The 230,686-nt window shown below is 29.5% G+C and carries 207 protein-coding genes, 2 tRNA genes, 1 rRNA gene, 1 pseudogene and 2 riboswitches (2 of these 213 only partly in view); of the genes and pseudogenes, 83 read left to right on the top strand and 128 right to left on the bottom strand.

Features of this window, described 5'->3' with window-relative positions; translation table 11 throughout:
- From truA to PHEL85_RS08250, 3 genes are all read left to right on the top strand, one after another.
- A protein-coding gene (truA, locus tag PHEL85_RS08260; protein WP_036823798.1) for a tRNA pseudouridine(38-40) synthase TruA crosses the window boundary here: on the top strand, positions 1 to 465 show its 3' portion. Its footprint begins 261 nt before the window's first position; only the last 465 of its 726 coding nucleotides appear in the window; its start codon lies off the left edge, out of view; the stop codon is at positions 463 to 465.
- A 3-nt stretch (positions 466 to 468) separates the two neighbouring features.
- The gene (locus tag PHEL85_RS08255) at positions 469 to 2,235 is read left to right on the top strand and encodes an ABC transporter ATP-binding protein (RefSeq protein ID WP_036823797.1); all 1,767 of its coding nucleotides are present in this window, start codon (positions 469 to 471) and stop codon (positions 2,233 to 2,235) included.
- A gap of 117 nt (positions 2,236 to 2,352) precedes the next feature.
- Positions 2,353 to 2,820: a hypothetical protein gene (locus PHEL85_RS08250; protein ID WP_036823796.1), complete on the top strand. Its 468-nt coding sequence runs from the start codon at positions 2,353 to 2,355 to the stop codon at positions 2,818 to 2,820.
- Positions 2,821 to 2,898: 78 nt separating this feature from the next.
- Here PHEL85_RS08250 and cdaA read toward each other — a convergent pair whose 3' ends face one another.
- The 4 genes from cdaA to PHEL85_RS08230 all read right to left on the bottom strand — a co-directional run bounded on the left by cdaA (position 2,899) and on the right by PHEL85_RS08230 (position 6,009).
- Entirely contained in the window at positions 2,899 to 3,675 is a 777-nt protein-coding gene (cdaA, locus tag PHEL85_RS08245) for a diadenylate cyclase CdaA (RefSeq protein ID WP_036823795.1), read from the bottom strand.
- Between the two features lie 52 nt (positions 3,676 to 3,727).
- Complete coding sequence (locus PHEL85_RS08240; RefSeq protein WP_036823792.1) at positions 3,728 to 4,333, bottom strand: biopolymer transporter ExbD; 606 nt, start codon at positions 4,331 to 4,333, stop codon at positions 3,728 to 3,730.
- Positions 4,334 to 4,602: 269 nt separating this feature from the next.
- Complete coding sequence (folP, locus tag PHEL85_RS08235) at positions 4,603 to 5,427, bottom strand: dihydropteroate synthase (RefSeq protein WP_036823789.1); 825 nt, start codon at positions 5,425 to 5,427, stop codon at positions 4,603 to 4,605.
- Entirely contained in the window at positions 5,428 to 6,009 is a 582-nt protein-coding gene (locus tag PHEL85_RS08230) for a TIGR00730 family Rossman fold protein (RefSeq protein ID WP_036823787.1), read from the bottom strand.
- A gap of 83 nt (positions 6,010 to 6,092) precedes the next feature.
- On the opposite strand from PHEL85_RS08230, the gene PHEL85_RS08225 reads away from it, so the two are divergent.
- The 9 genes from PHEL85_RS08225 to PHEL85_RS08185 all read left to right on the top strand — a co-directional run bounded on the left by PHEL85_RS08225 (position 6,093) and on the right by PHEL85_RS08185 (position 14,340).
- Entirely contained in the window at positions 6,093 to 6,626 is a 534-nt protein-coding gene (locus tag PHEL85_RS08225) for a DUF1599 domain-containing protein (protein WP_036823783.1), read from the top strand.
- A gap of 130 nt (positions 6,627 to 6,756) precedes the next feature.
- Positions 6,757 to 7,398, top strand: coding sequence for a hypothetical protein (locus PHEL85_RS08220; RefSeq protein WP_036823781.1), 642 nt, complete (start codon positions 6,757 to 6,759; stop codon positions 7,396 to 7,398).
- Complete coding sequence (locus PHEL85_RS08215) at positions 7,395 to 8,357, top strand: MauE/DoxX family redox-associated membrane protein (protein ID WP_036823780.1); 963 nt, start codon at positions 7,395 to 7,397, stop codon at positions 8,355 to 8,357. The genes PHEL85_RS08220 and PHEL85_RS08215 overlap by 4 nt, the downstream gene beginning before the upstream one ends.
- Complete coding sequence (gene crcB, locus PHEL85_RS08210; protein ID WP_036823777.1) at positions 8,357 to 8,728, top strand: fluoride efflux transporter CrcB; 372 nt, start codon at positions 8,357 to 8,359, stop codon at positions 8,726 to 8,728. Before PHEL85_RS08215 ends, crcB begins: the two co-directional genes overlap by 1 nt.
- Positions 8,729 to 8,737: 9 nt before the next feature.
- Positions 8,738 to 9,439, top strand: a complete 702-nt coding sequence (locus tag PHEL85_RS08205; protein ID WP_036823773.1) for a crotonase/enoyl-CoA hydratase family protein — start codon at positions 8,738 to 8,740, stop codon at positions 9,437 to 9,439.
- A gap of 110 nt (positions 9,440 to 9,549) precedes the next feature.
- On the top strand, positions 9,550 to 10,779 hold the full coding sequence (locus PHEL85_RS08200; protein WP_036823768.1) for a 3-phosphoshikimate 1-carboxyvinyltransferase: 1,230 nt from the start codon (positions 9,550 to 9,552) through the stop codon (positions 10,777 to 10,779).
- 73 nt (positions 10,780 to 10,852) lie between these two features.
- On the top strand, positions 10,853 to 11,902 hold the full coding sequence (gene queA, locus PHEL85_RS08195) for a tRNA preQ1(34) S-adenosylmethionine ribosyltransferase-isomerase QueA (RefSeq protein ID WP_036823766.1): 1,050 nt from the start codon (positions 10,853 to 10,855) through the stop codon (positions 11,900 to 11,902).
- A gap of 378 nt (positions 11,903 to 12,280) precedes the next feature.
- The gene (gene rlmN, locus PHEL85_RS08190) at positions 12,281 to 13,318 is read left to right on the top strand and encodes a 23S rRNA (adenine(2503)-C(2))-methyltransferase RlmN (RefSeq protein WP_036823765.1); all 1,038 of its coding nucleotides are present in this window, start codon (positions 12,281 to 12,283) and stop codon (positions 13,316 to 13,318) included.
- A gap of 44 nt (positions 13,319 to 13,362) precedes the next feature.
- On the top strand, positions 13,363 to 14,340 hold the full coding sequence (locus PHEL85_RS08185) for a polyprenyl synthetase family protein (RefSeq protein WP_036823763.1): 978 nt from the start codon (positions 13,363 to 13,365) through the stop codon (positions 14,338 to 14,340).
- Here PHEL85_RS08185 and PHEL85_RS08180 read toward each other — a convergent pair.
- Complete coding sequence (locus PHEL85_RS08180) at positions 14,337 to 16,178, bottom strand: DUF4139 domain-containing protein (protein ID WP_036823760.1); 1,842 nt, start codon at positions 16,176 to 16,178, stop codon at positions 14,337 to 14,339. The genes PHEL85_RS08185 and PHEL85_RS08180 overlap by 4 nt on opposite strands.
- Positions 16,179 to 16,334: 156 nt before the next feature.
- Complete coding sequence (locus PHEL85_RS08175) at positions 16,335 to 17,843, bottom strand: GH3 auxin-responsive promoter family protein (protein WP_036823757.1); 1,509 nt, start codon at positions 17,841 to 17,843, stop codon at positions 16,335 to 16,337.
- An 82-nt stretch (positions 17,844 to 17,925) separates the two neighbouring features.
- Here PHEL85_RS08175 and PHEL85_RS08170 point away from each other — a divergent pair, with 82 nt between their 5' ends.
- The 4 genes from PHEL85_RS08170 (at position 17,926) to PHEL85_RS08155 (ending at position 20,624) form a co-directional block, all read left to right on the top strand.
- Entirely contained in the window at positions 17,926 to 18,717 is a 792-nt protein-coding gene (locus PHEL85_RS08170) for a DUF2797 domain-containing protein (RefSeq protein WP_036826051.1), read from the top strand.
- A 3-nt stretch (positions 18,718 to 18,720) separates the two neighbouring features.
- Positions 18,721 to 19,002 (top strand): hypothetical protein, encoded by a 282-nt coding sequence (locus PHEL85_RS08165; RefSeq protein WP_036823756.1) that lies wholly within the window; start codon positions 18,721 to 18,723, stop codon positions 19,000 to 19,002.
- 9 nt (positions 19,003 to 19,011) lie between these two features.
- Entirely contained in the window at positions 19,012 to 19,965 is a 954-nt protein-coding gene (locus tag PHEL85_RS08160) for a carbon-nitrogen hydrolase family protein (RefSeq protein ID WP_036823755.1), read from the top strand.
- 143 nt (positions 19,966 to 20,108) lie between these two features.
- On the top strand, positions 20,109 to 20,624 hold the full coding sequence (locus PHEL85_RS08155) for a gamma carbonic anhydrase family protein (protein ID WP_036823753.1): 516 nt from the start codon (positions 20,109 to 20,111) through the stop codon (positions 20,622 to 20,624).
- A gap of 158 nt (positions 20,625 to 20,782) precedes the next feature.
- Here the strand turns inward: PHEL85_RS08155 and PHEL85_RS08150 are convergent, their stop codons facing one another.
- Positions 20,783 to 21,259 carry a hypothetical protein gene (locus PHEL85_RS08150; protein ID WP_036823751.1) on the bottom strand — a complete coding sequence of 159 codons (477 nt, stop codon included), beginning with the start codon at positions 21,257 to 21,259 and terminating at the stop codon, positions 20,783 to 20,785.
- A gap of 188 nt (positions 21,260 to 21,447) precedes the next feature.
- On the bottom strand, positions 21,448 to 21,849 hold the full coding sequence (locus tag PHEL85_RS08145; protein ID WP_036823743.1) for a Spy/CpxP family protein refolding chaperone: 402 nt from the start codon (positions 21,847 to 21,849) through the stop codon (positions 21,448 to 21,450).
- A 100-nt stretch (positions 21,850 to 21,949) separates the two neighbouring features.
- Between PHEL85_RS08145 and PHEL85_RS08140 the strand changes: the two genes are divergently transcribed.
- A complete protein-coding gene (locus PHEL85_RS08140; RefSeq protein WP_081965101.1) occupies positions 21,950 to 23,578 on the top strand; it encodes a mechanosensitive ion channel family protein in 1,629 nt (542 codons plus the stop codon).
- Complete coding sequence (locus PHEL85_RS08135) at positions 23,575 to 24,552, top strand: endonuclease/exonuclease/phosphatase family protein (RefSeq protein WP_036823737.1); 978 nt, start codon at positions 23,575 to 23,577, stop codon at positions 24,550 to 24,552. The genes PHEL85_RS08140 and PHEL85_RS08135 overlap by 4 nt, the downstream gene beginning before the upstream one ends.
- A gap of 1 nt (position 24,553) precedes the next feature.
- On the opposite strand, the gene PHEL85_RS08130 is transcribed toward PHEL85_RS08135, so the two are convergent.
- From PHEL85_RS08130 to PHEL85_RS08090, 9 genes are all read right to left on the bottom strand, one after another.
- The gene (locus PHEL85_RS08130; RefSeq protein ID WP_036823735.1) at positions 24,554 to 25,507 is read right to left on the bottom strand and encodes a tRNA dihydrouridine synthase; all 954 of its coding nucleotides are present in this window, start codon (positions 25,505 to 25,507) and stop codon (positions 24,554 to 24,556) included.
- A 64-nt stretch (positions 25,508 to 25,571) separates the two neighbouring features.
- Positions 25,572 to 27,155: a carboxypeptidase-like regulatory domain-containing protein gene (locus tag PHEL85_RS08125; protein WP_036823733.1), complete on the bottom strand. Its 1,584-nt coding sequence runs from the start codon at positions 27,153 to 27,155 to the stop codon at positions 25,572 to 25,574.
- Positions 27,156 to 27,237: 82 nt separating this feature from the next.
- On the bottom strand, positions 27,238 to 29,724 hold the full coding sequence (locus PHEL85_RS08120; protein ID WP_036823731.1) for a zinc-dependent metalloprotease: 2,487 nt from the start codon (positions 29,722 to 29,724) through the stop codon (positions 27,238 to 27,240).
- Between the two features lie 143 nt (positions 29,725 to 29,867).
- A complete protein-coding gene (locus PHEL85_RS17335) occupies positions 29,868 to 32,684 on the bottom strand; it encodes an ELWxxDGT repeat protein (RefSeq protein ID WP_052108506.1) in 2,817 nt (938 codons plus the stop codon).
- Positions 32,685 to 32,759: 75 nt separating this feature from the next.
- Positions 32,760 to 33,305 (bottom strand): hypothetical protein, encoded by a 546-nt coding sequence (locus PHEL85_RS08110; protein WP_036823729.1) that lies wholly within the window; start codon positions 33,303 to 33,305, stop codon positions 32,760 to 32,762.
- Positions 33,306 to 33,509: 204 nt separating this feature from the next.
- On the bottom strand, positions 33,510 to 34,160 hold the full coding sequence (locus PHEL85_RS08105; RefSeq protein WP_036823727.1) for a response regulator: 651 nt from the start codon (positions 34,158 to 34,160) through the stop codon (positions 33,510 to 33,512).
- Complete coding sequence (locus PHEL85_RS08100; protein ID WP_081965099.1) at positions 34,160 to 36,025, bottom strand: 7TM diverse intracellular signaling domain-containing protein; 1,866 nt, start codon at positions 36,023 to 36,025, stop codon at positions 34,160 to 34,162. The genes PHEL85_RS08105 and PHEL85_RS08100 overlap by 1 nt, the downstream gene beginning before the upstream one ends.
- Positions 36,026 to 36,170: 145 nt before the next feature.
- Positions 36,171 to 38,069, bottom strand: a complete 1,899-nt coding sequence (locus PHEL85_RS08095) for an amidophosphoribosyltransferase (RefSeq protein ID WP_036823721.1) — start codon at positions 38,067 to 38,069, stop codon at positions 36,171 to 36,173.
- A 74-nt stretch (positions 38,070 to 38,143) separates the two neighbouring features.
- A complete protein-coding gene (locus PHEL85_RS08090; RefSeq protein WP_036823718.1) occupies positions 38,144 to 39,070 on the bottom strand; it encodes a PfkB family carbohydrate kinase in 927 nt (308 codons plus the stop codon).
- Positions 39,071 to 39,148: 78 nt separating this feature from the next.
- Between PHEL85_RS08090 and PHEL85_RS08085 the strand changes: the two genes are divergently transcribed.
- The 7 genes from PHEL85_RS08085 to PHEL85_RS08055 all read left to right on the top strand — a co-directional run bounded on the left by PHEL85_RS08085 (position 39,149) and on the right by PHEL85_RS08055 (position 44,352).
- Positions 39,149 to 39,571: a SufE family protein gene (locus PHEL85_RS08085; RefSeq protein ID WP_036823715.1), complete on the top strand. Its 423-nt coding sequence runs from the start codon at positions 39,149 to 39,151 to the stop codon at positions 39,569 to 39,571.
- Positions 39,572 to 39,585: 14 nt separating this feature from the next.
- Positions 39,586 to 40,338: a hypothetical protein gene (locus PHEL85_RS08080; protein WP_036823712.1), complete on the top strand. Its 753-nt coding sequence runs from the start codon at positions 39,586 to 39,588 to the stop codon at positions 40,336 to 40,338.
- 5 nt (positions 40,339 to 40,343) lie between these two features.
- Positions 40,344 to 40,664 (top strand): iron-sulfur cluster assembly protein, encoded by a 321-nt coding sequence (locus tag PHEL85_RS08075; protein ID WP_036823703.1) that lies wholly within the window; start codon positions 40,344 to 40,346, stop codon positions 40,662 to 40,664.
- An 89-nt stretch (positions 40,665 to 40,753) separates the two neighbouring features.
- Complete coding sequence (locus PHEL85_RS08070) at positions 40,754 to 41,263, top strand: DUF2480 family protein (RefSeq protein WP_036823696.1); 510 nt, start codon at positions 40,754 to 40,756, stop codon at positions 41,261 to 41,263.
- Positions 41,264 to 41,272: 9 nt separating this feature from the next.
- The gene (locus PHEL85_RS08065) at positions 41,273 to 42,139 is read left to right on the top strand and encodes a DUF3078 domain-containing protein (protein WP_036823694.1); all 867 of its coding nucleotides are present in this window, start codon (positions 41,273 to 41,275) and stop codon (positions 42,137 to 42,139) included.
- A 61-nt stretch (positions 42,140 to 42,200) separates the two neighbouring features.
- Entirely contained in the window at positions 42,201 to 43,148 is a 948-nt protein-coding gene (locus tag PHEL85_RS08060) for a DUF3078 domain-containing protein (protein ID WP_036823691.1), read from the top strand.
- Between the two features lie 88 nt (positions 43,149 to 43,236).
- A complete protein-coding gene (locus PHEL85_RS08055; RefSeq protein WP_036823689.1) occupies positions 43,237 to 44,352 on the top strand; it encodes a CNNM domain-containing protein in 1,116 nt (371 codons plus the stop codon).
- Between the two features lie 128 nt (positions 44,353 to 44,480).
- Here the strand turns inward: PHEL85_RS08055 and hflX are convergent, their stop codons facing one another.
- Positions 44,481 to 45,692 (bottom strand): GTPase HflX, encoded by a 1,212-nt coding sequence (hflX, locus tag PHEL85_RS08045; RefSeq protein WP_036823679.1) that lies wholly within the window; start codon positions 45,690 to 45,692, stop codon positions 44,481 to 44,483.
- 252 nt (positions 45,693 to 45,944) lie between these two features.
- On the opposite strand from hflX, the gene PHEL85_RS08040 reads away from it, so the two are divergent.
- A complete protein-coding gene (locus PHEL85_RS08040; RefSeq protein WP_036823678.1) occupies positions 45,945 to 46,922 on the top strand; it encodes an endonuclease/exonuclease/phosphatase family protein in 978 nt (325 codons plus the stop codon).
- On the opposite strand, the gene PHEL85_RS08035 is transcribed toward PHEL85_RS08040, so the two are convergent.
- Entirely contained in the window at positions 46,923 to 47,165 is a 243-nt protein-coding gene (locus PHEL85_RS08035; RefSeq protein WP_036823675.1) for a hypothetical protein, read from the bottom strand.
- A 48-nt stretch (positions 47,166 to 47,213) separates the two neighbouring features.
- On the opposite strand from PHEL85_RS08035, the gene glpQ reads away from it, so the two are divergent.
- Complete coding sequence (gene glpQ / locus PHEL85_RS08030) at positions 47,214 to 48,188, top strand: glycerophosphodiester phosphodiesterase (RefSeq protein ID WP_036823673.1); 975 nt, start codon at positions 47,214 to 47,216, stop codon at positions 48,186 to 48,188.
- Between the two features lie 96 nt (positions 48,189 to 48,284).
- A complete protein-coding gene (locus PHEL85_RS08025) occupies positions 48,285 to 48,866 on the top strand; it encodes a hypothetical protein (RefSeq protein ID WP_052108505.1) in 582 nt (193 codons plus the stop codon).
- Between the two features lie 9 nt (positions 48,867 to 48,875).
- Here PHEL85_RS08025 and PHEL85_RS08020 read toward each other — a convergent pair whose 3' ends face one another.
- The 5 genes from PHEL85_RS08020 to aspS all read right to left on the bottom strand — a co-directional run bounded on the left by PHEL85_RS08020 (position 48,876) and on the right by aspS (position 55,314).
- Positions 48,876 to 49,505, bottom strand: a complete 630-nt coding sequence (locus PHEL85_RS08020) for a hypothetical protein (RefSeq protein ID WP_156109148.1) — start codon at positions 49,503 to 49,505, stop codon at positions 48,876 to 48,878.
- Between the two features lie 7 nt (positions 49,506 to 49,512).
- Entirely contained in the window at positions 49,513 to 51,294 is a 1,782-nt protein-coding gene (locus tag PHEL85_RS08015; protein ID WP_036823669.1) for a chloride channel protein, read from the bottom strand.
- Positions 51,294 to 52,001, bottom strand: a complete 708-nt coding sequence (locus tag PHEL85_RS08010) for a DUF6503 family protein (protein WP_036823667.1) — start codon at positions 51,999 to 52,001, stop codon at positions 51,294 to 51,296. The genes PHEL85_RS08015 and PHEL85_RS08010 overlap by 1 nt, the downstream gene beginning before the upstream one ends.
- A 9-nt stretch (positions 52,002 to 52,010) precedes the next feature.
- Positions 52,011 to 53,471: a hypothetical protein gene (locus PHEL85_RS17330; RefSeq protein ID WP_052108503.1), complete on the bottom strand. Its 1,461-nt coding sequence runs from the start codon at positions 53,469 to 53,471 to the stop codon at positions 52,011 to 52,013.
- 88 nt (positions 53,472 to 53,559) lie between these two features.
- Positions 53,560 to 55,314: an aspartate--tRNA ligase gene (aspS, locus tag PHEL85_RS08000; RefSeq protein WP_036823665.1), complete on the bottom strand. Its 1,755-nt coding sequence runs from the start codon at positions 55,312 to 55,314 to the stop codon at positions 53,560 to 53,562.
- Between the two features lie 182 nt (positions 55,315 to 55,496).
- On the opposite strand from aspS, the gene PHEL85_RS07995 reads away from it, so the two are divergent.
- The 3 genes from PHEL85_RS07995 to PHEL85_RS07985 are packed head-to-tail and all read left to right on the top strand — an operon-like array spanning position 55,497 to position 58,425.
- A complete protein-coding gene (locus PHEL85_RS07995) occupies positions 55,497 to 55,856 on the top strand; it encodes a cupin domain-containing protein (protein ID WP_036823663.1) in 360 nt (119 codons plus the stop codon).
- A 4-nt stretch (positions 55,857 to 55,860) separates the two neighbouring features.
- Positions 55,861 to 56,532 carry a 16S rRNA (cytidine(1402)-2'-O)-methyltransferase gene (gene rsmI / locus PHEL85_RS07990; protein ID WP_036823660.1) on the top strand — a complete coding sequence of 224 codons (672 nt, stop codon included), beginning with the start codon at positions 55,861 to 55,863 and terminating at the stop codon, positions 56,530 to 56,532.
- A gap of 18 nt (positions 56,533 to 56,550) precedes the next feature.
- Positions 56,551 to 58,425 (top strand): AAA family ATPase, encoded by a 1,875-nt coding sequence (locus tag PHEL85_RS07985; protein WP_036823657.1) that lies wholly within the window; start codon positions 56,551 to 56,553, stop codon positions 58,423 to 58,425.
- Positions 58,426 to 58,540: 115 nt separating this feature from the next.
- Here the strand turns inward: PHEL85_RS07985 and PHEL85_RS07980 are convergent, their stop codons facing one another.
- From PHEL85_RS07980 to PHEL85_RS07970, 3 genes are read right to left on the bottom strand one after another with little or no spacing between them, the layout of a single operon-like run.
- Positions 58,541 to 59,038: a hypothetical protein gene (locus PHEL85_RS07980; protein WP_156109146.1), complete on the bottom strand. Its 498-nt coding sequence runs from the start codon at positions 59,036 to 59,038 to the stop codon at positions 58,541 to 58,543.
- A 34-nt stretch (positions 59,039 to 59,072) separates the two neighbouring features.
- The gene (locus PHEL85_RS07975) at positions 59,073 to 59,501 is read right to left on the bottom strand and encodes a hypothetical protein (protein WP_036823651.1); all 429 of its coding nucleotides are present in this window, start codon (positions 59,499 to 59,501) and stop codon (positions 59,073 to 59,075) included.
- The gene (locus PHEL85_RS07970) at positions 59,482 to 59,997 is read right to left on the bottom strand and encodes an RNA polymerase sigma factor (RefSeq protein WP_036823649.1); all 516 of its coding nucleotides are present in this window, start codon (positions 59,995 to 59,997) and stop codon (positions 59,482 to 59,484) included. The genes PHEL85_RS07975 and PHEL85_RS07970 overlap by 20 nt, the downstream gene beginning before the upstream one ends.
- Before the next feature lie 116 nt (positions 59,998 to 60,113).
- Here PHEL85_RS07970 and PHEL85_RS07965 point away from each other — a divergent pair, with 116 nt between their 5' ends.
- Entirely contained in the window at positions 60,114 to 60,458 is a 345-nt protein-coding gene (locus PHEL85_RS07965) for a HopJ type III effector protein (RefSeq protein WP_036823648.1), read from the top strand.
- Between the two features lie 69 nt (positions 60,459 to 60,527).
- Here the strand turns inward: PHEL85_RS07965 and PHEL85_RS07960 are convergent, their stop codons facing one another.
- Positions 60,528 to 61,130, bottom strand: coding sequence for a carboxymuconolactone decarboxylase family protein (locus PHEL85_RS07960; RefSeq protein WP_036823647.1), 603 nt, complete (start codon positions 61,128 to 61,130; stop codon positions 60,528 to 60,530).
- A 68-nt stretch (positions 61,131 to 61,198) separates the two neighbouring features.
- Between PHEL85_RS07960 and PHEL85_RS07955 the strand changes: the two genes are divergently transcribed.
- The gene (locus tag PHEL85_RS07955) at positions 61,199 to 62,209 is read left to right on the top strand and encodes a dipeptide epimerase (protein WP_036823645.1); all 1,011 of its coding nucleotides are present in this window, start codon (positions 61,199 to 61,201) and stop codon (positions 62,207 to 62,209) included.
- Positions 62,210 to 62,212: 3 nt separating this feature from the next.
- On the top strand, positions 62,213 to 63,238 hold the full coding sequence (locus PHEL85_RS07950; RefSeq protein WP_036823643.1) for an aminotransferase class I/II-fold pyridoxal phosphate-dependent enzyme: 1,026 nt from the start codon (positions 62,213 to 62,215) through the stop codon (positions 63,236 to 63,238).
- Between the two features lie 51 nt (positions 63,239 to 63,289).
- Here the strand turns inward: PHEL85_RS07950 and PHEL85_RS07945 are convergent, their stop codons facing one another.
- The 5 genes from PHEL85_RS07945 to PHEL85_RS07935 all read right to left on the bottom strand — a co-directional run bounded on the left by PHEL85_RS07945 (position 63,290) and on the right by PHEL85_RS07935 (position 68,418).
- On the bottom strand, positions 63,290 to 64,768 hold the full coding sequence (locus tag PHEL85_RS07945) for a SusD/RagB family nutrient-binding outer membrane lipoprotein (protein ID WP_036823640.1): 1,479 nt from the start codon (positions 64,766 to 64,768) through the stop codon (positions 63,290 to 63,292).
- A 12-nt stretch (positions 64,769 to 64,780) separates the two neighbouring features.
- Positions 64,781 to 66,373: a TonB-dependent receptor domain-containing protein gene (locus PHEL85_RS18115; protein WP_235318250.1), complete on the bottom strand. Its 1,593-nt coding sequence runs from the start codon at positions 66,371 to 66,373 to the stop codon at positions 64,781 to 64,783.
- Positions 66,327 to 67,046, bottom strand: coding sequence for a hypothetical protein (locus PHEL85_RS18110; RefSeq protein WP_235318249.1), 720 nt, complete (start codon positions 67,044 to 67,046; stop codon positions 66,327 to 66,329). The genes PHEL85_RS18115 and PHEL85_RS18110 overlap by 47 nt, the downstream gene beginning before the upstream one ends.
- Positions 66,994 to 67,911: a TonB-dependent receptor plug domain-containing protein gene (locus tag PHEL85_RS18105; RefSeq protein WP_235318248.1), complete on the bottom strand. Its 918-nt coding sequence runs from the start codon at positions 67,909 to 67,911 to the stop codon at positions 66,994 to 66,996. The genes PHEL85_RS18110 and PHEL85_RS18105 overlap by 53 nt, the downstream gene beginning before the upstream one ends.
- A 129-nt stretch (positions 67,912 to 68,040) precedes the next feature.
- Complete coding sequence (locus PHEL85_RS07935; RefSeq protein WP_036823637.1) at positions 68,041 to 68,418, bottom strand: T9SS type B sorting domain-containing protein; 378 nt, start codon at positions 68,416 to 68,418, stop codon at positions 68,041 to 68,043.
- A 304-nt stretch (positions 68,419 to 68,722) separates the two neighbouring features.
- Between PHEL85_RS07935 and PHEL85_RS07930 the strand changes: the two genes are divergently transcribed.
- Positions 68,723 to 69,148: an OsmC family protein gene (locus PHEL85_RS07930; protein WP_036823634.1), complete on the top strand. Its 426-nt coding sequence runs from the start codon at positions 68,723 to 68,725 to the stop codon at positions 69,146 to 69,148.
- Between the two features lie 54 nt (positions 69,149 to 69,202).
- Complete coding sequence (gene recJ / locus PHEL85_RS07925) at positions 69,203 to 70,888, top strand: single-stranded-DNA-specific exonuclease RecJ (RefSeq protein WP_036823631.1); 1,686 nt, start codon at positions 69,203 to 69,205, stop codon at positions 70,886 to 70,888.
- Between the two features lie 104 nt (positions 70,889 to 70,992).
- Here the strand turns inward: recJ and PHEL85_RS07920 are convergent, their stop codons facing one another.
- From PHEL85_RS07920 to PHEL85_RS07885, 8 genes are all read right to left on the bottom strand, one after another.
- Positions 70,993 to 71,364, bottom strand: a complete 372-nt coding sequence (locus PHEL85_RS07920; protein ID WP_036826039.1) for a VOC family protein — start codon at positions 71,362 to 71,364, stop codon at positions 70,993 to 70,995.
- A 305-nt stretch (positions 71,365 to 71,669) separates the two neighbouring features.
- On the bottom strand, positions 71,670 to 72,428 hold the full coding sequence (locus tag PHEL85_RS07915; RefSeq protein ID WP_036823629.1) for a polysaccharide lyase family 7 protein: 759 nt from the start codon (positions 72,426 to 72,428) through the stop codon (positions 71,670 to 71,672).
- 91 nt (positions 72,429 to 72,519) lie between these two features.
- Entirely contained in the window at positions 72,520 to 74,925 is a 2,406-nt protein-coding gene (locus PHEL85_RS07910) for a helix-turn-helix domain-containing protein (protein WP_036826036.1), read from the bottom strand.
- Positions 74,926 to 75,025: 100 nt separating this feature from the next.
- A complete protein-coding gene (locus PHEL85_RS07905) occupies positions 75,026 to 75,448 on the bottom strand; it encodes a hypothetical protein (RefSeq protein ID WP_036823626.1) in 423 nt (140 codons plus the stop codon).
- A gap of 6 nt (positions 75,449 to 75,454) precedes the next feature.
- A complete protein-coding gene (locus PHEL85_RS17325) occupies positions 75,455 to 75,928 on the bottom strand; it encodes a helix-turn-helix domain-containing protein (RefSeq protein WP_052108501.1) in 474 nt (157 codons plus the stop codon).
- Positions 75,929 to 75,940: 12 nt separating this feature from the next.
- The gene (locus tag PHEL85_RS07895; RefSeq protein WP_036823623.1) at positions 75,941 to 76,489 is read right to left on the bottom strand and encodes a hypothetical protein; all 549 of its coding nucleotides are present in this window, start codon (positions 76,487 to 76,489) and stop codon (positions 75,941 to 75,943) included.
- A gap of 394 nt (positions 76,490 to 76,883) precedes the next feature.
- Entirely contained in the window at positions 76,884 to 78,092 is a 1,209-nt protein-coding gene (gene odhB, locus PHEL85_RS07890; protein WP_200882337.1) for a 2-oxoglutarate dehydrogenase complex dihydrolipoyllysine-residue succinyltransferase, read from the bottom strand.
- 210 nt (positions 78,093 to 78,302) lie between these two features.
- On the bottom strand, positions 78,303 to 81,035 hold the full coding sequence (locus tag PHEL85_RS07885) for a 2-oxoglutarate dehydrogenase E1 component (protein WP_036823617.1): 2,733 nt from the start codon (positions 81,033 to 81,035) through the stop codon (positions 78,303 to 78,305).
- A gap of 195 nt (positions 81,036 to 81,230) precedes the next feature.
- Here PHEL85_RS07885 and PHEL85_RS07880 point away from each other — a divergent pair.
- Positions 81,231 to 81,304, top strand: a tRNA-Asn gene (locus tag PHEL85_RS07880).
- Positions 81,305 to 81,522: 218 nt separating this feature from the next.
- Here PHEL85_RS07880 and PHEL85_RS07875 read toward each other — a convergent pair.
- The 12 genes from PHEL85_RS07875 to PHEL85_RS07820 all read right to left on the bottom strand — a co-directional run bounded on the left by PHEL85_RS07875 (position 81,523) and on the right by PHEL85_RS07820 (position 99,904).
- Positions 81,523 to 82,278, bottom strand: a complete 756-nt coding sequence (locus tag PHEL85_RS07875; protein ID WP_036823614.1) for an SDR family NAD(P)-dependent oxidoreductase — start codon at positions 82,276 to 82,278, stop codon at positions 81,523 to 81,525.
- A gap of 38 nt (positions 82,279 to 82,316) precedes the next feature.
- Positions 82,317 to 83,618, bottom strand: coding sequence for an MFS transporter (locus PHEL85_RS07870; RefSeq protein ID WP_036823609.1), 1,302 nt, complete (start codon positions 83,616 to 83,618; stop codon positions 82,317 to 82,319).
- Positions 83,619 to 84,139: 521 nt separating this feature from the next.
- Positions 84,140 to 84,844, bottom strand: coding sequence for a FadR/GntR family transcriptional regulator (locus tag PHEL85_RS07865; protein WP_036823604.1), 705 nt, complete (start codon positions 84,842 to 84,844; stop codon positions 84,140 to 84,142).
- Between the two features lie 217 nt (positions 84,845 to 85,061).
- Positions 85,062 to 85,943 (bottom strand): NAD(P)-dependent oxidoreductase, encoded by an 882-nt coding sequence (locus PHEL85_RS07860; protein ID WP_036823601.1) that lies wholly within the window; start codon positions 85,941 to 85,943, stop codon positions 85,062 to 85,064.
- Between the two features lie 288 nt (positions 85,944 to 86,231).
- The gene (locus PHEL85_RS07855) at positions 86,232 to 87,446 is read right to left on the bottom strand and encodes a PKD domain-containing protein (protein ID WP_036823599.1); all 1,215 of its coding nucleotides are present in this window, start codon (positions 87,444 to 87,446) and stop codon (positions 86,232 to 86,234) included.
- Between the two features lie 22 nt (positions 87,447 to 87,468).
- A complete protein-coding gene (locus PHEL85_RS07850) occupies positions 87,469 to 88,392 on the bottom strand; it encodes a hypothetical protein (RefSeq protein ID WP_156109144.1) in 924 nt (307 codons plus the stop codon).
- Positions 88,393 to 88,402: 10 nt separating this feature from the next.
- The gene (locus PHEL85_RS07845) at positions 88,403 to 89,830 is read right to left on the bottom strand and encodes a RagB/SusD family nutrient uptake outer membrane protein (protein ID WP_036826030.1); all 1,428 of its coding nucleotides are present in this window, start codon (positions 89,828 to 89,830) and stop codon (positions 88,403 to 88,405) included.
- Between the two features lie 13 nt (positions 89,831 to 89,843).
- Positions 89,844 to 93,116, bottom strand: coding sequence for a SusC/RagA family TonB-linked outer membrane protein (locus tag PHEL85_RS07840; RefSeq protein ID WP_036823592.1), 3,273 nt, complete (start codon positions 93,114 to 93,116; stop codon positions 89,844 to 89,846).
- 301 nt (positions 93,117 to 93,417) lie between these two features.
- Complete coding sequence (locus tag PHEL85_RS07835; protein ID WP_036823589.1) at positions 93,418 to 93,792, bottom strand: cupin domain-containing protein; 375 nt, start codon at positions 93,790 to 93,792, stop codon at positions 93,418 to 93,420.
- Between the two features lie 24 nt (positions 93,793 to 93,816).
- On the bottom strand, positions 93,817 to 96,087 hold the full coding sequence (locus PHEL85_RS07830) for an alginate lyase family protein (protein ID WP_052108499.1): 2,271 nt from the start codon (positions 96,085 to 96,087) through the stop codon (positions 93,817 to 93,819).
- A 237-nt stretch (positions 96,088 to 96,324) separates the two neighbouring features.
- The gene (locus tag PHEL85_RS07825; protein WP_052108498.1) at positions 96,325 to 97,254 is read right to left on the bottom strand and encodes a T9SS type A sorting domain-containing protein; all 930 of its coding nucleotides are present in this window, start codon (positions 97,252 to 97,254) and stop codon (positions 96,325 to 96,327) included.
- Positions 97,255 to 97,600: 346 nt separating this feature from the next.
- Positions 97,601 to 99,904, bottom strand: coding sequence for a chondroitinase-B domain-containing protein (locus tag PHEL85_RS07820; protein WP_036823587.1), 2,304 nt, complete (start codon positions 99,902 to 99,904; stop codon positions 97,601 to 97,603).
- Positions 99,905 to 100,189: 285 nt separating this feature from the next.
- On the opposite strand from PHEL85_RS07820, the gene PHEL85_RS07815 reads away from it, so the two are divergent.
- Positions 100,190 to 101,155 (top strand): Gfo/Idh/MocA family protein, encoded by a 966-nt coding sequence (locus PHEL85_RS07815; RefSeq protein ID WP_036823583.1) that lies wholly within the window; start codon positions 100,190 to 100,192, stop codon positions 101,153 to 101,155.
- 6 nt (positions 101,156 to 101,161) lie between these two features.
- Here the strand turns inward: PHEL85_RS07815 and PHEL85_RS07810 are convergent, their stop codons facing one another.
- A complete protein-coding gene (locus PHEL85_RS07810) occupies positions 101,162 to 102,235 on the bottom strand; it encodes a T9SS type A sorting domain-containing protein (protein WP_052108575.1) in 1,074 nt (357 codons plus the stop codon).
- 316 nt (positions 102,236 to 102,551) lie between these two features.
- Between PHEL85_RS07810 and PHEL85_RS07805 the strand changes: the two genes are divergently transcribed.
- Together PHEL85_RS07805 and PHEL85_RS07800 are read left to right on the top strand one after the other, a co-directional pair.
- Complete coding sequence (locus PHEL85_RS07805) at positions 102,552 to 105,749, top strand: SusC/RagA family TonB-linked outer membrane protein (protein ID WP_036823581.1); 3,198 nt, start codon at positions 102,552 to 102,554, stop codon at positions 105,747 to 105,749.
- A gap of 11 nt (positions 105,750 to 105,760) precedes the next feature.
- On the top strand, positions 105,761 to 107,083 hold the full coding sequence (locus tag PHEL85_RS07800) for a RagB/SusD family nutrient uptake outer membrane protein (RefSeq protein ID WP_036823578.1): 1,323 nt from the start codon (positions 105,761 to 105,763) through the stop codon (positions 107,081 to 107,083).
- Between the two features lie 510 nt (positions 107,084 to 107,593).
- Here PHEL85_RS07800 and PHEL85_RS07795 read toward each other — a convergent pair.
- The 9 genes from PHEL85_RS07795 to metK all read right to left on the bottom strand — a co-directional run bounded on the left by PHEL85_RS07795 (position 107,594) and on the right by metK (position 119,136).
- The gene (locus tag PHEL85_RS07795; protein ID WP_036823575.1) at positions 107,594 to 108,652 is read right to left on the bottom strand and encodes a polysaccharide lyase family 7 protein; all 1,059 of its coding nucleotides are present in this window, start codon (positions 108,650 to 108,652) and stop codon (positions 107,594 to 107,596) included.
- A 44-nt stretch (positions 108,653 to 108,696) separates the two neighbouring features.
- Positions 108,697 to 109,131: an RbsD/FucU domain-containing protein gene (locus PHEL85_RS07790; protein ID WP_036823572.1), complete on the bottom strand. Its 435-nt coding sequence runs from the start codon at positions 109,129 to 109,131 to the stop codon at positions 108,697 to 108,699.
- Positions 109,132 to 109,184: 53 nt separating this feature from the next.
- The gene (locus PHEL85_RS07785; RefSeq protein ID WP_036823570.1) at positions 109,185 to 109,955 is read right to left on the bottom strand and encodes an SDR family NAD(P)-dependent oxidoreductase; all 771 of its coding nucleotides are present in this window, start codon (positions 109,953 to 109,955) and stop codon (positions 109,185 to 109,187) included.
- Between the two features lies 1 nt (position 109,956).
- Positions 109,957 to 111,057, bottom strand: coding sequence for a polysaccharide lyase family 7 protein (locus PHEL85_RS07780; protein ID WP_036823567.1), 1,101 nt, complete (start codon positions 111,055 to 111,057; stop codon positions 109,957 to 109,959).
- A gap of 27 nt (positions 111,058 to 111,084) precedes the next feature.
- Entirely contained in the window at positions 111,085 to 111,780 is a 696-nt protein-coding gene (locus PHEL85_RS07775; protein ID WP_036823564.1) for a FadR/GntR family transcriptional regulator, read from the bottom strand.
- A 56-nt stretch (positions 111,781 to 111,836) separates the two neighbouring features.
- Positions 111,837 to 113,111 (bottom strand): Nramp family divalent metal transporter, encoded by a 1,275-nt coding sequence (locus tag PHEL85_RS07770; RefSeq protein WP_052108497.1) that lies wholly within the window; start codon positions 113,109 to 113,111, stop codon positions 111,837 to 111,839.
- A 31-nt stretch (positions 113,112 to 113,142) separates the two neighbouring features.
- A complete protein-coding gene (gene gndA, locus PHEL85_RS07765; RefSeq protein ID WP_036823561.1) occupies positions 113,143 to 115,005 on the bottom strand; it encodes an NADP-dependent phosphogluconate dehydrogenase in 1,863 nt (620 codons plus the stop codon).
- A gap of 262 nt (positions 115,006 to 115,267) precedes the next feature.
- Positions 115,268 to 117,649, bottom strand: coding sequence for a polysaccharide lyase 6 family protein (locus tag PHEL85_RS07760; RefSeq protein WP_156109142.1), 2,382 nt, complete (start codon positions 117,647 to 117,649; stop codon positions 115,268 to 115,270).
- Positions 117,650 to 117,879: 230 nt separating this feature from the next.
- A complete protein-coding gene (metK, locus tag PHEL85_RS07755) occupies positions 117,880 to 119,136 on the bottom strand; it encodes a methionine adenosyltransferase (protein ID WP_036823558.1) in 1,257 nt (418 codons plus the stop codon).
- A gap of 447 nt (positions 119,137 to 119,583) precedes the next feature.
- Positions 119,584 to 119,708, top strand: a riboswitch (SAM riboswitch).
- A gap of 191 nt (positions 119,709 to 119,899) precedes the next feature.
- On the opposite strand from metK, the gene PHEL85_RS07750 reads away from it, so the two are divergent.
- The 24 genes from PHEL85_RS07750 (at position 119,900) to PHEL85_RS07635 (ending at position 145,675) form a co-directional block, all read left to right on the top strand.
- Positions 119,900 to 121,174, top strand: coding sequence for an O-acetylhomoserine aminocarboxypropyltransferase/cysteine synthase family protein (locus PHEL85_RS07750; protein WP_036823556.1), 1,275 nt, complete (start codon positions 119,900 to 119,902; stop codon positions 121,172 to 121,174).
- Positions 121,175 to 121,378: 204 nt separating this feature from the next.
- Entirely contained in the window at positions 121,379 to 124,777 is a 3,399-nt protein-coding gene (thrA, locus tag PHEL85_RS07745; protein WP_036823554.1) for a bifunctional aspartate kinase/homoserine dehydrogenase I, read from the top strand.
- Between the two features lie 81 nt (positions 124,778 to 124,858).
- Positions 124,859 to 126,025, top strand: a complete 1,167-nt coding sequence (locus PHEL85_RS07740) for a trans-sulfuration enzyme family protein (RefSeq protein WP_036823551.1) — start codon at positions 124,859 to 124,861, stop codon at positions 126,023 to 126,025.
- 112 nt (positions 126,026 to 126,137) lie between these two features.
- A complete protein-coding gene (locus PHEL85_RS07735) occupies positions 126,138 to 127,349 on the top strand; it encodes a polysaccharide lyase family 7 protein (RefSeq protein WP_052108496.1) in 1,212 nt (403 codons plus the stop codon).
- Positions 127,350 to 127,444: 95 nt separating this feature from the next.
- Entirely contained in the window at positions 127,445 to 127,858 is a 414-nt protein-coding gene (locus PHEL85_RS07730) for an RrF2 family transcriptional regulator (RefSeq protein ID WP_036823549.1), read from the top strand.
- Between the two features lie 217 nt (positions 127,859 to 128,075).
- Positions 128,076 to 128,339 (top strand): DUF2061 domain-containing protein, encoded by a 264-nt coding sequence (locus PHEL85_RS07725; RefSeq protein ID WP_036823536.1) that lies wholly within the window; start codon positions 128,076 to 128,078, stop codon positions 128,337 to 128,339.
- Complete coding sequence (locus PHEL85_RS07720) at positions 128,339 to 128,953, top strand: phosphoadenosine phosphosulfate reductase family protein (protein WP_036826019.1); 615 nt, start codon at positions 128,339 to 128,341, stop codon at positions 128,951 to 128,953. Before PHEL85_RS07725 ends, PHEL85_RS07720 begins: the two co-directional genes overlap by 1 nt.
- Positions 128,954 to 128,962: 9 nt before the next feature.
- The gene (gene cysD / locus PHEL85_RS07715; RefSeq protein WP_036823533.1) at positions 128,963 to 129,868 is read left to right on the top strand and encodes a sulfate adenylyltransferase subunit CysD; all 906 of its coding nucleotides are present in this window, start codon (positions 128,963 to 128,965) and stop codon (positions 129,866 to 129,868) included.
- Between the two features lie 26 nt (positions 129,869 to 129,894).
- The gene (locus PHEL85_RS07710) at positions 129,895 to 131,142 is read left to right on the top strand and encodes a sulfate adenylyltransferase subunit 1 (RefSeq protein WP_036823531.1); all 1,248 of its coding nucleotides are present in this window, start codon (positions 129,895 to 129,897) and stop codon (positions 131,140 to 131,142) included.
- A 45-nt stretch (positions 131,143 to 131,187) separates the two neighbouring features.
- A complete protein-coding gene (locus PHEL85_RS07705) occupies positions 131,188 to 133,281 on the top strand; it encodes a HEPN domain-containing protein (protein ID WP_036823529.1) in 2,094 nt (697 codons plus the stop codon).
- A gap of 17 nt (positions 133,282 to 133,298) precedes the next feature.
- Positions 133,299 to 134,069 carry a uroporphyrinogen-III C-methyltransferase gene (gene cobA / locus PHEL85_RS07700; RefSeq protein WP_036823527.1) on the top strand — a complete coding sequence of 257 codons (771 nt, stop codon included), beginning with the start codon at positions 133,299 to 133,301 and terminating at the stop codon, positions 134,067 to 134,069.
- A gap of 4 nt (positions 134,070 to 134,073) precedes the next feature.
- The gene (locus PHEL85_RS07695) at positions 134,074 to 134,652 is read left to right on the top strand and encodes a bifunctional precorrin-2 dehydrogenase/sirohydrochlorin ferrochelatase (RefSeq protein ID WP_036823525.1); all 579 of its coding nucleotides are present in this window, start codon (positions 134,074 to 134,076) and stop codon (positions 134,650 to 134,652) included.
- Between the two features lie 160 nt (positions 134,653 to 134,812).
- A complete protein-coding gene (locus PHEL85_RS07690; protein WP_036823523.1) occupies positions 134,813 to 135,868 on the top strand; it encodes an NAD(P)/FAD-dependent oxidoreductase in 1,056 nt (351 codons plus the stop codon).
- A gap of 307 nt (positions 135,869 to 136,175) precedes the next feature.
- Entirely contained in the window at positions 136,176 to 136,508 is a 333-nt protein-coding gene (locus PHEL85_RS07685) for a 2Fe-2S iron-sulfur cluster-binding protein (RefSeq protein WP_036823522.1), read from the top strand.
- 11 nt (positions 136,509 to 136,519) lie between these two features.
- Positions 136,520 to 137,278, top strand: a complete 759-nt coding sequence (gene epsC / locus PHEL85_RS07680) for a serine O-acetyltransferase EpsC (RefSeq protein ID WP_036823519.1) — start codon at positions 136,520 to 136,522, stop codon at positions 137,276 to 137,278.
- A 1-nt stretch (position 137,279) separates the two neighbouring features.
- The gene (gene cysM / locus PHEL85_RS07675; RefSeq protein ID WP_036823516.1) at positions 137,280 to 138,167 is read left to right on the top strand and encodes a cysteine synthase CysM; all 888 of its coding nucleotides are present in this window, start codon (positions 137,280 to 137,282) and stop codon (positions 138,165 to 138,167) included.
- Positions 138,168 to 138,225: 58 nt separating this feature from the next.
- Positions 138,226 to 138,347: riboswitch (SAM riboswitch) on the top strand.
- A gap of 51 nt (positions 138,348 to 138,398) precedes the next feature.
- Positions 138,399 to 139,412: a homocysteine S-methyltransferase family protein gene (locus PHEL85_RS07670; RefSeq protein WP_036823513.1), complete on the top strand. Its 1,014-nt coding sequence runs from the start codon at positions 138,399 to 138,401 to the stop codon at positions 139,410 to 139,412.
- A gap of 8 nt (positions 139,413 to 139,420) precedes the next feature.
- Entirely contained in the window at positions 139,421 to 139,702 is a 282-nt protein-coding gene (locus tag PHEL85_RS07665) for an antibiotic biosynthesis monooxygenase family protein (protein WP_036823510.1), read from the top strand.
- A complete protein-coding gene (gene metH / locus PHEL85_RS07660; protein WP_052108495.1) occupies positions 139,702 to 142,377 on the top strand; it encodes a methionine synthase in 2,676 nt (891 codons plus the stop codon). The genes PHEL85_RS07665 and metH overlap by 1 nt, the downstream gene beginning before the upstream one ends.
- Positions 142,378 to 142,380: 3 nt before the next feature.
- Entirely contained in the window at positions 142,381 to 142,623 is a 243-nt protein-coding gene (locus PHEL85_RS07655) for a hypothetical protein (RefSeq protein ID WP_036823505.1), read from the top strand.
- A 230-nt stretch (positions 142,624 to 142,853) separates the two neighbouring features.
- Positions 142,854 to 143,810: a methylenetetrahydrofolate reductase [NAD(P)H] gene (metF, locus tag PHEL85_RS07650; protein WP_036823502.1), complete on the top strand. Its 957-nt coding sequence runs from the start codon at positions 142,854 to 142,856 to the stop codon at positions 143,808 to 143,810.
- A 229-nt stretch (positions 143,811 to 144,039) separates the two neighbouring features.
- Positions 144,040 to 144,357 (top strand): thioredoxin, encoded by a 318-nt coding sequence (trxA, locus tag PHEL85_RS07645; RefSeq protein WP_036823499.1) that lies wholly within the window; start codon positions 144,040 to 144,042, stop codon positions 144,355 to 144,357.
- Positions 144,358 to 144,617: 260 nt separating this feature from the next.
- Positions 144,618 to 145,538, top strand: a complete 921-nt coding sequence (locus PHEL85_RS07640; protein WP_036823496.1) for a DUF58 domain-containing protein — start codon at positions 144,618 to 144,620, stop codon at positions 145,536 to 145,538.
- Between the two features lie 63 nt (positions 145,539 to 145,601).
- A tRNA-Asp gene (locus PHEL85_RS07635) sits at positions 145,602 to 145,675 on the top strand.
- 182 nt (positions 145,676 to 145,857) lie between these two features.
- Here the strand turns inward: PHEL85_RS07635 and PHEL85_RS07630 are convergent.
- The 38 genes from PHEL85_RS07630 to PHEL85_RS07435 all read right to left on the bottom strand — a co-directional run bounded on the left by PHEL85_RS07630 (position 145,858) and on the right by PHEL85_RS07435 (position 180,152).
- Entirely contained in the window at positions 145,858 to 146,277 is a 420-nt protein-coding gene (locus tag PHEL85_RS07630) for a DUF3995 domain-containing protein (protein ID WP_036823493.1), read from the bottom strand.
- A 223-nt stretch (positions 146,278 to 146,500) separates the two neighbouring features.
- Positions 146,501 to 147,700, bottom strand: a complete 1,200-nt coding sequence (locus PHEL85_RS07625; RefSeq protein WP_036823491.1) for a serine hydrolase domain-containing protein — start codon at positions 147,698 to 147,700, stop codon at positions 146,501 to 146,503.
- Between the two features lie 77 nt (positions 147,701 to 147,777).
- Positions 147,778 to 148,383 (bottom strand): hypothetical protein, encoded by a 606-nt coding sequence (locus PHEL85_RS07620; protein WP_156109141.1) that lies wholly within the window; start codon positions 148,381 to 148,383, stop codon positions 147,778 to 147,780.
- Positions 148,384 to 148,583: 200 nt separating this feature from the next.
- Positions 148,584 to 149,141, bottom strand: coding sequence for a porin family protein (locus PHEL85_RS07615; RefSeq protein WP_036823486.1), 558 nt, complete (start codon positions 149,139 to 149,141; stop codon positions 148,584 to 148,586).
- A gap of 306 nt (positions 149,142 to 149,447) precedes the next feature.
- Positions 149,448 to 149,798, bottom strand: coding sequence for a nuclear transport factor 2 family protein (locus PHEL85_RS17630; RefSeq protein WP_262501560.1), 351 nt, complete (start codon positions 149,796 to 149,798; stop codon positions 149,448 to 149,450).
- A gap of 142 nt (positions 149,799 to 149,940) precedes the next feature.
- A complete protein-coding gene (locus PHEL85_RS17945) occupies positions 149,941 to 150,405 on the bottom strand; it encodes a GyrI-like domain-containing protein (protein WP_200882335.1) in 465 nt (154 codons plus the stop codon).
- Positions 150,402 to 150,674 (bottom strand): helix-turn-helix domain-containing protein, encoded by a 273-nt coding sequence (locus PHEL85_RS17940; RefSeq protein ID WP_200882334.1) that lies wholly within the window; start codon positions 150,672 to 150,674, stop codon positions 150,402 to 150,404. The genes PHEL85_RS17945 and PHEL85_RS17940 overlap by 4 nt, the downstream gene beginning before the upstream one ends.
- A 228-nt stretch (positions 150,675 to 150,902) precedes the next feature.
- On the bottom strand, positions 150,903 to 151,322 hold the full coding sequence (locus PHEL85_RS18330) for an LIC_13387 family protein (protein ID WP_036823480.1): 420 nt from the start codon (positions 151,320 to 151,322) through the stop codon (positions 150,903 to 150,905).
- Positions 151,323 to 151,327: 5 nt separating this feature from the next.
- On the bottom strand, positions 151,328 to 152,140 hold the full coding sequence (locus tag PHEL85_RS07590; RefSeq protein WP_036823477.1) for an alpha/beta fold hydrolase: 813 nt from the start codon (positions 152,138 to 152,140) through the stop codon (positions 151,328 to 151,330).
- Between the two features lie 2 nt (positions 152,141 to 152,142).
- Complete coding sequence (locus PHEL85_RS07585; RefSeq protein ID WP_036823474.1) at positions 152,143 to 152,694, bottom strand: TetR/AcrR family transcriptional regulator; 552 nt, start codon at positions 152,692 to 152,694, stop codon at positions 152,143 to 152,145.
- Positions 152,695 to 152,881: 187 nt separating this feature from the next.
- Entirely contained in the window at positions 152,882 to 153,469 is a 588-nt protein-coding gene (locus PHEL85_RS07580) for a hypothetical protein (protein ID WP_036823472.1), read from the bottom strand.
- A gap of 109 nt (positions 153,470 to 153,578) precedes the next feature.
- Positions 153,579 to 154,709, bottom strand: coding sequence for a helix-turn-helix domain-containing protein (locus tag PHEL85_RS07575; protein WP_036823470.1), 1,131 nt, complete (start codon positions 154,707 to 154,709; stop codon positions 153,579 to 153,581).
- 219 nt (positions 154,710 to 154,928) lie between these two features.
- Complete coding sequence (locus tag PHEL85_RS07570) at positions 154,929 to 155,288, bottom strand: YciI family protein (RefSeq protein ID WP_036823468.1); 360 nt, start codon at positions 155,286 to 155,288, stop codon at positions 154,929 to 154,931.
- Between the two features lie 19 nt (positions 155,289 to 155,307).
- Complete coding sequence (locus PHEL85_RS07565; protein WP_081965097.1) at positions 155,308 to 155,751, bottom strand: YciI family protein; 444 nt, start codon at positions 155,749 to 155,751, stop codon at positions 155,308 to 155,310.
- 44 nt (positions 155,752 to 155,795) lie between these two features.
- Complete coding sequence (locus tag PHEL85_RS07560) at positions 155,796 to 157,058, bottom strand: RNA polymerase sigma factor (protein ID WP_036823462.1); 1,263 nt, start codon at positions 157,056 to 157,058, stop codon at positions 155,796 to 155,798.
- A gap of 205 nt (positions 157,059 to 157,263) precedes the next feature.
- Complete coding sequence (locus PHEL85_RS07555) at positions 157,264 to 157,899, bottom strand: class I SAM-dependent methyltransferase (RefSeq protein ID WP_036826016.1); 636 nt, start codon at positions 157,897 to 157,899, stop codon at positions 157,264 to 157,266.
- A gap of 382 nt (positions 157,900 to 158,281) precedes the next feature.
- Positions 158,282 to 159,730, bottom strand: coding sequence for a hypothetical protein (locus PHEL85_RS07545; protein WP_036823457.1), 1,449 nt, complete (start codon positions 159,728 to 159,730; stop codon positions 158,282 to 158,284).
- A 986-nt stretch (positions 159,731 to 160,716) separates the two neighbouring features.
- Positions 160,717 to 161,517, bottom strand: coding sequence for a PD40 domain-containing protein (locus tag PHEL85_RS07540; protein ID WP_052108491.1), 801 nt, complete (start codon positions 161,515 to 161,517; stop codon positions 160,717 to 160,719).
- 168 nt (positions 161,518 to 161,685) lie between these two features.
- Positions 161,686 to 162,387, bottom strand: a complete 702-nt coding sequence (locus PHEL85_RS17315; protein ID WP_156109139.1) for a hypothetical protein — start codon at positions 162,385 to 162,387, stop codon at positions 161,686 to 161,688.
- Positions 162,388 to 162,538: 151 nt separating this feature from the next.
- Positions 162,539 to 163,435, bottom strand: coding sequence for a PD40 domain-containing protein (locus PHEL85_RS07530; protein WP_036823451.1), 897 nt, complete (start codon positions 163,433 to 163,435; stop codon positions 162,539 to 162,541).
- A gap of 95 nt (positions 163,436 to 163,530) precedes the next feature.
- Positions 163,531 to 164,349, bottom strand: a complete 819-nt coding sequence (locus PHEL85_RS07525; RefSeq protein ID WP_036823449.1) for a PD40 domain-containing protein — start codon at positions 164,347 to 164,349, stop codon at positions 163,531 to 163,533.
- Between the two features lie 531 nt (positions 164,350 to 164,880).
- A complete protein-coding gene (locus PHEL85_RS07515; RefSeq protein WP_036823445.1) occupies positions 164,881 to 165,762 on the bottom strand; it encodes an alpha/beta hydrolase in 882 nt (293 codons plus the stop codon).
- A gap of 250 nt (positions 165,763 to 166,012) precedes the next feature.
- Complete coding sequence (locus PHEL85_RS07510; RefSeq protein WP_036823442.1) at positions 166,013 to 166,468, bottom strand: nuclear transport factor 2 family protein; 456 nt, start codon at positions 166,466 to 166,468, stop codon at positions 166,013 to 166,015.
- Positions 166,469 to 166,541: 73 nt separating this feature from the next.
- Positions 166,542 to 167,102: a Crp/Fnr family transcriptional regulator gene (locus PHEL85_RS07505; protein ID WP_036826008.1), complete on the bottom strand. Its 561-nt coding sequence runs from the start codon at positions 167,100 to 167,102 to the stop codon at positions 166,542 to 166,544.
- A gap of 122 nt (positions 167,103 to 167,224) precedes the next feature.
- Positions 167,225 to 168,742 (bottom strand): glycosyltransferase family 39 protein, encoded by a 1,518-nt coding sequence (locus PHEL85_RS07500; RefSeq protein ID WP_036823439.1) that lies wholly within the window; start codon positions 168,740 to 168,742, stop codon positions 167,225 to 167,227.
- Positions 168,735 to 169,754 carry a peptidyl-alpha-hydroxyglycine alpha-amidating lyase family protein gene (locus PHEL85_RS17310; protein WP_052108489.1) on the bottom strand — a complete coding sequence of 340 codons (1,020 nt, stop codon included), beginning with the start codon at positions 169,752 to 169,754 and terminating at the stop codon, positions 168,735 to 168,737. The genes PHEL85_RS07500 and PHEL85_RS17310 overlap by 8 nt, the downstream gene beginning before the upstream one ends.
- Positions 169,755 to 169,902: 148 nt before the next feature.
- Entirely contained in the window at positions 169,903 to 170,319 is a 417-nt protein-coding gene (locus PHEL85_RS07490) for a hypothetical protein (protein ID WP_036823437.1), read from the bottom strand.
- A 55-nt stretch (positions 170,320 to 170,374) separates the two neighbouring features.
- Complete coding sequence (locus PHEL85_RS07485) at positions 170,375 to 170,938, bottom strand: hypothetical protein (RefSeq protein ID WP_036823434.1); 564 nt, start codon at positions 170,936 to 170,938, stop codon at positions 170,375 to 170,377.
- Positions 170,939 to 171,068: 130 nt separating this feature from the next.
- The gene (locus PHEL85_RS07480) at positions 171,069 to 171,977 is read right to left on the bottom strand and encodes an alpha/beta fold hydrolase (protein ID WP_036823431.1); all 909 of its coding nucleotides are present in this window, start codon (positions 171,975 to 171,977) and stop codon (positions 171,069 to 171,071) included.
- A 32-nt stretch (positions 171,978 to 172,009) separates the two neighbouring features.
- Entirely contained in the window at positions 172,010 to 172,759 is a 750-nt protein-coding gene (locus PHEL85_RS07475) for a helix-turn-helix domain-containing protein (protein ID WP_036823429.1), read from the bottom strand.
- A 58-nt stretch (positions 172,760 to 172,817) separates the two neighbouring features.
- Positions 172,818 to 173,156 (bottom strand): hypothetical protein, encoded by a 339-nt coding sequence (locus tag PHEL85_RS07470; protein WP_235318247.1) that lies wholly within the window; start codon positions 173,154 to 173,156, stop codon positions 172,818 to 172,820.
- Positions 173,157 to 173,454: 298 nt separating this feature from the next.
- A complete protein-coding gene (locus PHEL85_RS17305) occupies positions 173,455 to 173,709 on the bottom strand; it encodes a hypothetical protein (RefSeq protein ID WP_235318246.1) in 255 nt (84 codons plus the stop codon).
- A 370-nt stretch (positions 173,710 to 174,079) separates the two neighbouring features.
- Positions 174,080 to 174,823, bottom strand: a complete 744-nt coding sequence (locus PHEL85_RS07460; RefSeq protein WP_081965095.1) for a head GIN domain-containing protein — start codon at positions 174,821 to 174,823, stop codon at positions 174,080 to 174,082.
- A gap of 150 nt (positions 174,824 to 174,973) precedes the next feature.
- Positions 174,974 to 176,008 carry a S41 family peptidase gene (locus PHEL85_RS07455; protein WP_036825996.1) on the bottom strand — a complete coding sequence of 345 codons (1,035 nt, stop codon included), beginning with the start codon at positions 176,006 to 176,008 and terminating at the stop codon, positions 174,974 to 174,976.
- 1 nt (position 176,009) lies between these two features.
- A complete protein-coding gene (locus PHEL85_RS07450) occupies positions 176,010 to 176,786 on the bottom strand; it encodes a hypothetical protein (RefSeq protein WP_036823424.1) in 777 nt (258 codons plus the stop codon).
- Positions 176,787 to 176,798: 12 nt separating this feature from the next.
- Positions 176,799 to 178,322, bottom strand: a complete 1,524-nt coding sequence (locus PHEL85_RS07445; protein WP_036823421.1) for a nuclear transport factor 2 family protein — start codon at positions 178,320 to 178,322, stop codon at positions 176,799 to 176,801.
- 179 nt (positions 178,323 to 178,501) lie between these two features.
- A complete protein-coding gene (locus tag PHEL85_RS07440; protein ID WP_036823419.1) occupies positions 178,502 to 179,242 on the bottom strand; it encodes a hypothetical protein in 741 nt (246 codons plus the stop codon).
- Positions 179,243 to 179,552: 310 nt separating this feature from the next.
- Positions 179,553 to 180,152 carry a Crp/Fnr family transcriptional regulator gene (locus PHEL85_RS07435; RefSeq protein WP_036823416.1) on the bottom strand — a complete coding sequence of 200 codons (600 nt, stop codon included), beginning with the start codon at positions 180,150 to 180,152 and terminating at the stop codon, positions 179,553 to 179,555.
- A gap of 726 nt (positions 180,153 to 180,878) precedes the next feature.
- Here PHEL85_RS07435 and PHEL85_RS07430 point away from each other — a divergent pair.
- From PHEL85_RS07430 to PHEL85_RS07420, 3 genes are read left to right on the top strand one after another with little or no spacing between them, the layout of a single operon-like run.
- Positions 180,879 to 181,538 carry a hypothetical protein gene (locus PHEL85_RS07430; protein WP_036823413.1) on the top strand — a complete coding sequence of 220 codons (660 nt, stop codon included), beginning with the start codon at positions 180,879 to 180,881 and terminating at the stop codon, positions 181,536 to 181,538.
- 5 nt (positions 181,539 to 181,543) lie between these two features.
- Positions 181,544 to 181,966: a DUF6326 family protein gene (locus tag PHEL85_RS07425; protein ID WP_036823409.1), complete on the top strand. Its 423-nt coding sequence runs from the start codon at positions 181,544 to 181,546 to the stop codon at positions 181,964 to 181,966.
- Between the two features lie 11 nt (positions 181,967 to 181,977).
- A complete protein-coding gene (locus PHEL85_RS07420) occupies positions 181,978 to 182,964 on the top strand; it encodes an NAD(P)-dependent alcohol dehydrogenase (RefSeq protein WP_036823407.1) in 987 nt (328 codons plus the stop codon).
- A 342-nt stretch (positions 182,965 to 183,306) separates the two neighbouring features.
- Here the strand turns inward: PHEL85_RS07420 and PHEL85_RS07410 are convergent, their stop codons facing one another.
- From PHEL85_RS07410 to PHEL85_RS18100, 5 genes are all read right to left on the bottom strand, one after another.
- Positions 183,307 to 183,609: a VOC family protein gene (locus PHEL85_RS07410; protein WP_316931340.1), complete on the bottom strand. Its 303-nt coding sequence runs from the start codon at positions 183,607 to 183,609 to the stop codon at positions 183,307 to 183,309.
- Between the two features lie 291 nt (positions 183,610 to 183,900).
- A complete protein-coding gene (locus PHEL85_RS07405) occupies positions 183,901 to 184,347 on the bottom strand; it encodes a DUF1572 family protein (RefSeq protein ID WP_036823402.1) in 447 nt (148 codons plus the stop codon).
- Between the two features lie 3 nt (positions 184,348 to 184,350).
- A complete protein-coding gene (locus PHEL85_RS07400; RefSeq protein WP_036823399.1) occupies positions 184,351 to 185,160 on the bottom strand; it encodes a PhzF family phenazine biosynthesis protein in 810 nt (269 codons plus the stop codon).
- 100 nt (positions 185,161 to 185,260) lie between these two features.
- Positions 185,261 to 185,701 carry an integrase core domain-containing protein gene (locus PHEL85_RS17615; RefSeq protein WP_081965094.1) on the bottom strand — a complete coding sequence of 147 codons (441 nt, stop codon included), beginning with the start codon at positions 185,699 to 185,701 and terminating at the stop codon, positions 185,261 to 185,263.
- A gap of 353 nt (positions 185,702 to 186,054) precedes the next feature.
- The gene (locus PHEL85_RS18100; protein WP_235318245.1) at positions 186,055 to 186,318 is read right to left on the bottom strand and encodes a hypothetical protein; all 264 of its coding nucleotides are present in this window, start codon (positions 186,316 to 186,318) and stop codon (positions 186,055 to 186,057) included.
- Between the two features lie 1,867 nt (positions 186,319 to 188,185).
- Between PHEL85_RS18100 and PHEL85_RS18325 the strand changes: the two are divergent.
- Positions 188,186 to 188,602, top strand: a pseudogene (locus tag PHEL85_RS18325) (DUF6943 family protein).
- Between the two features lie 133 nt (positions 188,603 to 188,735).
- On the opposite strand, the gene PHEL85_RS07385 reads toward PHEL85_RS18325, so the two are convergent.
- Complete coding sequence (locus PHEL85_RS07385) at positions 188,736 to 189,422, bottom strand: Crp/Fnr family transcriptional regulator (RefSeq protein ID WP_036823396.1); 687 nt, start codon at positions 189,420 to 189,422, stop codon at positions 188,736 to 188,738.
- Between the two features lie 102 nt (positions 189,423 to 189,524).
- Here PHEL85_RS07385 and PHEL85_RS07380 point away from each other — a divergent pair, with 102 nt between their 5' ends.
- The 11 genes from PHEL85_RS07380 (at position 189,525) to PHEL85_RS07335 (ending at position 201,232) form a co-directional block, all read left to right on the top strand.
- On the top strand, positions 189,525 to 191,900 hold the full coding sequence (locus PHEL85_RS07380) for a heavy metal translocating P-type ATPase (RefSeq protein WP_036823393.1): 2,376 nt from the start codon (positions 189,525 to 189,527) through the stop codon (positions 191,898 to 191,900).
- 2 nt (positions 191,901 to 191,902) lie between these two features.
- Positions 191,903 to 192,601 carry a purine-nucleoside phosphorylase gene (gene deoD, locus PHEL85_RS07375; protein WP_036823390.1) on the top strand — a complete coding sequence of 233 codons (699 nt, stop codon included), beginning with the start codon at positions 191,903 to 191,905 and terminating at the stop codon, positions 192,599 to 192,601.
- A gap of 10 nt (positions 192,602 to 192,611) precedes the next feature.
- Positions 192,612 to 193,982, top strand: a complete 1,371-nt coding sequence (hemN, locus tag PHEL85_RS07370; RefSeq protein WP_036823387.1) for an oxygen-independent coproporphyrinogen III oxidase — start codon at positions 192,612 to 192,614, stop codon at positions 193,980 to 193,982.
- A 92-nt stretch (positions 193,983 to 194,074) separates the two neighbouring features.
- Positions 194,075 to 194,251 (top strand): cbb3-type cytochrome oxidase assembly protein CcoS, encoded by a 177-nt coding sequence (ccoS, locus tag PHEL85_RS17610; RefSeq protein ID WP_081965093.1) that lies wholly within the window; start codon positions 194,075 to 194,077, stop codon positions 194,249 to 194,251.
- A 10-nt stretch (positions 194,252 to 194,261) separates the two neighbouring features.
- Positions 194,262 to 196,457: a cytochrome-c oxidase, cbb3-type subunit I gene (ccoN, locus tag PHEL85_RS07365; protein ID WP_036823383.1), complete on the top strand. Its 2,196-nt coding sequence runs from the start codon at positions 194,262 to 194,264 to the stop codon at positions 196,455 to 196,457.
- 5 nt (positions 196,458 to 196,462) lie between these two features.
- Positions 196,463 to 196,630 (top strand): cytochrome c oxidase subunit IV, encoded by a 168-nt coding sequence (locus PHEL85_RS07360; RefSeq protein ID WP_036823380.1) that lies wholly within the window; start codon positions 196,463 to 196,465, stop codon positions 196,628 to 196,630.
- 12 nt (positions 196,631 to 196,642) lie between these two features.
- A complete protein-coding gene (locus tag PHEL85_RS07355; RefSeq protein WP_036823378.1) occupies positions 196,643 to 197,524 on the top strand; it encodes a cbb3-type cytochrome c oxidase N-terminal domain-containing protein in 882 nt (293 codons plus the stop codon).
- 14 nt (positions 197,525 to 197,538) lie between these two features.
- Positions 197,539 to 198,960, top strand: coding sequence for a cytochrome c oxidase accessory protein CcoG (gene ccoG, locus PHEL85_RS07350; protein ID WP_036823377.1), 1,422 nt, complete (start codon positions 197,539 to 197,541; stop codon positions 198,958 to 198,960).
- An 8-nt stretch (positions 198,961 to 198,968) separates the two neighbouring features.
- On the top strand, positions 198,969 to 199,415 hold the full coding sequence (locus PHEL85_RS07345) for a FixH family protein (protein WP_036823375.1): 447 nt from the start codon (positions 198,969 to 198,971) through the stop codon (positions 199,413 to 199,415).
- A complete protein-coding gene (locus PHEL85_RS07340) occupies positions 199,415 to 200,113 on the top strand; it encodes a sulfite exporter TauE/SafE family protein (RefSeq protein ID WP_036823373.1) in 699 nt (232 codons plus the stop codon). Before PHEL85_RS07345 ends, PHEL85_RS07340 begins: the two co-directional genes overlap by 1 nt.
- A 138-nt stretch (positions 200,114 to 200,251) precedes the next feature.
- Positions 200,252 to 201,232, top strand: a complete 981-nt coding sequence (locus PHEL85_RS07335) for a type IX secretion system membrane protein PorP/SprF (RefSeq protein ID WP_036823371.1) — start codon at positions 200,252 to 200,254, stop codon at positions 201,230 to 201,232.
- On the opposite strand, the gene murI is transcribed toward PHEL85_RS07335, so the two are convergent.
- From murI to PHEL85_RS07295, 8 genes are all read right to left on the bottom strand, one after another.
- Positions 201,229 to 202,026, bottom strand: coding sequence for a glutamate racemase (gene murI / locus PHEL85_RS07330; RefSeq protein ID WP_036823368.1), 798 nt, complete (start codon positions 202,024 to 202,026; stop codon positions 201,229 to 201,231). The two genes, PHEL85_RS07335 and murI, sit on opposite strands and share 4 nt — an antisense overlap.
- 68 nt (positions 202,027 to 202,094) lie before the next feature.
- On the bottom strand, positions 202,095 to 202,601 hold the full coding sequence (locus PHEL85_RS07325; RefSeq protein WP_036823365.1) for an OmpH family outer membrane protein: 507 nt from the start codon (positions 202,599 to 202,601) through the stop codon (positions 202,095 to 202,097).
- Between the two features lie 12 nt (positions 202,602 to 202,613).
- On the bottom strand, positions 202,614 to 203,420 hold the full coding sequence (locus tag PHEL85_RS07320) for an OmpH family outer membrane protein (protein ID WP_036823363.1): 807 nt from the start codon (positions 203,418 to 203,420) through the stop codon (positions 202,614 to 202,616).
- 64 nt (positions 203,421 to 203,484) lie between these two features.
- On the bottom strand, positions 203,485 to 206,040 hold the full coding sequence (bamA, locus tag PHEL85_RS07315) for an outer membrane protein assembly factor BamA (protein ID WP_036823360.1): 2,556 nt from the start codon (positions 206,038 to 206,040) through the stop codon (positions 203,485 to 203,487).
- A gap of 7 nt (positions 206,041 to 206,047) precedes the next feature.
- Positions 206,048 to 206,791: an isoprenyl transferase gene (locus PHEL85_RS07310; RefSeq protein ID WP_036823358.1), complete on the bottom strand. Its 744-nt coding sequence runs from the start codon at positions 206,789 to 206,791 to the stop codon at positions 206,048 to 206,050.
- Positions 206,792 to 206,796: 5 nt separating this feature from the next.
- Positions 206,797 to 207,474, bottom strand: coding sequence for a DUF6089 family protein (locus PHEL85_RS07305; RefSeq protein WP_200882333.1), 678 nt, complete (start codon positions 207,472 to 207,474; stop codon positions 206,797 to 206,799).
- 105 nt (positions 207,475 to 207,579) lie between these two features.
- Positions 207,580 to 208,506, bottom strand: coding sequence for an NAD kinase (locus tag PHEL85_RS07300; RefSeq protein ID WP_036823356.1), 927 nt, complete (start codon positions 208,504 to 208,506; stop codon positions 207,580 to 207,582).
- An 8-nt stretch (positions 208,507 to 208,514) separates the two neighbouring features.
- Entirely contained in the window at positions 208,515 to 209,168 is a 654-nt protein-coding gene (locus PHEL85_RS07295; protein ID WP_235318244.1) for a CBS domain-containing protein, read from the bottom strand.
- A 65-nt stretch (positions 209,169 to 209,233) separates the two neighbouring features.
- Between PHEL85_RS07295 and PHEL85_RS07290 the strand changes: the two genes are divergently transcribed.
- A complete protein-coding gene (locus PHEL85_RS07290) occupies positions 209,234 to 209,947 on the top strand; it encodes a pyridoxine 5'-phosphate synthase (RefSeq protein WP_036823349.1) in 714 nt (237 codons plus the stop codon).
- Positions 209,948 to 210,038: 91 nt separating this feature from the next.
- Positions 210,039 to 210,833, top strand: coding sequence for an alpha/beta fold hydrolase (locus PHEL85_RS07285; RefSeq protein ID WP_235318243.1), 795 nt, complete (start codon positions 210,039 to 210,041; stop codon positions 210,831 to 210,833).
- A 133-nt stretch (positions 210,834 to 210,966) separates the two neighbouring features.
- On the opposite strand, the gene PHEL85_RS07280 is transcribed toward PHEL85_RS07285, so the two are convergent.
- Both PHEL85_RS07280 and PHEL85_RS07275 read right to left on the bottom strand, forming a co-directional pair.
- Complete coding sequence (locus PHEL85_RS07280) at positions 210,967 to 211,617, bottom strand: hypothetical protein (RefSeq protein WP_036823347.1); 651 nt, start codon at positions 211,615 to 211,617, stop codon at positions 210,967 to 210,969.
- Positions 211,618 to 211,764: 147 nt separating this feature from the next.
- Positions 211,765 to 212,196, bottom strand: a complete 432-nt coding sequence (locus tag PHEL85_RS07275) for a hypothetical protein (RefSeq protein ID WP_156109137.1) — start codon at positions 212,194 to 212,196, stop codon at positions 211,765 to 211,767.
- A gap of 69 nt (positions 212,197 to 212,265) precedes the next feature.
- Between PHEL85_RS07275 and prfA the strand changes: the two genes are divergently transcribed.
- A complete protein-coding gene (prfA, locus tag PHEL85_RS07270; RefSeq protein ID WP_036823342.1) occupies positions 212,266 to 213,342 on the top strand; it encodes a peptide chain release factor 1 in 1,077 nt (358 codons plus the stop codon).
- A gap of 1,191 nt (positions 213,343 to 214,533) precedes the next feature.
- Here the strand turns inward: prfA and PHEL85_RS07265 are convergent.
- The 11 genes from PHEL85_RS07265 to thrS form a co-directional block, all read right to left on the bottom strand.
- Positions 214,534 to 216,942 carry a glycoside hydrolase family 31 protein gene (locus PHEL85_RS07265; protein ID WP_036823339.1) on the bottom strand — a complete coding sequence of 803 codons (2,409 nt, stop codon included), beginning with the start codon at positions 216,940 to 216,942 and terminating at the stop codon, positions 214,534 to 214,536.
- A 275-nt stretch (positions 216,943 to 217,217) separates the two neighbouring features.
- Positions 217,218 to 219,125 (bottom strand): 1,4-alpha-glucan branching protein GlgB, encoded by a 1,908-nt coding sequence (gene glgB / locus PHEL85_RS07260; RefSeq protein WP_036823336.1) that lies wholly within the window; start codon positions 219,123 to 219,125, stop codon positions 217,218 to 217,220.
- 4 nt (positions 219,126 to 219,129) lie between these two features.
- Positions 219,130 to 220,758 (bottom strand): trehalose synthase, encoded by a 1,629-nt coding sequence (locus tag PHEL85_RS07255; protein ID WP_036823333.1) that lies wholly within the window; start codon positions 220,756 to 220,758, stop codon positions 219,130 to 219,132.
- A gap of 2 nt (positions 220,759 to 220,760) precedes the next feature.
- A complete protein-coding gene (locus tag PHEL85_RS07250) occupies positions 220,761 to 222,698 on the bottom strand; it encodes an alpha-1,4-glucan--maltose-1-phosphate maltosyltransferase (RefSeq protein ID WP_036823332.1) in 1,938 nt (645 codons plus the stop codon).
- Between the two features lie 43 nt (positions 222,699 to 222,741).
- Positions 222,742 to 224,007, bottom strand: a complete 1,266-nt coding sequence (locus tag PHEL85_RS07245) for a glucose-1-phosphate adenylyltransferase (protein ID WP_036823331.1) — start codon at positions 224,005 to 224,007, stop codon at positions 222,742 to 222,744.
- Between the two features lie 4 nt (positions 224,008 to 224,011).
- On the bottom strand, positions 224,012 to 225,217 hold the full coding sequence (gene glgA, locus PHEL85_RS07240; RefSeq protein WP_036823328.1) for a glycogen synthase: 1,206 nt from the start codon (positions 225,215 to 225,217) through the stop codon (positions 224,012 to 224,014).
- Positions 225,218 to 225,426: 209 nt separating this feature from the next.
- Positions 225,427 to 226,008 carry a hypothetical protein gene (locus tag PHEL85_RS07235; protein WP_036823325.1) on the bottom strand — a complete coding sequence of 194 codons (582 nt, stop codon included), beginning with the start codon at positions 226,006 to 226,008 and terminating at the stop codon, positions 225,427 to 225,429.
- Between the two features lie 85 nt (positions 226,009 to 226,093).
- Positions 226,094 to 226,438, bottom strand: coding sequence for a 50S ribosomal protein L20 (rplT, locus tag PHEL85_RS07230; RefSeq protein WP_036823323.1), 345 nt, complete (start codon positions 226,436 to 226,438; stop codon positions 226,094 to 226,096).
- Between the two features lie 93 nt (positions 226,439 to 226,531).
- A complete protein-coding gene (gene rpmI, locus PHEL85_RS07225) occupies positions 226,532 to 226,729 on the bottom strand; it encodes a 50S ribosomal protein L35 (protein WP_036825989.1) in 198 nt (65 codons plus the stop codon).
- Between the two features lie 124 nt (positions 226,730 to 226,853).
- Positions 226,854 to 227,372: a translation initiation factor IF-3 gene (infC, locus tag PHEL85_RS07220; protein WP_081965092.1), complete on the bottom strand. Its 519-nt coding sequence runs from the start codon at positions 227,370 to 227,372 to the stop codon at positions 226,854 to 226,856.
- A 114-nt stretch (positions 227,373 to 227,486) separates the two neighbouring features.
- Positions 227,487 to 229,427, bottom strand: a complete 1,941-nt coding sequence (gene thrS / locus PHEL85_RS07215) for a threonine--tRNA ligase (protein ID WP_036823317.1) — start codon at positions 229,425 to 229,427, stop codon at positions 227,487 to 227,489.
- 1,109 nt (positions 229,428 to 230,536) lie between these two features.
- Between thrS and PHEL85_RS07210 the strand changes: the two genes are divergently transcribed.
- Positions 230,537 to 230,686 (top strand): 16S ribosomal RNA (locus tag PHEL85_RS07210) (it continues 1,370 nt past the right edge of the window).

Below are 230,686 nucleotides of genomic sequence, written 5' to 3'. Positions count from 1 at the left end.
TACAATGTTTTTGCTGTTAATGATGAAAAACACGCGCGATTTAATGCAGTTAGTAGAAGTTACGAATATAAAATTTGGTTGGGTAGAAATCCTTTTTTATTAGATTTTTCTTGGCAAATTCATTCACAGAATTTAAATATTGATTTAATGAATGACGCAGCAAAATTATTATTAGAATATACAGATTTTCAAACTTTTTCTAAAGTAAAAACAGATGTGTATACTTATAATTGTGATGTTTCTGAAGCAGTTTGGAAACATGAAGGAGATGAACTCATTTTTTACATTTCAGCAAATCGTTTTTTAAGAAATATGGTGAGAGCCATAGTTGGCACTTTGGTTGATGTTGGATTAGGGAAAATTACCAAAGACGAGTTTAGAAAAATTATTGAAAGTAAAAGTAGAAGTAATGCAGGATTGTCGGTTCCAGCAAAAGGATTATTTTTAACAAAGATAAAATATTAGGTTTTGGCAGATAAAACAGGAAAAGCTTTTGATTTACAGATTTTTATTAGACTTATGTCTTTTGCAAAACGCTATAAGCTAAACTTTTTTATAGCTACTGCATCCACTATTTTATTGGCTTTAGTGTCATTATTAAATCCTTATTTAATTAAAGAAACTGTAGATAAATATATTACAGATAAAGATTCTCAAGGTCTTATAAATAACGTTGTTTTAATGTTTGGAGTAGTGCTTTTAGAAGTATTGCTTCGTTTTTTATTTATTTATTACGCAAACTGGGTTGGGCAACATATTATTAGAGATATTAGAGCAAAAATATTTAGACATATTTTACAGTTTAAAATGTCTTATTTTGATAAAAACTCTGTTGGTAAATTAGTTACAAGAGTTGTTTCTGATATAGAAACTATTGCTGCTTTTTTTAGCACAGGTGTTTTTACAATTGTAAGTGATATTCTACAAATGTTCGCTATTGCAGCTTTAATGTTTTATATGAAGTGGAAATTAGCCTTAATAGCATTGGCTGTATTACCAATTTTAATTTACGCTACAAGGGTTTTTCAACAAGCGATAAAAGCTACTTTTCAAGAAGTAAGAAATCAAGTAGCAAATTTAAATGGTTTTGTACAAGAAAGAGTTACAGGAATGAAAATAGTGCAACTCTTTAACAGAGAAAAAATAGAGTATAAGAATTTTAAGGATATCAATAACAAACACAAACAAGCATATATAAAAACGATTTGGTACTTCTCCATTTTCTTTCCTATTGCAGAAATATTATCATCAATTGGTATTGGTTTAATTGTTTGGTTTGGTAGTAAACAAATTATTGGAGGAGAAGTTGCTGGTCCAGGAACAGTAATGGCATTTGTACAAATGGCACAAATGTTATTTAGACCTTTACGTCAGATTGCAGATAAATTTAACCAATTACAAATGGGGATTGTATCTGGAGAAAGAGTTTTTAAGATAATTGATACAGAAAGTAGCATTGTTAAAAACGGAACGTTAAAAGCTGAAAAGTTAAAAGGAGATATCAATTTTAAAGATGTAAGATTCAGTTATATAAAAGATGAAGAAGTTTTAAAAGGGATTTCTTTAGATGTAAAAAGTGGACAAACAGTTGCAATTGTTGGAGCAACAGGTGCTGGTAAATCTACAATCATCAATTTAATAAACCGTTTTTATGAAATTGATAGTGGAACCATTTGTGTTGATGATGTTTCTATTGATAAGTACGATTTAGAAAGTTTACGAAACCAAGTTGCTGTTGTTTTACAAGATGTTTTTTTGTTTTCGGATTCAATTTTAAATAACATCACTTTAAAAGATGAAAATATCACTTTAGCAGAAGTTAAAAAAGCTGCAAAACAAATTGGTATTCATGATTTTATAATGACACTACCTGGAGATTATCAATATAATGTAAAAGAACGTGGAGCAATGTTATCTTCAGGTCAAAGACAGTTAATTGCTTTTTTAAGAGCTTATGTTAGTAAACCAAGTATTTTAATTTTAGATGAAGCTACTTCTTCTGTAGATTCACATGCAGAACAAATGATACAATATGCTACAGAAACAATTACAAAAGGAAGAACTTCAATAGTAATTGCACATCGATTAGCAACTATTAAACAAGCAGATAAAATTATTGTGATGGATAAAGGTCTTATTGTTGAAGAAGGGACTCATATTGAATTGTTAGAAAAAGAAGAGGGTTATTACAAAAATTTATACGACAAACAATTTAGTTTAGATGTTGCTTCTTAGCTTGTCTATTATTTTTGTTAGTCTACCTGTTTTATATGTTATTTCGTCTATTATTTATAGTTGTTATAGTATTAATTTTGGTAAATTTACAGCTCAATCTAAAAACAAATCAATAAAATGAAAAAAATCGTATTATCTGTATTAATTGCAGGTTCTTTATTAGCAACGTCTTGTAAAGAAGTAAAAAAAGGAGCTACTGATTTAAAAGATGCAACAGTAGAAACAGCTGGTAAAGCTGCTGATGCAACAACTGATGCTGCAGGAGCAGTTGCAGATGGAGCAAAAGATGCAGCAGGTGCAGTAGTGGATAAAGCTTCTGAAATGGTAAGTTCTGCATTAGAAGGAGTTTCTATTCCTGCTTTCGCAAACGAAGCTGTAACAAAAAACTTAACGGATTATGCTGCTTATGCAAAAGACTATATTGCTGCAAATGGTAATTTAGGTAAGATTTCTGCATTGGCACCTAAAGGAGCTGCTTTATTAGCAAAAGGAAAAGAATTAGCTTCTAAATTAGATGCTAAAGATTTAGCAAAATACAAAAGTGTATTATCTGCTATTCAAGCTAAAATGGCTCCTTCTAAATAAGGAAACTATTTGATATAAATAAAAAAGGTTCTCAATTTTGAGAACCTTTTTTTATGTCAATTTTTAATAGAATTAATATTAAATTAAGTCTTTTTTAAGTTTTTCATTGAGTTCATTATAATCTGAGTAGAGTTCAAAGCTTCCGTCTTTTATATAGGAAATTTCCCCTGTTTCTTCTGAAACTAACAAGCATACTGCGTCTGTTTTTTCAGAAACTCCAATTGCAGCCCTGTGTCTTAAGCCAAATCTAGCAGGAATTTTAGTGCTATCAGAAATTGGTAAAACAACTCTAGTCGCTACAATATAATTATCTCTAATAATTAATGCTCCATCATGTAAGGGGCTATTTTTATAAAAAATACTTTCTAAAATAGCTTCATTAACCAAAGCATTCATACTATCGCCAGTATTTATTAAAAAGTCTAAAGCATTTGTACGCTCTATAACAATTAATGCACCTGTTTTTGTTTTTGATAATTTTTTACAAGCGTCTAATATTACTTCAGAATCTATTTCTGAACTTATTTCTGTTTGTAAAAATTTTAATTGCTTTAAAAAGCTACGCTTATTGGTAAAGTTAGTAGTTCCAATCATTAACAAGAACTTTCTTATTTCTTGCTGAAAAACAATGATTAAAGCAACAACTCCACCACCTAAAAGTGTCCCTAAAATTCCACTTAGCATTTCCATTTTTAACGCTTCTGTTATTTTCCAAATAACAAAAACCATGGCAATACCAATTACAATATTTATAGCAACAGTACCTTTTAATAGTTTGTAAATGTAATAGAGTAGTGTTGCCACTAATAAAATGTCTAAAACATCTAACAAAGAAAACTCAATAAAATCGAACATGAAAATTGACTGATTTTAGGCTAAAGTACTAATAAATTTGCTCATTACAATATCAGTTATTAATTTCTGCATCAGATATTAAAAGTGGATATTTTTCTCTAATCAGTTTTATTTTTTCTTGTAGTTTTTGATCGCTTTTATTAGATTTTTTATATTCTTCTAATAAACTCTCATAATTTTTATTGAATAATTTTACCGATAACTTATTTCTTAAATGAGTGTAAGAAGAATTTAGAATATCTAAAGTTGATAGATAGGTTTCGTAATTTGTTAATCTATCTGTTTTAATTGATATAATTGCTTTTGTTGGATGATCTGAAGATGTTTTTAATTGCAAACCAGTGCACCAATTACAAGGAGTTCTGTTGATATCTAAACCACCACCATTATCTATAAAATTAATGGCAATTTGTTTTAATTCTTTAAGTTGAATTGTTTTTCCGTCTACAAAAAGTGCATTGTTTTTATTGATATTAACTTCTAGAATATTTCTTTCATTAATATCTATTTCTGGAGGATTTTCTTGTTTCTGCGGAATTTTACTTGCAATTCCTGAGTCTACACTCATAGTTGTGGTAACTAAGAAAAAGATTAATAATAAAAATGCGATGTCTGCCATTGATCCAGCATTAATTTCTGGTGATTCTTTTCTACTCATAATTTCTAGTTTTTAAAAGTTAATAAATTGAGTTTTCTTTCGAAAAATGTTTCGAAAGTTTATTAAAGTTTGACTAGATGAGTTTTTGACGTTAACATAATTTTAACAAACAACGTGCCAAGTTTCTGTTCAATAAAGTTTGCCAACAAGTTTAGCCCTGATTGAAACGGCATCCTTTTTTCTGTCAGTTCGAGTGAATTTGAGAAGAATGAACAAATTTGTATCGAGAATAGCAGAAAAAAGATATAGTGGAAAGCAGGAAATAGCTTCTAAAAAGAAATTTGATTTACAATTTTTACAGTCTCAACAGCTTCTTTTACATCATGAACACGTAATATATTTGCACCGTTTAAAAGTGCAATAGTGTTTGCAGAAGTGGTTGCATTTAAAGCTTCTTGGGCAGAAATATCTAGCGTTTTATACAACATAGATTTACGCGAAATTCCTGCTAAAATAGGTGAGTCTAAATTTTTGAAAAGCGATAAATTCTTTAGAATTTCGAAATTATGATCGATGGTTTTTCCAAAACCGAAACCAACATCAATAACAATATCATTGAGTTTTAGTTGGTGTAATTTATGAATCTGTGCTGCGAAAAAAGAAATTATTTCTTTACAAACATCATTGTAAATAGGTTTTTTTTGCATGTTTTGAGGCGTACCCAACATGTGCATTAAAATATAAGGAACTTGCAAATTAGCAACAGTCTCAAACATATTGTCATCCATTTTTCCGCCAGAAATATCATTTACAATTGCTGCGCCAGCGTTTATAGTTTCTTGGGCAACTTTACTTCTAAAAGTATCTACGGAAATAATGATTTCTGGAAAATTGTCGACTAATAAATTAATTACAGGTACAATTCTGTTGAGTTCTTCTTCTTCAGAAATGTGTTTTGCACCAGGTCTAGAAGAATAGGCGCCAACATCTATAAAAGTTGCGCCATTAAGAAGCATTTTTTCAACTTGAGAAAGAATGTCTGCTTCGTTTTTATATTTTCCACCATCAAAAAAAGAATCTGGCGTAATATTTAAAATTCCCATCACTTTTGGTGATGTTAAATCGACTAAAGTACCTTTGCAATTTATTGTCATTTAACTTACTACTTTATTAATTACATGATCTATTTTTGGTGCTTTGTAATTGTTCATTTTTTCCATTAAATCGTTTACAGAAGTACCAACAATAAGCATTTTTCTATTGGTTGGTTTTAAATATCCTTCTTCAACCATTTTGTCTAATTGTAATAAAACGGCATCAAAAAATCCATTTACATTTAACAGTCCAACTGGTTTTTGTTCTATATGTAATTGGTTTAAAGTTAATGCTTCAAAAAGTTCATCTAAGGTTCCAAAACCTCCAGGAAGTGTAATATAGCCATTAATTAATTTGCTCATGATTACTTTACGTTCGCTCATTTTTTTGCAAACAATCATTTCTTCAACTCTAGAATGAACAACTTCTTCCTTTTCTAACAATTTAGGAATGACACCAATAACTTCACCATTATGTTCTAGAATTGTATCTGCAAGAATACCCATCATTCCAATTTTTCCACCTCCATAAACTAAACCGATTTTGTGATTCGCAAAATAATTTCCTAGTTCTGTAGCAGCTTCTTTGTAGATAGAATTAAAGCCAAGGCTTGAACCACAAAAAACAACAATTCTTTTCATATTTATAGTTGATAAATTCATGGTAAAAATAAATGAAATGCTTTGAAGATTTACTACATTTGAAGAAATACTTTTTTATACAAATGCAAGATACCTCAAAACAATACGATGCAGTTATAGATGAATGTAGAAGTTTATTTATTAAAAAAATGTCTGATTACGGTTCTGCGTGGAGAATTCTACGCTTGCCATCGTTAACAGATCAGATTTTTATTAAGGCCACAAGAATTCGTCAATTACAAGAAAATGAGGTAAGAAAAGTAGATGAAGGAGAAAAATCTGAGTTTATAGGAATCATTAATTATTCTATTATGGCGTTAATTCAGTTAGAAAATGGTGTTGTAGAAAATCCAGATTTAAATACAGAAGAAGCAACTGTTTTATATGATAAACACATCAAGATTACAAAAGAATTAATGATGAATAAAAATCACGATTATGGTGAAGCATGGAGAGATATGCGTGTTTCTAGTTTAACAGATTTAATTTTACAGAAGTTATTACGTGTAAAACAGATTGAAGATAATAAAGGAAAAACAATTGTTTCTGAAGGAATTGATGCAAATTACCAAGACATGATTAATTATGCTGTTTTTGCGATGATTCATTTGGGATAAAAAGAGTTTTAAATTTACAGCGTCGCAAAGTTTCAAAGTAGCATTTAAAAAAGTAAAAAATACTGTCACTTCGAGTGAATTTATGAGAAACGAATAAATTTGTATCGAGAAGCTTTTAAAATATAAATTTATGAAAAAGTTAATTTCCTTAATATTAATTCTACTTTTAATTGGTTGTTCTAAACAAGAATCAGCAACTTATAAAGAAATGAAAGCAGACGAATTAATGTCTGATTATTTTTCAGATAATGAATTAAAAGATTTAGCTAAAATTGTCGATTTTTTTGATAGTGAAATTCGTTTAGATAAAAGTAAGCCTAAAGACGAGGCTTATTTTGAATTCAATAAAAATATCATTGAAGAATGCATTAATGAAATAAAAGGGTTTAAAATTCCTTTAAATTACAAACTTCAAGAGGAAGTGTATTCGAAAATTGACACTGCTTTTTTTAAAGAAATTTGGGTGCATAGAAATTTTTATAAGGGATTAGGTATGGAAAAATCAATTCTTGAAAAAGCTTATGATTTAAATTTATTTGGAAAATATATGTTATTTCTAAAGAGTTTAAAAAATCAAGATGTTTTATTTAGAGACTTTTATAAAATGTTTAGTCTGTCTAATGAGATTTCTTTTGGAGTTCAATCAGCAGCATTTTATCAATTTGAAATGAAAGAATTTAAAGGAATAAAAAGAAGATTATTTTTTGCAATTTATTACTTAACTATAAATGATAAAATGCACAATTATAATAGTAGAAAAAAACAATTATGAAAATACTAGTCCACATTTCAAGAATTATAGTAGGAGCCTTATTTATTTTTTCAGGCTTTGTAAAATTGGTAGATCCAATAGGTTCTCAATATAAATTTGAAGAATACTTTGCAGAAGGTGTTTTAAATATGGAGTTTTTAATTCCTTATGCTTTAATATTTTCAATTATTTTAATAGTAGCAGAAATCTTGTTAGGTGTTATGATTTTAATCGGTTACAAACCTAAAACAACAGTTTGGAGTTTGTTTTTATTAACGCTTGTATTCTTGTTTTTAACTTGGTATTCTGCTTATTATAATAAAGTTACAGATTGTGGTTGTTTTGGCGATGCCGTAAAATTATCTACTTGGGGTACTTTTTATAAGAACATCTATTTAATTGCATTTATTATCATTTTAGTTATAGGTGTAAAACATATTAAACCTCTTTTTGGAGGCAAAATTCCGAAGTTAATTACATTTCTCTCTTTAGGGATTTTTATGTTTATTGTGCAACATGTATTAACTCATTTGCCAATTATCGATTTTAGAGCTTATGCAATTGGTAAGAATTTAGAAAAAGGAATGGAGTTTCCAGAAGATGGAAGTATTCCTCCAGTTCACGATTTTATGTTAGAAGATGCGCAATCAGATTTAGCTCCAATACTTTTAAAGAAAGAAAAAGTAATGCTAGTTATCATCTATAATTTGGAAAAAGTTGATAAAAACGGATTTCCAGCAATTAAAAATATAACTACAAAAGCGAAAGAAAAAGGATATACTGTTTATGGAGTTTCTGCTTCTTTTACAGATGATTTAATTTTAGCCAAAGAAAAACACAATTTACCTTTCGATTTTTTATTCTGTGATGAAACTACTTTGAAAACAGTCATTAGAGCAAATCCTGGAGTTATCATTCTTGATAAAGGAACAGTTACACAAAAGAAAAACTGGATTGATGTTGATGAAATAATATTATAATGAAGCAATTAGTATTTGTTTTTATTGGCGGAGGTTTTGGTAGTATTTTACGTTACATAGTTGGAAAATGGTTAAATAATACCGAAAACGGAATTCCTTATGGAACTTTTGCTGCCAATATTTTAGGAAGTCTTCTAATAGGAGTTATTTTAGGTTATGCAGCCAAAAATGAAGCAATTTCACAGAATCATACATTACTTTTAGCAACAGGTTTTTGTGGCGGTTTTACTACTTTTTCAACCTTTGCATATGAAAATCATGTATTTTTAAAATCTGGAGACTTTACCACTTTTGCATTTTATACAATTGCTAGTTTTGTAGTTGGGTTTTTAGCCGTTTTTGCAGGAATGTATTTAGTAAAATTTATTTAATATTATATTATGAACGAATTTGTTACTTATCAATCAGAAGAAAATTATGCAATTATTACAATTAACAACGGAAAAGCAAACGCTATTTCTCATGAAGTAATTGATGGGTTAAACATAAGTTTAGGTAAAGCTGAAAAAGAAAATAAAGTTGTAATTCTTACAGGACAAACTGGAATTTTTTCTGCAGGTTTCGATTTAAAAGTGATGACAGAATCACCTGAATCTGCTAAAGAATTAGTGATAAAAGGTTCTCAAATATCACACAGAATGTTGTCTCTTTCGCAACCAATTATTGTAGCTTGTTCTGGTCATGCCATTGCAAAAGGCGCTTTTTTATTATTGTCTTCTGATTATAGAATTGGCGTAGAAGGAGATTTTAAAATTGGTTTAAATGAAGTAATGATTGGTATGACAATGCACCATGCAGGAATTACCATTGCTAAAGCACGTTTGTCTGAAGTGTATTTAAATAGAAGTGTAAATAACGCAGAAATCTATAACCCAAAAGATGCGGTAAAAGCTGGTTTTTTAGACTTAGTTGTTCCAGAAAATCATTTGTTGCCAACAGCAATTAAAGTAGCCGGTATGTTTTCTAAACTCAATAAAAAAGCACATGCTACAACCAAACTAAAAGTTCGAAAACAGCATCTGCTAGATTTAGAAAAGGCAATTGAATTAGATTTACTGAGCGATATTTCTATTAATTCTTAAAAAAAGCATCAAATTTTTACACTTAATTCTTGCTCAGAAACTTTGTTTGCGTTTTTTTGAGCATTAACTTTGGCACTTTGTAAAAAAAACCAATTTATAGATTTTAGGAAATGGATATATTGTTAAATGTTGTTGAGAATAAAAAGATAAAAGAGAAAATTACAATCTCAGGTTCTAAAAGTGAATCGAATAGATTGTTGATTCTTCAAAACTTATTTCCAGAGCTTTCTATAGAAAATTTATCAGATTCAGACGATTCTGTACACATGCAACATGCACTTTCTACTGATAAAGAAACGGTAGATATTGGTCATGCAGGTACAGCAATGCGATTTTTAACTTCCTATTTTGCTGTAAAAGAAGGTAGAGAAGTTGTTTTAACAGGATCTGACAGAATGCAAAATAGACCTATAGAAATCTTAGTAAATGCTTTAGAAGATTTAGGAGCCAATATTTCTTATGAAGATAAAGTTGGGTATCCTCCAATTAGAATTAAAGGAACAAATATTACTACAGATAAAGTACAAATTAATGGAAATGTTAGTAGTCAGTATATTTCTTCATTATTATTAATAGCTTCAAAATTAGAAAACGGTTTAGAAATAGAATTGATTGGTAAAATTACTTCTGTTCCTTATATAAACATGACTTTAAGTTTGTTGAATCAATTAGGAATTGAAACTAGTTTTGAAGAAAATATTATAAAAGTTCTTCCAAAAAAATCAATAGAAAATCAAATTGTGGTTGTAGAGTCAGATTGGTCTTCTGCAAGTTATTTTTATTCAATTGCTGCTTTGGCAGAAATAGGTTCAGAAATTACTTTATCTGCATATAAAGAAGAAAGTTTACAAGGAGATTCTTGTTTAGCAGAAATTTACCAACATTTTGGAGTAGAAACTACTTTTGGTAAAAATAGTATCACCTTAAAAAAAGTTAGTGAAACTAAAAAAGAAACATTAGAAATCGACTTAAAAAATGCGCCAGATATTGCACAAACAATTGCTGTAACATGTTTTGCAGAAAGAGTAGCTTGTAACTTAACAGGTTTACATACTTTAAAAATTAAAGAAACAGATAGATTGGTTGCTTTACATGATGAATTATCTAACTTAGGAGCAAATATTGCAGTAACAGAAAAGAGTTTACACTTAGAAGTTTCATCAAAAATAAACTCAAATATTTCTATAAAAACCTATAATGATCATAGAATGGCAATGGCTTTTGCACCTTTGGCTTTTAAGGTTCCTATCAATATTTTAAATGCAGAAGTAGTTACAAAATCTTTCCAAAAATTTTGGGAAGACATGCAACAAATTGGTATTAAAATAGATAAACTGTAAATTAAACCGCCAAACACTTGACAACGCCTATTCCGATATCGTATCTTTGCGCTCTTTATAAGCAAATATACATATGAAATTATCGCACTTTGAATTTGAATTACCAGAAGAATTGTTAGCAACTTATCCTGCTGAACATAGAGATGAATCTCGTTTAATGGTATTGAACAGAAAAGAACAAACAATAGAACATAAGTTATTTAAAGACGTTATAAACTACTTCGATGAAGGTGATGTTATGATGTTGAATAATACCAAAGTTTTTCCTGCAAGAATGTTTGGTAACAAAGAAAAAACAGGAGCTAGAATAGAAGTTTTCTTGTTAAGAGAATTAAATGCAGAAAATAGATTGTGGGATGTTTTAGTAGATCCAGCAAGAAAAATAAGAATCGGTAATAAATTATTTTTTGGTGAAGACGATAGTTTAGTAGCAGAGGTTATAGACAATACAACATCTAGAGGAAGAACTTTACGTTTCTTATTTGATGGACCTTATGATGAGTTTAGAGCAAAATTATTAGAGCTTGGTCAAACTCCATTACCAAAATCAATAGGTAGAGACGTAGAAGAAATAGATGATGAACGTTACCAAACTATTTATGCAAAGCATGAAGGAGCTGTTGCAGCACCAACTGCTGGTTTACATTTTTCTAAACACCTAATTAAGCGTTTAGAAATTAAAGGAGTTGAGTTTGCAGAAACTACATTACATGTTGGTTTAGGTACATTTAGTCCTGTAGAAGTAGAAGATTTATCTAAGCATAAAATGGATTCTGAGCAAATTATTATTTCAGATGCAACTGCAGCTAAAATTAATAAAGCGAAAAAAGAAAAAAGAAAAGTGTGTGCTGTTGGTACAACAGTAATGAGAACTATAGAATCTTCAGTTTCATCTAAAGGTGAATTAAACGGATTTACAGGTTGGACAAATAAATTTATTTTTCCACCTCACGATTTTAACATCGCAACAGCAATGATAACAAATTTTCATACGCCAAAATCTACATTATTAATGCAAGCAGCCGCTTTTGGAGGTTACGATTTTGTAATGGAAGCATATCAAGTAGCAATTAAAGAAGGATATAGATTCTCTACTTATGGAGATGCTATGTTAATTATATAATATATATCAAGAATATAAAATTAGAAACTGGCAATTTATAATTGTCAGTTTTTTTGTTTTTTGGCGTTCCTTTATCCTGAAGGCATTCAGGACCAAGGTCTCGGCTTTCCGTTATATCTTTTTAAATTTATCATTGTGAATAAAGCTTTTTCTGCTTTATATGGCAATCTCTTTTAGATAAACAGATTACTTCATTCCTCGCAATGACACATTTCTAAAAACCATTTAAAAAGGATGCCACTTCAAATGCGAAGCATTCACGATTTCAATAAAAATATTAAAGTATGAGTAATCGCTAACGCAGCCAATTTGCAAACAATAGCAATAAGCTAAAATTATATACGTATTTTTGCAATTCCATTTATAAAACTAGAAAACTTGATTAAAAAGAAAGACATTAGAGCCTTAACTAAAGAACAATTACGCGATTTTTTTGTAGAAAATGGCGATAAAGCTTTTAGAGGAAATCAGGTTTATGAATGGCTTTGGAGCAAGTCTTTACATACTTTCGAAGACATGACAAACATTTCTAAACAAACAAGAGAAATGTTAGAAGCAAACTTTGTTATCAACCATATCAAAGTAGATTCTATGCAAAAAAGTAAAGATGGGACTATTAAAAACGGAATTAAATTACATGATGGATTAATTGTAGAATCTGTTTTAATTCCTACAGAAAAAAGAACAACAGCCTGTGTTTCTAGTCAAGTGGGTTGTAGTTTAGATTGTAAGTTCTGTGCAACTGCACGTTTAAAGAGAATGCGTAATTTAAATCCAGATGAAATTTACGATCAAGTAGTTGTTATAGATAAACAAAGTAGATTATATCATAACCGTAAATTAACAAATATTGTTTTTATGGGAATGGGAGAACCTTTGATGAATTACAAAAACGTAATGAAATCTATAGAAAAAATTACATCTCCAGAAGGTTTAGGCATGTCATCAAAAAGAATAACAGTTTCTACTTCTGGTGTGCCAAAAATGATAAAAATGATGGCAGATGAAGATGCTAAATTTAATTTAGCAGTTTCATTACACTCTGCAATCGATGAGGTTAGAACCTCAATTATGCCATTTAACACCACTTTTCCGTTACAAGATTTAAAAGAATCTTTAGAATATTGGTACGAAAAAACACAGCGTGCAATTACGTATGAATATATTGTTTGGAATGGAATTAATGATAAAAAGGAAGATATAAAAGCCTTAGTAGATTTTTGTAAAGCTGTGCCTTGTAAAGTTAATTTAATAGAATACAACCCTATTGATGATGGTGAGTTTCAACAAGCAAGTTCATCTGCAATAAATAATTATATTTCTAATTTAGAAATGCACGATATCACTATAAATGTAAGAAGAAGTAGAGGTAAAGATATTGATGCAGCTTGTGGGCAATTAGCTAATAAATCTTAAGGAATTATTTATTACTTTTGATATCCAAAATTAGTTCAACATAAATGAAGCCAGTAGAACTTATAAAACTTCCCATAAGTAATGAGATGGAGCTCTTTGAGAAGAAATTCAAAGATTCTATGTTGTCTAAAGTTCCGCTTTTAAACAGAATAACCTATTACATTGTTCGTAGAAAAGGAAAACAAATGCGACCAATGTTTGTTTTTTTGGTTGCAAAAATGGTTTCTGATGGTGGTTTTGATGAAAGAACTTATAGAGGAGCTTCTGTTGTAGAATTAATTCATACCGCAACTTTAGTACATGATGATGTTGTAGATGAAAGCAACAGACGTAGAGGTTTTTTCTCTGTAAATGCACTCTGGAAAAATAAAATTGCAGTTTTAGTGGGCGATTTTTTATTGTCTAAAGGGTTATTATTATCCATAGATAATGAAGATTTTGATTTGCTAAAATTGATTTCTATTGCTGTTCGTGAAATGAGTGAAGGCGAATTATTACAGATAGAAAAAGCTAGAAAATTAGACATTACAGAAGCAATATATTTTGATATTATTCGTAAAAAAACAGCCACTTTAATTGCTGCATGTTGTGGTATTGGAGCAGCTTCTGTTGGTGCAAATAATGATACAGTTCAGCAAATGCGAAAATTTGGAGAATACATTGGTATTGCTTTTCAAATTAAAGATGATTTGTTTGATTACTCTGATGAAAAAATTGGAAAACCTACAGGAATTGATATCAAAGAACAAAAAATGACGTTGCCTTTAATTTATACTCTAAACAATTGTTCTAAAAAAGAAAAATCTTGGTTGATTAATTCTATCAAAAAGCATAATAAAGATAAAAAAAGAGTAAAAGAAGTGATTGCTTTTGTAAAAGAAAATGGAGGATTAGAATACACAATTATCCAAATGAATGATTACAAAAATAAAGCAATAGCAATCTTAGAAAATTACCCAGAATCTAAATACAAAAGTTCTCTATTAACCATGATAGATTATGTTGTAGAACGCAAAATTTAGTCAATAATCAAATTTCTATTTTTAGGATACTTAACAGTATATTTCAATTTAATATTTTTAACAGCTTTTGATGGTAAAATAAACTCCCATTTAACTTCACCATTATTTTTATTTAATTTACCATTAAATAATTCTCCCAAAGTAACCTTTATTTCTTCATTTGATGAAATAGGTATTTGGTCTAAAACAATTATTTTTATATTTTGAGTTTTATTATTTTTAATAATAATGTCCCAAGCTCTTGTTTCTTCTTTTTTGGTACTTATAAATTGTTTTGTGGTAAATTTTTTCGATTTAATTCTTTTCACAGAAACATTTTTGTCCATTCCTAAAGAAATAGGTAAAGAATTTTTAATTGTTCTTGGGTCAATCAGTGAACTCCCAATAAAAGTGTTTTCAAAATAAATATTTGCTTCACCTTCTAGTAAATTAAATTGCTCCCAATTACTTATGGAAGCTAATAAAAAAGCATTCTCCTCTATTTTAGGAACTGAGTAATAAGTGTAGTTTGCATTAGAGTTAAATACTTTCATAGTAACAACAAAATCCTTGTTACTCGATTTTACAGTATATGGTTCTATAATTTCAAAACTAAAAGAAGTTTGATCTATAATTTCTTGAGTTGGTACTGCTGAAACTTTAGAAACAGCCATTCTGTATTCTTTTGCTTTTGCTGATTTTATAGTCTTCTTTTTTGTTCTACCATAGCCAACAACTACAATTTCATCTAAACTAGTATTATCCTCTTGCATAATAGCGTTTATTGTGTTGGTAGTAATTCTTTTAATCATTGGTTTGTAACCTAAATAAGAAAATTCTAATTGCTTACTATTTTCTGGAATTTTAATAGAATATTTTCCTTCAAAATCTGTCGAGGTTCCAATTGTAGTTCCTTTTACAATTACATTCGCTCCAGGTAAGGGTTCGTTGCCATCTGTAACATAACCAGTTACTTCATCTATAGTTCCTCCATAATAGGGTGGTCTTGAACCATAATTTAAAAAATAAGGAATTATTTTTCCTGCTTTTGTTGAGTTACTTGGGTTTGCAGAAGAAAAGCGAAGTTTTACATTTTTCCAATCTACTTTTGAATTTTGTTTTAAATTAGCTTTATATACTAATGTTAAAGGAGAATTAATATCAGAAACCCTAACGTCATATGAAGGGAACCAACTAACATTAGATATGTTGTAAGTAAGCTTTAAGTTAACTTTCTTGATTGTATTTGATTTTACTTTTATTGAAATTTCACCAGAAGCATACCTTTTTTTACCTGTTAGATCATTTAATTGTTTTGTTACTGTAGTTTTTTCGTTTAGAAGCTTTTGACGTTTGTTTTTAATCTTTAATTCTTTAGTTTTAGAAGCTTTTATTTGGCTACTATAAAACTTAGATGTTTCTCTTAAAGCAGCAACAGTTATAGTTTGATTGCCTTTAATACTTCTATTACTCTTTAAGAATTCTATCTCTTCTTGTGCGGTTTCTAAGCTTATATTTTCTAAGTTAATAGAATTATTAATTACTTCAAGTTTATTTTCTAATAACAGTTGTTCACTGCTTTTTTTGCTCTCTTTAATATAGTTTTTTTGAAAACTTACAGCTTGAATTTCAAGGTCTTTAGCTTGAATTTGAATACTTTTTTTATCGATAAAAGGAGATAAATCTACAAATTTTAAAACTTGAGTACCTTTTTCTAATTGCACATTTTTATTTCGGGTTACTTGAGCACTATTTAAAAATACTGTAGCAGAATTTACTATAGATTTTAACTCTTTTTCTTGAGATTGTATAGTAAATGTTAGTAGAATTACAAAGATTATAAATGCTATTTTTTTCATAGAAAATGTTTTCTTTCAAATATAAGTATTTCAATTCAGCAAAAATATCAACAAAACCAAAAAAAAGAAATATAATTAATTTGTTTTTATTGAACTTGAATATAAAAAATCATTGCTTAAAATTATTGATTACGTTGTAGAACGCAAGATTTAGTGTTACAATTCTAGTAATTCCTCAACAAACTCTCTTTTATTAGATAATCTTGGTATTTTATGTTGCCCACCAAGTTTCCCTTTTTTCTTTAGCCAGCTATAAAATAAACCATCTTTGGCTACATGTATTTTTGGCATTGCTAAAGTTAAAGAATTGTAACGTTTTGCTTCATAATCAGAGTTGATAGACTTTAAAGCATTGTCTAGAATTTCTGTAAAATAGTCCATGTTATCGGGTTTTTTACTAAATTCTATAATCCATTCATGTCCACCACTTTTTTTATCCTTCATAAAAATAGGTCCCACAGTATAATCCATTATAGCAGCATTTGTCTTTTCAGAAGATAATTTTAAAGCATCTTCAACATTCTCAATATTTAATTCTTCTCCAAATACATTTATATAATGTTTGGTTCTTCCGGTAATTTTAATTCTATAAGGCTCTAAAGATGTAAATCGAATAGTATCACCAATTAAATAACGCCACAAACCTCCATTTGTGGTAGTTATTAATGCATAATCAATTCCTTTTTTAACATCAGATAAAGTAATTGTTTTAGAACTTTCTCCTTTATAATCTGACATCGGAATAAACTCATAGAAAATTCCGTAATCTAACATTAATAATAATTCTTTAGAATCATTTCTATCTTGAATAGCAAAAAATCCTTCTGAAGCATTATAAGTTTCATAATATTTAAAACCTTTTTTCGGAATCAATTTTTTGTACTGTTCTCTATATGGATTAAAGTTTACACCTCCATGAAAGTAGACTTCTAAATTTGGCCAAACTTCTAAAATATTATCTTTTCCTGTTCTTTCTAAAACACGGTTTAATAAAACCAACATCCAACTTGGTACACCAACTAAACTAGTAATATCTTCATCAATAGTTTCATCAATAATTGCTTCCATTTTAGTTTCCCATTCAGCCAATAATGCCGTTTCTTGACTCGGAGCAGAACTAAAATCTGCCCAAAAAGGCAAATTTTCTGTAATAATTGCAGATAAATCTCCGAAGTAAGAATTGTTGTCTTTGTAAATTTCTGAACTACCACCTAACTTTAAACCTTTCCCTGTAAACAGCTGAGTTTCTTCATTATTATTTATGTATAAACACAGCATATCTTTACCGGCTTTCATGTGGCAATATTCTAAAGATTCATCAGAAACAGGTATAAACTTACTTTTTGCATTGGTGGTTCCGCTACTTTTTGCAAACCATTTTATATCTGTTGGCCAGAACAAATTTTGCTCACCTTTTCTACAACGTTCTATTAAAGGTTCGAAAGTTTCGTATTTCTGAATAGGAACATTATTTGTAAAATCTTCATATTTTTTTATGGATGAAAACCCATTTTTTAAACCAAATTCAGTGTTTTTAGCAGTGTTTAGTAATTTTAAAAGCAATTCATTTTGTACATCAATTGGGTATTTTAAAAACAATTCTATTTGATGTTTTCGTTTCTTTAAAAACCAAGAAATTATAGAATTGATAATTTGAAACGCCATAGAAATTCGTAAGTTTGTTTAGTTCGATTCTAAAATGAAGATACCTTTAGAATGGAATATTAAAAGTAGTAAAATATTTTATATGAAGTACCAAGGAGTTTTAAAAAAAATGCTGACAGAAAATGCTGATGAAATTCAGTATTATTTAGATATGAAAACCGATTTCATAAACATGAATCAGTTGATAAACAAAGAAATATCTATATCTTTTGTTACTTACGAGTGTTTAAATTGTCATTTAGAAAAGAAAATTTACAGAATGGGTTTTTGTAAATCTTGTTTTTTTGATACTCCAAATGCTGGTGATTGGATTATGAGACCAGAGTTAAGTAAAGCACATTTAGGGATTGAAGATAGAGATTTAGCCTATGAAAAATCGGTACAATTAAAACCACATATTGTGTATTTGGCAAATTCAAGCAATGTAAAAGTTGGAGTTACTAGAAAACAGCAGGTGCCAACTCGTTGGATAGATCAAGGAGCACATGAAGCAATTGAAATTGTTGAGGTTCCTAACCGTTATTTAGCAGGAATTACAGAAGTTGCATTAAAAAGTTATGTTGCAGATAAAACCAATTGGCGAAAAATGCTAAAGAATGATATTGAAGATGAAAATTTGGTGGAATGGAGAGATAAATTAAAAGAGTTTATACCAGAAGAAGCTAAGGAATATTATATCGAAAATAACGGAGAAACACATTTGAATTTTCCTGTTCTAAAATACCCAAAGAAACCAAAAAGTTTAAATTTGATTAAAACGCCAAATTATACAGGTAAATTAGTCGGAATAAAAGGTCAATATTTAATTTTTGAAGACGAAACTGTTTTTAATGTAAGAGCCAATGAAGGTTTGGTGGTTTCTATTGAGGTTTAAAAGATGGAAATTAAACATAATATTGACTCTGAATTATTTTCTGTTTTTCAGGAAATTAAATCTTTAAATCTTGATTTAGAAAATTGGAGTTTAATTGAAATTAGTGACCAATTTCAAACTTCAAATTATTGTGGTGGATTTGACGCAACAGAAAACGAATTTACTTTTAGCTATTTTGATGAAAATAAAAAAGAATATTGGTTTCAATTGCCTATAATAGATATTGAAAAAATTGTTGAAGGAATAAATATTGAAGTTTATATGAGAAAAGCTGAAGATTATTAAAAAGACAATATGAAAAACAACATTCTAAAAGTAGCATTAGCACAAATTTCTCCAGTTTGGTTAAACAAAGAAAAAACACTCAAAAAAATTGAGAAATCAATTGTAGATGCTGCAAAAGAAAATTGCGAACTCATTGTTTTTGGTGAAGCATTATTACCAGGTTATCCATTCTGGATTGCTTTAACAAATGGAGCAGAGTGGGATTCTAAAATTCAGAAAGAACTTCATGCACATTATGTTCGTAATTCGATTACAATAGAAAAAGGCGAATTAGATTCCGTTTGTAAATTAGCAAAAGAACACAATATTGCTATTTATTTAGGAATTATGGAACGTGCACAAAATAGAGGAGGACATAGTATTTATGCATCTTTAGTGTATATAAATCAAGTTGGAGAAATAAAATCAGTTCACAGAAAATTACAACCAACGTATGATGAACGTTTAACTTGGGCTCCTGGAGATGGAAATGGTTTGCAAGTACATCCATTAAAAGAATTTACTGTTGGTGGCTTAAATTGTTGGGAAAATTGGATGCCTTTACCAAGAACAGCTTTATATGGTTTAGGAGAAAATTTACACATTGCAGTTTGGCCTGGGAGCGATCATAACACAAAAGATATTACACGATTTATTGCAAGAGAATCTCGTTCTTATGTAATTTCAGTTTCTAGTTTAATGGCAAAGTCAGATTTTAATGATGATGTTCCTCATGTAGATAAAATAGTAGCAAACGCTCCTGATGTTTTAGCAAATGGAGGTTCTTGTATTGCTTCTCCAAATGGAGAATGGCTTGTTGAACCTGTTTTGCATAAAGAAGGATTAATTATAGAAACCTTAGACTTTAATAGGGTTTTAGAAGAACGACAAAATTTTGATGTTGTAGGTCATTATTCTAGACCAGATGTAACCAAATTACATGTAAATAGAGAAAGACAAAGCACTGTTTCTTACGATGAATAATAGCTTCAAAAGTATATTTTTTCATTTAGAATACATTTTTTTTAAGAAATTAAACAAAAAATAAATTTTAGTTTCCGCTTCTAAAAAAGGAAATTTATTGTCATATTTTAAGTAAATTTATGCTTCAATTTAGAACTTAAAAAATGGCAGTAATAAAACCCGTTCAAGGAAAACACCCACAAATACCAGAAGATTGTTATGTAGCAGAAAATGCCACTATTGTTGGCGAAGTTTCACTTGGTAAAGAATGCAGCATTTGGTTTAATGCAGTACTTAGAGGAGATGTACATTTCATAAAAATTGGTAATAAAGTCAACATTCAAGATGGCGCAGTTATACATGCAACCTATCAAAAATCGCCTACAACAATAGGTAATAACGTTTCAATTGGGCACAATGCAATTGTACATGGTTGTACAATTCACGATAATGTTTTGGTTGGTATGGGAGCAATTATTATGGATGATTGTGTGGTAGAATCTAATTCAATTATTGCAGCAGGAGCAGTAGTTACCAAGAATACAAGAGTAGAAAGTGGCAGTATTTATGCAGGAGTTCCTGCTAAAAAAGTGAAAGATATTTCTCAGGAATTAATTTCTGGAGAAATAGATAGAATTGCCAACAATTATTTAAAATATTCAAGTTGGTTTAAAGAGTAATGTTAGGGCGTTTTTACGGGCTTTTCACTATATCTTTTTTTCGTTTCTCAAAAAAGGATGCCGTTTCAATCCCTAACGCAAAATTCTAACTAAAAAACAAAAACCCGATTTCAATTAAGAAATCGGGTTTTTTAACTAACTAATCAACCAAAACTAGTTTACTTTCCTTGTTGAGAATTATTACCTCTTTTTTTTCCTTTATTATTTTTTGCTCCTTTTTTCCCTTTCATTTTTTTCATAGCCATTCTCTTTTTACCTTTTTGCATTTTTTCAAACTTCGCAAATTGCTCTTTGTTTAAAATATCTTTCATTCTCTTTTTCATCAAAATCTGACTGTCTAAACGTTTCGTTTGCATTGCATACATTTCATCTGCAGTAGGTCTTTTTTTGTCTGCTCTGGCAGCTTTTCTTTTTTCCATAGAAGCTTTCCTTTCTGCCATTTTTGCCATTATTAGGGGCTTAATTTGTTTCTGTTGTTTATCAGATAAATCTAAAGCCAACGTCATTTTTTTAACGACCAAAGTGGTGTGTTGTTCTGCAGTTAATTTAGAATCTCTTTCTCCTCTTTTCTTTTGTGCTTGTGTAGTAAATGTCACAGCAAATACTAATACTAAAATGCTTACTAATTTTTTCATATCTATATGTTTTTTATGTTATTGTTTATACTTCTTTGACTTGTAAAAACTAAAAAGGTTTAATTTAATAATTTGTTTAACAAGTATTTAACAAATTATAAATGAAGCAAAAAACAAAAACTCGGTTTCAATAAAGAAACCGAGTTTTCTGATAAACTAATCAACCCAAAACTAGTTATTACAATATTTTATTGTTTTTTCTTTTTAATTCGATTTTTAGCTTTTTCTTTTCTTTCTTTAGCCATGGTTTCAAATTTTACCAATTGATCTGCATCTAAAATAGCTGCCATTTTTGTATTCATATCAGTCTCTTTAGCCAATCTATCTTTTCTCAATTGCTTGCGCTCTTCTTTAGAAGGTTTTTGCCCAGATTCTTTGGCGGCTTTTCTTTTCTCACCCATTGCCTTTCTATCTGCAAATTGTTCTGCCAATAAAGGTTTAATTTTACTTTGCTGAGTTTCAGTTAAATTTAAGTCTTTAGTCATTTTTTTAAGGATCTTTTCAACAGAAGGTTTTCCTTTCTTTTTTTGAGCTTGTGCAGTGAATGTAAAAGTGAACACTAAAACTAATATTGTTAATATATTCTTCATTATTTTTTTTGTTTATTATTTTAATTACACTTCTTTGACACTGAAAAAATGAAAAGGTTTAAATTTGTTTTTTGTTTAACATGATTTTAACAAAGTAAAGATGAAAAGATTTTTGTGGTTAGTGCTATTGTTACCAATGTTTACTATTGCTCAAGATAGTATTCGTGTAGACATGAGTAATCCTCATGCTGCAGTGTATACACATTTATATTTCTTGCAATCAGAATCTTATGAGCCAAAAAAAGCCGCAAAAACTATTTTAGGTCTTTCTGAAGAAAAAGCGATTAAAAAAGCGATTAAAATAAAACAAGTTTTAGACGGTAAAGGTTTGTATGTAGATATGAATAAAATTCCTACAAACCCTAATTTTAAAGATACAGTTGGCTATTCTTCATATTTTAAATATGTGTTGTTTCCTCAAAGAATGCCTGAGATTTATGTAGAAAAAGTTGGAGATAAATGGTATTATTCAACCGAAACTGTTACTAAAATTGATAGTTTATATAAAGAGGTTTTTCCTTGGTACATTCAAAAATTACAAGATTTAATTCCTGCTTCTGGACGAAAAAAAGTATTTGGTTTAGAATTGTGGCAATTTGTAGGATTGTTATTATTGGTTGTTTTTGGGTATCTTATTTTTTTAATTGTAAAAAGAATAGCCTTTTTTATTTTAAGAAGAATTCAACATCAAATTACAAAAAACACCAACTTAGAAGTAAATAAAGTACTAAAAAAATTAGCACATCCAATAAGCTTATTAGTGAGTGTTGCTTTTGCAGATAAAATATTTCCATCATTGCAATTTGGTATAAATGTAAATACTTGGGTGTTTTTAATATTAAATATAGCAGAAACAGTTTTTTGGATTTATGTTTTCTTAAAGTTGGTGCAAGTTGTAATGCGAATTTATGCAGAGTTTACAGAAAGAACTCACGGTAGATTAGATGATCAATTAGTACCAATTTTACACAGTTTTTTTACAGGTTTAGTTATTGTTATAGGTCTTTTTAAATTGCTAACTCTTTTTGGTGTTAATACAACAACATTATTGGCAGGAGCAACAATTGGAGGTTTGGCATTTGCTTTAGCTTCTCAAGATACTGTGAAAAACTTGATAGGAACCATCATGATTTTTCTAGATAAACCATTTCATATAGAAGATTGGATAGAAGCAGGAGAAGTTGTTGGTACAGTAGAAAAAGTAGGTTTTAGGTCAACGCAAGTAAGAGCTGCTGATACATCAGTATATCAAATACCAAATAGTAAACTATCAGAATTGGTTATTAATAACAAGGGTTTACGTTTGTTTAGAAGATATAATACAAACTTAGGTTTACGTTATGACACACCTCCAGAATTGATTGAAGCTTTTGTAAAAGGATTAAGAGAGATTATTATTGCACATCCAGAAACACGTTCTGATTCATATAATGTGGAGTTTACAGGTTTTGGAGATTCTGCTTTATTAATTATGGTAAATGTATATTTTAAAAGTTTAGCTTGGGGCATTGAGCAATCTTCTAAACATAGATTACACATGGCTATTGTAAAACTAGCGAAAGAATTAGGTGTAGATTTTGCTTTTCCATCAACAACAGTTACTATTGAGCAGTTCCCAGAAAAGAAAGGCTTAGATTTAAAATATGACATTAGTAAAGAAAGAACTGATGCTGTTATAACAAAGATTTTAAATGATTTTAATAATGAAAATCTAAAAGACAAAGAATGAAAAGAATCTTAAAAGGTGTTTTTAATTTTTTCATATTGTTGATAATTGCAGCAGTAATTTTCTTTTTTTGGGCTTCTTCTTCAACTTTAGAAGATAATGAATATTCAAAATTGATTACTAATAATTATAAAAATACAATTGATAATGATTCAATTTTTAGTATTGTAACCTATAATATTGGTTATTTAAGTGGGATGACAAATAATCTTCCAATAGCAAAGCCAAAAGAACTATTTGATACCAATTTACAGAAAGTTTTAGCAGAAACAAAAACTGTAAACCCAGATATTATTGCATTTCAAGAAATAGATTATAAGGCTTCTCGTTCTTTTAATGTGAATCAGCAAAATGAAATAGCAAAATTGGGTTTTAATTATGTAGCAAAAGCTGTAAACTGGGATGAAACTTATGTCCCTTTTCCTTATTGGCCACCAACAATGCATTTTGGAAAAGTTGTTTCAGGACAATCAATAATTAGTAAATACCCTTTAAAAAATCATGAAAGAATAGTTTTAGAAAGAGTGCCAGATGCTCCTTTTTATAGAGACGCATTATATATAGAACGATTAGCGCAAATTGTAAAAGTAGTTTTAAATGAACGAGAAGTTGTGTTGATAAATGTACATTTAGAAGCTTTTGATAAGCCAACAAGAGTAAATCAATTTAAAGAAGTTGTAGCTATTTTTAATAAATACAAAGATATGTATCCTACAATTTTATTGGGCGATTTTAATTCAAAGGCAAGGGACAAAGATGCAATTATTCAAAAAATGTTTTTAATGGAAAATGTTGGTAATGCAGCTTTTAAAGAAGAAAATATTGCAAATACATTTGATTCTAAAAATCCGTATAAACGAATAGATTACATTTTTTACACCAGTAATTCTATAGAATATATTTCAGGAAAAGTATTGACAAAGTTTGGTGAAGCTTCAGATCATCTACCAGTAGAAATGAGGTTTAAGCTAAAGTAAACTAACCATTTTTTGCTTCTTTAATAATTTCTCTAACTGCAATGGCATAATTTTTAGCATTACTTGCTTTTTTAATCTTTTTGTAAGTTTTCTGTGGATTTGCAAAGCTTTGAGCAAAGTATTCCCAAAAACCAAGCATTTTCATTTTAATAGGAGTTGGCCCAGAAAGAGCAGCGTCATATTCTTCGAAGATTCGATCGTGGAACTCACTAAAAATATCAAATCTATTTTTTGGATATTCAGTTGTTTCATTCTTAATCATACTTGGAAAAAAAGGATCTGCAATTAAGCCTCTACCAATCATCCAATGATCTATGGTTGTAAAACGTTCTTGTAACTTCTTAAATGTTGCTACAGAAGTAATATCGCCATTGTAATACATTTTATGTTTGCTGTTATCTAAACATTTTTGAAATGCATCTAAATTGGTTCCTCCTTTATATAATTGTTTTCCAATTCTTGCATGAATTGCAATATTTTTAAGAGGGTATTTATCTAGAATAGGTAAAGTGTCCAAGATTTCTTCAGGATTTTCATACCCCATTCTCATTTTCATAGAAACTAAAATATCAGATTCATTATGAACTTTATGAAGAATATTATCAATTTTTTGAGCATCACTAATTAATCCAGAACCCATTCCTCTTTTTGTAACCATAGGATAAGGGCAACCTAAATTCCAATTCAGTTCTTTATAACCTAATTCTTTTACGTATTTAGAAACGAATAAAAATTCATCAACATCATTCGTAATAATTTGAGGAATTACTTCTAATTCAGTATTATTTTCTATTAAAAGATCTCTTTGATAAGAATTTTTAATCACCATTTTACCATTTAAACGAATATATGGAGCATAAAAAGTATCGATTCCACCAAAAAAATGATTGAATGCATTTCTGAATTTATAATCTGTAAATCCTTGTAAAGGTGATGATAAAAGAGTGTGACTCATAAATAGTATTGAGCTGCAAATATAGAATTCATTTTAACTCATTTATTAGAAAAAACAGATTTAATTAATTTTTAGAAGATTTTAAAGGAGTGTTTAACCAATAATCATGTTCTAATTGTAAAGTAGTTATTTTAGCTTTAGATAATGGAGCATTTTTATCTATAAATTTATTTTGATTAGGCAATATTTTATTTTCAAAGGTTTCCTGAACAAAAAATTCTCTGTATTGGTTTATTTTTATACTCGCTCTTTTATCAATTTCATGACCATCTAAATCTTTAACTTTGGTGATTTCGAATGTGAAATAAGAACTGTAATTTGGATTGTTTTTTTCTTTCTCAAATTCTATTTTGTTAATTGATTTTTTATCAATAAAAACATTAAAAATGCGATAGCTTCCTTCAAAAGAGCTAACGTCTGTAACCTTTAATCGTTCATTTTTATAATAGATTTTAAAATTTCTTTTATCGATACTTTCAAGTGCCGCTTGCCTGCTAAAATAGACTTTAAAAATCTTATATTTGGAATTAAAGTAAGTTTTATCAATTTTAAAGTAATATCCATTACTAGCTTCAAAGAAATTATTAAAAGTGATATAATTTAAATACATTTTATCTTTTTTTGGTGTGTATTCTACAGTAACAGAGTATTGATGGTTTTTCTTGTTTCTATAAAATAGATTGTAGTTAATTTTGTGAATAGCAAAATCTTGTTTAGAAATGTAAATGCTACCAAACGCATTATATTCGTAACTTGTTTTATCTTGAATAGAAGAAAAAGTTATTTCATATAACGGTGTAGCATCTAAAAAAATAACTCGTTTTACTTTAAATTTATGATTGCTAGCAAAATCTTTATTAAAAATATTACTGAATGAAAAAGACATTTTATTGTAATTTCTAATAGTATTTGTGAGGTTTAAAATATTTAATTCGTTTCCTCCTAAGGGTGTAATATAAACGCTTTCAGAATATTTTTTACTTTTATTATCATAAGGGATTGTAAGTGTGGAATCTTGAATAAATTTAGTATTGGTTTTGTAATTATATAAAAGGGATTGATTTTTTTTATCTTTAAGTTTGTCGCTATCAAAGCCATTATCAAAAGACTCTATAATTGCTTCATGTACATTTAAGTATTTAATTTCTTCTTTAGATTTTCTGTTTTTTTGATAAGAATCTCCAACAGGTTGCTGGTAATCTCTATAATAACCAATATAGGAATGTGGTTCTGTTGGATAATTATCCATTATGTTTTTAATTGCTCTTTTAACAATTTGTATGCCTAGTAATTTCCTTTTTTTCTTTCTTGATGTTTTAACAATCACTTCATCTAACTTGTTGTTTGCAGTTGATAAATTAATAATGTTTACACCGTTGTTTTTTAGTTGAGATAGTTTTACTTCTTTGGTTATATAACCAATAGAAGATATTCTAATTGTACCTGTATTTTTATATTTTATTGGGATTTCAAATTTTCCATTAAGGTCTGCATGCGTGCCTCTGTTTATTTTTTTAAGCATAACAGTAGCATATGTAACAGGTTTTTTGGTAGAAGCATTGAGTACTTTACAAGAAATTTTTTTTTGAGAAAAAGCAGTGATGCTTATAAGATTAATAAAAAATAAAATGTAGAATGTTTTTTTCAAGATAGTAGGTTAATAGATTTTTAATAGCAAAAACCACGCCAATTATAGACGTGGTTTTTAAAATATAAATTATAAAAAATAATTATTTAGGATCTAAAATTGTATCAATTCTATCTACAACATCTTGTAAATGATATCTTGTTAATGTGTTCCCCCTATTAGACGCAGCTTTTGCATCACGTTGTAAACGTTTTAATTCGCCTCTTGCAACAGATTTTACATCAGATTGATTTACTGTAATTCCACTTTGTTTAAAGTATCCTCTATTTGCACCTCTTTGATCTTTGGCTTTATTTAATAAATAATCCAATCTATCTAAATAAACTCTTTGTAAGTTTCTTCGATACGTATCAATAGATTTTCCTGAGTAAATTTCACTCCAAACACCTTTTCTTAGATCACTCATCATACTAACTAGAGAGTAAGCATCAGATCCGTTAGTAGTTTCGTTTTCAATCATACGAGCCATTCTACCTGGATCTAACATATTATTTAGGGTTCTTGCTTGTAAGCCACGAACTCTTTCTAGAGAACCAGAAAACTCTGTTTTACTAAAGATGTTTTTGTCTAACATCCAAGTTGGAGTTTTAAATAATTCATCAACCACAAATTTTAAGGCTTCTTTTTGAGTTGCTTTATCAACATGTGTATAAACTGCACCTTCTTGGTCTGTAGTTTTAAAGTTTTCATAAACACCACCAACATTAGAAGTTACATGGCCCATATATCTATTAAATTGACTTAAAACTTGTCCATACATAGTAGATAAGTTCTCATAATTTTCACCTTTTTCATATGTCCATTCTTCTAAGCGAGGTAAAATTCTTTGTAAGTTTTTAATTCCGTAAGTAGAAGCTTTCATTGCATTATCACCTAAATCTTCTGTTTGAGAACTTGGGTCTACAACGCCACCTGCTTGTTGATGTCCAAATCGATACATTGGGTCACCTGCATGTTTTAAAATCCAAGAATCTAAAATTGGTTTTTCTTCTTTTGCAGTTTTGTCTAAAATTGGTCTATAACCCCAAGCAATTGCATATTTATCATACACACCAATATTTGGCATTAATGCAACCCCTTTATCTTCTGGTTGCGCAACATAGTTAAAACGTGCATAATCCATAATTGATGGAGCTGTTCCATATTTTTTTGTAAAAGATGCAGAACGTAAAGAATCAACAGGATACGCAGTAGAACTTCCCATATTATGAGGTAATCCTAAAGTATGTCCTAATTCATGAGAAGAAACAAATTTGATTAATTCTCCCATTGTTTCTGTCTTAAAATTATTTCCTCTTGCATCAGGATTTATTGCTGCAGTTTGAATAAAGAACCAATTATGTAACAAAGACATTACATTGTGATACCAGTTAATATCAGACTCTAAAATTTCTCCAGAACGTGGATCACTAACATGAGGTCCATTTGCATTTGGAATTGGAGACGCTAAATAACGAATTACAGAATAACGAATGTCTTCTGGACTATAATCTGGATCTTCTTCTTTAGTTGGAGCCCTTTTAGCAATAATTGCATTTTTAAAACCAGCAGCTTCAAAAGCAACTTGCCAATCATTAACTCCTTGTATAATGTAAGGAACCCACTCTTCTGGAGTAGCTCTATCTACATAATAAACAATTTGTTTTTTAGGCTCTACTAATTCTCCTCTTTTAAATTTTTCGACGTCTTCATCTTTAACTTCTAAACGATATCTATCTAAATAAGTAACAGTTTTACTTTTTTGATCTTCTAAACCATAATCTGTTTGACCTCTTGCAAACCAACCAATACGTTCATCAAAATAACGTCGTTTCATTGGCACTTTAGGTAGTAAAACCATAGAATTACTCATCTCTAAAGTAATAGAACCTAAAGCTTTATTTGAAGGAGCTTTATTTGCAGCATAAGTTTTTACGTGTCTAATTTCTATATTTTGTGGGTAACTGCTAATTCTGTCTATATAAGAACGTGTTTTATCCATTCTTGTTACAGCATATCTTTTTCTATAAAAACTAGGAAAACCTAAAGGTTTTACATCTGTAGAAAATAATGAAGTAGCATCAATTACAGTTGCCGTAGAATCTTTACTGATTGCTTTTATAGGAAAAGAGAATAAAATTGGCTCTAAATTAGAATTTACAACAGCTTCATGCACAGGTAAAATTGTATCAGCAACAACATCATAAGAAACTATTCTTAAAAGAATTTGCTTATTCTTTCTTTCCCAACGTAATACTTGTGTATTGGTTTTTCCACCACCAAAACCAATTCCATTTGCAGTTTTAGCAATTCTTGTAACCATTAGCATTTCTCTTTTTAAAAGAGAATCTGGAATTTCAAAAAGATATGTATCATCTTTTGTATGAACTTTAAATAAACCTTCGTCTGTTTTATGATCTTTTGTTACCACTTTACCATAAGGCTGAATATCACCTTTTTTAGGTTTAGGTTTTTTTGTTGTTTTAGGAGCTTCTTTTTGCTTTTTTTTCCAAAATTGAGCGTCAATTTCAGTAGAAAAACCAAAAACAAAAGCTACTAAAAGTAGTCTAGTCAGTATTTTTTTTGTCATCATAAATGTTTGATTTGAATTATATTCGAAATTAAGGAAAGCAAACATGTTGATTTCTTAAAGAAACGTTAAAGAGAAATATGAGTTTTAACAAAAAAAGCATCCTAAATTTAGGATGCTTTTGTTTAAAAATACTTTTTCTTCTACTGTTTTATAATTTTCTTAATAAAAGTATTTTTAGCTGTTTTTAATTGAAGCATATACAAACCTTTTGGTAGTTGAGAAATGTTAATGCTTTCTAATGTTTTATTTTTCTTAGAAAAACTCATTACTTCTTTACCAATTAATGAAAATAGTTTTATTGATTCGATTTGTTTGTTTTCTATTTTAAAGTTTAGAATGTCTGAAGTTGGATTTGGGTAAATAAAAACTTTGGATAGTTCATCTATTTTTTCTTTTTCTACTGACAAAGCACTTTGTTCTAGTTTCCATAATTCATAACCAGTTGTTCCATCATATGCTGAAAAAAACATTTTATTATTAGCTATAAAAAAGTCTTTAGGATAACTCCCTTTACTACCATTGTTATCTGTTGTTGGGTTGATATCTTGTAATAAAACAGTACCAGCTTCTGTACCATCTGATTTCCATAATTCTACATTACTGCCAACTACATCTCTAGCTCCAAACAAAATGTGGTTACCAAAGCTTTCTAATCCCGAAATGTTACTACTACTTACTCCATTATAAATATCTTTTACCATTACTGTACCAGCTTCTGTACCATCTGATTTCCAAAGTTCTCCACCAGTACTTCCGCCATTTGCGTAAAAATATAACATTCCATTATGATTTGTTAATAAACTAGGAAAACTACCATTAGAACCTCCACTTCCTGGGTTAATATCTTTTACTTGTACCGTAGATGTACCATCTGTTCTCCATAACTCTCCACCATTAGAATAAGTTGAAATAAAGAATAAATTAGATCCAGAAACTGTAGCATTACTATATCCTTTATCTGTTACTAAATTAGTATTTGTACCATCTGTTCTATATAAACCACTACCAGAAGTACCATTTGCTTTAAAATACATTTCGCTATTAAACAGTATAAATTTGTCTGGACTAGAACTCGAACTAGAATTAATATTATTAAATAATGATGTTCCAGATTCTGTACCGTCTGAACTCCACAATTCAAAGTCATTAGAACCATCATTTGCATTAAAAAATAGTTTATTATTATATACCATTATTTCTCCACTTCTATAACTATTTCCAGTTCCTGGATTAATATCTTTTATATTAACAGTACCTGTTTCTGTGCCATCACTTTCCCATAATTCAAAACCATTTGTACCATCATTTGCAAAAAAATATAACTTGCTATTTAAAACAACAATATTCCCAAGATTAAGTCCATTATCTGTATTTGGGTTTATATCTTTTACTAAAACCGTTCCTGTTGCTGTTCCATCTGTTTTCCAAAGCTCTGTTCCTTTTTCTTTTGAAGTTGCTTTAAAATAAATAATTCCATTTAACTCTATAAAATTTGATGGATTACTATGGTTATTACCAGCATTAATATCTTTTAGCATATATGTTGTGCTTCCAGTTGTAACCCACAATTCTTTTCCATTTTCTCCATTGTCTGCAGAAAAATATACATGATCATTATATAAAAATAAATTACTTGGTGATGATGAATTATTTTCTTCTTTATTAATATCCTTTAACAGAGTGGTACCAGCTTCTGTTCCGTCTGAAATATAGATTTCTTTACCTAGCCAATTTCCATTTGAAGCCGAAAAAATTGCTTTTCCGTTTAATTCTACAATATCTCCAATATTATTATCATCAAAAGATGGGTGTATATCTTTTACCAATTGAGTTCCGTTTGCTGTGCCATCAGAAACCCATAATTCATATCCAAAGTCATCAGAAGCTTGAAAATATAACTTATTACCAACAACCTTTACCGCTCCATCAACCCAATAAAACTGACTTACTGGTACTTCAATTTTTATGGTTCCTGCCTCTGTACCATCTGTTTCCCAAAAACTTTTACTACCATTAAATACAAATAGTTTATTATTAAATGCGACAATACCTGTTATATAGGTTTCTAAATCTTTAATTAAAACGGTACCTGTATCTGTACCATCAGATTTCCATAAAACATTTGCAATGGTAAAAAAAAGCTCATTATTATATGCAGTTAGGTGTGTAGGATTAGAACTACTAGAACCTGTTGTAATGTCTTTAACCATTTCAGTTCCAGCTTCTGTACCATCTGTTTTCCATAATTCGTAGCCAGAAGTTCCATTACTTGCAGAGAAAAAAACGATTCCATTTAAAGCAGCAAAATTATTAGGATAAGAGTTTTTATTTGAACCCGTATAAATATCTTTAACCATTACAGTTCCTGCTACGGTTCCGTCTGTTTTCCATAGTTCATTTCCAAAAGTGTTACTTTCTTTAGCAGAAAAGAAAATTTCATTTCCAGATTTTACAAATCTTGTACCTCCAAAAATTGAAAAATCTTTCAACTTTATTGTACCTCCATCAGTTCCATCAGTTTTCCAAAGTTGATTTTCAGCTGTAAAAATTAACTCGTTATTTATAGTTTCATGAAATGCTTGGATTGATGCAAACTGTTTTATCTTTTCTGTTCCTGTAATTGTACCATCAGTTTTCCAAAGAAAATAATTTGTACCATCAGCAGCAAAAAAATACATATTGTTGTTAGAAACATGTGGGGTTAAAGCTATCATTCCACTTTCTGAACCTGAAATAAATTCCTTAAATATTATAGTTCCTGATTCTGTACCATCAGTTCTCCATAATTCATTTCCATTTATTCCATCATTTGCAACAAAATATACAAACCCATTAAATTCAATTTTGTTAGAAGGGTTACTAGATGAGTTTCCTAGATTAATGTCTTTTACTAAAGTTGCTTGTGTAAAAGCGCTAAGAGTTGTAATCGTAAAAAATAAAAGTAATAGTTTTTTCATGATGATTTGGTTTTAGGTTTTAAAAAAAAGATTTGATTCTGAAGTTTTTAAACTCCAAAACCAAATCAAGAGATTTTATTTAGCAATTTCTCCCGCTTTTTCTGCAAATTCTAATAAAATAGCTACTGTTTTTCCATTACCTTTTGCTATTGCATGTACAATAGATTCTCCAGAACCTTTATCTGTAAAAACTTTAAAACTTTTTATTTTATATTTTTTTCCACTAACAGATGTGTCTAATGCATTTTCAGACACATAACTTTCACTTACAGCTTGTCCCATAAGTTGTGCCATTGCTCCTGAAACTAATTCGCTACTTGCTAAATTATTTACTTGATCTAAGGTGTTCGAAATGTTTTGAACACTAGATACATTCATGTTTTTGACATCTCTAACAGATTTTACAGCTTTTGTGATGTTTTTTATTGATAACATAGATTTACTTACATAGGCATAAGCAAACTTATTTCCATTACTTGCTTTTTCTAATTTTACAATATCACCAACATTAAATTCTGTACCGTTAGATGTTGTAAATGATTTTTTAGATTTCTTTCCTTTTACTTGCGCTAATAGTAGCATTGGTGCTAATAATAACATTACTAAGATTCTTTTTTTCATGATTTGTGGTTTTTAATTAAGTATAAAAACAGCATCCATTTCTCTATTGTTAATTCATCCTAAAAGGAATGTGAGATGGATACTGTTCCGTTAAATGTTTTTAAATATTTAGGATGCAATGAATTAACACTTCAAAAGTAAAATGAAGTGTTGTGTTGTAAAATAGAGTGATGTACGTAAAAGACTAAGGTGTTTACCGTAGTTTTAGGATGTAAGTCCGTTTTGGAAGGCAAATCGGATTAAAGATGCCACATTATGAACATCTAGTTTACGCATAATATTTGTTCTATGAGTATCTACAGTTCTTGGGCTGATAAATAATTTTTCACCAATTTGAGTATTGGTGTTTCCTTGAGAAATAGATTTAATAATTTCTTTTTCTCTAGATGTTAGTTCCTCTAAAAGGGGTGATTTTTTTTGGTATTGATGAAATGATGCAGAATCACCTGAAAGTAGTGCTTTAGTTACATCTGCATTAAAATATTCTTTACCATTGTAAATATTTTTAATAGCCAATAAAAGTTCATCACTTGGTATTGTTTTTAACATATATCCTTTTACACCAATATCAATTAAACTTTTAATAATTGAAGATTCTTGAAACATAGATAACATAGCAACCTTTACATCTTTAAATTCTGATGTTATTTTTTTAGCACATTCTATACCATCTATTATAGGCATATTAATATCTAACAGTGCTATGTCTACTATATGTTGCTCAATAAATTCTAAGGCTTCTTTACCATTATTTACAACAGCTACCACTTGATAATCTGTTTGATTGTCAAAGGTATTTTTAATTCCTTCTGCAATTAAAGGATGATCATCTGCTATTAAAATTTTTATAGGCATTATTGTAATGGAATTTTTATAGTGACTAAAGTACCACTTTTAGGGCTTGGTTCAAAATTTACATTTCCATTAACCATATCTAGTCTACTTGTAATGTTTAATAATCCAATTCCTTTTTTATTATTTTCTGATGTAAAACCAATACCATTATCTTCTACAATTAATATAATAACATTGTTAGCATTATATAATTGCAAACTCACTTCCGTTGCTTTACTATGTTTTATAATATTATTAAGTAGTTCTTGAACAATTCTATAAATAGTGATTTCAATTTTTTTAGGTAATCTTTCTTTAATATTAAAATGCTCAAAAGTAAATGTGATATTTTTGTAGGATAAACTGTTTTCTAATAAATCATTTAATGCTGATGTAATTCCTAATTCTTTTAATGCTCTTGGCATCATTTGATGAGATATAGTTCTTAAATCTTTATTAGAATTTTCTAAACTGTCTAAGAGTTCTTGAGAATCTTTAGTATGTAGAAGATTCATTTTAGAAAGTATATTTCTCGATTTTAAAATAACACTACCAATTTGTTGTACAACACCATCGTGTAATTCTCTTGCTATTCTACCTCTTTCATTTTCTTGGGCTTCAATCATTGCTTGTAAACCTCTTTCTTGTTCTTTTATAATGGCTTTTTGATAATCAATATTTTGTTTCATCATTAAATAGTATCGATGTGCCATGGCTATTGTTAAAACAAGAATTTCTATAAAAATTACAAACTCCCATTCTAAAGGATTATAAGAATTTGTGAGTTTCATTGCTGTGAGTATAAAATGCCCCATAAATATCATTAGAGGCCCGTATGCAATTAAAAAATAATAACCCATCAAGTTTTTTTTAAGAGCTAATTTAAAAGCAAAAACATAAAGAGTTACACTTATTATTAATAGAAACACTTTAGAAAAAATATAAGAAAACCCGAAAAACCATTCATATTGTCTTAAAAATAATGCTGCAATAAATAATGCTCCTGCAAAATTTGCAGCATATTTTGTTATCTTAGAAACTTTTGGGTAATAGTCTTTTAAAGATAAAAAACTATCGGTGTAATGCATCACAAAAAAGATAACTAAAAGCCCTAACATTTCTTCAAAATTATTACCAAAGAATAAGTATTTTTCAATAATTAAGGGTGAAATAAAATAACGAACTCCTAAAATCTGAAGGAAAACTACAGTTAAAAAACCAATATAATACACGTACAAGTTTTGTTTTGTAAAAAAATACATAGCTAAAGAAAGCAGTATAATTAAGAAAACAAAACCTAAAAAAACAATTAAATAAGTAGATCTTATTTTAATGTCTTTTTCTCTTTCCGTGTATTTTTCTTTACTCCATAGAACATTTACAACTTTAAAAGAATCATCATTAACATTGGCTTTTACATATAAAAAAAGAGAATCTTTTTTAGCAATATTTAAATCATATACATAAGCATATCTATTTTGTAAAAAAGAAGATTTGTTATTTTGAGAGAAGTGCAATCCTTTTGGCTTAAAAGCCTTTGTAACAATATTATTTTTAACTAAATAAAGAGTAAGAGAATCGATGTTTGTTTGATTGAACTCATAGACAAATTCTGTATTATTCGAATTGTTAAAAAGCGGTATTTTAATCCAATGACGTTTATTATAAATACCTTGATTTACAAATGCTTTATTAAGATATGTAAAAATAGCATCATTTTTTAAAACAAAATTAATATCAGATTTAAATTCTTTTTCACTAAAAACGTATTGCTTCTCTATTTTTAGTTTTTCTGAATCTATCTCATTATAATAAATCTCATTTTGTTGACTATAAGAAACACTTACAAAAAGGAGCAAAAAGAATAACTGCAAGCAAAATTTCATTTGCTAAAGTTAAAAAAAGATTTTTTGTTATTTATTGAATAAATACTTTTTTGGTGATAATTCCTTGTTCTGTTGTAATTTTAACTACATAAACTGACGTTAAAACTCTCTTTATTTTTAAGGATGTAAGGCAATAAGCTAAAATTTAATAAGCTCTTTTACTATTTCCTTCAAAAAAGTTAATAAAAGCTTGGTTTACAACTCTATTACCTCCAGGAGTAGGGTAGTTACCTGTAAAATACCAATCTCCAAGATTATCTGGACACGCTTTGTGTAAGCCTTCTATAGATTGATAAATAACTTCTACTTCTGCCTTAATATCATCTGTTTTTAACATTTCTGCTATTTTTGTAGAAATCTCTTCAGCTTTAAAAGGATTATAAATTTCTTTTACATGGTTTACAATTTCGATATCGTTTTTAGATTGTTGCTTTTTACATTTATTGTAAACGTCTTCAACAATATGATATTGATTGGTGTCTTTTAGCAATTCTAATGCTGCTTTAAAAGCAATAAAAGCATCAATTTTTGCCATGTCAATTCCATAACAATCTGGGTAACGAATTTGTGGCGCAGAAGAAACTACTACTATTTTTTTAGGACTTAGTCTATCTAAAATTCTGATAATACTTTTCTTTAAAGTTGTTCCTCTTACAATACTATCATCAATAATAACAAGGTTATCTGTTGGTTTTACAACTCCATAAGTAATGTCATAAACATGTTCTACCAAGTCATCTCTACTGCTATCATCAGCAATAAAAGTTCTTAATTTAGCATCTTTAATGGCAATTTTTTCAAAACGAGGTCTTTCAGATAAAATTTCAGTAACCTTTTCGGCAGATAATTTACCTACACCTGCTAATATTTTTGCTGTTTTTTGTTGATTTAGTAAATCTTCAGCTGCTTCTGTCATTCCATAAAAAGACGTTTCTGCTGTATTTGGAATAAAAGAAAATACCGTGTTTGAAATATCACTATTTATCGATTTTAAAATTTTAGGAAATACAAATTTCCCTAAATTTTTACGCTCTTCATAAATAGAAGCATCACTACCTCTAGAAAAATAAATACGTTCAAAAGAACAAGCTTTATTTTCTCTTGGCTCTAAAATTTTTTTAATTGAAGTTACTCCGCTTTTTTTAATAATTAAAGCATGACCTCTTTTTAATTCTTGAACTTCATCAATTTTTACATTAAAAACAGTTTGTATAACTGGTCTTTCTGAAGCTACAACAACAACTTCATCATCTTCATAAAAATAGGTTGGTCTAATTCCATTAGGGTCTCTTAAAACAAAAGCATCTCCATGACCAACTAAACCAGCCATTGCATAACCTCCGTCCCAGTTTTTAGAAGATCTTTTTAAGACTTTTTTTAAGCTTAAATTTTCTTCTATAAAAGGAGAAGCATCTTTTTTATTAAATCCTTCTTTTTTAGCTTCTTGGTATAGTTTACCAACTTCATCTTCTAAAAAATGACCAATTTTTTCCATTACAGTTACCGTATCTGTAAATTCTTTTGGATGCTGACCTAACTCAACCAATTCTTCTAACATTTGTTTAGAATTTGTCATGTTAAAGTTTCCTGCAACAATCAAATTTTTGTGTTTCCAGTTACTTTGACGTAAAAAAGGATGCACGCTTTCGATACTATTTTTACCAAAAGTTCCATAACGAACGTGTCCTAAAAACAAGTTTCCTATGTATGGCATATTTTCTTCTTGCCAAGCAACATCATCCTTTTTATCAGGATTTTGCTCTAAAACACCATTTAAACGATCATTAATTTGAGCAAAAACATCTTGTATTGGTGTTGCTTTGTTAGAGCGAACTCTACTAATATATCTTGTTCCTGGTTCTACATTAAATTTTACACTGGCAAAACCTGCACCATCTTGACCACGATTGTGCTGTTTTTCCATTAATAAATACATTTTATTAATTCCGTAAAAGGCAGAGCCGTATTTGTCTTTGTAAAACTGTAAAGGTTTCTTTAATCGAACAAGTGCAATTCCACATTCATGTTTAATAGCATCACTCATTATTGTTGTCGTTTTTTTGTTGTTGTGTTGTAGTTGTTGTAATAAAAAATCCGCAGTAAAATCCGCGGATTAATTTAAGATACTTTTATGTCAAATTGAGTTAAATCTTTAAAAGCTTTCAAACGCGCTTTAACTTCATTTGTTGTAAGTTCTTGCATACGTTCTGTACCAAACTTCTCTACGCAGAAAGAAGCTAAGTTAGAGCCATAAATAATGGCGTTTTTCATATTGTTAAAAGAAATGTCTTCTGTTTTTGCTAAATAACCACAAAAGCCACCTGCAAAAGTATCTCCTGCTCCTGTTGGATCAAAAACTTCTGCTAAAGGTAATGCTGGTGCATAAAACATATTTCCTTCACTAAATAATAAAGCACCATGTTCTCCTTTTTTAATAACTACGTATTTTGGTCCCATTTCATGAATCTTCTTAGCTGCATTAACTAAAGAATATTCTCCAGATAATTGACGCGCTTCTTCATCATTAATAGTAATTACATCTACTTTTTTTAAAACAGTATGTAAATCATCTAGAGCAATATCCATCCAAAAATTCATAGTATCTAAAACTACTAGTTTTGGTCTTTCTGTCATTTGATCTAAAACTGATGCTTGTGTTAATGGATGTAAGTTACCTAACATTACAATACCAGCATCTTTAAAACTTTTAGGAACAACAGGTGTAAATGTTTCTAAAACATTTAATTCTGTAATTAATGTATCTCTAGAGTTCATGTCGTTATGATATTTACCACTCCAGAAAAAAGTTTTTCCTTCTTTATCTACCTCAATTCCATCGGTATTAATTCCTTTAGAATTCATCATTTCTAAGTATGAAGCAGGAAAATCTCCTCCAACAACAGAAACAACTCCAGTTTTTACTCCAAATTGACTTGCTGCTAAACCTACATAGGTTCCAGAACCACCAAGAATTTTATCCGTTTTTCCAAAAGGTGTTTCAATTGCATCAAAGGCAACTGTACCAACTGCTAATAATTTGCTCATTTCTTAAATTTAATCAGTAATTTTGCACGATAATTGCAAAAAAGTTTTTTTAATAAAACGCAAAAATAAGTTTAAAAAATGACTATCAAAGAAATACAAGAAGAAATTATTGATGAGTTTTCTATGTTTGATGATTGGATGGAACGCTATGAATATATTATAGAGTTGGGTAAATCTTTGCCAATTATAGAAGAACAAAATAAGTTAGATGAAAATTTAATAAAAGGTTGCCAGTCTAAAGTTTGGTTATTTTCTGAATTAGAAAATGGTGTTATTAAGTTTTCTGCGGATAGTGATGCAATTTTAACGAAAGGAATTGTGGCATTATTATTGCGCGTTTATTCCAATCAAAAACCAGCAGATATTTTAGCTGCAAATACAGATTTTATTGATGAGATCGGTTTAAAAGAGCATTTATCTCCAACAAGAGCAAATGGTTTAGTTTCTATGATTAAGTATATTAAAATGTATGCAATAGCACAACAAACTAAATTGACCTAATAAAAATTATATATATGAAAAAGATTTTTTTATCAATTATAGCATTAATATTTTTATTTTCTTCTTGTACTTCATCGAATGAGGAAGAAAAGATTGTTATCCCAAAATTATTAATAAAAAATATTCATGATGATGGGACTTCAGAAATTGAAACATCAAAATACTTATATGATGAAAATAATAAATTGATTGAAATTGATTTGGGAGATGATTATTTAATAGAAATTATTTATGATAATGATAAAATCATACGGATAGATCAAAAAGAAAATAGTGATATTTATACCTATGAAGAATATGATTATATAGGTAGTAATATCTCTAAATATAAAAGGTATGAAAATAATGTTTTAGTTATATCTAATGAATATAATTATGATACTAATAATCAAATAATATCTAAAAAAGAAACTTATCCTTTTAACTCTAGTGTTAGTATAATATATACATATGAATATAATTCATCTAATAATAGTGTAAAAGAAATAAGTTCAAATAATAGATATACCATTACTTATTATGATGATAAAAATCACCCATTATCAGGAATAGAATATTTAAAACCTTTCATAAGAGATCAAGCAAATATTAACTTTAATAATCCTATTAAAATAGAAAATTATTCAAATAGTACATTGCAAGGTAGTATTGATTTCGTTAATGAATATGATATTGATGGTTATTTAGTAAAAAGTGTTGCTACTGAAAATTACGGACAAAATAATAATAGCCATACTTACACAGATAATTACATTTATAATAAATAATAATAATGACAGATAAAGAGTTAGAAGTAATAGGAGATAAAATTGTAAATGTTTTAAAAACAATTTACGATCCTGAGATTCCAGTAGATATATACGAATTAGGTTTAATTTACGATGTTTTTGTATCCGCAGAAAACAATGCAAAAATATTAATGACATTAACATCACCTAATTGCCCAGTTGCAGAAAGTTTACCTGTAGATGTAGAAGAAAAGGTAAAAACTTTAAAAGAAATAAATGAGTGTGAAGTAGAAATTACTTTCGATCCTACTTGGACACAAGATATGATGAGTGAAGAAGCAAAACTAGAATTAGGAATGCTGTAAATAATTATTAATGTTGAGTTTTGAGTGATGAGTTAAAAGTAAAAACTTTGCAACTTTAAAACTTTGCGACTTTGAACCTTAAAAAAATAATGGCAGAAGAAATTATAAATAGAGTTGCAAATAGCAAACTTAAAACTTTCGATTTAGAAGAAATTTATCCTGAAGGCAAAAGAGTTTTGTTTGATGTAAAAGATTGGTTGTTTCAAGAGTTAATTTTGAAAGAAACAGATTTTAGAGCATCAGTAAAAAATTATGATTGGTCTCAATATAAAAATTCTTTTGTAGCAATTACTTGTTCTGTAGATGCAATTATTCCTTCTTGGGCTTTTATGTTAGTTGCTTCAGAATTAATTCCGTTTGCAAATAAAGTTGTTATTGGTAATTTAGAATTGTTAGAAACAGTTATTTATCAAGAACTGATTAGTTTCTTAGATTTTAAAGAATTTGCTGATGCGCCTGTAATTATAAAAGGATGTGCAAATAAACCAATACCTAATTCTGCTTATGCTTTTTTAATAGAAAAATTACAACCAATTGCAAGATCTATCATGTTTGGTGAAGCTTGCTCAACAGTACCATTATATAAATCAAAAAAATAATCCCCCATTATGAAAAGAATTTGTATCGTTTTTTTCATCCTTTTTTCGTCAATCCTTATAGCTCAAAAAAAGAAAAAGGATACTTTGCCTAAACCTAAATGGAAAATCCATGGTAGATTTGGTTTTGTGTTTAACCAGTCATCTTTTACAAATTGGTCTTCTGGTGGAGAAAATACCATTGCTGGAGATCTTAATGTTAACTACGATTTTAATTACAAAAAAAAGAATATTAACTGGGATACCAGAATTTTAACTGGTTATGGTTTAAGTCATTTAAGTGAAAAAGGGTATAGGAAAACTAATGATAGATTCGAATTAAACTCTTTATTAGGTATAAAGTCTGGGAAAAACTGGTTCCTTTCTCATTTTGTAAATTTTAAAACACAATATACAAGAGGTTATAATTATAAGACAATTCCAGAAGGAGAACCTGTCTCAGATTTTTTATCACCAGCATATTTAAGTTTAGGACCCGGAATGTTGTGGAAAAAATCTGATGATTTAAATATAAATATTGCTCCTGCTACTGCAAGATTAACAATGGTTAGTGATTTCTTTTCTGGAAAATTTGGTGTAGATGAAGGGAAAAATACCGCATTTAGTTTAGGATTTAATTTAGCAGGTTATTTTAAATTTAGTTTAATGGAAAATGTTGAAGTAGAAAATGTTTTAGCAGTTTACTCTGATTATCTTGAAAAACCTGAAAATATAGATATTGAGAATCAAACAAATGTTCGTTTTAAAGTGAACAAGCATATTAAAATGCACATGACTTTTCATGGTATAATTGATGATAATGCGTCTAGTAAAATGCAGTTTAGACAATTATTTGGTTTAGGATTAAATTATAGTTTTCATCAAAAAGTGACTTATTAATTATTTTATTGTCTAAAGAACAGAGTGCATAGTTGCACGTTTAAAAATAAAAACAAAAAAAATGAAAAAATTATCAATCTTATTTTTATTGGTATCTATTAGTTTTTCGGTAAACGGACAAACAGCTGAAGAATTAAAGAAAGAACAAGCTCCTAAAAAAGCAAAAATCGCAAAATTACAAGGAGAAGTAAATGCTTTACAAGCAAAAATTGATGCACTTCCAGGTTGGAGAAAAGGTGCTTTTGGTACAATTGGTGGTAACCTTTCTGGTTTTAAAAATTGGTATTCTAAAAACGAACCAAATTCATCTGCTGGTAATATTGGAATTACTGTAAATGGATTTGCAAACCTTATCGAAGATAAATTTTTCTGGAGAAACTCTGGAGCAATCAACGTTGGTTGGGTAAAAATTGACGATAAAGACGACCCAACAGATAGTGGGAATTTTGAAACTGCAACAGACGTTTTTACATTATCTTCTTTATATGGTAAAAGATTAAATAAAAAATGGGCACTTTCTGCTTTAGGTGAATACAGAACAACTTTATTAGACAATTTTAATAATCCTGGATTTTTAGATATTGGTGTTGGTTTAACTTGGACACCAACAAGTAGATTAGTTGTTGTTATGCATCCTGCTAACTACAATATTATTTTTAGTTCTGGTGAGAGTATTTATAGTTCTTCTCCAGGTGCTAAAATTGTAGCAGATTATAATGCTAAACATAATAACATCAGTGTAAAATCTAACTTATCTATTTTTCAAAGTTATAAAGATGGAGATTTATCTAACTGGACTTGGACAAACTCTTTAGGATATACACTTTGGAAAGGAATAGGAGTTGGATTTGAATTAGGTTTACGTAATAATAAACAAGAAGCTTTAAACAATGCTTTAGCAAATTATGATGCAACAGCTGCTATTCCTGCTCCTGCTACACCATCTTTTAGCAATATAGATAACAAAATACAATCTTACTGGTTATTAGGTATGAGTTATGCTTTTTAATTAAAAGAATAATATTTTTAGAAAACCTCAAGAAGAAGTTCTTGAGGTTTTTTTATTTTAACTACTTTTACATTCTAAATTTTTATTGATGACATTATTAATAATTTTCGCAACTATTTCTATTTTCTTTTCATTTTTGTGTTCTATACTAGAAGCAGTATTGCTTAGTATTACACCTACTTTTATCAATTTAAAAAAGAGTGAAGGACATCATTTTGCTTCTAAATTAGAAATCTTAAAAAAAGATGTAGACAAACCTTTAATTGCTATTTTAACAATTAATACAATTGCACATACTGTAGGTGCAATTTTGGTTGGTGTACAAGCAAAAGTTGCTTATGCAGAAATGTATGGAACCGAAGTTAAAACAATATTAGGTATTAAAATTACAGAAGATGTAATGGTTGGTGTTGTTTCTACAATAATGACGATTTTAATTTTAGTAGCATCAGAAATTATACCTAAAACAATAGGAGCAACCTATTGGAAACAATTAGCAAAGTTTACTTCTGCAGCTTTAAAAGTGATGATTTTTCCATTAAAATGGACAGGTATTTTATGGCTTTTACAATTAACAACAAAGTTAATAGGAGGTAAAGGACATGGTAGTATTTTAAGTAGAGAAGGATTTTTGGTGATGACAGAAATGGCTGAAAAAGATGGCGTTTTTCAAAAAAATGAAAGTAAAGTTATTAGAAATTTATTAGGCTTTAAAGAGATAAAGGTAAAAGATGTAATGACGCCAAGAACAGTTTTAAAAACGGCTGATGAAAAACAAACAATAAAATCTTTCTACGACAGTCATAAAACATTACGTTTTTCTAGGATTCCTGTTTTTGCAGAAAACCCAGACAATATTTCTGGATATTTCTTAAAAGACAATTTATTAGAAGCAATTATAAATGGAAAAGGAGGCGAGTCTTTAGCAACTATAAAAAGAGATATTATAATTACTAACAGAAATTTATCGATTCCAGATTTATTTGATAATCTTATCAAAGAAAAAGAACATATTGCATTGGTTGTAGATGAATATGGTTCTGTTAGCGGGTTAGTTTCTCAAGAAGATGTAATAGAAACTTTACTTGGTTTAGAAATTATGGACGAAAGTGATTCTGTTGCAGATTTGCAAGCACATGCTAGAAAATCTTGGGAAAATCGTGCTAAAAGAATGGGGATTATTGAGGACAATAAAGAGGAGTAAAAGTTAGCTTCCTGCAAAAGGAGAACCAAAAATTCCAACAGCTAATTCAACCCAAATTAAAAATAATACAATCAAAATAATAAAGATTACAATTATTTTTTTACTTCTTCTTTTCATTTATTAAGAGTTTATTCTTCCCCTTTATATTCATAATATAAAAAGTCATTATAAGGAAAACGTTGAATGTGAATTTTCTTTACTTCTTGGTATGTTTTCTCTTTAAAATCGTCTAAATTCTCTTTATTTAAAGCAGAAATAAAAATAGATTCTACTTCTTTATCATTCATCCAAGTTTTTTGCCAATCTTGTAACGTGTAGTGTTCCTTTCCTTTTTCTGTAACAATATCATCTTCATCAATTGTTTCATGAGAATAGGCATCAATCTTATTAAAAACCATTAAAGTTGGTTTGTCGGCACATTTTATATCGGCTAAAATTGTATTTACAGAAGCAATATGATCTTCAAAATTTGGGTGAGAAATATCTACAACATGTAATAATAAATCTGCTTCTCGTACTTCATCTAAAGTAGATTTAAAAGATTCTACCAATTGTGTAGGTAGCTTTCTAATAAAACCAACAGTGTCTGTCATTAAAAAAGGAATGTTTTTAATGACCACTTTTCTAACAGTTGTATCTAAAGTTGCAAATAATTTATTTTCTGCAAAAACATCACTTTTACTAATAACGTTCATTAACGTAGATTTACCAACATTGGTGTAACCAACTAAAGCAACTCTCACCATTTTTCCACGGTTTTTACGTTGCACAGCCATTTGCTTGTCAATAGTTTTTAACTTTTTCTTTAAAAGAACAATTCTATCATTAATAATACGTCTATCTGTTTCAATTTCGGTTTCTCCAGGTCCACGCATTCCAATTCCTCCTTTTTGTTTATCAAGGTGTGTCCAAAGTCTTGTTAAACGAGGCAATAAATATTGACATTGTGCAAGTTCTACTTGTGTTTTTGCAGAACTTGTATGTGCTCTTTGTGCAAAAATATCTAGAATTAGGTTGGTTCTATCTAAAATTTTACAATCCAGAATTTTTTCAATATTACGTAATTGGGCAGGAGATAATTCATCATCAAAAATAGCAGTACCAATATTGTTAGATTCTATGTAAGCTTTTACTTCATCTAATTTTCCTGTTCCTAAAAAAGTTTTAGGATTTGGTCTTTCCATCTTTTGCACAAAACGTTTTACAGAAACTCCACCTGCAGTTGTTGTTAAAAACTCTAATTCATCTAAATATTCTGTAGATTGAATTTCATCTTGTTGCTGAGATATTATTCCGATTAAAACCGCTTTTTCAGATTTTGCTTCTTTTTGATCTATCATAGGCTACAAAAATACAAAGTTTTGCTTTGTAAAAGCATAAAAAAATCCTCAATAAAAATTAAGGATTTTAATAATTAATTCAAATTCATTTACAGTTTTTTCTTATAGCTTTTGTTTTTAGTTAAGTATTCATTTTAATCACTGCAAAATTAGATTATATGATTAAGAGATATGTAAAAAGGGTATTAACAAAAGGTTTTTTGTATGTTATTAAAATAACTTAAGTTTACGTTTAATAAAAAACATTCATAAATGCTATCAATTTTTTCTTCCTCAAAACAACGTAAAGATATTTTTACAATAGGATTTTACAACGTAGAAAATTTATTTGATACAGTAGATGACCCAACTACGTTTGATGATGATTTTACTTCTGATGGAAAAAAGAAATGGAACAATAAACGTTATCGAGATAAAATTAAAAAATTAGGTTCAGTAATTTCTCAACTAGGAAATAAACAATCTCATCATGCCCCAGCAATTGTTGGTTTGGTAGAAGTAGAGAATGCTAAAGTTGTTTCTGATTTGGCAAATTCTAAAAACTTAAGAAAACATCATTACGATTTTGTGCATTATGATTCTCCTGATGATAGAGGGATTGATGTTGCGCTTTTATATAACAAACAATTATTCGAATTGTTGGGTTCAGAAAATTTTCCATTGTATTTAGAAGATGAAGAAGGCAAAAGAGATTATACACGTGATGTTTTGGTTGTTTATGGAAATTTAAACGGAGAACTGGTTCATATTTTGGTAAATCATTGGCCTTCTAGAAGAGAAGGAACTTTAGAATCTGAGTACAAAAGAGTTGAAGCAGCAAAATTAGCAAGAACTATTGTTGAGGTAATTCAGGCAAGAAATTACGACGCAAAAATTATGATTATGGGTGATTTTAATGATGATCCAACAAGTAAAAGTGTGAAAGAATATTTAGTTACTGAAGATTTTTACAATCCGATGGAGAAGTTGTTAGATAGAGATGCTGTTGGTACTTTAACTTATAATAGTAAATGGAATTTGTTTGATCAAATAATCATTACCAAAAACTTTTTACAGCCAGAATTAGAAAAACATCATTTTAAACATGCTGAAGTATTTAACAAAGAATGGCTAAAAATCTTTAAAGGAAAATTAAAAGGAAGTCCGTTTAGAACTTATATTGGTCCTTGGTATCAAGGAGGATTTTCAGATCACTTTCCTGTGTATTTGTTCTTAAAAAAGGAAGAGTAATTATTTTTCTTTTCCAAAATCTTTAAAAGCATTTTTTAACTTCTCATCATTTAAAACATACTTCTTGTATTTGCCATCTCTGTATCTGTAATAAATAAAGAAAGGCATAAATAAAAAGGAAAAGAAAAACACGCCTAAACCCATTACTATTTGTGCTTTTTCATGTTCAGTATTTACTAAATACATTCCTGTTATCATCCAAATAATAAAGATAACAAACATTATTTTTAACGCTAATTTCATATTGCAAAATTACAAAAGTTCTATCTTTAAAATCTAAAATTCATTAAAATGAAATCAATTTTATTATTTTTGATAGGATTATTGTCTATTTCTAGCAATTCACAGAAAAAAGAATCTTACATGAATACAAAAATTGTTATTGCACACAGAGGTGCTTCAGGTTATTTGCCAGAACATACTTTAGAGTCTAAAGCAATGGCGCATGCAATGAATCCTCATTTTATTGAGCAAGATTTAGTCTTAAGTAAAGATGATGTGCCTATAGTTATTCATGATGTTTATTTGGATGATGTTACAGATGTTGCAACAAAGTTTCCAAACAGAAATAGAAAAGACAATCGATTTTATGTAATAGATTTTACTTTTGATGAGTTAAAAACCTTACAAGTTACAGAACGTTTTAATCCTGAAACAGGAGTTCAAGTATACCCAAAACGTTTTCCGAAAGGAAAAGGGAATTTTAAACTTCACTCTTTACAAGAAGAGCTAGAGTTGATACAAGGTTTAAATGCTGCGACAAATAAAAATATCGGAATTTATCCAGAAATTAAAGCGCCGGATTTTCATAAAAAAGAAGGAAAAAATTTAACCGAAATTGTATTAAAAATTTTGTCTTATTTTGGATACAAAACAAAAAAAGATAATTGTATTTTACAGTGTTTTGATGCCATAGAATTAGAACGAATTCGTGTAGAATTAAAATCAGAATTATTTTTAGTTCAGTTAACAGAGTTCTTAGAAGATGTAAAAAATTTAGAACATATAGCCACTTTTGCAGACGGAATTGGACCTTGGTATACGCAAATTATCGATAAAAAAGTAAACGGTAAATGGCAGTTTACTTCTTTGGTTTCAGATGCGCATAAATTGGGTTTAAAAGTGCATCCTTATACATTTAGAGCAGATTCTTTTGATGGCTTTTCTTCTTTTGAAGAAATGATGAAAACACTGTTGATAGACGCAAATGTAGATGGCGCTTTTACAGATTTTCCAGATTTGGTGGTTCACTTCTTAAAAGAATAGATTTTTTACCAAAACTTCAATTTTTACTTTTTATTATTCCTTTAAAATCAACCTTGTTTTTTTACGAATAGTTAATCATATTTTTCTTGTAAAATATTGGCAAGTAGAAAGACTTATTCTAAATTTGATGAAACTATTTTCATTCCTATGAAATTGAAACAATATCATATATCTCAAGATAATAATCAACTAGCAATTTTCGAGGCAGAAAAACAAGAAGTTTTATTTAGTTCTTTTTGGTTTATGGAGTTTGGTAAAACGCTTGCAGAAATATATGCTGCAAATGAAAAGCTAGTATATACGGTTACTAAAAAATTTCAGTTTTGGAGGTTAAGAATGGTGTATTTAATTGCTAGAAATGTTGGTAGTGAATCTATTTTAATATCACAAAATACTAGAAATACTATTTTTAAAGTTGAGTTGTTATCTGGTAATTATGAAATAAAAGTACACTACAAAAAGAAAAAATCTATATACAAAGACAACATCAAAATTGCTGAAATTGATGAGTCTTTCTCTGAAAGTAATAGTATTAAAGTTTTAGCTTTAGAAGAAAGTAAAATAAACCTAATTTTTCTATTATACAGTTGTTTGCAAATTGGTGAAAATGAGTTGACTTCTAAAACCATAATGAAAAGTCAAAAAAGATTAGAAACCAATGAAGATCCTTGGTTCTAAAAAAGGTTTTTAAACATCTTGAATTTGAGGTAGAAACTGTAATAAAAATAGCATCAAAAATAAGATAGCAAGAGAAATAATTAGAGGCAACCAAATTTGTTTCTTCTTATATTTTAAATTCTTACCCAAATGCTTATTCCAGAAGAATTCAATTAAAACAGCATATCCAATCATGTTAAAAACGAGCGTAATAAAAAATGATTTAGGAAGTAAATCTAAGATTACAGCAGAAAAAATAGTATAAAAAATTCCGAAAACAAGAACTTGAATTCTTGCTTTAGGTTTGTTCATTTCTTTTAAGTTTTTCATTAATAATACAGTACCAAAAATGGTTGTAAAGAAAATTGTAAAACCTTGAATTGTTTTTTTAGAATATAAAAAAGGCTGAACTAACTCTTCAAAAGGACTTTCATTTTTATCTAATGTTTTGTTTTCAAGATCACTATCTATAACTTCAGTTTCAGTTGGTATTTCTATATAATTAGCATCAGATTTGTGAATTAAATTTCTGTTTTCAAACTCCCAAATAACTGCTTGTAGTGCTTGGTCTGTATATTTGCTTTTTTCTTCTAGAATTGTTTCTAACTCAGCATCAGATTTTAAACGCATATTGTTAGTAAAACTATTTGTTCTCATCATTATATGGTTAAGAAGTAACTTCTACTAATTTATTTCTATAAGCAGTTAATAATTTAGATTTAGAGATAAAACCTTTATAAATACCATCTTTTACAACAGGTAAATTCCAAGCACCACTTACTTTAAATTTTTTCATTACTTTTTCTACTGAATCTGTTTCGTGAATAATTTCTGGTGCTGCTTTCATAAAAGAATTAATGGTAACACTTTTGTACATTTCTGTATCAAACATTACAGGTCTAATATCATCTAACAGTACAATTCCTAAAAATTGTTTTTTTTCGTTAAGAACAGGAAAAATATTTCTTTTAGATTTTGCTACTGCTTTTTTTAGCATTTCACCCAATAACATTTCTGGATTTACAGCTTTAAAATTAGTTTCAATCAAACTATCAATTTGCATCATCATCATTACATTTTTATCTTTATTATGTGTAATGAGTTCTCCTCTTTGTGCCAATTTATAAGTGTAAATAGAGTTAGAAACAAAGTGTTTTGTAATAGAGAAAGAGATTGCTGCTACTAACATTAAGGGTACAAATAAATCATAACCTCCTGTAATTTCTGCAATTAAAAAGATAGCTGTAAGTGGCGCATGTAAAACACCTGCCATTAATCCGGTCATTCCTATTAAGGTAAAATTAGCTTCAGATACATGGAAACCTAAACCCATATTATTAATTATTTTACCAAATGCATTTCCTAATGCACTTCCCATCACTAGCGTAGGAATAAAGATTCCTCCAACTCCACCAGCAGCAAAAGTAGTACTCATAGCAATGGCTTTAAAAAAGGTAATTAATAATAATAGAGTAATTACAATCCAAATATTTTCATGGTCAAAAGAAAAAGGAGTATTTCCAATAGCGGCAATATGATTTCCTTTTAATAAATTATTAATTAATCCATAACCCTCACCATATAAAGAAGGCATTAAATAAAGAATAAAAGCAATTATGATACTTCCAAAAATAAATCGAACAAAACGTTTTTCAAATTGATAAAAAAACTTCCTTATCGCAAAATACACAACAGAAAAATACACAGAAACAATTCCCGTAAAAACTGCAAAAATAGCGTAAAAACCGATTTCACTTATTTCGAATTTATCATTTAATTCAAAACCTAATAGAACATCAGAACCTAAAAAAAGATAAGAAGTTACAATAGCAGAAACAGACGCTAATAATAAAGGAATTAATGAAACAAATGCAATATCTAAACTAAAAACTTCTAAAGCAAAAACAATACCTGCAATTGGTGCTTTAAACATAGAAGACATAGCGCCTGCAGTTGCACAACCAATTAAAAGCATTCTTGTTTTTGTACTCATATGAAACAACCTAGAAGTATAAGATGCTAAAGCTGTACCTGCACTAACAGCTGGACCTTGTAATCCAACAGAACCACCAAAACCAACAGTTATTGGTGCAGTTAGCAAAGAAGCATACATGTTGTATTTTGGTATAATTCCTTTTTTCTTAGAAATTGCATAAAGAGTTGTGGAAATTCCATGACCAATATGTTTTTTTAACCATGTTTTTTTTATGATCACCACAATAAGCAAACCAATTATCGGAAAAATAAAATAGTAAGAACTTTTAGAGTCTTCTAAAAAGTCTACAGATAAAAGTAATTGAATATAGTGTGTAAAGTTTTTTAAGAAAACGGTTCCTAATCCTGCTAAAAAACCAACTAAAACACTTAGTATATATACAAATTGACGTTCAGAAATATGTTTATATCTCCAAATTAATATTTTTCTAAATATTTTTTTCCTAGATGGCATTATTGTTTTGTATATAAGATATCAGTTCCTAAATAACCATTGTCTTTATTATAATACCAAGCTCTATTTTTTGGCATTTTTATATCATTAATCGTTTCTAAACCTGATAATAAAATATATTCTCCACTATCTTTTGCTTCTTTAAAAAACTGATACACTTCCATCGCATAGGTTTTAGGATTAAAATAAAAGTACCAAGTATCTTTACCAACTTCTTTATTATAAGTAACTTCTAAAACTAAATAATCTTTTCCTTTAAATTTCTTTTTTTCAACTTTTGGATGAATAATTGTTCCTTCATCTTTCAATTTCATAGGTAAACCATACAAGAATGTGTAATAATTTTTATACAAATTTGCAAGTTCACAACTTAAATTGTGTTTCTTTTTAATTTCTTCGGATGGATTTGTATTTCCATTTATAGCAATACTACAAACTCCTTTATGAATTGTATATTCTGTTATAATTGTATCTCTACTTGCTTTTACAGAAAAGTATTCTTTGGGTAAATTAATATTGATTTTACTTTTTCTTGCAGACTTTTCAGGAATTTCCATGGTTACAAAAAGCTCTCCTTCAAAAGTTGACCAATTATTATTTGGATCATGAAATTGAATTGATTTTTCTAATAATTGATCACCTGTGACTTCTTGTGAGAAAGAGATTGTTGATGTGAAAAGGATTAGAAGTGTTGTTAGGTTTTTCATAATGTAAATCTAATGATAAATTGAATAAGTTAGTTCTTGAAAAAAAGCTCTAAAATCGTCTCTCATCCTATCAATATCTGCTTCAGTTGCATTGAACCTTCTCATATGAGCACTTAAATCACCATATTCTTTTAATTTAGGTAAAGTTCTGTTTGTTACTCTTGATCTATATTTTTTTAATGGTTGTTCATTTTGAAATATGACTATAAGTTTTTTCAGCATGAAATAATTATCTTCATTATCTCTTATTTTATCTTCTATTTGCTCTTTTTCAAAAAGTTCAATGATTAAAGTTTCAGTAATTTTTCTTAATAATATTAAACAAGCATCAAAAGCTTTATATTTATAACAAGTATTTACCTGAATTGCATTTTTTTTTAAATAGTGTTTAGTATTGTCAAAAATTTCAATTGGTAATAATTCAATATTGTTTTCTACTTTTTCTTTTATTATTATTTTCTTTGTATTGTTTTTTGACAAAGATTCTAAATATTTTATGAATTCAAGAATAGCCTCGACTTCTCCAGCTCTATCAGTTTTAATGAAAGTATTAAAGTATTTTCTATCTCCAGAAACCAATTTATTATAAGTATTATATATTGTATCTTTTAGATCTCCTAAATTACTAAAATTATAAGTTGGTTTTGTTTCAATAATACTTTTATATTTTTTTATCTGTCTTTTTAAATAAGTTTGTTTATTGACCGATTTTTTTGAAATAGAAATAAATTCATTTGTTAATTTCAAGTAATAGAATTTTTTGAAAAAACTTATAAAAACTTCATTGTTATTTTCTATTTGAATATTACAAAACGTATCAAAAAACCTAAAATTCTTATCCTTTAAATACTCTTTTACCCAAAATTCAATTTTTTCTGAATCTTGTTTTAGATTTAAGAATTTATTAAAAAAAGAAGGTAATTTATTAATAAAATCATCAGTAGAATCTTGAGAGTTACTAATTAGATTACACCAAATTTTAATTAAATTATCATCAAAATTATTGAGCCAAGATTGATAAAAAATAAAATCATAGGCTGATTTTCCATACTGTTCTTTTTGATTACAGTAATATTCTACTATTTTTTCATTTAAAATACCTTGTTCTATTTTAGGTATTATTATTTTATTATCTTTAAAATCTATTGTTCTAATAAATTTTAAATCATTATAATTTCTTTCTTCACCTTCATATAAATATTTTCTATTTTCCTTTGGAATTGAAATATTTTTAATATGGTAATTATATTCTAAAGCTTTTTTAAATATTTCTGGTTTTAATATTAATAGATCTTTATCAATACCTTTTTTTATTTCAAATAATAACTCTTTTACAATTATTTCTTTATGAATTTCAAGGCAAAAATTCATCAAATCATTTGGCGATTTTCCTCTAAAAAAAGTTCCAGGTTCTAATTTAGGGCTGTTAGAGTTCCAATCATTAATAAAGTTTTTTATTTCTTTTTTCATAACTTAAAAGTAACAAAAAATCCCATTCAAAATTTAGAACGGGATTTATATATTTTATAAGAAGCTGAAACAAGTTCAGCCTGAAGATTTATGCTTGAATATCTAATTTCAAGCTCAATTCTTTTAATTGCTCATCATCTATAAATGCAGGAGCGTCTATCATAACATCTCGTCCAGAATTATTTTTAGGAAAAGCAATAAAATCACGGATTGTTTCTTGTCCGCCTAAAATAGCAACCAATCTGTCCAAACCAAAAGCCAAACCTCCATGAGGTGGCGCTCCATATTCAAAAGCATCCATTAAGAAACCAAATTGAGCTTTGGCATCTTCTTCAGAAAAGCCTAAATGCTTTAACATGGTTGCTTGTATTTGTTTATCGTGAATACGAATTGATCCTCCACCAATTTCGTTTCCGTTTAAAACTAAATCATACGCATTTGCTTTAACATCTCCAGGGTTTGTATCTAATAATTCTAATTGACCAGGTTTTGGTGATGTAAATGGATGGTGCATTGCATGATAATGACCAGTTTCTTCATCTAACTCTAATAAAGGGAAATCTATTACCCAAAGAGGTGCAAATACTTTAGGATCTCTTAATCCTAAACGTTCTGCTAATTCCATTCTTAAAGCAGACATTTGCGTTCTAACTTTATTGGTTTCACCAGATAAAACGCACACTAAATCTCCAGGTTTTGCACCTGTTACTTCAGCCCATTTTGCTAAATCTTCTTGATCATAGAATTTATCTACAGAAGATTTAAAAGATCCATCTTCGTTTACACGAGCATAAATCATTCCTAAAGCACCAACTTGTGGTCTTTTAACCCACTTTATAATATTGTCTATTTCTTTTCTTGTGTATGCATTTCCACCAGGAACAGCAATACCAATTACCAATTCTGCAGAGTTAAAAACTCCAAAATCTTTGTGTTGAGTAACCGCATTTAACTCGCCAAATTCCATTCCGAATCTGATGTCTGGTTTGTCATTTCCATACAAACGCATTGCATCATCATATAACATTCTTGGGAATTTCTCCACTTCAACATTATTTACTTCTTTTAGTAAATGACGTGTTAATCCTTCAAAAATATTTAAAATATCTTCTTGTTCCACAAACGCCATTTCACAGTCAATTTGTGTAAACTCTGGTTGTCTGTCTGCACGTAAATCTTCATCTCTAAAACATTTTACAATCTGAAAATATTTATCCATTCCACCAACCATTAATAGCTGCTTAAATGTTTGTGGAGATTGAGGTAACGCGTAAAACTGACCTTCATTCATTCTACTAGGTACAACAAAATCTCTTGCGCCTTCTGGTGTAGATTTTATTAAATATGGAGTTTCAACTTCAATAAATTCTTGATCAGACAAGTATTTACGAACTTCCATTGCTACTTTATGACGAAAAATTAAACTGTCTTTTACAGGATTTCTTCTAATATCAAGATATCTGTATTTCATTCTAATATCTTCTCCACCATCAGTTTCATCTTCAATAGTAAAAGGAGGCGTAACAGATGCGTTTAAAATTTCTAATTTAGAAACCAATACTTCAATAGCTCCAGTAGACATTTTAGAATTCTTAGATTCTCTGTCAATTACAGTACCAGTAACTTGTATCACAAATTCTCTACCAAGAGATTTTGCTTTTTCCATCATTTCTTTTGGTGTACGTTCTTCGTCAAAAATTAACTGAGTAATTCCATATCTGTCTCGTAAATCTAACCAAACCATAAAACCTTTATCACGGCTTTTTTGTACCCAACCAGCTAAGGTTACTTCTGTATTTATATGCGATGCTCTTAACTCGCCACAAGAATGACTTCTATACATTTCTTTTCTTTTAATTAGGTGCAAAATTAAACATTTTCTATTTAATATGGGTTTTTTGGGCGTTCATTTCTTCTCAGAAATGCCCCGCTTTTCGCACTCGCTTTTTTTTATCAAAAAAGAGCTCAAACAATTGCTTCAATCGGTAACGCAGAATCCGTCCAATTCTTTGTAAATTTGTATTTATGAGCGTAATTAATATTCAAGAAAAATTGAAGTTGTTTTCAGATTTATGGTCTCCAAAAAAGATTGGCGAATTAAACGGACAACAAATTTTATTAGCAAAACTAAAAGGAGAGTTCGTTTTTCACAAACACGATAACGAAGATGAACTTTTTATGGTGATAAAAGGTACTTTAGATATTGAATTACGAGATAAAACAATTACTTTAAACAAAGGCGAATTTTATGTTGTGCCAAAAGGAATAGAACATAAACCAATAGCAAAAGAAGAAGTGCATGTTTTATTATTTGAACCTTTAAGTATAAAACATACTGGAGATATCATTGCAGATATTACAGTAGAAACTTACGAAAGTATTTAAAATTATGAGTAAATTATATTTAGTACCTACACCAATTGGTAATTTAGAAGACATGACTTTTAGAGCAATTCGTGTTTTAAAAGAAGTCGATTTTATTTTAGCAGAAGATACACGTACAAGTGGAAAACTCTTAAAACATTTCGAAATTTCTACACAAATGCACAGTCATCACATGCATAACGAACATAAGTCTGTAAAAGGAATTGTGCAAAGAATACAAAATGGAGAAACTTGTGCTTTAATTTCTGATGCAGGAACTCCTGCAATTTCAGATCCTGGTTTTTTGTTGACAAGAGCTTGTGTAGAAAACAATATTGATGTGGAGTGTTTACCTGGTGCAACTGCATTTGTACCAGCATTAGTAAACTCTGGTTTGCCAAATGATAAGTTTGTTTTTGAAGGTTTTTTACCCGTTAAAAAAGGAAGACAAACACGTTTAAAATTGCTTGCTGAAGAAAAAAGAACCATGATTTTTTACGAATCTCCCCATAAATTAGAAAAAACATTAGGGCATTTTATAGAATATTTTGGTGCAGAAAGACAAGTTTCTGTTTCTAGAGAATTAACAAAAATGTTTGAAGAAACAATTAGAGGAACTGCTACAGAAGTTTTAGCGCATTATACTGCAAAACCACCAAAAGGAGAAATTGTTGTGATTGTAGAAGGGAAGAAATAATTAAAATAAAATATTGCTATGTATTTTACATTTTCAAAAAAAGATTCAATTAAGGAAATAGTAACTGAAGGTAAATTCAGTTATAAGTGGGACTTTCCATTATTTGAAGGAAAAGAATATTATTGTTTAGGAGATTTTAAAAAAATAAACCTTTTCATTGGTTCAAATAATAGTGGTAAAAGTAGGTTTTTAAGGTCGATAATTAAATCTAATAGTATAAAAGGAATAGAATTTTCAAAAAAAATGTTTTCGATAAATCAAAAAATAGAATTTTCAAAAAGTAAGAGGGAAAAAGTTTATGGTTCGACTAACAATACTTTACAAAATTATCTTTTTAGATTGGATCAAAAAACACCTAATAATATATATAATGAAACATTAGCAGGTAATGTTTTTCAAGAAAACTTAATAAAATCTATAGAAGATGATATCTTAAAATTAAAAAACGATATTTATGTTGGGAATGATTACAAGAGCATGTTTAAAGAGATTACTAATGAGTTAATAGAGATACTTAATGAATCTATTTATATTAGAGATATTATTCCACTAGAAAAAAAATATATACCAATTTTAAGAAGCTTACATGAAAGTGAGTTTTTAAGAAACGGTAAAATAAAAGAGACAATTAAGAAAAATTATCAAATAGATAAAGCTGTTTATACAGGATTAGAAATTCATAAAAATGTTCATGATTTAAAAACTTCTGGTATAAAAAATCGTGGTAAAATAAAAAAGTTTGAAAATTTTCTTTCTAATAATTTTTTTAATAATAAGACTATCGAAATTACTGCAAATCCAAGTAATAATGAATTGCTCTTTTCAATAGATGGAGAAGAATACCCTGTTCATAATTTGGGTGATGGAATACAATCACTAATAATTTTACTTTTTCCAATTTACACAGCGGATAAAAATGATTGGATTTTTATTGAAGAACCAGAAATGAATTTACACCCTGGTTTACAACGTGTATTTATTGAAACATTATTAAATGATGAATATTTAAATTCAAAGAAATTAATATATTTCTTTACAACCCATTCAAATCATTTTCTTGACACATCAATTCAAAGTGATAATATCTCTATATTTCAATTTGAAAAACAAGAAGACAATACTTTTTTTATAAAAAATAATATAAAACCAGATAAGGAAGTTTTAGATATTTTAGGAGTCAATACTTCTTCTGTTTTTTTAGCAAATACTTCTCTTTGGATAGAAGGTCCAACAGATAGAAAATATATTTCTAAATTTTTAAAATTGTATTGTAATCATAAAGGCTTACAACCATTAAAAGAAGATATCGATTTTGCTTTTTTTGAATATGGAGGAAACTTAATAGAGCATTATCTTTTTGATGAAAAAGAAGAATTTGATGAAGAAGAAGTAAGAGAGAAGATTAACACATTTGCTTTATCAAGTAAAACTTTTCTTTTAGCAGATAATGATAATGTAAAAAAAGGCACAAAAAAAGATTCAAGAAGAATTGCTTTAAACAAATTATCAGATGATAATGATAATTTTACTTATCAAAATACTGTCGTAACTGAAATAGAAAATCTTTTACCAAAAAAAGTAGTTCAAGATTTTATGTCTGAATTATTAAAATCAGAAAGTAATATTCTAAAAGCAAAAAAAGGAAGGTTTGATAGAAAAGAATATAAAAATATTGGATTAGGTAAGTTTTACGAAACTTTTTTTAAGAATAAAAAAATACCTCAAAAAGATTGTAGAGCTTTTAAAGCAGAATCTGGTACTTTAAAAAATGACTATAAAATTAAGTTAGCATCTTTTGTTGTAGATTCTGAATATACATATTCAGATTTAATAGAAGATAATAAAGAACTTAAAACTATAATAGAAAACTTATATAATTTCATTAGAAAATAAAAAAATGACAATCGAACAATTCAACAATAAACTAAAATCAAAATAAATAGAAATAAAAATCCCAATAAATAGAAAAACTAGTTATTGGGATTTTGATTTTTGTAACCTTAGTTTATTACATTTTTTTAGTAGTAATTATAATCACACCATTAGGAGCATCGTATTTTTTTATTGCTTTATCTCCTTTTAAAACTTCCATTTTATCAATTTTATCAGGACTTATTTTATCAAGCATTTTTCTGTCTGTAACTTTACCATCAACAATAATTAATGGTGCTTTTTTATCATCAAAAACTTTATTCTTTGCTTTAATTTTTATTTTGGAATTTGATGTAATATCCAAATCTTTTGTTTTAATCAAAATAACTCCATTTGGTGCATTGTATTTTTTTATGGCTTGTTCTCCTTTTAAAACATTAACAGATGCTATTTTACTTTGATCTATTAATTCCATAGGGAAATTAAATATTTCACCATCTACATAAATAAGTGGTTTTGCTCCATCTTTTAATTCGATATGGATTTTTTCATTTGTCTCTTTTTTAACTTTTTGAGCGTTAATAATTGTTGTTGAAAACAACATTGTAAAAGCAATTAATAGTATTTTGTTCATTTTTTTTTATTTAAGGTTTATTTTTAATTCTAGTTTATTCTATTTTGGTATAGACAATTAATAAATCGTTTTCTACCAAAACACTGTATGCTGGTTTCGATTTATCAAACTCTAAAAACATGCTTTTAGCTTCTTTTAGTAAAGCTTCTTTTTCGTTATTACTAAGTTGATTTTTATTAAAATTATTAATTAAAAGCGCGCTAATTAAAACGATAGAAGCTGCTGCAGAAATAAAAAATGTTTTTAATTTTTTGTTTTTATTTGTTCTTTTTTCAAAAGAAGTCCATAAATCTTTATTAAGATTTTTGGGAGCAATTTTTTTTTGTTGTTTAACAAAAGCAGCAATCGATTTTATTTCAGTTTCTGATTCACCAACATTTTCAAATAAAAACGCTTCTTCTTGTAAAGAACTTTTACCTGCTTTGTATTTTTTAATGATGTTATTAATATGTTCCTCGTTCATAATCGTAATTTTTTTCTAAAGCAATACCAATTTGTTTTCTTGCTCTAGAGAGTAAAACTCTAACATGTTCTATTTTAATTTCCATAGCTGCAGCTATTTCAGAAAATTCATAACCATCAACATCTCTCATCAAAAAAACTTCTTTTTGTTGTTCTGGTATATTTTTTAGAATCTTTAAAATGATGTTATTTAATTCTTTCCATTCTAAATCAGAATTTTGTTTTGTGTTTTTTAAAACTCGTAATTCATTTGTAGAGTCTTCTAAAACTCTTGTTTTTTTTCTTAAAATATCTAAACAATAATTACGAGCCGTTAAAATTACAAGGCCATTAATATTTGGATGTTGCTCTAACTGACTACGTTTATTCCATAATTTTATCATTATTTCTTGAATTGCATCTTCTGCATTGGCATTATTTCCTAATAAACGAGCTACCATTGGAAATAGCCTTTCAGATAATGAAAATACATTAAGTTTAAAGTCTTGTTTGGTCATTCTATTTTAATAACGTAAAAGTTGATAGATTTATAACAGAAAATTTAATATTTAATTTAAAATTCAAATAATTTGTGTCTTCTAAATAGTATTTTTGAAATTTATAAAATTAAATCATGTCAATCCAAGAATTCAAAAACAAACTAAAAGCGAATCCAACAGAAATTAACTTTGCAGAAACTATGCAAGTTATTGAGGATAATTACAATTTTACGCCAACTGCTTTTACAAACGGAGAAATAAAAAATGAAGTAGGAGAAAATTCTGGTTCGTGTAAACTATTTGCTTTTGCTGTACATCAACAATTAACAAAAGAAGAAGCTTTATCTTGTTTTGGAGAACATTATAAAAATGTGTTAGAAGACGTTAATGGAACTTCTCATCAGAATATAAGAAATTTTATGAATTCTGGTTTCGAAGGTTTGTCTTTTAAAGGTGAAGCTCTAGAATTAAAGAGTTAGTATAAAAGAATATATTTTAATAAAAAAACCTCATTTAAAAAAATGAGGTTTTTATGTTTTTACAATTTTTTAATACTTAGATCCATCGTGTTTACCAACTTCAAAACCATGTTTTCCTAAATACTGATTTCCGCTATCAATAGCATCTTCTTCTAAAGTTGTTCCCATAGAATCATTCCAACGATTTAAGTATCCAAAGAGAGAAATTACACCTAACATTTCTACAATTTCTCCTTCACCCCAATATTTATAAAGTTCTTCTTTAATTTCTGCATTTACAGCATTTGGCACCATAGAAGCAGCCAAAGAAAAATCTAAAGCAGCTCTTTCTGCATCAGAAAAAGCAGGATGCGTTTTGTATTCCCAAATATTATCTAATTGTTCTTGTTCTGCTCCATAACGTTCTGCAGCTCTAATTGCATGCGCCTGACAATATCTACAACCAGTTGCATTACTAGAAACCCAAGCAATCATTCTTTTTAAAGCTGAGGTTACTTTACCTTCATTTGCCATTACAGCTTTATTTAAATTGATAAAAGCTTTAGAAATTGCAGGTCTACGTTGCATTGTTAAAACAGAATTAGGACAAAAACCTAAAGTTTCATTAAAAAATTCTGCTAATTTTTTAGTCTCTAAATCATGTTCTGCTTCTAGAGGTGTTACTAATGCCATATTTTATGATTTTATATTTATAATGAGTTTTATTTTTTTATAACTTTACGATAAATATAATCCAAATAATGGAAATTAAACTACATTCTTTCAATCTTGAGTTAAAACATACTTTTACTATTTCTAGAGAATCTCACGATTTTCAACCTTCATTAATTGTAGAATTAATTTCTGATGGAATTTCAGGTTTTGGTGAAGCGACTTCTAATCCATATTATAACATTACAGTAGATAAAATGATGCAACTTATTTTAGATAATAAATCTGAAATAGCAGCTTTATCAGAAGAAGAACCAACCGTTTTTTGGAAAAAATTACAGCCTATTTTTAAAGACAATATGTTTGCATTATGTGCATTAGATATGGCTTTTAATGATTTAAATGCTCGTAAAAAAGGAAAGAAATTATATGAAGTTTGGGATTTAAAGGTTGATAAAAACCCGATGACAGATTATACCATTGGAATTGATACTGTTGAGAAAATGGTTGCTAAAATGAAAGAACTTCCTTGGCCAATTTATAAGATTAAATTAGGAACTAAAAATGATATAGAAATAGTAACTGAACTTAGAAAACATACAAATGCTATTTTTAGAATTGATGCAAATTGCGGATGGACAGCAGATGAAGCTATAGAAAATTCATTTAAATTAAAAGAATTAGGTGTAGAGTTTTTAGAACAACCTTTAAAAGCAAATGACATTGAAGGAGCTAAAAAACTGTTCGAAAATTCTGCATTACCAATAATTGCAGATGAAAGTTGTATTGTAGAAAGTGATGTAGAAAAATGTGCTGGTTTGTTTCATGGAGTTAATGTAAAACTAACAAAATGTGGAGGCGTAACTCCAGGAAAAAGAATGTTAGAAAAAGCAAAATCTTTAGGCATGAAAACAATGGTAGGTTGTATGACAGAATCTTCTGTAGGTATTTCTGCAATTGCCCATTTATTACCATTATTAGATTATGTTGATATGGACGGAGGTTTGTTGCTAAAAAATGATATTGCTTTTGGAGTTATCATTAACGATGGAGTTATTTCTTATTCAGAAAAAAACGGAACAGGAGTATCATTGCAATAAAATATGCAGATAAATAAAGTTCCAAATACTACAATACAAATAAATGGAAAAGAGCATTTGTATTTTAGTGGAACCTCATATTTAGGAGTTGCTAGTTTACCTGATTTTCAAGATATAATTTTCGAGAATATAAAAAAATGGGGGAGTTCTTATGGAAGTTCTAGAAATGCAAATATTAAATTAGATGTTTACGAAAGAGCAGAAAAATATCTATCTAATTTTTTAAATACAGAAGATTGTGTTTCAGTCTCTTCTGGTACTTTTGCGGGCTTAATAACTTTAAATGCTCTAGAAAATATAGTAGATTCTTTTTTCTATATGCCAAAAACACATCCTGCAATTTTACCAAACAATGCACAACCTGTTTTTGAAAAGAATAAAGTTTGTCAACAACTTTTAGAAACTAAAAATAAAACAATTTGTATTGTTGCAGATGCTATTGCAGCATTAGAAACAACACCTTTTAATTTTGATTTTATACATCAGATTGCAAAAGAAAATAATATTTATTTATTGATAGATGAATCTCACAGCTTAGGAGTTTTAGGTGATAAAGGAAATGGTGTTGCATTCAATTTACAACTAAAAAATAATATAGAAATTATAAAAGTTTCTTCTTTAGGAAAAGCTCTTGGAGTTAATGGAGGTTTTATTGCTGGAAAAAAAGATTTCATCAATTTAATAAGAGAAAAACCTCTTTTTGTAGGAAGCGCTCCTATGAATCCTGCTTTTTTAGAAACATTGATTAATGCTCAAGATTTGTATGGAAATCAATTAAATAAATTACAAGAAAATTGTAAATATGTTTATGATAAAATACATCATTTAGAGAAAGTGAAAATTTCGAAAAATTATCCAGTTTTTTTCGTTGATGACGAAAATGTTGCTGATTATTTACTTTCTAAAAACATTGTAATTACAAGTTTTTATTATCCAACTTTAAATAATAAAAAAATAAACAGAGTTGTTTTAAATGCAAACCATACTAAAGAGCAATTAAGTTTTTTAATTAAAAAATTAACTCAATAAAAAAGGCTTTAAATATATTAATTTAAAGCCTTTTTTTTAAAAAATATTATTTTATTCCCACCAAACTTTTGTTACAGGAGTTTGTTGATTTGCTTCTACATTATCTTTGTTTCTATTTAATTCAGTAGATGGGTAAGTTGCTCTTCTAAACCATTCACCAGCATAATCAGATGCTGTATCTATCTCTTCTCGTATTTTTAAACCTTTAAAGACATTATCAGAAAAATTATATCTTCTAAAATCTACAAATGTTTCAGGATTTAAAAAATTATGAATATATTTTTCTTTCATAATATGATTTAACATTAATCCTGTTTCACCAACATTTACAGAACCATCTGCAATATAATTTACTCCATCTACACCATACATATTCATACTTGCGCTAATACCATTTATATAAGCTGTATATGCAGTTGTATTAGTTCCGGTGCTTATTGATGTCCCTCCATTTGCTAAAAACGCAGCTTCAGCTTTAATAAACATTGCCTCTGCATAACTAATTAATAATAAAGGTGAATCGATACTTGTATAATAACCATCTGCAACAAACCCTACATTACCATCTGTTACTCCATCTGGTGATAAACCTCCACCTCCACTAACATATCCTTTCCAGTCTGAAGAGCCGTCATTTTGTGCATAAACTGATAACCTTGGGTCTATTGTTAATAATCCACTTTGAAAAGGATAATAATCACCATTCATAGAGCTTACCATCTGACTAGCTATATCATTATGAAAATTCCCAGTATTTCTTGCCAAAACTTCTTGTGAATACCATGGGTTTATATTTTTATCATCATAAAACATTTTAAAATCATCGTCATTTGAAGTAAAACCATTAGCTAATGTAGTTAATACATCATTTGCTGTAAATAGGCCTTTGTTTATAAGGTGTAATTGATAACGTGCTTTAATAGTGTAAGCAGCTCTTTGCCATTTATCTAAATCACCATCATAAATTAAATCTTCATTTCCTAAAAATATTCCTGAATTATCTGTACTTTTTAAATTTGCAATTGCACTGTCTAACAGAGTAAAAATAGAAGTGTAAACTTGTTCTTGTGTGTCAAATTTTGGAAAAAGTATGTCTTGCCCAGAGTTAGCTTCTGAATATGGAATATTATTCCAAGTATCTGTTGCAATTCCTAAATTAATAGCAGTCAAAATATCTGCAACTGCAGCATAATGTATTGCCCCTTTTTCTTCTGCTTTTTCTTTAATTACTTTTATATTAGGTAAAATATATAAATAGACTTGGGACCAAAGACCACTTGCCGTAGTTTCTCCTGAAGCGGTACCTCCTTGTCCTACAAAATTCTGGACATAATTACCAAAAGTTAATTCAGCAGAACGCTGCCCTTCCATGGTGCTATGAATAATTGGCGCTAATAAATCATTAATTCTTAATTCTTCTACATCAGCTGTAGCTGATGGGGTATTTACATCAAAATAAGAGTCATTACAAGCCGTAGCAACTATTATTAATGCTATTATTATTGTTGTTTTTACTATAAGTTTTTTCATCATTATTTTTTTTTAAAATCCTAATTTAATTCCTAATGAATAACTTTCACTTATTGGTGTACTTAAACCAGTAAAGCCATATACGTTAGATCCAGCACTATACTGGCTTCCTTCAGGGTCATAACCTTCAAAAGGTGTCCATAATAAAATATTGTTTGCATTAGCAGAAATAGATAAATTACTTATTTTTATCTTATCTAAAACCGATTTTTTTATATTATAGGTCAACCCAATAGTTCTCAATTTTACCCAAGAAGCATCTTGTACTAAGATTTCTGATGCTCTATTGTAGCGAGTAGAACTTCTATAATAATTTTGATCTATAAGAACTTCTTGTGTGTTTGTTATAAAACCTCCATTTCCATCATCCATTACTCCATCTAAAACAGTGTTTACATCTCTAAATTCAGTTACTTTTAAAATACCATTTCTTATAGAGTTTCTTCTTCCAGAGTCATACAAATCACCTCCTTTTTTCCATTCCAATAATAAGTTTAAGCTAAAATCATTAAACGAGAAGTTATTTGAAATAGATGCTATAAAATCAGGAAAAGCATTACCTACTTTAACTCTTTCATCAAGATTTACTCTTGGTAAACCATCACTACCAATGTAACGCTCTCCATTTTCGTAAAGCCATTTATAACCGTATAATGTTCCCATTTTATCTCCATCTCTAATTTCTGATGTAACTCCTGCAAAACCTGAATCGGCAAAAACCAAACTTTCTATATCTTCGGGCAGTGATAAAACTTCTCCTTCGTTGGTAGACCAATTAAGTACAGTTTCCCATTTAAATTTTTCATTTTTTATAATGTCTCCAGAAAGAGAAAGTTCATGTCCAAAAGTTTGAAAATCTCCTGCGTTTCTAACAATACCTGACAGTCCTGTAGAATAAGCAGTTCCAACAGTAAATATTTGATTTTCAATTCTTGTTTTATAGTATGAATAGTCTAATCTAATTCTATTATTTAAAAAACGAAAATCTGCACCTATCTCATAAGATTGGTTACTTTCAGGAATCATATCTGTATCTCCTAATTGTGTGCTTGCTCTATAGCCTCCTGCTCCTCCGAAAGGGAAATCTCCATCAGCAACAAAATAATGACCAACTTGACCAAATGATGGACCTTTACCAACTTCTGCCCAAGATGCTCTTAGTTTACCAAAAGACAAAATTTCACTATCCTTATCAATCAAATCACGAATATCATATGCTAAACTTACTGAAGGGTAGAAAAAAGATCTATTCTTTTTAGGTAAGGTTGATACCCAATCATTTCTTCCTGTTACAGTTAAAAATAATTTATTTTTATAAGCAACTAATAGTTCCCCAAACATACCTACATTTCTTAATTGAGTAATGCTATTTCCAGCAAATGTATTTATAGTATTAGCTATATCATTAATACCTGGTACATTTAAAGTTTCTCCCCTAATAAATGAATAATCTCTTTTAGAGTCTGATATTTGATTACCTAATGTTAAAGTTGTTGAAATATCTTCTGTAAAGTCCTTATTTAATGTTACTAATAAATTTGACTCTAAACCTGTAAAATTAATATTTTGATCTACAATAAACCCCCCCAACTTGTGATCCTGCATCTAACTCTGGAACCATAAAACGATTTCTTTTATCAGAATAATTATCTATTTGAGCAGAATATGTAACATTAATCCAATCTTTTGGAACCCAATTAAAAGTAACATTACCAACCCAACGGTTTACATCATCTTTTAATGGACTTTTTTCTAAGAAATATCTAGGATTATCTATAACGCCAAATGAATAGTTACGTTGTGATCCATCAACATTTTGATAATCATTTATAGGAAAAGTTCCTGAATAATAAGATAAAGAACTAAAAACCGATTTATCTCCTCCATTTGCTCTATTTCCTCCTGCTTTTGTATAAGAAACAGATGAACTAATTTTAAGTTTTTCTGTAGCTTGATAAGAACCTTTCATTCTAACAGTTGTTCTATCATAATCTGTATTTGGTAAAACACCGTCTTCTGAATTATTTCCTAAAGAAAAGAAATAATCTATCTTATCACTTGCTCCACTAATATTAAAATTAATTTGTTTATTGATTCCTGTTCTAAATAAGTCATAAGGACTATAAAACTTATCATTTGTTAAATCGACAACAGTACCGTTTGTTAAAGTCGCAGAGTTATCTGAAAATTTAGGTCCCCAAGAGTAAAACATTGTTCCTCCAAGTCTAGTAAAACCAGTATCTGTATCTGGAGTATATAACCCCCCTAGGTAATCCACTAAACCCCTCCCTATATGTAGTTTGTAATTCTGGGGTTTTTGTTATTTTTCTAAAGGTAGTAGAAGTTGATATTCCTATCTTAGCTTTTCCTTGTTTTCCTTTTTTTGTAGTAATAAGGATTGCTCCATTTGATGCTCTTACACCATATAGAGCTGTTGCTGCAGCTCCTTTTAAAACACTAAAGCTCTCGATGTCTTCAGGGTTAATATCAGAACCTCTATTTGAAAAAGAAAATTGCTCTGAACTACTTGGTGAGTTAGTTCCAGCACTAGGTAAAACATTTCCAGAAAAAGTGTCATTATTTAATGCCAATCCATCAACTATAATTAACGGTTGGTTATTTCTATTTGGATTTACAGAAGTAACACCTCTAATTAAAATATCTAAACCACCTCCAGAAGCACCAGAAGATTGATTAATTTGTACTCCAGCAAAACGACCTTGTAATGCAGAAATAGCACTTGTTTGACCTTTAAGTTCTAAATCTTCTGTTTTTATTTGCTGTACAGCATATCCTAAAGATTTTTCTTTTTTCTTAATACCAAATGAAGTAACAACAACCTCATCCAGTACATCAGTATCTTCAAGAAGGACTATATTTAAGGATAATGAATTAACTAGAACTTCCTTAGTCTTATACCCAAGATAAGAAAATACTAATACATCTCCTTTATTTGCTTTAATAGAATAAACTCCATTAAAATCTGTAGTAGTACCAATATTGGTGCCTTTTAAAAGAACTGTTACACCAGGAAGTTCTCCTGATTCATCAGATACTTTACCACTAATATTCATTTCTTGAGAAAATAACTTTAAAGTTATAACTAAAAAACTGAAAGTAATTACGAGTAGTTTTTTGTTCATAATTTATTTTTTTATTTGATTATAATTTAAAATTACGAAAAAAACAATGATTCTGTGTTTTTGTTGAATTATATATATTGATTCTAAATTAATTTTATTTAATTAGTGGGTGAAATAGGAATTGTAAATTTATTTTTTAATCAAACCAATACTTCCTGTTTTTTCAATGATTCTACCATTTGTATCATTCAAAATTACTCTAAACCAATAAGTATTAGAAGGTAACGTTTTTCCTTGATATTTTCCATCCCAACCTTCAGAAGAAGCATCTATTTGATATAATAAAACTCCAAACCTATTATAAATTGAGACTTCCGAAATTGTATATAAACTAGAGTTAAATCCGTCAATTTTCCATACATCATTTTTTCCATCACCATTTGGAGTGAAAAATTTAGGAAATGCCAGAATTGAAAATTCGTAAGGTGTATTACCACAGCCATTATTATCTTTTACAAAGAGTGTATGTAATCCAGGTTCTATTTTATCAAAAAAGCTAGCTTCCATATAAACACCAAATTCATCATCTAGAGAATAAACATATTGACCAATACCTAAATTAGTATTAATTACTTGAATCGAATTATTATCAGAATCATCAATTAAGATTACGTCATCAATAGTAATAGTTGCAATACCAGAGTTTTTTACATCAATTTGCTGTTCTATAGATTCACCCTAAGATCTCACGATAAATGTATTTTTGATATTTGTTCATTTTTACGATTAACTTCTAGAGGTTTTCTTATTTTTGTAAATGAAGCACAATTTACAGTTTCAAAATTAAAAACCGATAAATAAAACATCAAATATGGCAACTAATATTGTAACAACTACTTGGAAAGAAAACATGCAATTTGAATCTGATAATCCTAGTGGATTAAATCTTTTTATGGATGCAGGTGAAGAAAATGGAGGTAAAGGAGAAGGTTACAGACCAAAAGCGTTAATGTTATCTTCTTTAGCTGGTTGTTCTGGACTTGATGTAGTTTCTTTATTGAAAAAAATGCATGCAGAAGTAGCAGATTTTAAAATTGAAATTACTGCAGAATTAACAGATGAACATCCAAAATTTTACAACAAAGTAAAAGTAGATTATCATTTTTCTGATGCAGAATTACAACCAAAAAAAATACAGAAAGCAGTAAATTTATCTGTAACAAAATATTGTGGAGTAATGGAAATGTTTCGTCAATTTGCTGAGGTTGAAATTGAAATTTTCTTACACGAATTATAAAATTCGAGATAATCATTCACATTTTTGTATCTTAACTTCAAAAAGTAAATTGCTATGAGATGGACGTTAAAACCGAAACCAGAAAAAGAAAAAGTACAAAAATTAGCAAAAGAACTTCAAGTTGATAAAAGTATTGCATCTATATTATGTCAAAGAAATATTGAAACTTTTGATGCTGCAAAAAAGTTTTTTAGACCGAGTTTAGATGATATTCATGATCCTTTTTTAATGAAGGACATGGATTTGGCTGTGGAAAGAATTGAAGCGGCTATTGCTAACAACGAAAATATTCTTATTTACGGAGATTATGATGTAGATGGAACTACAGCAGTTTCTTTAGTTGCTTCCTATTTAAAAACCATTTACCCAAATATAGCAACGTATATTCCAGATAGATATGCAGAAGGTTATGGAGTTTCTTATTTAGGAATTGACTTTGCCCAAGACAATGATTTTTCTTTAATTATAGCCTTAGATTGTGGTATAAAAGCAATTGAAAAAGTTGCTTATGCTACAGAAAAAAATATCGATTTTATTATTTGTGATCATCACAAACCTGGTGATGAAATTCCGAAATCAGTTGCGGTTTTAAACGCAAAAAGAGAAGATTGTAACTATCCTTTTGATGAACTTTGTGGTTGTGGAGTAGGGTTTAAGCTAATTCAAGCTTTGGGTTCTAAAAGAAACCAATCTATCAATGATTTTATCCCTTATTTAGATTTGGTTGCCACTGCAATTGCTGCAGATATTGTACCAATGAATGGCGAAAATCGAGTTTTGGCTTATTATGGTTTACAAGTAATTAACCAACAACCTAGAAACGGAATTAAAGCCATCATTCATCAATCTAAAAAATCAGAATTAACAATTACAGATGTTGTTTTTACAATTGCACCCAGAATTAATGCTGCAGGAAGAATGAAACATGGTAATTATGCTGTAGAGTTATTAACAGAAATGGATTTTGATGCAGCTGTTGAATTTGCAGCAGCTATAGAAATATTTAATGCAGATAGAAAAGATTTAGATAAGAAAATTACAGATCAAGCATTGATTCAGATTGTTGATAATGAAGAAGAAAACCGATTTTCGACCGTAGTTTTTGATGAAGATTGGCACAAAGGTGTTATTGGTATTGTGGCTTCTAGATTGATAGAAAAATATTACAGACCTACTTTAGTTTTCACCAAAAGTGGAGATAAATTAGCCGCTTCTGCACGTTCTGTAAAAGGTTTTGATGTGTATAATGCATTGCATGAATGTTCAGCATTTATAGAGCAATTTGGAGGACATAAATATGCTGCAGGTTTAACGTTGTTGCCAGAAAATTATGAAAATTTTAAAAATAAGTTTGAAGAAGTAGTTGCTAAAACTATTGATAAAAAATTATTGACTCCAGAAATTTCTATAGAAACAGAAATTGAACTTTCAGAAATTACGCCTAAGTTTTTTAGAATTATTCAGCAAATGGCACCTTTTGGGCCTATGAATATGAAGCCTGTTTTTAAATCTACTTGTGTTAGAGATAATGGTTATGGTAAAAAAGTTGGTGCAGATAAAACGCATTTAAAACTAAATGTATTTCAGGGCGATAATAAAAAAACTTTTGGAGCTATTGGTTTTGGTTTAGGTGATAAAATGGAATTTGTACAAAATGATTTTGATATTGTTTATGCTTTAGATGAAAACGAATGGAATGGGCATAAATCTGTGCAATTGGTTTTAAAAGATTTGAAATAGAATAATATTCTGACTTTTAATTATTTCTAAAAAGAGGTTTTAAAGTAGGGTGTCATTCTTCGTTCGGAATGACACTCTAGTTATTTAATTTATTGTAGAAAATCTTAAACATGCTGATCCAATAAAATCATATTTCCATCAGGATCTAGAAGTGCACTACTTGCAGGTCCAGAAGTAGTTTCATCAGCTTCTGTTTGTAATTTTACTCCTTCATTTTTTAAGTGTTTTTGTATTTCTCTAACATCATCAAAGTCATCCAACTTGTTGGCATTTTCATCCCAACCAGGGTTAAAAGTCATAATGTTGTTTTCGAACATTCCTTGAAAAAGTCCAATTAAAGCGTTACCATTTTTCATGATGAGGTAATTCTTTTCAATTTCTCCTGCAAAAACAGAAAAACCTAATTTCTCGTAAAATGCTTTTGATTTATGAATGTCTTTTACTGCTAAACTGTTAGAAAATGCACCTAATTTCATGATTGTTGTTTCTGGTTGATTTTCTAAAGTTAATAAAATTTTCAATAAAAAAACCCACTCCAAAATTAGAAGTGGGAAAATTGCTATGAAAAAGAAATGATAAGAAGTTTCTTATCATATGTCTTTAGACGTAACTTTTTAAGAAAACTTGCGTTTAATTATAAAATATTTTAAATTAATTTTCTAAAGTCAATAAAGTTGTAGGTAACTATTTGTAAATAAAAGGTTTATAGTTTTTTTTTGAATTCTGCTTTTAATTGTTTTGTTCTAACATCATCAAAAATTATCCAATTTGTGTGTACTAACTAGTATTCGATAGAAAATGCACTCATTTCTAGTTTTGGCTCTACATCATCACCTTCTGTATAAACACCAGCTTTTAAATAATAGCTGTTTTGGTAATTGTCCCAATCTGAACTTGGAGTTAAACTTTCGCTATACGTAATTCCTGCGGTTATTATTTCAAAAGTAGCAACTCCATTTTGAGTTGTAATATTTATAGAAAATTCGTTTTTTGCAGTGTATAAAGGACCTACATAAGTGCTGTAAGAAGATTTACTTTCATCTGGTGTAGTTTCTGTTGCTTTAATCTTAATGTATTTGTCATCATCTATATAAACACGAATCCAAGGTCTGTTTACACCACCTCTGTTATGAATTTGAGCTACTGTAACTCCGTTAGAAGGAATGTCTGTTAAAGTAGCAGTATATTTCATTTTCTTTAAAGTATTTAAAGAAGATTCAATTCCAGTATTTTCTTTTAATTCTGTTCTATGGCTATCTGCAGCTAAACAAGTCATTAATACATTGTCATTGTCTAAAACATCCATCCATGCTTCATTATCTACTTCACTAGCGTTAAAAGTGTCTCTATCTCCTGTGTCTTCAGAAATCCAACTTGTTTCTACAACTAATTTTCCAAAATCAACACTTTTTTCGGTTGTTACAGGTTCTTCTGTAGTTTCTGTATCATCATCAATAACAACATCTTTTTCAGTTTCATTACTAGAACAACTTAAAATGATGAAAAAGATGAAAATAAATTTAAAATAGGTCTTTAACATTTTTACTTTTATTTAAAATACTTTAAAACAAAGATACAACTCAAACGTTTATAAAGTGAAAAATTAACTTTTTAGATATGAAGGCGTTATGCTAATTATCTAAAGACAATAAAACCATTCTTAATTCCATGTAAGAAAAAGATTTATCTACTTTTTCTTTCAGTTCAGTTAAATTTTTAAATTCTACTTCTTCAATCTGATCAACAAGTTTTTTATATTTTTTAATCGGAATTAACTCTAAAATATCTACATCTCCAGTAGGAATGTAACTTGCCAAATGACTCTCTATAGTGCCTGTAGTTAAACTGCGTTCTTTGGCTATTTCTTTAACAGATAAACCAGATTTAAACAATTCTAAAGTGATTTGTTTGGTAGGTTTTTTGTCTTCTTTTTTTTGTTCGTTAAATTTATTAATTCCGTTTTCTTTGCAATATTGTTCTATAACTTCTAAGATTTCTTCTCCGTATTTTTTAACACGGATTTTTCCCATTCCAGCAACTTTTAAAAGTTCTTTTTCAGATCTTGGTAAAGCGTCGCACATTGCATACAATGTTTCTTGTGTAAAAATTTGAAAAGCTGGTATGTTTTCTGCAATTCGAATTTCATCTCGTAATTCTCGTAATTTTAAAGCCAATAAAGGGTCTTTTCTTGTAGAAAGTTTCTTCTTCTTTTTGGTAGGTTCTGTTTTTTGTAAAACAGCATTCGCTCTTACTTCTAAATAGGTTTTCACCTTAAAACCTTCTGTCATTTTATTTAATGCGAAAGTTTTTTCTTCCAATCGTTCTTGTAAGATATCAAATTGTTTAGAAAAATCTTTTTTAACTGTTTTGTTATCTGAAGAAAATGAAACCTTTGATAATGGCTGAACAATATTTGTAATAGTTTGACTTAAAAAATAATCGACTCCTTTTGTAAATCGTTCTTGAATTTGAGAACTATTTTCAGGTAGAATACTTTCTTCGGAAATTTGTGAAAGTTGTTTTTTAAATCCGTTAGAAACTTTCATTAACGCAACAACTCCATCATCTTTTATAGTTTGTAAATGATCAATTACATCACCTTTTATACTAGTTCTATTTTTATAAAAAATATCAATCATTCTAGAAACTGGATATAAAAATGGTTGATAATCTAATAATTCTGATATTAAATTCAACTGAAAATATTTTTCAGATTCATTTAAAATACTTTCATCAGGATGATTTTCTTCTACACTTTCATTAAAAACACTTACAGTACTGTCATTAATAATTGCGCTACTTGTAATTGGCGTTTTTAAAACCAAACCTTCTAAAGAAGTACATCTACTTAAAGCAACATAAGTTTGTCCGTGAGCAAAAGAAGCTTCAGCATCTATAATTGCTTTTTCGAAGGTTAAACCCTGACTTTTATGAATGGTAATTGCCCAAGCTAAACGTAAAGGAATTTGAGTAAAAGAACCAATAATGTCTTCTTTAATTTCTTTAGTTTCATCGTTGATAGAATAATTTACATTATCCCACATTTCTTTTTCTGTAACAATTTCATCTATTTCATTAGCACATTGCACTGTAACATTTTCTCTTGAAAGATTAGTTACAATTCCTATTTTTCCGTTGAAATATCTTTTTTCTGGTGATGAATCATTTTTGATAAACATCACTTGAGAACCCACTTTTAACTCTAATTTTGAATCGTTAGGATATGCGTTTTCATTAAATTTACCAGAAACTTCTGCTTCAAAAAAGTAGCTTTTATTTTTAATCTTATTCAGTTCAGAATCGTTGATTAAATTCGCCCTTTTATTGTGTGTTGTTAATGTAATGTACCCTTCATCTTTAGTAGGGGAGAAGGTAGGGTTGTAGCGTTCATTTAAAATTTTTGCAGAAGCATCAGAAAGAGTATCTGTTCTAATTTCATTTAAAATTTTGATAAAATCCTCATTTTTCTGACGATAAATATGTTTCAATTCTATAGAAACTACGTTTGCTTCTTGATATGCTTTAGAACTAAAAAAGTAAACAGTATTATAGTGTTGTTTTAATAAACTCCATTCATTTGGTCTTACAACTGGCGCTAATTGTTGCAAATCTCCAATCATTAAAACTTGTGCACCACCAAATACTTTATTTCTATTCTTATAACGACGCATTACTTGGTCTATTCCATCCAATAAATCTGCACGGACCATAGAAATTTCGTCGATAATTACTAAGTCTAACGATTTTATAATATCAATTTTAGTTTTAGAAAATTTACGTTGCTGGTTTGTATTGGCAATTTGATTTGGTAAAATAGGACCAAAAGGCATTTGAAAAAATGAATGAATAGTAACTCCTTTTGCATTAATAGCTGCAACACCTGTAGGTGCTACAATAACCATTCTTTTTAAAGATTCTTTTTTAATTTTATGTAAAAAAGTAGTTTTACCTGTACCTGCTTTTCCTGTGATAAAAAGATTTCTATCTGTTTTGTTGATAAAATTAAAGGCAAGTTCTAATTCAGGATTTTTTGGCATTGTAGCTTTTTGATGCAAGGTAAATAATTAAAAATTATTTAATAAAAAATCCCAAGCAAAAAGCAAGGGATGTATAAAATTGTTGCTAATTTATTATAAATTACTTACTAAATTCACCATCTTCTTTTATCATTTCTGATACATTAATCATTGGAACTATAAATTCATTGAATTTTGTGTTTCTTGTTTTTTCATGTAAGATACCTCTTGTTGTTCCTACAGTAATCATTGCTAAATGAGCCATAAAACCTTTAGGAATTATAATTGATTCTGAGTCTTTAAATTTATCCCAAAAACTTTTTACTACATCAAACTCACAAGAAACCTCAATAATCATAAACGGGACTTCTTTTTGCTCAAATTGAATTTTCACTAATGATAACATTGAATCACTTTCTGTATCTAAACCATATCCAAGGTTGGTTTCTACATTAAATTCATCAAGTTCAGAATTAAAAGCATCATCTATTATTGCAAATTGCAATGTGTTAATTTTGTTGAGATTAAAACCAATTTTAGTCATAATTAATTATGCTGAATAAACATTATGATTAGAAATTTTTCTGTTTTCACTGAAATTATACGAAATAACTCCATTTAAATTTCTGTAGTTTTTTACTACTGATGCTTTTGGAGTTTTATAAATAGCATCTTTTTGGGCGATAATTTCAACTTTCTTGCTGTTAAAGTTATTATTTATAATATTGATTTTTAAAGATTTTTGAATTTTTAATATGGTTTCAATATTTAATTTTTCTTCCCCTTTTAATAGCTTGCTTACATATTGAGCTGAACAATTCATTTTTTCAGATAGTTCTTTCTGGCTTGATGGGTAAGCATTATTTTTTTTATTTTCAGAAAGTAAAGACATCATCTTTACTGCAATAGAAAAAGAAACATCTAACCATTCCTTGTTTTCTTTGCGAAACTTTGCTCTTTCAATCCAAGAAGTATCTTTTATTGAATTTTGTTTAAGTCTATTTTTTATTTTATCAACACTCATTTTTGGGGTCTTTTAATTTAGTTCAGAATAAATTAAATCATCAGAATCTTCATCGATTAATTTGTTACGAGTAGACTCCAGTTTTTTTAATTCTAATAATAAATGTTCAGAAGTATTCATTGTCTTTGTTAACTTTATAGCTCCTCCGCTAATAACAAAAAAGTTAGCATCAATTCTAATTGCATAAATACGAAGCCAACTTGGTCTAACAAAACCTCTAGCTTTGTCTCGTTCATACTCTCCTATATTTCCTTTTGATAAGGGTTCAAATAAGGTAGAAAGTGTTTCGTATTTTTCTGTTTTACCTTTTTCTGCAATATACATAAGCTCATCTTCTAAAGCAATTGCATCTTCTCTAGTCTTTTTAATAGCATCTTCAATAGTTATGCCATTCCAAAAAGAATGCTTTAAGTCTTCTATATTTTTTTCGAAAAATTCTCTTAAATAAACAGGATTGTTCCATAATTCAAAACATTTTGCAAATTCGTGAAGCTCTTCCGATTCATATTGAACCGAATATAAACTGTCTTCCACTACCGCAAATGTACCAATTATTTTCATAAAATCAACCTGTAGGTTTATTTTTCCAACAAATTTAACTGATTTTTATGAAATTACTAAAATTAGTCTCTAAAATAAATAATAAGATGTTAATAATATTACAACCATATCATTAGTAATTGAAAAGTAATTATCCATTTATAACAAAAAACACCAAGCAAAACCTTTCTTTTTAATAAAAGGAAAAAGCCAACAAACAAGTTTAGCCCTGATTGAGCGGTTTGTTTGAGCTCTTTTTTAGGTGTCAGTTCGAGTAATTTTTATGACGAAGGAATAAAAATTGTATCGAGAACAAACCTAAAAAAAGCGAGTAGAGAAAGCAGGAAATAGCTTCAAACAAAAAATCCCAAGCAAAAGCTCAGGATTTTATATCTAAAAATCTAACAATCTAGATTTACATTTCTAATGCTTTTGTTGGGTTGTTATCCATCAATAATTCAACAGGATTTTCTAAAGCTTCTTTAACAGCAACTAAGAAACCAACAGATTCTCTACCATCAACAATTCTGTGATCGTAAGACAAAGCAACATACATAATTGGCTGTATTACAACTTCGCCATTTACTGCCATTGGTCTGTTTACAATGTTGTGCATTCCTAAAATTCCACTTTGAGGAGGATTTAAGATAGGAGTAGACAACATAGAACCAAATACACCACCATTTGTAATAGTAAAAGTTCCACCAGTCATTTCATCAATCGTTATTTGTCCATCTCTAGCTCTAATAGCTAAACGTTTTACTTCAGATTCTACACCTCTAAAAGATAAATCTTCAGCATTTCTAATTACAGGAACCATTAAACCTTTTGGTCCAGAAACTGCAATAGATATATCTTGAAAGTCATTCTTGATTTGGAAATCTCCATCAATCATAGAATTTACATCTGGATACAATTTTAAGGCTCTTACAACTGCTAAAGTAAAGAAAGACATAAACCCTAAACCAACTCCGTGCTTCTCTTTAAAATCTTCTTTAAATTGAGAACGTAAATCAAAAATTGGTTGCATGTTTACTTCGTTAAAAGTTGTTAACATTGCCGTTTCACTTTTTACAGCTACCAAACGTTCTGCAACTTTTCTACGTAACATAGACATTTTCTTACGAGAAGTTCCTCTAGAACCATTTGCAGGTTGCGTTCCCATAGAAGGCACTGCTTTTACAGCATCATCTTTAGTAATTCTACCATCTTTTCCTGTTCCTTTAACTGTAGAAGCAGCAATTCCTTTTTCAGCTAAAACTTTTTTAGCAGCAGGAGAAGCAGTTCCAGTTGCGTAAGTTGCTGTTTTTGGAGCCGCTTTTACTTCTTCAACTTTCTTTTCTTCTTTTGAAGCTTCAGTTGTTGTTACATTACCTTCTGGTTTAGCAGCACTTGTGTCAATTAAACAAACAACTGCACCAACTGCAACAGCATCACCTTCTTCTGCTTTTAAGGTAATAATTCCAGCTTCTTCAGCAGGTAATTCTAACGTTGCTTTGTCAGAATCTACTTCTGCAATAGCTTGGTCTTTTTCAACATAATCTCCATCTTCTACTAACCACGTTGCAATTTCTACTTCTGTAATCGATTCTCCTGGTGAAGGAACTTTCATTTCTAAAATCATCAGTTCTTGTTTTACTTTATGCTGAGTTTTTATCAGCTTTTAATTTTAATTTCTTTTTATAATTTGGGCGTTTTAACAGGCTTTCCACTATATCTTTTTTGCTTTGTCCTCGATACAAATTTGCTCATTCTTCGCAAATTCACTCGAACTGACAGCAAAAAAGGTTAAAGCTACAAAAAAGTAGCTGAACGGTGTAAATCCTTAACGCGCTTACTCATTACTAAAAACACTATCTATTACAGCTTTATGTCTTTTCTTAAATCTTGTACTAGAACCAGCTGCAGGAACTGCATAATATTTACGAGAACGTACATTTAATTTTACCAATTCTAAACGTTCTAACATAAAGCTCCAAGCACCCATATTTCTTGGCTCTTCTTGTGCCCAAATGTATTCTGTAACATTCGGGTATCTATCTATAACTTTTTGAATTTTCTCTAAATGTAAAGGGAATAATTGCTCTATTCTAACCAAAGCAATATCTTCTCTGTTTAGGTTTTCTCTTTCTTCTAGTAAATCATAATAGAATTTACCCATACAGAAAACTAATTTTTTAACGCCACTTGGGTTTAAAGTATCATCTATTACTTCTTGGAATTCTCCCGTTGCTAAATCTTCAATAGAATTTACAGCTTTTGGATGACGTAATAAACTCTTAGGTGTAAATACAATTAAAGGTTTTCTATAGTTACGTTTCATTTGTCTACGTAACAAATGATAGAAATTTGCAGGTGTTGTACAGTTTGCAACTGTCATGTTATCAATAGCACATAATTGTAAATAACGTTCTATTCTTGCAGATGAATGCTCAGAACCTTGTCCTTCATATCCATGAGGTAATAAAACAACTATTCCGTTTTGTAATTTCCATTTATCTTCTGCAGCAGAAATATATTGATCAAACATTATTTGAGCTCCGTTAGAAAAATCTCCAAATTGAGCTTCCCAAATTGTTAAGGTATTAGGGTTTGCCATAGCATAACCATAATCAAAACCAAGAACACCATATTCAGATAATAACGAGTTATAAATCGTCATTTGTCCTTTATTATTTGGGTTTGTATTTAATAAGTTTATTCTTTCTTCTGTAATTTCATCACGTAAAATAGCATGTCTGTGAGAAAAAGTACCTCTTTCTACATCTTGCCCAGAAATACGAACATTATAACCTTCTTCCATTAAAGAACCATAAGCAAGGTTTTCTGCCATTCCCCAATCTAATTGATTGGTTTCAAAAGCCATTTTTGTTCTACCATTTAAAATACGTTCTGCTTTTCTTACAAATTTTACATTTTCGGGTACGGTAGAAACTACTTTTGCAATACCTTTTAATTTCTCAATATCATATTTTGTGTCTTCAGCAAGTAACATGGTATCTAATTGCTGACGTTCATAGCCTTTCCAAGTAGATTCCATAAATTCTCTAACCTTAGATGTATTTACTTTTTTAGCTTCATCAAATTCTTTTTCAAGCATTTGTTTAAACTCAGTAGTAATTTGATTTAAGTAAGAATTATCTATAGAATTTTCAGCAATTAATTGTGCTGCATAAATGTCTTTTGGATTCTGATGTTTAGAAATTGCTTTGTATAGTTTTGGTTGGGTAAAACGAGGTTCATCACCTTCATTATGACCGTATTTTCTGTATCCTAATAAATCAATAAATACATCAGATTCAAATCGCATTCTAAATTCTAATGCAATTTCCATTGCATGACAAACAGCTTCAGTATCATCTGCATTTACGTGTAAAACCGGAGATAAAGTTACTTTACCAACATCGGTACAATAGGTACTAGAACGTGCATCTAAATAATTCGTTGTAAAACCTATTTGGTTGTTTACAACTATGTGTATAGTTCCACCCGTTTTATAACCATTTAATTTGGCCATTTGTACTATTTCATAAGCAATACCTTGGCCAGCTATTGCTGCATCTCCATGAATTACTATTGGTAATATCTTACTAGAATCACCATTGTATTTTCTGTCTATTTTTGCTCTTGTAATTCCTTCTGCAACAGAAGCAACCGTTTCTAAATGTGATGGATTTGGAACCAAGTTCATTTTAATTTCATTACCATCTCTATAAGTTTTACTTAATGTTAAACCTAAATGGTACTTTACATCTCCATCTATATTTTGGTCTTCGAAATCTTTTCCTTCAAATTCACTAAATAAATCCCTTACTGGTTTTTTAAAAATGTTTACTAATGTGTTTAAACGACCTCTGTGTGCCATTCCCAAAACACATTCTTTTACACCAAATTTTTCTGCAGCATCTCTAAGTACAACACTAATACCTGGTATTAAAGCCTCACCACCTTCTAAAGAAAAACGTTTTTGACCAACATATTTTGTTTGTAAAAAACTTTCAAAAGTTACAGCTTGATTTAATTTACCTAAAATATATTTTTTAGCTTCGCCAGTGTATTTTGGATGATTGTCATTTTCATTAATGCGATCTTGCCACCATTTTAATTTCTCTGGATTACGCATGTACATATATTCTACACCAATAGAATCACAATAAATACTTTTTAAATGTGTAAGTATTTTAGAAAGTTTAGTTTTTCCTAAACCTAATATTTCACCTGCTGAAAATTCGATATCTAAATCGTTTTCGGACAAGCCAAAATTTTCGATATCTAAATTAGGTTCATATTGTCTTCTTTCCCTTACCGGATTTGTTTTTGTAAATAAATGTCCACGAGTTCTGTATCCATTAATTAAATCTACTACTAAAAATTCTTTACGAACTTCTAGAGGGATTTCTACTGAAGAATCATCATCTTTTAAAGAATAATTTTCATTTGCTAAATCATACCCTTGGAAAAAGCTTCTCCAACTTGGTTCTACGGCATCTGGGTTTACCAAATATTTATCATATAAATCAGCTATAAAGCCTGTATGTGCTGCGTTTAAAAACGAAAATTTATCCATATTATAATTGTTGCTTTTTTAATAAGCTATCTAGACGAACAAAAATACGATATTTGTCATAAAGCGTAATTTATTTCATAAGTTTTATACAAATAATTTTTTTTGTTTTTTTTAATTTTTTTTAAAAAAGTGTTTGTCTATGTTATAAAAAGATATATATTTGCACTCGCTAATCGCAATTTATGCGAAGCAAACTCCTTCTTAGCTCAGTTGGTTAGAGCATCTGACTGTTAATCAGAGGGTCCTAGGTTCGAGTCCTAGAGAGGGAGCAAAAAAAGCCTTATCATTTATGATAAGGCTTTTTTATTTACAAAAAACTCACTTTTAATGTTAACATATCTGATTTCGAATAGTATAGATTTTTCTTCTTTTTAAATACTTAGTTTTATATTGGATTGTTGTATTTTAATTATTTATATAATTAGCATAAAAAAACCTCTTTGTAATTTCTTACAAAGAGGTTTTTATAATTTGCTGGGGTCTTAATTTAGATACCTAAAGCTTGTCCACCACCAATTTGGATAGTTTCTGCTGTAATAAAAGCAGCATCTTTACTAGCTAAGAAAGAAACAACAGAAGCAACTTCTTCTGGTTGACCTAATCTACCTAACATGATGTTGTTAGCCCAAGAAGCAAAAACTTCTGGTTTAGTAGCTTTTATTTGTGCGTGGAAAGGGGTATCAATTGTACCAGGAGATACTGCATTTACTCTAATTCCATACTCAGCTAAATCTTTTGCTAAAGCTCTAGTAATTGCATGTACTCCTGCTTTCGAAGTTCCATAAATACCAGCACCTGGTCCACCTGCATTCCATCCAGCATTAGACGTATAATTAATTATGGTAGGGTTTTCACCTTTCTTTAAGAAAGGAATTGCAGCTCTTGAAGCAAAAAATACAGAATCAAGGTTTAAAGCCATAACAAATCTATAAAATTCAGTTGTCATTTCTTCAAATCTAGATCTACCACCTAATCCACCTGCATTATTTACAAGCACATCTATTTTACCATATTTCTCACCAATTGCTTTTATATTAGAAGTTACTGCGTCATCGCTAGTAACATCAAATCCAAAATACTCTGCAGTAATTCCTTCTTCAGTAAGTTCTTTTACTCTTTGAGCTCCTGCTTCATCTTCAATACCATTTAATACTACAGTATATCCATCTTGTCCTAATCTTTTTGCTACTTGGAATCCTATTCCTCCTGTAGCACCTGTAATAACAGCTACTTTTTTACTCATCTTTATATAATTTTTAATATAATTCGTTAATAATTAATTTATTTCTTTGATTTTAAAGCCTCAATTTTTGGAATCAAAATCCATACACTTGCCATAGTAATTATAGCTAATGCAGCACCAATAATAAATGCAGGTGTATAATTACCACCAGAAGTTAACCAAGGCACCAAAGCAGTTAATCCAAATGCTCCTAATTTTGCAGCCATACCTGCAAATCCAGATAGTGTACCTACAGTTTTTCCTCCAAATAAATCACTTGGCAAGGTTTGCACATTTCCAATTGCTGTTTGGAAGCCAAATAAAATAACTGCCATTAATATCACAGCTGTTTCAGGCCCTCCAGGATCTGCCATTGCTAGTAAAGCAGGTAACATAATTAAACACCCTAGAGTAATCACCATCTTACGCGTTTTGTTAACTGTCCAACCTGTTTTAATTCGATTTTGTGCTAATAGTCCTCCAAACCATGCTCCTAACATTGCTCCTACATAAGGTACCCAAGCATAAAATCCAATTGATTTAACATCCATACCATAAACCTCGTTTAAGTAAATTGGAATCCAAAAAATAAACAACCACCAAATAGGATCTAGAGCAGCAGATGCAATAATAACTCCCCAACTTTCTTTATGTTTTAACATCTTTCCAGTTTCTGGATTATAACCTTCATCAAATTCACCATCATCATCTTCATCCTGGTTTTTTTGTCCAGTTAATATGTATGTGCGTTCTTCATCTGTAATCCAAGGGTGTTTTTTTGGTGGTGATTTTACTAAAATCCACCAAGGAATAAGCCATACTAGACCTGTTACACCTACCAATATAAAAATCGATTGCCAGTCGAAATAAACAGATAGTAATCCAATTGCAGGGAAAGCTATAATACCTCCAATAGCAGCACCTGAATTGAAAAGACCTTGTGCAAATGCTCGCTCCTTAGTTGGAAACCATTCTGCATTAGCTTTAGCAGCTCCTGGCCAGTTACCAGCTTCAGAAATACCTAATAAAGAACGGAAAATACTTAATGTAAATATTCCTCTTGCAAAAGCATGTAAAGCTGTTGCTATAGACCAAAAACCTATTGATAATGTAAAACCTATTCTTGTTCCAAGTTTGTCGAAAATTTTCCCAAAAATTGCTTGTCCAAATGCATAAGAAAATATGAATATTGTTGAGATAAATGCATAAATTTCTTTTCTTTGATCAGATGTTTTATCTGGATATAAGTCCTGAGCAATATCTGGCCAAAGAACAGGTAAAGCTTGTCTGTCAATATAGTTAATAACAGTAGCTAAAGCTATCAAAGCTATTACCCACCATCTTAATCCTTTTATCTTCATATTATTTGGTTTTTATGTGTTTAATTTTAATTATATAATTGTTATTATCTCAATAAGAAGTTTTAAATTAAATATCTAATCTAAAAGGCTTCTAATAAACCAACTTCAAAATTAATATTATACTTAATTCTTAAAGTTATAAATGTTTTATATAATTTTTAAAAAGAATTGGTTTACCAAATTGGTTTACCAAAGATATGTTTTTTTATTAAAATAAAAAGGTAGTTTGTTGATTATTTATAAATCACTGAATATGTGTGATTTGATTTCTTTAAATAGCGATTTATATGTCTTGCTATTCTAAAAAAAGGAAATAATATCCCTGGTTTTTAACATATAAAGAATTAATTATAAAATTAATGAAGTGATTTTATAATAATTATTTTGAAATTGTAGTAAGAGTTACTAAACTGATATTAATATTTTAATGAAGTGTCAAAAGTAGATGTATAACCTAAATTATCTAGCTTTTTTTTGTTAAGCTTATTTTATAGTTAGATATAATTTTTTTGGTATTATATTTATTCTAAATTATAGCAATAATTGTAAAGCTCTTTAAAATGCTCTTTCATCTTTTGTTTTGCTAATTGTGGATTTTTATCTTTTATTGCATCAAAAATAGCTTGGTGATCAGTTATTCCTCTTTTGGATAAACCTGCATCACAGACATGGTGTTTTTGGAAATTTGTAATTATTTCTGGAGTAATAATTAGCATAAAAGTATTCATTGTACTATTTCCACTAGCTTTTGCTATTGCTAAGTGAAATAATAAATCTTCTTGTACTGCATCTTCTCCATTTTCTACCTTTTTTTTATAGGCAAGAAGCGCTTCATTCATTTTAAATAAATCGTCTTCAGTTCTTCTTATAGCAGCTAATCTCGCTGTTTTTAATTCTAATAAAATTCTTGTTTCTACTAAAGATTTAAATTCTGGTTCATCTAGTCTTAAAATATCTTCAATCATACCATTCATTGCAATAACACCAATGTTTGCAACGAAAGTTCCACTTTGCGGAATTGATTTTAATAAACCATAAAACTCTAGTTTTTGAATTGCCTCTCTAACATTACTTCTTGATACTTCAAACTTATCAGATAACATTCTTTCTGATGGTAGTTTATCACCTGGTTCTAAGTTTTTCAAAATTATTAAATCTCTAATTTTAGATATAATCTCTTTTTGAATATTAGAATTGTCAGATTTTGTAAGTATCTCTAATTTCATGGTTTATGGTGTTATTTAATCAATGGCAAATATAAAACTTTATTTAATAGTTAAATTAATAGATTACACACATTTTATATTTATTTACATTAATAATGTGTATAATCTATTTTTATTCAATATTTGATCTGTGTACAATATATAAATTGGTTTATATAAGTTTAAATTCACTAAATTTTAAACTCATTAACATTTCATTTTTAAAATAGCTCACTATTTATTTTTTCAACTTCATGAAATAATCGAATATTTCTGGAACATTTCCGTTACCCATGTCAGCAGATACTGCATCTTTAAGGTTACTCGAAGTAGCTTCTGCTATTTTTGAAGTTGTACCAAGGTCATTCATCATTTGTACAAAATATCCTAAATCTTTATTAGCATTATTGATAGAGAAACCTAGATCACTCACATTGTCTACAGCATAATGTTTACAGAATTTCATAAACGGGGAGTTTGAAGGTCCAGAAGACATAATATCATATAATTGTTGCGTATCTACACCTGCTAATTTCGCTGCAGCGAAAGCTTGAGACATAGCAACAACAGTTGTCATACCCATAAAGTTATTGATTAACTTAGTTGTATGACCCGCACCAAGAGCTCCTAAATAAAATACATTTTCACCTTGTTCATCAAGAACTGGTTTCACTTTTTCGAAAGTGTCTTTATCACCTGCTGCCATAATATTAAGCAGTCCGTCTTTTGCATGCGCTGGTGTACGTCCAAGTGGCGCATCAATCATACCAGCACCTTTTTCTGCAAGGGCTTTACCTATTTTTATTGTAGATGCAGGAATAGAAGTTCCGAAATCAATCAAAACAGCACCTTCTTTAATACCAGCAAGGATACCTTCTTCACCATAAACAATCTTTTCAACAACAGCTGAAGTTGTAAGACAGAACATAATGATATCGCTTTTTGCAGCTAATTCTTTTGGAGAGCTAGCTTCTGTAGCATTACCACGAGCCATCACTTTTGCAACTTCATCTTTATTAAGATCCATTACTGTTAGCTCAAAACCTCTTTTTTGTAGATTTTCAACCATGTTTCCACCCATAAGGCCAAGTCCGATAAATCCGATAGTAGGTTTTTTCATATTTAACTTATTTATTTAATAATTAATGTTATAAGATGTATGCACTTTATTAAAATTATATTGCTTTAACAATATGTGTGCATTCTATATTTTTTGTATTCGATTTAGTTGTTGATTTACAAAACACCAAAAAGATAAATGAAGAAGTTTCTTCTTCTTTTTTTTAATCAACTTTTACAATAGATTTAGTAACGCTGCTGCTATCTTGTGCATAACAGATAGCGTTACCAAATAGAAATGTTGATATTATTAGGCTTAAACAAAACCTTTTAATTTATTAATGTTTTTTTAAAAACCTTTGGTTGCAATACTAAAATCATCTAAGTTTATTTCGCCTGCTGTACTTAAATCAGGAACAAAGTATAAGATAACCCATTGTTGATTTACACTAGTTAATATATCGTCATCTTGCTTATCTACAGCACTCTGATCAAATGAAAAAACAGTAGTAGGATTAAACTCAAAAATAGCTTCATCCCAAGCTCCAGATTCAGAAGCAAATACTTTTTTAGCTATTATGTTATTAGTTAAAATTACAGTTTCATCTGCAGGGATGTATGGAAGTACATAAAAAGTACCGACTAAATCTCCATTATTTGCATTTTTGTTCTTTACGTATGCTGTAATTGTATAATCAACGTCCTTTTCTATATTTATAGGCTGATAAGCTCTTTTACTTGCCTTGTCAAGTTTTAAAGAACCAGGTGTTAAATTTGAAGTACCAGATGTAGATCCTTTATCTGAACCACCTTCTAAAGCCTGAACCACACTTTCTAATGCTATATTATCCCAAAAATCATAATCACTACTATTATCTGGGTTTACAGCCCAAGGATTTTGTATATTGCCTCCCCAATTATCCTTGTTAAAATCTCCAGCAATTATTGTTGCTTCGAAGGTTCCTGCTCCAGGTTCTGCAACAACTACTTCGGTGTTAATAGTATCTTCATTTCCAAAAGTATCTGTTACAACTAAAGAAACAGCATATGTTCCAAAATTTGGATATATATAAGTAGGGTTTTCTTCTGTTGATGTACCTAAACCGTCTCCAAAATCCCAAGAATAGCTTACAGCAGCTATAGAATTATTTTGAAAAGTAACTGTTTTATTCGTTAAATCTGAAACTTCAAAATCTGCTTTTACAAATGTTAATACTTTACTGGTTTGATTAGTAACATTTGATGCTGTATTTCTTGCATTTAAAACTATAGTTGCAGTTTCTACACTATTTGAAAAGGTAAATACGGTATCTTTTGCAAAAGATTCAAATGCATTGTCATCATCAAAATTCCAGCTATAAGTGTCTGCATTTTGTGAATTATTAGTAAAAGTTACTAATTTATCTTGAATAGTAAATTCAAAACTAGCAACAGGAACTACGATAGATTCTATAAATTCTTTATCAAATTGGTCAAACCTACTTTCTTCACAAGATGTAATTATGCTAAAAATAGCAATCGTTAGAACAATTAAAAACTTACTTTTAAATTTTATATTTTTCATTATTAATTATTGATGTTAATATTTATAATACTTCTATTGAAATATCATCTACTTGTACTTCAACTCTGGCCTTAGAATCCATATATATAGCTACAGTTTCTAAGTCTCCTGAATTAAAAATAACAGAAATTTTTACAAAATCATCACCAGGAGCCTTGGTTGTCGATTCTAAAATTGCTGCTTCCCATGTTGCAAGATCATAACTATCAAAAGTTTGATTTAATATTGATAATCTAAATTCATCAGCTTCTGGGGCAGATCCTGTGGTATTGCTACCTACTTTGATCCATGCCGTTAATCTATAATTTACATTTGGTGTTACTATTATTTCTTGATATGCCTGACGGTTACTTCCACCATCTTCAAATTTTGCAGAATATGTACCTGTTCTTACTCTACTACCTGTACTTCTTCCAAATACGTTTAACCCAGAAATTCTCTTGATGGTATTTGAAGAATTATTTCTTCCCCAGAAGTTTCTTCCATCAAAACCATTATCGCCATCTTCAAATCCTCCACCCAATATTTCTGGCACAGGAATAATTGGTTCTGTAGGCTCAATAACGTTAACAATTTGAACTAGTTCTTCTGAAGATGTAGGTCTGTCATCTGTAGCAATTAAACCTACAGAAAACTCACCTTCTCCAGAAAATTTTACTTCTATATTTGCATCTGTTAAGCTAGCTGTATTATCAACTAAAACTGCGTCATCTGGAATTGACCAAATTTGACCTGTAGAACTTTTAGATTCGTTTATAAAAAGAAAAATAGTAAAATCTACAATGTCTTGCTGAAATGAAAAATTTGCTTCTGGTGGGGTTAAATCTGCTACCTGTCCAACTTCTGGATAATTATCTGGGTCTAAATTTTCTTGAACACACGAGCTTAAAAACAAACTCAGAAAAAATATACTTAATATGCCTATGTTATTTTTAAAATATCTCATTTTTTTATTTTTATTTGTAGAAACCATTTGAATTATCTATTTCTCTTTGAGGAGTTCCTAAATAGATGTCGTTTGGATTAAAGAACAATCCTGCTTCATCTGAATGCGCTTGCAAAACATCATTAGCAACACCAAATCTTACCAAATCAAAAAATCGTTGATTTTCGAATACAAATTCCATTCTTCGTTCAGCAAGTAATGCCTCACGTGATAAAGATTCTGTTGCCGCATCTAATGTAGCTACACCCGCACGTACTTTTATTTTATTATACGCTGCTATAGCTGCAGCATTATCTGTTGACTGTGTATCACCTATTATTGCTTCGCAATATAACAGTAAAACATCTGCATATCTTAAAACAATCCAGTCATTTCCAGAACCCTCTCCATTATCAGGAATCCACTTATTGTTAAAAGTACGATCATCGAAAAAGGTGTCTTCTACAATGGTAGTAGGGAATCTAACTGGTTCTAAAACTATAGTCATTAATGTTTCTAAATTTGCGGTAGCAAGGTTAGATCCATTTGATTGACCATTTTCAGTCATATCAAAACTCCATCTTTCTCCTTCAGATTGAACTTGGTCTTCAGTTTCACTATCACTAGTTACTGGATTTCCACTAGATTGTGTATAAGGTACTTTAAAAATAATTTCTTCATTATTTTCATCACCGCCATCTCCTCTTGCAAAAATATCATCAAAATTATTTGTAAGTTTATATCCAAATTCGTTAGTATCAACAACCAAAGGTGATAAAAGTGTTTGCGCTCCAATATAATCAGGAGATGGTTGGCTTAAAAGAGATTTTGCCAATAATATTATTGCAGCACCTTGAGTAGCTCTTGTTTTAGAATTATTAGTTACTTCTAATAAGCTTCTTGCCATTTCAAAATCTGCGTTAATCTTTTCATAGGTTGTAGCCTCTGCTAATTGCGGATAATTTGTAAAATTATCAGCGGTTAATACGCCATCTACATAAGGTATGTCTCTGAAGATTCTAACCAAATTAAAATGCGAAAGTGCTCTTAAAAAATAAGCTTCTCCTAAAACACTTTTGTCAGCACCTGGAAGCGCTAAAAAGTTTTCTCTATTATCTAAAACTAAATTCGTTTGATAAATAACCTTATAATTATTAGACCAGTAGTTAAAAACTTCAACATTATCTTCTGTGATACTAAAATTATCATACGTTGCAAGACTACCAAACTGAGCACCAACGGTTGCATTATCTGACCTTATCTCTGTTAGCAAGTACTCATTTGTTGGTATTTTTTGATATGCGTCATAAGCACCAATTAAAATTTGCTCAAATCCAGTAGTTGATGTTAAAAGGTCTTCAACTGTTACATCGTTTGGACTACTTAATGAAAGCGTATCACTTGAACAAGAATAAAAACCTGTTGTTATAATTGCTATTAAAATTATATATTTTTTCATTATACGTTGTTTTTTAAAAATCAATATTTAAACCAAAAGAGATTGTTTTTGAGATGGGTCCATCTCCTCTTTGATAACCATATGTAATTGGTGTATTTGCACCACTACTAGTAGTACCTGCTGCTTCTGGATTAAAACCTTCATATCCATCTGCAAAAAAGTAAAGCAAATGTTCTCCTGTGGCATATAATCGTACTTTACTTAAACCATATTTATTGATATACTCATTAGGAATTGTATACCCTAAGCTAACATTTCTTAACGCTACGAAAGATGCGTCTTGTATGTGGGCTGATGTTAAGTTTCTTGGAGCCGTTAGATTATTATCTGTAAAACTACCATTTATAAGTCCTGAAGAAAAATCAGAATTTCTAATAGTTCCAATATCTCCAACTCTTCTTTCCGCTCCATGAGAACCATTTAAAGCAAAGTTAAAATCAAAATCATATATGTCTATACTACTGACAAAACCCCATTCAAAATCAGGATATGGACTCCCTAATACCGTTCTATCGTCTTCATCAATAATTCCATCTCCATTTATATCTACTACAAACACAGATTGAGATTCTAAATCGTATCTATCAAATACTCCATTTCCAGATTCTGTAAATTCGTATGCAGGTATTTCTTTACTTGTATCTTGTACATAACCATAAAAAGCAGATATAGGACCACCAACTTCAGTAATCCATTGTACTGGCCTGTTTGCGTCTGAAAGAGAAGTAACTATTTGTTGTGCACCCCCTAAATTTAACACTTCATTTCTATTTGCTGAAATTTGTCCAGAAACAGACCAAGAAAAGTTTTCCTTTCTAATTACTCTAGAATCTAATTGAACTTCAATACCAGAATTTTTTACTTGACCAATATTTTGTAATTGATTGTTAGAACCAATTACTGATGGCACTTGTAAATCTAAGATTAGATCTTCACTTTTTTTATCGTAATAATCTACAGATCCATTTATAGATCCATTAAAAAAACCGAAATCTACACCTAAATTGGTTTCAACCAATTGCTCCCAACCCAATGTTGGGTCTCCTAAATTAGTTACTTTTCTACCTGTAGCACCATCTACCTGAACTGTACTTGCTAAAGCTAGAGATCTGTATAGAGAATTAAAAATATCACTATCTATGGCATTACTTCCAGAAATTCCATAACTCGCTCTTAATTTCAGGTTAGAAATGATATTGCTCTCTTTTAAAAAGTTTTCTTCTGATATGTTCCAACCTAGAGAGGCAGTTGAGAAAACACCGAATCTGTTATCGATTCCAAAACGAGAACTACCATCTGTTCTAGCAGAAACTGTAAATAAATATTTATCATCATAATCATAAATAACTCTACCAAAATAAGAAATGAGTTTCTCTTCTCCTAAAAATGTAAAAGTTTCTGGTGAATTTGATGCATCTGCTAATGATATATTAGAGGTAAAATCATCTGCAAAAACACCTTGCACATCCAAACTAATTAGTGTGTAATTAAATTTATCAAAAGTAAAACCAGCTAATGCATTTACATTATGTTTGCCAAAACTCTTTTTATACGTTAATAAGGACTCAACATTCAACTGCAATCTAGTAGATACTTCATCTGCCCTTCTAGATTCCAGTGATTGGTCTTCATCTGACAAATAACTGATATAACGTGTGTTTCTTGTTGTTCTATAATTCCCTGCTATGGATTGCTTAAATTTTAAACCTTTTGCCAATTTAAACTCTATGTAAGAAGATCCAAAACCGGTAAATTGATCTTTTGTTCTTGCTCTTAAATCCAGAAAAGATCTAGGCCCGTTATTGTTTGTAGAACTTATTGTTAAACCTTCGTAAGTTGGATGTGGAACAGGACTTCCGTTTTGATCAACTACAATTCCTCCATTACCATCTGCTTGAAAATACCCATTAAAAGCACTTTCTAAAGGAATACTTCCTACTGTCAAATCATTAACATCTATATAAGTACTACCTATAACTGTATTGTCGGCATTTAAATTACTTCCATCTGCATTCGGGTATGGGTTTACATATGCTAGCGTACCTTTGTTTAAGTATTCAGGTAACCAAGAAGTTTGTCTAATAGGATCAATAAATGAAACAGGTAATCTATCTTGATCTATAAACCTAACATTAACTGTAGCTCCATATTTAATGGTCTTATTTTTTGTTTGTGACGAAACTTTTAATCTAGCGTTATAACGTTCAAATTGATCCACAAGAAAAACCCCTTCATCTTTAATATAAGAAATAGAAGCATCAAACTTAGATAACTCAGAACCACCTCTTGCAGAGAATGAATGACTAGTAACTTGACCTCCACTAAAAACAACATCTTGCCAATCTGTTTCACCTCCATTTGCAGCAGCTATATATTTTTGAGCCGTTAACTCTGATTTAGCCGTTAAATAATCGTCATTGAAATCTTCAAGTTGTAACTGTGTAGCATCACTCAAATTTACATTTGCAAATAATCGATCTATCCTAGATTCTTCTTCGCCAATAGATAAATTAAAGTTATTATTTTTCTTAGCCCATCTATAACCTGTATATGTATTATAGCTAAATTTAGTATCACCAGCTACACCAGATTTTAAAGTTACTATTATAACCCCATTTGCTCCTCTAGACCCATAAATAGCAGTTGAAGAAGCATCTTTTAGTACCTCTATTGATTCTATATTGTTCGAATCTATACTACTTAGTAAGTCTGGGTCTGTTCCAATCGGAACTCCATCAACAACAATTAATGGAGCAGATGTACCACTAATAGATCCTGCACCACGAATAGTGATACGAGTATCTCCCCCAGCTTCTGTATTTGCTGTAGTAATATTAACCCCTGCAACTCTACCTCTTAAGGCATCATCAATTCTAGGAGTAATCGATTTTCCGAGCACATCACCTGAAACTTTTGAGACTGCATTTGTTAAGTTTTTTTGTTTTTGAGATCCATACCCTACAATCACAATTTCATCTAAAACATTAGAATCTTCTTCTAAAGCTACGTTAATTGTTTTTTGATTTATAAAAGTTATACTTTTAGTTTTAAAGCCTAGGTAAGAGAATTGTAATACATCTCCTTGTTTAACTTTAATTTTATAGTTACCATCAAAATCGGTACTTATTCCTTTTGTTGTTCCTTCAATGATGATATTGGCACCTAATATAGGTTCATTATCAGTTTTAGAAGTAACATTTCCATTTACTGTAACACTTTCTTGTGCATAATTGATAGCACTAAAAAGAAGCATTGTAATAAATACTAACTTAATTTTTAAGTTCATCGTTAATTAATTTGAATTGTTTTATTTTTTTAATAAGATATACAATAGTAATCCATTTTGAATATTATTACACATCTTATTTGGTTAACCAATTTGGTTAACCAAATATATGTATTTTTTTGATATTAAAAAATTTTTGTTAATTATTTCATAAAATCCCCTCTAATAGAACTAAAGAAATTAATTACCTGCTTTTGTGCGAGTACTCTATTTAATAACTGAGATGGAAATTATATACAGTTTCCATAATTAAATAAAACTGTTTATAAAATCTCGCTATTACAAGCAGATTTATTTTAAATTATTTTTTATCTCCAAAATATGATGGTCCATCACCAGTTAAGAAATCTTCTCTTACCGGGCTAAATGTGTCAATTAGTTGTCCTTCTTCTAAACAAATTGCACTATGCAATAAGTTAGGTTCAATATATACGCCATCTCCAGCTTCTATAATTTGCTTTACTCCATCAATTTCAAATTCGAATTTACCCGAAACACAATAGGTAGCTTGCGTGTGAAAATGTTGATGTGGTGCACCTAATGCTCCTTTATCAAATTTCACGCTTACCATCATGATTTGATTATCGTAACCTAAGAATTTTCTTGAGACTCCTCCACCAAGTACTTCCCATTCCATATCTTTTGTGATAACGTACTTTTCACTAACTCGTTTCATAATCTATAATTTATTTATTTTTATTTAATTGAAATAATAAGAACCTGACCACTCATAATTCTTATTGTTAATTTTTAATGTATGTTTTGCTTTTTTTGAAGCATTCTTATTTGCTGTTATAAAAAGCTTTGAATTACCATTTACATTTGTAATTTTTATAGCAGTATAGTTTTCTGTATCTAAAACAACTTTTAATTCTTTTATACTACTATTAGAGTTAAATGCAGACTCTGAAACTGGACTATAACTACCATGTGCTTCGATTACTGAAACAAAAGAAGTGTTTTTAGCATTTTTACGTCTTAACATTAAAGCTGGATCTCTTCTTAAATTAAACTCAGGATCATTTGCTCCAATTCTAGTAAATAATAATTCATCTTTATTATTTGTTACTGTTGTAAGTGTATAAAACTTGTTATTATTGAACCAAGAAAATTTAGAGTTATCACTATTTGCATTTGCAGTACCTTCTACATATAAATGCTGGTATCCATTTTTAGTGCCTAATGTTTTTAATGTTTGTGGTGTTTTGTATTTAAAATTAGTTTGTAAAACTTGCCCAAAATAGTAATACGGAAAATCGTATTGATTAACTGTAGCAGAAGTCACTTTCATAATATCTAAAACGTATGGTTTTTCGAAATCTTCATCTTTAATAACAGCTATTGTTCTATGCATATCTGTACCAGGATATGTTTTCGTTACTTTAGAGCTGGCAACTTTTACATTGTTATTGTCTGAAGAAAAATAATGCAAAGTTGGATGATTTTGACTTCCTATTTCATATTTACCATTATAATGAGATGTTTCGTTTTGTGTAACAGTATTATGAGCGATAGTTTGTTTTGCCCAAGTTTTATTTTCTTTTAAGTAATTTCCGCCACCTTTTTGTTCAATATTTACAAAACGTGATAGCCCGTAGTCTTGAAGAACTTCTTCTCCTTTTTCATATAAAGAATATGATAATTTATCATAATGCCCATGACTTGATCCTTGTGATGCATATTTAAAAACAAGTTCCATATCTTCATTTCTTAAAATTCCAACACCACCTTGTTTACCCTTTGGACCATCAGATAAATTAATTGATTTTTTATCGAATGGCTTTGCTAATCCATTTTTAATACCAAGTGCTACAGCCAAACCAGAATCATCTAATAAGACTTTATTTTGTTGTTTTGCAATACTTAATAGACCAGGATTTTGTTCTCCATAATGATAAGAGATATCTACAGCAGTAACCAAGGCACTGTTGTAATAAGACATTCCTTTTTGACCATCGTTAAGCGGAAAAAAATCGCCATCTGCATCAGATAAATTTAAAAGTGCGTTAATCGATTTTAAAAGTACACCTTCTTTATAATCAAAAATCTTTAAATCTGGTTTTACATTATGTAACCCTTCAGCAAAAACTAAAAAAGGATACATTGCATAACGTTGGTAATAAGGACCTTCATTATAATATCCATCTGGAGAAAAAGGCTCTTCTATATTTGCTAAAAAACCAGCTTTTCCATCCTTATTAATAAAGCCACCATCATCATCTTTTGCAGTTTTATCCATTTCTTTGCCTTTAATACCATATAAAGCACGATCAATTAATTCTTGATCATTCATGACCAAGCCAATCATACCAACAGCAGCATTTCCCCAAGTACTATGATTGTGAACTCTTTGGTAAAATTGTGGACTATCTATAGATATATGATCTGCAAATGGTCTAAATAAATTAGTCTCTAATTTGTTTCGTTCTTCTTCTGATAAATAATTATAGATACAATCATAAGCTTGACTCACGTATACCAACCAGTTTGAATCGTTTAAGCATTGCCAAAATAATTTACCCCTTGCATAAGACCTTGTTTTTGGGTGCAGTGGTAATGTTTTATAAATTGCCTCATACTGCATCAACATATCTTTTACATATTTGGCATATTTTTCGTCATCTAAAATTTGGTATAAAACACCTGCTTTTTGTAGCACTACCCAATTTCGTTTGTGTCTTACGTGTGTGTATCCTCCAGAGTAATCTTTTGGAATTGGCACTTCAATACCTGCTGCAATTTCTGCATCAATTTCTTCTTGAACTGCTTTTAGTGAACTATCAAAAATAGGTATATTACCTAATTGTGCTCTAATGTCTTTAACGCCTTTAGTAGTAAGAATTAAGCTAGGGTGTGAACTTTCGTTTTTTACATCATCATTCGTGTTTTTAGTTGTTTTGTTACAAGCTAATACAGCTGATAACAGCATTAAAAATACGATACTTTTTGATATTCTTTTTTTTAATTTCATGCTTAACTCTTTTGCTATAAAAATGAATTTAAAACTGGTTAACCAATTTGGTCGACCAAATGTAAGTTTATTTGATATTTTAAAAAAATAATAATTTACAAATTAGTGATTTTGAGTTTTAAAAATGATTTATATCAGTTTTATGACTATCAAACCCACTTTTTTAAGTATTTAAATTAGAACAAAAAAAGCCCACTTAATTAAAAATGGACCTTTTTAAAGTAAATAATTCAAATTTTACTCAATAATTATTTTTCTAGATCCTACTAAGTCATTACTCATAACTTTTAGAACATAAACTCCTTTAGACAAATTAGAAACATCTAATTTGTTATTTATTAGTTTTGATGAAGAAATAACTTTCTTACCAATTAAATTGTAAACTTCCATACCAGTAATTGTTTCGTCTGTAGAAATTTGCACAAATTCATTTGCTGGGTTAGGGTAGATGCTAATTTTTGAAGAGAAAATATCGTTAACAGATGCTGTAGCACCTTCATTAGTAAGAGATAAGTAATCAACTCTAATTTCTTGGTCTCCAGTAGACCAAGTGTAATCATCAGTTTTATCTACTGGTGCAGTTGTAGGTCTTCCTATACCTCTGATAAAAATAGCGATAGATGTTTCGTCTCCTGAACTAAAAGTTACATCTACAGTATGATAATCTGTGTCAGCAGGTTTGGTAACAACTTGTGTTGCAAGATTTTTTGAAGCATCCTCTACAATGGTTATGTCAGAATATCCAAAACCTGATGTTGGTGATTGTACAGCATCAGTATAGTAAGTAGGTGTATAGCTATCTTCAAAACCAGAACCCTTTAATACTCTTATTTCTAATTCTCCATCTATACCAGATGCAGTAATATCTGAGTCATCTTTAAAATTATAGAATAAAGATAGTTTATAATCAGTATTAGCTAGTACAGCAATTTCTTGATAAACTCCATCAGCTTCAAGAGCATCAAATTTAATAGCAGCACCACCAGTTATAGTTGATGTTTCACCTTGAGAAGCTAAATCGTTGTTTCTCCAAAACGCACAAGAACATGTACTTGTGCTACCTTCTTTATATACTAACTTGTCAAAACCTGGGTTTTGTACCACAGGATCTTGTGCAAATAAACTTGCACTTGCAATTAAAGCAATAAAAAGTAATGTTTTTTTCATAATTTAAATTTTAAAAGTTAATAATAAATTGGTGTACCAAATTGGTTTACCAAATTGGTCTACCAAAAATACAAATAATATTGAATAATAAAAACTTTATTTGTATTATTTTAAAAATTTGGTTGTTAGTGCCTTATGAAAGCTGCTTATTCGTAAAGACTTCTAGGGGTTTTATTATTTTTCCTTTAATATTTCCACTTTTATTGAGAACAAAAGGTTTGTAATATAAAGATTGAAGCGTAAAATTATTTTCATGTTTTTTTACAAAAAAAACTGATTTTAAAGATTAATACATATTAATCTTTAAAATCAGTGCCTAAATTAGAAATTGATTTTCCTTAAAAAATTAATACATCAATTTCATTACTAAGTTTTCTTGAGTTTTTATTTTTCCAGAATTAATTAAAGTATTTTCAGATTCAACATTGTTTTTTGCTCCCCATAAAATAGAAACATAATCAACTTTATTGTTTTTAAATACATTTTTAGTAATGTTTACATTTACAATACCTCTATGGTTTAATAACATTTTGTTTTTTTCTTTGCTTCCACAATTAGTAAAAGTAGAATTTTTCACTAATAAATTACCTCCAATTGTAGATTCGTCATAACCCCCTCTATAGTAATCAATAACGTTTTGTTTAACGTTTGTGAATTGGCAATTATCAATCGTTAAATATTCTGTATTATAATCACCTCTATCATTTGTTTCTTCAGATAATTCTATTCCATTTTCACAATTAGATATTGCAGTATTTCTAAATGTGATTTCTTCAGAGAATGATTGTTTGTAAACCTTTAAAGCATAATTAAAATTACTAATTTCAGAATCTATAACTTCTAAACCAAAATGATTAAACATGTTCTCTTTTAGGCTTGCAAACGCAAATTGAGAATTTGTTCCTTTTAATTTAATGTTCTTCAAAATTAATTTACCATAAGGCTGTAAAGATAGGGCAGGAGTATTTGCAGCTCCGTTATATAAGATTTCAGTTTTTCCTTTAGATTGAATTGTAATTGTTTTATTGATAATTAAAGACTCAGAAACTGTGAAAGAACCATCATTTAATTCTAAAATATCTCCATTTTGAGCTTCTTTTAATTTGGCAACTAATTCAGTGTTATTATTTACAACGTGAGTTGTAGCTTCTTTAGTTTCAACGACATTAGAATACCAATCTGCACCATATTTTGTTTTGTCTAATAAATCTAAATTAATGTTGTCTGAATTTAATATTGCTCCAATTTGATTAGATTTACTTCTTGGATTTCCTAATAAATCTGCAGTAATTGTTTCAAAATCGAAACCAGAATAAATTTCTACATCATCAAAACCAGTTGTTGGTACAGAAATATCTGTTCCAATATTAGTAACCTTTAAATCTTTAGAAATTAAACCATGTGCATTTTTAATTTCTACACCATTATTATCTATAATGTTACTCGCAAAAGTAACTCCATCAGCTTTATCATGCTCAATAATAGGATTTGCATCACCTTTAGAATTATAAATAACATTGTTTACAACTTCTGTTCTTAAAGGTCTTGCAGAACGGATTTCTGATTTTGGTAAAACCGCAGCTTGTGCAATATTTGTACCTACACCAAATTGCCAAGGCGAATCTGAATCTACAAAGGTGTTATATGCAACAACTACGTCTGTAACTTGGTTGTATCTGTTTAAAGGAGATTTTGGAATTCCATTCATAATTGCTATTGGACTTCTAAAGTTTTTACCTTTTATTTTGTAGAAAAGGTTATTAATTACCCAATGACCAGTGTTTATAATTCTAATTCCACCATATTGATCATTAACTCCATCACCAATAAAATAATTTCCATCAACAGTTACATAATTTCCGTGTCTTGTTACTACAGAACCTTCACTTTTATAAAATACATTGTTTTTTATGATGTTGAAGTTTGTTTTACTTGATATAATTTCAACTTCACCATTACATTCTTCGAATAAGTTGTTTGCAATTGTAGTATTACTTGGAGACATAGAAGTAAAGCTACTTCCTAATTGAATAGTTTCTCCTCTTGCACCACCTTTTCTAGGTCTTGGACCAAAATGATTATTTACAATTTGATGATAATTTCTAATGCTTTGATTTCCTTTTAAATCAACCCTAACAGTTGGTCCACCGTTTGTTTTTCCTGCAAGATAACAGTTTTCTAGTGTATTATGTTTTCCATAAAACTGAACCCAAAGATTATCTTGGTCACGTTCAAGATTATTAAAATCTAAAATTACACAGTTTGTTACACTACAGTTATTAGCAACATTTTTTTTACTTGTTTTAAAAGCAATTACATTTTGCGTTGGCGAGTGTCCGTTTCTAAAGAATAAACCACTAACCTTTATATAATGACCGCTAATTTGCAAATTAGAAACGCCCTCGATAAAGACTTTTCCTGGAGTTTCAGCTTTTAAAATTATTGGATTTTCTTTAGTTCCTTCTCCTTGTAATACTATTTCTGCATCTTTATAAGTTCCGTTTTTAACGAGAATAATATCACCAGCTTTTGCATTTTTGGCAGCGTCTTTTAATTCTGATGCATCGCTTACAGAAATTTCATTTGTAACTTTTTGATTACAAGAAATGAGTGTTAAAAATAAGCTGAAGATTAATAATAAATTTTTCATAAAATATTTTATAATTAAGATGTTATTGATAAAAGTGATTTTAATAAATTAAATTGGTTTACCAATTTGGTTTACCAAATATAGTTACTAATTTTGGATTGAGAAAATTTTCTGATTGAAACAAAATGAAATCCTTGTAAATAAGGTTAGATTTTTGGTTTTAAGTTTTTAAAGAAGTCAATTTAATACTATTTTTACAGTTGTGCTTAACTTTAAAAAAAAATAGATATATTTTCTTTTTTTTATCTAGTTGCTTTAAAACATTATAATGCTAAATTTTAAAAGATGAAAACGATTAAATGGGGAATAATTGGTTGTGGAGATGTTGCTGAAGTAAAAAGCGGTCCTGCTTTTCAAAAAGTAGACAATTCAGAGTTGGTTGCTGTGATGAGAAGAAGTTCTGAAAAAGCAAAAGATTTTGCAACAAGACATCAAGTTCCTTTATGGTATAATTCTGTTGATGAGTTATTAGCAAATCCTGAAATTAATGCAATTTATGTTGCAACTCCACCTTCTACTCATTTAGAAATGGTAAAAAAATGTTTAAAAGCTAAAAAGTTTGTTTACCTAGAAAAGCCAATTACTTTAAACTTTTCTGAAGCTGAAGAATTGAATAAGTTAGTAAGTAGAGAAGAAAAATTAGTTGTTGCACATTATAGAAGAAAATTACCCGTTTTTTTAAAAGTAAAAGAATTAATTGATAAAAATAGCATCGGAAAAATAATGTTTGCAGATATTCAAATCTTGCAATCAAATCAAAACAATATAATTACTATAACTGAAGAAAATTGGCGTTTAAAACCAGAAATTTCTGGTGGAGGTTATTTTCATGACATTGCTCCACATCAACTTGATTTAATGTATCATTTTTTTGGTGAAATTAAAAAAGTCAAAGGTTATTCATCATCAACTTTAAATAATAATGTTGATGATGTTGTGAATGGAATTATTGAATTTAAAAACGGAATTCAATTTAGAGGTATTTGGAATTTTAATATTTCTGGTAAAGAAGCAAAAGATGAATGTAAAATATATGGAGAAAATGGTACAATTACATTTTCTTTTTATGGTGATAGAATAACTTTAGTAACTAATAATAAGGAGGAAGTTTTTCGTTTTACAAACCCAATTCATATTCAACAACCAATGATAGAAAGTACTGTAAACTATTTCTTGGGTAAAGATAAAAATCCTTGTAATATAGAAAAAGGAGTAACAGTTATGAAAATATTAGATGCATTTACAGCGTAAGAAAATCTATTTCACAAAACACTTTAACACCTTTGTAGTAATTGTGTCTTTCTTAAAAACAATAAAATACAAACCTTTAGAAAAATCAGATACATCTAATTTGTTTTTGTTGATTTTTTTATCAATAGATATTTTTCTTCCAGAATAATCATACATTTCTATAGTATCATAGTTTTCTGAATTTGCATTTTTAATAGTGACTTCTTTAGATGACGGATTTGGAAATAATAAAATGTTTTCTGCTTTTTCTTTTAAAGCTTCTACAGAAAGAAGATTTGTAATTTCTTCTATGCTAAAATCTGCATATTTAACTACTTCATCTTTTAAATCTTGTTGGTTATTTAGGCTTCTATAAATACCCCACTTTGGTCTTGAAAATTCAGCACCATCTTGCCACATATCAATTGGGTTGTTAGAGTAATTAAAAATGACTTCATTATTAGATATGTTTTTTATTTCAACAGCATAACTTCCAATATCACCAAATTTAATTACTTCAGTTACTTCAACCCAATTTCCTCTAAACAAATCTAAATTTGCTGTTTTTAAAGTGTTTTGGTCTGTAGTTGAGGTATATCTTAATTCTAATCTATCTGGATTTGATTTTCTTAATGTAAAAGAAATCATTGGGATAGAAGCATAAGGACCACCTACAGATTTTATTTGATGAATGTGAGTAAAACTAGATGAAGGTTTAAAGTCTGAACTTATTTTAAATTTCCATTTATATTCTATTGTTTCACCAATATTTGCTTTTACGTTTTCTGGAGAATCAGAGTAAGTTTTTATTTCATTTCGCTGTCTGTCAAATTTCTGACAACGATCATTGTCTGGAGTAACATGAATATGAAATAAGAAAACATCTTTGTTTAATTCTGAGTCGAATTCTTGCGTAATATGGTTTCCAAAACCTTCATGATTGCAATCAGGAACTTCCACCACATTTCTATTAGGGTTCGCTAAAACAGAATTAATTAAACTATAAGTATCTTTTGATTTATCTGCACTTAATACAACCTGACTCGAAATCTCTTGAATTATTAATATAAAAAGTGTTGCTAAAAAGATGTTTTTTTTCATATTGTAAACTGGTAAACCAAACTGGTTTTCCAAATATACAATAAAATAATACAACCTTTAATGTATTAATTAAGTCTTATTTATTTAAAATTATTAATTGTTTTTTTATTTTTTTAATCTCTTATTATTGGTTAGAAGAATAACAATTTTTTACTTTTTTTTATAACCAAGGATTATATTTTTCGTTAAAATATTGTTAACTAAAAATTTTTTGTATATTTGGCAAACCAGTTTGGTAAACCAATTTGGTAAACCAAATGAAATTATTAATATTTAAATCAAATCAATTCAATCTATTAATTCAAAATTATTAACTATGAACTTAAAAATTAAGTTAGTATTTATGGCAATGCTTCTTGTAAGTGCAATTAATTATGCGCAAGAAAGTATTACTGTAAAGGGAAGTGTAACTTCCGAGTCAGATGGCCAACCTATTTTGGGAGCCAATATTATTATTGTTGGTACTACAACAGGAACTAGTACTGATTTCGATGGGAATTATTCAGTAAAAGTAAAAAGTGGAGATGTATTACAATTCTCTTATATTGGTTTTGCAACAAAATCAGTTACAGTTACAGATCAAAAAACAATAAATGTAGTTTTAGCAGAAGATGCTAATGCATTAGATGAAATTGTTGTTGTTGGTTATGGTACAAGAAAAAAATCTCACTTAACAGGTTCTATCTCAAAAATTGGAGGTAAAGATGTTGCTGCTGTACAAACTTCACGTGTAGATGAAGCAATGGCAGGTAAGTTAGCAGGTGTTTTAATTCAAAATGCAAGTGGTGAGCCTGGTGCAGATCCAAAGATTCAAATTAGAGCTGCTTCTTCTATTTCAAGTAACTCTAACCCTTTAATAGTTGTAGATGGTTTTCCTATTTCAGGAAGTTTAGCAACAGTGAATCCTAACGATATAGAAAGTTTAGAGATCTTAAAAGATGCTGCTTCTGCTGCAATCTATGGTTCTAGAGGTGCAAATGGTGTTGTTTTGGTTACTACTAAAAAAGGGAAAACTGGTGCTCCTAAATTTAGTTATAATACATATACAAGTTTTTCTAACAAATACCGTGATAACATACTTAAAACAGGGTCTGAATGGGCTGCTATTTCAAGAGCAGAAATTGCTGCTGGAAATTGGGATGTTTCTCAAATAGATGCAGATTTTTTAGAGTATAGGTTAACTGCTTATGAGGAATCGCCAGATGAAGTAAGTGTAGAAGACTGGTTGTACCAAACTGGTAATACTACTAGCCATGATTTTAGTATGAGTGGTGGTACTGAGGATGTAAAGTATTTTGCGTCTGTTGGTTACCAAAATACAACTGGTATTATAAGAACTCAAGGGTTCGAAAGATTAAATGCACGTTTAAATGTTGATGCTAATTTGGGAGATAAGTTTAAGGCAGGTGTGAGTTTTAATGGGTTTACTTCAGACAGACAAATTGTAGGTTGGGATGTAAGAGACCTGTCTAGAGCAACAGCTATTCATCCTATTTATCATACAGCAGCATCTATTGCATTTGTACAAGATTTAGATAAAAAAGCACAGGCCTTAGGTTTAAAAGCTTTTGACAATGGGAAAAATAGTGGTGCAACAACTGGGTTGGGGTATAATCAAAGTATTTATACTTTAGAACCTGGAGATTTCGTGAATGACTGGCACTACGGTAGAGAGAATAATGGTATTGGAGGATCAGGAGATCAAGGTCCTGCAACGAAGCTAGATAATACTGAAATAACGCAAAAAACGTATTTTGCGAATATTAATTCTTATTTACAATACAACATTTTAGAAGGGTTAAATATTAAAACCGTTTTAGGTGGAGATTTTAGAGATACTCAAGACTATTATTGGAGAGGACTTATATCTGATGGTAAAGGTCGTGGTAGTGCAACTAATTTAGATCAAACAGATGTAAAAGTATCTTCAGTATTAAGTGAAACTACTTTAAATTATACAAAAGAAATTGGTAAACATAATATATCTGCTGTAGCGGGTGTCGAATTTCAAACGACTACTTTTAAAGGATCTGCTTTAGACGGTACTAACGTACCAAATACTCCTGTTATAAATTTCAACTTGCTATTACCTGCTGATATAGCTGTAACAGAGAGAGATGAAAAGAGAGCTAGAGAAAGTGTTTTTGGTAGAGTTAACTATGCATATGATGATAAATATTTAGCATCAGTATCAGTTAGAAGAGATGGTGATTCTCGTTTTGGTGCTAATGAAAAATATGCTACGTTTCCAGCTATTTCTTTAGGTTGGAATATACATAAAGAAGATTTTTTAGCAGATAATGAAACTATAAGTAAATTAAAATTAAGAGCAAGTAGGGGTTCATTAGGAACTGCTTCTTTTTTAGAGTCTTATAGTTCTTTGAGCTTATTGAGTCCTACTGCAACTGCATTTGGTGTTGGATTTCAAACTCCTTCAGACATAGCTAACCCAGATTTAACTTGGCAAACAAATACTGAAACTAATTATGGTGTAGACTTCGGTATTTTAAATAATCGTTTTACATTTGGTGTAGATCATTATACTTCAGATATTGAAGATATCTTAATTAATTATAGTATTTCTGAAATAAATGGAACAAGTGCTAGAAAATTAAATACTGGAGATGTAGAAAGTTCTGGGTGGGAATTTGAGTTATCTGCAGGGGTTATCCAAAAAGAAGATTTTAATTGGAATGTGAGTGCTAATCTATCTACAGTGAATACAGAAATCACAAGTTTAGGAGGTTTAGATGAATTACCTAGAGAAGGTGCTGGTCAATCTGATAGAAACGTTATTTTTAGAAATTATGTTGGTGGCCAAATTGGTGAAATGTGGGCTTTACAAACTGCAGGACAAGTTGAAATGATATATTTAGAAGATGGTACAAGAAGCCCAAACAATACTACTGGTGAATATTATGTAATAGATCAACAATCAGAAGGTGAAGAAGGATATGGTGAAATAGATAATACAAGAACTGTTGAAGAAGGTGGTGATTTAGTGAAAGTAGGACAAAATACACCAGATTTTTACTGGGGATTGAATACTTCTATGAACTATAAAGAATTTGATCTGTCTATGCAATTTCAAGGCGCACAAGGGGCTGAGGTTTACAATGTAGATCCTTATTATTATGGTTCTCAATGGGGTGGAAGATTAGTAGATAATTTTAAAGATTCTGATGGAAAAGCAGTTCACAATGGAATGTTTGTTAAAGGTGCAAAAGATAACATCGATGCAAATATACAAGACGCTTCTTATTTGGCCTTAAGAAATATAACAATTGGTTATACATTGAAACAAGATTTGGTTGAAAGAATAGGATTAAGTTCTGTTAGAATATATGGTGCAGCCACTAACTTATTATACATAATGGCAGATGATTACACATCTTATAACCCTGAAGGTATTGAAACTACAGGTGATTATACTGGCCCTACAACATCTGGTTTTCAGGTAGGTGCAAGTCCAGTTGTTAGAAGCTTTACACTAGGTTTAAATCTTAACTTTTAAATAAAGAAAAAATGAAAAAAATAAATATAATAGTATTAGGATTAATGTCGGTTATAGCATCATGTTCTACCGATTTGGATCAAGTTCCACCAAATATTGCTGAATCAGATTCTTTAACAGAATTTTCAGGAGTATTAAATGCAGCATATAACTATCAGACGGGGTCTGCAACTCCTTTGGCAGTAATGGGAGACTTTAGAGCAGACAATAATGTGTTTGATGAATCTCCTCATAATGAGTTTAATGATTTTGATGGCGGTTTAACAACAATGGAGGGTACATTTTTTAAACCTTTTTATGTAGCTTTATACAAGTCTATATTAAGTGCAAATAATGTTATTGAAAACTCTGTAGATCCAGCGGAAGTTGGTGAAGCTAAGTTTTTAAGAGGGTTGTCTTATTTTAAACTGGTAAAAGTTTTTGGTGATGTTACTATAAATTTATCTGCTGCACCAGATGTAACAGATACTTCTATTTTAGTTAGAAGACCTGCTGCTGAAGCTTATAGTATTATCATTACAGATTTAACAGATGCAATAGGTGCTTTAGATAATTCAAGATTAGGAGAAGGTCGTGCAACTCAAATCGCTGCTCAAGCTTTGTTAGGTAAAGTGTATGTACAAAAAGGTGATTTTGCAAGCGCAAAAACACATTTAGCGGCTGTTATAAGTGAGGCTGCTGCTGAAGATATTGAGTTAGAGGAAAGCTATGCTAAGATGTTTACTAAAGGATCAGATTTGAATAAAGAGATTATATTTGCAACCCAAATAGCAAGTTCTATTGCAATCGCTGAGTATAGTAGTACTACTTTTCCAGTATGGTATTCAGGAGGTGATACAAAAGCTGATGAAGATCCAGTAAACATTGATTTATTGAATGCTTTTGATGCTGCTGGAGATGTTACTAGAAAAAACGCTTATATTGATTCCTCTAACCAAAGATGTGTAAAATATGGTGTTGGTAATAGTGCTGACTATGCTAATGCAGACTGGACAGAAATAAGATTGTCAGATATTGTTTTATTATATGCAGAAGTTTTAAATGAAGAAACAAATGCTGATGGATCAAAATCTGCAACTATTTTAGCTGGTTTAGATGGTATTAGAACTAGAGCAGATTTAGCGACTTTAAGTGGTACTGCATCTACGCAAGCTGATGTTAGAACTGCAATTGCTAACGAAAGAAGATTAGAATTAGCATTTGAAGGTCACAGATGGTTTGACCTAGTAAGAACGGGTACTACAGGTATGGATGCTAAATATGATGTATTTCCAATTCCAACTTCAGAGATTTTTGCAAGTGGATTAGTTATTACACAAAATACAGGTTACTAATTAGTAATACAAATTAGAATAAATTTTATAATTGGGTTTGCAACTTTTAAAGTTGCAAACCCAATTTTTTTATGATTAAAATAAATACTAATACTCCAAATAACTTTCCTTTTTAAAGACTAATTATTTCTGATTTAAACATCTGACTACCATTGTTTACTACCTTAAATAGTAAATAATGAAGATTTAAATCTTATTCAATGAATATTTTATCATCTATAATACCTCTATATAGATCTATATAATTTTCAATTATAAGACCTTTTATTTAGTTTTAAACTGATAAAAAGGATCAACATAAAACTTTATTAAGGTAATTGTTAGGATAATATAAACTCTGTAATATTTTTTAGCTTCAACCAGAAATTATACAATTAATAGGTCAAATACAATTATGTTATATTAAATTAAGAACAAAAAATTAGCCCAATTAATTTTTATTAATTGGGCTAATTATAAAATGCAATAATTAAATGCGTCTAAAAAGATTAAAGCAAATAATAATTATAACTATTCTTTAATAGGCATTGTTCCTGGACCTACGGTTGCATCTTTAAACCACACTTCTGCATAACATCCATTTGCGTATTGTTTTGCAATATCACCATTATAAGTTTCAGAACCTGTGCTCCAAACAATATTATCCTCAGGGTTTTTACCATTTGTTTGGTTATAAGCTCCTTGTTTAAAATACTGTACTTCTCCAGCATAAGCATTTTCACGTTCTACACCATCACGTCCTATTGCAGTATATAATGACCATATTTGTTGAGGAATATCTGTTTTTTTTGTAAACTCAGATTTCAATAAGTCTTTTGTAAATTTAATAGTTTCATGACCTTTACTTTTAAAAGTAAGATGCATGATACCTTTATAAACATTTATTTCATAACTAAATTCTTCTCCTAATTCAATTCCATCTGCAGGTTCTTCTGGATATGTTGTAGAATCAGATCCAACTACAGACATATCATGTCCCCAAACAGCAGTTGAATAATCCCATCTTTTAGCATTAGATCCTTCTGTATTAATTTCGTAGTTCCAAAAAATAGACCCTTTTTTGTGTCCTGGATATTTTTTGTAAAAGATTTTTATTGGTTCGTTTTCATGCCCTTCATCACTATGAATTTGACCAACAACAACAGAATATGAAGCTGCTACTCTAGCATCTCCAGAGGTTGATACATGTTGTACTTTTAATGTACCGTTTAATTTACCTCCTTCTTCTGGAATCCAATGTTTTTTCTGACCTAATTCGGTTCTTGTGTTACTAGATGTTCTAGAAGTAATACCAGAGTTAGGTGTTTTATAAACTACCCAATTTGTATTATTTTCATTTTCTACATAAAAAAAACCTTTATGTTCAACTTTTGTTAAATCGTTATAACTAGTTCCATCTCCACAAAGAATTTTCCACTCACTCATAAATGGAATAACATCACTTGGATAAACTGTAGATTGAGTTTCTTTTTTTATAGGTTTTTTTGGCTTATTTGAGCATCCACTTATAAAAAAAAGGACTCCTAACATGAAAATGTAAGGTGTTAATTTTATACTATTTAATTTCATTTTATTAAAATTTTGATTATTCTATTATTAGTTAAAGTCAGTATTTAAAAATTACTTTCTTCTGCCATTTTTACGACACCAACAGTTAATATTAGGTTGGCAAAACGTCTTTGTTCACCTGTCTGAATAATTAATGTTGTTGTAGGTTCTTTTATTTTATCATAGAAAGCCCATCTTTCCATTTCATCCCATTTCACATCACCTAATAAACTTTTATAAGCGTCATGAATTTCTGCATTTGCTTCTTTAGGTTTTTCCATTACAATTGCTCCTTGAAAAGGACAAACTTCTAGTAAGCCTTCTAATACTGTTAGAGCATCTAATAACCCAGGACGAAAATTTAAATGAACTGTAGTAGAGTTTGGGCCATTCATTGCACCAACAGGTAAATTACCATCTGCAATAACAACTTGCGCAAAATGACCTGAACGTGCAAGTACTTCCATGATTGTTGGATGAATTACTGGTGTTTTTATCATAAATTTATATTTAAAAATTAGGGGCTTTAAACGATTAAAAACTTTTTATTTTATTACATATTATAGACACCACCATTGATATCTAAGGTAGCTCCTGTTATAAATCCATCATATTCAGAAGCTAAAAATAAAACAGCTCTTGCAACATCATCTGCATTACCTGCTCTTTGAATTGGAATACCAGAAATTGTTTCTGCTGCTGATTCTTTAGTTGTGTGTGTATTATGGAAAGATGTACCTAGAATAAGTCCTGGTGCAACAGCATTAACTTTGGTTCCTTGTGCTCCTAATTCTGTAGAGAGTGCTCTTGTAAACGTTAAAATAGCTCCTTTACTGGTAGCGTATACTAACGAACCTGGATGACCTCCTTTACGACCTGCAAGAGATGCTAAATTAACAATACTACTGTTCTCATTTTTTGCAAGATGAGGAGCTGCAGCTTTAGTTACAAACATCATAGAAGTCATATTAATGTCCATTACTTTATGCCAAAAATCAGCTTCCATATCACCTAATAATCTTCTAGCTACCAATGAACCTGCGTTATTTATAAGAATATCTAAACCACCAAATGCTTCTACAGTTTTTTCTACCATAGAAATTGCATCAGCTTCTTTTGTTAAATCTCCACTAATTGCAAGTGCTTTTTGTCCTTTATTAGTTGCGTATTCTGTTAATTGATTCGCTTTATCTGCACTAGAAAAATAATGTATGGCTACATTAGCTCCACTATCTATAAAATGTTTTGTGATAGATTCTCCAATACCTTGAGCTCCTGCTGTGATAAGTACGTTTTTACCGTTTAATTTTGAATTAGTTTGCATATTATTTTTTTAAATGATCATTTTTAGAGAAATAGCCTTCATTAGAAACTGCTGCATCACTTATAGAAATGCTTGCTGTTTTAAACCATACTTCTGCATAGTTTCCGTCTGTATATTGTTTTTGAACATCACCATCATGTGTTTCTGCTCCAGAACACCAATTTTTGTTTACTTCAGGAGATTTTCCGTTTGTTTGATTATAGCAACCTAACTTAAAGAAACATCCTTCAGCTGTATATGCACTTTCTCGCTCAACACCATCTTGGTTAATTGGTACAAATAATTTTTGAGTTTGTTCTGGTATATCTGCTTTAGTTGCATAGTCTGATTTAATGATATTTTTAGTAAAAGTTTTGGTTTCATGACCTTTACTAGTAAATGTTAAGTTCATAATACCGTCTTTAACAACTATTTCATAGCTAAATTCTTCGCCTAACTCAATTCCTTCTTTTGGTTCACTTGGAGGCGTATTTGCATCAGGGCCAACTACAGAAAAATCATTACCCCAAACTGCTGTAGAAAAATCCCATCTTTTAGAATTATCATCTCCTGCTGTATTAATTTCATAATGCCAAAAAACTGACCCTTTTGTATGATTAGGGTATTTTTTGTAAAATATTTTAAGTGGCTCATTTTCAAACTTATCTGCACTATGAATCTGACCTACAACTACAGCATGTGAAGCCGCAACAGTTTTATCACCAGTAGCAGATACATTCATTACTTTAAGTGTTGCAGTCATTTTATCATTTGCAGTTTCAGGATACCATTTTTTAATTTGCCCTAATTCTGTTCTTGTATTGTTTGAAGTTCCGTGTGTGCTACCTGCATTTGGCGCTTTAAAAACAACCCATTCAGTTCCTCCTTCATTTTCAGTATAAAAGAAATCTTTATTTTCAAAATTATTAGCAAAACCTACATTAGAGCCATCTCCTAAAATTAATTTAAAATCATCGAAAATTGGAATAACATCACTTGCATAAACTGTTTTTTTAGTTTCTTTTTTAATCTCTTTTTTTGCAGTTTTAGAACAACTGTTAAGTGTTATAAAAACACCAAGCAATAATACTCTTGCTACCGAAATAATAAATTTTTTCTTCATTTTTTGTTTATTTAGTATGTGTAAATCTTAATTTTCTATATGTTTTGATAATTTATAAAAATGTTTATGCATCATTTTAGTTGCTAATTCTATGTCTTGAGATTTTATTGCTAAATAAATATTCTCGTGTTTTTTTATTTCTAAAAAGACCTCATCACCTTCGCAAACAGTTTCTCTCTCATAAGTTGTAAGAATAGGAGGGGTTATTAAAAGCATTAATGAAATCATTGTACTGTTTTTACTAGCTTTCGCAATTGCTAAATGAAATAATAAATCTTCTTCTAAATAATCTTTTCCGGTACTTAATTTAGTACTAAAAGCATCTAAAGCATTTTTGATACGTATTAAATCTTGTGCTGTTCTTCTTTGAGAAGCTAACCTAACTGTTTTTAATTCTAAAGATATTCTTGTTTCTACGAGTTCGTTAAATGAAGGAGGATCTAAAGACACAATTTCATCAACAATACCATTAAAACCTGTTAAACCAATTGCTAAAAAAGTACCACTTTGAGACATTGATTTTAGGACTCCATAAAACTCTAACTTTCTTATAGCTTCTCTAATGTGATTTCTCTTCACATTAAATTTTTCCGACATCACTCTTTCTGAAGGTAGTTTATCACCACGTTCCAAATTTTTAGCGTTAATTAATTCTCTTATTTGAGATATCACATTATTTTGTAATATTCTATTTGAGTTATTATCTATAAGACTAATTTTCATGCAATTAAATATTCTTTAGTTTTTAAAGAGGAATATGTACAATTTTTTTTCTTTATTTAAAAATATTCTAAAAGTGCTATAATTCCGTTATAAGAAATGATACAAGCAAAAAGAAGTGATCCAAACAAACCAATATTAACAAATAGACTTGTTTTGTATCCTTTCATTATTTTTTTGCTATTTATAATCATAATGATTCCTAGAATTACAATTGGTAAAACAAATACATTAAATACTTGTGATAATATTTGAATTTCTATAGGATTTGCCCCAAAAGCTGGACCAATTAATGCTACTAAACAAGCAACAAAAGTTATGATTCTAAATTGTTTAGAATTCGTATCTAAAACACCAGACTGATAATCTGCAATCAATAATGGCGCAATTAATAAACAAGGGAATATTGAGGATAAACCAGCGCTTAGTGCTCCAAAAAAGAAAATTGTAACTGCCCATTTACCAGCAACTGGCTCTAAAGTATTTGCCATATCTAATACCTGTGTAACTTCTTTACCTTGGTAATACAAAGCCCCAGCAGCTACAGCCATAATAACACCACTAATAACAAATATTAAAATTGCTGCAGTTATAGAATCTTTTTTCTGTTGATCTAAATTTTTAATAGTCCAACCTTTTCCTTTTACAAATAAAGGTCTTGATAAAAATGTAGCAGAAGCCATAGTTGTACCTACAAAAGCAGCAACCAACATTTTACCTCCAGGAACATCTGGTATAGTAGGTATTAAACCTTTAATGACATCAACAGAAAGTGGTTGTACAAAGAATAATGATAGTACAAATGACAAGCCCATTAACGTTACAAATATTACTAATATCTTTTCGAAAAAAGTATACTTACCAACTAACATTAATAGATAGAAAACAACAATAATTATAATTGCAGTAATTAAAACGGTTTCATATTTATATGCAATTAATCCTTCAAAATTTACTGCTAAAATTTCGTAAATAATATTAGATGATATTCCTAATATTCCCATTAATGAATTCCATTGGCCAAAGGTGATACCAATAATAATTGCAATAGCTAAAACTTTACCAAATTTAAAATGTTTTTTAAATCCGAATAATGCTGTTTCACCCGTAATTAAAGCATAGTTTCCGTAAGCAAACATTAAAATCCCTGAGAAAAGACAACTAATTAAAAGTACCCATAATAATTGCATGTTAAATTTACTTCCAGCCACAATCATAGACGTTACACTACCTGTACCAATGGTGTAACCAATGGCAAAAATACCAGGTCCAAACCCTAATATAATAGCAAGAATTTTTTTAAAAAATGATTTCTTAGGTGTAGTTACATCCATAATATTACTTGGTTTTTTGGTTAGTTATTTTTTAATTCCAATTAGTGTGATAACTCTTATCTGAATCATCATCTAATCGTTTATAAGTGTGTGCTCCAAAATAATCTCGTTGAGCTTGAATAATATTGGCAGATGCATATTCTGTTGTAATTCCGTTTAAAAACTGAATAGATTCACTTAAAGCTGGCATTGATATATCATTAATAATACTTTGTGACACTACTTTTTTTGCTGATGGTTTATAATTTTTAACAAGATTTATTAATTCTAAATTTGTTAAAATATTGTCGGTATTTTTAAATACTTCTACCAAATCTTCCATTAAAGATGATCTTATAATGCAACCATTTGTCCAAATTCTAGCAATTTCGCTTAAATTTAAATTCCAAGAGGATTTATTTGAAGCTTCAGAAATTAATTTAAATCCTTGATAGTGATTTACAATTCTTGCAAATTGATAGGCTTCTAAAATTTCTTTAGTGGTAACATTTAATTCTGCACCATTTACAGTTTCAAAATTCTTATTTAATTCTACGCGTTCTTCTTTATAAAATGAAATATATCTAGAAAATAATGCAGATGCAATTAAAGTACTTGGTACCCCAAGTTCTGCAGATGCAATTGTCGTCCAGTTTCCTGTTCCTTTATTTCCTGCTTTATCTAATATTTTGTTTACAAGCCAATCATCACCTTCTTTTTTTCTAAAAATGTTTGTAGTTATTTCTAATAAATAACTGCTTGCTTCATCTTGCCAAGATTCTAAAGTGTTGGCAATTTCATCTGGATTTTGTCCTAATGATTCTAAAATAGTAGAAACTTCTGCCAATAACTGCATTTCTACATACTCTACACCATTGTGAACCATTTTTATAAATTGCCCACTTCCTTCTGGACCAACATAGGTACAACATGGTTTTCCGTTTTTATCTTTAGCAGAAATTGTTTCTAAAAAGATCTTAACATTATTATAAGCATCTAAATCTCCACTTGGCATAATAGAAGGCCCTTTAAGAGCTCCTTCTTCTCCTCCAGAAACTCCTGTTCCTATAAAGTGAATTCCTTTTGGTTTTAAATAATCGAAACGTTCTTTGGTTTTTTTGTAGTTAGAGTTTCCTCCATCTATTATAATATCATTTTCAGATAAATGTGGTAATAAATCTTCGATAACATAATCTATAGTTTTACCTGCATTTACCATAAGCATAATTCGCCTTGGTTGCTGCAAAGAATTCACAAAAGCCGAAATATCATCGTAAGCTTCTGCTTCAGATAATTCGGAATATTGATTTTTAAAATCTTTTGCTACATCTTCTTCAACTCCATCAACATGTCTATTAAACATTGAAATTTTAAATCCATTATTGGCTAAATTTCTACATAGGCTTTTGCCCATAACGCCTAAACCAAATAATCCAAATTCTGAGTTATTCATTAATTCTTTTTTTATTTTTTTTATAATTTTTCCAGGTGATAAACTAATATCAATTTCAATAGAATTTTTAGGTTCTTCCAAAGTGTCAAATTGAGACTTTAATAAATCTGAACTCATAAAATGACCTTTACGCGCATTAATTCTTTCTCTAATTTGTTTAAAAGAACCATTAAGGAAAACCCATTTTGAACTACATTCAATATTAGTTTTTAAAATATTACGATAACTTTCTTTTAAAGCTGAACAAACTATTACACAACCTTTATCACCTAATTGTTTTATTGCTAATTTATTTAATGTTTGTAGCCAACCCAATCTATCGTCATCATTTAAAGCTTTTCCGCTAGACATTTTTGCAATATTGTTTTTAGGATGAAAATCGTCTCCGTCAAAAAATGGAATATTTAATTCTTGGGCGAGTAGTTTTCCGATAGTGCTTTTCCCACAACCAGAAACTCCCATGATATATATAATTTGTGCTTCGATTTTGATTTTTTTTGGGTACCCAGATTGGTTATCCAGTTTGGGTACCCAAATATAAGTATTTTAAATTTAAATATTACTATGGAATATTTAAATTTTATAAAAAAGGATAATTAATTTAAGTTTATAGAAATGAGGACTTTAATAAATAGATGTTTTGACTGATGATTTTATAAATAAGTAATAGAAAAACCCCATTACTTTAAAAGTAATGGGGTTTTATGTTTTTTGAGGTTTTGTTCTATTGATTCAAACCAATATTTTCAATATCATTATTTTCTTTCAATAATATTGATTTTTTACTTGGAATAAAAAGTATTTTATCTTCCCATTTAGGGTTTTTGTAAATGATATTTACCTTTTTTGCATTTTTGCTTACTTTCACAAAACCACTGTTATGTATTAAACAATTTGTGATAACGTTATTTTTGCCTTTTAAATCTATTGGTGTTTTTACTTTATAACTATTTTCAAAAACAGAATTCGTAATCTTTACGTTATGAATTCCATCAGTTCTAAGAATTTTTCCTTTTTCTTGATTATACACATCACTAAAAACACAATTTTTTACAATTAAATTTCCTCCGGGTATTTCTGGAGTAATCACTTTTCTAATATAATTTACAGCAGCTTCTTCAATATTTTTGAAAACCGAATTATCTAAAATAATAGTATTGGCATTATAAAAACCCATGATATTTTTGTCGTATGACAAATTTAATCCTCTGTAATTGTTTTCAAATCTAGAGTTTTTAAAACTTAAAGTGTCTGCTTTTGTCCCGTTATAAGCTTTAAAAACACTACCTCCATTTTTGTTTTTAAAGTTTTGAAAAGTAATATTATCTACAAATAAGTTATAAAGACCGCTCTCTTGTTTGTCAGGTGAAACTATTGCGTATTTTAGATTAGAATTTTCTCCATCTAAAATAGCATTGCTAATATCTAAAGTGATTCCCTCATTTACTCTAAATAGGTAATTAATAGGTTTTTCTAAGCCTTTTTTAGCTGTTATTATTGTTGCTCCACCTTTGTCCCCAATAATAGTAATGTTTTTACCAATTTTAATTTTCTTTTCTAAAATATATTCTCCGGTTTTTAAATTCAATACAGATCCAGGAGAAGCTTTGTCTATTGCTTTTCTTAAAGTTTCTAAACCTGGTTCTACTGTAATATCTGCTGGTTTTATAATAGGTGCAACAATTTCTGGTGTCCAACCTGGGCCAGCTCTAAGTTTTAGTGCTTTTGGCAACTTTTTTGAATCTAAGTTAAAAGCACCTGCATTAAAAATTTGTCTTGTAGTATTAGTAATGTCTTTTTCAAAACTTTTACTGTTTTTATTAACTGATAATAAGTCATTGTTATTTGATGTTGGAATAGGGAATGAGCCTAATTTTTTCCAGTCTATTTTAGTTGCAGAAAATCCTTTTAAAGCCTCTGGGCTTGGAGAGTCTATATAGTTATTGTTAAAAGATATTCCAGATACATTATCCGAAAAAATAACATTTTCACTTGCTTTAGTATTGTATATTAGATTGTTTGAGAAATTAGTGTTGATTGGTGCTAATGTTTTTTCATCATCTTTTCCTTCTCCAAATGAAATTGGCCCTGAATTAATAATTGTATTATTTTGAATATCAACATTTTTAACTTGATGATATCTGTTTAAAGGTGAATTTGGAACTCCATTCATAACTACGATTGGGCCTCTGTATCCATCTCCAGTTAAACCAATTAAATAATTATTTCTTACAATATGACCTTGATTTATAATTCTAATTCCTCCAGTTTTAGAAACACCATTTCCTAAGAATACATTTCTTTCTACTAAAGCATTATTACCATGTCTTAAAGTTAGAGTTCCTTTACTTTCTACAAATAAATTGTCTCTAAAAATATTGTCGCAAGATTTGTTAGACACTATTTCAATTTCACCATCACAATTGGCAAAAATATTTCTTTCTACTATTGTTTTAGAAGATTTCATAGAGTTTGCACTTGTACCAATTCTAATTGTTTCTCCACCATTTTTACCTAAATCTGGTCTAGATCCAAATAAATTATTGTCTATTCTATGATTGTTTTCTATATGTTCTTTTCCTTTTAACCAAACCACTAATGTAGTTCCTTCACTAGTTTTTCCTGTAAAATTATTATGATCTACTCTATTGTTTTTTCCCCAAATATCAACCCAATGGTCTTTAAGAGGAGTTTCTGTATTAAAATATGATATTGTTGAGTTTGTAAAACGACAATTATTAGCAAATGTTTTAGAGTCTTTTCTAAACTGCACTACAGATTTATATTCTGTATCTCCGTCTTTAAACCAAAGTCCACCTACAATTATATATTCTCCATAAATATTTAAAGTAGAATTACCAGAAATAATTACTTGTCCAGCAGTTTCTGCTTTAATCAAAATAGGATTTCCTTCTTCTCCTTTTCCATAAGCGTTTAATTTAACATCTTTCCAAACACCATTTTTTAAAACAATAATATCACCTGCTTTAGCAGCTTTAATAGCATTGTTATATTCTGTAATATTTGAGACTAAAATCTCTTGGGCATTCGTTTGAGATGTTGTGAAAGCTAAAATTGCTATAAGTGTTAAGACTATTTTTTTCATAAAAGAGAATGTAATATTGTTTTTCATTAAATACCTAATCAAAAAGGGAATCAAAACCTAATTGGTTAACCAATTTGGTTAACCAAATGTACGGATATTTATTTAATTAAAAAAAAATTGGTTTAATTTGATGGTGATAAAATTCTTGTTTTTAAAAGAAAATTTGAAGCAAAAAAAAACCTTTAGAATTAAATTTCTAAAGGTTTTTTGAAAGTATGAGAAAGCTTTTTTTACAACTTAAAAGCTTCTTTTATGGTATCTACATAATCTAACTTTTCCCAAGTAAAAGTTTCTACTTCTTCAGAAACGGTTTCTCCCATAGGGTTTGTAAATGTTACTGTTTTAACTTCTGGAGTTCTTCCCATATGACCATAAGCAGCAGTTTCAGAATAAATAGGAGTTCTTAATTTTAATCGTTTTTCAATAAAATAAGGACGCATATCAAAAATAGATGCTACTATTTTACTAATTTCTCCGTCAGATAAATCTACGTTAGAAGTATTGTATGTTTCAACATTTATACTTGTTGGTTTAGCAACACCAATTGCGTAAGAAACTTGTACTAAAACTTCTTTACAAAGTCCTGCAGCAACTAAATTTTTAGCAATATGCCTTGTTGCATATGCTCCAGATCTATCTACTTTAGAAGGATCTTTTCCAGAAAAAGCTCCTCCACCATGAGCACCTTTTCCTCCATAAGTATCCACAATAATTTTTCTTCCTGTTAAACCAGTATCTCCATGAGGTCCTCCAATAACAAAAACTCCAGTTGGGTTTATGTGATATGTAATATCGTTTGTAAATAATTTTTGAATGTGAGCTGGTAATTTTGCAACAACTCTAGGAATCAAAATCTCTACAATGTCTTTTTTAATTTTCGCTAACATTACTTCATCAGACTTGTCAAAATCATCATGCTGAGTAGAAATAACAATTGCGTCAATTCTTTGTGGCACATTATCGTCAGAATATTCAATTGTAACTTGACTTTTTGCATCTGGTCTTAAGTAAGGAATATCAGTATTCTCTCTTCTTAATGCAGCTAGTTCTATCAATAATCTATGAGATAATTCTAAAGCCAAAGGCATATAGTTCTCAGTTTCATCTGTTGCATAACCAAACATCATTCCTTGATCTCCTGCACCTTGATCTTCTGGATTTGCTCTATCAACTCCTTGGTTAATATCTGGAGATTGTTCGTGAATTGCAGATAAAACTCCACAAGAATTTCCATCGAACATATATTCTCCTTTTGTGTAACCAATTTTGTTAATTACATCTCTAGCAATTTTTTGTACATCTAAATACGTTTTAGATTTTACTTCACCAGCTAAAACAACTTGTCCTGTTGTAACTAAAGTTTCACAAGCAACTTTACTTGTTTTATCAAAAGCTAAAAAGTTATCTATTAAAGCGTCAGAAATTTGATCTGCAACCTTGTCTGGATGTCCTTCAGAAACACTTTCTGAGGTAAATAAATATGACATAATAATCTTCTTTTATGATATTAAAAATGATTCCTTTATAGAATGTATATAGGTTTCCTTAAAATTTGTCTTTCCTGTGTAAACAGGAATCAAGAAAAATGAAAAGAGATTGCTTGGTCGCTGAAAGGAGTAGATAATTACTGCTTTAGCATTTTTTGTTTCGGCTGATAATAATCAGCGTCAGAGGTTGCAATCAGTTCAAATTTTTCCTCTAAAATTCTGTGCAAAGTTACACTATAAATCTAAATAACATAATTTTTAATAATAATATTTTTTTATGGTATCATTAATAAAACTAAGCTCGTTATTAAATATTTATTTAATCATTAAAAACTTTATGTTTTTAATGAGATATTGTTAGCTGTTTTAAAATAATTCCAATTTTATTTGGATATTAAATTTTTCTGAGCATATATTTGCACTCACAAAGTTCAATAACTTATTGAAATGTTATCAAGAAAGGTGAAGGGATTAGACCCGTTGAAGCCTTAGCAACCCTTTTCGTGAGGAAAAGAAGGTGCTAAATTCTACTTAATTTCAGATTCATTTATCAGAAATTGGATAGATAACCCAAAAACAAGTACACCTTCGTGTATTTGAATAATTCTTAATAACATTTTTCTAGTAAGTACATCAAAAATTTTGATGCATTCAACTTTTGTTTTAATTCTAAAATGATTCACAATATGCAATATTGTGTTTCTTTTAAAAATGTCATTCTCGTGAAAACGAGAACCAATATTAACTCAAAAAAATTAGAAAAATGAGTACGTACAAATTAGCAACAAACGCATTACATGCAGGGCATGACGTAACACAAAATGGAGGAACAAGAGCAGTTCCTATTTATCAAACTTCTTCGTATGTTTTTAACAATTCAGAACATGCAGCAAATCTTTTTTCATTAAAAGAATTAGGTTTTATTTATACTCGTTTAAACAATCCTACAAATCAAATTTTACAAGATCGTTTGGCGGCTGTAGAAGGTGGAATTGGAGCAGTAGTTTTTGCTTCTGGAACAGCAGCAATTTCAACAGGATTATTAACACTTTTAAAAGCAGGAGATCATATTGTGGCTTCTAGTAGTTTATATGGTGGAACGTATAATTTATTAAGTGTTACTTTACCAAGGTTTGGTATTACTACTACGTTTGTAGATGCTTCTAATCCAGACAATTTTGCAGAAGCTGTACAAGACAACACAAGAGCATTTTTTGTAGAATCTTTAGGAAATCCTAAACTAGATGTTTTAGATTTAGAAGCAATTGCTGTACATTCTAAAGCAGCAGAAGTGCCTTTTATTGTAGATAATACTGTAGCAACACCTGCGTTATTAAATCCTATTAAACATGGAGCAAATATTGTAATTCATTCATTAACAAAATATATTGGAGGTCAAGGAACTTCTTTAGGTGGAGCAATTGTAGATGCAGGAACGTTTAATTGGGCAAATGGTAAATTTCCAGAATTTACAGAGCCTTCAGCAGGTTACCATGGATTAAAATATCATGAAGCTTTAGGTGCAGCATCATATACTTTTAAATTAATTTTAGAAGGATTACGTGATTTTGGTGGCGCTTTAAGTCCTACAAATGCATTTAATATTATTCAAGGTTTAGAAACTTTACCAGTTAGAATTCAGCAACATTCTAAAAATGCTTTAGAATTAGCAAAATGGTTAGAAGAGCAAGAAGAAGTTGCTTGGGTAAATTACCCTGGTTTAGAAAGTAGTAAGTATAAAGATTTAGCTGATAAATATTTACCTAATGGACAAAGTGGAATTGTTACTTTTGGTCCAAAAGGAGGATTTGAAGCAGCAAAAACAATAGCAGATAAAACAAAAGTATTTTCTTTATTAGCTAATATTGGAGATACAAAATCGTTAATTATTCATCCTTCTAGCACAACGCATCAACAATTAGATGAAAAAGAACAAGAAAGTGCTGGTGTTAGTCAAGATTTAATTAGATTGTCTGTTGGTATTGAAAATATTGAAGATTTAAAAGCAGATTTAAAAGCAGCTTTTTCAGAATTATAAATAAATGTCTTCTTGAGCGCAGTTGAAAGTTTTAAAAGTTTTGAAAAAAGTTTAAGAGAGTATAAAAAAAATTAGTTTGTCATTTTGAGCGAAATGAAATGAAGTCGAAAAATCTAATTTTAGATTTCTCCACAAGGTCGAAATGACAAACTAATGTACTTTGAAAAAAAATCATTATTTTAATAAAAAGGATTATAAATAGATTTGGAACATCAATTACAACATATAAAAATAAAAGATTTTACATCAGAATCTGGTGCTTTAATTTCTGAACTTAATTTGAGTTATCAAGAATTCGGACAAAAATTAGGTTCAGCTCCTGTAGTGTTAATTAATCATGCTTTAACGGGTAACTCAAATGTTGCTGGTAAAAATGGTTGGTGGCAAGATATTGTTGGAGAAAATAAAGCAATAAATACAGATGTTTATACAATCTTATCTTTTAATATTCCTGGTAATGGTTTTGATGAATTTTTAATTGATAATTATAAAGATTTTATTGCCAGAGATGTAGCAAGAATATTTTTAGAAGGCTTGTCAATTTTAAATATTGATAAAATATTTGCTTTAATTGGAGGTTCTTTAGGTGGAGGAATTGCTTGGGAAATGATGGTTTTAAACAATAAATTAACCCAACATTTTTTACCAATTGCTACAGATTGGAAATCTACAGATTGGTTAATTGCAAACTGTCAAATTCAAGAGCAATTTTTAGTAAATTCTAGTAATCCTGTGCATGATGCACGTATGCATGCCATGTTGTGTTATAGAACTCCAGAGTCTTTTAAAGAACGTTTTCATCGATCAAAAAAAGAAGATTCAGACATTTTTGACGTAGAAAGTTGGTTGTTGCATCATGGGAAATCTTTGCAAGAACGTTATCAATTATCTTCATATAAATTAATGAATCAATTATTAAAAACAATTGATGTAACTATTGGAGGAGAAAAATCTGATGAAATTTTAGATAAAATTGATGCCAATATTCATATTATAGGTGTTGATTCTGATTTGTTTTTTACAGCAGAAGAAAATAGAGAAACACATAAAAAGTTAGCATTAACAAAAGATAATGTTACATATAATGAAATAAATTCGGTTCATGGTCATGATGCATTTTTAATGGAATATGATCAACTACAAAAAATTATAGAACCTATTTTTAATAAAGATTATAGAGAAAAGAAGATGAAAGTTTTAAAGTTTGGAGGAAAATCTTTAGCCAACGGAAAAGGCTTAAAAAATGCTATAGAAATTATAGTCAATAAATATAAATCCGGAGAAAAAATTACGATTGTTGCTTCTGCAAGAGGGAATTCTACGAACGAATTAGAATCTATTTTGCAAAATGCTGCAGCAAAAACTGCTTATAAATCGAAGTTTGAAGAATTTAAAGCATATCAACTAGAGCCAAATAGTGAGGTTGATTTTTCTGAAGAATTTTCAAAATTAGAAACCATTTTTGAAGGGGTTTCTTTGTTAGGAGATTTTAGTCAGAAAATTAAAGATGAAGTTTTAGCACAAGGAGAATTATTATCAGTAAAATTAGTAGCAAGTTTATTGGAAAAAGAAAATATTTCTGCCAATTCTGTAGATGCAAGATCTTTAATAATTACGGATGAAAATTTCGGAAATGCGCAACCTATTACAGCGATTTCTAAAGAGAATGTTATTTCTTATTTTAAGAATAGTAATGCCATTAATGTTGTTGCTGGTTTTATTGCATCTAATAAAAAAGGAGAAACAACTACTTTAGGTAGAAATGGAAGTAATTACACAGCAGCTTTATTAGCAAATTATTTAGATGCAGATGAATTGCAAAACTATACACATGTAAGTGGAATTTACACTGCAAATCCAGATTTAGTTGCAGATGCAAAAAAGATTGAACAATTATCTTATTCAGAAGCAAATGAATTGGCAAATTTTGGTGCAACTATTTTACATGCAAAAACCATAATTCCGTTATTAGAAAAAAATATCAACTTAAGAATCTTAAATACTTTTAATAAAGAAGATAAAGGAACTTTAATAACTTCAGAATCTTCAACAAAAGGAATTAAATCAATTTCTACAATTGAAGATGTTGCTTTATTAAACTTTGAAGGAAGAGGTTTATTAGGGAAAGTAGGAGTAGATGCTCGTATTTTTAAAGCTTTAAGTGATAGAAATATAAGTGTAAGTATAATTGCGCAAGGTTCATCAGAAAGAGGAATAGGATTAATTATTGATGCGCATAATTCTGAAGAAGCAGTTGCTGCATTAGAAAAAGAGTTTGAAAATGATTTTTATTCTCAAGATGTAAATCAGATTTCTGTTGTAAAAAATGTTTCGGTAATTTCTATTATCGGTCAAGATTTAAGCGAATTTCATTTACCTTATAATGCTTTGATAAAAAATCAAATTGTGCCTGTTTTATTTAACAATACTGTTACTGGTAAAAACGTCAGTTTGGTGGTTAAAAGAAATGAATTGTATAAAGCAGTAAATGTAATTCATGGTCAGGTTTTTGGAGTAACTAAGAAAATAAACATTGCCATTTTTGGTAAAGGTTTAGTTGGAGGAACTTTAATTGATCAAATAATAGAAAACACACAATCTGTTTTAGAAAGAAGAAAATTACAATTGAATGTTTTTGCAGTTGCAAATTCTAAAAAAGTACTGTTAAAAAAAGATGGAGTTTCTAAAAATTGGAAAGAAAATCTTTTAGAAAAAGGTGCAGAAAATGTAAATGTTAATGATATCATTGCCTTTGCAAAAGAGCATCATTTCGAAAATTTAATTGTAGTAGATAATACAGCTAGTGTAAATTTTGTAGCAAATTATATTCCTTTTATAGAAGCTGGTTTCGATTTAGTTTCTTGTAATAAAATAGCCAATACTTTATCTTTCGATTTTTATAAAGAAGTTAGAGCAAAATTAAAAGAATACAAAAAACAATACTTGTATGAAACTAATGTTGGTGCAGGTTTACCTTTAATTGATACGATTCGTTTACTACATGAATCTGGAGAAAACATCACTAAAATTAGAGGCGTTTTTTCGGGGAGTTTAAGTTATCTTTTTAATACTTTTTCTGCAGAAAATGTTTCTTTTTCAGAAACATTACAAGAAGCAATAGATAAAGGTTTTACAGAACCAGATCCAAGAGAAGATTTAGGAGGAAATGATGTTGCTAGAAAATTACTAATTTTGGCAAGAGAATTAGAATTAGAAAATGAATTATCAGAAGTTGAAATTAAAAATCTAATTCCTGAAAATTTAAGAAATGGTTCTGCGGATGAATTTCTAGGTAATTTAGAATTGTTAAATGATGAATATCAAATAATAAAAGATAATCAAGAGCCAAATCACGTTTTACGTTATATTGGTGAATTAAGTGGAGATTTGTCTAAAAATAAAGGGAAATTAGAAGTGAAATTAGTTTCCACAGATAAAAGTACACCTTTAGGTTCTTTAAAAGGTTCTGATGCAATTTTTGAAATTTATACAGAATCTTATGGAGAACAACCCATTGTAATTCAAGGAGCAGGAGCAGGAGCAAGTGTAACTGCAAGAGGAGTTTTTGGAGATATATTAAGATTAGCAAAACATAATAATTAAAAAAAATAGTAAGTAGTTTTTAGTTGATTATATTTCAGTCAAATAAGAACAACTAAAAACCAACCACTAACCACTATTTAAATGAGTAAACATTTCGAAACAAAAGCCATTAGAAGTCAAACTGAAAGGAGTCAGTTTTCAGAACATTCTACACCATTATATTTAACATCAAGTTTTGTTTTTGATGATGCAGAAGACATGCGTTCATCCTTCGCAGAAGAAAAAGAACGTAACTTGTATAGTAGATTTACAAACCCAAATACAACAGAATTTGTAGATAAAATTGTAGACATGGAAGGAGCGGAATCTGGTTATGCTTTTGCAACAGGAATGGCAGCAATTTTTTCCTCTTTTGCAGCTTTATTAAGTGCAGGAGATCACATTGTTTCTTGTAGATCTGTTTTTGGTTCAACGCATGGTATGTTTACCAATTATTTACCAAAGTGGAATATAGAAACTTCTTATTTTAAAGTTGATGAAGTAGATTTGGTAGAAAGTTTAATTAAAGAAAATACTAAGGTTCTTTATATTGAAACACCTACAAATCCTGCTGTAGATATTTTAGATTTAGATAGAATTGGTAAGATTGCAAAAAAGCATAATCTAATTTTTATTGTTGATAATTGTTTTGCTACACCTTATATACAACAGCCAATTAAATTTGGAGCAGATTTAGTAATTCATTCTGCAACAAAATTAATTGACGGACAAGGTCGTGTTTTAGGAGGAGTTACTGTTGGTCGAAAAGATTTGTTAAGAGAAATTTATCTTTTTGCAAGAAATACTGGTCCAGCAATGTCTCCATTTAATGCTTGGGTTTTATCTAAAAGTTTAGAAACTTTATCAATAAGAGTAGAAAAACATTGCGAAAATGCATTAAAAGTGGCTCATTTTTTAGAAGAAAATGAGAATGTAGAATTTGTAAAATATCCATTTTTACAATCGCATCCACAATATGAAGTTGCTAAAAATCAAATGAAATTAGGAGGTAATATTGTTGCTTTCGAAATTAAAGGAGGAATTGATGCTGGGAGAAAATTTTTAGACAAAATTAAAATGTGTTCATTATCTGCAAACCTAGGAGATACAAGAACAATTGTAACACATCCTTCGTCTACAACACATGGTCGTTTGTCTGAAGAAGATCGTCTAGAAGTTGGTATTACAAATGGTTTGGTTCGTGTTTCTGTAGGATTAGAACATGCAGATGATATTATATCAGATTTAAAACAGGCTTTAGAACTTTAATAAAAATTAAATCTTTTTTTATAGTAGAATTTTGTTAAAAATTGAATTCTGTTTGCTGAATTATGACTAATTTTAAGTCATCAATTAATTAGAGTTTTTTTTGAAAAATATTATGAAGTTATTATACAATGTTTTTACAGTTTTAGTTATTGCATTTTTATTCCTTAATTGTTCTAAAGATTCAAGTAAAGTAGAACTTCCAGATAATTTGTCTTTATCTTCATTGACGGAGTTTTCTGCTAATGAAGAAATGCAATCAATTACTGTAACCTCTAATTTGGATTGGACAGCAATTGATGATGTTAATTGGGTTATGATTACACCTTCAAAAGGAACTGATAATGGATCAATAGATGTTTCTGTAGAAGCAAATTTAAGTGATAGTAAACGTACAGGAAAATTAACAGTAAAGGGGAGTGGCCTTTCAAAAATCATAATAATTACACAAGCAGGAAAAGAAAGTAATCAATCTTCAGGAGAGTTAGATCCAAATAAAGCACCTTCTGAAAATTTTGATTTATCTACCTGGAAATTGAATACTCCAGAGAATAATGGAAGTGGTTTTTCAAAAACTATTTCTGTAAGTGATATTAATAACAGTTATCAAAATAGTAATTACTTTTATACAGCAGATGATGGAGGGATGGTTTTTAAATGTCCTGTAAAAGGTTATAAAACATCTGCAGGTACTAGTTATACAAGAGTAGAACTTAGAGAAATGTTAAGAGGAACTGATACAAGTATAAGTACACAAGGAGTTAATAAAAATAATTGGGTTTTTGGTACTGCTCCAGAAACAGATAAAACTGCAGCTGCTGGTTTTGATGGTGAAATGAATGCAACTCTTGCAGTAAATCATGTTACAACAACAGGAGATAGTAGTCATATTGGTAGAGTTATTATTGGGCAAATTCATGCAAATGATGATGAACCAATACGTATATATTATAGAAAATTAAAAGATAATGCTTTAGGTTCTATCTATTTTGCACATGAACCAACTGACGGAAATGGAAGTGAACAGTGGCACGAAATGATAGGTTCTAGAAGTAATAGTGCTTCTAATCCTTCAGACGGAATTGCTCTTGATGAAAAGTTTAGTTATACAATTAAAGTTGTTGGAGATATTTTAACAGTTACAATTTTGAGAGAAGATAAAGATGATATTGTAAATACCATAAATATGGTAAATAGTGGTTTTAATGTTAGTGGCCAATATATGTATTTTAAAGCAGGAGTTTATCATGTAAATAATTCTGGAGATGATAATGATTATGCTCAAGTAACTTTTTACGCTTTAGAAAAATCTCACACCTTAAATTAAAATAGATTTTTCTATTTCTATAAGTCATTTTTTTTATAAAAGTTTATCCTACTATTTTACTATAGTAATTACATTAAATTGTGTAATTTTGTTTTATGCTTTCAAAGAAAACAAAATACGGTATTAAAGCGCTTACTTATTTAGCAAGACAGGAAAATAAAACACCTGTTTCTATTGCTACAATATCTGAGAGTGAAAATATTTCTTTAAAATTTTTAGAAAGTATCCTTTTAACACTTCGTAAAAACGGATTATTAGGTTCTAAAAAAGGAAAAGGTGGAGGTTACTATCTTTTAAAAGAATCTAATGAAATACAAATGACTGCAGTTATGAGAATTTTAGAAGGTCCTATTTCTATGATCCCTTGTGTTAGTTTAAATTTCTATGAAAAATGTGATGATTGCCCAGATGAAAATGCCTGTGCAGTTCATAAATTAATGGCGCAAGTTAGAGATAGTTCCTTAGAAATATTTAGAAATACTACGTTGGCAGAATTGTGCAATTGCTAAAACACTTTTTAATTTTATTACTTCATTAATTATTTTTAATTACTAAATCCTTGTAGTAGTTGGTAATTCATAATTTTTATAGCTTTTTTTTATTAATCTACTAATTCTATAGGCTTTAGGTTTTTTTTAGGGTTTTATCATTTTTATTTATGTATAAATGATGTATGTTTGCATACCCTATTAAAGAGGTAGGGTAATTATTTGAATTAATTTTTTTATGATTTTAAACCAAATCATTTTTAGTAAAAAAGCACAGGGTAAAGGTTTTGAAGAAGATAAAAATTCTGAAAAACCTTTACGCAGTGTATTAAAAGCATTAAGCTGGAGAATTATTGGTACTGTAGATACTTTAATAGTATCGTACATTTTAACAGGAGAAATTGCCTTAGCAACTTCTATTGCTTCAGTAGATTTTTTAACAAAATTAGTTTTGTATTTCTTTCACGAAAGAATTTGGAACAAAATAAAATGGGGAAAATAATGAGCCTAGATTTAGAGAGAATAAACAATGAATTAAAAGACAAAAGTCCAGAAGAAATTATTTCTTGGGCTGTTTCTTTTGCAAAAAATGCTGTAATAACAACCAACTTTAGACCATATGAAGTTGCAATTTTAAAAGCAGTAACAGATGTTCAGAAAGACATTAAAGTAATCTGGTGTGATACTGGTTATAATACTGTACAAACTTATAAGCACGCAGAAGAAATTATAGAAAAGCTGAATTTAAATATTCACTTATATACACCAAAGCAAACTGCTGCTCATAGAAATGTAGTTTTAGGAGTACCTTCAATAGAGGATCCTAAACATGTTCTTTTTACTGAACAAGTAAAGTTAGAGCCATTTGCAAGAGCAATGAAAGAACATCAACCAGATGTGTGGTTTACAAATTTAAGAAAAGGTCAAACTGCATTTAGAAATAGCATAGATGTTGTTTCTGTTAGCAAAGACGGAATTATAAAAGTTAGTCCTTTTTACAACAGTACAGATGAAGAGTTAGACGCTTATTTAGTAGAAAAAAACCTGCCAAATGAGTTTACATATTTCGATCCTACAAAAGTAGAAAGTAACAGAGAATGTGGTTTACATATCTAAAACATAATTATGAGTAATAAGACAATACAAGTAGATGCTTTAGAAAGTGAAGCAATTTATATTTTTAGAGAAGTAGTAGCTCAGTTTGAAAAACCTGTGTTGTTGTTTTCTGGAGGAAAAGACAGTATAACATTAGTGCGTTTAGCGCAAAAAGCATTTTATCCTGCAAAAATTCCTTTCCCTTTAATGCACATTGATACAGGTCATAATTTTCCTGAAACGATTGAGTTTAGAGATCGTTTAGTCAAAGAATTAGGAGTAGAATTAATTGTAAGAGATGTTCAAGATAATATAGATTCTGGTCGTGTAAAAGAAGAAACTGGTAGATATGCAAGTAGAAATATGTTGCAAACAGAAACTTTATTAGATGCTATCGAAGAATTTGGATTTGATGCATGTATTGGAGGAGCAAGAAGAGATGAAGAGAAAGCTAGAGCTAAAGAAAGAATCTTTTCTGTAAGAGATGATTTTGGTCAATGGGATGAAAAAAACCAACGTCCAGAAGTTTTCGATATGTTAAACGGAAAAATAGATTTAGGACAAAATGTACGTGTTTTTCCAATTTCTAACTGGACAGAATTAGATGTTTGGTCTTATATAGAGCAAGAAGATATCGAAATTCCTTCCATCTATTTTGCACACAAAAGAAAAATATTTGTTAGAGACGGAATGATTTGGTCTGCAGATGATGCAGTTGTGTATAGGGATAAAGAAGAAGTTGTAGAAGAAAGAATGGTTCGTTTTAGAACTGTTGGAGATATGAGTTGTACAGCAGCAGTTTTATCTGATGCTGTAGATATTGCAAAAGTAGTAGAAGAAATTAGAGATTCATCTATTTCAGAAAGAGGTGCAAGAATAGATGATAAGCGTTCTGAAGCAGCAATGGAAAAAAGAAAACAACAAGGGTATTTCTAAATCTAATTTTACCAAAAGAAAACAAAATGAAAGTATTAAAAATAGCAACAGCAGGAAGTGTAGATGATGGTAAAAGTACCTTAATTGGTCGTATTTTATACGATACAAAATCACTAACTGATGATAAATTAGAAGCAATAGAAGAAAAAAGTAGACAAAGAGGTTTTGACTATTTAGATTTTTCTTTAGCAACTGATGGTTTGGTTGCAGAAAGAGAACAAGGAATTACAATTGATGTAGCACATATTTATTTTTCTACACCATCAAAAAGTTTCATTATTGCAGATACTCCTGGTCATATAGAATATACAAGAAATATGGTTACTGGCGCTTCTACAGCACAAGCTTCTATTGTTTTAATTGATGCAAGAAACGGCGTTGTAGAACAAACTTACAGACACTTTTTTATCAATAATTTATTGAGAATCAAAGATGTTGTAATTGCTGTAAATAAAATGGATTTAGTTGATTTTTCAGAAGAAAAATTCAATGCCATCAAAGGAGAAATTGAATATTTAGCAAGTAAAAGTGAGTATAAAGGTCAGAATTTAACCTTTATTCCTTTATCTGCTTTACAAGGAGATAATGTTGTACATAAATCTGAAAATACACCTTGGTATAAGGGAGAAACATTAATGCATCATTTAGAGAGATTAGAGCCAGAAGATATTAATGATGAATCTCAAACGCGTTTTCCTGTTCAAACTGTTATCAGACCTAAAACAGAAGAGTATCACGATTTTAGAGGATATGCAGGTAAAATTTATGGAGGAGATTTAGCTGTTGGAGATGAAGTTGCTGTTTTACCATCGCAAACAAAATCGAAAATTAAAACCATTAATTTCTTTGATAAAGAATTCGAAACTGCTAAAAGAGGAAGTTCTGTAACAATTACTTTAGAAGATAATGTAAATGTAAGTAGAGGAGATATGTTAGTAAAAACAAATGAAGAGCCAACAATTGCAAAGCAATTAGATGCAACCATTTGCTGGATGGATAAAGAGCCTTTACAAGCTTCTCAAAAATATTATATTAAACATGGTGTAAATGATGCACAAGCAAAAATTACACAATTGTCTAGCATTATAAAAACAGATTTTTCAGGGAAAGAAGAAAATCCATCAGTATTAGAATTAAATCAAATAGGCGAAATTCAATTAAAGTTAAGCAAACCACTAGCTTTTGATTCCTATGAAGATAATAAATCTAATGGATCTTTCATTTTAATCAATCCAAAAACGAACAATACAGTAGGAGTTGGTTTTATAAAATAAACCAATTACTAATTACCAACCACCATTACCAACCAATATTTAATCATGCAGAGTTTTAGAACCGAAATAGAAAATCCTGTTGTAGAAAGAGATATTATTGAATTAGCAGATAAAATTGCAGCATTCAATAATCTACAAATAGATGAAGAAAAATTTAGGAGTTTACGTTTAGCAAGAGGAGTTTACGGTCAGCGTCAAGAAGGCGTGCAAATGATTCGTATAAAACTACCTTATGGTAAAGTAATGAGTAATCAATTACGAAGAATTTCTGAAGTTTCAGACGAATATTCTAGAGGAAGATTACATATAACAACGCGTCAAGATATTCAAATTCATTATGTGGATTTAAATAGAACTCCGGAATTATGGGCAGAATTAGAACGTGATGATGTTACGTTAAGAGAAGCTTGTGGAAATGTTGTTAGAAATGTAACCGCTTCAGAAACTGCAGGTATAGATGTAAACGAACCTTTTGATGTTTCTCCTTATGCAGATGCATTATACAAATTCTTTTTACGTAACCCAATTTGTCAAGAAATGGGACGTAAATTCAAAGTGTCTTTTTCATCTACAGATGAAGATACAGGTTTGTCTTATCTACACGATTTAGGATATATTGCTAAAATTCAAGATGGAGTAAGAGGTTTTAAAGTGATGGTTGCAGGAGGTTTAGGTTCTCAGCCAAGACATGCAGAAACTTTGTATGAGTTTTTACCTTCAGATAAAATTATTCCAGTAATGGAAGGTGTTTTAAGAATTTTTGATCGTTATGGTGAACGTAAAAGTAGAGCCAAAGCTAGAATGAAATTCTTGTTAAAAGATATCGGTTTAGAAGCTTTTAGAGATTTAATTGAACAAGAACAAAATGCAATTGAATTAAAAACAGTTGCAATTGATGCAGATTCTTACGTAGCATCAACACCAGTTTCTGTAGAAGCACCAAAAGTTGAAATTAAAGACCAAACTGCGTTTGAATTATGGAAATCAACAAATTTAATTCCTCAAAAACAAGAAGGTTTTGTTGCTATCGGAATTAAAGTTTTATTAGGAGATTTTTATACAGATAAAGCAAGATTGTTAGCAGATTTAGTTGATGAATTTGCGGCTGGAGAAATCAGATTAACATTACGTCAAAACATAGTTATTCCTTTTGTAAAAGAAGATTTAGTTCCTTATTTCTATCAAGAATTAGAAAAATTAGGTTTTGTAGAAGCAGGTTATAACAAAGCAGTAGATATTACAGCGTGTCCAGGAACCGATACTTGTAATTTAGGAATTGCAAGTAGTACAGGGATTTCTGTAGAATTAGAAAGAATAATTGCAGCAGATTATCCGCAATATTTAAAAAACGAAGATCTTGTTATTAAGATTAGTGGTTGTATGAATGCTTGTGGACAACACAATATGGCAAACATTGGTTTTCAAGGAATGACTGTTAGAACACCAGATAAATTAGTTGCGCCAGCGTTACAAGTTTTATTAGGTGGAGGTAATTTAGGAAATGGAAATGGAGCTTTTGCAGATAAGGTTGTAAAAGTACCAAGTAAAAGAGGGCCTGAAGCTTTACGCAGAATTTTAAATGATTTTGAAGCTAATGCAAACGGAAAACAGTTTGTAGCATATTATAAAGAAAAAGGAGAAAAATATTTTTATGATTTCTTAAATGATTTACAAGACGTTTCTAATTTAACGCAAGAAGATTTTATTGATTGGGGAGAATCAGAAAAGTATGTAAAAGAAATCGGAATTGGAGAATGTGCAGGTGTAGTTATCGATTTAATTGCTACTTTATTTTTAGAAAGTGATGAAAAAATAGACAATGCTAAGGAAGCTTTTGAAAACAAAGTATATTCTGGAGCAATTTATTATGCATATCAATCTATTGTAAATTCAGCAAAAGCTTCATTATTAGCAGAAAATAAGAAAACAAATACGCATGCAAGTATCATTTCTCAATTTGACGAATTATTTGTTGCATCAGAAAAAATAGATTTAGGGACTTCTTTTGCCGATTTAATATATCAAATCAATAAATTTGCTCCAACAGCAGAATTTGCTGAAAAATATATTAATGATGCGAATAGGTTTTTACAAAAAGTAAGAGCTTATAGAGAATCTGAAACTGCAGTAGCACAATAAGCTATTAAAATAATAAAATGAGTATAAAAACACCAAAGTTAACAGTTGTAGGTGCTGGTCCTGGAGATATAGATTTAATCACAGTAAAAGCCATAAAAGTTTTAAGAACTGCAGATGTTGTTTTGTATGATGCTTTGGTAAATGAAGAATTGTTAGATTATATCAATCCAGAAGCTGAACAAATTTTTGTAGGAAAACGAAGAGGTTGCTATAAATATCAACAAGAACAAATTAATGAGTTAATTGTTGAAAGAGCAAAATCTAGCGGACATGTAGTTCGTTTAAAAGGTGGAGATCCTTTTATATTTGGTAGAGGAGCAGAAGAAATGGAATTTGCTGCAAATTTAGGTTTAGAGGTTGCTGTTGTTCCAGGAATTTCATCATCATTAGCAGTTGCTGCATATCAAAACATACCTTTAACAAAACGCGGAAGTGCAGAAAGTTTTTGGGTAATTACAGGTACAACAAAAGATCATAAAATATCTAATGATATTGAGTTGGCTGCAAAATCGAATGCAACTGTAGTTGTTTTGATGGGAATGAGTAAGTTACCTCAGATTGTAAAGTTGTTTCAAGCTGAAGAGAAAAATAATTTACCAGTTGCAATTATTCAAAGAGGAACAACTCCAAGAGAAAAAGTTGGAATTGGAACTGTAGATACTATTGAAAGTATTGTTGCAGAAAAGGAATTAAAAAATCCAGCAATTATTGTTTTAGGAGAAGTTGTAAAGCATCGTCAAGCAATTTTAGATATTCAACAACAATTTGCAAACGATTTAAAAGGATAGTTTTATGGAAAGAAATAATTTATATCCTATTTTTTTAAAAACAAAAAACTTACAAATTTTAATTGTTGGTGGAGGTTTTGTAGCTGAAGAGAAATTAACTTTTTTATTAAAATCGAGTCCAGATGCTAATGTAACAATGGTTTCTCCAATGTTTAGAGAAGGGACAAAAACATTAGCAAAAAATGGAAATGTAAAATTTATCAATAAAAAATATAAAAAAAGTTTCTTAAAAGGAATGCATATTGTAGTAGCAACAACAGATATTCCTAAAGTAAACGAAAAAGTTTACAAACATTGTAGAAAGAGAAGTATTTTGGTAAATGTGGCAGATAATCCTCCATTTTGCGATTTTTATATGGGAGGAATTGTTACCAAAGGAAATGTAAAAGTGGCAATTAGTACTAACGGAAAGTCGCCAACAACAGCAAAAAGATTACGTCAGTTTTTTGAGGAAGTAATTCCAGAAAACATTGATGATTTAGTGAAAAATCTAAACGAATTTAGAAAAACCATCAAAGGAGATTTCGAACAAAAAGTAGAAACATTAAACGAATTCACCAAAGGATTAATAGAGAAAAAATAATGTCATTGCAAACAAAGTGAAGTAATCTCTCTGTAAATAGAGATCTTTTGACTTCATTACATTTCGCTCAAGATGACAAAAGTTTGTCATTTCGAACGAAGCTTTAGCAGAGTTGAGAAATCTCAACAAAATATTAAATAATATAAGGATTATAAACAAGATGATTACAACAGATATACTAATTATTGGAGCAGGACCAACAGGATTATTTACAATTTTTGAAGCAGGTTTATTAAAATTAAAATGTCATTTAATTGATGCATTACCACAACCTGGAGGACAATGTTCAGAGATTTATCCGAAGAAACCTATCTATGATATTCCTGCATATCCAGAGATTTTAGCAGGAGATTTAACGGATAAGTTAATTGAGCAAACCAAACAGTTTGAGCCTGGTTTTACTTTAGGAGAAAGAGCAGAAACAATAGATAAACAAGATGACGGTACTTTTATTGTAACCACAAATAAAGGAACAAAACATCATGCTAAAATTGTTGCTATTGCTGGTGGTTTAGGTTCGTTTGAACCAAGAAAGCCATTGATTCCTAATATTGCAGATTTTGAAGATAAAGGTGTAGAATATATTATTAAAGAACCAGAATTATACAGAGATAAAAAAGTAGTAATTTCTGGTGGAGGAGATTCTGCTTTAGATTGGGCTATTTTCTTGTCTGATGTTGCGTCAGAAGTGACTTTAATTCATAGAAGAAACGAATTTAGAGGCGCTTTAGACTCAGTAGAAAAAGTACAGGAATTAAAAAATTTAGGAAAAATTAGGATGATTACTCCTGCAGAAGTAAAGGGAATTATTGGTACTGATAAAGTTACTGGTGTTGCTGTAGAGAAAAAAGGAGAAGATGCATTTATTGTAGATACAGATCACTTTATTCCTTTATTCGGTTTGTCACCAAAATTAGGTCCAATTGCAAATTGGGGATTAGAAATTGAGAAGAATGCAATTAAGGTAAATAACGCTTTAGATTATCAAACAAACATACCAGGAATTTATGCTATTGGTGATGTAAATACATACCCAGGAAAACTAAAATTGATTTTATGTGGTTTTCACGAAGCAACTTTAATGTGTCAAAGTGCATACAAAAGAATCTTTCCAGACAAGAAGTATGTGATGAAATATACAACAGTAGGAGGGGTAGAAGGTTTTGATGGAACTAAAAAAGAAGCTCCAAAAGCAGTTGTAAAAGCAATTCAATAATTTTTTTAGAAGCTATTTCCAGCTTTCAGCACTCGCTTTTTTGCTCCAAAAAGCAAAAAGAGCTCAAACAAATGCTTCAATCTGGGCTAGACTTGTCTGAAGCAAATAGCTTTCTTGCAATTAATTGCGAATTTAAACCTTAAAGGCTTTCTTGTTTATTTAAGAACAATCTAGGTGTAAATAAGTTAGGTTTATATAAATTTGCAGACAATTAAAATAGTAACATTAACTTTACATTTTTAAAAAAATATGTAAGGTTTAAAATTCACCAAAATCTTTAATTTAGAATTTTGGTAAAAGTTTAAAAATGAGCGTAGATATAAACATAAAAATTACTGATAGAAATGGAGTAACACATGAAGTAGTTGCACCTACAGATATGGCAATGAATCTAATGGAAGTTGTTCGTTCATACGAATTAGCAGAAGAAGGTACAATTGGTGTTTGTGGAGGTATGGCTATGTGTGCTTCTTGTCAATGTTATGTAAAATCAGAACACCAATTACCAGAAATGACAGATGATGAAGATGCTATGTTAGCAGAGGCATTTTATGTGGAAGATAATAGCAGATTGGGGTGTCAAATACAAATGACACCAGAAATGGATGGGTTAGAAGTAGAATTAGCACCAGAAATGTAAGGGCTCTATAAATGAAAGAAATAGAAGAAAAAATTATGTTTAAAAATTACAGCATGTGCTTAAGAGATGCTGTAGGAACTTTTACCAAACAATTAATTAATAATTTGTTTGATGTAAATCATTTATCTGAAAGCGGTCCTGAAACAAGAATAAATTTTTTAAAAATTTTAGAAAGATTGTCTGTTGAAAACGGAGAAGATTTATGGAATGATTTTGAAGATTCTTTTGTTACCATAAGGCAAAAATTAGATTTAGATGCTGCTGCTGCAGAAAAAAATGACCCTGCTGCTAAAAGTTTAGAAGAAGTGTATTTAGCGTATCCAGGTTTTTACGCAATTGCTGTTCATAGATTAAGTCATCAATTATTAAAATTAGAGGTTCCAGTTTTGCCTAGAGTAATGAGTGAATTTGCACATAGTACAACAGGTACAGATATTCATCCAGGAGCAGAAATTGGAGATTCATTTTTTATAGATCATGCAACAGGAATTGTCATTGGAGAAACTACTGTTATTAAAGATAATGTTCAGATTTTTCAAGGAGTTACCTTAGGAGGAATTCAAGTAAAGAAAAGTTTAGCATCAACAAAAAGACACCCAACTATAGAAAGTGGCGTTGTAATTTATGCAAATGCAACCATTTTAGGAGGTAATGTCATTATTGGAAAAAACTCTGTTGTTGGAGCAAATGTTTGCATTACAGATTCTGTTCCAGAAAATTCGATTGTAACTGTAAAATCAGAAAATAATATTTTTCAAAAAAGAAATTAATATGAAAACCAAAAGTATCATTGATTTTGTTGGAAACACACCACTTGTTGAAGCACAAAATATCTTCAAAAAAGAGGGAGTTACTTTATTATTAAAATTAGAAGGTAATAATCCAGGAGGTAGTGTTAAAGATAGAGCTGCTTATTATATGATTTCTGAAGCTATAAAAAGAAAAAATATTAGAAAAGGAGATACTTTAGTTGAAGCAACTAGTGGAAACACAGGTATTGCTTTGGCTTTAATGGCAAAAGTTTTGGGTGTAAATATGGTAATTACAATGCCAGAAAACTCAACAATAGAAAGAGTAAAAACAATGCGTGCTTATGGTGCAGAAGTAATTTTAACTCCTGCAGAAAAAGGTATGGAAGGAGCCATTGATTATGCATTAAAATTAAAATATAAAAAAGGATATTTTCGTTTAAATCAGTTTGATAATTTCGATAATCCAAAAGCACATTATAATACAACTGGTCCAGAAATCTGGAGAGATACAGAAGGACAAGTAACTCATTTTGTTTCTGCAATGGGAACTACAGGTACAATTACAGGTGTTTCAGATTATTTAAAAGAACAAAACGAAGACATTACAATTATTGGAGCACAACCTAAAGACGGAGCAAGAATTCCTGGGATTAGAAAATGGTCTAAAGAATATATGCCAGCTATTTTTAAAGCTAAAAAAGTAGATAAAGTTTTAGAAGTTAGTGAAGAAGAAGCTAGAGAAATGACAATAAGACTTGCAAAAGAAGAAGGTATTTTTGCAGGAATGAGTAGCGGAGGTTCTGTAGCAACTGCTTTAAAAGTAGCAAACTCAATAGATAAAGGTGTTGTTGTTGCTATTATTTGCGACAGAGGAGATCGTTATTTATCATCAGATATCTACGAATAAATTATAAAAACAAATAAAAAGTTCGTTAATTTGCAGCGAACTAGTTCATTATTTAATATTGTTATCAAGAAAGGTTGAGGGATTAGACCCAAGGAAACCTTGGCAACCCTTTTATGCTGAAATCTATTCAGTATCTTAAAGAAGGTGCTAATTTCTACTGAATAAACAGAGAGATAACGGATAGAATACCAATCCTTCTTTTCCTGATAACATAAAAAATTATTTTCAGGAATGTCAAATATTTACAAAGCTTTACAAGAACGAATTTTGGTTTTAGATGGTGCAATGGGTACTATGCTACAAGCCTATAAATTCACAGAAGAAGATTTTAGAGGAGATCGCTTTAAAGACTACCCAACACCTTTACAGGGTAACAACGATTTATTGTCAATAACGCAACCAGAAGCAATTAAAACCATTCATGGTAAATACTTTGAAGCGGGTGCAGATATTATAGAAACCAATACTTTTTCTGGTACTACCATTGCAATGGCAGATTATCAAATGGAAGATTTGGTGTATGAATTAAACTACCAATCTGCAAAAATTGCGAAGGAAGTTGCCAATGAATTTACGGCAAAAGAACCACACAAACCACGTTTTGTTGCAGGTTCTATTGGCCCAACAAATAGAACAGCAAGTATGTCTCCAGATGTAAATGATCCTGGTTATAGAGCTGTTACTTTTGATGAATTAAGAATTGCATATAAACAACAAGTAGAAGCTTTAGTTGATGGTGGAGTAGATTTATTATTGGTAGAAACTGTTTTTGATACCTTAAATGCAAAAGCAGCTTTGTTTGCTATTGAAGAAGTAAAAGACGAAAGAAGTATCGAGATTCCTACCATGTTAAGTGGAACAATTACAGATGCTTCAGGAAGAACTTTATCTGGGCAAACAGCAGAAGCTTTTTTAATTTCTGTTTCTCATATTCCTTTATTAACAGTTGGGTTTAATTGTGCTTTAGGAGCCAATTTATTACAACCACATTTAGAAGCAATTGCAAACAAAACTGATTTTGGAATTTCTGCGCATCCAAATGCAGGATTACCAAATGCTTTTGGAGAATATGATGAAACTCCAGAAGAAATGGGCGAGCAAATTGAAGAATATTTAAAGAAAGATTTAATTAATATTATTGGTGGATGTTGTGGTACAAGTCCAGATCATATTAGAGTAATTGCAAATATTGCTGCTAAATATAAACCAAGACAACATTCTGAACATATTTTAGAAAAACATTAAGTTTAGAGATGATATTAGAAGTAGCCATATTAAATGTAAAGAAAGTTCTTTCTGAAGATTTTGAAAATAATTTCAAAAAAGCAGAAAATATAATTTCTTCTATGAATGGGTATATTTCTCATCAATTAAAGAAGTGTTTAGAACAAGAAGATAAATATATTTTATTAGTCAATTGGGAAACAATTGATGACCACGAAATCGGATTTAGAAAATCTGATGAATATCAAGAATGGAAAAGCTTATTACATCATTTTTATGAACCTTTTCCAACAGTAGAACATTATAAATAATGAAAATAAAACAAACTAAATATATGAGATTGTCTGGTTTAGAACCATTAATTCTAAACGAAAATAGCAATTTTATAAATATTGGAGAACGTACAAATGTTGCAGGTTCTCGTAAGTTTTTACGATTAATTAAAGAAGAAAAATTTGATGAAGCGTTAGATATTGCGCGTCATCAAGTAGATGGTGGAGCACAAATTGTCGATATTAATATGGACGATGGTTTAATTGATGGAAAAGAATCTATGGTTCGTTTCTTAAATTTAATTGCTGCAGAACCAGATATTTGTAGAGTTCCAATGATGATTGATAGTTCTAAATGGGAAATCATTGAAGCTGGCCTACAAGTTGTTCAAGGAAAGTGTGTTGTAAACTCGATTTCTTTAAAAGAAGGTGAAGAAAAATTTATTTGGGAAGCAAAACAAATAAAACGTTATGGTGCTGCTGTAATTGTAATGGCTTTTGATGAAGTTGGGCAAGCAGATAATTACGAACGTAGAATTGAGATTGCACAACGTTCTTATGATGTTTTAGTGAACAAAGTTGGCTTTCCATCAGAAGATATTATATTCGATTTAAATATATTTCCTGTTGCCACAGGAATGGATGAACACAGAAAAAATGCCATCGATTTTATTGAAGCAACAAGATGGGTTAGAGAAAACCTAGAAAATGTTTCTGTAAGTGGAGGTGTAAGTAATGTATCATTTTCTTTTAGAGGAAATAACGGAGTGAGAGAAGCAATGCATTCTGTGTTTTTATACTATGCAATTCAAGCAGGTATGAATATGGGAATTGTAAACCCTGCTTTATTAGAGGTTTATGATGATATTCCTAAAGACTTATTAGAACATGTAGAAGACGTTATTCTTGATAGAAGAGAAGATGCAACTGAACGTTTATTAGATTTTGCAGAAACGGTAAAAGGTTCTAAAAAAGAAAAAACAGTAGATTTATCTTGGAGAGAAAACCCTTTACAGGATAGAATTACACACGCTTTAGTAAAAGGAATTGATGCCTTTATTATAGAAGATATAGAACAAGCAAGACAAGCAGCAGCGGCACCAATTGAAGTTATTGAAGGGAATTTAATGACGGGTATGAATGTAGTTGGAGATTTATTTGGAGCGGGAAAAATGTTTTTGCCACAAGTAGTTAAATCTGCTCGTGTAATGAAAAAAGCTGTAGGATATTTAAATCCGTTTATAGAAGCTGAAAAAGGTGATAAGCAAGAACCAGTTGGTAAAATATTAATGGCCACAGTAAAAGGAGATGTACATGATATTGGTAAAAATATTGTAAGTGTTGTTTTGGCTTGTAATAATTACGAAATTGTTGATTTAGGTGTAATGGTTCCGCCGGAAAAAATTATTCAAACTGCTATTGAAGAACGTGTAGATGCTATTGGTTTAAGTGGATTAATAACGCCTTCGTTAGATGAAATGGTGTATTTAGCAAAAGAAATGCAACGTCAAAATTTTGAATTACCATTATTAATTGGTGGGGCAACAACTTCTAAAGCACATACAGCAGTTAAAATTGATACGCAATATAAAAATGCAGTTGTTCATGTAAATGATGCTTCTAGAGCAGTTACTGTTGTTGGTGATTTATTAAATAGGAAAACATCAAATCAATATGTTGCAGATTTAAAGAAGAATTATGATGAATTTAGAACCAAGTTTTTAAAACGAGGTAAAGAAAAATCATATATTTCTATAGATGAAGCGCGTAATAGAAAATATAAAATAGATTGGGAAACTTCTGAAATTGTAAAACCTAGAGAATTAGGAATTCAGACGTTAGAACAATTGAGTTTAAAAGAATTATTGCCTTTTATAGATTGGAGTCCGTTTTTTAGAAGTTGGGATTTGCACGGTAAATTTCCGGCAATATTAACAGATGAGGTTGTTGGTGAGCAAGCTTCTATAATGTATGAAGAGGCATTAGCAATGATTGATGAAATTATTGCAAAACAATTATTAAAACCAAAAGCAATTTTTGGTTTATTTGAAGCAAATTCTATTAATGAAGATGATATTTCTGTTCAGAAAAAAGGAAAAGAAGTCGCAATTTTTAGAACTTTACGTCAGCAATTAAAGAAAAGAGAAGGAATACCAAATCATGCTTTAGCAGACTTTATAGCACCAAAAGAAACTGGTAAAACAGATTATATGGGCGCTTTTTGTGTCGGAATTTTTGGAGCACAAGAATTAGCTGATAGTTACAGAGCTAAAGAAGATGATTATAACGGAATTATGGCACAAGCCATTGCAGATAGATTTGCAGAAGCTTTTGCAGAATATTTGCACAAACAAATTAGAACAAAACATTGGGGTTATGCTTCTGATGAAACTTTGTCTAATGATGATTTAATTAAAGAAAGTTATAAAGGTATTAGACCTGCACCAGGATATCCTGCTTGTCCAGATCATTTAGAAAAAGAAACTATTTGGGATTTACTAGATGTAGAAGCTCAAATAGGAGTTAAGCTAACAGAAAGTTTGGCAATGTGGCCAGCAGCTGCAGTTTCTGGATATTATTTTGGAAATAAAGAAGCTAAGTATTTTGGTTTAGGTAAAATTACAGATGATCAAATTACAGATTATTCTGAACGTAAAGGAATTAAAAAAGAGAAAGCAAGAAAATGGTTACACCCTAATATTGCAGATCAATAAAATATGGAGTTTATAGAATTAACATTAGGGAGTTACATTATTTCTCATGGTTATGATAAAAATAACAAAGAGATTATTGTACAAATTCCTGCAGAGAATTTTGGAAAGAAATTAATTGCGGTTTCGAGAATTAAATCTTTAAGCGAAAAATATATTCTGACAGATTATGTAGATGGAAGATGGATTTATTGGGAATATAAAGAAGATTTTGAAGAAGTAAAAAAGTTATTAAAGAGCCCATCTTAATCTTCCCAAAGGGAAGAAACACTCCTATGCTTATTAGCATACACAGAGTTTTGAAAGATGATAAAAGTTTCCAGACAAGTTGCGTAAGCGATTGAAACGGCATCCTTTTTTGAGGAACGATAAAAAGATATAGTGGAAAGCGCGACCTTTAGGGAACGCCAAAAAAATATAATATTAACACAAAATAACCCGCAACAGTTTTCCTCCTTTGGAGGGATTAAGGGAGGCTAATGAAAGTAACAGATCATATTAAAAATGCAAACGGAAAAACTTTATTTTCTTTTGAAGTAATTCCGCCTAAAAAAGGAAAAAACATTCAAGATTTATATAACAATATAGATCCGTTAATGGAGTTTAATCCGCCTTTTATAGACGTTACAACTTCTAGAGAAGAGTACGTTTATTTAGACAAAGGAAATGGGCTCTTAGATAAGAGAATTACCAGAATGCGTCCAGGAACTGTAGGTATTTGTGCGTCTATTATGCATAAATATAAAGTAGATGCCATTCCACATTTATTATGTGGAGGTTTTACCAAAGAAGAAACAGAATATGTTTTGGTAGATTGCCATTATTTAGGATTAGATAATGTGATGGCTTTACGTGGAGATTCTATGAAAGATGAGCCGTATTTTAAACCTGTAAAAGGAGGAAATGCATTTGCAACAGAGTTGGTAGATCAAATTGCGAGTTTAAATCGTGGTAAATATTTACATGATGATGTACAAGTAGAACATCATTCAGATTTTTGTATTGGTGTTGCTGGTTATCCAGAAAAACATATGGAAGCTCCTTCTTTAGTGTCGGATTTAAGACGTTTAAAAGAAAAAGTAGATGCTGGTGCAGATTATGTGGTAACGCAAATGTTTTTTGATAATAATAAATATTTCGAGTTTGTAAAAGCAGCAAGAGAAATAGGAATTAACGTACCAATTATTCCGGGAATTAAGCCTTTAGCAGTACAAAGACATTTACAAATTTTACCTCAAGTTTTTAAAATTGATTTACCTCAAGACTTAATTGATGCTGTAGATGGTTGTAAAGATAATAAGGCTGTAAGACAAGTTGGAGTTGAGTTTGCAATACAGCAATCTAAAGAATTATTAGCGGCAGGAGTTCCTGTTTTACACTATTATTCTATGGGTAAAAGTGATAATGTACAAGCAATTGCATCCGAATTATTTTAAATATAAAAACTAATTTAAACTGTATTTCCTGTAAAAAAGGAATCTTAAATAAAGAATTCATTAAAAAATAACTCATTTTAGTCGTTTTTTTAATGAATTCTTTATTTGTAAGCATAAGTAGTATTGATAGACAAATAAGAAAAAGTAATTTTTTTGAAAACTAGAAAATAAATAAAATGATTACTTTTGTAATTCAAAACTGAAATAACAATTTAAAAATATAAAAAAAATGGCATTAGAAATAACAGACGCAAACTTTGACGAATTAGTATTAAAATCAGACAAACCAGTATTAGTAGATTTTTGGGCTGCTTGGTGTGGACCTTGTAGAATGGTTGGGCCAATTGTTGATGAAATTCATGCTGAGTATGAAGGTAAAGCTATTGTTGGTAAAGTAGATGTTGATGCTAACCAAGAATTTGCAGCTAAATATGGTGTACGTAATATACCAACTGTTTTAATCTTTAAAAACGGAGAAGTTGTAGATAAGCAAGTAGGAGTTGCTCCTAAAAATGTGTATACAGGTAAAATTGATGCTGCTATATAAGTAGTATTAACATTATAAATAAGATAAAGGTTTGGCTAACGTCAAACCTTTTTTTATTTTTAGAATCTAATTTTTTTGTATGAAAATTTATTTCTCATTACTTGCTTTAATATATTGTAATAGATAAGGGAAGAAATTCAAACCATAAAAAGATATAAATGCAATTTTAGAAGAGAATCCAAATTACAATCCTATTTTGTTAAAGAAATTATTACAGACTACAGACAATCTTACAAGAGCTCAAAACATTAAAAAATAACATGAATTTATCCGAAGTTAAATCAGCAGAAATAAAAAACTTAGATTTACTTGCAAAACAAGTAGTAGAGGGCTTTATAACAGGTATTCATAAAAGTCCGTTTCATGGGTTTTCTGTGGAATTTTCTGAACATAAATTATATAACAACGGAGAAAGTACACGTCATATAGATTGGAAATTATTTGCGAAGACAGAGAAATTGTATACCAAAAAGTATGAGGAGGAAACTAACTTACGTTGTCATATTATAATTGACAATTCTGCTTCAATGCATTATCCTATTGTAAAAAAACAAACAATTAATACTTTAAATAAAATTGGTTTTTCTGCTGTTGCAGCAGCATCTTTAATGGAAATTTTAAAGCGACAACGAGATGCAGTTGGTTTAAGTATTTATTCTGATACATATGAATACTATGCTCCAGAAAAAGGAAGTGATCGTCATAGAAATATGTTGTTACATCAATTAGAACAATTGTTGGTTTCTGATTCAAAAGCAAAAACAGAAACCTACCACTATTTACATGAAATAGCAGAGAAAATACATAGGCGTTCATTAATCTTTCTATTCACAGATATGTTTCAGACTTCAAAAGAGGATGAAGCCTTATTTGAAGCCTTAAGACATTTAAAATACAACAAACATGAGGTTATTTTGTTTCATACATATGATGGAAAAACAGAATTTAACTTTAATTTTGACAATTCACCGAAAAAATTTGTTGATGTTGAAACAGGGGAAGAAATAAATGTTTATGCTGAAAATGTACAGGAAAAATATAAAGAATTAGTCGAAAATTATTTTAAAGAATTGAAGAATAAATGTTTACAATATAAAATTGATTATATTCCTGTAGACATCCATAAAGGTTATAATGAAATTTTGACTTCTTATTTAATTAGTAGAAAAAAAAATATGTAATTTTTTCATTTTATGTTTGCAGGTATTAAAATCTATGTTATATTTGCAACCGCTAAGAGCAACGGTCTGGTAGTTCAGCTGGTTAGAATACCTGCCTGTCACGCAGGGGGTCGCGGGTTCGAGTCCCGTCCAGACCGCGAAAAGCACTTCATTTTATGAGGTGCTTTTTTTATGTTTAAAATATTGTTTTCCACTCACGCCCCCCAGTTAGCAACCGACACTTTATCTAATATGCTATCGGATAAGCTTTAGCCTAATTTTCAAATTGGTGGTAACATTTATTTATATAGAAAGTTGTTTGTTTGTGTACGTAGATTTTTTATTTCATAAGTTGAATTATCATTCCAAATATTCCGATTATTAAACATAAAGGCGAAAAGAATTTGGTGTCTAACTTTCCGAAATCAGTATTCTTTACGCTTTTGAAAAATCCGATATATTTAAATTCGCCAATTGCTCGTAAAAGAAATAATATTGGAATTATCCAACTAACATATTTCATAAACCATTCAGGTAAATTGTATTCAATAATTCCAGATTTCAAAATGTAAAAGATTCCGAACGCAGTCAATCCTATTCCAACTATTATACTATCAATTTTTTTTGGATTCAATACTCTTTCTCCTCTTTCTTTTGTCGGTAACGATGCTGCAAAGCCAAATTTCCTTCCGATGACCCAGTTGAAATGAATTAGTCCGAGTCCAATTAATATTATGCTTAATAGGATTGATAAAATCATGATTTTCAGTTTATTTCTTTCAAATTGTTGCTAACGTCTCAGCAATGGTTAGTGCGGGAATTAAAATTGCTGAATTTCCGATTAAGAACTTAGCTATTTTTTTTGTTATATCTTTTTGTTCATAAAGCCAAATCAAAAAGATTTGGCGGATTTAGTTTAAAACTCTACATTTTGGGATAATCACCAAAAGGTACATTAATTATTATCATTTTTTACCAGCTAGTTATAATTTATTTTCATATTTCTCAAGGGTATACCATAAATCAAAAAACTGTTTTCTTCCTTCTTTTTTGGGATAGGTATTTACAATAATAAGTTTGCCTACTTTAGTTTTTGTGTTAAAAAACATATGGGTTACCACTCCATGGTCTCCTCCTGTATGACCAATTTGTCCTTGAGCAGAAAGCCCCATAAAAACACCTATATTATATTGATCACTATAAACGTCTTTATGTCTTTGTTCATAATTTTCATCAGTCAACTGCGGTTTAAAGAACTCTTGATAACTGTGATTACTCAATAATGTTCCATTTCCACTAAAACCAGAAATCAATTCAGAAAGGTATAAGGCTAAAGTTGATGATGAGGTAATTAAATTTCCAGCGGGATAATTAATTCCTTGATAAGGGGCTAATTCATCTTTTTTACTGGTATAAAGTTTAGAATGATTTTCAAAATTCACCTCATTAAAAAACCAACCCGTATTAGACATTTCTAAAGGTTTAAAAATGTGTGTTTTTGTAAATTCATTAAAAGATTCACCAGTCGCCTTTTCTAAAATAAATGCTGCTAAACCACCGTTAATGTTAGAGTATTTAAAGGTTGCTCCTGGTTTGTTTTTTAAAAAGTTCTTTTTCTTATACCATTTCCCTTGTTTACTTAAAAATCTTTTCAAAAAGAGGTCTAGAGATATCATTTCATTTGGTAAACGAAAAACGTTCTTCACCTTTAACCCCTTATTATCTTTTTTTTTTAAAATGTAGTCATATTTTTCGGTGCTATAAATATATCCTATGCTAGATGTATGTGTTGCCAATTGCCTAATGGTTATTGGTGTATTAGGGAAATGGGGGTTGATTACTTTAAAAGGCAAATATTGATTTATAGGATCATCTAGCTTAAGTTTGCCTAATTCTTGAGCTTTTAGCAATGCAACACCAATAAAGGTTTTGGAAATGGAGGCAATACCTTGAATAGTATGTGCTGTGTATTTTTTATTTGCTTGCTTATCAGAATATCCAAATCCTTTTTCATATAGTGTACCATCTTTATTTACAATGGCTACGGAGAATCCATTAATATATCCTCTTGAAAATATTTTCTCAAGTTCTTTGGTCAATTTTATTGAAATAGAGTCATTGGTCTGACAATAAATTGAGCTAGCAATAATATTTAGGATGAACGTAAGAACTAATTTTTTCATTTAGCTAAGTTTTATGTTACAATTTTTGCTCTAATATTAAACCCTATGTTTATAGAGCTAGTTGAGCTTTTAAGGATTCAATTAATTAACTGCATAACCATCTTTCGTCCTTGTATATCCACTTCTTGCCTAATTATTTGTCTGTTATTACTATCAATATAAAATGTCATAATGGCTTTATTGTCCGAAATATCATCAGTCATTTTCACTATCCAAACATCTCTATCTCCATTTCCAGGCATTTTACCTTTTTCAACATTTTTAATAAATGCTTTTATTATTCCTGTTTTAGTGCTTGGATTATAATCAAAAATAGAAATAGTTTTGTGGTATTCGTTATTTAATGGCAGCCATCTAATCAATTGCGGATAGATATTGCTATCGAAATAACTACCTGTGGTAATCTCAGATATTTCGCTTTTGATATTTGTTTTTTTGTCAAAATAATAACCCGTTACTTCTTCATCAAAATTAAGTACCATATCTCTTTGTTGATTATATGAAGAATGGTAAATAGGTTTAAGGTCACTTACACGAGCTAGAGTACTGTCTATCCATTTTGTTTGAACTTGATTCAATTTAACAGAGGTTATTATTGAAATGTTATTTTTAATTCTTTTTATTTCTGTTTTAACTTTTCCTATTTCTATTTTGGAAGTGTCTATTTCCATAAACCAATTCATTTCATAAATTTCATTTTTGATTAATTCTGAATCGAAAGAATTGTTTAAAGGTGTGATGGTAGCATTTTGTGAAAAAGAGCTTAGATAGACAAATACTGAAAAGACTGTTAAAAGAATATTTTTCATATTTTTTTTAAAAAAATGTTATGTTAATTGTACACCGTGGAGGCAATTGGCTTTCTGTTCTGGTTTGGTATAACTTAAAACTTATATCCCAATGAAATCTGAAATACACTGTTTTTAATGTCAGGGTTTTCCACAACCGTTGTAATACCGTAATTATATCGTGCTTGTGCAAATAGATTTGAGGTGAAATTATATTCTATACCTGAATTGAGTCCAAAATCAAAACTTGAAGCATCGCTATCAGCATCAGGAATTGAGCTATCATTAAATTCTACCTTGTCATTAACCAAAAATGACGCTTGCGGTCCTATTTCTATACTAAATTTTTCAGACACGTAATATTTCACCATTAATGGAATTGCGAGGTAATCTACTTTGATTTTTGTTAAATTTTCAACTTCTGAACCCTGTGTGGAATACAATAGTTCTGGTTGAAGTGAAATTTTTTCATTTAGCTTAAATTCGGTAAATCCACCAATATGAAAACCAAGTAAATTATTTCTATCTGCATCACCTCCGGTAAAGTTTGAAATGTTAAGGCCTGTTTTTAACCCAAAATTGACATTTTGAGCTATAATTGAATTTGATAGCCCTAAAATAACAATAATTGATACTAGTAATATTTTTTTCATAATTGAAGTGTTTTTAATTTAAAGCGAAAGCTTTTTTGCTTCCTTATCTTTTTCATTTAGATTCAAAGAATCTTAAAATGGTACAAATTATTTTTTAATTATTGCCAATCTTTACTTCTATGACTTAGTAATTGTGCAAAGTTAATTATTTGGTATGATAGAAATTTGTAAGAATCAGTCGTTTTTGTTTTTTAACAAATTTTTTAGTGTGTAGTTGGTATACTTTTTTATCCATATAAATGGACTTTTTATTTAGGCTTTGCATATTTTGGCTAAGGCCCCCAAGTCTTAATTCCTATTTTTTTTTTAAGTATCTTCAGTATCCCAATATTCGTTATAACGAATGATCTTACCATCAGATAGACGTACTTTATAAAAAGCAACGAAAGGCCAATCTATAGTTACATTGTTTTCCCACCAAGTAAATTTTAAACGAGAATGTATTGCAAAACAATCTTCACCATGCAAATAAGACCCTTCAAACATTCTTGCACCCCAAGCTGTGGTTTCAGATAATAAATGAGCATAGTAGGATTCAATCGTTTCTTTGCCTTTTAATAAATGATATCGTGGGTCATAGAAAGTGGCTTTTTCAGAAAATAGGTCAGTAAGCTGTTCGACATCTTCTTTATGAAAGCCTGTTATCCAATTTTCGATAACATTTTTTATATTTATTAATTTTTATATTTTGTTTTTATTTTAACGTATATAAGAGTCAAATTTAAAAATTTGGCGAGTTTTTCAAATAAGTACAAACCTTGTGATTTGCACTTATTATATATATATTGTACAACGTTTTTTATTCAATTGGTATATTTAAATCGACTATAAATTTATTTTCAGGATGTTCTCTGTAGTCATTATGATAAATTTCAAATGGATTTTCAGGGCTCTTTTTATATCCATTTTCACTCATCCAAATAAAAAGGCTTGTCCAAGATTTTTCAAATTCATTTGGTGTGATTTCAAAACGACCAACAATACATTTCCCTTTATGAATAGTCAATTTATTAATCTCGCCTTCTGCTTCAAAGGGGTCATTAGTTGTCAAAAAAACACTCATACGAACCTTATCAGGCGCAGTAACTTTAAAACTGTCGTAGAAAACTCTACCCATTTTAGCTTCTGAATTTTTTATTAAGCCTTTTGGTATTGCCCACTTTGTAAGTTTTTCAAAAGCGTTTTCAATTCCAATTAATCCAACGTGAGTTACTCTTGTAGTAGTCAATTCATGTGTTTCTTTAATTTCAATTTTTGCATTCATTTCTCCCATTTTTTTAAATTATTAATGATGCAAATGTATTTTTCTTGATCAGGATATTCTTGTCCATTCTTGCTTTTAAGTTGACGAATCTTGCTATATCTATTTGGATTTTCCTTTATAAATCCGGTTGGGCTTATTCCAAAATACTTTTTAAAAGTTCTTGAATAAGAAGAATTATCACTGAATCCGTATTTGTAAGCTATTTCTGTTGTTGTAATGTTTTTATGAAGTAAATCCAAAGATGATTTTTCAATTCTCCGCCTTGTCACATATTCATTGAGAGTTTCTTCAGTAACAAATTGAAAACTCTATGAAAATGAAATGGCGAGTAAAAAGCAATTCTAGAAACAGCATTCAAAGATAAATCTGATTCCAAGTTTTTGTCAATAAAATCGAAAACCCGGTTAATTCGATTTTAGTAATCGGTTTCTATTTTTTTATCTAATTTTTTCATTTATTTTTACCTCAACTCTCTGTTGGACGTTCGTCTTTTAAGCTCAATTAGTCATTAATATTGTAGAATATGACAATATGTAACAAGTCAATGCAATTAATGTCCCTATTAGTGGAATTTTAAACCAATATATTTTTGAAAGACACAGATAAGTACCAATAGCTAGTATATTAAAAATGAAAAAGAAATGGTCAGATTGTAAAGTGCTGAAATATTTAAAAGCACAATAGAAATTTATGACACCAATAAAGATTACTCCAATACTATGACTTGCATTAAATCCAATCCAAGCTTTCCAAATTGTAGTTTCTTTTGTAAGATTAAGATGTGAAGTTTTCATTTCCCTTATGACTATTATGTTTTTGGAAGAGAATTTATTGGTAAAAAAAGTATAGACCAAATGAACAGTACCCAAAATAACAAAAATTAATGAACCAAATTCCCAAATATATTTTGCACCCATAATTACTATTTCTTTAGAAATTCTAGAACCAAGTTAATAACTGAGTCATTTTTTAAAATTCCAAAATGACCCGTCTTCTCTACTTCAATAAACTTGCAAGTTTTCCAATTAGCATGCACATTTTTAGATTGCTTTATTGGAACTACTTTATCATACTTATCATGAATAATTACTGCTTGTTTAACATCAATTTTTTTTACAAAATCGCTAACATTAATACTTGACACAGTAATGTTAAGTTCTTTCTCTATGTGATTAATTAATTTATGTTTTACTTTTTTTGTTATTCCGTTACGTTCACAAACATCATCAATCCTTTCCGAAAATTTATCTGGTGTTGTTAATAATACATATTTTTCAATGCTTAAATTATTATTGAAAAGAGAACATGTAGTTGCTACTCCACCAAATGAGTGACTAATTAATTGGGATACCTTATACTTTTCTATTAACACACTTACTAATTCTGTAAACTCAAATAAACTTGTTTTTCCTCTACTACTAAATCCGTGAGAAGGACCATCAAATGCGTATACTGAAAAGTTGTTTTTAGTAAGTTCTTTAATGATATCAGAAAAATTCCCTGCTTGTCCTTCCCAACCGTGTATTAATAGGATTTTATCTTTTCCACCTTTCCATTTATAAGTTTGAATTTTAAAATCTCTAAATTCAAATATTTCTTTTTTAGAATTGTTAAGTATTTCTAATTCAGATTCACGAAGCTTTCTAATTTGAGGATTTGTAAGTTGTCTGTATGCATAATTCATTACAGTATTGGGGGCTATTTTTGAAAGGAAGGTTAGAAGTTTCTTTTTCATATTTAATAATCGATAAATTGATTAATTTCCTTTTTTACTTCTATCAAAAAATTTTCTTTTTGTTCTTTATATCTCATCATTTCATGATATCCGATTAAGTGCTTGTATAATAGAGATGCTTTGATTTTAGCATCTCTATTTGAATAGCCAATTTCTTTCAATAAGCAATTAACATATTCAATTCTTTGATCATCAATACTGTCAATAATTTTGGATATTTTATTCTCTTTAAGAGCATACCTTTTTAAATAAAACACGAAATCTAAATAAGGCATCTTTTTGTAACTAATCTCTATTAGCAATTTTAATTTTTGAGAAGTATTTTTTTCAAAACTTGTTAGTTTAATTATTTTTTCTGTTTCATTATCTACCCAATAATTTGTCAATTGTAGAACAAACTCTTTTTTTGTTTTAAAATGCCAATAAAAGCTTGACTTATTACAATTCAATTTTTTAGACATTTTTTCAACCACTATTCCTGAAATCCCTGTTTCAGAGAATAGTTTATATCCAAGTTCAATCCAATTTTTTTTGTGTATAACTATTTTCGGCATGTTATTAGACGCAATCGTTTAGAAGTTAAATATAGTATTTATTAAACGATTACGTCTAGAAAAATAGTTAATAATTTTTTTAAAATATTAAAGGAAGAAGGATGTAACGTCAAATGACGTAGAAACCGTCTGGTATAAGCATTATTCTGTCCTATTATTTTTACGCTGTTGTACAACGTTTTTACTGCTAAAACTGATAGCCAATACGTAAGTGTAAATTTATTGCAGCTTCACCTTTGTTTTTTGTAAATCCAACGTTTTTAGAAAAATAGTGAATATAACCAACACCAATACCCGTTTCATAATTAAAATGTTCTCCTAAGTTTCTTCTAATTCCCCAAGTTGGAATTATAGATAAGTTATCTACTATTTGTGCTTTTTTATCATCTCCAAAGTCGAGAAGTAAATCGTCTGAACGAAAACTTGTTTTAAGTGAAAAGAAATTTCCACTGTTATTATCTATTCGTTTTGATTTACTTGCTCGTTTATCTAGATTATAATACCAACGTGGTTCTAATGTAATAACGGTAGTTATTAGAAAACCTGCATCAGGATAAAAATCATCATTATCATAAGCATCAAACCCTAATTCAGTTCGTAATGCAATTTGATTTGATAATTTCAATTCATTGTAAGCCCATAATCCTGCAAAACCTGTTTGAATTCCGAAGATTGATTTTTCTACACTCTTTTTTTGTGATTTTTCATGTGTGTTCTGTGATTTTGCAATTAATGCAAGTCCACAAAATAATAATGTTAATGCCTTTTTTTTCATTTTATTATAGTTTATAAATTTAGCTGCAAATCAATAAAATTATAATTATTTAAGTTGACCAATAGAAGCGTTGGTATGTTATTATATGTTAAAAAAGACATAACAATTTTTATGAAATACTTTTTTTGAAGTCAGAAGGAGAACGTCCAGTTTCTTTTTTAAAAATTCTATTAAAACTTGTTCTTGATTTAAAACCACATTCGGAGGCAATTCCAAACAGATTATAATTTTTATAGTTATCTAAGTTTATTTTTTCTTTTACAGCTTCTACACGATACTTATTTATTAAATCATAAAATGTAGTGCTCAAGTATTGATTTAACATAGTGGAAAGTTTTTTGTCTGTTGTGGAAAGCTGTTTTGCTAATTTCCCTAATGTCAAATCTTCATCCAAATATGGTTGTTCAGTTTTTATAATAAGTTCAAGTTTATTTTTCAAGTTTTCAAACTCTTCTTTTTTCTCAGAAGATAATGTTTTCTTTTTTTTCTTATTAATTTCAGATTCAATTTCATTATCTAATAGAAAGGATGGTAATAATACTTTAGATTGATTTACACCATAATACGCCAAATATGAAACTAGAACAATCATCGCTAATACAGAAATATTATCAACATTCCACTGAAAATTACCAAAGAAGGATTCATATATTTTAAACCCTAAATCAACACTTATAATACCCAATGAGGATAAAAGCATAATCTTTATCCAATTAAAATCATATTTCGTTAGGTTTGAGTATTTATATTTAGTCAATTTTCGATACTTTGATAACAATCGTGATGAAATAATTAAATATAGAATTAAGTATAAATTTTCAATTCTTATAATGCTACGTATAAAATTTGTTTGTGTGTAGGCAAGTTCGTCTATCTCAAAGTTATTGAACAGTATCGTTGGAATCGTAATGCCAAAAGCAAATAAGAAAGTAGGAATAAAATGTGCCAAAGTATTCTTTATTAATTTATCTTCTTTTAAGAATAAAGATTTTACATATAGAAATAATAAAGGTCCTAAAGTAATTATTGTTATATCATTTGGTAAAAAACAGAGTTTTATGAGCCAATTTATATTATGTAACAAGGCATAAAAGTATACAGCAACAAAAAAGAGAAGTAAAAAAAGTAGTATCAATACTTTTTGAGGTAGTTCTTTAGATTTTATTCTTAATAGTCGCAATAAAATTATTGCAATAATTACGATGCCACCGACTAAAAAGAAATCTAAAATTAGATTCATTAATTAAAATTTAGTTTTTTTCAATGTTTGAAACGTTCATTTGCAGTTTTTTAATAGCTAACGTGCTTGTATATGAAAAGTAGCAGGTTTATGTGTGCCATTTTTCGGATTAATACAAAGATAGCAGAAAAGAAATAAACTTTTGATTTAGCTCTTAACTGCTATTTTTTATATACGTCTTTGTTGGCAGTAGTTTTTGTTCCGCTGTTTCTTTCGTATTTATTCATTAATTCCGTCAACTTTCATAATCGGTCGAACTTCCATTCTCCATTTTCCGTCCTCAAATCTTGGGTCAGATTTTGCAATTTCAATCGTTTCATTTAAATCCTTTGCTAGAATGTGGTAATATCCGGAAATAACTTCTTTGGTTTCATTAAATGGTCCGTCTGTAAAACTTCCATTTTCATAGGATAAAATAATGCCTTCCATTTCCAAAGGTTGGGCCGATTTCATTTTTCCTTCGCTAACCATTTTTTTAATAAATCCGCCAACTTTTTGAACGTGTTCTTGTTGTTGTTCTGGCGAAAGGTTCGCTACTGGATTTCCTTCGCTTCTAATAAATAACATAAATTCTTTCATAATTAATATTTTTAAGTGATTACTTTTTGTTTATTCCTTCGACTTTTTTAATTGGACGAATTACAATTTCCCAACCATCTTCTTCAAATCTTGGGTCTGCTTTTGCAATGGTTATCGCTTCTACCATATCCACAGCTAAAATATGATAATATCCAGAGATAACTTTTTTGTCTTTGTTCAGTTCGGTTTCACTTAAAGCACCTTTGTTACTTGATATTTTAGTTCCTTCCATTTCTAAAGGTTGTGCGTCCTTTAGTTTTCCTGTTTTGGCTAAATTCTCAATGTAGTCAACAATTTTTTGAATATGTAATTGTTGCTTTTCGGATGTTAGGTCGGTTACCCGATTGCCATCTGAATAGACAAAAAGCATAAATTCCTGTTGAAGCTCTGCACTACTGTCAGTTTGAGAATAGCTGTTTGAAATAGTCATACAGACTATTAAGGTGATAAAAATTTTCTTCATAAATTTTATATTAATAGATTATACCTTTATAACAATTGAGTTTGTTAAATAGGGACAACTTCTATTAATTTTTTTTGAAGCAAATTTGCATCTCGCTTATTGTTGGTCAAAGAAATGGCTTTTTTGTAGCTGTTTTTGGCTTTTTCAATCTCGTTTTCCAATTTGTAGAGTTCGGCTAATGTTGAATGAAAAAGATGGTTTTTATCAATTTTGCTCTTTTTTTCAAGATGTTCCAATTCCGATATTGCTTTTCTGTTTCCTTTTACTTTTGAAAGTGCAACAATTCTATTCAGTCGAGTAATTGGGGTGTCCTCTAATTCAATTAAACCATCATAAAGCGATAAAATTTCTTCCCAATCTGTCTTTTCAAAACTTGGTGCAATGCAATGATTTGCGGAAATAGTTGCTAAAATCAGATAAATGGAAACTTTCTTTTCGCTAATGGCTTGATTTAGGTTTTGAATACCTTTATTGATTAATTCTTGATTCCAATTTTTTCGATTTTGCTTGTCCATTTCGATAATGGAATTGGTTACGTTCATTCTTGAATCAAATCGTGAAGCGTTAAAATACATAAGAGCCAAAAGTGCTAAGCAATCAGATTTTTTTTCGAGGTTTTCGCTATTTACCAATATTTCGCAAAGTCGAATTGCTTCAAGACACAAACCATACCTTATAAGTTCGTTTTTTTGGGTTGGACAGTAGCCTTCGTTAAAAAGCAAAAAGATTGTTTTTAAAACAATCGGAAGATTTTCATTAAGATTTTTTGGAAGTTTAAAACTCACATTGTTAGTTCTCAATAGCTTTCGACCTCGTACCAAACGTTTGTTAATAGTTTCGGTTGTTGTAAAAAAAGCATTTGCTATTTCTGAAATGCTGAATCCACAGAGTATTTTTAAAATCAAGCAAATTTGTGAGTTTTCCGAGATTTTAGGATGACAACAAACGAACATCATTTTTAACTGTTCGTCAGAAATCAGTTCTTCGGAAATTTCCAATTTTTCTAATTGTTCCGAATTTTGTTCGATCGTCTGTTCATTAAATTCCGACTGATATTTTTTTTGCTTTAGGATGTTGAGTGTCAGGTTTTTTGCAGTCGTGTACAACCAAGCTTGTGGATTTTTAGGTATTCCGTTGTGTTGCCAATAATCAACTGCTTTTAGTAAAGTTTCCTGAACAATGTCTTCCGCAGTTTGGACGTTTTCAGTTCCTATGTATTTTGTAATAACAGAAACCATTTTTCCGTACTCATTTCTAAAAAAATGTTCGGTCAATTCTCGACTATGTTTTTCGTTAGTTACGGTCATTTTTCCTAATGTCTTGTATAAGGATAATAGCGGATTTCTAAACGCTAATTTTCCGTTTAGACAGACTATAAATATAAAAAAGTGCTTTTGATTAAGCACCAAAGTTGCTATTATTTTTATACATCTCAAGTTTGTCTTTTAAATTAATAAATTCTAGTCGTTTAAGCCAAAGTGCCATACTGTGGCTGACGGTATGAAACTTTTATTATTTCTTTGCTACAACAAAATAACTAGATGCCCCTTTATATAACTTTTCAGTGTCAATTGTCTGAAAACCTCCATTTACAATTAAATCATCTAACTCAGAGCTTTTAAGTCTTCTAATAGGAACTGGGATTACTCCAATTTTGCATAATATCCGAACAAGCTGAATCTGAATATTAACTAAAAATGCCATTTTATCCCGTAAACAAGGTGTTACAGAAATAAATAACCCCTCAGGTTTTAACAATTCATATATCTTTTGCAAAACTACCTGTGGATTAGCCACTGTGTGCAACATATTGAAAGCCAAAATCACGTCAAACGATTCCTTTTTGTACCTTTTATCAAAAATATCCGTTCGCGTGAAATTTATATTTTCAACTTTACTAGCGTCTGCTTTCCGTTTTGCAATTTCAATCATCTTAGATGATATATCAATAGCATGAATCTCTTTCACCAGATTGGCAATTTCACAGGATGTTGTACCAGTACCACATCCATAATCTAAAACAATATTGCTGCCGTTGAGATGCTTTTTAGTGTTTTCTCTGGACTTACTATGAATATATTCAAAACGCTCTTCTGTTTTATCATAATTTTTTGAAGCCCTATCCCAGAACTCTTTCGATTTATTCATTTTATTCACCATTATTAATTATTTAAACTTTTTATTATTCCAATTCCATTTTTTAATGAAACATAAGAACGACTGCGAACAAGAGTTAAACTACTTTTAATGTTGAGACTTTTACCGTTTTCATTTCAATCATTAATCTGGAAAAACTTCACATAGAAAACTCTTGTTATGCATTAGCTGAATGACATCTTTCTCTAACAGTTTAGAGCAAACAATGCGAAGTACATTGTCCAAACCTTCAGTATCTACCGACCACTCTGAAAAGTATGGATGCAAGTTAAATAAGGGTGCCATCCATTCAATTAAAGGAGGGGAACTAAGGTTTGTTTTAAACACCAATACATTCATATTTGTTTACTTTTTCTTTCGCTTTTTGAATTTGTCAAAACTCAGCAATCGCCTTGGAAATTTGATATGGAATACTGACTTTGATGTTTTTCGAAACATTTGTCGAAAAAGTCACTTCATTAGTTGTCAAAAACGTGTGCTGAAAATGGGAATAATTCATGATAGGCATAAATGGAATACCTAATAAAAGAGCCTTACTTTGTGGCAAACCATAGGTGATATTTTCCGTATCGAAGCCAAACCATGTGTTGATTGTTAAGAAATTATCATTGCATTTACCCAACAACACAGCTAACATCGGACTTAAAATTTCCTTTTTAAATTGTCTGACACCTTCATACACATAAAAGTTGTTGTAGACTTTTTTATCTTTCAATGCTCCACGGATAGCGGAATGAATTGATTCAATTGTTTTGAATAAATCGTGAGGATAGATTGGAACCTCATAAATTTCAACGCCAGAAGCTCCATTTCCAATATAGTAATCTTCTAATATTATATTCCCTTCATCTGATTTCATTCTAGAACGTATATCAACAATCAAATTGAACCCAATCACTTTATCTTTTTGATACATTGACATATAGACCATAGCCAACATCACCTCAAAACTAGAACACCATCTAAATTCATTGTTATAAGACTTTTTGATTTTATCGATTTCTTGCCGATTTAAACGAAACTTAACTTCCCTAAACCAAATCCCAGCACCCCAGAGTAGACCGTTACCAACCATTTTTGCCAAATAAAATCCAAGGTTCGGATTGTACGCGTTCACCTTTTTAGACAATTCCTTGTCTGAGTTTATTTTATCAAATATTTGCTTATTATTCAAAGTATGTGAAAAGGAAAGTCTATTATTAACGTTAGTGTACTTTTTTTTCAATTTTTCTGTATCTTGTATACATGCACACGTTTCTGACAATAATTTGAGAAAGATATTAGCTGAGTATGTATCAAAAACAGTGTGGTCCATGTAGAAAACGATAGAGAATTCTCCATACTTGACATAGTGATGAATAGTCACCAAAACAATTGGGATATTCAACTTTTTTATTTTAGAAAAAGGATTATGTGCAATAAAACCAGGAAATTGCTTCCGGAGAATTTTTGAAAATCTTCTCTTGTCATTAAATAGCTCACTTGGCGGCTTTTCGTATGTTTTTTTATCTTCAAAGAATTGATACATAATGCCATCATTATTGGTTTGGGAAATAGAGTATCCAGGAATAGATGTGTATTCAGTATCGTCCTCCCATCTTGATGAAACGAACTGGAATTTAGAGTTATCCACTAAAAACTGTAAAGAATCCTTGAGAGAGCTCAAGAAGTCTTTCATTTCTTTACTGTTTTCAATCTTGAATACCCATTGAAAAGGGGAATGAGCCCTGGAATTATTAGTATCTAAAGCACATGTCTTTTTCTCAACCATAAACGCATTATTTCGCCTACTGATATAAGTCTCTTCTATTTTTTTTATCATTTTTATAACTTTTTATTTGCTTTATTTTATTGCAAAGGAAAGCTATTGGACAAATAAAATTGTTCACTTAAGTTATAAGCTTATTTTTTTTATTCACTAATCATTAGCGGATTCGACTTAATGATCGTGTCTTGATTCCAAGATATCAGGCCACCTGATTTTGCGGAATACTACTCAGCAGAGGTGGCTTTATTTGAAGTAAATTTCAAAACCTCTCTTCCTATGAAGAAGATATAAATTCACACTAATAATTCTACGGTTTGTTTCAGGAACAAATAGAGTTTCTTTAAGTGGAGAATGATGCTTTAACGTTTAGTATAACAGCAGTAGCTGATTGAATATACTTACCTTAAGAATAGGAAGACATTTAAAAAAAGCAATTCGGTTTGAAAGTACTCCCAAACCGCCATTGCTTTTATACCTTTGTTGTACACAAGCTCGGAAAAGCCAACCAGATGGTCTAGTCCATTTCATTTTGCTTGTACCATACGCGATGAAAAGAGCTTACCTTTTCATAACAACGCTTTATGTTTCAATGAACATTTCCATGAGAATACAATGGTTTTTGGTATCATTCTGCCGAATTATAAATAAGGTTTAAAATGAACCGAATTAATGAAGTTTTAAAAGACAAATAAATTTTTCAGACTTTATTTGCTGAAAAAATGGACAAAAGTTATTTGACTATTGATGAATACACAAGAAACATAAGACAAACGTGTTTAGAAGACTTTTTTTTCGGGCTTTAAATCTTTAAGGAGATGACTTTTAATATAAAATTATAAATCAGTCCCAGAATAATCATTAGAGAGAACCCAAAGTGATAAAAATAAAATAAAAGGATTGGGACTCGAAAATGTAAAAAAAGCGATTGAATTTGTTATATGAAAATAACTATACTTTAGATATTCAAGAGCATTAAGAACACTAGATTGTTCAGTTAAGTATTGATTTGTGATGAATTGTTTTCAATTCCTGTTAAGACTCTATTTTAAATCAAATAGCACTTCTGCACTTACCCAATACACTTCTCCTTTTTCCACACCTGCCCATCCTTTTTTTTCAGGATGATTGTATCGTCTTGAGTAGATGAAATATTTTCCTCCAGAAGACATGTATGGGCAATAATATTTCCAATTCTTTTCATAATCTAATGGTATTTCTTTCGGTTTTGTCCATTTACCATTCTCATTAAAGGTGATTTGAAATTTGCTTTGGTCATTCGTTATGGCATAGGCTTCATTTGGAGAAACATAAACTATGAGCTCATTTTTTTCTGATGTAGGTTCAACAATTTTAGGAGTTTCAAATGCACCATTCCCAATGTATTGCGCGCGATAGGTGTTCATTCCTCTTTTATTACTTGGTCTATTCGAACGAAAATACAAACTGCCATCAGCTGTGACTACAGGGTAAGTTTCGTAAGATTCAGTTGAAACGGAAAAATCTACTTTAGATGCCAATTGCCATTTACCATTTACTTTTTTACTTCTGTAAATGTCAGGAGGTATTGCATACAACTCTTGTCTAGTAATATCATTATTATAATGTTTTGGATCAACACCAAGAAAATACATGGTCTTTCCATCTTTGGTAATTGTGGGGTCACAAGCAACAGAAAATAAGACATTGTCAGGATACATTTTTAAAGGTTTGATAGCAGACCATTCCCCATCAATCCTTTCTGAATGATGGATTACAAAACTGTTGTTTACAATTCTGGAAAAAAACATCTCTGTATAGTCATGATTAAAAACAATGTTAAGTTCAATACTTTCTGTATTCACTATGGACGGCGCAAACAATTTTGGTATTGTAATAGGGGGCTCTTGATCGAAATACGAAACTGATTTTTTGATACTACAGCTGGTTAAAAGACCTGAGATTAATATAATCGATACAATTTTATACATAACTATTTTATTATTTAAAACTTATTATTGAATGATGATATTTTAGAATAAACGATGTATAAAGATACCTAGATTTTGATGTTTCGTTTTACTCAGACCATAGAAATCCAAATTGAACCCAAAACCTAAACTTGTTCTTTTAAGAGTTATCCCTGTTCTTAGGTAAACTAGACTTCGTTCATGGAGACCATTTTCTAAATTTAAATTATAAACACCTTGGAATCTTGTATACAGTCTTAACTTTTTTGAAAGTTTAGGCTTGTACTCGATAATGCCTACACTTTGAAAACTAGTATTTGGTAAAAAGGCAATACTCGGACTTATCACAAACAACCACTTGGGATTTGCCGACAAAAATTGAATGCCAGAATATGGCACAATCCCTTTTAAAAAATGATATTGTAATCCACTTGTGACAAATAGTTTATTGTTTAATCTATACGTTATGGCATTGGAAAAGACTAATTCATTAAATCCATCATTATTTTGATAAGGGATTGATAGTGTCATTACTCCAAAATATCCGAATCGACTGTTTTCTCCTAGACGAAAATTAACTATGGAGAGATAATTGATTTTTTCATTGCCAAACATTGTCTCAATCGGAATGGGTGACTTTTTAGTCTCGCTATTTTTCAATGTAACACCTTGTAACAATGAAGGAACTTCTTTTTCTTGGGAAATTCCTAAATGGGGTGTAATCAAAAGAGAAAGAAATATTATCTTATTTATGTTCTTCATCATTCTTAATTATATTTTCTAGTTTAACAACTTTTAAAAGTGGAGATTTTTTCATTGTGATTACTGTCGATTGTTGTTCGTTAATTACTTTCATCTTCATTTAAAGCGATCGTAATATTCTCTTTTTCTGTTTTGAGGCTCTTGATATATCTTGTTATTTTGGTCTAACTTTTTCTATAATTTCTGTGCTCACCCAATACAAATTTCCTGTCCCATTTTCTTCGTCTCTGCCAAAAAACAAATATTTGCCATCTGGCGTGATACTCGGACTCCCTTCGTTAAAATTAGAATTTATTTCATTTCCTAAGCTAATTGGTTTTGTCCATGTCCCGTCTTTATCCTTAAAGCAGACATAAATATCGAGGTCTTTTCTTTTTTCATTTTGTTTGTTTCGATCCTGTACCAGCAAATAATCTTGAGATGGAGAAATAAACCCGTGATGACCAAATTCAAGTTCAATTTCCTGTACTTCGGGAAATTCACCGTTTATATTAGGTGCATAGTACATTTTTCCATTTGAAATACTTGTATAAAAAAGGCCTCCGTTTTTAGCTTGATTAATATAAAATACTATGTCATCATTAATAGGTGAATTAAGTTGTATTGCATCACTCCAGGAATCCTCTAAACGGTTTATGTACCAAATTTTCTCATCCGAAAAAATAGAATCCAAAGCTGTGAAGTAAATCCTTTTGTTAATAGGGCTAACGAATGGATATAATTCCTCATTCTTCCCTCCGTTGGTAAAATTTGCTCTTTTAACGGGAGTCCATTTATTACCTTTAAGTTTTGAGAAATAGATAGATATTTTTTCATCTTTTTTACTAGCCGAAAAATATACTTCATCTAAATTAGGAGAAAAAGAAATATTCGATGCATTCCTAACAATTCCAGGAGCAAAAAATTCTGGAATTAAACCTGGTGGTTTTTGTCCAAAATAGAGGTTTTCTGTAGTTGGAGAATCGCTTTCTTTTGATAATTGTTTTTTAGTATTACAGGCGTTTGATAATAGTGCGAATACAAGTATTAAAATAAAATACGCTTTTTTCATGTTAGAACTTTTTTAATTATTGGCGATACTTAATTACAATCATTCTCGTTGTAAACTTGCTAAAAACAGGCATTTAATCAGACATAGTGTTGGCATTAGTTATTGTTTATTTCAGATTCTATATTCACCCATTTTACTTTCCAATCTTTTCCTAAATGTCCTCCAGTCGTAAAAAAAAGAAACTTATCATTAGGTGTTATATATGGATTTCCTTGTCCCTTATTATTGATTTTATCATTCAGTTTTTTTGTATTTATCCATCCACCTTTTCCATCATTATAGCTAATCATTAAGTCGAGTTCGTCTCCAATTGATGCAAAAATTAAATAGTCTTCTTTTGGCGAAACATATGGTGTGCATTTTCCTATTTTGGAATTCATAGAGATTGTAGTTTTTTCTGCATTTTCAAATTTACCGTTCACTTTTTTTGAATGATAAATATCCATTCCGCTATAATCCAAATTACTTGTGTGAAAATATAGAGTTTCCGAATTTGTAATTGTAGGATGCGAAACTAATTTGTCTCTTAAGTTTGGGATATCAACAAAAACAGGCTCTTTCCATTCTCCCTTAACTTTGTTAGATTTCCAAATATGCCAAGTATTAAAAATACCTTTAATATTTGTCGGTCTTGTTGAACTAAAATAGATAGAATTTCCATCAGGCGAAAAACTCATTCCGTGTTCGTTATATTTACTGTTGAAAAATGCTTTATTTGGTTCAGACCAATTTCCGTTTTTATTTTTTATTACGAAAACTTCAAATTTCTCAAAGCTATTATCCGAAATAGTATAATAATATTCTTTTAAGTTAGGGCTAAATATTCCTTTATGAATAAGTTTATTTTCAGGAACTAAATTTTGCTTGAATTCAAAAGGTATGTTATTCGGAATTTGGTCGGCTAAAAATTTCATTTTTGTATTATTGTTTTCATTTTTACAACTCAAAATGACAATTGTAAATAGTAAGATGATTTTGAGTTTATTCATATTCTTAATGTCAACTATTATATATAATAACTTTTAATATCAGTTTGTTTCTTGTAGAAGAGAATAGTATTATTGTCATAAAATGAAGGTTGGTTATCATAACCGTCATTATTTGAAATATTTTTAAGATTTATCAATTCCATTTTGTTATTATACTTTACTATATCCAATAAAAAAACCTCTGTATTGGATGGAGCAAAAAAGTTTGTTGAAATTGCAAGTAAAACTAGTAGTGTTATTGTTTTTATTTTCAATTTATTTATTGTCATCAAATACATTACCTTTACTATAACAAACATCTAAATAAGAGAATTAGAGTTGGTGTTAATCGATGTCTTTTCAGACTTACCCCAAGTCAAAGTTTTTTTTTAATATTCATCTAAAAGTCAAATCAAAAGATTAGGTGATTTTGCATACACGCATAAACCTTTCGATTTTAGAATTATTTGAACTTTTTTACATGATATTATGTGGAAGCCCGTTATCTTCTAATATTATTTTTTCAATCAATTCGTTTTCTTTCTTGCTTTGAACGTGTTTAGAATCTTCAATTAGCGCTACACTTATTAAAGTTGGAAATATCTTTTTTGCTCTTTTAATCATTTTATTTCCAGGAAAAAGTATGTCATTTTTTCCAGCAAATAATGTTATCGGTGTTTTTATTGAATTAGCTTTTATCTTTTTTATTACTGGTACAGGTGTAAAATCCATTTTAAAATGTAAGAAAATTTTTGATAAATATTTTACTGCAAACTCATCACGTTCGGTGAAAATTTCTGATAAAAATTTCTCAACATATTTAACTTTCTCCGTTTTCATATATCTTTTCATTGGAATAAATATTTTGAATAAAGCTTTGAGCGGATTTCCATTAACAATATAAGCAGGTGCAGACAAATAAACTTCTTTGATTTTACTTTCATTAAATTCAAGAGTTTTTAATATTACTAATCCTCCAAAAGAAAAACCTGCCATAATAACATTTTCAATTTTTAGAGAATCAATTACTTCATTTATCCATTTCCCATAAGAATCATCTTTCATATTCAATCTTGTTTCAGCACTTTTGTTTGGTTGAGCCAAAACATCAATGGCATAAACTCTAAAATTCCTGCGTAAATTAGGATATGTTTCTAGAGCTATTGGTGCACAACCATTAGAACCATGAACTAATATAATTGGTGGATTTTTATCATCTCCACTAATGATAATATTTGTTTGTCCATATTTTGTATCAACGGTTTTGTATTGATATTCAATATTCAATTCTTTTAATTTTTCATCATAAAGGTTTAAAATTTCATTTTTTCCTTTTTCAGATTTATATAATGAACTCATTTTATTACTTTTTAGATTCGGTGAAATTAAAAAAAACTAAATTGAAGTACATTCACTTTAGTTAATTACAAAAAATAAGTATTAAGACAAGTTTACTAATTAAAAATTGATAGGTAAGGATCTATCTAATAATTTATTATTTATGTTATATCCTTATCTAACCGATTTAGGTAAAATTGAGTACAAAAAAATTATTCTCCATTGTTTTATGTAACATGCTACTGCTTTTATATTTTGTTGGCAGTAGTTCTTATTCTTTCATTTGTGCATAAAATTTTCTCCATTCAGCAGTGTCATATATCAAGTTTGATTCTTTTATAAGCCCATCTTCAATCCTAAACCACTCAGTTCCCGTGTTTGATTCTAGACCTTTTACAGATGATGTAAAATCATAAAAGACTGCTATCCAGTTTCCGTTTTCGGCAATATTAATAATCTCTATTCCTGTAACTACAGCACCAATTTGTTTGGCTAATACAATAAATTCTTCTTTTGAATCGAGTTCAACCATTGGATTTTTAAACCTATAATCATCTGCTAATAGAGCCAAAGACGCTTGAATCTTTTCTGGGTTATTAAACCCATTTAAAAATTTGGTTACAATTTCTTGATTTGTCATAGAAGTGCTTTTAGTTTGTTGCGCATTGCTTTGGATTGAGAATATGGTCAATCCAATAATAAATGCATGTTTTATTAATTTCATCATTCTATTTTAAATTTATGATGAGACAAAATTGCAACAGATTAAAGGTTCTATTCTTGGTAAAAACCAAGATTCCCTAAATTTTAACTGTATTGATTAATTTACTGTAGTTTGTAGGGTCGATTCTTAAATATGAAGCAATATCTTTCTGTGAAAGCATATTTATCAAATGCGGACTTCTTTTTACAAATTTTTTAAAACGAGTTTCGGTATTGTAAGCCATCAATTGATGAAGTCTTTCGATTATACCAATTAAGAACTGTTCTGTGATAATTCTAAATAAGGTTTCAAGTTCCCTATGTTCTTTTATCAACTGAGCATGTTTAGAGTAAGGTATTCGTAAGAAAGTGCTATCTGTAATCGTTTCAAGATAGTATTTGGAAGGTGTTTGTGTAAAAAAAGATTCTACTATTCCGCTAAATGAAGGTGCATAGGCAAAAAACATCACGTGTTGTTTACCTTCATTTAAGTAGTATGACTTTTGAATTCCATCTTTCACAAAATATAAATAACGTTCAGTTCTGCCACATTCAGTAATTATCGTTTTTTTTGGTATTGAGTATTCAGTCCAATATGATATATATTCATCAAGAATTTTATCATTTACTTTATGTATATCTGATAGAAATTTTTTCAAGAGTAAATTGTCAACATTTAAACAGCCCAAAACAATCATTATGAGGTAATTAAATTAAAATATTAACTTTGAAGGACTGAGCTAGTACTTTTCATAGGGTATATTGTTATGTGCCGTTTTTTTTACTCAAATATTCTATTTTTAAATAATTCTTTTAATTCATCAAATGATTGTTTGGGTTTTTTACAAATGTAAATGAACTGATATAATTCTTCTTCATTTTCCGAATAGGGATTATAAATTATTTTTACCTTAACTACTTCATCAAAATATCCTTGAAAAAAATCTCCAGAATTATAACTTAAGGCTATCGTTACATTTGGCATTTCTCCTTTTGGAACCCAATTATAGAAACTACCGTGTAATGAATATGCTTTTGGTAGATTATACTGTTCTTTGAATAAATTAACAGCGCCTGTTTGAGCGTAATGTTTGCCCCAAATAATAGTGTTTTCTTTTTCTTTATCTGGAATACTGTCATATACATTTTCCAATTCCTTTAGCGTAATAGCCCACTTTTCTTTTGAATATCTTTCATTAAATCTGACATTGAATTGGCCACCATTTACAACTTCTCTATTTTCATATGCATAGTCGTTTTTTAAATAAGTTTCTAACTTAAATACAGGCATTCCAAATGGAATTAATAAAACTCCAACAAAAAGAATAATTGCTATTGGATACATCAACCATTTTCTTTTTGCTAAAATAATATTTTCCCAAAAGATACCGCCAAATGGTAAAATGGTCAAAGCAATAGGATAAAAATAATATGCTTTTCCTTCGCTAAATACCAAGAAAATAGCGGATAGTAGGATTGATAATATCAATGGTCTATAAGCTTTCATTGAATAATGAAACGTTGAAATAACTGCTGCAACACTAATAGGCAATGTTAAAGGATTCAAAGCCATAAAAAAGTCCTGTAAAACTTCGAAATATGTTTGTTTATCCAGCTGGGTTTCATAAAGCCTGTTAAACATTTTCAGAACAGGGAAGTCATTAACAATTTGCCAAATAATATTTGGACTTATTAAAAGGATAAAAGCAATAATATTCCACCAAAAACCGTGTTTTAATAGTGCTTTTCTTGTTGATTTAAAAAACAATAAGGACGAAACTCCGAAAATAAAGAATACAGCATCATATTTAGTCAAAAAAGCCAATGCAGCACCAATGGTAAGCAACCATAAATATTTTTGGTCTAGATTTTTAATATATTTAGTCAGAAAGAAAAAGTTTACTACCCAAAATAATTGACCAAATATCACTGGTTGAAATAATTGTTGAGTACGTCCAAAGGCTGGTGCTACTATGATACATAATAAAACTATAAAAACAGACTTTGTCTTTCCGCCTAATTCAACGACAATTTTGGAAACAAAAATGAGTATTAAAATTGCAGCGATATGAGAAAATATGTGATGTACAAAAACTGATTCAGATTGAAATAAGTTTTGGATAAATGCTAATAACCCAATTAATGGTGGAAATTCCATAAATCCAAATGCAAGATGATTTCCTGTTTCAATATGAAGTAGCTCGTCTCCTTGGAAACCTGAATTACTATCAGCTACTAAATGAAGAGCTAATTTGACGATGCAAAAAGCAAATATTACAAATTTAGTGTGTTTATTCATTTTTATTTAGTTGAAATTTTTTAATGGTATTGTCCGAGCCATCTGCAACGTAAATATTTCCTTCATCATCAATTATAATATCGTGATACATAGAAGTTGGTTTATCATAGAATCCTGTCCTACCGAATTGCATTTGCAGGTTAGTATTTAAATCAAAACGAAAAATATCTGAACCTTTGGGAACTGTGTCATTTTCAATCATTAAATCTATTGCAAACAAATACTCATTCTTATTATCTATCGCTACAGATAATAACATTCCGGTCTCACTATTATTCCAATCTGCAATGAAATTTCCTTCGGTATCAAATTTTTGAATTCTATTATTTTCACGGTCAGCCACATATACGTTACCCAAATTATCCAAATCAATTCCGTGCGGGACAATGAATTCACCTCTTTTATTTCCATGTTTGCCCCATTCAAATAAATATGCTCCGTCTTTTGAGAATTTAACGACTCTTCTGTTATAGTATCCATCGCTCACATAAAATGACCCATCGTCTGATACAGCTATATCCGTAGGAAGATTAAAATGAGAAGAGTCATCTCCTTGAATTCTAGCCTCTCCTAATGTTAAAAGTAGCTTTCCTTCTGAACTAAATTTAAAGACTTGTTGTAAGCCAACATCTGTAACCCAGATATTATTTTCTTTATCAATTTCTAAACCATGTGGCATAATAAATAAATCTGCTCCCCAACTTTTTAATACTTCCCCAGTTTCTTTATCGAGCGTTAAAATGGTGTTTTCTTGAATTTTCTTTTCTGGGAATGTATCTCCCCAGATTCTACCTGTTCTGTGAAGAACTAGAATATTATTATTTGAATCAATTCCTAGTCCAGATGGTAGGCCTAAAACATGATTTTCAGATAACTTGGGCCATTTTTCAACTAAAACATAAGAATCTGTATTTATAGATTCTTTTTCTACTATTTTTTTTTCTGACTTTCGACATCCTAAGAGTAAAAGTGCTGCAAAAAAGTAAAAAACACTTACTTGTTTATAAATCATTTTTGTATTTATGGTTTTGTTTAAATGTCTTGTCCTAAAAAATATGGCTACAGGTTAATCTACTAATTTACCAAATACAAACCGAGTAAAAAATCCGTGAGTCCCGACACTTCGGATTCGCAAGTAGTCTGAAACCAGGTAATTAATTTTATACATATTTATTATGTGTAGTCTTTTTTGTTTTTGTCAATAGGTGCGATAGTATTAAAAATAAGAATGCTATTCCAAAGCCTAAAATTCCAATATTAATTCCTAACATAATCTTTTCACTTCCATCTAAATATTTCATAGAACCACCATATCCGCCTTTTAAAAAGAATGCTAATAAAAACCCTCCCGTTACTATTAGACTTAATATGGTGCTTAATAGGACTTCTTTTTTATACCAAACTAACCACAAGCATACTAATCCTATACTTGAGTTGGTAATCAATTGCCAAACTTCGTGGATTCTAGCATGAGGCGTCCAATCTGGATTCCAAACATGTGTTTCATTTATATCCAAAAAAGGTACGACAACGGCATATAAAATTACACTAAATGTTATTGCTATTTTTTTTATCATACTATTTGTTTTTAGATTACACACAACGTTGTTGTGCAACGTTTTTTTATTCAGATTAAAATCGGTATCCTATTCTCAAATGTAGATTAGCTGTTGTTTCGCTTTCATTTTTAAGAAATCCAGCTTGTTTAGCAAAAATGTATCTATATCCAATTCCGATCCCAGTTTCATATGTGAAATAGTTTCCTATATTTCGTCTAACTCCCCAAGTTGGTATTATTGATATGTCGCTAATTATACTTACATTATCAGTGTTTGAAATAACAAACCAATCTGGATGATAACTCGTTTTTAATGAAATAAAATTCCCACTATTTCCGTCAATTCTACGTGATTTATTCGCTCTTTTATTCAGGTTATAATAAAGTCTTGGCTCAAGCGTAATTACAGGTGTCAATAAAAACCCTGTTCCATCATAAAAATCTCCTCCCCAAATTCCGCTATCAAATCCGATTTCAGAACGCAATGCAATTGAATTTGATAACTTTGTTTCGTTATGTGCCCAGATTCCTAAAAACCCAGTTTGTATTCCATAAGTTGATTGTTCTACACTTGCGTTTTGTGATTTTGCAATTAAAGTTAATCCGCAGAAAGTTAAGGTCAATAAAATTATTTTCATTTAGATTGGTTTTTTAAGATTAAATTATTTGTATGAATTTATCATGAACTATTCCGTTCTGGAAATGTTTTACAATTAATGTTATATGGCGTATTTCATTTCAGGCATTCTCAAGTTTGAGAAACCCTTTTTAATCAAGAGAGTTGTCATTTGGTGTTTTATGAATTTCCTTTCTAAATTCTTGATAATATGACAAAACACCGCTTGGGTCCTCAATTTGTGGCCAATGTCCTATGTCTTTTTCCAGTAGCTTTATGTTAGGGTTAGGAATTAGTTCTTTATATCGATTAGCCATATGAATACCAGAATTGGGATCGAATGGACCATTTATAAAACACATCGGGATCTTCGTTTTTTGCATTACACTTATCCATTTTTCTTGATGGTTTAATTTGTCAAAAACTAGCCTTCCTATCAAATATGCAATTGATTTGCCGTCGTTATAATTTAAGATATCCCAGAATTGATTTATGAGTAGCTTTGTGGGTTGGGTGTTGGGGCCAAAAATTGGTTTTATTGATTTTTCTAATTTCTTTTTAGTGAGAAACTTACTCAACAACTTTCCGATAGGCTTGGGAGATTGTGAAAGCAATCGCTGTATCATTCTAGGTTTATAACTATCCATAAACAACCCTCCATTCATAAATACCACGGATTGTATTTTAAAGCAGTTCTGTGAATCTAAATCTCTAGCTAATAATTCTTGCATGACACTTACTCCTAGATCATGTGAAAGAATATGAGCTTGTTTAATACCCCAAAACTTAATTAGAAAATTGACAATTTCACAATGTTCATGAAAACTATAGTCATGATCTTTGGGTTTATCTGAAAATCCCATCCCCAAATAATCAAATGCAAAAACGGTGTAATTTTTTATTAGATTTTTCCAAACAGATTTCCACTCGAAGGTATTAAAAGGATACCCATGAAGTATCAAAAGATTAGGTCCGCTACCTTCCTTTATGTAAAATATTTGATGACCGTTTACATCTATTGTTCGCCCCTTATTCTTCCAAGCAACCACTTCTCTGTCCATTCCTAATTATTATGTTTAGTACTATCACAAAGTTACTTATTAGGTATGATAGAAATTTGTAAAAATCGGTCGTTTTCGTTATTTGATAGATTTTTTGGAGTGTGGTTGGTATGCTTTTTTATTTCTTTATTAAAATGAGATCTGTCGTAATAATTTTGGTTAGACAATAAATCTCCTTTTTTGATGTCTTTGAATGATGCCGAACATCGTAGTATATTACAATAGCTTTTTAATGAAAGCCCAAACATTTTATTAAAGTATCTATTTATTTGCCTACTAGACCAAAATAATTTATCTGTAAAGTAGTTCACACTTTCATTGCCTTTAGTTTGGCTCAATAATTTAAATAGATAAAGTTTTCGATCGTCTAAATTATTTTCTCTATTGATTTCTTGACTTATTATAGAACTTAATATATTAATTGTATCTATATTTTTAGTAAAGTCAAATGAATTTAGGTTCCAAAAAGTATTGGGCAACTTTTTTTCTGAGTTTATTATGGGAGCAATACTTTCATAGAATATATATTCCACAGCTGGTAACTTAAATTGTATTCCGAAAAGTTGATGGTTTGGAGGAATCATAACTTCAACCTCTTTTGTGTATAGTCCTGTTAGCACGGTACTTTGGTATTTGTAATTATCAAAGCGAACGATAATATCAAAAAAACCGTCAGGTAAAATAGTGTAATTAAGATTTTGTGATGAATCGTTGTCTAACCACCAAAAACATCTAATGTACTGTTTCAAAATGGTATTTGATGCTTGTTGGTGGTAGATCATATTCTATACTTCAGGTTTGAGTTAATTTATGAGAAAAACAACTCTAAGTGTGCATGCATTAATTTGTGTCTTTCACTGTATTGTGTTTTTTGTCTTTACGTAGAATTATCCAAATTAAAATTGAAAAAAATAACGTTAATAGAGCAAAAAACTTCTCGATATTGGTTTTAGCTAAAATATTTCCAATAGTATTCAACCCAAATACTACAAAGAAACCCCATAAAATAACATTCACTACTTTTATTGGTATAAATCCTCCTAAATATTTTCCTTTTATCAATAGGATTGAAAATAAAAAGAGATTGATTATGATTGAAATAGTTTCAAAAACATACATTTCAGAATCATTTTTTAATCTTCCTCCCCAAGTAATTTCATAGGGAACTATTTTTATCATAATACATAAATGAAAAAGTATTATTACTACTAATAGATAGAGCATAGTTTTAATTGCAGATTTCGAATTCATTTTATATTATTCGTGAAAATTATGATTAAAATTAAGTTTTTATGTTGATATTGAGTTATTTATGTTTTATGAAATTTCCATAAAAGCATCGTAATTTACATTTTTTTTTTCAATGTTAGCTCTAGAAATTAATCTCGGTTTATCGTTATGTAATGAATGACTCAAAGCAACTGAATAAACTTCCTAGAGGTTTTGTAGTGATATTGTGTTTATCGTAATTGCTTTTCTATTTCACTGTTTTAGACGGATAGGTTCTAAAGACATAAGCAAAAAGTATTACAAAAATCACATACACAGCTGTGAGTGGAATAATAATTTCTGGATGTGTTTGGATATTAGAAGGAATTTTAACTAATACAATTGTTCCAACTCCAAAATGCATTAGATTTCCAATGGCAATCGGTTTATTATAAATCCCACCTATTAATGTTTCTTTTGCCATCCAATTTAATATTCCTAAACCCAAGTATAATGCACTCAATATCTCAAAAAAAAGTATTGTAATACTATTGGTTAAACTGATAGATAATCAGTAATCTCATTTGGTTAAAAAAGAGAAGGACGCCAATAACTAACATAAATAAGGCACTTGTGGTCATTATTAATTTTGAACTCATAGCTTTTTCTTTAAATAGTTAGTATTTCAATATTAGTTAAGGCTTGTATATTTTCAATTGTTTTTATCTGCGATAAGAAAGATGACGAGGAACTAATAAAATAATCTGAAAAATAAACCAGTATGTTACTTTCTCCTCCTCTGATGAATAATAAAATAACTTAGGTAAACCATAAACGCTACTTCTTTAGATATTCGACCTTTTTTGATGGATTAATTAATTCAGATTATAATTTTAATTAGCGTTAATTAAATTACCAGTGCCCATAATATTTTGTTTAATTTCAGGTGTTCCTTTGTAAAAAACATCACCCCTCCCAGTTAACCTTACATCTAATAATTGGGTTGCAGTAACCTTTATACTTCCAACTCCTATGGAATTAATAATGCAATTGTCAGTATTAAGCTTAAAACCAAAAAAGTTTCCTCGTCCTCTATTATTTACACTCAAATTTTCTAAAGTATAAATATCATAATTTGCTTTAAAAAAACCAGAACCATTTAAGTTAGCATCAAAATTAGTTAATCCTTCAAATTGATTTAAGCTAATGTTTCCACTTCCATTTATCTCAATGTTTAAGTTGTTTTGATCCTCAAAATCATTCACTATTATATTTCCAGAACCATTTATTTCTAAATGCTTAATATTTGGAACTATTATTTCAATTGCTAATTTGTAATTTCTATAACAACCTGCTTCTAATCGGATGTCCCAAATATTATTTGAAACCGATGTTCTTAAATTTTCTATAATATTTGAGTTCCCTATTACTTTTACTTCTTGTAATAAACCTTGAGAAATCCTAACATTCTCTGAGCCATGTAAGTTAATCCCATCAAAATCGGAAAGTGACAAAACTTGTGTAGTAATGCTTTCCTCTCCTCTAATACAATCTATATTAGAGGTATCGCAGGAGGTTAATCCGAGAATTGAAAATATTAATAAGAATATTTTATTAAAGTCTATTTTAATATTCATTTGATCAGTTTTATTTGTCGATGAATTTTTATTATTGATATATCAGAAATACAAGTGAATATATTTAAGATTTATGATTAAGTCTAATTAAGTATTTAGAAATTTTCGAACGTATGTGTTAATTTTAGTTTAGGTATTATGAGTATTTCTTTATTCTATATTGTGTTCTTCAAAAAGATATTTAATTGCTCTATCAAAAACGTTATCATTTAAAGAACTAATATCTGCCTCTGTATTTTTTATATAAATATCAGGAACATGACCAACACCATCTAAACTTTCTCCGTTAGGAAATAAAACTTTTTGTATTGAATATATGTAATGCCAAGCATTAGGTAGAAATCGTATATTACTTTGCGTTGAAAAGTCCCCAGCAGTGCTGTCTCCAACCTGAATAACATGTTCGTAAGATTTCATATATGACAAAAGTGTTTCTCCAGCACTTATCGTTGCTCTATCCGTTAAAACAACTACTGGTTTTACATACGAATTTTCTTGATTTGGATATGTGTAAAATTCTTTTATTTCATCAAAATCATCATAATTTACGCCATTTCTAGTTTGAGTTGTAAAAACAAAATGCTTTCCATCTGAAAATGCTTGTGCAATTCTAGCAGAATATCTATCGTCACCACCCTCATTTTGTCTTATATCAAAGATTATAGCGTCATAATCTTTGAGCTCATGTATAATATCATCTATTACAGAGGGATTTTCACCTCGCATAACACCCAAATAAATATACCCGATATTTTTATCTTTTACTTTTCCGTAAAGCAGTCTATCTTCTGATGTTATTTCTGTTACAAAATCTAAATATTTTGATATTATGAGCTCCTCACTTATCTCAAATGACGATTGCTCATTTAACGAATAACCAGAACTATAATGATGCCCATTTCCATCATATAATGTAGTGTGGCTATCGTCTAAATGCTCAATTAGATTAGATAAGATACTCCATAGTTCTTCATCTGAGATCTCATCATTTACTTGTGGTCTGTACACATTATATAATTCATTCCAGTTTATATCTCTTTCGGTAAATAAACTATAATGCTGTTCGAAATCATTCCAAAAAATTTCAAAGTTATTTGTTTGTGTATCTGGTTGATCTTCACCAATAATTGCTTGAGAGCAAGATGAAAGTGAAATTAGTGCGAATAGAAATATTAGATTTTTCATATTAAAATTGATATAACAAACTTGTTGAGAACCTATTGGATAAGCTTTTAAATTCACTTACTGTTTTTACACTTTGAATATTCAAATCGTAATCAAATTTCAAATTAAAATTATTTGAAATTTCATATCTGTAATTGACATTCCAATGTATTGATTTGTATTTTTTGAACGATGTTAACTTGCCATCAAAAATAATATTGAGAGGTTCATCTTGGTTCTCAATAATATACTCATCTATTCCGTTATAAGGTGGACGACTTAAAAATTGTAGTACTGGTATAGCTATTGTACTTTCAATATATTGCTTTGGTGCTGGTTGTTTTGATACTGCAAGATTAATTGATAAACCTTGTGCAGAAACATAACTAAATGCATCCTGGTTGAACCAATCCATATATAAAAGATCTAAATTATACGAGCCTCCAACGTAAAAGTTGGTAGATTCTTGATTAGTAGATAAATTCTTTAAATAAGTAAAACCAACGCTTCCCGTATAATATGAAGTACTAAGTCTATCTGAGCGCCCAGATTTTAAAATGCCATCTCCATATTTAATATTAAATTTCATTATGTTTTTTGAATGTCTCTCATAGAAAATAGAATAAAATAAAGAGCCTCCTTTTTGATTAAGAGGTGAGAAATTAGTGTCTTTTAAATTATCTAAACGATAGCCAATACCAATCCCTAAATAATTCTTAGGTATTGACTCTTGCTGTTGAGCAAATATGTTAATACTAAATAGGAATATTAGAAAAATTACTAAAACTGATATTTTCATTACTAACTCTTTTTAATTATTAAGTGTTGTCATTCTAAAAATCTTACCATTTTCTACTTCATAAATAACTATTGCTTCATGATTATCCTCCATTTTGTCAGATATCACCTCTTTGTCTATAATAATATTGCCAATGATAATTCGGTTGGATATTTCACAATGTAAATCTGGACTTCTTGTGAATAACTCAGAAAAGATATCATGCAATTGTTTTTGACCATCAACATAAATCTTATTTTGAAATTCATAAACTTTTACATCAGCACTGAAGGTTTTCACAAAATTATCAATATCCTTCTCATTCCATGTGTCAAATTGTTTTTGAACAATAGCTTCAACTTTAAGAGAACCTTGTTTTCCTCTAATAAAATACATACTAATAATTTCACTATTATTAATTTCATATAGCTTAGCTTGATGATGTTCTTCTCCTTTAATAGTAATAAGTTCTTCATCGATAACTATATTCCTATTACTAATTCTTTTAACTATTTTAATTTTGGATTTAGGGTTGTCAGAAAAGAATTGTTTATAGTTTGATTTTAATTTAGAATTACCTGTGTAAAGTGTGTCATCCGGAAAATTTTTAACTGTTATATTTTTAGAAAAAAAAGAAGCAAAATCTTCCCAGTTACCTTTATTGTATGCCTCAACTTGTTTTTGAACTATAATTTCTGGAGATTCTTCTGAAACAAGAACCAGGTGCTTATTGTTTGGACTTACTGAAATTCTAGAGATTTCATTTATTTCTTTCTCTTTAAAACTATATAACACACTAATATTGTCGTCATTTGTATTTAATTGAACAATTTTTTTACCATTAGGAATTAAAACGATATTATCCGCTAGCCAACAAATATCCTTAATCGGAATGGGTAACGATTTTATCGTTTTGATATTTCCAGAAATAGGGTCTAAAGATTTGATTGATGAAGCATTATTTTCATAACTTATAAAACTTATCAAACTAGAATTTGGAATCTTATGTAACGACCTACCTACGTCATGTGCTACAGTGATGTTGCTGTTATCATCTAGATTGGACACTACTAAATCCATCTTGTCGTCGACCAAAACTGATGAAACTAAGATTGTAGAAGTGAACCAAACGTTATACCCAACTTTTACCTCCTTTAAAAGTATTTTAGATGTACCATTGGCCAAGTCGTATTGATACAATCGCTGCAATCCGTCATTGTCTATGTGAACGGCAGAAACTGCTTGCCTATTCGGAATTTTTAAAGGAGAATATTCACTTTCGAATGGAGTATCTGTCAACCAAGAAACTTCCTGATTATTTATATCGTAACTTCTTATATCCGTTTGTCCATGTCTTGTAGATGAAAAATGCACAGTATTAACATCGAAAAAACAAGGTTGATTGTCATAACCGTCACTATTGGAAATATTTTGAAGATTTGCCAATTCAATAGTCTTATTTGATTTTATAATCTCAACTAAAAAGACCTCGGTATTCGATTGAGCTTTGAAAACTAATGAAAAGAAAACTAATGAAGTAAATAATAAGATTCTCATGGGACATTTTTTTATTTAATTTCTTTTATGATGTAATGTTTTTATGAGCTTTTGTTTTAGCTAGTCTTCGAAACATTTGTACAATACCTCTATAAGATTATATTAATGAGAGTAATCATGAAAGGAAGTCCATTTTAATCCCTACTAATTGTCTTAATGGATTGCTATAAAATTTAGTCCTATTGCTTTACTAATTCCATTAGCATTTTTCTACCACCAAAATCAATTTCTTGCCTTAGAATTTTTCTTGTTGAGGTATCTATATAATAAGTGCTTATAGCAGAGTTATTTGAGATTTCATCTGTAGTTTCAACTTTCCAAACTTTCTTCTTAGTCTCATTAAAATTAATAGTTATTTCTTTTGTATTTTTAATAGTTGCTTTAATTACTCCTATTTTGGCAGTGGGATTATAGTCAAAAATCGAAATAGTATTTGAGTACCCTTCTTGTAAAGGAAGAAATCTTAATAATTGAGGATAGAAATTACTGTCAAAAAAAGAGGTTTTAGATTTTTCGGAAATTTCTGTTTTGGTTTCTGTTTGTTTATCTAAGTAATATCCAGTAATTTTTTCTCCGAATTTTAATACCATATCTCTTTGTTGATTGTATGACGAATGATATTTAGGTTCAAAATTTAGTGTTCCAACAACCGTACTGTCAATCCATTTTGTAGGTGACTGTTTCATATGGACTGTTGTAATAATGTATATATTCTCTTTTCCTTTCTGAATTTCTGTTTTTACTTTTCCAATTTGTACTTTAAGTGTATCTTGAAACATAAACCAATTCATCTCTGATGTTTCAGACTTGATAATGTTTTTGCTAACTGTATTGTTTAATGGGCTTAATGGGATTTCTTGGCTAAATACATTGAAAGAGACACTAAATGTAAATAGTAGTATGTAAAGAGTTTTTTTCATTCGTCTAATTTTTTATGGCTATTTGATTATTTAATTTTTAAATAAAATGCACAATGTAATTGCTCTGCAAAATTAGACGCTATTAATTTATTTTTTATTAACTAAAGTGAATGTATTTGTATTTTGTTTTATCAATTATACCTAATTAAACTAATTACTAATCGATGTAAATGTCCTTATCATTTTGAATAATAAGGAAGCTTTGTGATGTTCGTAAACTTAATGATGAAGAAAATAATGTCAGGCATGATTCGTTTGCAAATACCTTAATAGTATTTGCTATTGAGAGCACACTAATGGAAAAAATAATTTAGTTCAAAGAAGTTGAATAATTATTAAATATTCTCTTGCGAATTCTACTAAGTGACTGAGGCTGCATACCAAGATAGCTTGCAATTTGGTGATTCGGAACTCGGTTAAATAAAGTGGGTCTAGTTTCTAATAAATTTAGGTATCTTTCTTCTGGCGAAGAAGATATGAAAAGACTCCATTCTGCTTTTGCTATATTCAATTTTTCTACTGCTATTTGTTGAAAAACAGCATCTAACCTAGGAAGTGATGCCCTTAATTCTTTTTCAAAAGCTTGATCACTAATCGTAAGCACACAATCTTCTCCACATTCCCAGTAATGTTTAGATGGTGAGCCCTTTCCGTCATGAGCAAAAGGAGTAAATGTATCTCCTTCGGTAAAGAAAGCTGTTGATTTTTCTACTCCATCTTTAATCAAATATTCTCTTACACAACCTTCCACGACCATATAACACTTGGTCGGAATTTGACCTTCTCTTAATAAGATTTCATTTTTTTTGAATCGTTTTACAATCGTTTTTTCAACGATAAGTTCAATCTCCTTTTCATTCAATATATTTGCACAACTTACTATCGCTCTAATTTTTTCCTTTAATTCCATAGTGTACTTTTATAATTATCTTAACACAGGATCATGTTTTAAGAATGATTCTTATTTAGCTTAAAATATAGATAATATTCTATGATTGCTAATATAGAACTTTCAATTTATTGTATTATAGATTTATGTATATATTAACAAAACGATTCTTTAGAGTAAATGTTACTAATAGTAATTTATTTTCCAATATTTAATACCTTTAAATTTAATGGTTTAAAAAATAATTGCACTATTTTCATGCCTTTTAAAGATTAAGAGGTATAAATAAAGAATGTTTAATTTCTGTATTGTGATGTAACGTATCTAATTTTTAGTTTAATAAATTTTTAGAATTATGAAGCAATTCACTTTTTTATAAAGAGTCATTCTACAATTTAGTTTTTTCAAGGCCATCTAGGAGTAGGTTAACGAGTATATAATTTCTGTTTCATTTTAAGAAGTCCTTAATACAAATAATTGTGAACGCATATTGGTGTAAAAAAGCATAATGAAAATATTTCAATAATTGTTATTACTTAATCATTAGGGAATTAAAGTAATAAAACCAGAAAGAGGCGAAATATGTATTTTATTTTCAAACCTATACTTAACTAAAGTGTCTATTATTTACAAAATTAACCCTCTCACCCTCAAAGAAGATTGTAACTTAAGTGAATGATAAAGTGATCGTTGTAATATAATTTTGCGACAGGAAAATTATTAATTTAAATGATTAAATAAATTACAATGTCAACTAAACTTATTTTTATTTTAGGATTTACAATTCTATTTCTACAAAGCTGCAGTTCAACGAGGAATAGTAGTATTAGCGAATGGGAGAAGCATGAATGGAGTATCGTCAAAATAGATAAAAAGGAAGTGCCTAGATGGAAAATCTATAAACGAAACCTTAAGGGAACAAATTTTTTGGAATACAAAATTGAAGGTAATATAAAATCATCTCCAGAAGCTTGCCTTAAAGCCTTTAAGAAGGATATTCATAAACTAGCTAATGGCGCTGAAAATAAAAAATACCCAATCTATGAGATTTCAGAGGAGTCAGAAAATAGCCTTCTAACTTATGTCGTTCATAATGAACCCTTCCCTTTTAAAAATACAGAAATGAGTGTCAGATATCTGTTTTATAATGATGATGTGGGGAATTTTGACGTAGAATGGAATGAAGAATGGGAAGAATCTCAGATTAAACCCTCGAAAAAACTAAATCGTGTTGAAACTTTTAGGGGAGCTTGGAGCTTCTCTCTAATTACGAATAACTCTAGTAAAGCAATTAATAGCGTGCAATTTGACCCAAAAGGAATGCCACTTTGGTTGATTAACCCTATGGTGTATAGGTTTTTAAAAGAAGGATTGGAAAATATTAGAACAACTTCAAAACAAATATAAATTAGATGATAAATAATAAAATTAAACCTCAAACGCTGCTGTCAACTTTATGGATTTTTGTATTGCTCAACATGATTTTCAGAGACCTTCATCAACTGGGGAAAATAGGCTTTGTAGAAGAAATATTGACTGGAACTGTCAATGGCATTAAAATAACAGACGAGTTAATGTTATTAGGTGGTTTTTTAGCAGAAATACCGATTTTGATGGTGCTTCTATCTAGAATATTAGATAATAGCATAAATAAATGGGCTAACATAATCGCTGGTATAATCACATTAGCAGTATTTGCAACAGGTATACCTTCGTTAGATATCGATGATGCGTTTCATATGGCTATTGAGACTGCAGCCATTTTATGGATATTCCAGATTTCTTGGAAATTGCCAACTTATGATAATATTAATAATACTAAATCTCATACCTAATTTAAAAAAAGATGAAAGCAGTAGTATGCACTAAATATGGGCCACCAGAAGTTCTACAAATTCAAGAAGTAGAAAAACCTTTCCCAAAGGATAATGAAGTACTTGTAAAAGTTTATGCTAGCACAGTAAGTGCTGCTGATTATAAAGTGCGAAGCTTCGATATTCCAACCTCAATTTGGCTTCCTGTTCGATTATTCTTGGGGCTTAGAAAGCCTAGAAAATCTGTTTTAGGAATGGAACTTTCTGGTAAAATTGAATCCGTTGGTAAAGATGTTAAGTTATTTAAGAAAGGAGATAACGTATTTGCAGCAACCCTGCAAACTTTTGGCGCTTATGCAGAATACAAATGTTTACCTGAATATGGACCAATTGCCTTGAAACCAACAAATGCTACTTATGAAGAAGCTGCTGCAATACCTATCGGTGCTCGAACGGCATTTCATTATCTCAAAACAATAGCTCAAGTTAAAATAGGGCAAAAAGTGCTTATTTATGGAGCTTCTGGAAGTGTAGGAACCTATGCCGTACAACTTGCCAAGTATTTTGGAGCAGAGGTAACAGGAATATGTAGTAAGGCAAATTTAGATTTGGTGAAATCTTTAGGAGCTGATAAAGTAATTGATTACGAAAAAACTGATTTCGAGAACAACTTCGAAAACTATGATATTATATTTATAACTGTAGATAAATACCCATTTAAAGTTTGTATAGCGGCACTTAATAAAAATGGATATTACTTAAATATTGGTAGACCTTTGAAAAATTTATCAATGATATGGACTTCAATAAGTAGTAGTAAAAAAGTTATTGTAGGAAAAAATTCACCAGAAACAGTAGATGTATTAACAATATTGAAAAGACTTGTTGAAGGAGGTCAACTTAGAATAATTATTGATAGGGAGTACTCAATTAATCAGATTGTCGAAGCGCATAAATATGCTGATATGGGTCATAAAAAAGGAAATGTGGTAATCACAATAAATGAAGAAGTTTGTTGATTTTAGATGGGAAAAAATGGAAGAGAATAAATCAGTAACACAAGTAATTATACATTTAATAAAAGATATGTCGTTTTATGTAGTCTACATTTTTTTGATAATTGGATTGAATTTAGAATATTTCAAGTTGAAACTAAAAAATATGTTGAGGCTAGAAGAACTAGCAATAAATTATATACGGTATTCTGTTTTCGGTTTTATTTTCAGTATGATTCGCTTTCAATTTGTTGGTTTATATTGGTTCCCATAATTCTATTTTGTTACCTTCTTTGTCTAAAATATGTATAAATTTCCCATAATCGTAAGTTTCAAGACTATCAAGTATTGTAACTCCATTTTCTTTTAGTTTTTTTTAAGAAGTCCTTCAATATTTTGAACTTGATAATTAATCATAAATTCTTTCTTGGAAGGTGAAAAATATTTATCCACTTTCTTGAAAGGCTTCCATTGAAGAGAGTTTATTTGGTCAGGTCTATCAACGTTTCTGGAGTCAAAACTTGTAAAACCCCATTCATTAGTTTCTATTCCTAAATTTTTCGCGTACCATTCTTTTGTTTCTTCTGGATTGTCTGAATAAAAGAAAATTCCGCCAACACCTGTCACTTTTGGTGTGTTGTCAACTTTAGAAGCTGGCTTTTCTGCCATATCGTTATTTTTTTTAGTATTCGAGTTACAATTTACGAGTAAAATTACAACTAATAATGTCAATATTTTTTTTCTTCATATTATTAATTTTAATATTATCACGATGTTTTTTTAGCTGATGCACCACGTGTTTCTTTAGTTGCGTGGTTTAGCTACTAAGTTAGCAAATAAATCACAGATGAAAGTCCGCAAGGACTTTCGTAAATAGGCTATAACCAATAATTAATTTTATACGGCTTAAGTTTGTCTTTTAATTCAGTTCTTTGTTGGCAGTTCGTTGTTTTTTACGTTTCATTTGTCAAGCAATCTTCGGTGATAATTTATTTGTCCAAGATGATGATTTAAATGTGTTAATAGGTGAGTTAGTGTGTATTCCATTTCGGTTGGTTTATCCCAGATTACAATAGGAAAATCATCGGTTATTTGACTTAAGGTCAAGTTGTCTAATCCATTTTCTACAATTTGAATTGTGTCTGTTATTTGACTTAATATTTTTGTTCTAGGTATATGTTTCAATGAAAACTCAAGGTCTCGTCGTCTTATGTATGATGTTTTTGCAAGTCCAACACCAATATAGGCATTCAGATTTCCAATAATATGTAAGCATAAATTTCCTGCTGAATTTGAAATTGATTTGTCAATAAGCCAAATATTTTTTTCGTTTTTATAAAGTTCAATTTCTGTTTTAAGTTTTTCTAAATCTCTTTTGAAAAGTGTTTTTAATGTATCTATTATCATTTTTTAAACTTTTATTTTTCCTTTAAATACAATTTGCGCATTACTTTTAATTGTTAAGTTTTTTTCATCAAGTAATTCAACTTCCATATTTCCACTTCTTTCAGAGCATTGTAACGATTTCATTTTTGTTTTACCAATTCTTTTACTCCAATATTTTGCTAAAAAAGTATGAGTTCCACCAGTTACAGGGTCTTCATTTGTTCCGCTCCAAGGCCAAAAATATCGAGATTCAAAATCATAATTTTTATGTTTCGAAAGAGCTGTTACCAATACTCCATTAATTGTATTATTTGATTTGTATAAAGCTTCAAAATCAGGTTTTAATCTGTTCAAGACTTCACTATCATCTATTTCCAACATTAGGATATTGGTTTCTTTATTGTATTCGCAGTTTTTGTATGCGTTAAGTCCAAGTGCAGTTGTTAACTCGTTAGAAACAGTTGATGGTTCAGTTTCATATATTGGAAACTGCATAATTATTTCATTACCACATTTTCTAATTTCTAATTTTAAATTCTGAATTGTTTCAAAATATATTTTATCTAAATTAATGTCTTTCGAAAATAATACTTTGGATGAAGCCAAAGTTGCGTGTCCACAAAGTGGAATCTCCATTTTGGGTGAATAATATCTAATTGAAAAATGATTTTTTCTGGTTTTTGTTACAAACGCGGTTTCAGACAATCCTAATTCTTTTGCTATTGAAAGCATTAAATTGTCGTCAATACTATTTTTTAATATACAAACTCCTGCTGGATTTCCTTTGAATCTTTCGTTGGTAAAAGCGTCAACTATAAAGGTTTTTATATTCATTGTTCTTTTTGTAATTATGTCTGTTGTATTAGGTTTGTGTATTATACTGATATAGGTTGACCTTTTTTGGTCTAATTTATACCTTTAAATTATTTATAATCTAAATAGTTAGTTCAGGTAAATTTACATTATTTCTTCGATACGATTTGTATTTTATATTCGGGTTTAAATGTACTTCTGCAGGTTTTCTTAAACCTAGGCTAAAATGTGTTCTAAAATTATTGTAAATATATACTGCTTGTTTTGTAATTTCTTGGGTAATATCGGTGTTTTTAATAATTTGTTTTAATCCATATTCGTATTTTAAAGTTCTATTAATTCGTTCTGCAATAGCATTTTCGTAAGGATCATATTTTTCAGTCATACTCATTGTAATTCCGTTATTTTCTGCAAATTCGGTGTACTTCGGGTTACAATATTGCAAACCTCTATCTGAATGATGAATTAGTTTTTTAGTTGGATATTTTCTGTTTTTAATAGCCATAGCCAGCGCATCTGTACAAAGTGATGTTCTTATATGGTTATCAAGTTTGTATCCCATAATTTGCTTCTAATAAGCGTCTGTAACAATGGCTAAATAATTGTGTCCGTTTTCAGTTTTAATATATGTGATATCGCTTACCCAAAGTTGTTATGGCCGAGTAGGAACGTGGTCTTTTACAAGGTTTCTATATTTTCTAAAAAAATGTTTAGAATTAGTTGTCGTTACATAGTTTTTCCTTTTCGGTATCAATAAATTGTAGTGTCTTAGAAAGCGATAAAACTTATCTCTACCTATGTTAATATTCTGATGAATCATTTCATTTTGTAAATCAGAATAGAGTTTAATCCCACCAGTTTTAGAGCCTACTTTTTTACGGTATTGTAATACCATTTTAATTAATATTCTATCGTTTATTTTTTTGTTTTCGAAGGTTTTGATTCTCTTGTAAAAGGCTTGTTTAGAGATCCCAAAACATTGATGGAGCCATTTTCTTTTAAAATATTTTTCTTCTTTAGTTCTATCTCTTTTGCTAATGTTTCGGGCAATGACTTTTTTGATATATCGACTCCTGTAATGATTTCCATATCCGCTATAATATCCTGCTGGAAGTCTTTTACAAACTCAAGTTCTTCAATACGCTCCTTTAATTTTTTGATTTCATCGATTTTACTCATACCATTATTTTGTTGAGCTAAAGTACTATATTTTCTAATCCAATAGGAAATAGTAGTTCTGGGAACATCATATTTTTTTGAAACAAAGTTTGTGGAAATCTGACCATTTTGAATTTGGTCAACGACGAATAATTTGAGTTCTAAAGTTGATTTTTGGTAGCTTTTTTTTCACCAGGGTTGTTTTTGTGTTTTCATAAGTGACTATAATTAAGTGTTTAATTTTTAGTCAACCTATTTCAGTAAAGTACATACCTTAAAACAAGGGGTAAACTAAATACGGAAAACATTAAGGTTATATAATAATAAAATTATAAACCAAAATCCTTATAATGCTTACCCTTTTAAATGTTCTGAATTAAATGAAATAAAATTGTTAGAAGATTTATAGAATAGTCAAATCCCCACACCACAAAACCTAGTTTAGTGCAAAGGCAATAAGTCTCTGTCTTTTGTGTTATTCCGCTTTCCAATACAAGTTTAGCGTTTTAGTATTCTGTCCGTACTTGCAATTTATAGCTTGTATTTTCGCAAACTCAAACACAACTATAAAAAGCAATCTTTAATATTGTTTTCATAAAACACAAAACTCTCCAAAGCTAAATAACATAATGGGCAGTTATACTGCTCTTCCACAAAAGTTCCAGGCACTATAACGCCATTATGTAAAATAGCCGCATCCAGCCGCATAAATGGTAACTTTAAATAATATTAAGGCTATTCATAAACTCCCGTAAAATAGAAAGGTCGTGAACTAAATAGCCGCTCACCCAACGCTCACTTAAGAATATTATAAGGTTAATTTAGATTATTAAATAACAATAGTACTTTGTTGCATTGTTTTTATAAGTGCTATTTTTAGTTTTAATAAAATGTTGAGGTAATATGTAAATTAGAATTATTCAAATAGTTTTGTAAGCACCTATAAAATCAAAAAAAAGCCAATAATAGTATAAATGTTTATTTGTCAAGAAAATTGTAGTCAATTGTTTTACTAAAAGTAAATGCGAATTACAATCTAATTTTATGAAGTAATAAGCTATAAAGTTTCAAATAGTAAATGAATTTTAGAGCATCCACTTTTAACAAAAAAAATCAAAAGGATAAAGCAATACAAATAAAAAATCATACACTTATCCTCGCTGCTGCCAACACACTAGGTATTTTAATGAGTTTTTTAAAAATTATCTCATTCAAGCTGCACAATTTCTTCATTAAGTCCAAGTATTCCTTACTTCATGTCTTTGTTTGTTTCATTTCGTTAAGCAAGAGATTTTAAGCTACTTTTTCATAAGCCTATTTTGAGCATCATAGTCTATAGGTTATTGTAATTAGCAATTTTTTACAAGTGCCTGCGGTAGTACAATTTCCATCGATGCAGTTTACCCTTGTCAAAATAAACTATTATATGCAATAAGATATAATCATGCGATGAAAGACTATTTTATATGCTTTAAGATATAATATATAGAAAAGGTAAAAAGGTAAAAAGGTAAAAAGGTAAAAAGGTAAAAAAGAAAAACAAAAAAAGACAGCAAAACAATTGGTTCTCCTTATACTGAACTTGTTTCAACATCTCATTATTCTTATATCGGTAGTAATAATATTAAAATAGGGGCTCTTTAAGTCCAACGCTTTTAGCCTATAAAGGTCAAGCCCTTCGGGTTTTGAAAAAATCTCCACCAGCTTTTTTTTGCTTCCTTCAAAATAAAAAGATCTAGTTAAGCTGGTTGTATTTTTTTACAAAAACCTTGATAGTCTAACCACACCCATTAAAAAAAAAGCTTTCTTTTTGTTGTTTTCCTTTTTAAAAATTTTATAGAAAAAAGTGAAGTACAGCAGAAGAATCTTAACTTTTAATTAAATACTTATGCAAACTTTTGAAATCAAGACCCACCAACTTAGGAGAGCTTACCACAAACCTCATTTTTTTATTTTAAATAAAGGGCTAAATAGCGGAAAACCAATAGATAAATCCTGCTCAAACTGTTTTGTAATTACAACAGATTCCAAAGAATCCCGTGATGCTCTTTTTTACCTGTGTTTGTCCCTTAAAATTGGTAAGTATTTTGGATATTATCTTAAAGGGAGTGTCATTCCTTTTATCTGAATTACTGATGAGAAGTCCGTAATAAAAGAAGCTTTAAAAAATGACTTGCAAGGGCAATGGGCGCATAAAGTTGAAAACCTTAAAAAGATCATTGCTTTCGAGCAAAATTTAAAAGGACAGTTGCAAACAATTTCTAAATTAAAAGTAGCCTTGTTAAGGTATCTCGTCCTAATATAGTGTTACACTTAAACACTAATTATTTATGGAAGCACAAAATTCAGGTTACACAAAGCGCACACAAAAAAATTTCATTTTAGTCATTAAAAAAGGTTTATCATCTTGATAAACCTTTTTTAATAGAATATTTTTTTTAAAAACCTTGAGCAATTTTATCTAGTTCACTGCTATTAAGAATAGAAATATCTTTTCCTTTAAATTCAATAATATTTTTCTTTTTTAAATCAGAAAGTAATCGAATTGCAGATTCTGTAGCGGTACCAATAATGTTTGCAATATCTTCTCTAGAAAGATTAATGTTAATTGCTTTTTCTTTATTTACACCAAATCTACTATGCAAATTTAGAAGTGTTTCTGCTAAACGTTGTTTTACTGTTTTTTGAGCCATATCAACAATAACATTATCTGCTTGTTTTATGGTTTGTGCCATGTCTTTTAGCACACTCATTGAAAAGTTTGGGTTCTTCTCTAAGTCTTTTAAAATTTCTTCTTTAGGTATAAAACAAACTTCCATGTCGTTTAAGGCAATGGCTTTTAGATTAGAAGCTTCATCAGAAATTAAACTTCTTTCGCCCAATAAATCTCCTTTGGTAACCAAACTAATAATTTGATTTCTACCATTTTCACTCATTTTAGAGACTTTACAAATACCATCTTTAACACAAAAGATTCCTTTTAAGCGTTCTCCTTCTTCAAAAATTGCCTCTCCCTTTTTAATGATTCTTGATGTTTTACAATTTGACATTCTCACTAATTCCTCTCTACTTAAATGTTTTAAAGAATTAAACTGACGAATTATACATTGCTCACATTTACTCATAAAGCCATACTTATTTGGATACCAAAGATATTAAAAAAGTGATAAATATCATATTTTAAAATGCTTTCTTATAAGAAATTTGTGCAAGGCAAAAGAGTAAATATGAAATCTACACAATGTTATCACTGTGGTGATTCTTGTGATGATAATTTAATACAATTTGATGATAAATCTTTCTGTTGTAATGGTTGTAAAACTGTCTACGAAATTTTTTCTGATAATGATTTAACTTGTTATTACAATTTTCAAGACAACCCAGGAGCAATTCCTACTGAAATTCAAGGAAAATATGATTTCTTGGATAACATGGAAATTGCAGAGAAATTGTTAGATTTTAATGATGGAAATACGCAAATAGTAACACTATATATTCCACATATTCACTGTAGTTCTTGTATTTGGGTTTTAGAAAATCTACATAAGTTAAACCCTAAAGTATCTTCATCGCAAGTTGATTTTCCAAAGAAAAAAGTAAGAATAACCTTTAATTCTGATGAAACATCATTAAAAGAAATTGTGCTATTAATGAGCTCTATTGGTTATGAGCCTTATATTAGTTTAGAGGATTATGATAGTGGAAAAAAAGCAGTAGATAGAAGCTTAGTGTATAAACTTGGAGTTGCAGGTTTTGCTTTTGGGAATGTAATGTTTCTCTCTTTTCCAGAATATTTTCAAGTAGATGGTTTTTGGATTGATAACTATAAAAATATCTTTAGGTGGCTTATGTTTTCATTCTCTTTACCTGTGGTTTTTTATGCAGGACAAGATTATTTTATTTCAGCTTTTAAAGGTTTACGATCTAAACTATTAAATATTGATGTTCCTATTGCTTTGGGAATTTCTGTATTATTCATAAGAAGTACAATAGAAATTATTTTTGATTTAGGAACTGGCTTTTTCGATAGTTTAACAGGTTTGGTTTTCTTTCTTTTATTAGGGAAGTTTTTTCAACAAAAAACATATAATTTTTTGTCTTTTGAGCGTGATTATAAATCCTACTTTCCAATAGCTGTTACTCGTATCTCATCGAATCAAAAAGAAGAAAATGTACAGATTTATGATGTTGAAAAAGGAGATAGATTACTGATTAGAAATCAAGAATTAATTCCTGTAGATGGAATATTAATCAATGGTAATGCAGCAATAGATTATAGTTTTGTTACTGGTGAAGCAGAACCTGTTTCAAAAAAATCTGGCGATAAACTTTTTGCCGGAGGAAAACAACTTTCTGGAATTTTAGAAATGGAAGTTTTAGCATCAGTTTCTCAAAGTTATTTAACCCAATTATGGAGTAATGATGTTTTTCAAAAGGATAAAAAATCAAGCTTTAAAACAATAACAGATAACATTAGTAAAAACTTTACAATTATTGTTTTATCAATTGCTTTTATTTCAACTGCATTTTGGATGTTTTTTGATTCGAGCAAAGCGTTAAATGTATTTACAGCAGTTTTAATTATTGCTTGTCCATGTGCAATTGCATTGGCAGCTCCTTTTACTTTGGGCAACATGTTGCGTATTTTTGGAAAGCAAAAATTCTATTTAAAAAATGCAACAGTAGTAGAACAATTAGCAGCAATAGATACTATTATTTTTGATAAAACAGGTACGCTAACAACTCATAAAGAAGATACTATTTCTTATGAAGGAACTCAGTTAAATTTACAAGAAAAGAGTATTTTAAAAAGTTCTTTAAGAGCTTCTAATCATCCTTTAAGTAGAACATTATATAGTACTTTTAAGGAGGTTGAAACGCTAACTATTTCTGATTATAAAGAAGTTGTAGGGAAAGGAATTAATGTAATATATAATGACATTAACCTAAAAATAGGGTCGTCATCTTTTGTGAAAAATAATGATAAAAAATCAATTTTAGATACTTCTGTTTATATTAGTTTTAATAATGAGTATAAAGGAAAGTTTACTTTTAAAAATTCATACAGGGAAGGAGTAGAGCCTTTATTTGATTCTCTAAAAAGAGATTATGATTTAGCAGTAGTTTCTGGTGATAATGAAGGTGAAAAAATCTATTTGAAAGAAAACCTGCCTGAAGGAACTAATTTATTGTTCAATCAAAAACCAGAAGATAAATTAGAAGTAATAGCAAACCTTCAAAAAGAAAACAAAAAAGTAGCCATGATTGGTGATGGTTTAAATGATGCAGGTGCATTAGCTCAAAGTGATGTTGGTATTGCTTTGTCAGAAAATATTAATGTGTTTTCTCCTGCTTGTGATGGAATTTTAGCAGCATCAGAATTTAATAAAATAGGAGCCTATATAAAAGCATCAAAAAAAGCAATTCAAATAATTAAATATAGTTTCATACTGTCTTTATGTTATAATATAATTGGTTTATATTTTGCAATAACAGGTCAGTTAGAGCCTGTAATAGCAGCAATTTTAATGCCTTTAAGTTCTATAAGTATAGTAATTTTTACAACAATTTCAACCAATTTATTGGGTAATAAAATCAAATAATTATGAGTGTACACATTGAAGCAAAAAAAGGAGAAATAGCAGAAACAGTTTTACTACCAGGAGATCCTATGAGAGCAAAATGGATTGCAGATACTTTTTTAAAAGATATTATTCAATATAATGATGTTCGTGGAATGTTAGGTTTTACGGGAACTTATAAAGGAAAAAAAATATCAGTTCAAGGAACAGGAATGGGAATTCCTTCAACATTAATTTATTGTACAGAATTAATAACTGAATATGGTGTAAAAAACTTAATTAGAGTTGGTTCTGCAGGTTCTTATCAAAAAGATGTGAAAATTAGAGATATTGTTTTAGCAATGGCAGCTTCAACAAATTCGGGTTTAAATACGATTCGTTTTAATGGAGCAGATTTTGCGCCAACAGCAAGTTTTAAATTATTCCAAAAAGCAATTGAAGTTGCTAAAGACAAAAATATCACTGTAAAAGCTGGTGGAATTTTAAGTTCGGATGAATTTTATGCTGATGAGTTTGATAGTTATAAAAAATGGGCAGATTATGGAGTGTTATGTGTAGAAATGGAAACTTCTGGTTTGTACACTGTCGCTGCAAAACACAATGTAAATGCCTTGTCAATTTTAACAATTTCTGATAGTTTGGTTACAAAAGAGAGAACAACAGCAGATGAAAGAGAACAGACTTTTAAAGAAATGATAGAAATTGCTTTAGAGCTTTCTTAATAAAATATAAATGACAAAATCATTAGTACAAAAATATAATATTCCAGGGCCAAGATATACAAGTTATCCAACGGTGCCTTATTGGAATAAAGAAGGAATTGATAAACAAGATTGGATAAAATCCTTTCAAATGTCTTTCAAAGAAAGTAATGCTAAAGAAGGAATTAGTATTTATATACATTTACCTTTTTGCGAAAGTTTATGTACTTTTTGTGCATGTCATAAACATATTACAAAACGTCATGAAGTTGAAGAAGAATATATTGAAACCGTTCTAAAAGAATGGAAATTATATGTTGCTTTGGTTGATGAAACTCCAATTATTAAAGAATTACATTTAGGTGGAGGAACTCCTACTTTTTTCTCAAAAGAAAATTTAGAATATTTAATGGATGGAATTTTTTCATTTTCAAATAAACATCCAGAAGCAGAATTTAGTTTTGAAGGACATCCAAGTAATACAACTAAAGACCAATTACAAACCTTGTTTAATTGTGGTTTTACAAGAGTTAGTTTTGGTGTGCAAGATTATAATGAAAAAGTACAAAAAGCAATTCATAGAATTCAACCTTTTGAGGCTGTAGAACAAGTAACAAAATGGTCTAGAGAAATAGGATATACTTCTATAAGTCACGATTTAATTTTTGGTTTACCTTTTCAAACAAAAGAGAACGTAATTTATACTATTAACAAAACGAAAGAATTACAGCCAGATAGAATTTCATTCTACAGTTATGCCCATGTTCCTTGGGTAAAGGGAGTTGGTCAAAGAGGATTTAATGAAGAAGATTTACCAAAAAATGATGAAAAAAGAGAACTGTATGAAATAGGGAAAGAACTTTTTGCAGAATTAGGTTATGTAGAAATTGGTATGGATCATTTTGCTTTAAAAACAGATAGTTTGTATGAGGCAACCATCAACAAGACATTACACAGAAATTTTATGGGTTATACTGCCAATAAAACACAGTTAATGTTAGGTTTAGGAATGTCTGCAATTTCAGATTCTTGGTATGCATTTGCACAAAATGTTAAAACAGTAAAAGAATATCAAAAAAATGTTAATGAAGGAGAAATTCCAATTTTTAGAGGCCATTTATTGTCGGAAGAAGATAGAATCATCAGAAAGCATATTTTAAACATTATGTGTCATTTTTCCACTTCGTGGGAAGAAGATTCTATGAAAATTAAAAATATTGAATTGCATTTAGCATTGTTACAAGAAATGGAGCAAGATGGTTTAGTTCAAATTGATAGAAAGTCAAAAGCCTTAACAATACCAGAAGAGGCAAGGCCTTACGTAAGAAATGTTTGTATGGCTTTTGATATTCATCTTTTAGAAAATAAGCCTAAAACACAATTATTTTCTATGACGATTTAAATAGAAACATTCTAGATTACAGAAACATGACATTTATCATGTTTTAGAAAAGCGACCAATATTATTTTTGAAAATCAATTATCAGGCAAGATATGAGCGTAATATACCTACTACTAACTATTAGTATAATAGTAGCAATCTTATTTTTTATCGCATTTATTTATTCAGTAAAAACTGGGCAATTTGATGATTCATATACGCCATCAGTTCGCATGCTATTTGATGATGAATTAGTAAAAGAGACAAAAGAAAAATCAACTAAAGACTAAATTTTATATTATGGAAATGCAACAATTTTATTACGATAATAAAATCGTAAAAAAATTCATCTACGCAACGCTACTTTGGGGAATTGTAGGGTTCTCAGTAGGGTTATTACTAGCGTTTATGTTTTTATTCCCAAATCTTACAGATGGAATTTCTTGGTTAAGTTTTGGCCGTTTAAGGCCTTTACATACTAATGCTGTAATTTTTGCCTTTGTAGGAAACGCAATTTATGCAGGGGTTTATTATTCGCTTCAGAGATTGTTAAAAGCAAGAATGGCAAGTAACTTCTTAAGTAATTTCAATTTTTGGGGTTGGCAATTAATTATTGTTGCAGCAGCTATTACTTTACCTTTAGGATATACTTCATCTAAAGAATATGCCGAATTAGAATGGCCAATAGATATTGCAATTGCACTAGTTTGGGTTGCTTTTGGTGTAAATATGATTTGGACAATCTTACAAAGAAGACAACGTCATTTATATGTAGCTATTTGGTTTTATTTAGGAACTTTCGTTACAGTTGCCGTTCTTCATATTTTTAATAGTTTAGCATTGCCAGTTGGTTTCTTAAAATCTTATTCTGTATATGCAGGTGTTCAAGATGCTCTGGTGCAATGGTGGTATGGACATAATGCTGTGGCATTTTTCTTAACAACGCCATTTTTAGGTCTGATGTATTATTTTGTTCCTAAAGCAGCAAATAGACCAGTTTATTCTTATAGATTATCAATAGTACATTTTTGGTCTTTAATATTTATTTATATCTGGGCAGGACCTCACCATTTATTATACACAGCTTTACCAGAATGGGCTCAAAATTTAGGAGTTGCATTTTCAGTGATGTTAATTGCACCATCTTGGGGTGGTATGATTAACGGTTTGTTAACTTTACGTGGAGCTTGGGATAAAGTTAGAACAGACCCTGTTTTAAAGTTTATGGTAGTTGCAATTACAGGTTATGGTATGGCAACTTTTGAAGGGCCAATGTTATCTTTAAAAAATGTAAATGCAATTGCGCATTTTAGTGACTGGATTATTGCTCACGTTCACGTTGGTGCATTAGCTTGGAATGGTTTCTTAACGTTTGGTATGTTGTATTGGTTAATTCCAAGAATGTTTAAAACAAAATTACATTCTATAGCGTTAGCAAACTTCCACTTCTGGATTGGTACTTTGGGTATTATAATGTACACATTGCCAATGTATGTAGCAGGTTTTGTACAAGCTTCAATGTGGAAACAATTTAATCCTGATGGGTCTTTAACTTATGGTAACTTCTTAGAAACTGTAAACGAAATTATACCAATGTATTGGATGCGTGCTATTGGAGGAAGTTTATTTATCGTTGGAGCCTTTGTTATGCTATATAACATAGTTAGAACCGTTAGATCAGGAACAGATGTTACAGATGAATTAGCTGAAGCAGCAGCATTAACAAAAGTACCTACTTATAGAACAAAAGGTGAAGGATACCATACTTGGTTAGAAAGAAAACCGATCAAATTAACAATTTATGCAACGATAGCTATACTTATAGGAGGGGTTATTGAGATTATTCCAACAGTATTAGTAAAATCTAATATTCCAACAATAAGTAGTGTTAAACCTTATACTCCTTTAGAATTAGAAGGGAGAGATATTTATATAAGAGAAGGTTGTGTTGGTTGTCACTCTCAAATGATTAGACCATTTAGAAGTGAAGTAGAACGTTATGGGGAATACTCTAAAGCAGGTGAGTTTGTGTACGATCATCCATTTTTATGGGGATCTAAACGAACTGGGCCCGATTTACACAGAATTGGTCAGAAGTATAATGATAGTTGGCATTTAAATCATATGTATGATCCACAAAGTACATCACCAGGTTCTATTATGCCATCATATAAATGGTTGATTAGAAATGAACTTGATAAATCTGATACAGAAGCTAAAATGGAAGTTATGGTAGCTTTAGGAGTTCCATATAATGAAGACGAAATAGCAAATGCACAACAGCATATGTTAGATCAAGGAACTAAAATTGAGGAAAACTTATATGCAGATCCTGATTTTGCTAAAAATTATGAAGCAGATAAAAAGTATGCTCAAGAAAACGGAGAAACTTTTATAGAAATGAAAAACAGAGAGATTGTAGCATTAATTGCTTACATACAACGTTTAGGAACGGATATAAAAGTAAAAGACGAACAAAAAACCGCTAAAAAATAAGACTTATGTTAAAATTTGTAAAAAACCATATGGAAAGTATTACAGGTATAGAAATATATCCTTTAATATCATTAATCATATTCTTTACTTTTTTTGTGGCCTTATTTTGGTGGGTTTTAACAGCAAAAAAAGAATATATAAACAAGGTAAGTAATTTACCGTTTGATCAATAAAAACGAAATAAAATGAAAAAATACTTTCAATCTACGATATATGTAATCTTTGTAATTGTTACGTTTTTAGCACTGGCAAAGTCGTTTATGGTGTACAAAAACCCATTAAATATTTATGAGAATCCATTAGTTTGGATTGCTCTAATTGGTTTTGTTTTGGTAGTTGTTTTAAAAGAAATGGTAAATGTAATTGCCATTAATAAAGCTAAAGAACTTCAGAATGAGAAATTTGGAATTGTTCCTGAAGAGAGCAATGCTTGGATTAAAAAATTAATCCAATCTTGGACAAAAGCAAAAGATATTGATCATGAAGAAGAAATTGTTTTAGATCATAATTATGATGGAATTAAAGAATTAGACAACACTTTACCTCCTTGGTGGGTATATATGTTTTATGCAACAATCGTTTTTGCAGTTATTTATTTGGTAAGGTTTGAAGTTTTAGATGGAGACAGCCAGATAGTTGAATATGACAAAGCTGTTGCAGAAGCAAAAGTTGCATTAAAAAAATACAAGTCAACAGCTCCAGATTTAATTACTGCAGATAATGTTACTTTATTAACAGATGCTAAAGATTTAGGTAGAGGTAAAGCTGTTTTTAATTTAAACTGTGCATCTTGTCATTTAGCTGATGGAGGTGGTTCTATTGGACCGAATTTAACAGATGAATTCTGGATTTTAGGAGGAGGAGTCAAAAATGTTTTTACTACTATTTCTAATGGAGGTAGAGATGGTAAAGGTATGATTGCTTGGAATAAAACTTTAAAAGCTGCCGATATGGCTAAAGTTGCTAGTTATGTAATCTCTTTGCAAGGAACTACACCAGCAAATGGCAAAGCACCTCAAGGAGAAAAATGGGAAGTTGAAGCTGCAGAAACTAAAGTAGAAGAATAGGTTAAGTATTAGTTATGGAAACTCCAGAAAACGAAAAATTTAGAGACAGTATTGGTACAATAGATAAGTCTGGTAAACGTTCTTGGGTTTTTCCTAAAAAACCAAGTGGAGTTTTTTATAAGTACAGAACTTATGTAAGTTATTTTTTATTAGTTTTTTTATTATCTGCACCTTTTATAAAAATTAATGGAAATCAATTTTTATTGTTTAACGTTTTAGAACGTAAATTCAATATTTTTGGGTTTCCTTTTTGGCCACAAGATTTTCACCTATTGGTTGTTTCAATGATTATTGGTGTTGTTTTTATTATTCTATTTACTGTAGTTTTTGGACGTATTTTCTGTGGATGGATTTGTCCACAAACCATTTTTTTAGAAATGGTTTTCAGAAAAATAGAATATTGGATTGATGGAGATAGAGGTAAGCAAATCCGTCTAAGTAAACAACCTTGGAATGCTGAAAAGATTAGAAAGAGACTCTTAAAATGGTTTATTTTCTTTGTAATTTCTTTTATAATTGCCAATGTCTTTCTAGCATATTTAATTGGTGGAGATACACTAATAAGTTATATAACTGGAGATCCTTTTGATAATGTAAGTACGCTTATTTCACTTACAATTTTTACGTGTGTTTTCTATTTTATTTTTGCTTGGTTTAGAGAGCAAGTATGTATTATAGCTTGTCCTTATGGTAGGTTACAAGGAGTTTTGTTAGATAATAAAACCATTAATGTTGCATATGATTATAAACGTGGTGAAGGAGAGAAAGGAAGAGCTAAATTTAGAAAAAATGAAGTTAGGTCTGAAGTTGGAAAAGGAGATTGTATAGACTGTAAACAATGTGTAGTTGTTTGCCCAACAAATATTGATATAAGAAATGGCACACAATTAGAATGTGTAAATTGTACTGCTTGTATAGATGAGTGTGACCACATGATGGAAAGTGTAGGTTTACCAAAAGGGTTAATTAGATATGCCAGTGAAGACAATATAGCTAATAATAATCCATTTAAGTTTACGGCTAGAATGAAAGGTTATTCAGCAGTTTTATTCATTTTAGTGGGTATTTTAATAGGAATGTTATTTTTAAGAAACGATGTTGAGGCTACAATTTTAAGGTTACCAGGTCAATTATACGAGCATAAAGAAAATAACATTATTAGTAATGTGTATACTTATAAAGTAATTAATAAAACAACAAAAGATATTAATAACGTTAGTTATAAAATTCTATCTCATAAAGGAACAATCAAATTAGTATCTAATCATAATTTTACAGTTCCTAAACAAGGTTTAGCAGAAGGTACTTTATTTATAGAATTAAATGCTGCAGCTTTAAAAAAAGATAAAGAAAAATTAAAGATAGGTGTTTTTAGTGGCGATAAATTAATTGAAACAGCAATAACCAACTTTCTTGGACCAAGAAGTTATAAATAATATAGATTATGAAATTTAATTGGGGAACAGGAATTGTCATTGCTATTGTCAGTTTTATGAGTTTTATTATGTATTTCGTTATTACAATGAGTACAGATAATAGTTATAGTCATGATTTAGTAACAGATAAATACTATCAAAAAGAATTAGCCTATCAAGATCAAATAAATGCTACAAAAAATGCATTTGATTTAAAAGAAGAAATATCAATAGAAAATTTAAAAGAAGGATTACAATTAAAATTTCCCTCAAATTTTGATCCCAAAAAAATTAAAGGAAAAGTGTTCCTATATAGACCATCTAATAAACAATTAGATTTTGAAATACCAATTTCAATCTCTAATACATATTTGCTCGTGCCTGAGAAACGTTTGTTAGGTGGTCGTTGGAACATTACTGTTTCTTGGAACTATAAAAGTAAAGAATATTTATTTAAAAAAGAATTGAACCTTTAATGTTTTTATCGGCAATACTATTTGGTTTATTAGGAAGCTTCCATTGTGTTGGTATGTGTGGTCCTATTGCATTTATGTTGCCTATTGATAGACAGAATACTACAAAAGCCTTTTTTCAAATTTTAAGTTACCATTTAGGAAGATTATTTACCTATAGTTTAATAGGATTATTGTTTGGCTTTTTAGGAAAAGGTTTTTATTTCTTCGGATTTCAACAGCAATTATCTATAATAGTTGGTGTAAGTATGATTCTGCTAGTTCTTTTTCCTAAATTTTTTTCTAATGTAAATTTTTCAAAAAGTATAAGTAAACTTATTTTTAAAGTTAAAAATGCCTTAGGAAAAGAACTTAAAAAGAAAAGAAATGATACTTTTTTTACCATTGGATTTTTGAATGGTTTTTTACCTTGTGGATTAGTTTATATGGCTGTTTTTGGAGCCTTAGCTACAACAAATGCCTTTTCAGGTAGTTTGTATATGTTTTTATTTGGTTTAGGTACAATTCCTTTAATGACTGCAGTTGTATATCTTGGTAATTTTACAAAAGGAACATTAAGAAAAAAAATTCAAAAAGTAATACCTATTGTAGTTGTTCTTATTGGAATTATGTTTGTTTTAAGAGGTTTGGGGTTAGGTATACCTTATGTTTCTCCAGCTCCTGTTGTAGATTTTGTCTCAAATAATAGCTCTTGTCATTAGTCTAAATATTAAAAATAATATTTGGGTGCAATAAATATGTATAATTAAAGTTTAATTACAGTGTTAAAACTTTATTTTGAAAAGTATTTATTATAAGAAAAACTATATATTTGAAGACCTAAAAAGAATCTCACTTAAATGAAGTTAAATTACGTACGTTTCTGTCTTTTATGTGTTTTGTTTTTTTCGTTTAAAAATTACTCTCAAGAAACTTTACCTATCTATCAAGATTATTTATCTGACAATGTGTTTTTAGTTCATTCTTCTGCAGCAGGTATTGGTAATTCAAGTAAGTTGAGAATGACTGCAAGACAACAATGGGCAGGTATTCCAGATGCTCCTTCTTTGCAAACATTAAGTTTTCATACAAAATTTGGAGAATATTCTAATGCAGGTTATGGTTTTGTTTTATTCAATGATAAAAATGGATATCATTCTCAAAAAGGAATTCAAGGTACATATTCTTATCATCTTCCTTTGAGTGATGGTCGTTTCTTTGAACAACTTTCTTTTGGTTTAGGATTTACTTTTGTACAAAATCAAGCAGATCAAAGATCTTTTGGAAATGATGATGTTGCAGCAATTATTCAAAGTACTAGTTATTATAATGCAGATTTTAGTGTTGCATACCATAGAGGTGGTTTTTCATCTTATTTTACAATAAAAAACTTACTACTTACTGCTAAAAATGGTTTAAATGTTCAAGAACCTTTAGATTTAAGGAATTATATTTTTTCTGCAGGATATTATTATGGAAAAGAGAACTATATTCAAATAGAGCCATCTATAATGGTTCAATTAAGAGAAAGCACTGGGCAAAGAATTGCAGATTTTAATATTAAAGCATATAAAACTTTTTCTAAAACTCAAATTTGGGCTGCTCTTTCCTACAGAAAAAGCTTTGATGTAAATGCTATTGAAAATTCCCAATTTATTTCACCAATAATTGGTTTAAATTTTAATAAATTGATGTTTTCTTATACTTATTCAAAACAAATGAATGATATTGTTTTAACCAATTCTGGATTTCATCAAGTATCTGTAGGTATAAATTTATGGACTAGAGAGCAAAGAGGAGCTGCTTGTCCGAATATAAATAGTTCTTTCGGAAGTTTTTAAAAATCTTCTTCTATCACTTTTAAATTTTTACGATCATTAGAAATTAAGATTTCTAATACTTTTTTGTCTTTGTTGATGTAAAATTTATGCGAACTATTTTTGCTAGAAGTATTGATCAAACTATGTTTTTCTAAAATAGACTTTGTTTGTCTAGCCACTGCTTCACCAGAGTCAATAATTTGAATCTTATCACCAACAATTTCTCTTATTTGTGGTATTAAGTATGGGTAATGCGTACATCCTAAAACTAAACAGTCAACATTTTCATTCATCAAGGGAATAATATAAGACGATAATAATTCTGTCATTTCGTTAGAATGTAGTTTTCCGCTTTCAATAAGATCAACCAAACCCTTACCAACAATCTCTTTTTTTACAATTTTTTTATTGATAGCACTCGATGTTTTTTCAAATAAATCACTGTTTAAGGTTCCTTTTGTAGCTAGAATACCTATTGTATTGGTTTTAGTTTGCAATGCTGCAGGTTTAATGGCAGGTTCGATTCCAATAAAGGGGATATCATATTTTTCTCTTAGAATTTTTATAGCATTTGTTGTAGCTGTATTACATGCAACAACAATAATTTTACAATGCTGTTTCAGTAAAAACTCTACATTTTTAATCGATAAATCTATGATTTCCTGTTTATTTTTATCACCATAAGGAGCATTTTTACTATCGGATAAGTAAATAGTATTCTCTAATGGAAGAAGTGTATTAATTTCTTTCCATATAGAAGTTCCTCCAACTCCAGAATCAAAAATACCAATAGGAAATTTATTAAGTTTTAGCATGTATTGTAAAAATAAAAAAACCTACTGAATTTCAGTAGGTTTTAGTTTGTAATATTAATTAGTTTTAATTAAAATCCTAATTTTGTTTTTACAGCGTTGTAAATATCTTCACCTTTTTTAACTAATAAGCCTTTTCCAACAGAAGCATCTAATATATATAAGATACTTTTAGCAGCAGCTACTTCTTCAATAGCTTTTTGAGCTTTTTCAATAATTGGTTGTAAACCATCATTTTGTCTTTTCTGCATATCTTGGTAGGCAAATCTTCTTGCTTGTTCCATTTTAGCAGCTTCTTGTTGAAGTTCTTGAGCCCTTGTGTCGTTAGTTTCATTTGTCTGAGTTTTAGACTCAGCAACGTATTTTTTTCTTGTAGCCTCAATCTTCTTTTCCATTCCTAGAATTTCATCTTGGTAAGTTTTACCAAGTTTTTCCATTTCTAGTTTTAATGTTTTTGTTTGTGGCATTTCTGCTACTAATTTTTCAAAGTCTATATGACCTACTTTTTGTGCATTTGCAACACCAGCTACTCCTAAAGTAAATACAGCAATTAATAGTAACGTTTTAAAATTCTTCATTCTTGTTTTGATTTAATTATTATTCTTGTCTTTTTTTTCTTGTTCTTTTTTCTTTCTTAAAGCTTCTTTTTTGTCACGTAAAAGTTGTCTTTTTTCTTCACGTTTTTTTAATAGTGCTTTTCTTTTTTCAGCTATTAATTTCTTTTTTGCCTCAGCATCAGCAATTTTCTTTGCTTTTGCAGCTTCTTTTTTAGAAATAGCTTCTTTTTGTTTTTCAAAAACTTCTTTTTGCTTAGTTGTTAATTCTTGCTTAGGAACAACTTTTTTCTCTGCTTTTTTCTGCTTTTTTTTATCTACTAATCTAGTTCTATCAATGGTTGCTAAAACAAGTTCGCTAATATCGTATTTTTTATTTGAATATAGCATCACTAAATCACTTGATTTGTCAAAAACGAAATCATATTTTTTTCTTTTAGAAATACTTTGTATAGCATTGTACACTTGATCTTGAATAGGTTTAACCAATTGCTTCCTTACAGAAAACATATCACCTTTAGGTCCAAAGTATAAAGATTCAAGTCTTCTTAATTCTATTTGCTTCAAATTAATCTCTTCCTCTTTTTCTTCAATTAGATCTTTAGTAAGAATTGCTTTTTCGTTGGCTAAATCTGTTTTTAAAATTTCGATATGTCTCTCTTGTTCATCTAATTTTTTTCTCCATTTGGCAATTTTTGCATCAAGAGTATTTTGTGCTTCAAGATATTCTGGAACATTTTCTAGAATATACTCCATATCTATATAGGCAATTATTTGATTTCTTTGAGACCAAGAAAAACTAACACTAAGTAAAAGAACGACTAATAAAAATATTTTTTTCATTTGTATAATGTATTTAGAAAAAACCGTGCCAAAAAAACTTTTTCCTTACAAAGTTAGTGTTTTCTTAGAATTGTCTTCCAATAATAAAATGTGTTTGCCAACCAGATTTTACAGTTTGTCCTGGTAAAGGATCAAAACCATGTGCAAAGTCAATTCCTAATAGACCAAATGCAGGCATAAATATTCTTACACCTAAACCAGCTGAACGTTTTAAATCAAACGGGTTATATTCGTTAAAATTGTCATAAGAATTACCAGCTTCTAAAAAACCTAAAGTATAGATAGAGGCAGAAGGAGCATCGGTAATAGAATAACGAACTTCTAGTTGAAATTTATTATAAATAGAGCCACCCTCTGATGAAGATAACCTATTATTTTCATATCCTCTTAAACCTACTGTTTCTCTTCCATCTAATTGAAATTGAGCAATTCCATCTCCACCAACATAATATCTTTCAAAAGGAGATAAGCCTACTTCAGAATTGTAGTAACCTAAATAACCCATTTCTGCATTGGTCATTAATACTAATTTATCTGTAAAAGAAGTGTACCATTTACCTTTAGCACTAAATTTATAATATTCTAACCATTTGTATTTATCAGCAAAGAAATCATTTTTTTCAGTATCAGTTAAACCACTTGGTTCAGAATAATCTTTACCATTTACTAAAGAATAAGGGAAAGTTGCTTTTATTCCTAATGAAAATTCAGAACCATAAGTTGGAAAAATTAAACTTGGACCAGCAGAATTTCTAGAAAGAGTTGCATTATAAGATAAATTATTTAGTGTTCCATTATTTAAAATAGCATCACCAACTCTAAAACCATAATCGTTTAATTTAAAACTTTGGTAAGCTATAGTTTGTGATAATTGGAAATAATCATCAGGCCATTTTAAACGCTGTCCTAAACCTATTGAGGCTCCTATTATACCTAAACTTTTACTTCTATCTACATCGTAAGTTGTATAGTCTAATTGGTATTGATTAGAAGAATATATAGAAAATGACAAAGATTTTGGTTTTTTACCACCTAACCATGGTTCAGTAAAAGAAAAACTATATGTACTATATGTTCTACTTGTTTGTAACCTTAAAGATAGTGTTTGACCATCTCCCATAGGTAAAGGTTTGTATGCTTCTTTATTAAAGATATTTTTTATTGAAAAATTGTTAAAAGATAAACCTAAAGTCCCAATAAAAGAACCACCACCATAACCACCTTGCAGTTCTATTTGACTTCCACCTTTTTCCACAACAGTAAAATCTATATCTGCAGTTTTATTTTGATAATCAGGAATTACATCTGGAGTAACATTAGAGTCAAAGAAACCTAGTTGACCAATTTCTCTAATAGATCTAATAATTGCACTTCTACTAAATAAATCTCCTGGTTTTACTCGTAATTCTCTAAATAAAACGTGGTCATTTGTTTTTTCGTTTCCAGAAACTGTTACTTTCTTTATACGAGCTTTTTCGTCTTCTCTTACTCTAATTTCTACAGTAATTGAATCGTTTTGAACCCTTGTCTCTATTGCATCTACAGATGAAAATAAGAATCCATTGTCTTGGTATAATGTAGAAATATCTTGAGAAGTTGGACTTCCATCTCCTTTAACACGCTCTTTTAAAACAGCACCATTGTAAACATCTCCTTTTTCAATTTTTAAATATCTTTGAAGTTGTTCATCCGTATATTCTTTGTTCCCTACAAATAAAATTTCTGCAAATCTATATTGTCTTCCTTCTTCTAATTCTATGTTAATGTTGATTGTGTTATCATTATTCCATGTAATTTTATCGCTTAAAATACGAGCATCTCTATAACCTAACCTGCTGTATTTGTCTAAAATGCTTTCTAAATCTTCTTGATATTCTTCTTCAATATATTTAGAACCTTTCCAAAAACGACCCATCAATTTTTCTTTGGTGTTTTTCATTGCTTTTCTAAGTTTTGTACCAGAAAGAGCTTTGTTCCCTGTAAAGATGATGTCCTTAATTTTTATTTTTCTTCCTTTATCAATATGAATGGCCATATTAACAACATTAACATCTGAAGTGTCATTTTTAATGTCTAAATTAACTTTAGTCTTTAAGAAACCTTTATCAGTATATTTTTTTGTGAAATAGTTTTTTGTAGTTACAACTAGGTTGTCTGTAACCATTGCACCTACTTTTAGTTCAGCATCTTTTTTTAATTCTTTAGCTTTCCCTTTTTTAATCCCCGTAATTTTTACAGTATTTAATTGAGGTAATTCTAATACTTCAAATTGCAGGTACACAGTGTTACCATCTAATTTTGCAAGATAAACATCAACGTTACTAAACTGTTTACTTTCGTAAAGTTTTTTTATTGCACTTGTAAGTTTGTCTCCAGGTAGCTTTATAGTCTGTCCATTTCTTAAACCAGTAAAAACACGAACTGTTTCTTCACTAAACTTCTTTAAACCTGTAACACTAATACCGCCTAAAATATATTCTTTACCTTTTTCAAAGGAAGTGTTTTTAGTAAGGATAGTATCTTTTTTTACAATTGATAAACTATCTTTCTTTGTTTGTGAGTTAACACTAAAAGTAAAAAATAATGCTATTAGCATTATTGTAGCAGAAAATAATTTCATAAAAAATTTATTCTGTAATCTGTTCGCTTGTCTTTCCAAATCTTCGTTCTCTATTCTGATAATCTATGATTGCATCATAAAAATGCTCTTCTCTAAAATCTGGCCAAAGTACATCTGTAAAATATAATTCAGCATATGCTAATTGCCATAATAAGAAATTACTAATGCGTTGTTCTCCACTAGTTCTTATCATTAAATCAACGTCGGGCAAATTAAACGTATATAAATGGTTATTTATAGTATTTTCATCAATTTCTTCAATATTAAGCTCTTTATTAACAACTTTTTTAGATATCTTTTTAATTGCATTAACAATTTCTTCTCTTGAGCCATAACTTAAGGCGAAAGTTAAAATAATATCTGTATTGTCTTTTGTTTGAAATATAACATCAGCTAAAACCTTTTGTGCTTTTTTAGGTAAAGATTCTATTGCTCCAATAGAATTAACTTTTACACCGTTTTTCATGAAATCTGGTAATTCTTTTTTCAAAGAATTAATAAGTAAACTCATCAAAGCATCTACCTCTAATTTAGGACGATTCCAGTTTTCTGTAGAAAAAGCATATAATGTAATTGCTTCTACATTTACTTGTGATGCTGCTTTTACAGATTCTCTTACAGCAGTAAGTGCATTTCTATGGCCAAAAATTCTATTCATCCCTTTACCTTTAGCCCAACGCCCATTACCATCCATAATAATGGCAACATGTTTTGGTGTTCTTTGTAAGTCGATTTGTAGTTTTTTATCCATAGTTTTTATAATCCGTCTGTGTAACAAGCTGGTCTACCAAAAGTGTAAATTAAAGAAAAGCCTGTAAACATATACCAGTCATTAGCAGTACCTTCTATAATTACATTTGGTGTATTGTTAGAAACAAAATCTAAATCATCTTCAAAAGTATATCTAAACTTTGCTTCAATTGAAAATGCTAAAGTACCATATAATTTAGACTTATATCCAATTCCAAAAGGAATAGCATAAGATGTCTTATTTCCGTAAACTATTTGACTTGGAGTATCATGTGATTTTACGTTTTTGTAATTAAAACCAACTAATTCTAATAGAATATAAGGCGTCCAAGTCTTGTCTTCAGAAGATAAATCATATTCGTAAAAATTGTATTCTAATCCTACTGCTAATTCATTAATTGTATTTGAAAAACTATATCCTCTATCTTTTCTAAAATCAGTGTCTGCATCTAAGTCATCTCCAGAAAATGGTAAATAACTAAAAGTTGCTCTTAATGCAATTCTTGGATTCCAGTTGTATTTATAAAATGCTGCTCCTGCAAGTTTATTTGGATAAATGTAATTGGTCCTACCAATATCACCTACATAGTTAGATCCTCCTAAAGAGAGACCAATCTCATGCAGTTGCCCCAAGAAAATTGAGGTAAAACTTACAAATACAAAAAATAATATTTTTTTTTTCATCCTAAAAAATAGCGAGCAAATATAGAAATTTCCATTTGCTTTATAAAGTTAATATTCAGTCTTTTTTGAATAACAACTTTTTTTAAGAAATATTGCAAGAAAATATTAAAGATTTGTTTTGTTTCTAATGTCTTCACCCCATAATAATTTACTTCTTAAGGTCTTTAAAAACGATTGATTTTTTGGCAAAATACTTTTAATTGTAAAGTCAGTTTTTTCGATGAAAATTTTAGTATTATTTGGTACACTTGTAACTCTTGAGTCTAATGAAATTAAATAGCTTTTTTCTCTAGAATCTACTTCTAATTCTATTTTTGTTTCATCAGAAATTACCATTGGTCTTGCATTTAAATTATGAGGAGCAATTGGTGTAATAACTAAGTTTTTAGAATCTGGTAAAATAACAGGGCCATTACAACTTAAAGAATAACCTGTAGAGCCTGTAGGAGTAGAGATAATTAAACCATCTGCCCAATAATTTGTTAGGTATTCATTATTTAGGTAGGTTTTTACTCCAATCATGGAAGTAGTGTTTTTCTTTGCTATAGTAACTTCGTTTAGTGCAAAATTTAGTTCTGTAAAGTCTGCAGTTTTTGGTTCTGTTCTTACAGATAAAAGTGTTCTTTCTTGTATTGTAAAATCACCTTTTATAACAAGCTCAATACTTTCTTCTATAACATCTTTAGCTACAATTGCTAAAAAACCTAATCTACCTGTATTTATCCCTAAAATAGGAATGTTTAAATCTCTAATATGTGTTGCAGAACGTAAAAAAGTTCCATCTCCCCCGATTGTAAACATAATATCAAAAGAACTGTCTAAATCGTTAAAACTAACAAAGGATTTATAAGTGTCTTCTAAAACATTGTTCTGCACTAAAAGATTATAAAACTCATTTTCTATGTAGAAATCAATCTTATTTTTTTCTAAAACTTGTAATAAGGTATTTATTTCCTTTTCTGATGAAATGGCATAAGATTGACCGTAAATTGCTGCTTTCTTCACTTTTGTGTTTTTTAAGTAAATGCCCATTTAAATGGTTACATTTCTAGGTATTTCTGTAAATATTCAGATCTATTTTTTAAATCTTCCAAATAAATATCATTCTCATGCATAGATATAATTTTATAATCATATCTTCTAAAAGTTTGCATAATTTCGTTTATTTCGTCTGAAATTACTTTTATGGTCACCTGAATTGTATCAGATTTTTTTTCTGAAATATATAAACCTAATAATTTTCCTCCATTAGATTCTACAATTTGAACAACCTGACTCATAGAATAATCATTTCTTAGTTTTTCTATAATTAAAGTTTCACTTTCTTCAATCATAAAAGGGCTTGTAGAAAAAACATCTAAAATATCTCTCAAATCAAAATAACCAATATATTCTTTATATTCGTTTAATATAGGAATGATATTCGTGTCATTATCTGCAAAAATCTTTAATAATTCTAATACAGTTGCTTTTTCATCAGCAAAAAAAGAATTTAATAAATGTGCATAACCAACTAATTCTTCTTCTCTGTTTTCTATAGTTTGTATATCATCTTCAGCAAAAGAACCTAGTAATTTATTATCTTCAATTACAGGAAAATGTGTGATCGGATAGTTTTTAAATACCTTTTGAGCACTTTTTACAGTGTCTTTTAAACGAAGTGGTTTTATTTCTTCTAATATGTAATCGTTCATATTCATGCTTTACGAATATAGGATAAATGATTTAATAAATTATCTTTGCAGTCTAATTTTAGACAATGACAAAGTTAAGTGTAAATATTAATAAAATAGCAACTTTAAGAAATTCTCGTGGTGGAAATGTGCCTAATTTGTTAAAAGTTGCAGCTGATATTGAAGAATTTGGTGCGCAAGGAATTACAATTCATCCAAGACCAGATGAAAGACATATTCGTTATCAAGATGCAAGAGATTTAAAAAATGTTGTAAATACAGAATATAATATTGAAGGAAATCCTATTAAATCTTTTATGGATTTGGTGTTAGAAGTAAAACCTACACAAGTAACTTTAGTACCAGATGCAGTAGATGCTATTACGTCTAATGCTGGTTGGGATACAATTACACATCAATCTTTTTTACAAGACGTAATTAAAGAGTTTCAACAAAACGGAATTAGAACTTCAATTTTTATTGATACTGATGTTAAATTGATAGAAGCTGCTGCAAAAACAGGTGCAGATAGAATTGAATTATACACAGAAGATTTTGCAACACAGTTTGATTTAGGAAATAAAAATGCAGTGAAACCTTATACTGAAGCTGCTATTTTAGCTCATAATTTAGGATTAGGTATTAATGCTGGCCATGATTTAAGTTTAGATAATATTAAATTTTTTAAAGAGAATATTCCTAATTTAGCTGAAGTTTCTATAGGTCATGCACTAATTGCAGAAAGTTTGTACTTAGGTTTAGAGAATGTTGTAAATATGTATCTACATCGACTAAAATAGTTGGCAGTATTCAGTTATAATTGTCATTTCGAACGGAATGAAATGTAGTTGAGAAATCTATTCGTTTTTAAGACTTCTCTATCAAGTCGAAATGACAAAACAAAAAAATAAAATGCAAGACAATCCAATATTACATTCAACTATAAAAGGCGAAGGAAACCCATTGTTAATTTTACATGGATATTTTGGAATGTCTGATAATTGGAAATCTCTAGGAAATGAGTTTTCTACAGATTATCAAGTTCATTTAATAGACCAAAGAAATCACGGGCGTAGTTTTCATAAAGATGAATTTAATTATGAAGTTTTAGTTGAAGATTTATACAATTATATTCAGAATTATCAATTAGAAAAAATCTATTTAATTGGGCATTCTATGGGAGGTAAAACAGCAATGTTATTTGCTGTTACATATCCAGAATTGGTAGAAAAATTAATTATTGTTGATATTTCTCCAAGAATGTATCAACCACATCATAATGCAATTTTAGCAGGTTTAAATTCAATTGATTTTTCTATTCAAAATACAAGAACTTTGGTTGATAAAAAATTAGCTGAGTTAATTCCAGATTTTGGTATTCGTCAGTTTTTGTTGAAGAATGTTTATTGGAAAGAAAAAGGGCAATTAGCATATCGTTTTAATTTAGAATCTTTAACAGATAATAATCCAGAAGTTGGTGAAGCTTTGCCGCCTTTTACTGTTTTTGAAAATAAAACGTTGTTTTTAAAAGGCTCTAAATCTGATTATATCACCCAAAACGAAGAACCAATTATAGAAGCACATTTTCCGAATTCTAAAATTGTAGAAATTAAAAATGCAGGTCATTGGTTGCATGCAGAAAATCCGAAGCAATTTTATAGTGAGGTTTGTGAGTTTTTGGGTTAGTTTTTAAAGTGATTTATTAATCTATATTTATTGGTTTATGCTCTATTATAATAACATTCTTACTATTAAAAAACCTGTAAAATACTAATAAGTATTAAACAGGTTTCTTTTTGTTTTATGTATAAAAATCTATTTATGCATCTTGTGGAGTTGTTAAAATAATTTGAACAGTACCTCCTCTTTCAGAACGTTGTATGTTACAAATTCTTTCTTTTTGTGCTGGACCTAATGGTAAAGTTGGGCAAGGTTTGTCTCCAACTAATTGAATACAATCAGTACAGTTTACTGGAAAAACACCAGGATTTCCTTGATTTTCTTGTAGTGCTCTATTGTAAATAGTTTCAATTGATGTGTTTTCTGGTCCATAATGCCAGCCTAAACCAGCATCTACTTTCATCATCATATAACAATTTACCCCATTTACACAACTAATATCATATGCTTCAAAGCAAGGTGTATTTGGATTTAAGGTAAATTCAGCAATGTTAGTACCAAATTTTCCGTTGTTAAAATCTGCACCTTTAACAGGGCATTGAGGTTCTATATAAAAACCAACATTTCCACTAAAACAAGCACCTTTAGAATCAAATACTTCTGTTGCTCCTGCAGCTAATAAAAATTTACCACGAAGTTTGTTTACTTTTGTAAGAATAGGAAAATCACTAACTTTTGCAGGACTAGGACAACATTTATTTGCTTTGTTGTCTGCTGCAAAAGTTACAAATACTTCAACTGCTTCTTTAGTGTCGTTTTTTACTGATAATTTTGTGTAATCTGTACTCATAATTTTAAAATTAAGTTAATATATTAAGTTGGTTTGGTAATACATTAACAATTTTACAACTACTTATTAGTTGCTTTAAGAGTAGAAATACTTGTTTTATAATTTGGAGGTTTCTATCAAAAATGTAAGTGTTAGTTCTTGTTATAATTATAACTTTTCAAAAATAAACTCAATTTTAAAATCCTCAGTAGATACAGTTGCTTTTAAATGGTTGTTTTCTATATAATATTTTATTTTTTTAGGAAATTCATTTTTTGGGTTTTCACATACAAATGAAGAATCAGTTTGTTGTGTGAATTTAAACAAAGTTGGGTTTTCATTTACACCTTCAACTTTTAAAAATAATGTATCATCTAGAGTAACAATATTTAATATTTCTTTAAAAGTAGTATCATTCTCTTTTAGTGTATAACCCAAACCTTTTAGGTTTGCATTCCATTTTTCATAAGTAATGCTTCCTTTTTTGTCGTTTACACGGATCCAATCTCCAACTAAAAAAATAGGTTTTTTAGTTTTACTTTTTTCTTTATCGCAAGAAAGCATCAATAAAAAACAACAAGTAAAAAGTAGTATTTTCATAAAAATAGTTTGCTTTCTTCAAATATACCTATAAAAATTGTAAATTCGCAATCCACGAAAAGACAGAAGATGTTAGATAAATTAAGAATTGTAAAGCAACGTTATGATGAGGTTTCTGATTTAATTATTCAGCCAGAAATCATTATGGATCAGAAGCGTTATGCGCAATTAATGAAAGAATATAAAGATTTAGGAGATGTTGTTAAAAAAGGTGATGAATATCAAACCTTAATGAACAATATAGAAGAAGCAAAGGAGATTCTTGCAGATGGTTCTGATGCTGAAATGAATGAGATGGCGAAGATGGAAATTGATGAAGCCAATACTAGAATTCCTCAATTAGAAGACGAAATAAAATTCTTATTAATACCAAAAGATCCAGAAGATTCTAAGAATGCTGTAGTAGAATTAAGAGCAGGAGCAGGAGGAGATGAAGCTAGTATTTTTGCTGGAGATTTATTTAGAATGTATACCAAATATTGCGAAAGTAAAGGATGGAAAGTTTCTACGGTAGATTATTCTGAAGGAACAAATGGAGGATTTAAAGAAATACAATTCGAAGTTACAGGAAATGATGTTTATGGAATTTTAAAATTTGAAGCAGGTGTTCATCGTGTTCAAAGAGTTCCTCAAACAGAAACACAAGGACGTGTACATACGTCTGCTGCAACTTGTATGGTTTTTCCGGAAGCAGAAGAGTTTGATGTTGAAATTAATCCAAAAGATGTAAGAATAGATTTTTTCTGTTCTTCAGGACCAGGAGGTCAGTCTGTAAATACAACATATTCTGCAGTTCGTTTAACACATATACCAACTGGTTTAGTAGCTCAATGTCAAGATCAAAAATCTCAGCATAAAAATAAAGAAAAAGCATTTAAAGTGTTGCGTTCTCGTTTGTATGATATGGAATTGGCAAAGAAGAATGCAGAAGATGCATTAAAACGAGGTTCTATGGTTTCATCTGGAGACAGAAGTGCAAAGATTAGAACTTATAATTATGCACAAGGAAGAGTAACAGATCACAGAATTGGTTTGTCATTATATGATTTGCCTAATATTATGAATGGAGATATTCAGAAAATTATTGATGAATTAATGTTAGCTGAGAACACAGAGAAGTTAAAAACATTAGGAGACGGAATATAGTTTTCATAATTTTAAAACAAAAAAAAAGCGATTATAGCTTAGGGGTCTATTAATCGCTTTTTGTCTAAAAAAAATGAAGACTTCTTTAGTTTTAAATCTTAGTTTTTGGGGATAAGAAATATTTATACTACAAATATATGATAGTATTTAACTCCTCACAATACCCATTTATGGGGTTTTTTTTCGTTCACCCAAAAAGGTGAAGTACATCACTATTTTCAGGGAGAACAATAAAAATGTTATTAGAGTGATTATGTTTAGAGCATAAAAAAAGCGATTAAAGTTAGGGACTTTTAATCGCTTTTTATATAAATAATGTTTGCTTCTTTATTAAATCTTAATCTTGGGGGATAAGAAATAATACTACTACAAATATATGGCAGTATAAAATATTATACAATACCCATTTATGGGGTTTTTTTACACTCACCGAAAAAGGTGAGATAGTTCACTATTTTCAGTGAGAATAATTCATAAAATTTGATAAATTTAGGTATAAAAAAAAAGCGATTAAAGTTTAGAAAACTGTTAATCGCTTTTCATGTTAAACAATTGATCGAAAGAATCTACAACATTATAAATTGTTGATAATAGATTACTTACCCTACAAATATACATTAGTAATCTGATATTCACAATACCCATTTATGGTGTATTTTTTTCCTCACTGAAAATAGTGAAGCACTTCACCATTTTCAGTGAATAAACTAAAGAGCAGTTTTGAGATTTAAATTTAGTGTATAAAAAAAAGCGATTAAAGTTTAGGGCCTATTAATCACTTCTTGTGTTAAACAAATATTTAAGAAATCTACAAAGCTAAAAGAAAAGTTAAAATAGATTACTTATACTACAAATATATAATAGTTTTAATCTATTCACAATACCCATTTATGGGGTATTTTTTTCTTCACTGAAAACGGTTAGAAGACTCACTGTTTTTGGGGAAGTTTTTTGAGCACCTTTATTTAAAATTTTGGCAATAAAAAAAAAGCGCTTAAAGTTCACTAAACTTTAAGCGCTTTTAATAATTAAACAAATACTTTAAGAATTTTAAACATATAAAAATGTTTAAAAAACCATCTAACACTACAAATATATAGTAGAATTAATAAATGGACAATACCCATTTATGGGGTATTTTTCTTCTCACGGTTTTTGGTGAGAAAATTCATCTAAAACCGTGAGAAAAATCTATTTTTTTCCGAATAAATGTAATTCAGTAAATTCTTTATCTATAAGTATAGATTTAGTTCCACCATTTTTTACATCATCTAACGGTATTTCTACATTATCAATTTGTACAGAAGTTATTGTAAAAGGAAGATTATGTAAAACAATATTAAATTTAGAATAATCTGCGTTAAAATCTCCTCTTTTATGTTGTTGTAGAATAAACTCTTCTTTTTTACCTGTTAGCTTAAATGTACGTAAGCTAAATCTTCCTTTCTTATAATCATAACCATCATGTGCATCATCATATAATTTAGAAACTTCTTTACCTTTTTTATAATATACATCTAAAGTAATCTCATCAAATTTCTTTTCGCCAACATATTGTTGTACTGGGTATTTAGGAATAACTGCTCCCTCTTTTATAAAGATTGGCATGCTATCTAAATCAGCATCAACCCACATTTCTTTTCCACCTTCTATTAATTCATCTGTCCAGAAATTATACCATTTACCTCTAGGAATATACATTCTTCTTCCTTTTGCATTTGGTTCTTGTATTGGGCAAACTAAAATTTGTTCTCCAAATACAAACTCATCGCTTCTGTAATGTGTTGCTGTATCTTCTTGATCGTATAAAACTAACGATTTTAAGATAGGAGTCCCTTCGTTTATATATTTCCAAAAAGCAGTATATAAATAAGGTAATAATTGATACCTGAGCTCTACAAACTTTCTTACAATATCTGTAATTTCTTCTCCAAAAACCCAAGGTTCTTGATCTCCATGATCTCCAGAAGAATGAACTCTACAAAAAGCATGGAAAATTCCTAATTGAATCCAACGAGCAAATAATTCTCCTTGTGGTTGTTCTGCAAACCCACCAATATCTGAACCTGCAAAAGAGAAACCAGACATTGCCATTCTTTGTGCTTGATTATTTGCAATTGCTAAATGTTCCCAAGTGGCAACATTATCTCCCATCCAAGTAGAAGTATATCTTTGTGCACCAGAATAAGCAGATCTTGTAATTACAAAAGGTCTTTTAGGATATGCATATTTTTTTAAACCATGATATGTAGCACGTGCCATTTGGGTTCCATAAATGTTATGTGCTTTTCTATGAGAACAAGGATTTCCATCAAAATCATGACGAACATCATCTGGAAAAGATTTGTTAGGAACATCCATTACAGCAGGTTCATTCATATCATTCCAAACACCTTTTACACCAATATCTTCAATTAATTCTTGAAATAAACCAGACCACCATTCTCTAACTTCAGGTTTTGTGTAGTCTGGAAAATAACATTCTCCAGGCCAAACTTTACCTTTCATATATGGACCATCTGCACGTTTACAGAAATAATCTTTATCTAATCCTTCTTTAAAAACATCGTATTCTAAATCAATTTTAATTCCTGGATCTATAATTACAACGGTTTTAAAACCATCATCTTCTAGTTCTTTTACCATTCTTTTTGGGTCTGGAAAATAATTTTTATCCCAAGTAAAACAACGGAAACCATCCATATAATCGATATCTAAGTAGATAGCATCACAAGGGATTTTTAAATCTCTAAAAGTATTTGTTACCTCTTTTACATTAGCTTCTGGGTAATAACTCCATTTACATTGGTGAAATCCTAAAGCCCATAATGGAGGTAATGCATGAGGCTTACCAGTTAAATCTGTATAATTAGCAACTACGTCTTCCATTTTTGGTCCGTAGATGAAATAATAATTCATTTCACCTCCTTGTGCCCAAAAGCTAGTTACATTTCTTCTTTCATGTGCAAAATCGAAATGAGTTTTAAAAGTATTGTCAAAAAATATACCGTAAGATTTATTGTCTTGGATTGCAGTATAAAAAGGAATTGCCTTATAAATTGGATCTGTATTCTTACCAAAAGCATAAGAATCTGTTGCCCAATTTTCGAAGCGTTTACCTTTCATATTTACATCTACAGGTTTATCACCTAAACCATAATAGCTTTCTGCTTTTTGACAGATTTTACTCATTTTTACAATGTCTCCACCAAACTCGTAACTTTCTTCCCAATGAAATCCAATTTCATCTTCGTTAATTAATTTTAAATCTAGTGCATCGTATAAACTTACTTGTAAGCTTTGTTTTTCTACTTTACAAATTAATTTAGAAGTGGTAATAATATAATGTGTTTTATCTTCGGTAACTTCTAAAAAATTATAACCTCTAGAAGCATGAATTGTAACACCGTAAGAAAAATCATTTTCAAACTTACCTGTGGTAGCATATCTAAATCTAATAACACTGTCTCTTACTACAGTAAGTTGTAAAACAACATTGTTTTTTGTTGTAAAATATAATGTGTCTACATCTTTTTTGTAGTTCACAATTTCTGATGGAAATAAATTTCCTTTTTGTTCTAATTCTGTATTAACAATCATTTTCTTGGTTGTTTATTCGACTTATAAAAATCGTAAAAGATTATATCATTATTGCTAATAATCTTCTTTTTCTACGATAACGTATTCGTTCTGTTTGGGGGCAAAAATATTGCTTATTTATTTAAAAATAAGCGTAATAAAAAAACTTTTAGATATTATTAAAACTTTTTTTAAAGTCTTAAAAAAGCTTTATTTTTTTGAGAAGTTTAAAATATTAAACCCTATTTATTATTAAAATATCATAAATAAAGAACAAATAGAGTCTAAATTTTAAATTACTTATACTTATAAGCAATCATTCCTAATGGAGGTAAATTTAATTCAATAGAATTTTCTCTACCATTCCATTCTTTTATGTCTGAAGTTAATTTTTTGTTTTTAAAGTTATTTGTTCCATTATATTTCTTAGCATCGCTATTAAATACTTCTTTTAAAGTGCCTGCTTTTGGTAAACCTATTCTGTAGTTTTCTCTAGGAACTGGAGTAAGGTTTAAAATAATAATAAGATTATCTTTTTCATTTACACCTTTTCTTATGTATGACATTATAGAGTTTTCATGATCACCATGATCTATCCATTCAAAACCTTCATGAGAAAATTGTTTTTCATGTAGAGCAGGTTCTTTTTTGTATAACTTATTTAAGTCTTTTACTAAAGTCTGTGCTCCTTTATGAACATCATAATCTAATAAATGCCAATCTAAACTTCCATTAAAGTTCCATTCACTTGTTTGTCCAAATTCTCCTCCTTGAAATAATAATTTAGTTCCAGGATGTGTATACATCAAACTGTATAGCATTCTTAAGTTTGCAAATTTCTGCCATTCATCACCAGGCATTTTATCTACAATAGATTTTTTACCATACACAACTTCATCATGAGAAAGTGGTAGCATAAAATTTTCTGTAAATGCATAGTTTAAACTGAATGTTAATTCGTTTTGATGATGTTTTCTGTAAATAGGTTCTTTAGAGAAATAATCTAAAGTATCATGCATCCAACCCATCATCCATTTCATTCCAAAACCTAAACCACCATCGTAAATTGGTCTAGATACTTTTGGAAATGATGTAGATTCTTCTGCAATTGTTTGAACATCTGGAAATGCTTCATAAACTGCAGCATTCATTTCTTTAATAAAATTAATAGCATCTAAATTTTCTCTACCACCAAATTCATTTGGTTCCCATTGGCCTTCTTCTCTAGAATAATCTAAAAATAACATGGAAGCAACTGCATCAACTCTTAATCCATCTGCATGATATTGGTCCAACCAAAAGATGGCATTACTAATTAAAAATGCTTTTATTTCATTTCTACCATAATTGAAAATTAAACTTTTCCAATCTTGATGATATCCTTTTCTTCTATCTGGATGTTCATATAAATGAGATCCATCAAAGAAACCTAAACCATGATCATCTGAAGGAAAGTGTGATGGAACCCAGTCTAATAATACTCCAATTCCTTTTTCGTGAAATTTATCTACTAAATATTTAAATTCATCAGGATAACCAAAACGAGATGTTGGTGCAAAATATCCAGTTAATTGATAACCCCAACTTGGGTCATAAGGATATTCCATTATTGGCATAAATTCTACATGTGTAAAATTCATTTCAGCAACATAATCTACTAAATCATCTGCTAATTCTCTGTAACTTAAAAAACGTCCTTCTTCAACTTGTTTTTTCCAAGATCCTAAATGAACTTCATAAACAGAAAAAGGTGCATCTAATGCATTATTTTTCTTTCTATTTTTCATCCATTTTTTATCTTTCCAAGCATAATCATCTTCCCAAACTACAGATGCAGTTTTTGGTGGATGCTCACATCTTCTTGCAAAAGGGTCTGCTTTTTCTGTTGTAATATCGTTGTTAGAACTTCTTATTTTATATTTATAAATACTTCCTTTATGAACACCTGGTATAAATCCTTCCCAGATTCCACTTCCATCCCAACGTACATTTAAGTGATGTTCTCCTTCTAACCAAAAATTAAAATCTCCAATTACAGCAACTGATTTTGCACTTGGCGCCCAAACCGCAAAATAAGTTCCTTCTACACCATCTACAGTGATAATATGTGATCCAAATTTTTCGTAAAGACGATAGTGTTTTCCAGCCTGAAAAAGGCTGATATCAAATTCTGTAAAAAGACTGTGTGCTTTTGTTTGTGCCATAGTTTTATGAGTTCAAAATATTTGCAATACCTTTTAATGGAATAATTGTCCATTTTGGTCTTGAATTGAGTTCGTAACCTAACTCGTAAATTGCTTTTTCTAATAAGCAATATTTTAATAAAAATCTTCTTTCGTTTCTGTAACCTATATGCAGATTAGCTTCTTTTGTGGTTGCTACATAAGTTTCCATAAAAATTGAAACCATGTATTTGTATAATAATTCACCATATTCAAAAAGGGCTGTTTGCTCTTTTTTGTAATCATCTTGATGATTAAATATGGTTGAATAAATTGCGTAATGAAAAGATCTAAATAAACCAGCAACATCTTTTAAAGGTGGCTGTTTTACCTTACGATCTCTAATTGTACTTTCTGGTTCTCCTTCAAAATCTAGAATACAAAAATCATCATCTTGTACTAAAACTTGTCCTAAATGATAATCTCCATGAATTCTAATTCTTTCTCCTTTTAATTTGGTCCAATCAAAATTTACCAAACGTTTTCTAATTTCATTTTTCTTTTCTAGAAATTCTTCAGCAAGCTTTAAAGAGTAACCTTCTAGCTTATGTAAATTGTTTTCAGTAAGATTTAATCTGTTTTGAAATTGATATGTTAATCTGTTTTTTAACCAAACAGTATAATCTCCATTAAAACGAGTAGGAGTAAAGGATGTGTCTGCAAATTCTGAGCCTAAAGCAATGTGCATTTCTGCAGTTCTTTTAGCTAATAATTTCACTTTATTTAGCAAATGCAGTCCTATCCAATCTATAATTTGTGGAGAAACTTCAGATATTTTAACTCTATCAAACATTTCTACATCTGGTAAATCTGTAAAAGAAATGTTTTTACTATCTATAGTTTTATATATTTTATGAATTTCTTTTAAAAAATACTCCCAAGCATCACCATTATTAGGTACTAATTTTTGCATTAGACCAATGGTAATATTTACATTTTCAGAATCTATAATATTCATGCCTCCTAAATATGGAGGCGTGTTTTTAAAATCTTTTTTATCTGATAAAAAACGACTCATTTCATAGTCTGGGTTTTTATCAGCATATATTCTTCTAAAAAATTTTAAAATAAAAGTATCATTATAGATAATAGAAGTGTTGCTTTGTTCTACTCCCATAAATCTAGAAGACTTATAAGATGGGAATTCAAAACCTTCTGTTTTGTGATATTGAACAGGAGTTTTATCTACTGGTAAAGCAGAACTAATTCTTTCGTAAACTACTTTTCTAAAGGCTTCTAAATGCATTGCATCTATAATATAACCTTCTTGGTCTTTTAGTTTTAGAGGAAGAATTTTTCCTTCTTTAAGATAGTTTTCATCAGAAACAAAAGCAATTGGTAAAAAATAATGATGATAAAAAGCTTCTACAAAATTAACTTCTAAAATTAGTCCAAAATAGACTTCTCCACTTTTTTGTATTTTAAAATATTCAATTAATTCTATATATTTTATGCTGCTAGATTTACCTCCATACCAACGTTGTTTTTGTATATAATCTTCTAAAATTTCTGATAAAAAAACGAATATAAATTCTTTATCTTCAATCAATTCTTCCCATTTGTTTTTTGAGGAAAATAGTGAAGATAAAGAATTTATATTCGTTTTTTTTGTCATTATTATTTGTTGATTTTAAAAATATGAAAAGGTAATGTTGCATGTAATTCTACATAATTCCATTCATTATACCAATTGTAACAATTTCTTGTTACTAAGTCTTCAACTTCAATTTTTTGCCCATGATTTATATTTAAGTCATGAAGAGGTAATTGAACAGAACCAGATTGCGAATTATATGCGTCTAAACTTATAACTGTTAAGGTTTCATTGGTTCTATCATCATTCCATTTATAAAATGCAATAATTTGATCATTCCCAGTTTCTATAAATTTAATGTTATTTGTTTGTTGATATGATTCATTCTCTTTTCTGATGTTATTTATTTTAGAAATTAAAGTAGTTACTTTATTTTCCTTGAACCAATCGTAATGACAAAGTTGAAATTTTTCTGACATATAATATTCTTCCTTTCCAGGAATAGGATCACTAATCATTTGTTCAAAAACAGGTCCATAAATACCAATACTAGAACTTAAAGTTGCAGCTAAAGCATAACGTTGTATGTATTTACTTTCTGGTGCACCTTGTAAATGAAACGGATTAATATCTGGTGTGTTTGGCCAGAAATTTGGTCGCATGTACTCTCTTTGTTCTGTTTGTGTTAAATCGTTGACATACTCAATCAATTCATGTTTAGAATCTCTCCAAGTAAAATATGTATAAGATTGTGTGTACCCTTGTTTAGCTAATTGTTGCATTACTTTTGGCTTTGTAAAAGCTTCTGCTAAAAATAAAACATCTGGATGTTGTTTTTTTACTTCAGCAATAATCCATCCCCAAAAATAGTATGGTTTTGTGTGTGGATTATCAACTCTAAAAACATTAATTCCACAATCAATCCAATATAATAATGTGTCTAAACATTCTTTCCAAAGATTTTTAAAGTCTTTACTTTCCCAATAAATTGGAAGAATATCTTGATATTTTTTTGGCGGATTTTCTGCATATTGAACAGTTCCATCGGGTCTCCATTTAAACCAATCTGGATGTTCTGTAACCCAAGGATGATCTGGAGCTGCTTGTAAAGCATAATCCATTGCAACTTCAATTCCTAGCTCTTTTGCTTTAGCTACTAAGTTTTTAAAATCTTCAATAGACCCTAATTCTGGATGTAAGTCTTTATGACCTCCATGTTTAGAACCAATTCCCCAAGTAGAACCAACATCTCCATCTTGTGCAACAGTGGTGTTGTTTTTACCTTTTCTATTTACTTCGCCAATTGGATGAACAGGAGGGAAGTACAAAGTGTCAAATCCCATTTTTGCAACTCTTGGCAATAATCTATGACAGTCATTAAAGGTACCATGTTTGCCTTCTTGTTCTGAAGCAGAACGTGGAAAAAATTCGTACCAAGTAGAAAATCTAGCTTTTTTTCTGTCAACATAAACTTTATATTCTGGAGAAGTTTCAGTTAGAAATTTCTGAGGATATTTTTTGAATAAGTTCGTTGCTTTTTCAGAAACTGCTTCTTTAATAGCTTCTGCGTATGTTTCACTATTTTTAAAAATGAAAATTAAATGAAGTAAATAATCTTTTTCTTCTGGAGAAACTTTATCTGTAAGTGAAGATATTAATTCTGCACCTTCTAATAATTCTGAGTTTACATGTTGATAATCATCTATTTTTCGTTGTAAACCATGTTGCCAGTTCAAGATATAATCTACCCAACCTTCAACTTTATAAGAATAATATCCTTGTTTTTTAGTTTGAAAACTAGCAGTATATTCATCATTAAAAGTAGGAGACATTCTAATCTCTGACCATTTTTTATCTTTTTCATGTTTGAATAAAATACTAGTTTGAAGAACATCATGTCCATCAACTAAAACATCTGCAGTTACATTTACAATTTCATCTACAACACGTTTTATAAATATGGTTCCTTGGTTTATTTGTGGAGCAATATTTTCTACTACAATTCTACTTTGATTTTGCATTATTTGGTTGATTTTTTTAAAAAAGAGAAAAATAAAATCTGTTCTATCCTATAATGGTTCCTTTAGGTATTGTAGCATCTTTTTTAATTATTACAATTCCTTCTTTTACCATATAAGAATCTGTTTCTATATCTTCAATATGTGGTCCTCCATTAATTCTTACATCATCTCCAATTCTACAGTTTTTATCTACAATACAGTTATGTATGTAACATCTGTCTCCAATTCCCATCATAATATCTATATTTTTATTGGCAACATCTTCTAAAGATTCGTAAGAATCATTACCCATCATATAGGTGTTAGAAATTAAAGAATTTTTTCCAATTCTAGAACGAATTCCAATAACAGATCTTTCTATTTTTTCTGCATGAATTAAACATCCATCACCAATAACAGCTTTATTTAAAATAGAACCAGCTATTTTAGAAGTTGGTAATATTCTAGGTCTTGTATAAATACTTTTATTGTCGTATAAATTAAATTGAGGAACATCGTCAGTTAATCCTAAATTAGCTTCAAAGAAAGAATCTATGTTTCCAATATCTTCCCAATAACCCTCGTATTGATAACTTAATGTTTTATGACTGCCAATGGCCTGAGGAATAATTTCTCCACCAAAATCATTGGTGTCTGGGTTTTCCATTAACTTAATTAATAAATCTCTATTAAATATGTAAATACCCATAGAAGCTAAGTAATTTCTGTTTTGAGCTTTCATTTCATCACCTACATCAGAAGTCCAATTTGGTAACAATTCTGCTCCGGGTTTTTCTATAAAAGAAGTAATAATGTTTTCCTCATTTGTTTTTAATAATCCAAAAGAGGTAGCATCTTTTGCGTTTACAGGATAAGTTGCAATAGAAATTTCAGCACCACTTTCTTCGTGTTTCTGAATCATATCATTAAAATCCATTTGATATAATTGATCACCAGAAAGGATTAAAGCATACTCAAAATCATTTGCTAGAAAGTGATGCATACTTTGTCTTACAGCATCTGCAGTTCCTTGAAACCATTTGTCACTATTTATTGTCTGTTCAGCAGCCAATACATCAACAAAGGCAGAACTAAAAAAACTAAAGTGATAGGTGTTTTTAATATGTGCATTTAAAGAAGCAGAATTAAACTGAGTTAAAACATACATTCTTTTAATATCAGAATTAATACAATTAGAAATAGGAATATCAACCAATCTATATTTACCAGCAATTGGTACTGCAGGTTTAGATCTATCTTTAGTTAATGGGTATAATCTTGATCCTTGGCCTCCACCTAATATAATACCTAATACTTTATCGTTTATCATTGCCTTAGTTTTTTATTGATTTATATAATTCTTCTACTTGTTTTGCTATTGAAATCCAATCAAAATATTCTTCTACTCTTTTACGACCTTTTGTAGCCATTGAGTCTCTTAATTCTGGATTATTTATTACTTTATTCACTCCTTCTGCTAAATCTTTTGCAAATTTATCTGGATTTATTGGCTCAAACGGAGCAGCGTTTTGCTGTTCTACCGGAATTAAAAGGCCTGTTTCTCCATGAACAACGACTTCTTTTATTCCTCCAACAGCACTAGCAACAACAGCTGTGTTACAAGCCATTGCTTCTATGTTTATAATGCCAAAAGGTTCATAAATAGATGGACAACAGAATACATCTGCATGAGAGTATAACTGAATAATTTCTTCCTTTGTGACCATTTTATCAATCCAGATTACATTTTTACGAGTTTTTTTAACTTCGTTAACAGCATCTTCCATTTCTTTACCAATTTCTGGAGTATCTGGGGCACCAGCACAAAGAACTACTTGCGTCTCTGGATCTATATATTTTATTGCATTTACTAAATGTATAATTCCTTTCTGTCTAGTAATTCTTCCAACAAAAAGCACATAAGGTTTATTTTTGTCTACACCATATTCATCTAAGGTAGATGTTTCTGATGTAGTCATATATTGCTGTAAGTTTATACCATTGTAAATAACCTTTATTTTACTTTCATCAACATTAAAATGTTTTAGTACATCTTCTTTTGTTTCTTCAGAAACGGCAATTAGAGCATCTGCCATTTCAATAGCAGTTTTTTCTATCCAAGAAGAAGCATCGTAACCACGACCTAATTGTTCTCTTTTCCATGGCCTTAAGGGTTCTAAAGAATGTGTAGTAATTACTAAAGGAATTCCATAACAAAGTTTTGCCACAATACCTGCAAAATGAGAATACCAAGTATGACAATGAATAACATCTGCATCAATAGGATCAGCATTCATATGTAATCCTGTGCTTAAAGTTTTAAAAATGGCTTTAAGTTTATCGTCAGAATTATCAAAAATAGGATTTTCATAAGGAAATCCTTTTACAGTTGGATTATTTTCAGAATCATTTTGGTCTCCAAAGCATCTAACTTCAACCTTCATAAGTTTTGCTAATTCTGCTGCTAGATATTCTACATGAACACCTGCACCACCGTATACATAAGGAGGAAATTCTCTAGTATAAAAAAGGGCTTTCATAAAATTTTAGTAATTAAGTTTGTTAGTTGTTTTAAGAATCATAAGATAAGAAAATACAATTGAATGTGCTATAAAAGATAGCCCATTTATTTAACAATCATTATTATTACGATACTCATAATAATAAGTTGTTATCTAGTATTTTTTTGTAAAATTATCATTAGAATTTAAAATATTTGCTTAATATATTAACCTATTATAAACAGAAATTAACTATTTCTTTGTTTATTAATCTCGTCTTGAAGTTGTCTTCGTAATTTTTGTTCTCTTTCTAAAGATTTTTTTCTGTGCTGTTCAAATTCTTGCTCTACATCTATTAAATTATTTAGAGCTTGTTTAGTTAAAACATTGCTTCTAAAAAATTTGAAAACAAAGTAAGATAAACCTAACAGTAATAAAACAATAACACTCCATAATAGAAGATTATATGTAGTTTTACTTAATTCTATGCCTAATAAAGAAATTGAATTCTCTTTCTTTTTTGCGGTGTCTAATTCAAGCTTTGTTTTTGCTAATAGATTTTTAGTTTCCTCAATATTATTCTCTTCTTTTTTTAAAAGAATTTCTTTTTCAGAAATTATTTTTTTTGAAGAGTTTAGAGAATCTAAAACATTTAGTTTTAATTTTTGATAACGTTCTTTACTTATAACCTTGTATACTTGATACGATGTAGAAGTTCTGTAGATGTCATCAAACTGAGTTTCTAAAGAATTTATTTTGTTTGTAGTCTCTTGAGAAAAAGAGAATGTAATAGAAAGAGATAGTAATAGTGTAATTAAATATGGTTTCATTATAGAGAATTTATGTAATGTAAATTTATAAAAAAAACCCAAACAAAAATGTTTGGGTTTTTAAATATAAGCAAGTATTATTATATTATTTAATTTTCTCTACAACTGCCTTAAAAGCGTCTGGGTTGTTTACAGCTAAATCAGCTAAAACCTTACGGTTTAATTCGATATTGTTAGCTTTTACTTTTCCCATAAACTGAGAGTAAGACATTCCGTGTAAACGAGCTGCAGCGTTAATACGCACAATCCATAAAGAACGGAAGTTTCTCTTATTGTTTTTACGGTCTCTATATGCATAAAGCATACCTTTTTCAACCGCATTTTTTGCTACTGTGTAAACGTTTTTTCTACGTCCGAAGTAACCTTTTGCTGCCTTCAAGATTTTTTTTCTTCTTTTTCTTGAGGCTACTGAATTTACTGATCTTGGCATAATTTCAATGTTTTTTGTAGTAGGCGATTCACTTAAGAATACTTTTTATTTTTGCCTAACTCCATGGTTAATAATTAAATTCCCTAATTAAACTTATTTTAAGTTTAATTGTTGCTTAATGTTAGACTCATCAGATTTATGTACTAAACCATCATGAGTTAACTTTAATTTACGTTTTTTAGACTTCTTTGTTAAGATGTGACTTTTAAACGCGTGCTTTCTTTTTAATTTTCCAGTACCAGTAACTTTAAATCGTTTTTTGGCGCTAGATTTTGTTTTCATTTTAGGCATCTCTCCTTCGTTTTTAACTTGCTTAATATTTTTAGTAATAAAGTTGAAGGTTTCTAAAGTTACAAAGTTAAGTATGCACAAAACTTTAAGAACTTTAAGAACTTTTAAACTTTAAAAACTCTTTTTATTTTACTTTTTTAGGAGCAATAAACATAATCATACGTTTACCTTCTAATTTTGGTAATTGCTCAACTTTACCATATTCTTCTAATTCTTGGGCTAATTTTAATAATAAAATCTGTCCTTGTTCCTTAAAAATAATAGAACGTCCTTTAAAGAATACAAATGCTTTTAATTTAGCTCCTTCTTGTAAGAACTTAATAGCATGCTTCTTTTTGAATTCATAATCATGCTCATCAGTTTGAGGTCCAAAACGTATTTCTTTAATAGTTACCTTAGTTGCTTTCGACTTTAAGGCTTTTTCACGTTTCTTTTGCTCATACAAGAATTTCTTGTAATCAATAATTTTACAAACAGGAGGTTTTGCTTTTGGTGAAATCTCAACCAAATCTAATTCCTGTTCTCTAGCTAATTCTTTAGCTTTTGCTAAAGGATATACACCAACTTCGATATTCTCGCCCACAAGACGAACTTCGTCAACATATTTTATTTTTTCATTAATCCTATGTTGATCTTCTTTGATTACTCTTAACGGTCTTCTCGACCTGCTTCTACGAATTGCTATGACTTATAAATTTTAAGTTTAACTTATGGTTGTTTTCCAACCTTTTTGTTTTTTACTGAAATTCAAAATTAATTAAAATTTCTTCAATGTTTTACTTTCTTCGGCTTTAATTAAAGAAATAAATTCTTCAATTGTAAATGTACCAATATCTCCTTCACCATGTTTTCTAACAGAAACTGTGCCATCTTGCTCTTCTTTTTCACCAACAATAACCATAAATGGTATTTTGCTAACTTCTGCATCTCTAATCTTACGACCAGTTTTCTCACTTCGGTTATCTACGAGGGCGCGAATTTCGGAATTTTCTAACGATTCTAAAACTTTTTCTGAATATTTTTGATATTTATCACTGATTGGCAATAAGATAACTTGATCTGGCGTTAACCAAAGAGGGAAATTTCCTCCTGTATGTTCTAGTAACACTGCGATAAAGCGTTCCATAGAACCAAATGGAGCTCTATGAATCATAACAGGTCTGTGTAACTGATTATCTGATCCTTTATAGGTTAAATCGAAACGTTTAGGTAAATTATAGTCTACTTGTATGGTTCCAAGTTGCCAACTTCTGCCTAAAGCATCCTTTACCATAAAGTCTAATTTAGGTCCATAAAATGCAGCTTCACCTTCTTCAATTACAAAATCTAAACCTTTATCAGTTGCTGCACTTATAATTGCATTTTCAGCAATTTCCCAAGTTTCAGCATCACCTATATATTTATCTGGATTACTTTTGTCTCTAATAGATACTTGAGCAGTAAAATCTTCAAAACCTAAAGAACCAAAAACATATAAAACTAAATCTATAACATCTTTAAATTCTTGATCTAATTGTTCTGGAGTACAAAAAATATGAGCATCATCTTGTGTAAAACCTCTAACACGAGTTAATCCATGTAATTCTCCACTTTGTTCATATCTATAAACGGTCCCAAATTCTGCGAAACGCTTTGGTAAATCTTTATAAGAGTATGGTTTAAAATTGTAAACTTCACAATGGTGTGGGCAGTTCATAGGTTTTAATAAAAACTCTTCGTCCATTTTAGGAGTTTTTATCGGTTGAAAACTATCTTCACCATATTTAGCATAATGTCCAGAAGTTACATATAAATCTTTTTGCCCAATATGGGGTGTCATAACTTCTTCATAACCTGCTTTTTTCTGAGCAACCTTTAAGAAGTCTTGTAAGCGATTACGTAAAGCAGCTCCTTTTGGAAGCCATAAAGGTAAACCAGCTCCAACTTTTTGAGAAAAAGTAAAAAGTTCTAATTCTTTCCCAAGTTTTCTGTGATCACGTTTTTTAGCCTCTTCTAATAATGCTAAATATTCAGTTAACATTTTTTGTTTCGGAAAACTAATTCCATAAACACGAGTTAGTTGGTTGTTTTTCTCGTCACCACGCCAATAAGCACCAGCAACACTCATTATTTTGATTGCCTTTATGATTCCTGTGTTTGGAATGTGTCCTCCTCTACATAAATCAGTAAAATTGCTATGATCACAAAAAGTAATATCTCCATCTGTTAAGTTTTCAATTAACTCAACTTTGTATTCGTTGTTTTCGGCTTTATATAATGACAAAGCATCTGCTTTAGAAACAGAACGTAAAGAAAACTCATGCTTTCCACGAGCAATCTCTAAAAACTTATTTTCTATTTGCTTAAAGTCCTTATCAGAAATAACGTCATCACCTAAATCTATATCATAATAAAAACCATTTTCAATAGCAGGTCCAATAGTTAACTTAGCTTTTGGATGAAAACTTAAAATTGCTTCTGCTAAAACATGAGCAGAAGAATGCCAGAAAGCTTTCTTTCCTCCATCATCATTAAATGTATATAATATTAAAGAACCATCTGTGGTTAAAGGAGTAGAGGTTTCAACTGTTGTATCGTTAAAATTTGCAGATATTACGTTTCTAGCAAACCCTTCACTAATGCTTTTTGCAACATCCATTGGAGTGCTGTTTACAGCAAACTCCTTAATAGTTCCGTCAGGTAAAGTAATTTTAATCATTTAATGTATCCTATTTAAGGATGCAAAGATATTAGAAAACAATTTTTCACACAATATATATATGTACTTATTAAGTTTTGATGATTCTTTCTTTGTGTGTTTCTTTTTTTAGTTCAGTATTCATTTCAGGATTTCATTATATAATAAGGTATTCATAATTAAATAATGTTATTTCAAAAAAAAGGTCGGGCTTTCTACTATATCTTTTTATGGTTAATAGATTATAGTGTGGTTTATTCTCATCTTAATACCATTTACTTTATTAAAGAATTCAATTTTTTACCATAAAAAGGATGCCGTTTCAATCCCTAACACGACTTTTTTGCCAGCTGTATTTATATTTTTTTAGAATTTTTCATATTTATAGAGGCACTTTTGTAACTTCTATTTCAAAAAAAGCAATAGAAATATCCGTAATTCTATTTATAAAAAAGCGTAGTCAAATACATTGTTATTGCTTTAGTATAAATTACACAATTTTATTCAAAAAAAAACATTGGCATTTAAGTATCTTATTACAAGTTTTTTAGGGGTTAGGGTTAAATAATTTTAAAATTATTTCATTGTAATAGTTGTGAGATTAAAAAGGAGGTGTATATTTGCACCCGCTAACAGAAAATTGAGTATGTTGGTTATGTTCATTGAGGGGTTGTATTGCTTTGTAAAGCGAGATTTTTTTCAGATAAATTTTGTCAAATTTTATTAGAAATAATTTTCATTTTTATTTGGTTAGTTAGGTGAAAGAGTTGTATGTTTGCAGTCCGAAAAATTCGGCAAAAGTTCAGGTTTTTTATAGGGGTTAAAAAAAATAAAAATAAATCAAATTTTTTCTTGTTAGAATAGAAATAGTTTGTATGTTTGCAGCCGCTAAGAAATACAGTAAAAAGTTCAGAGAGATTTTGGAAAGGTTTTTAGATTAAAACCAACTAGTTCGATTCTAGTGTTTCTACAAATTAGGGTTTATATCGATTGTTTAATAGCATGAGTGCGATACCTAAAAGTTCATTGAAAATATTGAAATTGACAGCGTAAACAAAGAGTAGAATAACCACATTAAATTATTAATGTAAATTCTTTTGAAACTTATTCATTCAACATATTTAAAATATACAATGAAGAGTTTGATCCTGGCTCAGGATGAACGCTAGCGGCAGGCTTAACACATGCAAGTCGAGGGGTAACATTGGTGCTTGCACCAGATGACGACCGGCGCACGGGTGCGTAACGCGTATAGAACCTACCTTTTACAGAGGAATAGC

Source organism: Polaribacter sp. Hel1_85 (assembly GCF_000766795.1).
Classification (GTDB): Bacteria; Bacteroidota; Bacteroidia; order Flavobacteriales; family Flavobacteriaceae; genus Polaribacter.
This window is presented reverse-complemented; position numbering and strand designations above follow the sequence as displayed.

Excerpts from the sequence above, each read along its gene's own strand:
- PHEL85_RS07575 (WP_036823470.1), bottom strand. The coding sequence starts at position 154,709 with ATGAATCTAATTTTAGATTTCTTTTTAGTCGGTGGCATCGTAATTATT.
- PHEL85_RS07895 (WP_036823623.1), bottom strand. The coding sequence starts at position 76,489 with ATGAAAATAATTGGTACATTTGCGGTAGTGGAAGACAGTTTATATTCG.
- PHEL85_RS07735 (WP_052108496.1), top strand. The coding sequence starts at position 126,138 with ATGAAGTTATTATACAATGTTTTTACAGTTTTAGTTATTGCATTTTTA.
- PHEL85_RS07490 (WP_036823437.1), bottom strand. The coding sequence starts at position 170,319 with ATGATAAAAAAAATAGCAATAACATTTAGTGTAATTTTATATGCCGTT.
- PHEL85_RS07685 (WP_036823522.1), top strand. The coding sequence starts at position 136,176 with ATGAGCGTAGATATAAACATAAAAATTACTGATAGAAATGGAGTAACA.
- prfA (WP_036823342.1), top strand. The coding sequence starts at position 212,266 with ATGTTAGATAAATTAAGAATTGTAAAGCAACGTTATGATGAGGTTTCT.
- PHEL85_RS07820 (WP_036823587.1), bottom strand. The coding sequence starts at position 99,904 with ATGAAAAATTTATTATTAATCTTCAGCTTATTTTTAACACTCATTTCT.
- PHEL85_RS07445 (WP_036823421.1), bottom strand. The coding sequence starts at position 178,322 with ATGAGAATCTTATTATTTACTTCATTAGTTTTCTTTTCATTAGTTTTC.
- cysM (WP_036823516.1), top strand. The coding sequence starts at position 137,280 with ATGAAAACCAAAAGTATCATTGATTTTGTTGGAAACACACCACTTGTT.
- PHEL85_RS07865 (WP_036823604.1), bottom strand. The coding sequence starts at position 84,844 with ATGAAATTAGAGATACTTACAAAATCTGACAATTCTAATATTCAAAAA.
- PHEL85_RS07960 (WP_036823647.1), bottom strand. The coding sequence starts at position 61,130 with ATGGCATTAGTAACACCTCTAGAAGCAGAACATGATTTAGAGACTAAA.
- gndA (WP_036823561.1), bottom strand. The coding sequence starts at position 115,005 with ATGGGAGTTTCTGGTTGTGGGAAAAGCACTATCGGAAAACTACTCGCC.
- PHEL85_RS07305 (WP_200882333.1), bottom strand. The coding sequence starts at position 207,474 with ATGAAAAAAAAAATATTATTTTTTGTATTTGTAAGTTTTACCTCAATT.
- PHEL85_RS18115 (WP_235318250.1), bottom strand. The coding sequence starts at position 66,373 with ATGCAGGATCACAAGTTGGGGGGGTTTATTGTAGATCAAAATATTAAT.
- PHEL85_RS08250 (WP_036823796.1), top strand. The coding sequence starts at position 2,353 with ATGAAAAAAATCGTATTATCTGTATTAATTGCAGGTTCTTTATTAGCA.
- bamA (WP_036823360.1), bottom strand. The coding sequence starts at position 206,040 with ATGAAATTATTTTCTGCTACAATAATGCTAATAGCATTATTTTTTACT.
- PHEL85_RS08100 (WP_081965099.1), bottom strand. The coding sequence starts at position 36,025 with ATGAAATTTTGCTTGCAGTTATTCTTTTTGCTCCTTTTTGTAAGTGTT.
- PHEL85_RS07840 (WP_036823592.1), bottom strand. The coding sequence starts at position 93,116 with ATGAACTTAAAAATTAAGTTAGTATTTATTACAATGCTTCTTTTTAGT.
- PHEL85_RS08165 (WP_036823756.1), top strand. The coding sequence starts at position 18,721 with ATGGAAATTAAACATAATATTGACTCTGAATTATTTTCTGTTTTTCAG.
- PHEL85_RS07565 (WP_081965097.1), bottom strand. The coding sequence starts at position 155,751 with ATGAAGAAAATTTTTATCACCTTAATAGTCTGTATGACTATTTCAAAC.
- PHEL85_RS08060 (WP_036823691.1), top strand. The coding sequence starts at position 42,201 with ATGAAAAAATTATCAATCTTATTTTTATTGGTATCTATTAGTTTTTCG.
- PHEL85_RS07485 (WP_036823434.1), bottom strand. The coding sequence starts at position 170,938 with ATGAAAATAATTTTATTGACCTTAACTTTCTGCGGATTAACTTTAATT.
- PHEL85_RS07955 (WP_036823645.1), top strand. The coding sequence starts at position 61,199 with ATGGAAATTAAACTACATTCTTTCAATCTTGAGTTAAAACATACTTTT.
- PHEL85_RS07775 (WP_036823564.1), bottom strand. The coding sequence starts at position 111,780 with ATGAAAATTAGTCTTATAGATAATAACTCAAATAGAATATTACAAAAT.
- PHEL85_RS07310 (WP_036823358.1), bottom strand. The coding sequence starts at position 206,791 with ATGGATAAAAAACTACAAATCGACTTACAAAGAACACCAAAACATGTT.
- glpQ (WP_036823673.1), top strand. The coding sequence starts at position 47,214 with ATGAAATCAATTTTATTATTTTTGATAGGATTATTGTCTATTTCTAGC.
- PHEL85_RS07665 (WP_036823510.1), top strand. The coding sequence starts at position 139,421 with ATGATATTAGAAGTAGCCATATTAAATGTAAAGAAAGTTCTTTCTGAA.
- PHEL85_RS07555 (WP_036826016.1), bottom strand. The coding sequence starts at position 157,899 with ATGAATAAATCGAAAGAGTTCTGGGATAGGGCTTCAAAAAATTATGAT.
- PHEL85_RS07815 (WP_036823583.1), top strand. The coding sequence starts at position 100,190 with ATGAAAACGATTAAATGGGGAATAATTGGTTGTGGAGATGTTGCTGAA.
- cobA (WP_036823527.1), top strand. The coding sequence starts at position 133,299 with ATGAGTATAAAAACACCAAAGTTAACAGTTGTAGGTGCTGGTCCTGGA.
- PHEL85_RS07590 (WP_036823477.1), bottom strand. The coding sequence starts at position 152,140 with ATGAAAAAGAAACTTCTAACCTTCCTTTCAAAAATAGCCCCCAATACT.
- PHEL85_RS07875 (WP_036823614.1), bottom strand. The coding sequence starts at position 82,278 with ATGAGTAAAAAAGTAGCTGTTATTACAGGTGCTACAGGAGGAATAGGA.
- PHEL85_RS07950 (WP_036823643.1), top strand. The coding sequence starts at position 62,213 with ATGCAGATAAATAAAGTTCCAAATACTACAATACAAATAAATGGAAAA.
- PHEL85_RS07785 (WP_036823570.1), bottom strand. The coding sequence starts at position 109,955 with ATGCAAACTAATTCAAAATTAAACGGTAAAAACGTACTTATCACAGCA.
- PHEL85_RS07930 (WP_036823634.1), top strand. The coding sequence starts at position 68,723 with ATGGCAACTAATATTGTAACAACTACTTGGAAAGAAAACATGCAATTT.
- PHEL85_RS07450 (WP_036823424.1), bottom strand. The coding sequence starts at position 176,786 with ATGAAAATATCAGTTTTAGTAATTTTTCTAATATTCCTATTTAGTATT.
- PHEL85_RS07300 (WP_036823356.1), bottom strand. The coding sequence starts at position 208,506 with ATGGGCATTTACTTAAAAAACACAAAAGTGAAGAAAGCAGCAATTTAC.
- PHEL85_RS07920 (WP_036826039.1), bottom strand. The coding sequence starts at position 71,364 with ATGAAATTAGGTGCATTTTCTAACAGTTTAGCAGTAAAAGACATTCAT.
- PHEL85_RS07570 (WP_036823468.1), bottom strand. The coding sequence starts at position 155,288 with ATGAAAGAATTTATGTTATTTATTAGAAGCGAAGGAAATCCAGTAGCG.
- PHEL85_RS08225 (WP_036823783.1), top strand. The coding sequence starts at position 6,093 with ATGCAAGATACCTCAAAACAATACGATGCAGTTATAGATGAATGTAGA.
- PHEL85_RS07985 (WP_036823657.1), top strand. The coding sequence starts at position 56,551 with ATGTATTTTACATTTTCAAAAAAAGATTCAATTAAGGAAATAGTAACT.
- PHEL85_RS07285 (WP_235318243.1), top strand. The coding sequence starts at position 210,039 with ATGACAAAACAAAAAAATAAAATGCAAGACAATCCAATATTACATTCA.
- PHEL85_RS08205 (WP_036823773.1), top strand. The coding sequence starts at position 8,738 with ATGAACGAATTTGTTACTTATCAATCAGAAGAAAATTATGCAATTATT.
- PHEL85_RS07770 (WP_052108497.1), bottom strand. The coding sequence starts at position 113,111 with ATGGATGTAACTACACCTAAGAAATCATTTTTTAAAAAAATTCTTGCT.
- PHEL85_RS07585 (WP_036823474.1), bottom strand. The coding sequence starts at position 152,694 with ATGCCGAAAATAGTTATACACAAAAAAAATTGGATTGAACTTGGATAT.
- PHEL85_RS08130 (WP_036823735.1), bottom strand. The coding sequence starts at position 25,507 with ATGAGTCACACTCTTTTATCATCACCTTTACAAGGATTTACAGATTAT.
- PHEL85_RS08095 (WP_036823721.1), bottom strand. The coding sequence starts at position 38,069 with ATGAGTGATGCTATTAAACATGAATGTGGAATTGCACTTGTTCGATTA.
- PHEL85_RS07835 (WP_036823589.1), bottom strand. The coding sequence starts at position 93,792 with ATGAAACGAGTTAGTGAAAAGTACGTTATCACAAAAGATATGGAATGG.
- PHEL85_RS07360 (WP_036823380.1), top strand. The coding sequence starts at position 196,463 with ATGTTAAAATTTGTAAAAAACCATATGGAAAGTATTACAGGTATAGAA.
- PHEL85_RS07500 (WP_036823439.1), bottom strand. The coding sequence starts at position 168,742 with ATGAATAAACACACTAAATTTGTAATATTTGCTTTTTGCATCGTCAAA.
- PHEL85_RS07915 (WP_036823629.1), bottom strand. The coding sequence starts at position 72,428 with ATGTTAAAGACCTATTTTAAATTTATTTTCATCTTTTTCATCATTTTA.
- folP (WP_036823789.1), bottom strand. The coding sequence starts at position 5,427 with ATGACAATAAATTGCAAAGGTACTTTAGTCGATTTAACATCACCAAAA.
- PHEL85_RS08175 (WP_036823757.1), bottom strand. The coding sequence starts at position 17,843 with ATGGCGTTTCAAATTATCAATTCTATAATTTCTTGGTTTTTAAAGAAA.
- PHEL85_RS07385 (WP_036823396.1), bottom strand. The coding sequence starts at position 189,422 with ATGAGTAAATGTGAGCAATGTATAATTCGTCAGTTTAATTCTTTAAAA.
- PHEL85_RS07980 (WP_156109146.1), bottom strand. The coding sequence starts at position 59,038 with ATGAACAAAATACTATTAATTGCTTTTACAATGTTGTTTTCAACAACA.
- PHEL85_RS07935 (WP_036823637.1), bottom strand. The coding sequence starts at position 68,418 with ATGGAAGCTAGCTTTTTTGATAAAATAGAACCTGGATTACATACACTC.
- PHEL85_RS07340 (WP_036823373.1), top strand. The coding sequence starts at position 199,415 with ATGTTTTTATCGGCAATACTATTTGGTTTATTAGGAAGCTTCCATTGT.
- PHEL85_RS07910 (WP_036826036.1), bottom strand. The coding sequence starts at position 74,925 with ATGCCAAAAAATCCTGAATTAGAACTTGCCTTTAATTTTATCAACAAA.
- PHEL85_RS18100 (WP_235318245.1), bottom strand. The coding sequence starts at position 186,318 with ATGAGTAAAATCGATGAAATCAAAAAATTAAAGGAGCGTATTGAAGAA.
- PHEL85_RS07885 (WP_036823617.1), bottom strand. The coding sequence starts at position 81,035 with ATGGATAAATTTTCGTTTTTAAACGCAGCACATACAGGCTTTATAGCT.
- thrS (WP_036823317.1), bottom strand. The coding sequence starts at position 229,427 with ATGATTAAAATTACTTTACCTGACGGAACTATTAAGGAGTTTGCTGTA.
- PHEL85_RS07460 (WP_081965095.1), bottom strand. The coding sequence starts at position 174,823 with ATGAATATTAAAATAGACTTTAATAAAATATTCTTATTAATATTTTCA.
- PHEL85_RS07320 (WP_036823363.1), bottom strand. The coding sequence starts at position 203,420 with ATGAAAAAAATATTTTTATTAGTCGTTCTTTTACTTAGTGTTAGTTTT.
- PHEL85_RS07615 (WP_036823486.1), bottom strand. The coding sequence starts at position 149,141 with ATGAAAAAAATATTACTAGTATCAATTATTGTTATTTTAGGGCTATCA.
- PHEL85_RS07805 (WP_036823581.1), top strand. The coding sequence starts at position 102,552 with ATGAACTTAAAAATTAAGTTAGTATTTATGGCAATGCTTCTTGTAAGT.
- PHEL85_RS17325 (WP_052108501.1), bottom strand. The coding sequence starts at position 75,928 with ATGAGTGTTGATAAAATAAAAAATAGACTTAAACAAAATTCAATAAAA.
- PHEL85_RS07800 (WP_036823578.1), top strand. The coding sequence starts at position 105,761 with ATGAAAAAAATAAATATAATAGTATTAGGATTAATGTCGGTTATAGCA.
- PHEL85_RS07790 (WP_036823572.1), bottom strand. The coding sequence starts at position 109,131 with ATGATAAAAACACCAGTAATTCATCCAACAATCATGGAAGTACTTGCA.
- PHEL85_RS07845 (WP_036826030.1), bottom strand. The coding sequence starts at position 89,830 with ATGAAAAAATATATAATTTTAATAGCAATTATAACAACAGGTTTTTAT.
- PHEL85_RS07905 (WP_036823626.1), bottom strand. The coding sequence starts at position 75,448 with ATGACTAAAATTGGTTTTAATCTCAACAAAATTAACACATTGCAATTT.
- PHEL85_RS07945 (WP_036823640.1), bottom strand. The coding sequence starts at position 64,768 with ATGAAAAAACTTATAGTAAAAACAACAATAATAATAGCATTAATAATA.
- PHEL85_RS07475 (WP_036823429.1), bottom strand. The coding sequence starts at position 172,759 with ATGATCTACCACCAACAAGCATCAAATACCATTTTGAAACAGTACATT.
- PHEL85_RS07795 (WP_036823575.1), bottom strand. The coding sequence starts at position 108,652 with ATGAAATTAAATAGTATAAAATTAACACCTTACATTTTCATGTTAGGA.
- PHEL85_RS08150 (WP_036823751.1), bottom strand. The coding sequence starts at position 21,259 with ATGAAAAAATTAGTAAGCATTTTAGTATTAGTATTTGCTGTGACATTT.
- PHEL85_RS07530 (WP_036823451.1), bottom strand. The coding sequence starts at position 163,435 with ATGAAAAAAGCGTATTTTATTTTAATACTTGTATTCGCACTATTATCA.
- PHEL85_RS08120 (WP_036823731.1), bottom strand. The coding sequence starts at position 29,724 with ATGACAAAAAAAATACTGACTAGACTACTTTTAGTAGCTTTTGTTTTT.
- PHEL85_RS07235 (WP_036823325.1), bottom strand. The coding sequence starts at position 226,008 with ATGAAACCATATTTAATTACACTATTACTATCTCTTTCTATTACATTC.
- PHEL85_RS07975 (WP_036823651.1), bottom strand. The coding sequence starts at position 59,501 with ATGAACGAGGAACATATTAATAACATCATTAAAAAATACAAAGCAGGT.
- PHEL85_RS07760 (WP_156109142.1), bottom strand. The coding sequence starts at position 117,649 with ATGAAAAAAATAGTCTTAACACTTATAGCAATTTTAGCTTTCACAACA.
- PHEL85_RS07725 (WP_036823536.1), top strand. The coding sequence starts at position 128,076 with ATGATTTTAAACCAAATCATTTTTAGTAAAAAAGCACAGGGTAAAGGT.
- PHEL85_RS08055 (WP_036823689.1), top strand. The coding sequence starts at position 43,237 with ATGACATTATTAATAATTTTCGCAACTATTTCTATTTTCTTTTCATTT.
- epsC (WP_036823519.1), top strand. The coding sequence starts at position 136,520 with ATGAAAGAAATAGAAGAAAAAATTATGTTTAAAAATTACAGCATGTGC.
- PHEL85_RS17310 (WP_052108489.1), bottom strand. The coding sequence starts at position 169,754 with ATGATTTATAAACAAGTAAGTGTTTTTTACTTTTTTGCAGCACTTTTA.
- cysD (WP_036823533.1), top strand. The coding sequence starts at position 128,963 with ATGAGTAATAAGACAATACAAGTAGATGCTTTAGAAAGTGAAGCAATT.
- PHEL85_RS07855 (WP_036823599.1), bottom strand. The coding sequence starts at position 87,446 with ATGAAAAATATAAAATTTAAAAGTAAGTTTTTAATTGTTCTAACGATT.
- PHEL85_RS08010 (WP_036823667.1), bottom strand. The coding sequence starts at position 52,001 with ATGAAAAACCTAACAACACTTCTAATCCTTTTCACATCAACAATCTCT.
- PHEL85_RS07705 (WP_036823529.1), top strand. The coding sequence starts at position 131,188 with ATGCAGAGTTTTAGAACCGAAATAGAAAATCCTGTTGTAGAAAGAGAT.
- crcB (WP_036823777.1), top strand. The coding sequence starts at position 8,357 with ATGAAGCAATTAGTATTTGTTTTTATTGGCGGAGGTTTTGGTAGTATT.
- PHEL85_RS07625 (WP_036823491.1), bottom strand. The coding sequence starts at position 147,700 with ATGAAAAAATTAGTTCTTACGTTCATCCTAAATATTATTGCTAGCTCA.
- PHEL85_RS07280 (WP_036823347.1), bottom strand. The coding sequence starts at position 211,617 with ATGAGTACAGATTACACAAAATTATCAGTAAAAAACGACACTAAAGAA.
- PHEL85_RS07480 (WP_036823431.1), bottom strand. The coding sequence starts at position 171,977 with ATGGACAGAGAAGTGGTTGCTTGGAAGAATAAGGGGCGAACAATAGAT.
- rsmI (WP_036823660.1), top strand. The coding sequence starts at position 55,861 with ATGAGTAAATTATATTTAGTACCTACACCAATTGGTAATTTAGAAGAC.
- ccoN (WP_036823383.1), top strand. The coding sequence starts at position 194,262 with ATGGAAATGCAACAATTTTATTACGATAATAAAATCGTAAAAAAATTC.
- trxA (WP_036823499.1), top strand. The coding sequence starts at position 144,040 with ATGGCATTAGAAATAACAGACGCAAACTTTGACGAATTAGTATTAAAA.
- PHEL85_RS07850 (WP_156109144.1), bottom strand. The coding sequence starts at position 88,392 with ATGAGATATTTTAAAAATAACATAGGCATATTAAGTATATTTTTTCTG.
- PHEL85_RS17330 (WP_052108503.1), bottom strand. The coding sequence starts at position 53,471 with ATGAAAAAAGAAATAAAAAACTTTATTAATGATTGGAACTCTAACAGC.
- PHEL85_RS07620 (WP_156109141.1), bottom strand. The coding sequence starts at position 148,383 with ATGAATTGGTTTATGGAAATAGACACTTCCAAAATAGAAATAGGAAAA.
- PHEL85_RS07355 (WP_036823378.1), top strand. The coding sequence starts at position 196,643 with ATGAAAAAATACTTTCAATCTACGATATATGTAATCTTTGTAATTGTT.
- PHEL85_RS07740 (WP_036823551.1), top strand. The coding sequence starts at position 124,859 with ATGAGTAAACATTTCGAAACAAAAGCCATTAGAAGTCAAACTGAAAGG.
- PHEL85_RS08220 (WP_036823781.1), top strand. The coding sequence starts at position 6,757 with ATGAAAAAGTTAATTTCCTTAATATTAATTCTACTTTTAATTGGTTGT.
- PHEL85_RS08145 (WP_036823743.1), bottom strand. The coding sequence starts at position 21,849 with ATGAAGAATATATTAACAATATTAGTTTTAGTGTTCACTTTTACATTC.
- PHEL85_RS08140 (WP_081965101.1), top strand. The coding sequence starts at position 21,950 with ATGAAAAGATTTTTGTGGTTAGTGCTATTGTTACCAATGTTTACTATT.
- PHEL85_RS07720 (WP_036826019.1), top strand. The coding sequence starts at position 128,339 with ATGAGCCTAGATTTAGAGAGAATAAACAATGAATTAAAAGACAAAAGT.
- PHEL85_RS07455 (WP_036825996.1), bottom strand. The coding sequence starts at position 176,008 with ATGAAAAATCTAATATTTCTATTCGCACTAATTTCACTTTCATCTTGC.
- PHEL85_RS07400 (WP_036823399.1), bottom strand. The coding sequence starts at position 185,160 with ATGAATATAAAAACCTTTATAGTTGACGCTTTTACCAACGAAAGATTC.
- PHEL85_RS07265 (WP_036823339.1), bottom strand. The coding sequence starts at position 216,942 with ATGATTGTTAATACAGAATTAGAACAAAAAGGAAATTTATTTCCATCA.
- cdaA (WP_036823795.1), bottom strand. The coding sequence starts at position 3,675 with ATGTTCGATTTTATTGAGTTTTCTTTGTTAGATGTTTTAGACATTTTA.
- PHEL85_RS07410 (WP_316931340.1), bottom strand. The coding sequence starts at position 183,609 with ATGGCAGAAAAGCCAGCTTCTAAAGTTGACAACACACCAAAAGTGACA.
- PHEL85_RS07580 (WP_036823472.1), bottom strand. The coding sequence starts at position 153,469 with ATGAAAAAAAAGGCATTAACATTATTATTTTGTGGACTTGCATTAATT.
- PHEL85_RS08200 (WP_036823768.1), top strand. The coding sequence starts at position 9,550 with ATGGATATATTGTTAAATGTTGTTGAGAATAAAAAGATAAAAGAGAAA.
- PHEL85_RS08180 (WP_036823760.1), bottom strand. The coding sequence starts at position 16,178 with ATGAAAAAAATAGCATTTATAATCTTTGTAATTCTACTAACATTTACT.
- PHEL85_RS08090 (WP_036823718.1), bottom strand. The coding sequence starts at position 39,070 with ATGAGCAAATTATTAGCAGTTGGTACAGTTGCCTTTGATGCAATTGAA.
- metF (WP_036823502.1), top strand. The coding sequence starts at position 142,854 with ATGAAAGTAACAGATCATATTAAAAATGCAAACGGAAAAACTTTATTT.
- PHEL85_RS07290 (WP_036823349.1), top strand. The coding sequence starts at position 209,234 with ATGACAAAGTTAAGTGTAAATATTAATAAAATAGCAACTTTAAGAAAT.
- PHEL85_RS07655 (WP_036823505.1), top strand. The coding sequence starts at position 142,381 with ATGGAGTTTATAGAATTAACATTAGGGAGTTACATTATTTCTCATGGT.
- PHEL85_RS08105 (WP_036823727.1), bottom strand. The coding sequence starts at position 34,160 with ATGCCTATAAAAATTTTAATAGCAGATGATCATCCTTTAATTGCAGAA.
- PHEL85_RS07640 (WP_036823496.1), top strand. The coding sequence starts at position 144,618 with ATGAATTTATCCGAAGTTAAATCAGCAGAAATAAAAAACTTAGATTTA.
- queA (WP_036823766.1), top strand. The coding sequence starts at position 10,853 with ATGAAATTATCGCACTTTGAATTTGAATTACCAGAAGAATTGTTAGCA.
- PHEL85_RS07970 (WP_036823649.1), bottom strand. The coding sequence starts at position 59,997 with ATGACCAAACAAGACTTTAAACTTAATGTATTTTCATTATCTGAAAGG.
- PHEL85_RS07780 (WP_036823567.1), bottom strand. The coding sequence starts at position 111,057 with ATGAAGAAAAAATTTATTATTTCGGTAGCAAGAGTATTATTGCTTGGT.
- murI (WP_036823368.1), bottom strand. The coding sequence starts at position 202,026 with ATGCTAAAACTTAATAAATTTCCTATTGGTATTTTTGATTCTGGAGTT.
- odhB (WP_200882337.1), bottom strand. The coding sequence starts at position 78,092 with ATGATTTTAGAAATGAAAGTTCCTTCACCAGGAGAATCGATTACAGAA.
- PHEL85_RS08065 (WP_036823694.1), top strand. The coding sequence starts at position 41,273 with ATGAAAAGAATTTGTATCGTTTTTTTCATCCTTTTTTCGTCAATCCTT.
- PHEL85_RS07730 (WP_036823549.1), top strand. The coding sequence starts at position 127,445 with ATGCTTTCAAAGAAAACAAAATACGGTATTAAAGCGCTTACTTATTTA.
- PHEL85_RS07750 (WP_036823556.1), top strand. The coding sequence starts at position 119,900 with ATGAGTACGTACAAATTAGCAACAAACGCATTACATGCAGGGCATGAC.
- PHEL85_RS08240 (WP_036823792.1), bottom strand. The coding sequence starts at position 4,333 with ATGAGTAGAAAAGAATCACCAGAAATTAATGCTGGATCAATGGCAGAC.
- PHEL85_RS08155 (WP_036823753.1), top strand. The coding sequence starts at position 20,109 with ATGGCAGTAATAAAACCCGTTCAAGGAAAACACCCACAAATACCAGAA.
- PHEL85_RS08085 (WP_036823715.1), top strand. The coding sequence starts at position 39,149 with ATGACTATCAAAGAAATACAAGAAGAAATTATTGATGAGTTTTCTATG.
- PHEL85_RS07870 (WP_036823609.1), bottom strand. The coding sequence starts at position 83,618 with ATGAAGATAAAAGGATTAAGATGGTGGGTAATAGCTTTGATAGCTTTA.
- aspS (WP_036823665.1), bottom strand. The coding sequence starts at position 55,314 with ATGTATAGAAGTCATTCTTGTGGCGAGTTAAGAGCATCGCATATAAAT.
- glgB (WP_036823336.1), bottom strand. The coding sequence starts at position 219,125 with ATGGCACAAACAAAAGCACACAGTCTTTTTACAGAATTTGATATCAGC.
- PHEL85_RS07670 (WP_036823513.1), top strand. The coding sequence starts at position 138,399 with ATGTCAAATATTTACAAAGCTTTACAAGAACGAATTTTGGTTTTAGAT.
- PHEL85_RS07255 (WP_036823333.1), bottom strand. The coding sequence starts at position 220,758 with ATGACAAAAAAAACGAATATAAATTCTTTATCTTCACTATTTTCCTCA.
- PHEL85_RS17945 (WP_200882335.1), bottom strand. The coding sequence starts at position 150,405 with ATGAATGCAAAAATTGAAATTAAAGAAACACATGAATTGACTACTACA.
- PHEL85_RS08230 (WP_036823787.1), bottom strand. The coding sequence starts at position 6,009 with ATGAAAAGAATTGTTGTTTTTTGTGGTTCAAGCCTTGGCTTTAATTCT.
- PHEL85_RS07830 (WP_052108499.1), bottom strand. The coding sequence starts at position 96,087 with ATGAAATTAAAAAAAAGAATATCAAAAAGTATCGTATTTTTAATGCTG.
- PHEL85_RS08015 (WP_036823669.1), bottom strand. The coding sequence starts at position 51,294 with ATGCCATCTAGGAAAAAAATATTTAGAAAAATATTAATTTGGAGATAT.
- PHEL85_RS07380 (WP_036823393.1), top strand. The coding sequence starts at position 189,525 with ATGAAATCTACACAATGTTATCACTGTGGTGATTCTTGTGATGATAAT.
- PHEL85_RS08110 (WP_036823729.1), bottom strand. The coding sequence starts at position 33,305 with ATGAAAAAAAGAATCTTAGTAATGTTATTATTAGCACCAATGCTACTA.
- PHEL85_RS18105 (WP_235318248.1), bottom strand. The coding sequence starts at position 67,911 with ATGAACAAAAAACTACTCGTAATTACTTTCAGTTTTTTAGTTATAACT.
- PHEL85_RS07545 (WP_036823457.1), bottom strand. The coding sequence starts at position 159,730 with ATGATAAAAAAAATAGAAGAGACTTATATCAGTAGGCGAAATAATGCG.
- ccoG (WP_036823377.1), top strand. The coding sequence starts at position 197,539 with ATGGAAACTCCAGAAAACGAAAAATTTAGAGACAGTATTGGTACAATA.
- PHEL85_RS07690 (WP_036823523.1), top strand. The coding sequence starts at position 134,813 with ATGATTACAACAGATATACTAATTATTGGAGCAGGACCAACAGGATTA.
- PHEL85_RS07345 (WP_036823375.1), top strand. The coding sequence starts at position 198,969 with ATGAAATTTAATTGGGGAACAGGAATTGTCATTGCTATTGTCAGTTTT.
- PHEL85_RS07695 (WP_036823525.1), top strand. The coding sequence starts at position 134,074 with ATGGAAAGAAATAATTTATATCCTATTTTTTTAAAAACAAAAAACTTA.
- PHEL85_RS08215 (WP_036823780.1), top strand. The coding sequence starts at position 7,395 with ATGAAAATACTAGTCCACATTTCAAGAATTATAGTAGGAGCCTTATTT.
- PHEL85_RS17335 (WP_052108506.1), bottom strand. The coding sequence starts at position 32,684 with ATGAAAAAACTATTACTTTTATTTTTTACGATTACAACTCTTAGCGCT.
- PHEL85_RS07860 (WP_036823601.1), bottom strand. The coding sequence starts at position 85,943 with ATGAAAAAACCTACTATCGGATTTATCGGACTTGGCCTTATGGGTGGA.
- PHEL85_RS07335 (WP_036823371.1), top strand. The coding sequence starts at position 200,252 with ATGAAGTTAAATTACGTACGTTTCTGTCTTTTATGTGTTTTGTTTTTT.
- PHEL85_RS08160 (WP_036823755.1), top strand. The coding sequence starts at position 19,012 with ATGAAAAACAACATTCTAAAAGTAGCATTAGCACAAATTTCTCCAGTT.
- PHEL85_RS07965 (WP_036823648.1), top strand. The coding sequence starts at position 60,114 with ATGTCAATCCAAGAATTCAAAAACAAACTAAAAGCGAATCCAACAGAA.
- PHEL85_RS07430 (WP_036823413.1), top strand. The coding sequence starts at position 180,879 with ATGTCAACTAAACTTATTTTTATTTTAGGATTTACAATTCTATTTCTA.
- PHEL85_RS07435 (WP_036823416.1), bottom strand. The coding sequence starts at position 180,152 with ATGGAATTAAAGGAAAAAATTAGAGCGATAGTAAGTTGTGCAAATATA.
- metH (WP_052108495.1), top strand. The coding sequence starts at position 139,702 with ATGAAAATAAAACAAACTAAATATATGAGATTGTCTGGTTTAGAACCA.
- PHEL85_RS18330 (WP_036823480.1), bottom strand. The coding sequence starts at position 151,322 with ATGGGTGCAAAATATATTTGGGAATTTGGTTCATTAATTTTTGTTATT.
- PHEL85_RS07405 (WP_036823402.1), bottom strand. The coding sequence starts at position 184,347 with ATGATAATAGATACATTAAAAACACTTTTCAAAAGAGATTTAGAAAAA.
- deoD (WP_036823390.1), top strand. The coding sequence starts at position 191,903 with ATGAGTGTACACATTGAAGCAAAAAAAGGAGAAATAGCAGAAACAGTT.
- PHEL85_RS08070 (WP_036823696.1), top strand. The coding sequence starts at position 40,754 with ATGGCAGAAGAAATTATAAATAGAGTTGCAAATAGCAAACTTAAAACT.
- PHEL85_RS07440 (WP_036823419.1), bottom strand. The coding sequence starts at position 179,242 with ATGAAAAAAACTCTTTACATACTACTATTTACATTTAGTGTCTCTTTC.
- PHEL85_RS17615 (WP_081965094.1), bottom strand. The coding sequence starts at position 185,701 with ATGGGATACAAACTTGATAACCATATAAGAACATCACTTTGTACAGAT.
- PHEL85_RS08170 (WP_036826051.1), top strand. The coding sequence starts at position 17,926 with ATGAAGTACCAAGGAGTTTTAAAAAAAATGCTGACAGAAAATGCTGAT.
- PHEL85_RS07420 (WP_036823407.1), top strand. The coding sequence starts at position 181,978 with ATGAAAGCAGTAGTATGCACTAAATATGGGCCACCAGAAGTTCTACAA.
- PHEL85_RS07425 (WP_036823409.1), top strand. The coding sequence starts at position 181,544 with ATGATAAATAATAAAATTAAACCTCAAACGCTGCTGTCAACTTTATGG.
- PHEL85_RS07810 (WP_052108575.1), bottom strand. The coding sequence starts at position 102,235 with ATGAAAAAAAACATCTTTTTAGCAACACTTTTTATATTAATAATTCAA.
- PHEL85_RS07825 (WP_052108498.1), bottom strand. The coding sequence starts at position 97,254 with ATGAAAAAAACATTACTTTTTATTGCTTTAATTGCAAGTGCAAGTTTA.
- PHEL85_RS08020 (WP_156109148.1), bottom strand. The coding sequence starts at position 49,505 with ATGATGAGAACAAATAGTTTTACTAACAATATGCGTTTAAAATCTGAT.
- PHEL85_RS07245 (WP_036823331.1), bottom strand. The coding sequence starts at position 224,007 with ATGATAAACGATAAAGTATTAGGTATTATATTAGGTGGAGGCCAAGGA.
- PHEL85_RS08075 (WP_036823703.1), top strand. The coding sequence starts at position 40,344 with ATGACAGATAAAGAGTTAGAAGTAATAGGAGATAAAATTGTAAATGTT.
- PHEL85_RS07630 (WP_036823493.1), bottom strand. The coding sequence starts at position 146,277 with ATGATTTTATCAATCCTATTAAGCATAATATTAATTGGACTCGGACTA.
- PHEL85_RS07560 (WP_036823462.1), bottom strand. The coding sequence starts at position 157,058 with ATGACCGTAACTAACGAAAAACATAGTCGAGAATTGACCGAACATTTT.
- ccoS (WP_081965093.1), top strand. The coding sequence starts at position 194,075 with ATGAGCGTAATATACCTACTACTAACTATTAGTATAATAGTAGCAATC.
- recJ (WP_036823631.1), top strand. The coding sequence starts at position 69,203 with ATGAGATGGACGTTAAAACCGAAACCAGAAAAAGAAAAAGTACAAAAA.
- PHEL85_RS07470 (WP_235318247.1), bottom strand. The coding sequence starts at position 173,156 with ATGATAAAAATAGTTCCCTATGAAATTACTTGGGGAGGAAGATTAAAA.
- PHEL85_RS07995 (WP_036823663.1), top strand. The coding sequence starts at position 55,497 with ATGAGCGTAATTAATATTCAAGAAAAATTGAAGTTGTTTTCAGATTTA.
- PHEL85_RS07275 (WP_156109137.1), bottom strand. The coding sequence starts at position 212,196 with ATGAAAATACTACTTTTTACTTGTTGTTTTTTATTGATGCTTTCTTGC.
- PHEL85_RS08135 (WP_036823737.1), top strand. The coding sequence starts at position 23,575 with ATGAAAAGAATCTTAAAAGGTGTTTTTAATTTTTTCATATTGTTGATA.
- PHEL85_RS07295 (WP_235318244.1), bottom strand. The coding sequence starts at position 209,168 with ATGAACGATTACATATTAGAAGAAATAAAACCACTTCGTTTAAAAGAC.
- PHEL85_RS08080 (WP_036823712.1), top strand. The coding sequence starts at position 39,586 with ATGAAAAAGATTTTTTTATCAATTATAGCATTAATATTTTTATTTTCT.
- PHEL85_RS07710 (WP_036823531.1), top strand. The coding sequence starts at position 129,895 with ATGAAAGTATTAAAAATAGCAACAGCAGGAAGTGTAGATGATGGTAAA.
- rplT (WP_036823323.1), bottom strand. The coding sequence starts at position 226,438 with ATGCCAAGATCAGTAAATTCAGTAGCCTCAAGAAAAAGAAGAAAAAAA.
- metK (WP_036823558.1), bottom strand. The coding sequence starts at position 119,136 with ATGTCATATTTATTTACCTCAGAAAGTGTTTCTGAAGGACATCCAGAC.
- PHEL85_RS17315 (WP_156109139.1), bottom strand. The coding sequence starts at position 162,387 with ATGATGAAGAACATAAATAAGATAATATTTCTTTCTCTTTTGATTACA.
- glgA (WP_036823328.1), bottom strand. The coding sequence starts at position 225,217 with ATGAAAGCCCTTTTTTATACTAGAGAATTTCCTCCTTATGTATACGGT.
- rpmI (WP_036825989.1), bottom strand. The coding sequence starts at position 226,729 with ATGCCTAAAATGAAAACAAAATCTAGCGCCAAAAAACGATTTAAAGTT.
- hemN (WP_036823387.1), top strand. The coding sequence starts at position 192,612 with ATGACAAAATCATTAGTACAAAAATATAATATTCCAGGGCCAAGATAT.
- PHEL85_RS08185 (WP_036823763.1), top strand. The coding sequence starts at position 13,363 with ATGAAGCCAGTAGAACTTATAAAACTTCCCATAAGTAATGAGATGGAG.
- PHEL85_RS08040 (WP_036823678.1), top strand. The coding sequence starts at position 45,945 with ATGCTATCAATTTTTTCTTCCTCAAAACAACGTAAAGATATTTTTACA.
- hflX (WP_036823679.1), bottom strand. The coding sequence starts at position 45,692 with ATGATAGATCAAAAAGAAGCAAAATCTGAAAAAGCGGTTTTAATCGGA.
- PHEL85_RS07250 (WP_036823332.1), bottom strand. The coding sequence starts at position 222,698 with ATGCAAAATCAAAGTAGAATTGTAGTAGAAAATATTGCTCCACAAATA.
- PHEL85_RS08035 (WP_036823675.1), bottom strand. The coding sequence starts at position 47,165 with ATGAAATTAGCGTTAAAAATAATGTTTGTTATCTTTATTATTTGGATG.
- PHEL85_RS07325 (WP_036823365.1), bottom strand. The coding sequence starts at position 202,601 with ATGAAGAATTTTAAAACGTTACTATTAATTGCTGTATTTACTTTAGGA.
- PHEL85_RS07510 (WP_036823442.1), bottom strand. The coding sequence starts at position 166,468 with ATGATGAAATTAATAAAACATGCATTTATTATTGGATTGACCATATTC.
- PHEL85_RS07525 (WP_036823449.1), bottom strand. The coding sequence starts at position 164,349 with ATGAAATTTTTAGCCGACCAAATTCCGAATAACATACCTTTTGAATTC.
- PHEL85_RS07515 (WP_036823445.1), bottom strand. The coding sequence starts at position 165,762 with ATGAGTTCATTATATAAATCTGAAAAAGGAAAAAATGAAATTTTAAAC.